The organism is Marinobacter alexandrii, assembly GCF_005871205.1.
Taxonomy (GTDB): domain Bacteria; phylum Pseudomonadota; class Gammaproteobacteria; order Pseudomonadales; family Oleiphilaceae; genus Marinobacter; species Marinobacter alexandrii.
On the sequence record NZ_SWKM01000011.1, the window covers coordinates 1017144 to 1247829 of the forward strand.

General features: G+C 58.3%; 217 protein-coding genes (2 of these 217 only partly in view). 112 read left to right on the forward strand and 105 right to left on the reverse strand.

Annotated elements, in window-relative coordinates:
- Positions 1–637, reverse strand: partial view of an ATP-binding protein gene (locus FCS96_RS05110; protein ID WP_138439132.1) — the 5' portion only. Its footprint begins 1016 nt before the window's first position; the window shows 637 of its 1653 coding nt (coding positions 1–637); the start codon lies at positions 635–637; its stop codon lies off the left edge, out of view.
- Between the two features lie 205 nt (positions 638–842).
- Between FCS96_RS05110 and FCS96_RS05115 the strand changes: the two genes are divergently transcribed.
- The 8 genes from FCS96_RS05115 (at position 843) to FCS96_RS05150 (ending at position 9399) form a co-directional block, all read left to right on the forward strand.
- Complete coding sequence (locus FCS96_RS05115) at positions 843–1820, forward strand: Bug family tripartite tricarboxylate transporter substrate binding protein (RefSeq protein ID WP_138439133.1); 978 nt, start codon at positions 843–845, stop codon at positions 1818–1820.
- Positions 1817–2263: a tripartite tricarboxylate transporter TctB family protein gene (locus tag FCS96_RS05120; protein WP_041339621.1), complete on the forward strand. Its 447-nt coding sequence runs from the start codon at positions 1817–1819 to the stop codon at positions 2261–2263. The genes FCS96_RS05115 and FCS96_RS05120 overlap by 4 nt, the downstream gene beginning before the upstream one ends.
- A complete protein-coding gene (locus FCS96_RS05125) occupies positions 2263–3789 on the forward strand; it encodes a tripartite tricarboxylate transporter permease (RefSeq protein WP_138439649.1) in 1527 nt (508 codons plus the stop codon). The genes FCS96_RS05120 and FCS96_RS05125 overlap by 1 nt, the downstream gene beginning before the upstream one ends.
- A 217-nt stretch (positions 3790–4006) precedes the next feature.
- Positions 4007–5242: an NADH:flavin oxidoreductase/NADH oxidase family protein gene (locus FCS96_RS05130; protein ID WP_138439134.1), complete on the forward strand. Its 1236-nt coding sequence runs from the start codon at positions 4007–4009 to the stop codon at positions 5240–5242.
- A gap of 74 nt (positions 5243–5316) precedes the next feature.
- Positions 5317–5979, forward strand: a complete 663-nt coding sequence (locus FCS96_RS05135) for an NAD-dependent epimerase/dehydratase family protein (protein ID WP_228264041.1) — start codon at positions 5317–5319, stop codon at positions 5977–5979.
- Between the two features lie 248 nt (positions 5980–6227).
- Entirely contained in the window at positions 6228–7496 is a 1269-nt protein-coding gene (locus FCS96_RS05140) for a CaiB/BaiF CoA transferase family protein (RefSeq protein ID WP_138439136.1), read from the forward strand.
- A 31-nt stretch (positions 7497–7527) separates the two neighbouring features.
- A complete protein-coding gene (locus FCS96_RS05145) occupies positions 7528–8406 on the forward strand; it encodes an enoyl-CoA hydratase (protein ID WP_138439137.1) in 879 nt (292 codons plus the stop codon).
- Positions 8407–8622: 216 nt separating this feature from the next.
- Positions 8623–9399, forward strand: coding sequence for an IclR family transcriptional regulator (locus tag FCS96_RS05150; protein WP_138439138.1), 777 nt, complete (start codon positions 8623–8625; stop codon positions 9397–9399).
- A 54-nt stretch (positions 9400–9453) separates the two neighbouring features.
- Here FCS96_RS05150 and FCS96_RS05155 read toward each other — a convergent pair whose 3' ends face one another.
- A complete protein-coding gene (locus FCS96_RS05155) occupies positions 9454–11121 on the reverse strand; it encodes a GMC family oxidoreductase (RefSeq protein WP_138439139.1) in 1668 nt (555 codons plus the stop codon).
- A 26-nt stretch (positions 11122–11147) separates the two neighbouring features.
- Positions 11148–12659 carry a CoA-acylating methylmalonate-semialdehyde dehydrogenase gene (locus FCS96_RS05160; RefSeq protein WP_138439140.1) on the reverse strand — a complete coding sequence of 504 codons (1512 nt, stop codon included), beginning with the start codon at positions 12657–12659 and terminating at the stop codon, positions 11148–11150.
- A gap of 186 nt (positions 12660–12845) precedes the next feature.
- Here FCS96_RS05160 and FCS96_RS05165 point away from each other — a divergent pair, with 186 nt between their 5' ends.
- Positions 12846–13808, forward strand: a complete 963-nt coding sequence (locus tag FCS96_RS05165; protein ID WP_138439141.1) for a LysR family transcriptional regulator — start codon at positions 12846–12848, stop codon at positions 13806–13808.
- On the opposite strand, the gene FCS96_RS05170 is transcribed toward FCS96_RS05165, so the two are convergent.
- The 13 genes from FCS96_RS05170 to FCS96_RS05235 all read right to left on the reverse strand — a co-directional run bounded on the left by FCS96_RS05170 (position 13758) and on the right by FCS96_RS05235 (position 26768).
- Positions 13758–13916 (reverse strand): ZIP family metal transporter, encoded by a 159-nt coding sequence (locus FCS96_RS05170; protein ID WP_228264017.1) that lies wholly within the window; start codon positions 13914–13916, stop codon positions 13758–13760. The two genes, FCS96_RS05165 and FCS96_RS05170, sit on opposite strands and share 51 nt — an antisense overlap.
- 150 nt (positions 13917–14066) lie before the next feature.
- Positions 14067–15167, reverse strand: coding sequence for an oxidoreductase (locus tag FCS96_RS05175; RefSeq protein ID WP_138439142.1), 1101 nt, complete (start codon positions 15165–15167; stop codon positions 14067–14069).
- Positions 15168–15295: 128 nt separating this feature from the next.
- On the reverse strand, positions 15296–15568 hold the full coding sequence (locus FCS96_RS05180) for a SelT/SelW/SelH family protein (protein WP_138439143.1): 273 nt from the start codon (positions 15566–15568) through the stop codon (positions 15296–15298).
- A 70-nt stretch (positions 15569–15638) separates the two neighbouring features.
- A complete protein-coding gene (locus tag FCS96_RS05185) occupies positions 15639–16091 on the reverse strand; it encodes a hypothetical protein (protein ID WP_138439144.1) in 453 nt (150 codons plus the stop codon).
- Positions 16088–17794 carry a L,D-transpeptidase family protein gene (locus tag FCS96_RS05190; protein ID WP_138439145.1) on the reverse strand — a complete coding sequence of 569 codons (1707 nt, stop codon included), beginning with the start codon at positions 17792–17794 and terminating at the stop codon, positions 16088–16090. The genes FCS96_RS05185 and FCS96_RS05190 overlap by 4 nt, the downstream gene beginning before the upstream one ends.
- A 309-nt stretch (positions 17795–18103) precedes the next feature.
- A complete protein-coding gene (locus tag FCS96_RS20345; protein WP_407658075.1) occupies positions 18104–18337 on the reverse strand; it encodes a response regulator in 234 nt (77 codons plus the stop codon).
- Positions 18338–18340: 3 nt separating this feature from the next.
- Positions 18341–18853 (reverse strand): chemotaxis protein, encoded by a 513-nt coding sequence (locus FCS96_RS05205; RefSeq protein ID WP_138439148.1) that lies wholly within the window; start codon positions 18851–18853, stop codon positions 18341–18343.
- A gap of 19 nt (positions 18854–18872) precedes the next feature.
- Complete coding sequence (locus FCS96_RS05210) at positions 18873–20672, reverse strand: sensor domain-containing phosphodiesterase (protein ID WP_138439149.1); 1800 nt, start codon at positions 20670–20672, stop codon at positions 18873–18875.
- A gap of 99 nt (positions 20673–20771) precedes the next feature.
- Entirely contained in the window at positions 20772–20873 is a 102-nt protein-coding gene (locus FCS96_RS20350) for a DUF3135 domain-containing protein (RefSeq protein WP_138439150.1), read from the reverse strand.
- Between the two features lie 107 nt (positions 20874–20980).
- The gene (locus FCS96_RS05220) at positions 20981–22558 is read right to left on the reverse strand and encodes a methyl-accepting chemotaxis protein (protein ID WP_171040673.1); all 1578 of its coding nucleotides are present in this window, start codon (positions 22556–22558) and stop codon (positions 20981–20983) included.
- A gap of 128 nt (positions 22559–22686) precedes the next feature.
- Positions 22687–24207: a sigma-54-dependent transcriptional regulator gene (locus tag FCS96_RS05225; protein ID WP_228264018.1), complete on the reverse strand. Its 1521-nt coding sequence runs from the start codon at positions 24205–24207 to the stop codon at positions 22687–22689.
- Complete coding sequence (locus tag FCS96_RS05230) at positions 24204–24491, reverse strand: Hpt domain-containing protein (protein ID WP_138439151.1); 288 nt, start codon at positions 24489–24491, stop codon at positions 24204–24206. Before FCS96_RS05230 ends, FCS96_RS05225 begins: the two co-directional genes overlap by 4 nt.
- Positions 24492–24887: 396 nt before the next feature.
- Positions 24888–26768, reverse strand: coding sequence for a methyl-accepting chemotaxis protein (locus FCS96_RS05235; RefSeq protein WP_138439152.1), 1881 nt, complete (start codon positions 26766–26768; stop codon positions 24888–24890).
- Positions 26769–26858: 90 nt separating this feature from the next.
- On the opposite strand from FCS96_RS05235, the gene FCS96_RS05240 reads away from it, so the two are divergent.
- The gene (locus tag FCS96_RS05240; RefSeq protein ID WP_138439153.1) at positions 26859–27689 is read left to right on the forward strand and encodes a TSUP family transporter; all 831 of its coding nucleotides are present in this window, start codon (positions 26859–26861) and stop codon (positions 27687–27689) included.
- A gap of 29 nt (positions 27690–27718) precedes the next feature.
- On the opposite strand, the gene FCS96_RS05245 is transcribed toward FCS96_RS05240, so the two are convergent.
- Positions 27719–28384: an AbiTii domain-containing protein gene (locus tag FCS96_RS05245; RefSeq protein ID WP_138439154.1), complete on the reverse strand. Its 666-nt coding sequence runs from the start codon at positions 28382–28384 to the stop codon at positions 27719–27721.
- A gap of 190 nt (positions 28385–28574) precedes the next feature.
- On the opposite strand from FCS96_RS05245, the gene FCS96_RS05250 reads away from it, so the two are divergent.
- A complete protein-coding gene (locus FCS96_RS05250) occupies positions 28575–29231 on the forward strand; it encodes a protein-L-isoaspartate(D-aspartate) O-methyltransferase (RefSeq protein WP_138439155.1) in 657 nt (218 codons plus the stop codon).
- A gap of 27 nt (positions 29232–29258) precedes the next feature.
- On the opposite strand, the gene FCS96_RS05255 is transcribed toward FCS96_RS05250, so the two are convergent.
- Together FCS96_RS05255 and FCS96_RS05260 are read right to left on the reverse strand one after the other, a co-directional pair.
- Positions 29259–30065 (reverse strand): DUF1338 domain-containing protein, encoded by an 807-nt coding sequence (locus FCS96_RS05255; RefSeq protein ID WP_138439156.1) that lies wholly within the window; start codon positions 30063–30065, stop codon positions 29259–29261.
- The gene (locus FCS96_RS05260; RefSeq protein WP_138439157.1) at positions 30055–31170 is read right to left on the reverse strand and encodes an arginine N-succinyltransferase; all 1116 of its coding nucleotides are present in this window, start codon (positions 31168–31170) and stop codon (positions 30055–30057) included. The genes FCS96_RS05255 and FCS96_RS05260 overlap by 11 nt, the downstream gene beginning before the upstream one ends.
- 115 nt (positions 31171–31285) lie before the next feature.
- On the opposite strand from FCS96_RS05260, the gene FCS96_RS05265 reads away from it, so the two are divergent.
- Positions 31286–31714, forward strand: a complete 429-nt coding sequence (locus FCS96_RS05265; RefSeq protein WP_138439158.1) for an Lrp/AsnC family transcriptional regulator — start codon at positions 31286–31288, stop codon at positions 31712–31714.
- Positions 31715–32090: 376 nt separating this feature from the next.
- Positions 32091–33773, forward strand: a complete 1683-nt coding sequence (locus tag FCS96_RS05270; RefSeq protein ID WP_138439159.1) for an AMP-binding protein — start codon at positions 32091–32093, stop codon at positions 33771–33773.
- 106 nt (positions 33774–33879) lie between these two features.
- On the opposite strand, the gene FCS96_RS05275 is transcribed toward FCS96_RS05270, so the two are convergent.
- On the reverse strand, positions 33880–34074 hold the full coding sequence (locus FCS96_RS05275) for a hypothetical protein (RefSeq protein ID WP_138439160.1): 195 nt from the start codon (positions 34072–34074) through the stop codon (positions 33880–33882).
- A gap of 129 nt (positions 34075–34203) precedes the next feature.
- Between FCS96_RS05275 and FCS96_RS05280 the strand changes: the two genes are divergently transcribed.
- Entirely contained in the window at positions 34204–35103 is a 900-nt protein-coding gene (locus tag FCS96_RS05280) for a LysR family transcriptional regulator (RefSeq protein WP_138439161.1), read from the forward strand.
- Positions 35104–35110: 7 nt separating this feature from the next.
- Here the strand turns inward: FCS96_RS05280 and FCS96_RS05285 are convergent, their stop codons facing one another.
- Positions 35111–35752, reverse strand: coding sequence for a transglycosylase SLT domain-containing protein (locus FCS96_RS05285; RefSeq protein ID WP_456085594.1), 642 nt, complete (start codon positions 35750–35752; stop codon positions 35111–35113).
- 167 nt (positions 35753–35919) lie between these two features.
- Here FCS96_RS05285 and FCS96_RS05290 point away from each other — a divergent pair, with 167 nt between their 5' ends.
- The gene (locus tag FCS96_RS05290; protein ID WP_138439162.1) at positions 35920–36750 is read left to right on the forward strand and encodes a DUF2059 domain-containing protein; all 831 of its coding nucleotides are present in this window, start codon (positions 35920–35922) and stop codon (positions 36748–36750) included.
- On the opposite strand, the gene FCS96_RS05295 is transcribed toward FCS96_RS05290, so the two are convergent.
- Positions 36677–37801, reverse strand: a complete 1125-nt coding sequence (locus tag FCS96_RS05295; protein ID WP_138439163.1) for an MBL fold metallo-hydrolase — start codon at positions 37799–37801, stop codon at positions 36677–36679. The two genes, FCS96_RS05290 and FCS96_RS05295, sit on opposite strands and share 74 nt — an antisense overlap.
- Positions 37802–37909: 108 nt before the next feature.
- On the opposite strand from FCS96_RS05295, the gene FCS96_RS05300 reads away from it, so the two are divergent.
- Positions 37910–39094: a M24 family metallopeptidase gene (locus FCS96_RS05300; protein ID WP_138439164.1), complete on the forward strand. Its 1185-nt coding sequence runs from the start codon at positions 37910–37912 to the stop codon at positions 39092–39094.
- On the opposite strand, the gene FCS96_RS05305 is transcribed toward FCS96_RS05300, so the two are convergent.
- Both FCS96_RS05305 and FCS96_RS05310 read right to left on the reverse strand, forming a co-directional pair.
- Complete coding sequence (locus tag FCS96_RS05305; protein WP_138439165.1) at positions 39081–40031, reverse strand: VanZ family protein; 951 nt, start codon at positions 40029–40031, stop codon at positions 39081–39083. The two genes, FCS96_RS05300 and FCS96_RS05305, sit on opposite strands and share 14 nt — an antisense overlap.
- Positions 40031–40309: a peptidylprolyl isomerase gene (locus tag FCS96_RS05310; RefSeq protein ID WP_070964993.1), complete on the reverse strand. Its 279-nt coding sequence runs from the start codon at positions 40307–40309 to the stop codon at positions 40031–40033. Before FCS96_RS05310 ends, FCS96_RS05305 begins: the two co-directional genes overlap by 1 nt.
- A 193-nt stretch (positions 40310–40502) precedes the next feature.
- Here FCS96_RS05310 and FCS96_RS05315 point away from each other — a divergent pair, with 193 nt between their 5' ends.
- The 4 genes from FCS96_RS05315 (at position 40503) to FCS96_RS05330 (ending at position 44567) form a co-directional block, all read left to right on the forward strand.
- The gene (locus tag FCS96_RS05315) at positions 40503–42089 is read left to right on the forward strand and encodes an ABC-F family ATPase (RefSeq protein WP_138439166.1); all 1587 of its coding nucleotides are present in this window, start codon (positions 40503–40505) and stop codon (positions 42087–42089) included.
- A 174-nt stretch (positions 42090–42263) separates the two neighbouring features.
- Positions 42264–42827: a DUF1415 domain-containing protein gene (locus FCS96_RS05320; protein ID WP_138439167.1), complete on the forward strand. Its 564-nt coding sequence runs from the start codon at positions 42264–42266 to the stop codon at positions 42825–42827.
- Between the two features lie 89 nt (positions 42828–42916).
- Positions 42917–43648: a polyamine aminopropyltransferase gene (locus FCS96_RS05325; RefSeq protein WP_138439168.1), complete on the forward strand. Its 732-nt coding sequence runs from the start codon at positions 42917–42919 to the stop codon at positions 43646–43648.
- Between the two features lie 16 nt (positions 43649–43664).
- Positions 43665–44567, forward strand: coding sequence for an NAD-dependent protein deacetylase (locus FCS96_RS05330; protein ID WP_138439169.1), 903 nt, complete (start codon positions 43665–43667; stop codon positions 44565–44567).
- Between the two features lie 103 nt (positions 44568–44670).
- Here FCS96_RS05330 and FCS96_RS05335 read toward each other — a convergent pair whose 3' ends face one another.
- The gene (locus FCS96_RS05335) at positions 44671–46083 is read right to left on the reverse strand and encodes a sodium-dependent transporter (protein ID WP_138439170.1); all 1413 of its coding nucleotides are present in this window, start codon (positions 46081–46083) and stop codon (positions 44671–44673) included.
- A gap of 85 nt (positions 46084–46168) precedes the next feature.
- Positions 46169–47269 (reverse strand): Glu/Leu/Phe/Val family dehydrogenase, encoded by a 1101-nt coding sequence (locus FCS96_RS05340; protein ID WP_138439171.1) that lies wholly within the window; start codon positions 47267–47269, stop codon positions 46169–46171.
- Positions 47270–47931: 662 nt separating this feature from the next.
- On the opposite strand from FCS96_RS05340, the gene FCS96_RS05345 reads away from it, so the two are divergent.
- From FCS96_RS05345 to FCS96_RS05355, 3 genes are all read left to right on the forward strand, one after another.
- Positions 47932–48474, forward strand: a complete 543-nt coding sequence (locus tag FCS96_RS05345; RefSeq protein ID WP_138439172.1) for a hypothetical protein — start codon at positions 47932–47934, stop codon at positions 48472–48474.
- A gap of 85 nt (positions 48475–48559) precedes the next feature.
- On the forward strand, positions 48560–49294 hold the full coding sequence (locus tag FCS96_RS05350; protein WP_138439173.1) for an AzlC family ABC transporter permease: 735 nt from the start codon (positions 48560–48562) through the stop codon (positions 49292–49294).
- On the forward strand, positions 49291–49602 hold the full coding sequence (locus FCS96_RS05355) for an AzlD family protein (protein WP_138439174.1): 312 nt from the start codon (positions 49291–49293) through the stop codon (positions 49600–49602). Before FCS96_RS05350 ends, FCS96_RS05355 begins: the two co-directional genes overlap by 4 nt.
- Positions 49603–49611: 9 nt before the next feature.
- Here the strand turns inward: FCS96_RS05355 and FCS96_RS05360 are convergent, their stop codons facing one another.
- Positions 49612–50391 carry a DUF3750 domain-containing protein gene (locus FCS96_RS05360; protein WP_138439175.1) on the reverse strand — a complete coding sequence of 260 codons (780 nt, stop codon included), beginning with the start codon at positions 50389–50391 and terminating at the stop codon, positions 49612–49614.
- Between the two features lie 159 nt (positions 50392–50550).
- Between FCS96_RS05360 and FCS96_RS05365 the strand changes: the two genes are divergently transcribed.
- Positions 50551–50766, forward strand: coding sequence for a dodecin (locus FCS96_RS05365; RefSeq protein WP_138439176.1), 216 nt, complete (start codon positions 50551–50553; stop codon positions 50764–50766).
- On the opposite strand, the gene FCS96_RS05370 is transcribed toward FCS96_RS05365, so the two are convergent.
- The 3 genes from FCS96_RS05370 to FCS96_RS05380 form a co-directional block, all read right to left on the reverse strand.
- A complete protein-coding gene (locus tag FCS96_RS05370) occupies positions 50753–51424 on the reverse strand; it encodes a hypothetical protein (RefSeq protein ID WP_138439177.1) in 672 nt (223 codons plus the stop codon). The two genes, FCS96_RS05365 and FCS96_RS05370, sit on opposite strands and share 14 nt — an antisense overlap.
- Before the next feature lie 48 nt (positions 51425–51472).
- Positions 51473–52639, reverse strand: coding sequence for a GNAT family N-acetyltransferase (locus tag FCS96_RS05375; RefSeq protein WP_138439178.1), 1167 nt, complete (start codon positions 52637–52639; stop codon positions 51473–51475).
- Positions 52640–52726: 87 nt separating this feature from the next.
- A complete protein-coding gene (locus FCS96_RS05380; RefSeq protein WP_138439179.1) occupies positions 52727–53080 on the reverse strand; it encodes a hypothetical protein in 354 nt (117 codons plus the stop codon).
- A gap of 179 nt (positions 53081–53259) precedes the next feature.
- Here FCS96_RS05380 and FCS96_RS05385 point away from each other — a divergent pair, with 179 nt between their 5' ends.
- Both FCS96_RS05385 and FCS96_RS05390 read left to right on the forward strand, forming a co-directional pair.
- Positions 53260–53946, forward strand: coding sequence for a response regulator transcription factor (locus FCS96_RS05385; protein ID WP_138439180.1), 687 nt, complete (start codon positions 53260–53262; stop codon positions 53944–53946).
- On the forward strand, positions 53943–55262 hold the full coding sequence (locus FCS96_RS05390) for a sensor histidine kinase (protein WP_138439181.1): 1320 nt from the start codon (positions 53943–53945) through the stop codon (positions 55260–55262). Before FCS96_RS05385 ends, FCS96_RS05390 begins: the two co-directional genes overlap by 4 nt.
- On the opposite strand, the gene FCS96_RS05395 is transcribed toward FCS96_RS05390, so the two are convergent.
- Positions 55239–55445 carry a hypothetical protein gene (locus tag FCS96_RS05395; protein ID WP_138439182.1) on the reverse strand — a complete coding sequence of 69 codons (207 nt, stop codon included), beginning with the start codon at positions 55443–55445 and terminating at the stop codon, positions 55239–55241. The two genes, FCS96_RS05390 and FCS96_RS05395, sit on opposite strands and share 24 nt — an antisense overlap.
- Before the next feature lie 15 nt (positions 55446–55460).
- On the opposite strand from FCS96_RS05395, the gene FCS96_RS05400 reads away from it, so the two are divergent.
- The 6 genes from FCS96_RS05400 to FCS96_RS05425 all read left to right on the forward strand — a co-directional run bounded on the left by FCS96_RS05400 (position 55461) and on the right by FCS96_RS05425 (position 61641).
- Entirely contained in the window at positions 55461–56066 is a 606-nt protein-coding gene (locus FCS96_RS05400; RefSeq protein WP_138439183.1) for a YigZ family protein, read from the forward strand.
- Between the two features lie 78 nt (positions 56067–56144).
- On the forward strand, positions 56145–56672 hold the full coding sequence (locus tag FCS96_RS05405; protein ID WP_138439184.1) for a DUF4136 domain-containing protein: 528 nt from the start codon (positions 56145–56147) through the stop codon (positions 56670–56672).
- 17 nt (positions 56673–56689) lie between these two features.
- Positions 56690–57046 carry a translation initiation factor Sui1 gene (locus FCS96_RS05410; RefSeq protein WP_138439185.1) on the forward strand — a complete coding sequence of 119 codons (357 nt, stop codon included), beginning with the start codon at positions 56690–56692 and terminating at the stop codon, positions 57044–57046.
- A 27-nt stretch (positions 57047–57073) separates the two neighbouring features.
- Positions 57074–58327 (forward strand): D-amino acid dehydrogenase, encoded by a 1254-nt coding sequence (locus tag FCS96_RS05415; RefSeq protein WP_138439186.1) that lies wholly within the window; start codon positions 57074–57076, stop codon positions 58325–58327.
- A 175-nt stretch (positions 58328–58502) separates the two neighbouring features.
- Positions 58503–60209, forward strand: a complete 1707-nt coding sequence (locus FCS96_RS05420) for an alkaline phosphatase D family protein (RefSeq protein WP_138439187.1) — start codon at positions 58503–58505, stop codon at positions 60207–60209.
- 7 nt (positions 60210–60216) lie between these two features.
- Positions 60217–61641 (forward strand): alkaline phosphatase PhoX, encoded by a 1425-nt coding sequence (locus FCS96_RS05425; RefSeq protein ID WP_138439188.1) that lies wholly within the window; start codon positions 60217–60219, stop codon positions 61639–61641.
- A gap of 52 nt (positions 61642–61693) precedes the next feature.
- Here FCS96_RS05425 and FCS96_RS05430 read toward each other — a convergent pair whose 3' ends face one another.
- From FCS96_RS05430 to FCS96_RS05465, 8 genes are all read right to left on the reverse strand, one after another.
- Positions 61694–63337 (reverse strand): fatty acid--CoA ligase, encoded by a 1644-nt coding sequence (locus tag FCS96_RS05430; protein WP_138439189.1) that lies wholly within the window; start codon positions 63335–63337, stop codon positions 61694–61696.
- 194 nt (positions 63338–63531) lie between these two features.
- Complete coding sequence (ppnP, locus tag FCS96_RS05435; protein ID WP_138439190.1) at positions 63532–63813, reverse strand: pyrimidine/purine nucleoside phosphorylase; 282 nt, start codon at positions 63811–63813, stop codon at positions 63532–63534.
- A 119-nt stretch (positions 63814–63932) separates the two neighbouring features.
- Positions 63933–64265: a Na+/H+ antiporter subunit G gene (locus FCS96_RS05440; protein WP_138439191.1), complete on the reverse strand. Its 333-nt coding sequence runs from the start codon at positions 64263–64265 to the stop codon at positions 63933–63935.
- Positions 64266–64304: 39 nt separating this feature from the next.
- Entirely contained in the window at positions 64305–64574 is a 270-nt protein-coding gene (locus FCS96_RS05445) for a K+/H+ antiporter subunit F (RefSeq protein WP_138439192.1), read from the reverse strand.
- Positions 64571–65059 (reverse strand): Na+/H+ antiporter subunit E, encoded by a 489-nt coding sequence (locus FCS96_RS05450; RefSeq protein ID WP_138439193.1) that lies wholly within the window; start codon positions 65057–65059, stop codon positions 64571–64573. Before FCS96_RS05450 ends, FCS96_RS05445 begins: the two co-directional genes overlap by 4 nt.
- A complete protein-coding gene (locus FCS96_RS05455) occupies positions 65059–66576 on the reverse strand; it encodes a monovalent cation/H+ antiporter subunit D (RefSeq protein WP_138439194.1) in 1518 nt (505 codons plus the stop codon). The genes FCS96_RS05450 and FCS96_RS05455 overlap by 1 nt, the downstream gene beginning before the upstream one ends.
- Positions 66573–66941: a Na+/H+ antiporter subunit C gene (locus tag FCS96_RS05460; protein WP_138439195.1), complete on the reverse strand. Its 369-nt coding sequence runs from the start codon at positions 66939–66941 to the stop codon at positions 66573–66575. Before FCS96_RS05460 ends, FCS96_RS05455 begins: the two co-directional genes overlap by 4 nt.
- Positions 66941–69742 (reverse strand): monovalent cation/H+ antiporter subunit A, encoded by a 2802-nt coding sequence (locus FCS96_RS05465; RefSeq protein ID WP_138439196.1) that lies wholly within the window; start codon positions 69740–69742, stop codon positions 66941–66943. Before FCS96_RS05465 ends, FCS96_RS05460 begins: the two co-directional genes overlap by 1 nt.
- A 351-nt stretch (positions 69743–70093) precedes the next feature.
- Between FCS96_RS05465 and FCS96_RS05470 the strand changes: the two genes are divergently transcribed.
- Positions 70094–72148: an NADPH-dependent 2,4-dienoyl-CoA reductase gene (locus FCS96_RS05470; protein ID WP_138439197.1), complete on the forward strand. Its 2055-nt coding sequence runs from the start codon at positions 70094–70096 to the stop codon at positions 72146–72148.
- 64 nt (positions 72149–72212) lie between these two features.
- Here the strand turns inward: FCS96_RS05470 and FCS96_RS20040 are convergent, their stop codons facing one another.
- Complete coding sequence (locus FCS96_RS20040; RefSeq protein ID WP_171040674.1) at positions 72213–72380, reverse strand: hypothetical protein; 168 nt, start codon at positions 72378–72380, stop codon at positions 72213–72215.
- Between the two features lie 106 nt (positions 72381–72486).
- The gene (locus FCS96_RS05475; protein WP_138439198.1) at positions 72487–73467 is read right to left on the reverse strand and encodes a GlxA family transcriptional regulator; all 981 of its coding nucleotides are present in this window, start codon (positions 73465–73467) and stop codon (positions 72487–72489) included.
- A 234-nt stretch (positions 73468–73701) separates the two neighbouring features.
- Between FCS96_RS05475 and FCS96_RS05480 the strand changes: the two genes are divergently transcribed.
- The 6 genes from FCS96_RS05480 (at position 73702) to FCS96_RS05505 (ending at position 80813) form a co-directional block, all read left to right on the forward strand.
- Entirely contained in the window at positions 73702–75504 is a 1803-nt protein-coding gene (locus FCS96_RS05480; RefSeq protein ID WP_138439199.1) for an acyl-CoA dehydrogenase, read from the forward strand.
- 166 nt (positions 75505–75670) lie between these two features.
- Positions 75671–75928: a hypothetical protein gene (locus FCS96_RS05485; protein WP_138439200.1), complete on the forward strand. Its 258-nt coding sequence runs from the start codon at positions 75671–75673 to the stop codon at positions 75926–75928.
- 89 nt (positions 75929–76017) lie between these two features.
- Positions 76018–76302: a hypothetical protein gene (locus FCS96_RS05490; protein ID WP_138439201.1), complete on the forward strand. Its 285-nt coding sequence runs from the start codon at positions 76018–76020 to the stop codon at positions 76300–76302.
- A gap of 196 nt (positions 76303–76498) precedes the next feature.
- Entirely contained in the window at positions 76499–78517 is a 2019-nt protein-coding gene (locus tag FCS96_RS05495; RefSeq protein WP_138439202.1) for a PhoX family protein, read from the forward strand.
- A 216-nt stretch (positions 78518–78733) separates the two neighbouring features.
- Positions 78734–80374 (forward strand): methyl-accepting chemotaxis protein, encoded by a 1641-nt coding sequence (locus FCS96_RS05500; RefSeq protein ID WP_138439203.1) that lies wholly within the window; start codon positions 78734–78736, stop codon positions 80372–80374.
- Positions 80375–80447: 73 nt separating this feature from the next.
- Positions 80448–80813: a DUF4870 family protein gene (locus tag FCS96_RS05505; RefSeq protein WP_138439204.1), complete on the forward strand. Its 366-nt coding sequence runs from the start codon at positions 80448–80450 to the stop codon at positions 80811–80813.
- Between the two features lie 51 nt (positions 80814–80864).
- Here FCS96_RS05505 and FCS96_RS20290 read toward each other — a convergent pair whose 3' ends face one another.
- Positions 80865–80993: a hypothetical protein gene (locus FCS96_RS20290; protein ID WP_266094455.1), complete on the reverse strand. Its 129-nt coding sequence runs from the start codon at positions 80991–80993 to the stop codon at positions 80865–80867.
- Positions 80994–81452: 459 nt separating this feature from the next.
- Positions 81453–82814: an MFS transporter gene (locus FCS96_RS05510; protein ID WP_407658062.1), complete on the reverse strand. Its 1362-nt coding sequence runs from the start codon at positions 82812–82814 to the stop codon at positions 81453–81455.
- A gap of 131 nt (positions 82815–82945) precedes the next feature.
- Here FCS96_RS05510 and FCS96_RS05515 point away from each other — a divergent pair, with 131 nt between their 5' ends.
- Positions 82946–83788 (forward strand): 23S rRNA (adenine(2030)-N(6))-methyltransferase RlmJ, encoded by an 843-nt coding sequence (locus tag FCS96_RS05515; RefSeq protein WP_138439205.1) that lies wholly within the window; start codon positions 82946–82948, stop codon positions 83786–83788.
- A gap of 2 nt (positions 83789–83790) precedes the next feature.
- On the opposite strand, the gene dctP is transcribed toward FCS96_RS05515, so the two are convergent.
- Positions 83791–84888, reverse strand: coding sequence for a TRAP transporter substrate-binding protein DctP (gene dctP / locus FCS96_RS05520; RefSeq protein ID WP_138439206.1), 1098 nt, complete (start codon positions 84886–84888; stop codon positions 83791–83793).
- Positions 84889–84983: 95 nt separating this feature from the next.
- Here dctP and FCS96_RS05525 point away from each other — a divergent pair, with 95 nt between their 5' ends.
- Entirely contained in the window at positions 84984–85892 is a 909-nt protein-coding gene (locus FCS96_RS05525) for a DMT family transporter (RefSeq protein ID WP_138439207.1), read from the forward strand.
- Positions 85882–86160, forward strand: coding sequence for a GIY-YIG nuclease family protein (locus tag FCS96_RS05530; protein ID WP_138439208.1), 279 nt, complete (start codon positions 85882–85884; stop codon positions 86158–86160). Before FCS96_RS05525 ends, FCS96_RS05530 begins: the two co-directional genes overlap by 11 nt.
- On the opposite strand, the gene FCS96_RS05535 is transcribed toward FCS96_RS05530, so the two are convergent.
- Positions 86138–87031 (reverse strand): alpha/beta hydrolase, encoded by an 894-nt coding sequence (locus FCS96_RS05535; protein WP_138439209.1) that lies wholly within the window; start codon positions 87029–87031, stop codon positions 86138–86140. The two genes, FCS96_RS05530 and FCS96_RS05535, sit on opposite strands and share 23 nt — an antisense overlap.
- 79 nt (positions 87032–87110) lie before the next feature.
- Between FCS96_RS05535 and FCS96_RS05540 the strand changes: the two genes are divergently transcribed.
- Complete coding sequence (locus tag FCS96_RS05540) at positions 87111–88142, forward strand: alpha/beta hydrolase (RefSeq protein ID WP_138439210.1); 1032 nt, start codon at positions 87111–87113, stop codon at positions 88140–88142.
- 19 nt (positions 88143–88161) lie between these two features.
- Entirely contained in the window at positions 88162–88818 is a 657-nt protein-coding gene (locus FCS96_RS05545) for an OmpA family protein (RefSeq protein WP_138439211.1), read from the forward strand.
- 94 nt (positions 88819–88912) lie between these two features.
- Here FCS96_RS05545 and FCS96_RS05550 read toward each other — a convergent pair whose 3' ends face one another.
- Positions 88913–89194, reverse strand: coding sequence for a hypothetical protein (locus tag FCS96_RS05550; RefSeq protein ID WP_138439212.1), 282 nt, complete (start codon positions 89192–89194; stop codon positions 88913–88915).
- A gap of 241 nt (positions 89195–89435) precedes the next feature.
- Between FCS96_RS05550 and FCS96_RS05555 the strand changes: the two genes are divergently transcribed.
- Positions 89436–90710 carry a S8 family peptidase gene (locus FCS96_RS05555; protein ID WP_228264019.1) on the forward strand — a complete coding sequence of 425 codons (1275 nt, stop codon included), beginning with the start codon at positions 89436–89438 and terminating at the stop codon, positions 90708–90710.
- Between the two features lie 66 nt (positions 90711–90776).
- Here FCS96_RS05555 and serA read toward each other — a convergent pair whose 3' ends face one another.
- Positions 90777–92006 carry a phosphoglycerate dehydrogenase gene (serA, locus tag FCS96_RS05560; protein WP_138439214.1) on the reverse strand — a complete coding sequence of 410 codons (1230 nt, stop codon included), beginning with the start codon at positions 92004–92006 and terminating at the stop codon, positions 90777–90779.
- 192 nt (positions 92007–92198) lie between these two features.
- Here serA and FCS96_RS05565 point away from each other — a divergent pair, with 192 nt between their 5' ends.
- The 4 genes from FCS96_RS05565 (at position 92199) to FCS96_RS05580 (ending at position 95213) form a co-directional block, all read left to right on the forward strand.
- A complete protein-coding gene (locus FCS96_RS05565; protein ID WP_138439215.1) occupies positions 92199–93602 on the forward strand; it encodes an FAD-binding oxidoreductase in 1404 nt (467 codons plus the stop codon).
- Positions 93602–94279 carry an SIR2 family NAD-dependent protein deacylase gene (locus FCS96_RS05570; RefSeq protein ID WP_138439216.1) on the forward strand — a complete coding sequence of 226 codons (678 nt, stop codon included), beginning with the start codon at positions 93602–93604 and terminating at the stop codon, positions 94277–94279. The genes FCS96_RS05565 and FCS96_RS05570 overlap by 1 nt, the downstream gene beginning before the upstream one ends.
- A gap of 77 nt (positions 94280–94356) precedes the next feature.
- Positions 94357–94737 carry a DUF6152 family protein gene (locus tag FCS96_RS05575; RefSeq protein ID WP_138439217.1) on the forward strand — a complete coding sequence of 127 codons (381 nt, stop codon included), beginning with the start codon at positions 94357–94359 and terminating at the stop codon, positions 94735–94737.
- A gap of 8 nt (positions 94738–94745) precedes the next feature.
- Positions 94746–95213, forward strand: coding sequence for a hypothetical protein (locus FCS96_RS05580; protein WP_138439218.1), 468 nt, complete (start codon positions 94746–94748; stop codon positions 95211–95213).
- Positions 95214–95220: 7 nt separating this feature from the next.
- On the opposite strand, the gene FCS96_RS05585 is transcribed toward FCS96_RS05580, so the two are convergent.
- From FCS96_RS05585 to FCS96_RS05605, 5 genes are all read right to left on the reverse strand, one after another.
- Positions 95221–96534, reverse strand: a complete 1314-nt coding sequence (locus FCS96_RS05585) for an ABC1 kinase family protein (RefSeq protein WP_138439219.1) — start codon at positions 96532–96534, stop codon at positions 95221–95223.
- A 47-nt stretch (positions 96535–96581) separates the two neighbouring features.
- Complete coding sequence (locus FCS96_RS05590) at positions 96582–97244, reverse strand: fumarylacetoacetate hydrolase family protein (protein ID WP_138439220.1); 663 nt, start codon at positions 97242–97244, stop codon at positions 96582–96584.
- 24 nt (positions 97245–97268) lie between these two features.
- A complete protein-coding gene (locus FCS96_RS05595) occupies positions 97269–97811 on the reverse strand; it encodes an adenine phosphoribosyltransferase (protein ID WP_041339715.1) in 543 nt (180 codons plus the stop codon).
- 30 nt (positions 97812–97841) lie between these two features.
- Positions 97842–99140, reverse strand: coding sequence for an NCS2 family permease (locus FCS96_RS05600; protein ID WP_138439221.1), 1299 nt, complete (start codon positions 99138–99140; stop codon positions 97842–97844).
- 151 nt (positions 99141–99291) lie between these two features.
- Positions 99292–99909, reverse strand: a complete 618-nt coding sequence (locus tag FCS96_RS05605; protein ID WP_138439222.1) for a trimeric intracellular cation channel family protein — start codon at positions 99907–99909, stop codon at positions 99292–99294.
- 307 nt (positions 99910–100216) lie between these two features.
- On the opposite strand from FCS96_RS05605, the gene FCS96_RS05610 reads away from it, so the two are divergent.
- Complete coding sequence (locus FCS96_RS05610) at positions 100217–101197, forward strand: NADPH:quinone oxidoreductase family protein (protein WP_138439223.1); 981 nt, start codon at positions 100217–100219, stop codon at positions 101195–101197.
- A 70-nt stretch (positions 101198–101267) separates the two neighbouring features.
- Here the strand turns inward: FCS96_RS05610 and FCS96_RS05615 are convergent, their stop codons facing one another.
- The 8 genes from FCS96_RS05615 to FCS96_RS05650 all read right to left on the reverse strand — a co-directional run bounded on the left by FCS96_RS05615 (position 101268) and on the right by FCS96_RS05650 (position 112482).
- The gene (locus tag FCS96_RS05615; RefSeq protein ID WP_138439224.1) at positions 101268–103097 is read right to left on the reverse strand and encodes a long-chain-acyl-CoA synthetase; all 1830 of its coding nucleotides are present in this window, start codon (positions 103095–103097) and stop codon (positions 101268–101270) included.
- Between the two features lie 10 nt (positions 103098–103107).
- Entirely contained in the window at positions 103108–103935 is an 828-nt protein-coding gene (locus tag FCS96_RS05620) for an SDR family oxidoreductase (protein WP_138439225.1), read from the reverse strand.
- Positions 103932–105926, reverse strand: a complete 1995-nt coding sequence (locus FCS96_RS05625; protein WP_138439226.1) for an acetyl-CoA carboxylase biotin carboxylase subunit — start codon at positions 105924–105926, stop codon at positions 103932–103934. Before FCS96_RS05625 ends, FCS96_RS05620 begins: the two co-directional genes overlap by 4 nt.
- A gap of 151 nt (positions 105927–106077) precedes the next feature.
- The gene (locus tag FCS96_RS05630; RefSeq protein WP_138439227.1) at positions 106078–106899 is read right to left on the reverse strand and encodes an enoyl-CoA hydratase/isomerase family protein; all 822 of its coding nucleotides are present in this window, start codon (positions 106897–106899) and stop codon (positions 106078–106080) included.
- Between the two features lie 55 nt (positions 106900–106954).
- Positions 106955–108115: an acyl-CoA dehydrogenase family protein gene (locus tag FCS96_RS05635; protein WP_138439228.1), complete on the reverse strand. Its 1161-nt coding sequence runs from the start codon at positions 108113–108115 to the stop codon at positions 106955–106957.
- A 56-nt stretch (positions 108116–108171) separates the two neighbouring features.
- Positions 108172–109788: an acyl-CoA carboxylase subunit beta gene (locus tag FCS96_RS05640; RefSeq protein WP_138439229.1), complete on the reverse strand. Its 1617-nt coding sequence runs from the start codon at positions 109786–109788 to the stop codon at positions 108172–108174.
- A gap of 10 nt (positions 109789–109798) precedes the next feature.
- The gene (locus FCS96_RS05645; protein ID WP_138439230.1) at positions 109799–110665 is read right to left on the reverse strand and encodes an SDR family oxidoreductase; all 867 of its coding nucleotides are present in this window, start codon (positions 110663–110665) and stop codon (positions 109799–109801) included.
- On the reverse strand, positions 110662–112482 hold the full coding sequence (locus FCS96_RS05650; RefSeq protein ID WP_138439231.1) for an acyclic terpene utilization AtuA family protein: 1821 nt from the start codon (positions 112480–112482) through the stop codon (positions 110662–110664). The genes FCS96_RS05645 and FCS96_RS05650 overlap by 4 nt, the downstream gene beginning before the upstream one ends.
- A gap of 162 nt (positions 112483–112644) precedes the next feature.
- On the opposite strand from FCS96_RS05650, the gene FCS96_RS05655 reads away from it, so the two are divergent.
- On the forward strand, positions 112645–113268 hold the full coding sequence (locus FCS96_RS05655; protein ID WP_171040675.1) for a TetR/AcrR family transcriptional regulator: 624 nt from the start codon (positions 112645–112647) through the stop codon (positions 113266–113268).
- An 86-nt stretch (positions 113269–113354) separates the two neighbouring features.
- Here the strand turns inward: FCS96_RS05655 and FCS96_RS05660 are convergent, their stop codons facing one another.
- Positions 113355–115877, reverse strand: coding sequence for a penicillin acylase family protein (locus FCS96_RS05660; RefSeq protein ID WP_138439233.1), 2523 nt, complete (start codon positions 115875–115877; stop codon positions 113355–113357).
- A 211-nt stretch (positions 115878–116088) separates the two neighbouring features.
- Between FCS96_RS05660 and FCS96_RS05665 the strand changes: the two genes are divergently transcribed.
- From FCS96_RS05665 to FCS96_RS05695, 7 genes are all read left to right on the forward strand, one after another.
- Positions 116089–117153 carry a hypothetical protein gene (locus FCS96_RS05665; protein ID WP_138439234.1) on the forward strand — a complete coding sequence of 355 codons (1065 nt, stop codon included), beginning with the start codon at positions 116089–116091 and terminating at the stop codon, positions 117151–117153.
- 57 nt (positions 117154–117210) lie between these two features.
- Positions 117211–118221: a putative solute-binding protein gene (locus FCS96_RS05670; protein WP_138439235.1), complete on the forward strand. Its 1011-nt coding sequence runs from the start codon at positions 117211–117213 to the stop codon at positions 118219–118221.
- A 15-nt stretch (positions 118222–118236) separates the two neighbouring features.
- A complete protein-coding gene (locus tag FCS96_RS05675) occupies positions 118237–120288 on the forward strand; it encodes a TRAP transporter large permease subunit (protein ID WP_138439236.1) in 2052 nt (683 codons plus the stop codon).
- 122 nt (positions 120289–120410) lie between these two features.
- The gene (locus FCS96_RS05680) at positions 120411–123137 is read left to right on the forward strand and encodes a S8 family serine peptidase (RefSeq protein ID WP_228264020.1); all 2727 of its coding nucleotides are present in this window, start codon (positions 120411–120413) and stop codon (positions 123135–123137) included.
- Positions 123134–123619 (forward strand): protease complex subunit PrcB family protein, encoded by a 486-nt coding sequence (locus FCS96_RS05685; RefSeq protein WP_138439237.1) that lies wholly within the window; start codon positions 123134–123136, stop codon positions 123617–123619. The genes FCS96_RS05680 and FCS96_RS05685 overlap by 4 nt, the downstream gene beginning before the upstream one ends.
- A 67-nt stretch (positions 123620–123686) precedes the next feature.
- Positions 123687–125582 (forward strand): DNA topoisomerase IV subunit B, encoded by a 1896-nt coding sequence (gene parE, locus FCS96_RS05690; protein ID WP_138439238.1) that lies wholly within the window; start codon positions 123687–123689, stop codon positions 125580–125582.
- Positions 125583–125677: 95 nt separating this feature from the next.
- Complete coding sequence (locus FCS96_RS05695; protein ID WP_138439239.1) at positions 125678–127453, forward strand: SLC13 family permease; 1776 nt, start codon at positions 125678–125680, stop codon at positions 127451–127453.
- Between the two features lie 7 nt (positions 127454–127460).
- On the opposite strand, the gene FCS96_RS05700 is transcribed toward FCS96_RS05695, so the two are convergent.
- The gene (locus FCS96_RS05700; RefSeq protein WP_138439240.1) at positions 127461–128735 is read right to left on the reverse strand and encodes an EAL domain-containing protein; all 1275 of its coding nucleotides are present in this window, start codon (positions 128733–128735) and stop codon (positions 127461–127463) included.
- Positions 128736–129301: 566 nt separating this feature from the next.
- Between FCS96_RS05700 and FCS96_RS05705 the strand changes: the two genes are divergently transcribed.
- Together FCS96_RS05705 and FCS96_RS05710 are read left to right on the forward strand one after the other, a co-directional pair.
- The gene (locus FCS96_RS05705) at positions 129302–129847 is read left to right on the forward strand and encodes a cytochrome b (protein WP_138439241.1); all 546 of its coding nucleotides are present in this window, start codon (positions 129302–129304) and stop codon (positions 129845–129847) included.
- Between the two features lie 64 nt (positions 129848–129911).
- A complete protein-coding gene (locus FCS96_RS05710; RefSeq protein ID WP_138439242.1) occupies positions 129912–130493 on the forward strand; it encodes a YceI family protein in 582 nt (193 codons plus the stop codon).
- A gap of 161 nt (positions 130494–130654) precedes the next feature.
- Here the strand turns inward: FCS96_RS05710 and FCS96_RS05715 are convergent, their stop codons facing one another.
- Entirely contained in the window at positions 130655–130888 is a 234-nt protein-coding gene (locus FCS96_RS05715) for a hypothetical protein (protein ID WP_138439243.1), read from the reverse strand.
- A gap of 226 nt (positions 130889–131114) precedes the next feature.
- On the opposite strand from FCS96_RS05715, the gene parC reads away from it, so the two are divergent.
- Both parC and serB read left to right on the forward strand, forming a co-directional pair.
- Positions 131115–133409: a DNA topoisomerase IV subunit A gene (parC, locus tag FCS96_RS05720; protein WP_138439244.1), complete on the forward strand. Its 2295-nt coding sequence runs from the start codon at positions 131115–131117 to the stop codon at positions 133407–133409.
- The gene (gene serB, locus FCS96_RS05725) at positions 133402–134634 is read left to right on the forward strand and encodes a phosphoserine phosphatase SerB (RefSeq protein WP_138439245.1); all 1233 of its coding nucleotides are present in this window, start codon (positions 133402–133404) and stop codon (positions 134632–134634) included. The genes parC and serB overlap by 8 nt, the downstream gene beginning before the upstream one ends.
- 70 nt (positions 134635–134704) lie before the next feature.
- On the opposite strand, the gene FCS96_RS05730 is transcribed toward serB, so the two are convergent.
- The 3 genes from FCS96_RS05730 to epmB all read right to left on the reverse strand — a co-directional run bounded on the left by FCS96_RS05730 (position 134705) and on the right by epmB (position 140056).
- Positions 134705–136789, reverse strand: coding sequence for an EAL domain-containing response regulator (locus FCS96_RS05730; RefSeq protein WP_138439246.1), 2085 nt, complete (start codon positions 136787–136789; stop codon positions 134705–134707).
- A gap of 192 nt (positions 136790–136981) precedes the next feature.
- Positions 136982–138787, reverse strand: a complete 1806-nt coding sequence (locus FCS96_RS05735) for a GTPase (RefSeq protein WP_138439247.1) — start codon at positions 138785–138787, stop codon at positions 136982–136984.
- Positions 138788–139018: 231 nt separating this feature from the next.
- Entirely contained in the window at positions 139019–140056 is a 1038-nt protein-coding gene (gene epmB, locus FCS96_RS05740; RefSeq protein ID WP_138439248.1) for an EF-P beta-lysylation protein EpmB, read from the reverse strand.
- 45 nt (positions 140057–140101) lie between these two features.
- On the opposite strand from epmB, the gene efp reads away from it, so the two are divergent.
- Positions 140102–140677 carry an elongation factor P gene (gene efp / locus FCS96_RS05745; protein WP_138439249.1) on the forward strand — a complete coding sequence of 192 codons (576 nt, stop codon included), beginning with the start codon at positions 140102–140104 and terminating at the stop codon, positions 140675–140677.
- 7 nt (positions 140678–140684) lie between these two features.
- Entirely contained in the window at positions 140685–141653 is a 969-nt protein-coding gene (gene epmA, locus FCS96_RS05750) for an EF-P lysine aminoacylase EpmA (protein WP_138439250.1), read from the forward strand.
- 44 nt (positions 141654–141697) lie between these two features.
- Here the strand turns inward: epmA and asd are convergent, their stop codons facing one another.
- Positions 141698–142552, reverse strand: a complete 855-nt coding sequence (asd, locus tag FCS96_RS05755) for an archaetidylserine decarboxylase (RefSeq protein WP_138439251.1) — start codon at positions 142550–142552, stop codon at positions 141698–141700.
- Between the two features lie 174 nt (positions 142553–142726).
- Between asd and motA the strand changes: the two genes are divergently transcribed.
- Together motA and motB are read left to right on the forward strand one after the other, a co-directional pair.
- A complete protein-coding gene (motA, locus tag FCS96_RS05760) occupies positions 142727–143578 on the forward strand; it encodes a flagellar motor stator protein MotA (protein WP_138439252.1) in 852 nt (283 codons plus the stop codon).
- 32 nt (positions 143579–143610) lie between these two features.
- Complete coding sequence (gene motB, locus FCS96_RS05765; RefSeq protein ID WP_138439253.1) at positions 143611–144570, forward strand: flagellar motor protein MotB; 960 nt, start codon at positions 143611–143613, stop codon at positions 144568–144570.
- An 18-nt stretch (positions 144571–144588) separates the two neighbouring features.
- Here motB and rsgA read toward each other — a convergent pair whose 3' ends face one another.
- The gene (gene rsgA / locus FCS96_RS05770; protein WP_138439254.1) at positions 144589–145644 is read right to left on the reverse strand and encodes a small ribosomal subunit biogenesis GTPase RsgA; all 1056 of its coding nucleotides are present in this window, start codon (positions 145642–145644) and stop codon (positions 144589–144591) included.
- Between the two features lie 117 nt (positions 145645–145761).
- On the opposite strand from rsgA, the gene orn reads away from it, so the two are divergent.
- Positions 145762–146304 carry an oligoribonuclease gene (gene orn, locus FCS96_RS05775; protein ID WP_138439255.1) on the forward strand — a complete coding sequence of 181 codons (543 nt, stop codon included), beginning with the start codon at positions 145762–145764 and terminating at the stop codon, positions 146302–146304.
- On the opposite strand, the gene queG is transcribed toward orn, so the two are convergent.
- Complete coding sequence (gene queG, locus FCS96_RS05780; protein ID WP_138439256.1) at positions 146299–147378, reverse strand: tRNA epoxyqueuosine(34) reductase QueG; 1080 nt, start codon at positions 147376–147378, stop codon at positions 146299–146301. The genes orn and queG overlap by 6 nt on opposite strands.
- 149 nt (positions 147379–147527) lie before the next feature.
- Here queG and FCS96_RS05785 point away from each other — a divergent pair, with 149 nt between their 5' ends.
- The 11 genes from FCS96_RS05785 (at position 147528) to FCS96_RS05835 (ending at position 160588) form a co-directional block, all read left to right on the forward strand.
- The gene (locus tag FCS96_RS05785; protein WP_171040676.1) at positions 147528–149087 is read left to right on the forward strand and encodes an NAD(P)H-hydrate dehydratase; all 1560 of its coding nucleotides are present in this window, start codon (positions 147528–147530) and stop codon (positions 149085–149087) included.
- On the forward strand, positions 149084–149581 hold the full coding sequence (gene tsaE, locus FCS96_RS05790) for a tRNA (adenosine(37)-N6)-threonylcarbamoyltransferase complex ATPase subunit type 1 TsaE (protein WP_138439257.1): 498 nt from the start codon (positions 149084–149086) through the stop codon (positions 149579–149581). The genes FCS96_RS05785 and tsaE overlap by 4 nt, the downstream gene beginning before the upstream one ends.
- 60 nt (positions 149582–149641) lie before the next feature.
- On the forward strand, positions 149642–150973 hold the full coding sequence (locus FCS96_RS05795) for an N-acetylmuramoyl-L-alanine amidase (RefSeq protein WP_138439258.1): 1332 nt from the start codon (positions 149642–149644) through the stop codon (positions 150971–150973).
- A 20-nt stretch (positions 150974–150993) separates the two neighbouring features.
- Positions 150994–152952, forward strand: a complete 1959-nt coding sequence (gene mutL / locus FCS96_RS05800) for a DNA mismatch repair endonuclease MutL (RefSeq protein ID WP_138439259.1) — start codon at positions 150994–150996, stop codon at positions 152950–152952.
- A 6-nt stretch (positions 152953–152958) separates the two neighbouring features.
- A complete protein-coding gene (miaA, locus tag FCS96_RS05805; protein ID WP_138439260.1) occupies positions 152959–154002 on the forward strand; it encodes a tRNA (adenosine(37)-N6)-dimethylallyltransferase MiaA in 1044 nt (347 codons plus the stop codon).
- Positions 154003–154035: 33 nt separating this feature from the next.
- Positions 154036–154287 (forward strand): RNA chaperone Hfq, encoded by a 252-nt coding sequence (gene hfq, locus FCS96_RS05810; protein ID WP_041340987.1) that lies wholly within the window; start codon positions 154036–154038, stop codon positions 154285–154287.
- Between the two features lie 115 nt (positions 154288–154402).
- Complete coding sequence (gene hflX, locus FCS96_RS05815; RefSeq protein WP_138439261.1) at positions 154403–155701, forward strand: ribosome rescue GTPase HflX; 1299 nt, start codon at positions 154403–154405, stop codon at positions 155699–155701.
- Between the two features lie 79 nt (positions 155702–155780).
- Entirely contained in the window at positions 155781–156965 is a 1185-nt protein-coding gene (gene hflK, locus FCS96_RS05820; RefSeq protein ID WP_138439262.1) for an FtsH protease activity modulator HflK, read from the forward strand.
- A 2-nt stretch (positions 156966–156967) separates the two neighbouring features.
- Positions 156968–157843, forward strand: coding sequence for a protease modulator HflC (gene hflC, locus FCS96_RS05825; RefSeq protein ID WP_138439263.1), 876 nt, complete (start codon positions 156968–156970; stop codon positions 157841–157843).
- A 184-nt stretch (positions 157844–158027) separates the two neighbouring features.
- On the forward strand, positions 158028–159209 hold the full coding sequence (locus FCS96_RS05830) for an ATP phosphoribosyltransferase regulatory subunit (protein WP_138439264.1): 1182 nt from the start codon (positions 158028–158030) through the stop codon (positions 159207–159209).
- Between the two features lie 83 nt (positions 159210–159292).
- Complete coding sequence (locus FCS96_RS05835) at positions 159293–160588, forward strand: adenylosuccinate synthase (RefSeq protein WP_138439265.1); 1296 nt, start codon at positions 159293–159295, stop codon at positions 160586–160588.
- Positions 160589–160674: 86 nt separating this feature from the next.
- Here FCS96_RS05835 and cmoB read toward each other — a convergent pair whose 3' ends face one another.
- Genes cmoB through FCS96_RS05860 form a run of 5 tightly spaced genes read right to left on the reverse strand, consistent with a single transcriptional unit; the run spans position 160675 to position 164336 of the window.
- A complete protein-coding gene (gene cmoB, locus FCS96_RS05840) occupies positions 160675–161667 on the reverse strand; it encodes a tRNA 5-methoxyuridine(34)/uridine 5-oxyacetic acid(34) synthase CmoB (RefSeq protein ID WP_138439266.1) in 993 nt (330 codons plus the stop codon).
- A gap of 31 nt (positions 161668–161698) precedes the next feature.
- Positions 161699–162454 carry a carboxy-S-adenosyl-L-methionine synthase CmoA gene (cmoA, locus tag FCS96_RS05845; protein WP_138439267.1) on the reverse strand — a complete coding sequence of 252 codons (756 nt, stop codon included), beginning with the start codon at positions 162452–162454 and terminating at the stop codon, positions 161699–161701.
- Positions 162447–162854 carry a kinase gene (locus FCS96_RS05850; RefSeq protein WP_228264021.1) on the reverse strand — a complete coding sequence of 136 codons (408 nt, stop codon included), beginning with the start codon at positions 162852–162854 and terminating at the stop codon, positions 162447–162449. The genes cmoA and FCS96_RS05850 overlap by 8 nt, the downstream gene beginning before the upstream one ends.
- A 33-nt stretch (positions 162855–162887) precedes the next feature.
- Positions 162888–163904, reverse strand: a complete 1017-nt coding sequence (locus FCS96_RS05855; RefSeq protein WP_138439268.1) for a serine/threonine protein kinase — start codon at positions 163902–163904, stop codon at positions 162888–162890.
- Positions 163905–163913: 9 nt separating this feature from the next.
- Positions 163914–164336 (reverse strand): hypothetical protein, encoded by a 423-nt coding sequence (locus FCS96_RS05860; protein WP_138439269.1) that lies wholly within the window; start codon positions 164334–164336, stop codon positions 163914–163916.
- Positions 164337–164518: 182 nt separating this feature from the next.
- Here FCS96_RS05860 and FCS96_RS05865 point away from each other — a divergent pair, with 182 nt between their 5' ends.
- Entirely contained in the window at positions 164519–165628 is a 1110-nt protein-coding gene (locus tag FCS96_RS05865; protein ID WP_138439270.1) for an NAD(P)/FAD-dependent oxidoreductase, read from the forward strand.
- Here FCS96_RS05865 and FCS96_RS05870 read toward each other — a convergent pair.
- Entirely contained in the window at positions 165625–166368 is a 744-nt protein-coding gene (locus FCS96_RS05870) for a ComF family protein (protein ID WP_228264022.1), read from the reverse strand. The genes FCS96_RS05865 and FCS96_RS05870 overlap by 4 nt on opposite strands.
- Before the next feature lie 41 nt (positions 166369–166409).
- On the opposite strand from FCS96_RS05870, the gene bioB reads away from it, so the two are divergent.
- The 8 genes from bioB to FCS96_RS05910 all read left to right on the forward strand — a co-directional run bounded on the left by bioB (position 166410) and on the right by FCS96_RS05910 (position 175455).
- A complete protein-coding gene (gene bioB / locus FCS96_RS05875) occupies positions 166410–167498 on the forward strand; it encodes a biotin synthase BioB (protein ID WP_138439271.1) in 1089 nt (362 codons plus the stop codon).
- A 162-nt stretch (positions 167499–167660) separates the two neighbouring features.
- On the forward strand, positions 167661–168836 hold the full coding sequence (gene bioF / locus FCS96_RS05880; protein WP_138439272.1) for an 8-amino-7-oxononanoate synthase: 1176 nt from the start codon (positions 167661–167663) through the stop codon (positions 168834–168836).
- 47 nt (positions 168837–168883) lie between these two features.
- Positions 168884–169675 carry a malonyl-ACP O-methyltransferase BioC gene (bioC, locus tag FCS96_RS05885; protein WP_138439273.1) on the forward strand — a complete coding sequence of 264 codons (792 nt, stop codon included), beginning with the start codon at positions 168884–168886 and terminating at the stop codon, positions 169673–169675.
- Positions 169676–169722: 47 nt separating this feature from the next.
- Positions 169723–170415, forward strand: coding sequence for a dethiobiotin synthase (bioD, locus tag FCS96_RS05890; protein ID WP_138439274.1), 693 nt, complete (start codon positions 169723–169725; stop codon positions 170413–170415).
- A 51-nt stretch (positions 170416–170466) separates the two neighbouring features.
- On the forward strand, positions 170467–170712 hold the full coding sequence (locus tag FCS96_RS05895; protein WP_138439275.1) for a flagellar biosynthesis protein FlgE: 246 nt from the start codon (positions 170467–170469) through the stop codon (positions 170710–170712).
- A gap of 9 nt (positions 170713–170721) precedes the next feature.
- Complete coding sequence (locus FCS96_RS05900; protein ID WP_228264023.1) at positions 170722–171378, forward strand: putative metalloprotease CJM1_0395 family protein; 657 nt, start codon at positions 170722–170724, stop codon at positions 171376–171378.
- 272 nt (positions 171379–171650) lie between these two features.
- On the forward strand, positions 171651–173450 hold the full coding sequence (locus FCS96_RS05905; RefSeq protein WP_138439276.1) for an acyl-CoA dehydrogenase C-terminal domain-containing protein: 1800 nt from the start codon (positions 171651–171653) through the stop codon (positions 173448–173450).
- Between the two features lie 208 nt (positions 173451–173658).
- A complete protein-coding gene (locus FCS96_RS05910) occupies positions 173659–175455 on the forward strand; it encodes an acyl-CoA dehydrogenase C-terminal domain-containing protein (RefSeq protein WP_138439277.1) in 1797 nt (598 codons plus the stop codon).
- Positions 175456–175555: 100 nt separating this feature from the next.
- Here the strand turns inward: FCS96_RS05910 and FCS96_RS05915 are convergent, their stop codons facing one another.
- From FCS96_RS05915 to leuS, 5 genes are all read right to left on the reverse strand, one after another.
- Entirely contained in the window at positions 175556–176191 is a 636-nt protein-coding gene (locus tag FCS96_RS05915; protein WP_138439278.1) for an endonuclease, read from the reverse strand.
- 175 nt (positions 176192–176366) lie between these two features.
- Positions 176367–176630 (reverse strand): hypothetical protein, encoded by a 264-nt coding sequence (locus tag FCS96_RS05920; RefSeq protein ID WP_138439279.1) that lies wholly within the window; start codon positions 176628–176630, stop codon positions 176367–176369.
- 111 nt (positions 176631–176741) lie between these two features.
- Complete coding sequence (holA, locus tag FCS96_RS05925) at positions 176742–177749, reverse strand: DNA polymerase III subunit delta (RefSeq protein WP_138439280.1); 1008 nt, start codon at positions 177747–177749, stop codon at positions 176742–176744.
- A complete protein-coding gene (locus FCS96_RS05930; RefSeq protein WP_138439281.1) occupies positions 177746–178336 on the reverse strand; it encodes an LPS-assembly lipoprotein LptE in 591 nt (196 codons plus the stop codon). Before FCS96_RS05930 ends, holA begins: the two co-directional genes overlap by 4 nt.
- A gap of 1 nt (position 178337) precedes the next feature.
- A complete protein-coding gene (gene leuS, locus FCS96_RS05935; protein WP_138439658.1) occupies positions 178338–180923 on the reverse strand; it encodes a leucine--tRNA ligase in 2586 nt (861 codons plus the stop codon).
- Between the two features lie 139 nt (positions 180924–181062).
- On the opposite strand from leuS, the gene FCS96_RS05940 reads away from it, so the two are divergent.
- The gene (locus tag FCS96_RS05940) at positions 181063–181611 is read left to right on the forward strand and encodes a zinc ribbon-containing protein (protein ID WP_138439282.1); all 549 of its coding nucleotides are present in this window, start codon (positions 181063–181065) and stop codon (positions 181609–181611) included.
- Here the strand turns inward: FCS96_RS05940 and lnt are convergent.
- From lnt to miaB, 5 genes are all read right to left on the reverse strand, one after another.
- The gene (gene lnt / locus FCS96_RS05945; RefSeq protein WP_138439283.1) at positions 181580–183142 is read right to left on the reverse strand and encodes an apolipoprotein N-acyltransferase; all 1563 of its coding nucleotides are present in this window, start codon (positions 183140–183142) and stop codon (positions 181580–181582) included. The genes FCS96_RS05940 and lnt overlap by 32 nt on opposite strands.
- Entirely contained in the window at positions 183132–183977 is an 846-nt protein-coding gene (locus tag FCS96_RS05950) for an HlyC/CorC family transporter (RefSeq protein ID WP_138439284.1), read from the reverse strand. Before FCS96_RS05950 ends, lnt begins: the two co-directional genes overlap by 11 nt.
- The gene (gene ybeY / locus FCS96_RS05955) at positions 183974–184447 is read right to left on the reverse strand and encodes an rRNA maturation RNase YbeY (RefSeq protein ID WP_138439285.1); all 474 of its coding nucleotides are present in this window, start codon (positions 184445–184447) and stop codon (positions 183974–183976) included. Before ybeY ends, FCS96_RS05950 begins: the two co-directional genes overlap by 4 nt.
- Positions 184444–185427, reverse strand: a complete 984-nt coding sequence (locus FCS96_RS05960) for a PhoH family protein (RefSeq protein ID WP_138439286.1) — start codon at positions 185425–185427, stop codon at positions 184444–184446. The genes ybeY and FCS96_RS05960 overlap by 4 nt, the downstream gene beginning before the upstream one ends.
- 81 nt (positions 185428–185508) lie before the next feature.
- Complete coding sequence (miaB, locus tag FCS96_RS05965; RefSeq protein WP_138439287.1) at positions 185509–186855, reverse strand: tRNA (N6-isopentenyl adenosine(37)-C2)-methylthiotransferase MiaB; 1347 nt, start codon at positions 186853–186855, stop codon at positions 185509–185511.
- A 183-nt stretch (positions 186856–187038) separates the two neighbouring features.
- Between miaB and trmH the strand changes: the two genes are divergently transcribed.
- From trmH to FCS96_RS05980, 3 genes are all read left to right on the forward strand, one after another.
- Positions 187039–187749, forward strand: coding sequence for a tRNA (guanosine(18)-2'-O)-methyltransferase TrmH (gene trmH / locus FCS96_RS05970; protein ID WP_138439288.1), 711 nt, complete (start codon positions 187039–187041; stop codon positions 187747–187749).
- A gap of 127 nt (positions 187750–187876) precedes the next feature.
- A complete protein-coding gene (locus FCS96_RS05975) occupies positions 187877–189898 on the forward strand; it encodes a T6SS phospholipase effector Tle1-like catalytic domain-containing protein (protein ID WP_138439289.1) in 2022 nt (673 codons plus the stop codon).
- Positions 189899–189901: 3 nt separating this feature from the next.
- Positions 189902–190498, forward strand: coding sequence for a DUF2931 family protein (locus tag FCS96_RS05980; RefSeq protein ID WP_138439290.1), 597 nt, complete (start codon positions 189902–189904; stop codon positions 190496–190498).
- Between the two features lie 15 nt (positions 190499–190513).
- Here the strand turns inward: FCS96_RS05980 and FCS96_RS05985 are convergent, their stop codons facing one another.
- The 7 genes from FCS96_RS05985 to gatC all read right to left on the reverse strand — a co-directional run bounded on the left by FCS96_RS05985 (position 190514) and on the right by gatC (position 198253).
- Positions 190514–191530 (reverse strand): nucleoid-associated protein, encoded by a 1017-nt coding sequence (locus FCS96_RS05985; RefSeq protein WP_138439291.1) that lies wholly within the window; start codon positions 191528–191530, stop codon positions 190514–190516.
- An 82-nt stretch (positions 191531–191612) separates the two neighbouring features.
- Positions 191613–193271: a sulfate adenylyltransferase subunit CysN gene (gene cysN / locus FCS96_RS05990; protein ID WP_138439292.1), complete on the reverse strand. Its 1659-nt coding sequence runs from the start codon at positions 193269–193271 to the stop codon at positions 191613–191615.
- A 1-nt stretch (position 193272) separates the two neighbouring features.
- On the reverse strand, positions 193273–194247 hold the full coding sequence (gene cysD / locus FCS96_RS05995; protein ID WP_323053724.1) for a sulfate adenylyltransferase subunit CysD: 975 nt from the start codon (positions 194245–194247) through the stop codon (positions 193273–193275).
- A 101-nt stretch (positions 194248–194348) separates the two neighbouring features.
- Positions 194349–194759, reverse strand: coding sequence for a PilZ domain-containing protein (locus FCS96_RS06000; protein ID WP_138439294.1), 411 nt, complete (start codon positions 194757–194759; stop codon positions 194349–194351).
- 244 nt (positions 194760–195003) lie between these two features.
- A complete protein-coding gene (gatB, locus tag FCS96_RS06005; RefSeq protein WP_138439295.1) occupies positions 195004–196455 on the reverse strand; it encodes an Asp-tRNA(Asn)/Glu-tRNA(Gln) amidotransferase subunit GatB in 1452 nt (483 codons plus the stop codon).
- A 23-nt stretch (positions 196456–196478) separates the two neighbouring features.
- Positions 196479–197936, reverse strand: coding sequence for an Asp-tRNA(Asn)/Glu-tRNA(Gln) amidotransferase subunit GatA (gatA, locus tag FCS96_RS06010; protein ID WP_138439296.1), 1458 nt, complete (start codon positions 197934–197936; stop codon positions 196479–196481).
- A 29-nt stretch (positions 197937–197965) separates the two neighbouring features.
- Positions 197966–198253 (reverse strand): Asp-tRNA(Asn)/Glu-tRNA(Gln) amidotransferase subunit GatC, encoded by a 288-nt coding sequence (gene gatC, locus FCS96_RS06015; RefSeq protein WP_041341056.1) that lies wholly within the window; start codon positions 198251–198253, stop codon positions 197966–197968.
- 315 nt (positions 198254–198568) lie between these two features.
- Between gatC and FCS96_RS06020 the strand changes: the two genes are divergently transcribed.
- Genes FCS96_RS06020 through FCS96_RS06050 form a run of 7 tightly spaced genes read left to right on the forward strand, consistent with a single transcriptional unit; the run spans position 198569 to position 207736 of the window.
- On the forward strand, positions 198569–199609 hold the full coding sequence (locus FCS96_RS06020) for a rod shape-determining protein (protein WP_041343930.1): 1041 nt from the start codon (positions 198569–198571) through the stop codon (positions 199607–199609).
- Between the two features lie 29 nt (positions 199610–199638).
- Positions 199639–200514 (forward strand): rod shape-determining protein MreC, encoded by an 876-nt coding sequence (gene mreC, locus FCS96_RS06025; RefSeq protein WP_138439297.1) that lies wholly within the window; start codon positions 199639–199641, stop codon positions 200512–200514.
- Complete coding sequence (gene mreD, locus FCS96_RS06030) at positions 200514–200990, forward strand: rod shape-determining protein MreD (protein ID WP_138439298.1); 477 nt, start codon at positions 200514–200516, stop codon at positions 200988–200990. Before mreC ends, mreD begins: the two co-directional genes overlap by 1 nt.
- A 2-nt stretch (positions 200991–200992) precedes the next feature.
- Positions 200993–201595 carry a Maf family protein gene (locus tag FCS96_RS06035; protein ID WP_138439299.1) on the forward strand — a complete coding sequence of 201 codons (603 nt, stop codon included), beginning with the start codon at positions 200993–200995 and terminating at the stop codon, positions 201593–201595.
- Positions 201592–203070, forward strand: coding sequence for a ribonuclease G (gene rng, locus FCS96_RS06040; RefSeq protein ID WP_138439300.1), 1479 nt, complete (start codon positions 201592–201594; stop codon positions 203068–203070). The genes FCS96_RS06035 and rng overlap by 4 nt, the downstream gene beginning before the upstream one ends.
- A 40-nt stretch (positions 203071–203110) precedes the next feature.
- Complete coding sequence (locus FCS96_RS06045) at positions 203111–206884, forward strand: YhdP family phospholipid transporter (RefSeq protein WP_138439301.1); 3774 nt, start codon at positions 203111–203113, stop codon at positions 206882–206884.
- Positions 206885–206896: 12 nt separating this feature from the next.
- On the forward strand, positions 206897–207736 hold the full coding sequence (locus FCS96_RS06050; protein WP_138439302.1) for a carbon-nitrogen hydrolase family protein: 840 nt from the start codon (positions 206897–206899) through the stop codon (positions 207734–207736).
- 16 nt (positions 207737–207752) lie between these two features.
- Here FCS96_RS06050 and yjgA read toward each other — a convergent pair whose 3' ends face one another.
- From yjgA to FCS96_RS06110, 12 genes are all read right to left on the reverse strand, one after another.
- Positions 207753–208283 (reverse strand): ribosome biogenesis factor YjgA, encoded by a 531-nt coding sequence (gene yjgA / locus FCS96_RS06055; protein WP_138439303.1) that lies wholly within the window; start codon positions 208281–208283, stop codon positions 207753–207755.
- 32 nt (positions 208284–208315) lie between these two features.
- Positions 208316–209677 carry a magnesium transporter gene (mgtE, locus tag FCS96_RS06060; RefSeq protein ID WP_138439304.1) on the reverse strand — a complete coding sequence of 454 codons (1362 nt, stop codon included), beginning with the start codon at positions 209675–209677 and terminating at the stop codon, positions 208316–208318.
- A gap of 127 nt (positions 209678–209804) precedes the next feature.
- On the reverse strand, positions 209805–210074 hold the full coding sequence (locus tag FCS96_RS06065) for an HPr family phosphocarrier protein (protein WP_138439305.1): 270 nt from the start codon (positions 210072–210074) through the stop codon (positions 209805–209807).
- A 7-nt stretch (positions 210075–210081) separates the two neighbouring features.
- Positions 210082–210966 carry an RNase adapter RapZ gene (rapZ, locus tag FCS96_RS06070; protein WP_138439306.1) on the reverse strand — a complete coding sequence of 295 codons (885 nt, stop codon included), beginning with the start codon at positions 210964–210966 and terminating at the stop codon, positions 210082–210084.
- 37 nt (positions 210967–211003) lie between these two features.
- Positions 211004–211474 carry a PTS IIA-like nitrogen regulatory protein PtsN gene (gene ptsN, locus FCS96_RS06075; RefSeq protein ID WP_138439307.1) on the reverse strand — a complete coding sequence of 157 codons (471 nt, stop codon included), beginning with the start codon at positions 211472–211474 and terminating at the stop codon, positions 211004–211006.
- A gap of 89 nt (positions 211475–211563) precedes the next feature.
- A complete protein-coding gene (gene hpf, locus FCS96_RS06080; protein WP_138439308.1) occupies positions 211564–211872 on the reverse strand; it encodes a ribosome hibernation promoting factor in 309 nt (102 codons plus the stop codon).
- A 110-nt stretch (positions 211873–211982) separates the two neighbouring features.
- Complete coding sequence (locus tag FCS96_RS06085; RefSeq protein WP_138439309.1) at positions 211983–213512, reverse strand: RNA polymerase factor sigma-54; 1530 nt, start codon at positions 213510–213512, stop codon at positions 211983–211985.
- Between the two features lie 161 nt (positions 213513–213673).
- Positions 213674–214399 (reverse strand): LPS export ABC transporter ATP-binding protein, encoded by a 726-nt coding sequence (gene lptB, locus FCS96_RS06090; RefSeq protein ID WP_138439310.1) that lies wholly within the window; start codon positions 214397–214399, stop codon positions 213674–213676.
- Positions 214377–214931, reverse strand: coding sequence for a lipopolysaccharide transport periplasmic protein LptA (gene lptA, locus FCS96_RS06095; RefSeq protein WP_138439311.1), 555 nt, complete (start codon positions 214929–214931; stop codon positions 214377–214379). The genes lptB and lptA overlap by 23 nt, the downstream gene beginning before the upstream one ends.
- The gene (gene lptC, locus FCS96_RS06100) at positions 214915–215565 is read right to left on the reverse strand and encodes an LPS export ABC transporter periplasmic protein LptC (protein ID WP_322003719.1); all 651 of its coding nucleotides are present in this window, start codon (positions 215563–215565) and stop codon (positions 214915–214917) included. Before lptC ends, lptA begins: the two co-directional genes overlap by 17 nt.
- Positions 215562–216131: a KdsC family phosphatase gene (locus FCS96_RS06105; protein WP_138439312.1), complete on the reverse strand. Its 570-nt coding sequence runs from the start codon at positions 216129–216131 to the stop codon at positions 215562–215564. The genes lptC and FCS96_RS06105 overlap by 4 nt, the downstream gene beginning before the upstream one ends.
- Positions 216131–217111, reverse strand: a complete 981-nt coding sequence (locus FCS96_RS06110) for a KpsF/GutQ family sugar-phosphate isomerase (protein ID WP_138439313.1) — start codon at positions 217109–217111, stop codon at positions 216131–216133. Before FCS96_RS06110 ends, FCS96_RS06105 begins: the two co-directional genes overlap by 1 nt.
- Positions 217112–217374: 263 nt before the next feature.
- Here FCS96_RS06110 and FCS96_RS06115 point away from each other — a divergent pair, with 263 nt between their 5' ends.
- The 11 genes from FCS96_RS06115 (at position 217375) to FCS96_RS06165 (ending at position 226286) form a co-directional block, all read left to right on the forward strand.
- Positions 217375–218187, forward strand: coding sequence for an ABC transporter ATP-binding protein (locus FCS96_RS06115; RefSeq protein WP_138439314.1), 813 nt, complete (start codon positions 217375–217377; stop codon positions 218185–218187).
- A complete protein-coding gene (mlaE, locus tag FCS96_RS06120) occupies positions 218184–218966 on the forward strand; it encodes a lipid asymmetry maintenance ABC transporter permease subunit MlaE (protein ID WP_138439315.1) in 783 nt (260 codons plus the stop codon). The genes FCS96_RS06115 and mlaE overlap by 4 nt, the downstream gene beginning before the upstream one ends.
- A 34-nt stretch (positions 218967–219000) precedes the next feature.
- Positions 219001–219450 (forward strand): outer membrane lipid asymmetry maintenance protein MlaD, encoded by a 450-nt coding sequence (gene mlaD, locus FCS96_RS06125; RefSeq protein WP_138439660.1) that lies wholly within the window; start codon positions 219001–219003, stop codon positions 219448–219450.
- 37 nt (positions 219451–219487) lie between these two features.
- Entirely contained in the window at positions 219488–220141 is a 654-nt protein-coding gene (locus FCS96_RS06130) for an MlaC/ttg2D family ABC transporter substrate-binding protein (RefSeq protein WP_138439316.1), read from the forward strand.
- 5 nt (positions 220142–220146) lie between these two features.
- Entirely contained in the window at positions 220147–220449 is a 303-nt protein-coding gene (locus FCS96_RS06135; protein WP_138439661.1) for an STAS domain-containing protein, read from the forward strand.
- 122 nt (positions 220450–220571) lie between these two features.
- Positions 220572–220814: a BolA family protein gene (locus tag FCS96_RS06140; protein WP_138439317.1), complete on the forward strand. Its 243-nt coding sequence runs from the start codon at positions 220572–220574 to the stop codon at positions 220812–220814.
- Between the two features lie 28 nt (positions 220815–220842).
- A complete protein-coding gene (gene murA, locus FCS96_RS06145) occupies positions 220843–222105 on the forward strand; it encodes a UDP-N-acetylglucosamine 1-carboxyvinyltransferase (RefSeq protein WP_138439318.1) in 1263 nt (420 codons plus the stop codon).
- Positions 222106–222134: 29 nt separating this feature from the next.
- Entirely contained in the window at positions 222135–222782 is a 648-nt protein-coding gene (gene hisG / locus FCS96_RS06150; RefSeq protein ID WP_138439319.1) for an ATP phosphoribosyltransferase, read from the forward strand.
- A 170-nt stretch (positions 222783–222952) separates the two neighbouring features.
- On the forward strand, positions 222953–224263 hold the full coding sequence (hisD, locus tag FCS96_RS06155) for a histidinol dehydrogenase (protein WP_138439320.1): 1311 nt from the start codon (positions 222953–222955) through the stop codon (positions 224261–224263).
- A 60-nt stretch (positions 224264–224323) separates the two neighbouring features.
- A complete protein-coding gene (hisC, locus tag FCS96_RS06160) occupies positions 224324–225376 on the forward strand; it encodes a histidinol-phosphate transaminase (protein WP_138439321.1) in 1053 nt (350 codons plus the stop codon).
- 166 nt (positions 225377–225542) lie between these two features.
- The gene (locus FCS96_RS06165) at positions 225543–226286 is read left to right on the forward strand and encodes a Nif3-like dinuclear metal center hexameric protein (RefSeq protein WP_138439322.1); all 744 of its coding nucleotides are present in this window, start codon (positions 225543–225545) and stop codon (positions 226284–226286) included.
- Between the two features lie 4 nt (positions 226287–226290).
- On the opposite strand, the gene FCS96_RS06170 is transcribed toward FCS96_RS06165, so the two are convergent.
- On the reverse strand, positions 226291–226722 hold the full coding sequence (locus tag FCS96_RS06170) for a YhcB family protein (protein ID WP_138439323.1): 432 nt from the start codon (positions 226720–226722) through the stop codon (positions 226291–226293).
- Between the two features lie 231 nt (positions 226723–226953).
- On the opposite strand from FCS96_RS06170, the gene zapE reads away from it, so the two are divergent.
- The 3 genes from zapE to FCS96_RS06185 form a co-directional block, all read left to right on the forward strand.
- On the forward strand, positions 226954–228051 hold the full coding sequence (gene zapE, locus FCS96_RS06175) for a cell division protein ZapE (protein ID WP_171040694.1): 1098 nt from the start codon (positions 226954–226956) through the stop codon (positions 228049–228051).
- Positions 228052–228137: 86 nt separating this feature from the next.
- A complete protein-coding gene (locus FCS96_RS06180) occupies positions 228138–229322 on the forward strand; it encodes a thiolase family protein (protein ID WP_138439325.1) in 1185 nt (394 codons plus the stop codon).
- Positions 229323–229613: 291 nt separating this feature from the next.
- Positions 229614–230686 carry the 5' portion of a DUF1302 domain-containing protein gene (locus tag FCS96_RS06185; RefSeq protein WP_138439326.1) on the forward strand. It continues 835 nt past the right edge of the window, so the window shows 1073 of its 1908 coding nt (coding positions 1–1073); its start codon is at positions 229614–229616; its stop codon lies off the right edge, out of view.

The window sequence follows — 230686 nt, forward strand, 5'->3', positions numbered from 1 at the left end:
CCTGTTTAAAGCGACTGGCGATGATAATGGCGGCGAGGACGCTGACCAACAGCATCACGCCGACCACACCATAGAGCACGAAATTGTAGCGCTGGATGGTGGTTTCGACCTGGTCGACGCCATAGCCAACCGACACGATGCCAACAATGTCCCCGTTGGCGGGATTGATCACTGGAGCCTTGCCGCGCATGGATTCGCCGAGACTGCCGAAGGCCCGGGCAATGTAGGCCTGACCCTCGACCAGGGCGAGGTGACCGGTGTCGCCGTCATCGTCGGCCATGGAGTAGCCGAGGCGTGTCGGATCGGGATGGGCCAGGCGCACCGCCTGGTCGTCACCAATGACAATAAACAGGGCTTCGTTGGTCTCGGTCAGCCGGTTGGCCAACCGATTCAGGCTGCCGGTGTCGCGTCGCTCTACGCCCTCGATTACTGCCGGCGTGGCGGCCACGGTCTTGGCGACCATCAATGCCCGCTGACCGATTTCCTCATACAGGGATTCGCTCAGATAGTACCCGGCAAAGACACCAATCAACGCTGTCTGCAGGGCGCTGACCAGGCCGAGGGTCAGAATCATTCGGGTTTTGATTTTGGTTTTTCGAAGCACTTCTCGAAACGCCGTGCAGGGGTTTGTTGTCATTTTGATTCAGGTTAAAGCACCACGGCTGTTTTTGCCCGTGAACTTTATGCACAAAAAAGCCTTTAGGTTCTTTATAGGTATTTACGCGCACAAACTTTAGGCATTCGGTGATCGCTTCTAGTCTATGGCTGAATGGCTCCCACAGCACGTTTATCGAGCGGCGAAACAGAGGAGCTATCACAACAACAAACCAGAGGTGAACCCAATGATGATCAAGCGAACCCTGTCTTTTGTAGCCATGGCTGCCTTTAGTGTTTCCGCGCTGGCCTGGCAACCCTCCGGCAAGGTGGAATGTATCGCCCCGGCGGATCCGGGCGGCGGCTGGGATTTTACCTGCCGTAGCGTCGGCAACGTCATGCAGGAACTCGGCCTGGTGGAAGGCAGTGTCCAGACCGTCAACATGGCTGGTGCCGGCGGTGGCGTTGCCTACGCCCACACCGTCAGCAAGCGTGCCGACGATGACAAGCTGATTGTCGCCGCATCTACCGCAACCACCACCCGCCTGGCCCAGAAGCAGTTTCCGGGCATGGACGCCGGCATGGTGAAGTGGGTCGGTGCCCTGGGCGCTGACTACGGCATCATTGCCGTGTCCAAAGACTCCGAGTACCAGAACCTGAATCAGCTCTTCGAAGCCGTGAAGGCCAATCCAAAGTCGGTCAAGTTTTCCGGCGGCAGCGCCCGCGGCGGCTGGGACCACCTGAAAGTACTGATCGCTGCCAAGGCGGCCGGTGTTGAGAAACTCCCTTCCATTCCCTACCTGTCGTACAACAACGGTGGTGAGGCCATGACCCAGGTCGTGGGTGGCCAGGTTGATGCCTTCACCGGTGACGTCTCCGAAGCAACCGGCTTCATGGACTCCGGTGACCTGCGAGTGCTGGCGGTTCTGTCTGAAGAGCGCCTGCCCGGTAAGTTCAGCCACATTCCGACGGCCCGCGAGCAGGGTATCGATGCCCTGGGCCCGAACTGGCGTGGCTTCTATATGCCGGAAGGCGCCTCTGAGGAATCCAAGGAATACTGGGTAGCCGCTGTGGACACGCTGTACGCCAGCGAAGAGTGGAAAAAGGTGATGAAGAGCAACGGGCTGATCCCGTTCCACCCGCCGGCGAACGAGTTTGAAAGCTTCGTGCGTCAGCAGGTGAAGGACATCGAAACCCTGTCTCGTGAAATCGGGCTGCTGAAATGACAGGTTTTGGTGATCGGATCCTCGGCTTGGGCCTTCTGGTCCTCGCCGTTGCCTACGGCTGGGCTGCGCAGCAGTGGCCCGAGCCGTTTGGCGGCGCCGAGGGTGTGGGCCCGGAAACGTTTCCCACCATCCTTGCCTTTGTGTTGGTCATCGGCAGCCTGTACCTGATGGTCAAGCCTGACCCCGATGCCCAGTGGCCAGTGCGCAAAACCGCGCTGGAACTGGTGACCTCGGTGGTGGTGCTGATCGTCTACGCGCTGCTGATGGAACCCCTGGGCTTCATTATCTCGACCACGCTGGCGGTTGGTACGCTCAGCTGGCGCATGGGCGCGAGGCCACGCATGGCGTTTATTACTGGTCTGATCAGTGCGGTGGTGGTGTTTGTGCTGTTTAACTACGGCCTGGACCTGAGTCTGCCTGCCGGCCTGCTGGAGGTGGAGTGATGGAAACCCTTGGCTTTTTGATGGAAGGGTTTGCCGTCGCGCTCACCCCCTATAACCTGATGTTCGCGCTGTTCGGGGCCTTCGTGGGCACCCTGATCGGCTGTCTGCCCGGCCTGGGCCCGGCCAACGGTGTTGCCATCCTGATCCCGCTGGCCTTTACCCTGGGGCTGCCGCCGGAAACCGCCATGATCCTGCTGACCGCGGTCTACGCCGGTGCCATGTACGGTGGCCGGATATCCTCGATCCTGCTCAATATTCCCGGTGACGAGCCGGCAATGATGACCTGTCTCGACGGCTACCCCATGGCCCAGAAAGGCCGTGCTGCCGATGCCCTGGCGATTTCCGCCGTGGCGTCTTTTGCCGGTGGCCTGATCGGTACCATTGGTCTGATCATGCTGGCTCCGATCCTGGCCAAGTTTGCCCTGACCTTTGGCCCGGCTGAGTACTTTGCGCTGTTCCTTCTGGCCTTTGCCACCCTCGGCGGCATTACCGGCAAGAACCCGATGAAAACGGTCATTGCCGCCACCATCGGCATCATGATCTCCACCGTGGGTATCGACATCTCCACTGGCACCCAGCGCTACACCTTTGGTGTGCTGGAGCTGTATGAGGGCATCGACTTCATCCTGGCGATCGTGGGTCTGTTTGCCATTTCCGAGCTGCTGTTCTTCGTGGAATCCCGGGTTGGCGGCGGCCGCGAAAAGATCAACGTGGGCAAGCTGACCCTGAGCTTCAAGGAGCTGGTCAGCACCATCCCGACCCAGTTGCGCGGCGGTGTACTCGGCTTTATCGCCGGGGTATTGCCAGGCGCCGGGGCGTCTCTGGGCAGCTTCATCAGCTACACCCTGGAAAAGCAGGTGCTGGGCAAGAAGGGCAAGTTTGGCGAAGGCGATATTCGCGGCGTGGTCGCGCCGGAAGCCGGTAACAACGGCGCCTCTTCAGGTGCGTTGGTGCCGATGCTGACCCTGGGTGTGCCGGGCAGTGGCACCACGGCGGTACTGCTGGCCATGCTGATCTCCCTGAACATCACGCCGGGCCCGCTGATGTTCACCCAGAACGCTGACATTGTCTGGGGTGTCATCGCGGCACTGCTGATCGGTAACGTCATGCTGTTGCTACTCAACATCCCGCTGGTGGGCTTCTTCGTGAAGCTGCTGTCGGTGCCACCGATGTACCTGCTGCCGATTGTCACCATGGTGGCGTTCGTGGGCATCTACTCCATCAGTCACAGCACCTTTGACCTGTATTTCATGGTGGCCTTTGGTATCGCGGGTTACTTCCTGCGCAAGCTGGAAATTCCGCTGGTGCCGATCATTCTGGGTCTGTTGTTGGGGCCCGAAATGGAGAAGAACCTGGGCCACGCGTTGATCCTGTCCGACGGTTCCTGGGGCATTCTCTGGGGTAGCCCGCTGGCCGTGGGTCTCTGGGTGGTTGCCGGTCTTGGCCTGGTACTGCCGTATGTGGTCGGGCCACTGCTGCGCCGGCGCATGAATGCGGCCATGAAGGAAAGCCCGGTCAGCGACTGACCGGGTAGTGAAAGTCACGCCTTAGGCGATCTGTTGTCAGCTTTGCACCGGGCTTCCCCTTTAGGATGTCCGGTGCTTTTTTATTTCCCCGGCATAAATCCCGGGTCCCTCGCACTTCTACTGCCTGCGCCACTGTTTTCTACCCGCCTCCCCCCATGAGCGATTTTTCCGACGGGATGGTAGGCTACTTCCAATCCAAATATGAGGTTTAGTCGATATGAGCGCATCTGTGTTCGATGCTTTTACCCTGCCATCCGGCCACACCCTGAAGAATCGCCTGGTCAAAGCGGCGATGGAGGAGAATATGGCAGCGCCGGGGCAACTGCCTGGCGACGACCTGTTTAATCTCTATGACCAGTGGGCGGCGGGTGAAACTGGCCTGCTGATTACCGGCAATGTCATGGTGGACAGGCTGGCCATGACCGGTCCAGGTGGGGTGGCGCTTGAGCGTGACACGCCGTTGGCACCGTTCAAGGAGTGGGCGGCGGTCGCCCATGGCAAGGCTGCCAGCATCTGGATGCAGATCAATCATCCGGGCCGACAGGTGTTTCGGCGTATGGGTGGTCGTAACCTGGCGCCGTCGGCGGTTGGCTTGGATCTGGGCAAGCATTCGTCCTTGTTTGATGTTCCCAAGGCAATGTCCGAGGAAGAAATCGAAGACGTGATCCAGCGTTTTGCCGACACTGCGGTGCAGGCGCAGAACGCCGGTTTTGACGGTGTCGAAATCCACGCTGCCCATGGCTATCTGCTGGCCCAGTTTTTGTCACCGCTGAGCAACAAACGCTCGGACCGCTGGGGTGGTTCCCTGGAGAATCGGGCTAGGTTACTGCGCGAAGTGGTGACTCGAATTCGAGCTGCGGTTAAACCCGGATTTGCCGTGGCAGTGAAACTCAATTCGGCGGATTTCCAGCGTGGCGGTTTCGAGCTGAGCGATGCCCGTGAAGTGCTGGCGTCGCTGGAGGGGCTGGGTGTTGATCTGGTCGAGTTGTCCGGTGGCAGTTACGAGTCACCGGCGATGCAGGGTCGTACCGCCGATGGCCGCACCCTGGCCCGGGAGGCCTATTTCCTGGAATTTGCCCAGGCCCTTACCGATGCCTCGACCATCCCATTGATGGTCACCGGCGGTGTGCGCCGGTTGTCCGTGGCGCAGGAAGTATTGAATTCCGGTGTGGCCCTGGTGGGCATGGCGACCGCGCTGGCGCAGACTCCCGATCTGCCACGGCAATGGTCCACCGATGCCGAGGCCAGCGGCGAGATTTTGCAGGCGCGCTGGAAAGACAAGACGCTATCGGGTCTGGCCAATATGGCCATGGTTCGGCGTCAGTTGCGCAGGATGGGCGACGGGCTCCCGCCGGCCCGCCGATTATCAGCCATACTGTCGGTGGTTCTCGATCAGTATCGACTGGCCAAGCTGACCCGTTCGTATCGCAAGGCGCTTGGTCTGGATCAGTAAGTTACCGGTTGAAAGAGTACGGACCAGAACAGCAATCCACTAGAGTGAGTTTAGGAGGCAATGCGTTGAACGTCATGGTACTGGGAGCCACCGGACTGACAGGGGCGGCAGTGGTCGAGAAACTGCTGGAACGGCCGGAGGTGACTTCGGTGATAGCGCCGGTGCGTCGCCGGGTTGGCCTTGAACACCACAAGCTGATCCAGCATCAGGTGGATTTTGACGATCTGGAGGCCAGTGCTGATCTGTTCGCCGTAGATGTAATCGTTTGCTGTCTGGGCACCACCATCAAGAAGGCAGGCTCGCGCGAGCAGTTCCGTAAGGTGGATTTCGGCTACAGCCTGGAGGCCGCGCGCCTGGGTCGAGCAGCCGGTGCCCGGGCGTTCATTTTGATGTCCGCCATTGGCGCGTCCTCGGATTCCACCATTTTCTATAACAGGGTCAAGGGCGAACTCGAAGACGCAGTGCGCGAACTCGGCTACCCCTACCTTTCGGTCTACCATCCCAGCCTGTTGCTCGGTGATCGGCAGGAACAGCGCACCGCCGAAGCCCTGGGTATCAAGCTGATGCCCCTGGTGAATCGGGTCTTGCTCGGCCCGCTGGAAAAATACCGTGGCGTGCAGGCGGCCACCGTGGCTCAGGCCATGGCCAACGAAGTCTGTGCACTGGGAACGGAAGCACCAGCGGAACCTGTCCAGCACCTGCGCGATTATCCCGAGATCCAGAAACTGGCGGGCTAGCCCGCCTTACTTTCCGGCCAGAATCCAGCCTTCGGTTCGGCAGAGTGAGCATTCTGTAACTAAGTAAGTGCCGATCAGCAATTGATCGGTTTGTTTGAACACCTCTCCGCTTTTCCCTCCCCACACTCATGACCAAGAAGCCCGTTTGAAAATTTGACGGGAGTGATTGATTTTTGATCGACTCTAAAATACGATACGTTTTGTATCGTTTTAAGAAATTAACAACAACGAAATAGCGGAGAGCTTTTATGGCTCAATCGAACGAAACAGAAAACAAACCAGGCCCTCTTTCCGGAATAACTGTGCTGGATTTTTCTCGTGTGCTTGCCGGCCCCTATTGCACCATGGTCCTGGCCGATTTGGGTGCTCGGGTAATCAAGGTGGAGCGATTTGGCACCGGTGATGACACCCGCGCATTCGGACCTTTTGTTAACGAAGAGTCCGCCTATTTCATGTGTTTCAATCGCGGCAAGGAAAGCATATCGCTGGATATCAAATCGCCGCGCGACCGTGAGCTGCTGGAGCGTCTCCTGGACAGCAGCGACGTCTTGGTTGAGAACTTTCGTCCCGGCGTCATGGAGCGTCTCGGGTACGGTCCGGAGCGACTCGCGAAGACGCATCCCCACATCGTTTACACCTCAATCTCCGGCTTTGGCCACAGCGGCCCGTTCAGTGAACTGCCAGGCTATGACATGGTGGTTCAGGCCATGGGGGGCGTGATGAGTTTGACTGGTTGGCCCGATGGCGAGCCTGCACGTGTGGGTACCAGCTTTGGCGATTTGGGAGCAGCGCTGTTCGGCGTCGTGGGTATTCTGGCTGCACTGCACAGCCGAAACCGGGATGCTCAAGGTTCTCGTGTCGACATTGGTATGCTCGATTGCCAGGCGGCACTCATGGAAACCGCTCTGGCACGCTACGACGTCGAGGGCAAGGTTCCGACGCGCACAGGCGACAATCACCCCTCGCTTGCTCCTTTCGAAACCTTTATGGCGGAGGACGGAAAGTTCGTAATCTGTGCGGGTAATGACACCTTGTTTTTGCTGATGGCTGATGCGCTCGGCTCGCCCCAGATGGCCCTAAAGCCAGAGTTTCTGACTAACGATTTGCGAGTGCAAAATCGAGCGCAGCTGGTCAAGGACGTGGAGAAGATCACCACATCAAAACCCATGCAGCACTGGATTGACGCTTTGAATGAGGCCGGTGTTCCGTGTGCTCCGATCAATACCATTGATCGACTCTTCAGCAACCCGCAGCTTCTTGCCCGAAACATGATCGTCAAAGTAAAAGGCGAGGGTGATCGGGCTGTCAGAACCGCGGGGAATCCTATCAAGATGAGCACGATGTCCGAAATAGATCCTGAATCGCCAATTCGGGCACCGAGGCTCAATGAACATCGCGAGGCTATTCTGGCGGAATTGATGACCAAGTGCGGCGCCTATGCACCGACATCGCGTGCGCGCTCTGAGGCGGACGAGATCGAGGAAAACTCATTCTGTGAAACAGCCGCGAAAGCATAACGCTCCACATCCGAGACATAGAGGAAAAACCATGAAAACAAAAACCAACACTGTATCCAAGGAAGAGCAGGCCGATACCTCCCGCGAACAGGCCACGGCTCAGAAAGCGTCGAACGAAGAGGCAAAGCCGGCGGCTGATTCACCTGAAACCATCTTTGTTGAGCGTCGCGACCGCGTCGGTATCATCACGCTCCATCGCCCCAAGAGCCTGAACGCTCTGAACCGGCAATTGGCCCGCGAGGTGCTCCAGGCGCTCAAATCCTTTGACGCAGACGACAATGTCGGTGCGATCGTTATCACTGGCAGTGCGCGGGCGTTTGCCGCAGGTGCCGATATCGAAGAGATGGCGAACCTGACGTACGCTGAGTTTTACTGTGACGATATCTTCGCGCCCTGGGATGAGCTGCGTTCAATCAGCAAGCCTATTATTGCAGCAGTTGGTGGCTACGCTCTGGGTGGCGGTTGTGAGTTGGCACTTATGTGCGATTTCATTATTGCTGCTGAGGATGCTCAGTTTGGCCAGCCGGAAATCAAGTTGGGCATTCTGCCTGGGATTGGCGGTTCTCAACGCCTTGCCAACGCTGTCGGTAAAGCCATGGCCATGGACTTGATTCTGACGGGGCGGACTATTGACGTTCACGAAGCGAAAGCCGTGGGCATGGTGGCGCGGGTTGTGCCCTCAAACGAGTTACTGCAGACCGCTCTTGAGGCCGCGCATACCATCGCCGGTTACAACTGCCCCGCGGTCCGTATGGCGAAGGAGTCCGTTAATGTTGCCTTCGAAACCAGTCTGACAGAAGGCATGCGCCACGAGCGTCGTCTGTTCCAGGCCGCTTTCGCCACCGAGGGCCAAAAAGAGGGAATGCATGCCTTTATCGCCAAGCGGGCACCTGTGTTCCGGCATCGCTAGTAGACGGGTCGCCTTCAGCGTTTGAATTTTGTACCCACCGTCACCGAAAGGTGGCGGTGTCCTTTCTGAGTATCCATCTTGCTACACAGACCGTTCCCCCGGTTTTTCCATACCGTCTTGCCCAAGTCCTCCCGGTGCTTCGCTCTACGCTTAATATTTTTCTGAGAAGCAATGCCTGCTTATAATGAGCGCACATATTCAGTGGCAGGTAAGAGCATGGCAGTACAGCGCAGAGAAAAAGGCTCGGCGATAGGCCGGGCGTTGGAAATAATAGAGTCGGTTTCTCGCGCCGAGCGCCCCTTAAGCCCAGCGGATCTTGCCCTCCAGCTGGGCATCCCCAAACCCAGCGTGCATCGTATTTTGCAACAACTGGAAAGTGAGGGTTACCTGCAAACGAATATGCGTGGGTTGTTGGTGCCTGCAGACAGGCTTCATAACATTGCACTCGGTGTGCTTTACGCAAGCCGTTTCAAGGCCCTGCGCCAGGCTATTCTGAAGAGGTTGACGGCCGAGGTGGGCGAGACCTGCGGGATAGCGATCCCGGATGGTACCGAGATGATTTACTACGATCGGGTGCAGACCAACTGGCCGCTCCAGGTGCATTTGCCCATTGGTAGCCGCACCCCGATATGGTGCACGGCCAGCGGTAAGCTGTATCTGAGTTCGTTGGAAAATGATCGGCGGCACCGCCTGATCCATAACCTGCCTCTCGAAAAGCGGGCCAGGAACACCTTAACGGCACCGGACGAACTGGAGTCGGCTCTGCTCGCGATTGCCGAAACAGAGCAGGGCTTGGATAACGAGGAGTTTATTGACGGCATGGTCGCGTTCGCCGTGCCGATCAAGGACAAAGAAGGGCGTTTGTTTGCTTGCCTGTTTGCCCATGCGCCCATTCTCAGGAAGAGCCTGGATGAACTGCTGGAATACGAACCCCTGCTCAGGCAAGCGGCTTTGGAACTGGGCGAACTAATTGTAGACGACCAGTCGAATTAACTGTGGCCAATAGGTACACGAACACCCTCCAAGCCGGTGGCTCGGAGGGTGTTGTTATTTGCTTTCCAGGATCCAGCTGGCTGCCTTTTCCGCAATCATCAAGGTCGGGGAATTGGTGTTGCCACTGGTGATGGTTGGCATCACGCCTGCGTCTACGACTCGCAGTCCGGCAACGCCCCGAACTCTGAGTTTCGGGTCCACTACCGCCATGTGGTCATCCTCCCGACCCATGCGGGTGGTGCCCACCGGATGGAAGATGGTGGTGCCGATGTCGCCGGCCAGTTTCGCAAGCTCGTCGTCAGTTTGGTACTGAGCGCCCGGTTTGAATTCCTCCGGTTGATACTTGGCAAACGCCTGCTGTTCAGCAATACGACGGGTGACCCTGAGAGAATCCGCTGCCACTTTCCGGTCTTCCTCAGTGCTCAGATAATTGGGAGCGATCGCCGGCGCAGTTTTAGAGTCGCGGCTGCGGATCCGCACCGTGCCACGGCTGGTCGGGTTGAGGTTGCAGACGCTGGCGGTAATGGCCGGGAAGTCGTGCAACGGCTGCCCAAACGCGTCCAGGCTCAGGGGCTGTACGTGGTACTCAATATTCGCGTGCTTGTACTCTTCAGAGCTTCGTGTGAACAGGCACAGTTGAGATGGTGCCATGCTCATTGGACCTGAGCGTTTGATCAGATACTCCAGACCAATTCGTGCTTTTCCGGTGAGCGAGTTGGCCATGGTGTTCAGGGTCTTAGCGCCGTGCACCTTGTACACCGAACGGATCTGCAGGTGATCCTGCAGGTTTTCACCCACACCGGGCAGATCGGCCACAACCGGAATATCATGCTCTCGGAGCAGGTCTGCCGGTCCAATTCCTGACAGTTGCAGCAACTGGGGCGAGCCGATGGCGCCGGCTGACAGAATGACTTCCCGGCTGGCGTGCGCCGTAAGCTCGCCTTCTCCGGGGCGCTCCACCAGAACGCCCGTGCAGCGGGGTTTTTCACCTGCCGACATTTCCAGTTCCATCACATGCGTGGAATGCCACAGGGTCAGGTTAGGGCGTTTTTCGGCGGCGCGCAGGAAGGCCTTTGACGTATTCCAGCGCCAACCGGAGCGTTGGTTTACTTCAAAATAGTCGACGCCTTCGTTATCGCCACGATTGAAGTCACGGGTGCGGGGAATACCGGCCTGCACACAAGCATCGGCAAAGTCCTCCAGAACCTTCCACTTCAGGCGCTGATGCTCAATCCGCCATTCGCCGCCGTGGCCATGGTATTTCTGGTGCTCCGGGTCGGCGTCGCCGCCGTCATCCAGACGATAGTGGTCTTCGTGGCGCATGAAGTCGGGCAGGCAGTTGTCCCAGCGCCAGTCCGGCTCGCCGGTTACCTCGGCCCAGTGGTCGTAATCCCGGGCCTGGCCGCGAATGTACAGCATGCCATTGATGCTGGAGCAGCCGCCCAGGGTCTTGCCCCGGGGATAGATCAAAGACCGGCCGTTCAGGCCGGGATCCGGCTCAGTGCGAAACCGCCAGTCGGTACGAGGGTTGTCGATGCAGTAGAGGTAGCCCACTGGAATATGAATCCAGTGGTAGTTGTCCCGGCCGCCGGCCTCGATTAGCAGGACCCGGTTGGCCGGATCCGCGCTCAGACGATTGGCCAGCAGGCAGCCGGCTGAGCCGGCCCCTACAACGATGTAGTCGAAATCGAGCTGGCCCTGAGCATTGTTGTTGTCGGACATAGCCTGTCTCCCGGAGCGTGTTCGCGTTATTTGGCGGTTGGCATAGCGAATTCAGCACCGGCATCAATGGAGTCTGACCAGCGCTGCATGATGGATTTTTGGCGAGTGTAGAACTTCACGCCTTCTTCGCCATAGGCGTGGGTGTCGCCAAACATCGAGCGCTTCCAACCACCAAAGCCGTGCCATGCCATCGGCACAGGGATAGGCACATTGATGCCGACCATGCCAATCTGAATGCGACGACCGAATTCACGGGCCACGCTGCCGCTCTCAGTGAAGCAGCTGACACCGTTGCCAAATTCGTGCTCGTTGATCAAACGGATTGCCGTAGCTACGTCTGGAACGCGGACGCACGCCAGAACCGGGCCGAAAATTTCCTCTTTGTAGATGGTCATCTCCGGCGTTACGTGGTCGAACAGACTGCCGCCCATCCAGAAACCTTCATCGCAGCCATCGCCAGTGGTGCCGGCGTCAAACTCACGGCCGTCTACGATCAGTTCGGCACCTTCAGCCACACCCTTGTCAATGTAGCCGGTAATGCGCTGGTGCGCCGCGGCACTGACGATCGGACCCATCTCGGCGTCCAGCTCCATGCCGTTTTTCACCTTCAGGCTGCGCGCTCGCTCGGCCAGTCGGGGAATGATCTTATCGGCAACGTCGCCCACTAACACAGCAACGCTGATGGCCATACACCGTTCCCCGGCACTGCCGTAGCCGGCACCGATTAGGGCGTCTACTGCTTTGTCCAGATCCGCGTCGGGCATTACCACCATGTGGTTCTTGGCACCGCCCAGAGCCTGGATGCGCTTGCCGTGGTGGGCGCCGTTTTCGTAGATCAGGTTGGCAATCGGGGTGGAACCGACAAAGCTCAAGGCCATGACGTCCGGGTGTTCAATCAGGGCTTCTACGGCACCCTTGTCGCCTTGCACAACATTAAATACGCCATCGGGCAAACCCGCCTGTTGGAGCAAGTCGGCAATCATCAGGGAGGCGCTGGGATCGATCGGGCTAGGCTTGAGCACGAACGTGTTGCCAGCGGCGATCGCCACCGGGAACATCCACATCGGCACCATGACCGGGAAGTTGAACGGAGTGATGCCGGCAACCACGCCCAGAGGTTGGCGCATGGTCCAGTTGTCGATCCCGGTACTGACCTGGTCGGTGTAATCACCTTTTAGCAACTGCGGAATGCCACAGGCGAACTCGACAATGTCGATACCCCGGGCCACTTCGCCTTGGGCATCGGTAAAGACCTTTCCGTGCTCGCGGGTGATGGCTTCAGCCAGTTCGTCTTTGTGCTGGTTAAGCAGCGCCAGAAATCTGAACATAACGCGGGCACGCCGAATCGGCGGGGTATCTGCCCAGCTTGGGAAAGCGGCGGAAGCGGCGGCAACAGCCTGGTCAACATCGTCACGGTTGGCGAGAACTACTTGGCCCGAGACCTTACCAGTGGCCGGATTGAAAACTTCTTGGTTTTGGCCGGAGCTGCCCTCTGAAATTTGCCCATTGATATAATGCTGGATCGTTGGATTGCTCATAGTTGCCTCTTTCCTGTTTTCGGTTCAGTTTGTTGTATGTTTCTTTGAGGCCCTTTTTGCATGGCCCTAAGTGAGTCTGGTGAAGAATTGAACAGATAATTTACGGCCCGTTTTGGACTGAGGCAATTGAATTATTCTAAACCATGATATAAGTATTACTTATATTGCGGTCTGCGAGGAATGGTTATGCAACACCTGCAAGGATTACGTGCATTTGTAGCGGTGGCCCGCGAGGGCAGTGTCTCGAGGGCTGCGGATCGTCTGCATCTGACACAGCCCGCCGTCAGTCTCAAATTGAAGCAGCTGCAGGACGATCTGGGGCTCAAGCTGTTCCGGCGCAAACCCCAGGGCCTGGTGCTCACCGCCGACGGCCAGAGCTTGCTGCCGGTGGCGGAAAAGGCCCTGGCCGGGTTGGCCGCATTTGATCAGAGTGCCCGTGCCCTGCACAGCACGATTCGGGGGCGGCTCAAGATTGGCACCATTGTGGACCCGGAATTTATCCGGCTTGGAGCTTTTCTGCACCGGCTGGTGGCCAGGGCACCGCAGCTTGAAACCGAGTTGCATCAGGGTATGAGCGGCCGGGTGCTGGAGCAGGTGCGCAATGGCAGTCTCGATGTTGGCTACTTCCTGGCCCCACCGGGCGCAGGTCCGGCGGGGCCCGAGCTGATGCACCGTGAACTGACCCGGTTCGATTACCACGTGATTGCACCGGCTGGCTGGGCTGCACGGCTATCCGATACGCGCTGGTCCAGCCTGGCGGCGCTGCCCTGGATCGTGACGCCGGAGGATTCGGTACACAACCGATTGCTGGCCAGTGTTATGGAACCCGAGGGGCTGGTGCCCCAGGGTGTGGCCCAGGTGGATCAGGAGGCCTGCATGCTGGACCTGGTTCGGGCCGGGGTAGGGCTCAGTCTGGCGCGAGACGCTTTGGCCATGGCCGAGCGCCAGGAGCGGGGCCTGGTGGTGGCGGAAGGAGTGCGAATCCCCTGCGCCCTCAGCTTTATCTGGCGCCGGGACCGCGAGCACGAGCCGGTCATCGCCGAGGCCCTGGAGGCCCTGGCAGGTGTCTGGCTGCTCGAGGGCCTCGGCTCGGCGGGTTTAGCCGAGCGTGGCATCCAGAAACATCATGATCACAAAACCGACCAATAGCGAGAAGGTGGCCAGGGTTTTGTAAGAGTTCCGGTGGGTTTCCGGAATAATTTCGTTGCTGATGATGAACAGCATGGCACCGGCGGCAAAGCCCAGGGTCCAGGGCATGATTGGCTCCGCCAGCCACACCAGTGCCGCTCCGAAAAGACCGCCTATCTTAAGGCTGACTTGAACGAAGAAATCATAGATGGGGTTTAATCAAACGACGAACCCCCGGAGCTTTCACTCCGGGGGTTCGTCGTTAGCAAGGCGTGCGGATTAGGCCGCCTGCTTGCGACGCCAGGCCAGCTCATTCTCGATGGTGGCCTTGGGCTGCAGCATGGCAAAGTCGATATCATCGATCTCCTTGCCGTCCTTCAGGCGCTGGACGAAGTCCGGATTAGCCAGCGCTTTCTTGCCGACAGCCAGCAGCGATCCCGGGTACGCGGCAGCGCGATCCTGGTGGTTGGTCTCGTCGATACCGCCGTTGATGATCAGTTCAATACCGTCGACATCGGCGACCACGTCGGCCAGCGATTTATCACCCTCAACGAAGGGCGCTCGATGGACGTCACCGTCGGTGGTGTGGATGAAGTCAGCACCAGCATCCCGAACGGCCTCGGTAATCTGGCGGAAACCGGTTTCGCCCTCGGGCAGCTGGTAGTCAGGATCGGTCACCGCGACCTGCGACAGGCGAATGCCCACGGCAAAGTCGTCACCGACCGCCGCTCGTACGGCTTTGATGGTTTCCACCACCACGTGCAGACGGTTCTCCAGGCTGCCACCGTAGGAATCTTCGCGACGGTTGAAGTAGGTGCTCAGGAACTGATTCAGCAGGTAACCGTTGGCTCCGTGCAGTTCGATGCCGTCGAACCCTGCGGTTTTGGCGTTGACCGCGGCGTTAGCGAAGCCGTCGATCGCGAATTTGATGTCGGCCTCAGTCATCACTTGTGGCGTTTGCCACTCAGACTGGTCACCGTAGAACCCAAGGGGCGCGCCTTTCGGCTGCACGGCACTGGGAGCGAGCGGCTGATCGGTGTAGTGATTGGCTTGGAACTGGGCCCCGGCATGCATGAGCTGTGCAATCACTTTGCCACCCGCCGCGTGAATGCGTTCCACGATGGTTTTCCAACCTTTGATGTGCGCGTCGTTAACCAGGCCTGGCTGATTGGCGTAACCTTGGCTGGCGCCATCATCGGTGTAAGTGCCTTCGGTGATCAACAGGCCAAACCCGCCTTTGGCATAAGCTTCGTAATGGTCCGCCATCAGCTCGTTGGGGGTGCCGTCGGCGTCAGCGCTGGTCCGGGTCATGGGCGCGAGCGCAAAGCGGTTGGCCATGGTCAGGTTGGTAAATCGGGTGTTCTGCATCACGTCGGTCATCTAGTTCCTCCCATTCTTGATCGAGTGTTCAATTACGAATGATCCGCGCCAGCAGTTCAGGTTTAAAGCGATTTGTTCCGATGAAGCCGGTCAGATATTTTGAGCAAGATGGGGAAAATACCGTCAGATCAATGATCGGAATGGCCTAGTGAGCGCTCTGGGTCGATCTCATCCCGAACAAGCTGCTTGAGCTTGGTGATTTCGGGGAAACCCTGCTGGTCTTTTCGAGACCAGATGCGGGTGCCATTTACCCACACCTCGAAGATTCCACCGGTTCCTGGGTGCAGCGTGAGTTCGTCGAGTTGGCCTTCAAAGGTGGTGAGCAGTTCCTGCGCCATCCAGGCTGAGCGCAGCAGCCAGCGGCAACCGGTGCAGTAGTGGATGTCGACGCGGTTGGTCATAGCCGGGTACTCCTGATGTATTGGGGTGGATTTGCGTGCTGATTGGCACCGGGCTGAGGGTGCCGACAATTCAGTTGGTTTTGTAGGTCGGGTAGGTGGAGCGCGATAGGGTTGGCTCGCAGCCGACAACATCCCGGGCCTGTTTGTGAGCATGAAGATACCAGCGCTTTCCCGGTTTGGAAAAGGTCTGGTCGGTGATTTGGAATGCCACCGTTTCCATGGTCTGGGGGATGGGAGAGCCGTCGGCGTGGCGGTAGACACAGCTGGTGCTTAGCGTCAGTGGTGTCGCCACCGGTAACTCGATAAAGCCATTATCGGTGACGGCGGGCGGCGTGCCGGCCACAGAGAGCACCTTCAAACAGGGCCCGTAATGGTTTTTTTCAAGTTCTTGCAGGTATTCGCTCAGGCAATGCTGCGCACTCAGGAAAACGGTGTTGCGCTCTGTGCCTTGCGGTGTGTCGGGCAGCGATTGGCACCCGGACACGATCAGAATCAACGTCAGAATAGCGAGGGTGCGTGTCATGGTTGCTCCGTGTTGTCCTTGGTTTGGGGCTCCTGATAGGTGATCGCAGCCGGTGTCAGGCCATGGGTGCCGCCCGATGAATTCTCCCGGAGACGCGCGAGCAAACGGCTATCACGATTATAGATGTCATTGCGGAACTGCAGCCGCCCCCGGTCATCGACCCAGGCGGTCCAATACTGAATGTAGACGGGTACTGGCTCAGGTAACAAGATAGTTTTTGGTTGGTTGGAGCCGACCATGTTGTGGATGCGCTCCTGGTTCCAGTGTGGGGCGCCTGAAAGTAATTGCTCCGCCAGTGCGAACGGTTGCTCCACCCGGATACAGCCGGAACTGAAGGAGCGATCCACCCGGCCAAAAAGCTCCCGTGATGGTGTGTCGTGAAGGTAAACGTCGTATTGGTTCGGGAACATGAACTTGATCCGACCGAGTGCATTGTTGGGGCCGGGGGCCTGCACCAACTGGTAAGGGAAGTTGTCCGGTGACAGTGTGCCCCAATTTATGGTGGCCGGGTCGATCTGTTGCCGATCGGCGCCCCAGCCCCTGTAGACTTTCATGTTCAGGCGCTGAAGGTAATCCGGGTCGCGGATAATCTGGGGCAGCTGATCCTCGATCATCAGTCGGCGCGGCACGGTCCAGGTCGGGTTTACCACCAGGTAGCGGATCCGGTCACTGAACACCGGGGTCTGGCGGAACGGTCGGCCGACAATCACTCGTTGGCGGAGCAGCTCGACGCCCTGATCCATCATTTTCAACTCGTAGCCGGCAATATTAACCAAGACGAACCGTGCTCCCAGTGACTCCGGCAGCCAGCGCCAGCGCTCCAGGCTGGCATCGATCCGATGCACTCGTTCGATGGGCAGCAGGTTAATCGCCGCCAAGGTGGCCGGGCCAATAATACCGTCGGGTTCCAGACCATGGCGGGCCTGAAATAGCGGTAGTGCGGTCTCAAGTTCTTCGCCGTAAAGGCTGGGATCAGTCGGATCAACCGAACCGGAGAGGTCACCGAGGGCGGTTAACCGCCGCCGGATTTCGATCAGCCGGTGGTCCTGGTCGCCGGGGCGGATGGCAGGCCCGGCGGGGATGGGTAGCCAGGGTTGGCCCAATAGGCCAGCCATGGTCTGGCGGGCCCGAACCAGCCTGAGGTAATCGGAATGAGCCGGGCGCAGGGACTCCACGGCTGCGCCAATGTCACCATTGACCAGAGCCGCTGCGAGCACCTGGTCCATATTCCGTTGTCGCCGGTTCGCCGTCCATTCGGCGTGAATAGTGTTTGGACTGACCTTGCCCTCGAGCAGGTGCGAGCCAAGCATCAGGAAGGCGTCGGAAAACAGCAGGTCCAGATCGGCCTGGAGGTCGGCCGGAAGGTCTTGCAAGGGGCGGCTCGACAGCTCCGCCAGGACATCGGCGTGATAATCCCTCGGGTCCAAGCCATCGCCGCTGGCCGATTCGATGGCCTCAAGTAGTTGGTGGCGCTGTTCGGCACTGCGCCAGGCCCGCTTATAGCCATTGGCGGCGTAAAAGTTGGAAAGTGCTTGCCGTGCCAGAAGGCGGTTACCCAACACCTCCACGGTAAATCCCGCGTCCAGCGCCTCAATTCGAGCAACAAGGGATTCGTTGGCTTTGGCAGATGAAGAAAACCAGGGGCAAAGGGCAACAACGAGCACCAACGCCAGAGCATTGGTGGCGGCTTTCAGTCCGGGCATGGGGCCCCTCCGATTCTTCCCTGAACAACATCAGATGACTACAAACGACTTGGATATTGGACGTTACCAGAGCCCCATTTGTTCCCCCGCCGGGCGGCGGAACAGGTCATTTCGCAGGGGTTCGGCCTGGTGAAGGTTCAGTCCAAGCCGTTTCGGTGACGGCGGAGGAGAGCATATCCGATGTGGCGCTGTATAGTTGGCGAAACCAGAGCAGGCAAAACCCTGGGAAGAAGATGATCGTTCGGAGGCATAAGGCGCGCCTAGGGGCGTCTTAAAACAATGGTAGTCCACGCCCTGAACCAAAACGCGTCACCCATTGGCTCTGGTCGCTCCGACAGTCTCCATTACAAAGTTCGCAAGCTTATCGGGATCAAACTTCCTAAGGAATCCATCGGCTCCGACTTTTTCCACCAAGGCTTTGTTGAAAACACCAGTAAGCGAGCTGTGCAAAACAACGGGAATACCAGACATGGCTGGATTAGCCTTTACGTTCGATACAAACGTGTAACCATCCATCCTTGGCATTTCAATGTCTGAGATAATCGCCTAATAAGCATCCGAAAGCGACTTCCCCTCAGCGATAATTTGTTCCAGATGAAGGTAGGCCTGTTCACCGTCATTAAAGGTTTCAACTCTTAGCCCCATGTCGGTAAGAACACGAGTCAGTTGCCGTCGTGCTACTGAGGAGTCATCGATAACCAGTATGGGATAAAATTCCTTGCCATCGTTTGTCCATTGTCGGCTTTTCTCGGATACCGTTTCAGATAGCTTGCCGCCCATATTGGGCGCAAGCTCTGCCAAAACCCGTTCGACATCAAGAATGCCCACAATGGTGGCATCTAACTGGGTGGTCGCCGTCAGATAGTGCCCGCCGGGAAGACCGTTTGGTGGTGGGATTATGTCCGTCCAGCTACGATTCACGATGCGATCGACACTCTTCACCAGGAAGGCCCGAATTTTCTGGTTGTATTCGCTCACAATGAGCAACGGTCTGGTCGCACCCTCAGAGACCGTATCTCTCTGGAGAGCCAGGGCGGCCTCGCGCAAACCGCCAGCCACCCCTTCTTAAATTCATTTTCTAGGTTTGCCCCCGGTCTGTGATCGTATTGGTCAGTAATTCGTGCACTTTGCCCGCCGTTATCGGCCGTCCTAGCAAATAGCCCTGAATCATGTCGCAATCGAGTTTTGCTAATAGCTGACGCTGGGTTTCGTGTTCCACACCTTCCGCAACGACCGTCAGTTCCATGGCATGAGCAATGCGGATGAAACCAGATAAAATTTCCAGGGATTTTCTGTTGTTGGGTAGTCCATCAACGATGCTCTTATCGATTTTGAGGGTATCCACGGGCAATTGGTTAAGATGATTCAGGGATGAATACCCGGTTCCGAAATCGTCAAGCGCCAATCTTATGCCTTGACTCGATAGCTCCCGCATCGTGAGAGTGGTGTGGTCGATATTCTGAACCAGGCCGTCTTCGGTCAACTCCAACGTCAAGCGGGATGGTTCCAGATCAACCTCACGGAGCAGACTTAAGACCGATTGTGCGAACTCGGGCTGGTAAAATCCCGCGGCAGGAATATTGACCGCGACGCGAATCGGCTCATGGCACGGATCTGTTTTCCACGTCCGCGCCTCCAGACAGGCCATACGTAATACGTAGTAAGTTAATTGATGGGAAAGTCCGGCATGCTTCTCGGCTATGGGCACAAACTCGCCGGGACTGACGACACCCAATTCCTCATCCTGCCAGCGAGCCAATGCTTCAAACTTTATTACTCGGGTGCCGTCCGCAGACCAGATCGGCTGATAGTTCAGAGTAACGCGATGGTTCGCTATGGCCTTCCCGAGGCGGTCCTGAATCAGATAACTGCGCGTCGCATTGGCCTCCTCACTGGGGTCATAGAAATCAATCTGGGCCGGGGATAACTTACAGGCTCGCTGCGCGCGATCTATCAAAAGCCGAGCCTCACTGCCGTCAGCTGGATAAACACTGATTCCGATACTGATTTCAGGGCGCAAATCGCGACCAGCGAATTCAACGGGTTCGGTCATTATGCCCATAATCCGGCGTGCCATCGTCGACGTCGATTGTCTTGTGTCGAAAGGCACGACCAGAGCAAGGCGGTCAGGTGCTACCCTTCCTGACCCCAATATGCCTTCATTGTGCATTACAAGTCGATCAACAAACGCTTGCACCACGCTATTCCAACCAGCACCTCCGCTCAGGCTGGCGATTGCGTCAAAGTTCTCTACGTGCAAGTGCAGGATGGCCAATTGGCTCTGCTCAGCCTCAGCGGTTCTTATCAGGCCCTCCAGAGTTTCCTCCAGTAGCATGTCGCCAGGAAGGCCGGTAAACGAATCCCGTAAAGTCGAATCCCGAAGGATCTGCCAGTCGTCCTTCAGTGTCCTGTCGCGTTCGATTTCTGACTCCACCAGTCGAGCAAGCGCTTCAAGCTGGGCTCGTTCATTTTCACTAAGACGCCGGGGTGCATAATCCACCAGGCAAAGGGTTCCTACCGGTTGACCACTCGGACCATGCAGAACTGAGGCCGCATAAAAACGTATTGGAGGCGAGCCCTTGACCGCTGGATGGTTTCTGAACAACTCGTCCTCAAAGGTGTCCTCAATCTCCAGAAAACCCAGTCCAAGAGTGTGCTGACATAGACTGTCAGTCCGCTTTACCTCAGAAATTTCGATTCCGAATTTGGATTTGAACCAGACCCGCTCATGGTCAATGAAAGTAATGAAGGCGGTGGGAACATCGAACATTATTGATGCCAGGCGCGTATGGCGATCAAAGCGCTCTTCCGGGGGCGTGTCCAGAATGTTGAGAGACGACAACTCATTGAGGCGGGCGGTTTCATCGAGTTGCTTCATAATTCCTGGCCTGAATTTAGGGCTGTCGATGCCATACCAAAATCACCAAACAGCTAATCGGTCGAGGACGGAAACTGCGGAAAGGAAAGAACGCCCGAGTTAGTCCGGTCTGCTGTTTCGGAGGAACCTTTTCTCACGCAGTTGCTCAAAGCCTTCCGGATCCCGCTGGACTAAATCCTTGAGTTCATCGAACGTGGGCATATCCACAACGTTTCTCACTGTTTGCGTTCAAGTAGTATCGACGCTACCAGCTGCACCCAAATCTCTCGGAAATTCAGCCTCAAAAAACCACGCGCGTGACCGCTGGATCACATCTTGAAACGGGCAACTTGCGTATTGAGCCCCTCGGCAAGTCTCGCCAGCTCTTCACTGGCAGCCGAAACCTGTTCGGTGGAGGCTGCGGACTGATCACCCACATCGCGGATCAAGACGACATTCTGATTGATCTCTTCGGCAACTGAGCTTTGCTCTTCAGCAGCCGTTGCAATCTGACTGTTGTACTGGCGGATCTCTTCAACCGCTTGCGCCATTTCCTGGATAACCGTACCGGCCAGTTGTGCTCGCTCAAGTGTCTGTTCCGCGAGTTTATTGCCAGTCTCCATACTCGAAACTGATGATTCCGCACTGCTAACCAGGTTGCTGATCAGGGTTTCAATCTCGGCGGCGGAGCTTTGGGTGCGTTGAGCCAGTGACCGCACCTCGTCGGCCACCACCGAGAAACCTCGCCCGTGCTCGCCAGCACGGGCCGCCTCTATAGCGGCGTTCAGTGCCAGCAGGTTGGTCTGGTCGGCAACCGACTTGATCACGTCCAGCACAGTTGCAATGTTGTTGGTTTCAGTTTGCAGACCGTTGAGCTGTTCCATCACGTTGGCGCTTTGTGTATTCAGGTTTGCGACCAGTTCCAGGGTTTCCCTGACGGCCTTTTCACCATTGCCGGACTTCTCGCTGGCGTGATTGGCGGCCTCAAAGGCCGCTTCCGCACTTTTTGCCACATCATTGACCGTCGCAACCATCTCATTCATCGCAGTGGCCACCTGGTCGGTCTGGGCTTGTTGTTCTGCCACACCCTGGCTGGTCTGGTTGGTTACCGTGGAAAGCTCTTCGGAGGATGACGCTATACTGGATGCACCAGTTTCGATTTCACGAATCAGTTCTCTGAGGTTGGTTATCATCGTGCCAAAGGCTGCGAGCAACTGACCGAATTCATCGCCGCGCTGGCTTTGAACATTCACGGCCAGATCGCCTGAGGCAACCTTGTTGGCAAAATCTACCGCTTCGTTGATTGGCCCGGTGATTGAACGGGTCAATATCCATGCAAGAACGGTAGCAGCAAGGAGGGCAATAATGGTCACGATAATGATTTCTGCGACCGCGAGTTCATATGTTTCCTGCAATTGTGCCTGCTCACCGTATTTCAACTCCTCCATCATATCGATGGTACTGGTCGCAACGGCGTACATTTCCTCTTCAAGGGGTCTGACAATATCTGTTGGTCCGGAGATGGCCGTTTCGTACCTTTTCAAAAGAGCCTCGTAGGACTTGGCGCCCTCAAGAATCCGTTCTGCCAATTGCCGGCTTTCACTGCCTGCCTCTTGCATTTCAGTCAGAGGCGCAAGTGCATTTTCAGCGTGAGCAACAAACTCGATGGCGCGGTTTATGTATTTGGAATTCTGTGTAATCGCAAAGTTTCTTTCGTCTCTTTCCGCCTCCAGCAAGTCAATTTCGGCGGCGTTGGCGTGCTTCACAATCGAAACGCCGCGATGATAGGTATCAAGCGACGAATAACCGACGGCGGATACGATGATGAGAAGGATGACGAGGATGGCGAAGCTGGCAGCGAGTTTCTTGCCGACGGCAAGGTTTCCGAAAAAATGTTTCAGCGGCATTACAATCTCCGATAAAGAGCCCTTTACCGAAAAATGCACTTAGCATGCCAGATGTTTTTTACCTATTTTTTTTCAGTTAGTTCCAATCATTCCGAAAAATTTTAAATCGTGCATTCTCAAAATGGGATTCATATTGGCTCTCGGGAAATTTGCACTTCATCCCACTGCTGTTTCTTGCGATAAATGGTTGAGACGCCGATTTCCAGAAAGACAGCAGCCCGCGGTACATTGCCATCGCACTTTTCAATGGCGGATTCGATGATGCGCTTCTCCTCAACCCAGAACGGTAGAATTTCCTGGTTACCTGAATCGGACTGAATGGCAGCAGCAACGTCACCGAGACCGCCTTCGGTTCGTGGTACTGGCGCCACATCCCCAAAGGCCGGAGGGTTATTCCCAAGCGCCCATGCCCTGCTGCTCTTTGACGTCCGAGACCGAATCAGATTAGGCAGCATCGACATGTCAATGACACTGCCCTCATTCAAGACCACCACATTCCTGACCACGTTGCTCAGCTCCCGGACGTTACCGGGCCAGTCATACTGCATGAAGACTTTCTCAACGTCCTTGCTGAAACCTCGAAAATCCTTCTTCTCGTCTTCTGCATACCGTTTTAACAACGACTGAGCGATCAGCATTATGTCGCTTCCACGTTCTCGCAATGGGGGCATATGAACAGGAATTACGTGCAATCGGTAGTACAGGTCTTCACGAAAACGCCCCTCCTGCACTTCAAATAGCGGATCCCGGTTCGTTGCACAAATAAAGCGAATATCAACTTTCAGCTCTTTACTGCCTCCCACCGGAGTAAAGGTTCCCGACTGGATAAGCCTTAAAAGTTTGCTTTGAAGATCCAGCGGCATTTCTCCAATTTCGTCCAGGAAAAGTGTACCTCCAGACGCTCGCAGAGCAGCTCCGTCTCGAGCCGCCGACGCCCCGGTGAATGCGCCTTTCACGTGGCCAAATATTTCGCTTTCAATGAGATCACGGGGAATTGCGGCACAATTCAAAGTAATAAAAGGGGCGCTGGCCCGAGGGCTCTCCGCGTGCAGAGCCTCTGAGCACAATTCCTTACCCGTGCCGCTCTCACCGGTGATAAAAACCGACGCATTGCTCTTCCCGGCACTTTCGGCGATACGGTAAACATTCTGCATGGGCAATGAGGCACCGATCATCCGATGAAACTGGTCACGCTTATAGACTTTCTCGTACTGCTGAACAGTTTCTTCGAGCTTCTGCTTTTTGAGGATGTTTTTGAGCGTGACCTCGAGGCGAGCCTTGTCGAACGGCTTGGAAACAAAATCGCTGGCACCGCGCTGCATGGCGTCAACCACCATATCAACGGAACCATGAGCGGTGATTACGATGACCGGCAGTGAAGGCATCTCAGCCTGAATCTTATCCAGAACGCTCAGACCGCTCATGTCCGGCAACCTGACGTCGGTGATAACCACATCAAAGTTATGCTGGGCTAGCTGTTCCAGAGCTTCCGAGCCGGTATGGGCAACTCGAACAGCATAGTCACTCTCAAGAAAAATTTGATAGGCCTTTGCGCTAAATGAGCAGTCCTCCACCAAAAGCACGCCTGGACGATTTTCCCTCGACATAATCGCTTCTCTTATTGGATGGTTCAAACCAGTGTTGTTCAAGATGCCTGCGGATAGTCATTATAGTCAGCATATGCAGCCTGCGCCTCCCCTGCCACCTGCCTTACTCTGGTAATGGCAGCGCCATCAGAACAGGCATTGGAGTGACTGGCCAAGTCTTCCAGTTCCTGAGCAGCGGTCTGGAGTTTCTTGCCCCCAAAGGTACCGGCACAGCTTTTCACGGCGTGAGTCTGCTCCCAAATTTTCGGTTCATCACTGGCCGCTTCGGCTTTTCGAGCCCTTCGAGGCGTTTTTTTTGTCTCATTAAGAAAGACGAAAATCATCATTGGCAGGTTTCCTGCGGATGCGTCCTTGCTCAACTGAGGTGTCTGCGTATTTTTAAGCAGTTAATTGATATGTCCAGAAAACGACCGTTTATTAACCTTTTTGCTATGCATCCGTCATGGTTCAACCACCTTTGAACGAGACTATTTTGCTGCCTTTTTGAGCTTGACTGAGCAGTTTGGTCAGGCGTTTGATTTCGCGGTTTTGGCGACCAGCCTTTTCTTTTTCATTTTCGAGATCTTTATAGCGGTCGGTGACAATAGGCTAGAAGCGGTTGTAAGGGTTGAGTCCGGTAGTGCGGGTTTTCATGGTGAGCACCAATACTGTTTATATGTACAGTATTGGCCATGCTACCCCTGCAGCCTCACGGCTGCAAGGGACACGGAGTAGGTTTGCAATTAGAGTCGGAATTTCTGAGATGCTTCGGTCAGCGACGTGGTCTGAGCGGAAAGTCGTTCAATATGGGTGGTCAGGTGTTTTCGGATTTCGGCTGTCTCTCGGGTATGGCCGTGGATTTGCTCGACTTTTTGGGCAATCTCCTCCGTCGTCGTCGAGATGCCCTCAACAGAGGTAACCACTTGATTCATATCACCGGCCAATTGGTTAATGGAACCAGTAATCTGATCAATAGCTTCGGCAGCCTCGTTGGCGCTTTTTTCCCCTTCACCTGCGGATTGCAGACCCTCTTTCATCATGGTGGTGATGGCAGCGGTCTCCCGGTTAAGGGAATTGACGATGTCGGCAATGCCGTCGGTCGCTGATACTGTTTTCTCCGCTAGCGACCTGACTTCGTCCGCTACCACAGAGAAGCCTCGACCGGCCTCACCAGCGCGCGCGGCTTCGATGGCAGCGTTCAGGGCCAGGAGGTTGGTTTGTTCAGCCAAGCCATTGATTACATCAACGATGGAGTTGACCTGTTCTCCGGTTTTGCTCAGTAGCCCGATCTGGGTGTGGGTCTGCTGAATTCGCTCCGCAAGGGCGCTCATGCTGTCGGAGCTACGCTTGACCACCTGAGCGCCCGATTGCGCCGCACTATTTGCCTGTTGAGTGGCTGTGTTTACCGATTGAGTGTGTTGAGCTATGTCGACTGCTGTGTGTGAAATTTCTTGGACGGCAGTCGCCGTTTGTTCCGTTTGGCCTTCAACCTCCTCGCCCTTGCGCCCCATTTGCCCGATCAGCGTATCAAGCTCTTCCTGCAGGCTGGCCAGCGTCTTGTTGCCTTCAATAACCTGGCCAAGGACTCCAGAGACATCATCCAACATCTTGTTTGCGGCATGGCCCAGTTGGTTGAACTCATCCTTTGCGTTTTGGCCCAATTTCAGGCGCTGGCTCAGATCGCCCGAGGCTACATGGCTCAAAAGTTGGACGACTGCATTCAAACGCCTGACCAGGGTTCGCGAGGCGCCGGTCAGAGTCAGAATCAACACAATCAGTACCGCCGCGGAGGTGATGACGATGAGCCAGGTTGAGGATGTTCGGGCTTGCTCGGCCTGTTGGCTTGTTGTCTGAATCAGGCCGGTATTGATAGCGTCGATCTGGTTATCGATCAGATTACGCAGTGCCGCGCCGCTGGTCTTTAACTGTGCCTCGAGCCTGGCGAGTTCACTGACAACGCCTTCGGCCTCGGAAAAAGCACTCGCCAAGCCCTGTATTGCCTGGCCGATATCGATATCCTGCCATTCCATATCGATGACCACGCCCTGCATTCGGCTTATCGCCTGGTTTGTTCGTTCGGCGTAGGTTGGGTCGAAGCTGTCGAGGTAATCACGGTAGTTCGACGCGACCGTATTGATGTCGTCATTAAAGATGGAGATGCTAATGGCTCGGAGGTCGTCAGCGACATAGCCTGACAGTGTAGCTTTAAGGCCATCATTATGAGTAAACCCGAGGGCCTGGCTCGTTGCCAGCCATTGCTCTCGGAGTTCGGTATACTCTTGGACCCTGTTGCGAATTTCGAGAGCAGTGGCTTCGACCTGCGCCTCCTTTGGGAGCTGTTGGGCGAGTAGTGCCAAGTCATCCCCTTGCTCAAGCAGCGAGCCAAGCCTCTCCTGAAAACGATCGGTCATATCCGTCGTCAGGTCCTCGCTGAGCCTTTCCAGAGCTAACCAGTCGTTAAGTAAATTCAACGAAGCGGCTCCGTAGGCTCGGGCCTGGCCCCGGGCTTCATAGGCTTCGGATACCTTGGCCAGTCCGCTTAATGACGTGAGCATGGCGATCGCCAGGCCGATGAAGGTGGCGGCGATCAGTAGTGAGAATTTCTGTTTCCAGGACAGGGCCATTTTGGTTCTCCATTTTATTATGCATCCAGTATAGTCATTAACGGCCTCAGATTACTTTTCTGGAGCTCACTTTTCTGAAAAAGGTTTTGTATGTCGGAACTCAGTATCGCTCAATACTCTCTGATTGCACTGATTTTTGTCTGGAGTGGGTTCGTGCGCTCAGGTCTTGGCTTTGGTGGTGCCGTGTTGTCATTACCGTTTCTCTTGCTGGTGCTGGATGAGCCCTTGGTGTTTTTGCCGATTATTGCGGTCCACCTGCTGGTTTTTTCCTCGCTCACCATATGGTTGAACAATCGCAAACGACGGCCGCTGCAGGCCACGGATGCGGCAGCCGGGAACGAAGCGGGGGATTCGGTAGAGAAACTGGTAGAGAGCGCGACAGAGAGCACAGTAGATTGGCGCTACCTGTGGCGCATTCTGGGCATCATGATCGTGCCCAAGCTGATTGGCGTGTTTGGCCTGATCACCATGCCTGGCAATGTGCTTAGCGCCATCATTTTCGTGATCGTGGCGCTGTATTCTGTCTCCTACATCATCAACAAGCCGTTCCGCAGTGGCAGCAAAACGGTGGATGCTGTGTTCCTGATGGTCGGTGGCTATATTAGTGGTACCTCGTTGATCGGCGCACCGCTGATCATCGCAGTTGTGGCCCAGCACCTGCCGAAGGAAAAACTGCGGGATACCCTGTTCGCGCTCTGGTTCATCCTGGTGTTGATCAAGATGGCGGCGTTCGTGTGGGTAGGGGTAGATCTGCAGCTGATCCACCACCTGTGGCTGCTGCCTTGTGCCGCGGTTGGTCACGTTATTGGCCTCAAGGTGCATGATCGGATGTTGCGGGCAGAAACGCCGGTGTTCTTTCAGGTGCTGGGCGTCGTACTGCTGATTGTCAGCAGTATCGGCATGGTCAGCGTGCTGGGGTGAGGAGCAGCCGGGGATGAGAAACGAGCCCGTTAACTGGCTCGTCCGAACACTCGCTCAAAGAATCCGGCTGGCTTCACGTCGGCCACCGGCAGGGCGTCGACTTCTTCCATGGCCCTACGCCAGAATCGCTCGGGATCGTCCAGATCAGTCACCAGCGCACGTTCGTCCTGGCTGTAATGATTGTGGTCGCCGCTCAGCCCCCTGGCCATCAATTCCTGAGCCCACAGATAGATAGTGCCGCGAATGGTCCGCAGCAGTTTGCTGTAAACGTCGCGACTCAGGTTAATTGCCAGTTCTGCGCTCAGGTTAATTTGCTTCTGCAAGGCGACCATATCGTCCTGGCTCAACAGAACCCGGTTGCCGTCTCCTTTTCGGCTGGTCAGGCAGATTTTTTCCAGTGATTTGGCGGCGTCAAGCACATCAAGGTGGCCAAACTCCTGCTTCTGCTGTTCGTTTACCGGTGCCGGGATCCAGCCATACTGAGGGGAGCGGGCAACAATGTGGCCCGGTAGATCACGCCGATAGGGTGGCGCCTGTTCCCGGTCCTGATGGCCCTCGAACTCGGCCCTTAGCCAGCCTGCCATTTTCTTGTGGCGGAGCATCAGAGCCAGTGTGATAGCCGACGGCAGGATGTGCCCGAGCAGTTCGGATGGGTCTTGGGTGCGTTCTTCGAGATGATTTACCGATGCAGACATAGGGTCCTCCGTGGCAACGCAAACCAGTCGTGGCCAGTTCCGTTTGCCAGCGTTATTGTTGTTGTGTATAGCCCAGCGGCCATTAGTGCTGATGGGCGCGAATAAAAAGTAGACAGCTCCGGTGGCACCTGCCGTTGTAAATACGTTATAGCTTTGTAACGGTGAGTAAACGCTGGTCTGGGAGGGCGTTATGAACCAGTATCAGGATTTTGCTTCACGTCGCGCCTGGATGGTTGAGAACCAGATTCTTGGCCGCGGGATTACTGCAGGTCCGGTAGTGACGGCGATGAGTCGGGTGCCTCGGGAAAAATTTGTCAGACCCGATCTGATTGACTGCGCCTACGATGATGGCCCTTTGCCGATTGGTTTCGGGCAGACCATTTCCCAACCGTACATCGTGGCTTTAATGGTGGATGCGATGGATTTGACCGGCGGGGAAGTGGTACTGGATATCGGCACCGGTTCGGGTTATGCGGCCGCGGTTATTGCCTCGATTGCCGCCCGGGTGTTCAGTATCGAGCGGGTGCCGGAACTGGCCGAATCAGCGGCGCAGACACTGGCGGCCGAAGGATATGATCACGTGGTGGTGCGTTGCGGCGATGGCACATTGGGCTGGCCCGAACAGGCGCCCTTCGATGGTATCTGTGTGGCCGCCGGGGCACCGGTGGTGCCGGAGGCACTGAAGCAGCAGCTGCGGGTGGGTTGCCACCTGGTGATCCCGGTCGGATCCGCGCACACGGTGCAGTCTTTGCGCCGAATCACCCGGCTATCGGAGACGGAATTCCGTGACGAGAGTCTTTGTGATGTCCGCTTCGTGCCGTTGCTAGGCGAGCAAGGATGGTCCTGAGCCATCCCGCTCCCGGATCTGTTCGGCTTAGCCGCCGGCGTTGGTGCTTTCGAAGATCTTGTCGGCCGAGGCCGCGACAAAGCCACTGTACAGCTCACCGTCAGCTTTCGGGTACCGCAGCGCGAACTCGTAGAAGCAGCTGGGGATGGTTTCCTCCCGATCCGAAAACTGCACGGGTATCCGGTCGGCCATGGTGGAGGATTGTTCCAGCAACTCAGCCGGGGAGCCTTTAACTTCGCCACCCGAGGCATTCACCGCATAGCCGTTGTCTTTCAGTAGCTGGTTGATTTCCGGCACGGTCTGGAACTGCATCAGGTGGTTGATACTCACCGTAAAGTGGTTGGCACGATAGCCCCAGGCTGCCATCCAGGCCGCGTACTCGCTCTCTTCCAGCAGGGTGCGGTAGGTCTGGTAGTCCACCTCCCAGTGACGACCGGAATACAGGAAGTCGTCTGCCTCGACCCGATCCGGATCAACCTGCGCCACCAGATCCTTGACGATGGCCTGCAGCTTTGGCGAGCACTGCTCCACCAATAACTCCGAAATGAACACTTTGGGCGCATCTGGATCCGGATGTTCGTAATGCCGGGCGTAGAGTTTCTTGGCTTCAAAATGATACTCGCCACCCTGAACGTAGCCGAGGCTCAGGAAATGCTCGGCCAGGGCATCCAGCCCGACTGGGGCCAGGTTGAAGGTGCGCAGGGCGATGTGATCGTTAATGATGGCCTGCCCCTCTTCGGCGCCCAGGATGCGGTGAATCTCCTCGGCTGAGGGGGTGACCTCCTGGTAGTTGCGCCAGAGCTGCTGGAACAGGGCATTGCGATCAGTGTGCATGAACGATCTCCGGACGAAGGTGATGAGTATTCGGTGCCGCGTCGCGCTGACTACTGGCCAGGGGCAGGGCGCGGCAGGTTTGGTCAGACTCAAGGCCCATCTGGTCGGCCAGGGCCGGGCTCAGGCACAGGGAGTTAGAGCCCGGCCGGGTGTCTGCCCCGGTCAGCACCGTGGCCCTGAATCCTGCGGTGTCAGTATTGGTGATCAGCAACGGCATGGCAATGCGCTCGCGGCTCCGTTTCTGGAATTCGGTGGCTGGCACGGCATCCACTTCAACCTGCCAGGCTTGGGACTCCCGCACGCTGCGAATCGATGCCAGCGGGCATTCAACCGTTGGTCCGGCATCGAACAGGTCCACCAATCCCTTGTGCTGGAAACCTTCGGCCTCGAGCAGGCGCAGCGCTGGCCGGGTGCGCTCGTGGACCTGACTGATCACCGCCCGGGCTTCAGCGCTCATCAGGCAGGTGTACAGCGGGTGCGACGGCATCAGCTCGTCAATGAAATGGGTGTAGCCGGAGCCGACTAAACGGGTGGCCGAGGCAAAATCCATATCGACAAAATGGGTCTTCAGCCAGGACCAGAACGGAGACTGGCCGGCGTCGTCGGACACTCCGCGCATCTCGGCGATGACGGTATCGGAGAACCGCTCCGGGTGGAGTGCCATAAACAGGAACCGAACCCGCGACAGCAACTTGCCCGCATTGGCGCGACGGAATTCCGGGCGCAGGTACAGTGAGCAGATCTCGGTGCAGCCGGTGTAGTGGTTGCAGCGGGTCAGGGTTTCCACATTGCGTCGCAGGCCCAGATCCCGGGAATGGTGGGTAACAGTACTGCGGCGGAAATGGTGAAGCGGGCGGGTGCGACCGGCGGCGGCCTCAATGCCGGTGGTGCCCATGATCTCATCGGTGCTCTCATCCTCCAGCACAAACAGGTAATGCTCGTCACCGGGCTGAGTCACCTCGCGCTCGAAACTGGCAATGGAATGCTCGATCTTGCGGGCCAGGGCGTCGCGATCGGGCATCAGAGACGTAAATCCGGGGCCGGATTCAACGGCAATCTGATACAGGGTATCCAGATCCGTGACTGCAATCGGGCGAATGAACATGGCCAGCATCCTGAAGTAATTTGGCACAGTATGAACAGTAGAGCTGCCAGATTGCAGATGCAGTTTGAGCGAAATGATCTATGATTAGGACAAAATGATTAATTAGGTCGACAAAATGATAGGAAAACAGGATCAGAAACTGCTGATGCTGCTGCGCCACAACGCTCGGGCCAGTATTACCGAGCTTGCCCGAACCCTGCATGTGTCCCGGTCAACGGTGCAGAATCGTATTGCCCGTTTGGAGGCCAGCGGTGTTATCCGGGGCTATTCGGTATTGTTGGGTGGAGAGTTTTCAGCCAAGCAGGTGGAGGCACACGTGTCGATCAAGGTGCTGCAGAAACTGACTTCCCGAACGAACGCCGCGCTGGAGGGCATCGCCCAGGTCTCGCAGCTTTTCTCTGTCAGTGGGGAGTACGACCTGATTGCCATCGTGCAGGCCCAGTCTCTGGAAGAACTGAGTGCCGTGCTCGACGATATTGGCAACCTGGAAGGGGTGGAGCGCACCAACTCGGCGGTGGTGCTAGAGACTCGATTCCGACGCTAGCTTAATGAAAGGGCGTGCACGGGGATTGGTCAGGTGCCCAGCAGACCCAATGAAGCGCAATAGATAAAGGCACCAGAGCCCATCAGGATGAGGCCCCAGGCGGGGAAGATCAGAGCCGAGCGAGACGATGTTTTCATGCACACCTCCTGTTGTTCGGAAAGGGTTGAGCAAGTGTTGAGCAAGCTGATACGCCTGCCCTGTCACTCTAGACCATTGCCCCGGTCTGTCACGGGTCTTTTGTGATCGGGTGCTCATCTGTGAGCGTTTTTGTCATCCGAGAAGACTATGCTGGCTATTGAGAGGTGGCGGAATCCGACTACTATGAATACGTTTAACCTCAACTAAAAAGAATGATAACAACAACTAGGAGCCATAAATGGCCATTGATCCGCGCAAGCAGACGTCGTTGCACTGTCTTTATTTTTGGGCCGAGACCACCCCCGATGCGATTTATCTGACCCAGCCCTACCCCGACGGGCGGGTGGAAGAGCTAACGTGGAAAGAGGCGGCCGATCAGGTCGCCAGGATGGCCACCTATCTCAATGGCCTAAATCTGCCGGCGCACAGCAACATCGCGTTGTTGGGTAAGAACAGCGCGCACTGGATCCTTGCCGATTTGGCCATTTGGGCGGCCGGCCACGCCTCGGTACCCCTGTACCCGACCCTGAATGGCGAAACTGCGGCCTACGTGCTGGAGCACAGCGAGGCGAAGCTGATGTTCCTGGGCAAGATGGACGGAACGGCAGACGGCTGGAACGACATCAAGGGGCGTATCCCGGACGACCTGCCGTTGGTTTCGCTGCCAATGTCGCCCCGGGACGACACGCCCCATTGGCTTGAGTTGGTGGCCCAGAACGAACCAGCGGAACCCCGAATGCCCGACCCCGATTCCCTGGCAACACTGATTTACACCTCCGGCAGCACGGGCCGGCCGAAGGGGGTCATGCACAGCTTCCGCACCATGATTTCCGTTGCCGACGGCTTGCAGCAAATATTCCCGGTGTCGTCCGATGAACGCATGCTGTCCTATTTGCCGCTGGCCCATGTGGCTGAGCGGGCCGCGGTAGAGACCCAGTCGCTGTATTACGGTTTTCACCTGTACTTTGCCAACTCCCTGGATACCTTCCAGGAAGACCTGCAACGGGCGCGTCCAACCCTGTTCTTCTCGGTGCCACGCCTGTGGATGAAGTTCTACCTGGGGGTGAATGCCAAGTTGCCGCCAAAGAAACAGAAGCTGCTGTTCAGTATCCCGGTGGTTCGGTCGTTGGTAAGAAAGAAAGTGCTGAAACAGCTCGGCCTGGATCATTGCCGTGCCGCACTTACCGGTGCCGCGCCTTTATCCGGAGAGATTATCGCGTGGTACCGCAATCTCGGGCTGGAACTGCTCGAGGTGTACGGCATGTCTGAGAACTTCGGCTATTCCCACGCCAACCGGCCCGGGCAGGCCAAGGTGGGCACGGTGGGTAATGCCAACCCCGGTGTTGAGCATCGCATCGCCGATGGTGGCGAGGTTGAGGTTAAAAGCCCGGGACAGATGCTCGGCTATTACAAGAACGAAGAGAAAACCCGCGAGGACATCACCGACGACGGGTTCCTGAAAACCGGCGATATGGGTGAGATCGACAGCGATGGCTGCCTGCGGATCACCGGCCGGGTCAAGGATCTGTTCAAGACCTCAAAGGGCAAGTACGTGGTGCCGGTGCCCATCGAAAGCCGCTTCAATCATCCGCAGGCGGAAGTGGTGTGTGTTGCCGGTGCCAATCAGCCCCAGCCGTGCCTGATGGTATTGCTGTCCGAGGAGGCCCGGGACCAGCTGGAAGCGGGTGGTCATCGGGCAGAACTTGAGCAGGAACTGGCCGAGCAACTGGATGCGGTGAATGCCGAATGCGAGGCCCACGAAAAACTGGCCTTCGTAGTAGTGGTCAAAGAGCCGTGGACCATGGAGAACGGCATGCTGACACCCACCATGAAGATCAAGCGGAACGTGATCGAAGACTTCTATACCCGAAAGATGGACGATTGGTTCGGGCAGAAAAAGAAAGTGGTCTGGGAGTTCTAAACCCCGAAAGCAAAAACGCCGGTGGCCCCTTGCGGGAACACCGGCGTTTACAAATCCTTCTGCGCTGTCTCCAGCCCTGTGGCACCCACGCCTTTTCAGACTGGGTTCAGTGACCGCCCTGCATCTGGGTCATGTCGGGAGCAACGGCTCCTGCCTTGCTCTTCCAGGACCGAATCTTCCGGCTTATAAACTGAATCGCCTGCCTGGAAGCAGCACGGGTGTACTGGCGCCTGACCTCATCACTGTTGTGGAGGATACTGGACGGCAGCGGTTGAACGGTTGCGATATGGTTCTGAGTCATAGCGCCTTCCTCCTTTTGTCTGGCGTATTAGTTAGCGATCTATCTTTAATTTACGGCAAATTATAAGGGTTCTTTTTTGCAGTAGTAATACGTTAAAATCCGTACTCACGTTGCAAATATGCAGTCATTATGGATTGGGATTATCTTCGATATATACGCGCCCTGGCAATAGGCGGAACCCTCGCCAAAGCAGGCGAATTGCTGGGTGTGCATCAAACCACGGTGCTACGTCGACTGGACCAGATGGAAGAGTCGATGGGAGTGCAGTTTTTCGAACGGAACCGCGATGGTTTGCAACTGACCCCGGTGGGCGAAACCGCCTTCCGTGAGGCCGATCGGCTGGCGATCGCCATGGAAAACCTGGAGCGCAAGCTGGTGGGCCAGGATTCAGCTCCGGTGGGTAAGGTCAGACTGGCCGCGGAAGACGCCATCCTGAACACCTTGCTCAGCCCGATCCTGGCGGACCTGGTTCGAGAGTTCCCGGATATCGAGCTGGAAGTGCTGACCGACAACGATGTCGCGAACCTCAGCCATCGGGAAGCCGATCTGACCCTGCGCTGTGATAACAAGCCCCAGGCAACGCTGGACGGCGAACGCATCGCCGCCGTCGAATCGGCGGTCTATGGCGCAGCCCTTTATTGTCGCCGGAACCGTCAGATGGACATTGAGAATGATCCCGAGGCCTGTGTCTGGATCGTGCCCGATGAAACCTTCAGTCACTTGGCCACCGGACGCTGGTATCGCAAGCATCTGAAGAACGCCCAGTCGCTGATTCGGTGCAATAGCCTGCAGTCTATGCACGCACTGGCCTGTGCCGGGGCTGGGCTGGCGGTACTGCCGTGTTACTTGGGCGAGGGCGCCAAGGAGCTGCGCCGGCTGACGGATCCGCTAGAAGGTGAGAGCGTTGACCTCTGGCTGCACGTCAGCCAGGACACTCAGCAGATGGCCCGGGTACGGATCGTGATGGAGTTCCTGGTGGACCGGCTTCAGGCGCTGGAATCGACCATCGAAATCAGCGCTTCGCTCTAAAAACCAGTCAGCCACAGAAAGGCCAGAACTGGTACCAGCGCCAGCATTGGAATTCCTGCTCGCACGCCTTCAGCTGATTGTCGTAGCGGAAGGCCCGAGTCTGCACTCGGCCGGCCAGGGCGGTGATGTCTGGTTTCCGGTCGAACGTTCTGCGCTGGTAGCCGCCGCGACCCTCGTGGTACGCCAGATAGAGGTGGCGGGGGTTGTAGAAGTTGATGCCTAGCTGCCGGTTAGTCAGGTGGTTGTACCAGCCCACAAAGTCCAGGGCGTATTCCATGTCGGTGCGAACGGTAAACCAGCCGTCGCCGTTGGCGGCCAGGTATTCGCGCCAGGCCGGGTCCAGGGCCTGGGCATAGCCGTAGGCTGAGGTCGGCCGGGTCCATGGAATCAGCCCCCAGAGCAGTGTCCTGGGCGGGCGGGCATGGCTGCGAAACGACGATTCGTAGTACACAAACGCCATCTGGGTGGCAATGGGCGTGCCCCAGCGGTGTTCGGATTCGCGAGCGTAGTCGTACCACACCGGATGTTCCCGGAAGATTTCACAAAGATCGTCGGGATTGGCGGGCGGGTCCGGCGCCAGCAGGCTAAACCTCAGCGTGGCCCATACACCCATCAGCAAGCCGAGCACTGGCAATCCGTACCACTTCACCCGTGACCGCCAGTCATTAACACGACGCGTTCGGCGTCCCTTGCGTCGGCGCCAGGGTTTTCGGATTTTCCCTACCAAACTGTCATCTCCAAAGCCCATGGATTGCTTGATGCCCGAGCGGAACCCGTGTCATAAACAGGGCCTGCACACAACGAGATGGTAGATAAATGAAGCTTGGCACCCTAGTTAAACCTGTTTTAGTTGCCGCCCTGCTGGTCTCCGGCAGTGCCACAGCAGCGCCTTCAGCGCAGCAGGTCCTGGCCGCGTCACCGGTGGACGACATCGTTGCCCAGTACCCGGCCATGATGAGCCAGGGCATCCGCGAGGGCCTGAAACGCAGCGACCAGATACCTCCGATGGTGGCCGAAACCATTGGCTACGTGGTCAGTGGCAGTTTTCGCGCCGCTGACATTGAACGGCAGATCGTGCAGGATCTGAAAGCCGGTTTGACCGATCGGCAACTGGAAGCGGTAGCCGATTGGTACGAATCGCCGGTGGCCCGAAAAATCGCCGCGGCGGAAATCGTGGCGTCGGATCCGGTCATGTGGAAAGAGATCAAGGCCAGGGCGCCGGCGCTCAACGAGAAGTACCAGGGCAGTGACCGTGCCCGCATGTTCGACCGGTTCGACCGTGCCGCCCGCGCCACCGAAAGCGCCGTGGATACGTCCATTGCGGTTCAGCTCGGTTTGGCCACCGCCATGTCGGCGTTCAGCAGCGATTCGGTCAACTACGACCAGCTCAAGCAGCGCATTGAAAGTCAGCGTGGCGCCATCCGAGGTATCGTGGAGCAACAGGTTTACGAGAGCTATCTGTTTACTTACGAAACCATCAACAACGAGGAAATGAAACAATACCTGGCGTTCCTCGAAAGTGGTCCGGGTTCGGCGTTTTCCCGGGTAGTCACTGACAGCATCCAGCAAGCCATTACCGATCCGATTGAGTCGGTTGGTAACCAGATGGCACGGTTTCTGTCTCCGGAACAATCAAACGGTCAGTAAACTGACCCAGCTCGGCGTAGACCTGCTCTCGGCGCCGAGCGTAGCGGTGCGAAAAGTGGAACGCCACCAGTTGCCGCACCTCCGCCGCGTTGGCGATGCGGGCGGTGGCTTCGGTGGTCAGGTGGCCGGTTCGTTTGGCCTGATCAGCGTCTGACACCATGAACGAAGCCTCGCAAAACAGGGTGTGGGCACTGCGCGCCAGATCGGTCATGCGGGCAATGTTCTCCCGGGTGTCGGCAAAGTCCGTGGCGTACACCACCGGTTCGCCGGCGGTCTGGATCAGTATTCGGGCCGCCAGATCCTCGGCCCGGTAGGTGCCACCGTTACCGGGTGAAATCAGTTCGTCCGGGCGCTTTCTCAGTACCGCCAGCTTGAGATCGTGCAGCCAGGGCCCGGCCTGGGCACCAATCTCCTCCAATGCATTCTTCCGCACGTTGAGTTTGCCAAACGGCTCCCAGGCATAGGCCATCACCGGTGTGCCATGGTCCAGCATCGCGGCTCTTATCCGGAATTCCGTTTCCCGATGGATCACGTTACCGGGCGTGGGCAAGTCCTCCAGGGCCGCGGGTGGGCCAGCGCCGGCGTTCAGTTGCCAGCGTTTCAGGTGGTCACCGTGCCATTCGTTAACAACGAATTTGGGGCCCCGGTCTTCCACCCGATCCCACAGCAGCCCCCGAACCATGCCAGCAATATGGCCCAGTAGCCCGGGCGGGCCAAATAGCCGGCAGGACGGGAAGTGGCCGATTCGGCTGCGCAGGAACCAAAGAAACCCGCCGATGTGGTCGGCATGGCAGTGGGTAATGAAGACATCGGTGACCTGGTGTGCGGACCGAAGCGCCATGCGTCCGCTATCACCCATGTCGAACAGCAGGCTGCGGGATTGGTGCAACAGGCGCAACTGCATCAGCGGATCGCCGCCAATTCCGTTGACCAGGGAGGCGACGGCGGGCCCCACTCGAACCACTATCTGAGGATCGTGGCCATTGCTGGTGAGTGCGCCCAGTTCCACGCTGATCTCGAATGCGCCCCTGCCATTGTGATTCTGCTGCATTAGGTCCGCCTCCCATTGCCGCCGAACATCGCCCAGTGTGCTCGAAATTTGTACAACCGGCGATTTGGGTCCAATCTCATAAGTATATGCGAACAGGGAGTTACTCCCATGGATTTCAATGCTTACCAGAAAGCGTTGTCGGTTCAGTCGAGGGGGACTGAGTGCCCGTTTGCACCCGGGGAATACGAACACCGTCTCGCCTGCGTCCGTCAGCGGATGGCTGATGACGATATCGACGCGCTGTTGCTGACCGACTGTTCCGACATTTTCTACCTCACCGGCTACAGCACCTTCGAGGTGTCTGTCCATGTTGCGCTGGTGGTCACTGGCTCGTCTCTGCTGCTACAGGTTCCCTCCATTGAAATGGGGCCGGCGATGGTGACTACCCGGGTGCCGAACGTATCCGGCTATCGCTGGGAAGGCATTGGTGAGGTGCTGTTACCCCTGATCGATGCCTTGAACGATTCCGCCGACACGGTGGGCATCGATGCCTGGCATGGATCACTGAGGCAGGGGGTGTTGGAAGGCTTAAAAGAAAGGCTTTCCGGTGTTCGTTTTGTGGATGCCGGCGGGTTGGTGAAGAAGGTTCGGATCGTGAAATCCGAAACCGAGATCGAGTTCCTGCGCCGCAGCGCGGAGATCACTGCGGTCGGGCTCAGGGCCGCGGTGGCGACTGTGCGTCCCGGTGTAACCGATAACGACATTGCCGCGGCTGGCGCCAGGGCGCTGCTTGAAGCTGGCAGCGAGTTCATGAGCATGCAGCCTATTGTCACCACTGGGCGGCGCAGCAGTGTGATTCACGCCAATCACAATCGGGTGCAGGTGGAGCCGGATGAGCCGGTTTTTCTTGAGTTTGGTGCTACCTGGCATCGCTACACCGCGCCGATGATGCAGACGGTGGTTGCGGGTGAGCCTTCCGCGGAGATGGGGCGGGTGTTCGACGGCTGCCGGCGGGTGGTGGATGCTTTACTGGCGGCGATCAGGCCCGGTGCGACGTTTGATTTCGCGGCGCAACAGGCTGAAATTGCGCTGGCTCCGCTGGCCAGGAAGGTGTTCTTCTCCGGGGTGTTCGGCTACACGGTCGGGGCCCAGTTTCCGCCGTCCTGGGTCGAGGGCTCGGGGTTCGTCGCCCGCGGTGGCAATACCGAATTCAGCCCGGGCATGGTGTTCCATTTGCCGATCTGCCTCAGAATTCCCGGCCAGTGGGGGATTGGCTGCAGTGAAACGGTTCTGGTGACCAGTCACGGTGCCGAAGCACTAACGACTAACCCGTGGTCGCTTAATCCAATCTGAGCTCTTGCAGGTACACCGTCCGCGGCTCCGACAGTCCGTTTGAAGACAGGGTGAGTCGGCGCACCTGGCGCAGGTTCATGGTTCTGGTTGCCGGTGCTTTCTCGATATCCTCAAGCGCGATGGTGTGGCTTGATACCCCTGGTGTCAGGTTTAGCCGGGTATTGTATCGGTCATTGAGGGCATTGCTGCCCCGTTCATGCTGGATGTCATTGATCCGCAGAATCAGTGTGAGAGGCTCTGGCGTAGGGTTGTGCAGGCGCAGAGTGAGGGTGTCGAAGTCGCGCCAGTCGGATGGCACCCGGTACAGGGACGCAGCGGAGTAGCGCTTCGTACCCAGTTCGATTTTCAGGCTTTGATCATGATCGCCATTATGCCGGGAAGAAGGCTCAACGGAGCCGCGCCAGTAGGACGACGGATTGCTGTGGTCAAAGTCATAAACCTGGGGCAATTGGTGTTCAAGCTTGAAGTAGCGGGCCGCTTGCACGCCGGTGGTGCTGAGTTCGTACACCAGCAGGAGGCTGCTTGTTAGGGCCAGGACAGCCGTGATGGCGGGTTTGCGCACCCGGAAGGTCAGTAATGGCTGCCAGGCCAGAACGAACCAGAGGCCGATCAGATTGCGCAGCAGATCTCGCAAGTCAAAATCTCGGCCCATACCGGCTTGCACCGTTTCAACCGCGATACCAAATGCCAGCACGGCGGCTGTCGAAGCCAGCCACAAACGCCAGCCTCCGAGCCAACGCCGGGGATTGACGGCGAGCGTCAGCAGGGCAAACAACAAAACATGACCCAGATTCCAGGCGGCAAAGTTGAAGCCACCGGGGAGCCAGTCGGGTCTACCAATAAACAGGAGAGGGGTAAGCAGGACAACACCCACAAGGGCCAGCGAACGCAGTCGCTGCCCCCTGGGGGTGTTGGCTGGGATACTGCCTGAAGCCATTAGCTGCGGCTGGTAACTTCCAGAAGGTGGTAGCCAAACTGGGTCTTGATCGGACCAAGCACGGTGTTCAGTTCGCTGTTGAAAACCGCCTTGTCGAACTCAGGTACCATCTGACCCGGGCCGAATGATCCCAGATCGCCGCCGTTACGGCCGGACGGGCAGGATGAGTGCTGCTTGGCGACTTCGGCGAAATCCTGGCCACCTTCGATGGCTTTCTTCAGTTCTTCACACTTCGCTTCGCTGTCTACCAGAATGTGGCGTGCAGTTGCCTGTGCCATGGTTGAACTCCTTACGTGGGTTAATGGGAACGTCAGAACCGGAATGCTGCCCGTACCCAACGTTTGAGGCAAGGGCTTTTTATCCGTGTTTCTGCGGTCTGACGATTGATGCTGCAAACCTGTACAATGCCGGCTTTCTTTTGCCGGCGCCAGCCACTCTGGGCAGGCCGGCCTCACGTCTATAGGTTTCTGATTGATTTCCACCGCCAATATCACCATGCAATTCGGGGCCAAGCCCCTGTTCGAAAACGTCTCGGCTAAATTTAACAACGGCAATCGTTACGGCCTGATCGGCGCCAACGGTTGCGGTAAGTCGACCCTTATGAAGATTCTTGGCGGTGACCTTGAGCCCAGTGCCGGCCAGGTTATGCTGGAGCCCAATGTCCGTCTGGGTAAGCTACGCCAGGACCAGTTCGCCTATGAAGAGTGCACGGTGATGGACACCGTGATCATGGGTCATGAAGAGCTCTGGAACGTAAAGAAAGAGCGCGACCGGATTTACTCTCTGGCCGAGATGAGCGAAGAGGACGGCATGGCCGTGGCGGACCTGGAAGTGCAGTTTGCCGAGATGGACGGCTACACCGCTGAAGCCCGTGCCGGCGAATTGCTGCTGGGCCTGGAAATTCCCCTGGAAGAGCACGAAGGCCCCATGAGCGCCCTGGCGCCAGGCTGGAAGCTGCGGGTGCTGCTGGCCCAGGCACTGTTCTCCGATCCGGACGTACTGCTGCTGGACGAGCCTACCAACCACCTGGATATCAACACCATCCGCTGGCTGGAAAACATTCTAGTGGCTCGAAATAGCACCATGATCATCATTTCCCACGACCGCCACTTCCTGAACAGCGTGTGCACCCACATGGCGGATCTGGACTACGGCGAGCTGCGCCTGTTCCCGGGCAACTATGATGAATACATGACCGCCGCCACCCAGGCCCGCGAGCGCATGCAGGCGGACAACGCCAAGAAGAAGGCCCAGATTGCCGAGCTGCAGCAGTTCGTCAGTCGCTTCTCGGCCAACGCCTCCAAGGCCAAGCAGGCCACCTCCCGTGCCCGTCAGATCGACAAGATCCAGCTCGAAGAGGTGAAGCCTTCAAGCCGGGTAAGCCCGTTCATCCGCTTTGAGCAGGGCAAGAAACTGCACCGTCAGGCCGTGACCCTGCATAAGCTGAGCAAGGGCTTCGATGGCGAAACCCTGTTCAACAAGCTGGACCTGCAGGTGGAAGCCGGCGAACGCGTGGCCATCATCGGCCCGAACGGCATTGGTAAAACCACGCTGCTGCAATGCATGGCTGGTGCTTATGAGCCCGACGCCGGCGAGGTAAAGTGGACCGACAGTGCCGAAGTTGGCTACTACGCCCAGGACCATACGGCTGACTTTGCTTCCGACGACACCCTCAGCGACTGGATGGCCCAGTGGACCACCGGCGGCGAACAGTTGGTTCGCGGCACGCTAGGGCGGATGCTGTTCTCCGGTGATGACATTGGCAAGTCGGTTAAAGTGATCTCTGGTGGTGAGCAGGGCCGGATGCTGTTCGGCAAGCTGATTTTGCAAAAGCCCAACGTGATGCTGATGGACGAGCCCACCAACCACCTGGATATGGAGTCCATCGAGGCGTTGAACCTGGCGCTGGAGAATTATCCGGGCACGCTGATCTTTGTCAGCCACGACCGGGAGTTTGTTTCTTCGCTGGCAACGCGCATTATCGAGCTGAGTGCCGATGGGGTTACTGACTTCAGTGGTTCTTATGATGATTATCTTAAGAGTCAGGGATACGTTTAATTCTTTGAGTCTGGGGGTTGGGCATCCGGGGAACGCTGCCCAAAACCCGCTCCTTCGGCACGTCCATGTGGCGCTTGAGCTACGCCATCCATGGCTTCGCACAGTTTTGGGCAGCGTTCCCCGGATGCCCGATTAAACTTCTGTGTGGCCTTCAAACACCGAAAAGAGATCCGCATGTCTGAGACAGAAGTTATAAGCGCAACCCGCAAGTGGGTCGAGAACGTGGTCGTCGGCTACAACCTCTGTCCATTTGCAAAGAAGGAGCTGGTTCGGGACCGCGTGCGGTTCGTGGTATCTGACGCCGCCGACGAAGACAGCTTGCTGCAAGCTCTGCATTCTGAACTCCAGCGCCTTGACGAAGAGCCTGAGGTTGAGACCACGGTGTTGATCCATCCGGGTGTATTGCAGGACTTCGAAGCCTACAATGAGTTTCTTGATGCGGCCGATGGTTTGCTGGCCTATCTGGATATGGAAGGCGTATATCAGATTGCGAGCTTTCACCCGGACTACCAGTTCGCGGGTACCGACCCGGAGTCGGCGGAGAACTACACTAATCGTTCTCCATACCCGATGCTTCACCTGTTGCGTGAAGCGAGTCTGGAAGCCGCGATCGAAAGCCATCCGGACGTGGACGGAATTCCCGGTCGCAACATCAAATTGACCGAAGAACTGGGCGTCGAAACAATGCGCGAAGCTCTCTTAAATTGCATCAAGAGCGCCAAGACGCCCGGGCAGTAGAACGAAGAGCAGGGGGCTTCACCTGCGAAAGCACGGACTAGACGTTAAAAGGCCGAAGCCAGCTAATCCGCAAGACCAAGAGGCAACGAGTGGGACTTCTTTTCGAGCAAATTGACAGCCAACCGTCGGAAATCGGCGAGATCACCCTCAGGCGCCGGAAGATTCCGGCCATTGGCGATCGCGATATCTTCGAGGTAAAGCTCGGCGAAGAATTCCTGATGTCCAGCATGTTTGTGGACGCTGAGATTGCCCTGTCAGACCTTGGCTTGAACGAAACCGAAGGCGACAACCTCAGTGTTGTCGTTGGCGGGCTCGGGCTTGGCTACACCGCCGTGGCCGCGCTCAAGCATGAGCGGGTTGGCGAGTTGCTGATTGTGGAATATCTGGAGCCGGTCATTGGCTGGCACCAGCAGGAATTGGTGCCGCTCGGCGCGGACATCAACGCCGACGCCCGCAGCCGTTATGTTCACGGCAGCTTCTTTGACCTGGCCATTGCTGAGCCCAGTGAGGGTGGATTTGATCCCGCATCACTAGGCCGAACCTTTGATGCCATTCTGCTGGATATCGACCATTCCCCCCGGGCCCTGCTGCACGATTCCAATGCCAGCTTCTACACCACCGAGAATATCGGCAAGATGGCGCAGCAGCTGAAACCCCGTGGCATCTTTGCCATGTGGTCGAACGAAGGGGAAGACGAGGAATTCATGGCCGTGCTGCGGGATGTGTTTACCGAGGTCGCCTGTCATTACGTGCGCTTTTTTAATCCGTTTCAGAACAGGGAATCGTTTAACACCGTATACGTAGCCCGCAAACCGGGCTGAACTTTCCGGAGTCTGTATGCCTGTGACGACCCACCGAACCCGCCCCTTCAGTTCCAGCCAACGCCTGCCGGAAACTGACGATGCGCCGGTTCTGCACGAGCCGGAGCATGCCGGCGGCCTGCTGGCGGACTTTATCCGCCGTCATCCCCGGTTGCTGATATTGACCGGCGCTGGGGTGAGCACCGATTCGGGCATTCCCGATTACCGGGACGGCGAGGGCGCCTGGAAGCGCAAGCAACCGGTGCAGCACCAGGCCTTCATGGACAGTTACGAGACCCGGCAGCGCTACTGGGGTCGGAGCCTGATTGGCTGGCCGGTGATGCGCAATGCCGCGCCGAACCCATCCCATCATCATATCTCCGACTTGGAACTGCTCAATCACAGCAGCCTGGTGGTCACCCAGAACGTTGACCGCCTGCACCAGAAAGCCGGCACCCGGGCGGTAACCGATCTGCATGGCCGGGCCGACGAGGTCATTTGCATGAGTTGTGATTACCGCTGCCCGCGCGACGAGGTGCACGATCGCTGTGCCGATCTCAATCCGGGATTCCAGCATTACAAGGCGGAGACGGCGCCGGATGGCGACGCGGATCTGGAAGTGGATTTCTCGGATTTCCGCCCAGCGGGTTGCCCCAAGTGTGATGGCATACTGAAACCGGACGTGGTGTTTTTCGGGGATTACGTGCCCAAGGATAGGGTGTATTCGGCGCTGGATGTGCTCAAGGCCAGCGATGGCCTGCTGGTGATTGGCTCGTCGCTGATGGTGTATTCGGGGTTTCGGTTCTGCCGCTATGCCAAGGAGTGGAGTAAGCCCATTGCCACGCTGAACCTTGGCCGCACCCGGGCCGAGAATCTGGTGGATCTGAAGCTGAACGCGCGGATTGGTGAGACGCTGGAATCGGCCGTGTATAGCCTTTAAACAGGTAGTGAACTCTGGCAAAGAAAAGAGCCCACTGGATAGTGGGCTCTTTGCATTAGGCCGCAGGCCGGCGGGTCCAGGAACCGACTGCCACCTGTTGCGCTTACATCAGGTTGTAGATAAACACGGCCGCTACCGCCACGGGGGTAAAGTAGCGAATGGTCAGATACCACAACCGGAACATCGGGCCAGACAACGCCAGCTCTTTTTCCACCGCCTCGCGGGACATCACCCAGCCGGCAAACACAGCAACCAGCAGGCCGCCCAGAGGCAGCAGGATGTTGGCGGTAAAGAAGTCCAGCAGGTCGAAGATGGTCTTGCCTTCGAACATCGCAATGGCGCCCAGTGGTGCGAAATCGGACCACAGGTTCAGGGACAGGATGGAGGCAATACCCAGGGCCCAGCACACCACACCGGCACCCAGGGTGCTCGCGGTACGGTTCATGCCTTTACGTTCTTCCAGCCACTCGACAATGGGCTCCAGCAGGGAGATGCCGGACGTCCAGGCGGCGAAGATCAGCAGTACGAAGAACAGGGTGCCGAACAGGCTGCCCATGGGCATCTGACCAAAGGCCAGCGGCAGGGTCTGGAAAATCAGGCCAGGGCCGGCGCCTGGCTCGAGGCCGTTGGCGAACACGATCGGGAAGATGGCCAGACCGGCCAGCAGTGCAACACCGGTATCGATCACCGAGACCGCAATGGAGGTCTTGGCGATGGATACGTTTTTTGGCAAGTACGAGCCGTAGGCCATCATGACTGCCATGCCTAGGCTGAGGGTGAAGAAGGCGTGGCCCAGGGCGACCAGGATGCCGGAGGTTGAAAGCTTGGAGAAGTCCGGCTGGAACAGGAAGCTCACGGCGCGACCAAATTCACCACTGGTCATGGCGTAGCCCACGGCAATCAGCAGCAGCACGAACAGGCCGGGCATCAGGATGCTGACGGCTCGCTCAAGGCCAGCGCGAACGCCCTTGGCGACGACGAGCATCACCAGTGCCATGAATACGGTGTGCCACATCAACAGGGTCAGCGGGTCGCTCAGCAGGTTGGAGAAGATAGCGCCAATGGCTTCTGCCGACTGGCCTACCAGTTGGCCGCTGGCAGCGGTGCCCACGTAAGACACGGCCCAGCCGCCAATCACCGAATAGAAAGACAGGATCAGGAAGCCGGCCAGCACACCGACCGCGCCCACCATGCGCCATGCCGGCTTGAGCCGGTCGCGCTCGGCAATCAGGCGCAGACTGTTAACGGGGCTGTGGCCACCGCGGCGGCCGATCAGCACTTCTGCCATCATGATTGGCAGACCTACTGCCGCGATACACAATAGATACACCAGGACAAAGGCACCACCGCCATTTTCACCGGTGATATAGGGGAACTTCCAGATGTTGCCCAGGCCGACGGCCGAGCCGGTTGCCGCCAGGATGAACGCCAGTCGGGAGGACCAGAGCCCCCGCTTGGCGTTGGAGCCTTCCAGTGCCTCCGAGTAGGTGGCACTACCTGAATCTGATACAGACATAACTGTCTCCTGCTTGGTACTTGTTGTTGTTTGGGAAAGCAGGGGCCAAAGCGAACTCCGGCCCCAGAGAGATCGATGCCGGGGTTTATCCGACCCGCGCCAGGCGCTCGGTCAGGGATTCCACTTTGGCAACGTGTTTGCGAAACCGTTCTTCCGCCAGCTCGTTGGCGATGGTGCCCGTTGGCAGGCCGCTCCGGTCAGAACGGATAAAGATTTCCTTGAGCGTGTCGCCGATGGCGTCGACATGGGCGCGGACCGTATCGGGCGATGCCCCGGTGCGCTCGTAGAACACGTCGATGATGCCGCCAGCGTTGATGGCAAAATCCGGTGCGTACAGGATCCCGCGATCTTTCAGGGCCTGGTCGTGGTCAGCGCGTTCAAGCAGATTGTTGGCGGCGCCGGCCACGATCCGGGCTTTCAATTTCGGAATGCTGTCGTCATTCAGCACTGCGCCCATGGCGCAGGGTGCGACCACGTCCACGGGCAGGTACAGGATGTCTTCCGCGGACGCAGGCGTTGCGCCCAACTCATCCACGGCACGCTGCATGTTGTCGGCAAAGATATCGTAGACCCACAGTTGCGCTCCCGCGTCAGCCAGGTGCTTGGCCAGGCGGAAGCCGACATTGCCGATACCCTGAATCGCGACCTTCAGGCCTTTCAGGTCGTCCCGACCCAACTGATGCTTAACCGCCGCCTTCAGACCGATGAACGTGCCCCAGGCCGTGGCCGGTGAGGGGTCGCCGTTGCTGGGCTTGCCATCAAAACCCATGCGCTCGGCAATGCCGGCGACGTTTTGGGTGTGGCGGCCCATGATCTTCAGGTCAGGAACGCTGGTGCCGGAATCTTCTGCGGCGATGTACTGGCCACCGAGGCTCTCCAGGTGTTTGCCCATGGCCTCGAGCAGGGCTTCGGACTTCTGCTTGCGTGGGTCACCAATGATCACCGACTTGCCGCCGCCAAGGTCCAGGTTGGCCAGGGCAGATTTGTAGGTCATGCCCTTGGACAGACGCAGCACATCACGCAGCGCTTCTTCGTCGGTGGCGTAGGGGTACATCCGGCAGCCGCCAAGCGCAGGCCCGCGGGAGGTGTTGTGGATCGCAACGATCGCCTTCAATCCGGTTTCCGGGTCGCAGAAAAAGGACAGATGTTCGTGATTGTCGAATTCGGGGTGGCTGAATACGTTCATGGCGTTTCACCTATCGTTCTTGGCTGGAACTACCCTTGTGGGGCCTGAACAGCCGGTGTTTTGTTGTTAGACCGCGGCACTCGCGATTTGTTGGTGGTTCTGGGTTTCTGGTGCAAGCTGCCTGTGCTCAGGATGGCGCAAGCCCGGTTGCCGGAATGCCGATCGATGTCAGGTGAGAACGTCTGTTTGATGCAGAAGGGCACACGTGCGCGGAACGCAGTCTGCCTGGGTGGCGTACTGAATGTGGCATATTGAAATCCCCCCCCACCTCACCGGATCGCGGCATTGGCGGCAGTCTTGTTGTTGTCGACCGGCTTTTGGCCGGCGTTGCGATTTCAGTCGTCCGTTTCGCGCGGGAAAGCTTCCCTTGCGGGGAAATACCGTTCGCCGGGAAGTACCGCTCGAAAGTGCCCTTTTGGGGCCGGACAGGAAATAAACTAATTTCTTTTTACGTGAACGTCAACTTGCAAAAGCTAATCAATTTATCCGGCCGCTTCGAAACCGCGGCAAGCACTTGTGGCTCCACATAATTTTTATAGAAGTGGGATATATCCACGCGGCCATTAGCGCAAATCGTTTTGAGGGCCAGCGTCGCGCTCGGGTGTGGCTACGGTATAATTAGCATTGTGGTTGCCCGCTCTGATTGAGCGAAGGAGGGGATCATGAAACGACTGTTTTATCTCGTCGATGCCATCGACAGCGTGGAAAGCATCTCCGACGATCTGCATCGCGACGGCGTCTCGAACTGGCGGTTTCACGTTGTCAGTAAGGACGAAGCCGGTTTGTATTCACATCATGTTCATTCCGCCAGTGTGCTGGATCGCACTGACCTGCCCAGGTTCGTGGAAAGAGGGCTGATCATTGGTGGCCTGTTTGCCCTGTTCTTCGTCCTGCCCCTGGCACTCTGGGGCGACTTGGCCTGGCCGACGTCGGCGTTCGTGGCCATGGGTGTATTTGCAGTACTGGCCGGTGGCTGGCTTGGAGGCTTCGGAGGCATAGGTACGGAAAACTACCGAATCCGGCGTTTTCACAAGGCCATCGAAGCCGGCAAGTACCTGATCATGGTGGATGTGCCCAAGGCTGATGTTGAGCGTGTCGAAGCGTTGATGCACCGGTTGCACCCGGAAGCAGCACTCGGCGGCGAAGGCAGCAGTGTCAACAATCCCTTTGCGGCAGCGGATGGGCGAGTGCATATCATGCATTGAGTCGTTCACGAATTGACCCGCCAATAACGGCGGGCTTCGGTATTTACCTATACGCGGTCAGAGGAAACTAACTTAGCTTCCTCTGATGTCCGTCGCTTCCTATGCTTACCAGATCCAGCCGCACAAAGTCCGTCAGGAATTTTTCCGGCTCTTTCCCATCTCCCTGTTCGTGGTGGCGTTCGGTGCTGCCTTTGGTTTGGCGGCTACCCAGCAAGGCCTGCTGCCACTGGAAGCCATGTTGATGAGCACCACGGTGTTTGCCGGTGCTTCCCAGTTTGCGGCCACCGATATGTGGGGCACCGAGGTGTCGGTGCTGCCTCTGATCGCGGTGGTGTTTGCGATCAATTCCCGGCACCTGCTGATGGGTGCCTCCCTGTACCCGATGCTTAAAGACGTGGCGCCATTGAAGCGCTACGGACTGCTGCTGCTCCTGACCGACGCCAACTGGGCGGTTTCTGCCCAGGAATACCAGAATGGCCGGCGTAATCTGGAAGTGATCCTGGGTGGCGGGTTGGTGCTCTGGCTGGCGTGGCTAGTGGGTACCTGGCTGGGCGTGTATTTCGGCGGGTTGCTGCAGGATCCCAAGAGTCTCGGGCTGGATATGGTGCTCGGCTGTTTCCTGCTGGCGATGGCACTGGGTGGCAAGAAATCCCCCAGAGTGCTGGTTGCGTGGGGCGTGGCCGCCCTGGCGTCACTGGCTGCGTGGAAGTGGCTTCCGCCGCATACCCACGTGGTGGCCGGCGCATTAGCGGGTGGTCTGATCGGTTACTTCTGGCTGGACCAGCCACAGGCTGCGGCACAGGAAGGAGAGCAGGCATGACCATTGAAACCACCACCGCGGGGGTTCTGGCCCTGATCGCCATCATGGCGCTGGTTACTCTGGTTACCCGGTTTGGCGGCGTTTTCGCCATGTCGTTTGTGCGGATCAGTCCGCGCATCGAAAGCTTTATCAACACCATGGCCAGTTCGGTGTTGATCGCTATTGTAGTGCCCATGGCGTTCTCCGGCGACGCCGGTGCGGTTGCCGCGCTCTCGGTAACTGCTGTGACCATGTTGGCGCTCAGGAAGCCCCTGCCGGCCATTGGCGCCGGCATTGCCGCCGCAGGCCTGGTGCGCTACCTGTTCTAGAAGAGTGCGCTACTGGCCTGCTGAGGCAGCTTCTGACATCGGGTTGGGATTTCGCAATGCCAGCTCGCCGATGCCGGGCAGCTTGATACCCAGGGCCATGGGATTCACACCCAGGGACAGGCCCAGAATGTTGAGCTCCAAACCCTCTCGCACCCCTGCCAGGATCCCTAGATACCCACCCATGGACAGTTGGTAGCCGGTGCCGCCCGGCACCTCTGCCACCACGCGGCTGCCCAGATAGTCTTTGCCAATGGCGTTGCTCGGCAGTGCCACATCCAGTCCCGGTACTTCCCGAATTACCCAGGCGGTAAAGGTGTTGCTGTTGGGCCCGGGCCAGGCTTCGTATTCAGTGACATAGGGATAGGCGTCCACGGCCTGATAGATGGTCGGGATCAGCGCCTGTGCTTCCGCGCCGCGAATGTCGGCGTACAGTTCGGGTCTGGCGCCGTACCAATGGCGATCGGGTTCGCTCAGGCGGGAGCTGACCACGTAACGACGCCAGCCGGTGACTTCATGAACCCGGTACTGCTCGGCGCCCGCCTCCTTGGTGGCAATCCAGGTGTGCACGGCAAAGTAACCACGCCAGCTCCAGGCCCGGGCTCCGTAGATCTGAACCACCGCCTCCGGATGCTGTTCCGGGCGCGGCGCGATCCCGGCGCTGGCGCGGGTTGCGGTTCGCCAGCTTTCGGCACCCTGCAGGCTGCTGCTGGTGGCCAGGAGCAACGGGCCTGTCAGCAACATGAGCAGGGCACCGAGGAACCAGGCGGTGTATTTCAGCGTTTGCTTCATATCGGTGTCCGGGGTGGGGTATTAACTATGTTGGCACTGATATTCGATACGCGCCAATGCCTCCGCCAGATTGCACGACACCGGCGCTGTTTGCCGGCGATGGGGTTGTCTTCTAGGCTGAATGTACACATCAAAAAGCAAAGGCTAAGGAGTGGTGCCATGTCCGACCATCATGTGTACAAGAAGGTGGAAATCGTCGGTTCCTCGCGCAAGAGCATCGAAAATGCAATTGAGAATGGCCTGGAGGAATGCAGCAAGAGCATTCGTAATATGGAGTGGTTTGAGGTCTTGGAAACCCGGGGCCACATCGAGGATGGCAAGGTGGGCCATTATCAGGTGGTGATGAAAGTAGGCTTTCGCATCAAGGATAGCTGACGTTGATAACCCGGGCCCGGATAGCCACTGTCAGGCGATTCATCAGGTCCCGGGCCTCGCCCTCGTAGAGGGCGTGACACTTGTCCCGCAATACCCGGCGTTCGTGATCCGACGGTGAACCGGCGGTTTCTTTAAGCAGATCGAGATGCTGGCAGGCGGTCAGATGAACCTTGATCTGGGTATCGATGAGTCGGGTAATCAACTCATCCACCGCCTCGCTGCAGTAGGGCCGATTGCGATTGAGCATGGTGCGGGCATCCAGGGCCGCATTCCTGGCCTCCAGCCTGAGCTCACCTGCCGATTCCCCATTCTCGACGGCGCGCAGGAACATCCCTAGCCGGTCGTGCAGGAACCAGAGTTGCGGCCAGACCTGATCGTAGGCGCTCTTTTCGGTTCGATATTTCGCGATGCTGGCCTCAACACCCTGTAATGCCGAGGCTTCCCGCTCTGGCGCGTTGAACTGGCTGACGCGGATCTCGTCCATCTCCCGCCCCATGCTGCCGATCTTCTGACGCAGGCTGTCGATGTCCCGGCTGGCAGAGCGCGTGGCCCCGGTGCCCAGCCAGAGAGCCAGCAAACCCAGCAAAAACGCCGCACCGGCCAACAGGACGGCTAGTTGGTCGCCATTGGTGATACTCAGCAGTGGCTCCGTGTCCATGGCGCGTATTCCTATACAGAAACGTGCTTTGAATGTTCAGTATAGAAGCTAATCGTAGTTTCCGTGGCGAAACGGTAACAAGGTCAGTGACTCCTGAAAGTAGCCTTCAACCTGTTCCGCCTCGTCCTGCACGAACGCCGCAATGGCTTCCCGGAAGCCCGGATGGCGGACACCGTGCCAGGAGTGGGTGAGCACCGGTTCGAAGCCCCGAACCAGTTTGTGCTCCCCCTGGGCGCCGGCATCAAAGCGCTGCAGGCCCAGTTCGATGGCCAGCTCTATGCCCTGGTAGTAGCAGGTCTCGAAATGCAGGTGGTTGTATTCGTCCAGGCAGCCCCAGTAACGGCCGTACAGGGTGTCCTCGCCCCGCAGGAACAGGGCGCCGGCAATCATCTCACCATCGCGTACCGCGATAATCAGGTACAGGTGCTCTGACAGGTTCGTGCGCACGCGCTCGAAGAATGACTGGTTCAGGTACGGACGCTGGCCGCGTTTGAGGTAGGTGGCCTGGTAGAACACGTGAAAGGCGGCCAGCACGTGGTCAGGAATGTCGCGGCCATGAAAGCGACGAAAGCTGATGCCCTGTTCTGCGACCTGCCGGCGTTCCCTGCGAATGGATTTGCGTTTGCGGGACGTAAGCTGCCACAGGAAATCCTCAAAGTTACCGTACTCCCGGTTGTGCCAATGGAACTGACAGCCAATTCGGTGCAGTTCATCTGTATGGCCCAGCAATGCCTGGTCCGCAGCATTGGGGAACAGCAGGTGCCAGGAATGGGCGTCGAGGCGAGTGATCAGGGTGTCCAGAAGGTCCCGAAGTCCGCCATCCCCAAATCGGTTTCGAAGCAAGGGATCGAGCAGCAGACGCGGGCCCTGGGAGGGGGTGAATGGAATGGCGATCAGGAGCTTGGGGTAGTAGTTCAGGCCATGGCGCTGATAAGCATCGGCCCAGGCCCAATCAAACACGTACTCGCCCATGGAGTGGGTTTTCAGGTAGGCGGGGGCAAGCCCGGCGATCTGGCCATCGACACGAAACACCAGGTGGCAGGGCTGCCAGCCGGTTGCGGTGATGGTGCAGCCAGACTGTTCCAGCGCCTGGAAAAACTCGTAGCGCAGGAACGGATTGGCCTGGCCGGCCAGGCGATCCCAGTCCGCTTGGGAAATCTCATCAATAGAGGCGCAGGTGTCGACAGTGAGGGACTGAAATCCGGGTTCGGGCATGGCCAGTTTAGCTCCAGCGGGGTGGCTCCTTATGAGTCTCCCGATACCATACGCCAGAACCCGGGGTTTGATCACTGCCTGGTGTTGTTACTTCTCAAGGGCGTCGCAGCGCTCCTGCATTTTCTCCTTCATCTTTTCCCGGCGCTGTTCGTGCTTCTCCCGGTGCTCCTCGTGGATGTCGGCCCAGATCTCGAGCTGCTCATCGGTCAGCTGCAGGCGTTCTGCCATCTCGGTCCGGCGTTGCTCCATCTTCTCGTGGCGCTTGTCCTGATCGAAGCGGCCCTTGCCCTCGCGGAAATCCTCGCACATCTCGGCCATATCCTGCTTGCCATGATGGCCTTTACGGTCGCCGTGATGGTCGGCCAGGGCGAACGGGCTTGCTGCCAGGAGTACGGAAGCCAGCAGGCCGGCGGTGATGATGGAGTTGCTACGTTTGTTCATGGTGCTTTCCTCGTTGCTTCGCCGCCTATGCGGCAATGACTGTGATGAGTGGCCATCGTAGCCCTGTGCCCCGTCAACGAGCGTCAGCGCGTTGTAAAGGTTCTGTAAAGGAAAATGCCGGGAATCAGCCGCTTGGGCCATGCGTGTTAGACTTCCGGCAGTAAGAATGGAGATGACGAATGCAAAATCGGGTATTGCTGGTAGAAGACGACGATGAACTGCGGCAGCTGCTGGCCCGCTATCTGACCAATCAGGGTTTTACCGTGCGGGAGGCCGCCAACGGCCGGGACGGTCTGGCCCTGGCCATGGGCCAGGATTGCGATGTGGTGGTGCTCGACATCATGCTTCCGGACATCAGTGGCCTGGAAGTGTTGCGTGAGTTGAGGGCCAGTACCCACATTCCGGTTGCGCTGCTGACCGCCCGGGGCGATGAAACCGATCGCATTGTCGGGTTTGAAGTTGGCGCCGACGACTACATTCCCAAGCCCTGTAATCCCCGGGAACTGGTGGCTCGCCTGCAGGCCCTGTTGCGCCGGATTGCCTGGGACCGGAAGGCCGATGTGAGCGCGACGCGGGTGTACGGTGATCTGCGGATTGAGCCGGACCAGCGCCGGATTTTTCAGCAGGACACCGCCCTGGATCTGACCGCCACCGAGTACGAGGTTCTGAATGTGCTGCTGGCTCATGCCGGCAGTGTGGTGCGCAAGACTGACCTGATGCAGTGGGCACTGGGCCGACGGTTGGAGGCGTTTGATCGAACCCTGGATATGCATATCAGCAATCTGCGACGGAAGCTGGGTAACGACGATCCGCCCCGCATCGAAACCGTTCGGGGGCTGGGTTACAGCTATCGGGTGCCAGTGTGAAGAAACGCATGATGTTCCCGTTGTTCTGGCGGATTTTCCTGGCTATCTGGCTGGCGATGGCAATCACCGTAGTGGTCAGCAACCTGGCGACGCGAACGCTGCTGGATCGGGAGCGCCAGGCCATTGAGCGCCAGGTGGGCCTTAGGGATCTGGCCCAGGAAGCGATCCAGATCCGCGAGCAGCGGGGCCGGGGAGAGGCCTGGCGGTTCCTGCGCGGACAGGGTAAACAGCTGGAATTGCACCTGATGCTGATCGAGCAAGGCGGGGGCGAACAGCGCCTGCCGCCGCAGGTCAGGGAGCGGATGAAATCCGGCTGGTACCCCCAGAAACCCGCGGTCATTGAGCTGGATGCCGGTTATCAGCTAGTAGCTTGGCCGCGGACGCATGGCGAAGGCTGGTTGGATCCCAAGTTTTTCCGGTTCATTGAACTTGGGTTGGCGTTCGTACTCATTACCCTGGCGTGCTGGTTGATTGCACGGTTTGTGTCCCGGCCCCTGCATCACATGGAGAACACCGCCCAGCGCATCGCCGGGGGTAACACCGGGCTACGAGTTAGCGAGACGATTGCAGGCCGCCGGGACGAAGTGGGCCAGCTTGCCACCGCGTTCAACGCCATGACCGAGCAGCTGTGCACCCTGCTGGAGCGGCAGAAACACTTGTTGCGGGATATTTCCCACGATCTGCGTACGCCGCTTACCCGTCAGCGCGTTGCCATCGAGCTGGCGAGCGACGGCGGCGCCGACGAGCAGCTGATTGGCAGTATCCTACGCCAGAATGAGCGACTGGAGGCGATGACGGCGCAGATTCTGACGCTCTACCGGGTAGCGGAGCAGGGCGCCGACATCGAACGGGAGCCGGTGCAGCCGGTCAAACTGATGAATCAGGTGCTGCGGGACGCCGCCGACTACGCCGACCATCAGGGCGTGGACTGCCGGCTGGCGGCGAGCGACGAGGTTGCCGGCATGTCGGTGCTGGGCGATGCCGGGTTATTGCAGCGGGCGTTTGACAACATCCTGCAAAATGCCCTGGATCATACCCCGCCGGGGCATCGGGTACGGGTGGATGCAAAGGCAGTTGATGGTTGGGTGAAAATCGATATCGAGGATGAAGGTACGGGGGTTGAAGCCGACCTCCTGCCGCATTTGTTCGAGCCCTTCTTCCGCGCAGACAAGTCACGGGGTGGACAGGGCTGGGGCCTGGGTTTGGCAATTGCCCGGGATATTGTCACCGCTCACGATGGCAAGATTGCGGCGGCCGGGGGCGAAGCCGGAGGTTTGCGAGTGACGGTTGAATTACCTGTCTTCACTCGGGTCTGATTGCGACGACGTGGCCGGACTGTCGTCCGGCAACAGCGTGGTTGCACCGGAGAAGTCGATACCCTCGCGCAGCTCGTCGTCGTCGAACCGAATGCCGCAGCCGGCTTTTCGCAGTTTGGCGGGCGCGGCCGTGCCGGGGCTAAGGCCTTCGACGTCTTTCGAGCCTTCGAACTTTTTTGACATAGGATTGACCGTTCAATGAACAAAGATTATCCGGTCCCCGCAGGATACCTCGAGCGCGAAACGGAAGTGAAGAAAAGCCGGTTTATCGCCCGAGTGGCACCGGTCGGCTCCCGGGACGAAGTTAAAACCTGGTTGGAACAGGCCCAGCAAGACCATCCGGATGCCCGCCATATCTGCTGGGCCTATCAGATTGGCCGTCCGGGCGCCGCCGCCGAAGCGGCCATGAACGACGACGGAGAACCCTCCGGCACCGCCGGTAAACCCATCCTCAGTGTCATCCAGCACAAGGACATGGGCGATGTGCTGGTGATGGTGATTCGTTACTTCGGTGGCATTAAACTGGGCGCCGGTGGCCTGGTTCGGGCTTATGCGGGCGCCGCCGAAAGTGTCCTGTCGGCGGTGGAGCGGGTGGTGCAAAAGCCCATGATACTGGCCGACGTCACCATGGATTTTGCCGACGAACAGCCGGTTCGGCACTGGTGTGAGCTGCACGGTGCGGCGCTGGAGTCGGTTGAATACGGACCGGTGGTCTCGGCCCGGGTGTCCTTGCCGGAGCAGGCAGTGGATGAGTTCACGGCCTTTTGTGACGCCCAAAAACTGGATTACGGTTTCGACAGGTGAGGAACCTAAAGGGCATCGAGGTCCGTGTCCTAAGCGTATACTGAGTGTAAATCACCACTACAGAGGGAGAGCAGTACTATGCGGTTACTGATGATTGCAGCGATGGCGCTGGCCCTGTCGGGCTGCGCCGGCAATGTCGTGACGGATTATAACCCGTCAGCAGTGTTCGGCAATTACTCGACCTGGTCCTTTGCCCAGGATGCAGGCAGTGGCGCCTTTGTGTCCCTTGACGGCAGCCGGATTCAATCGGCGGTGGAGCGGGAACTGAAGCGCAAGGCCATGCGAAAAGTGCCGAAGGCGGAAGCAGACCTGCTGGCCAACTGGCAGATCGTTGAGGAAGAGCGTCTGGAACAGACCGGCGTAGGCCTTGGCTTTGGCTTTGGCCGGAGCAATTTCGGCTGGGGCATTTCAGCACCGCCACCGGTACGTGAAGTCACCGAAGGCAAGCTGGTGGTCGAGCTTATCGATACCGAAACCAAAGAAGTAGTCTGGCGCGCCGCCAGTCGCCGGTATCTCAATGAAAGCCAGTCCCCGGAGACGCGCCGTGAGCTGATCGATGAGGTCGTGTCGGAAATGTTTTCCAAGTACCCACCGGGCGTTGGCTAGGGGAGTAAGAATCCGACATGAAGAAACGAGCTGAAGGCGGGCTGGTCTTTTCCACCGAACAGGGCCGGATGTGTCCCGATTGCCGCAACCCGGTCTCGGAATGCACCTGTGGCCAGCCAGCCCGGCCAGAGGGCGATGGCATTGTTCGGGTCAGCCGGGAAACCAAGGGCCGCAAAGGTAAGGGTGTAACCCTGGTGACCGGTATCCCGTTGGATGACAAGGCACTAAAGGCGTTGGCCAAGGTGCTGAAGGCTAGGTGTGGCACCGGCGGCACGGTCAAAGACGGTGTCGTCGAAATTCAAGGCGATCAGCGGGACATCCTGGTTCCGCTGTTGCAGGCGGAGGGCTGGACTGTAAAGCGGTCCGGTGGCTGATGAAACACAATCCTACCGGAGGAAAGCATGCACATAGTGGTTTTGGGCGCGGGTGTCGTAGGAACAACCACAGCCTGGTATCTGCAGAAGCAGGGTCATCAGGTGACGGTGATCGATCGACAGAACAATGCCGGGCTTGAAACCAGCTTTGCCAACGGTGGCCAGGTGTCGGTCTCGCACGCCGAACCCTGGGCCAATCCGTCGGCGCCGCTCAAGGTACTGAAGTGGCTGTTTCAGGCCGACGCGCCGTTGTTGTTCCGTCCAAGACTCGACCCCGCCCAATGGCGCTGGGCACTGGCGTTCCTGCGGGAATGCACCTCGGCCCGAGCCGCATACAACATCCGTCAGATGGTCAATCTGGGCACCTACAGCCGGGCCCAGTTGCAGGCCCTGCGCCAGGATGCCGGAATCGAATACGACGCCTTGACCAAGGGTATCCTGCACTTTTACACCAATCCGCAAGAGTTTGATGGTGCCCTCAAACCGACCCGCATCATGCAGGACCTCGGCTGCAACCGGCAGATCATCGATGCCGACCGGGCCGTTGAACTTGAGCCGGCACTGAAGCCGATTCAGGACCGGATAGCCGGGGCGACCTACACCTCTGAAGACGAATCCGGTGATGCCCGCAAGTTCACCCAGAACCTGGCCAAGAAGTGTGCGGAAGCCGGTGTTGAATTCCTCTACGGCACCGAAGTTCTGGATTTCGAGCGGGCCTGGGACCGGATTCTCGGCGTCCAGGTTCTCAAAGACGGCGTTCATAACACGTTCCGGGCCGATGCCTACGTATTGAGCCTGGGCAGCTACAGTGCGCCAATGGCCCGAAAGATCGGCTTAACACTGGATATCTACCCGACCAAGGGTTATTCGATTACGGTGCCGGTGAAGAGCGAAGAGGCTGCGTTTAACGTCAGTCTGACCGATGACGAGTACAAACTGGTGTATTCGCGGCTGGGGGATCGCATGCGGGTCGCCGGCACGGCCGAACTCAACGGCTATTCCCGGGACCTGAATTACACCCGCTGCCGTGCCATCGTGCGCCGTACCGCCGAGGTCATGCCCGAAGCTGGGTATTGGGATCAGGCCCAGTTCTGGACCGGTCTTCGGCCAGCCACGCCTTCGAACGTGCCCTACATCGGCAAGAGCCATCTTGCCAACCTGTACCTGAACACCGGTCACGGCACCCTGGGCTGGACTCATGCCTGCGGATCGGCCGCGGCATTGGCGGACATCGTGGCGGGCCGGAAGCCGGAAGTAGATTTCAGCTTTTCCGGTTTATAAACCACACCGCTCGCCGGCTGTCAGTGTCGGCTTATAGTTACTCCTCTTTTTGGGCCATTGCCACAATGGCCCACATTGATAAACGCTCGTCATTTCCCGTACACATTTTCCCGTCACCATCGGACGCTCGTGCAACTTTAGTCTAATAAACGTCCCGATACGGGTGGAGTGACACATGAATAGACAGCGTCGTGCAGTTATGAAGGGGCTTGCTGCTGTTTCACTGACCACATTGTCAGGTTGTGGGGGAGATGGAGGCAATTCGGCCAGTGGCCAGCAGGCTGAGGCCGGCACCGTCAGTGGGACCTTGCCTGCAGTTAAATTCCGGCATGGTGTTGCCTCGGGTGATCCTCTGGGGGATCGGGTAATCCTGTGGACGCGGGTCTCGCCAATGGATGTTCTTGAGCGGGATGCCGGTCAGATTCCGGTGTCCGTGGTGGTTGCAACCGATCCTGAGCTTACTCAGGTGGTCACGCGTCAGGTGGTTACCACCAGCCTGGACTCCGATTTCTGCGTCAAGGTTGATGCACAGGGGCTGCAGCCCAATCGTTGGTATTACTACCAGTTTTCCGTCGGGAGCCAGACCTCGCCGGTGGGTCGGACCCGCACCTTTCCAACCAATAAACAGGCCGTTGAGCGGGCGCGGTTCGCCGTCGTCTCCTGCTCCAATTACGCCTATGGGCTGTTCTCGGTGTACCGCGCGGTCAGCACCCAGACCGACCTGGATTTTGTGCTGCACCTGGGGGATTACATTTACGAGTACGGGCCTGGTGAGTACGGTGACTATCCCGGCCATGAGCCCAACCCGCCCCACGAAATCACCGAGTTGGCGCACTACCGTCTGCGTCATGCCCAGTACAAGGCCGATCCCCACTTACAGGCAACTCATCAGCAGTTCCCAATGATCTGTATCTGGGACGATCACGAATCCGCTAACGACAGTTACGTCGGTGGCGCGGAAAATCACGATGAGGCTACCGAAGGGGCCTGGTCGCAACGCAAGTCCGACGCTATCCAGGCCTATTTCGAGTGGCTGCCCATTCGCGCCGTCGAATCAGAGCCGGGGCGGATCTGGCGCGAGTTCAGTTTTGGCGGGCTGATTGACCTGTTCATGCTGGATACCCGTCTGGAGGGCCGTGATCAACCTGTTGAGTCAATGACCGACCCGAAACGATTCGAGAGCGCGCGCAGGCTGGTGAGCGAGGCGCAAATGCAGTGGCTGCAGTCCGGGTTGGAGAACTCCTCGGCCAGTTGGCGCTTCGTTGGTCAACAGGTGATGTTTGCGGAACTTAATGTGGCGCGCACCCTTGATGCTGCGGAAACGGCCGGCGTGGCGGACCTGAACGGTTTTAACGGGCAGTTGCTGTCGCTGAACATGGATCAGTGGGATGGCTATGTGAGTGATCGCGAAAAAATCCTGACGACGCTTCGCGACAAGCAAATCGACAATACTGTGATCTTCACCGGAGACATCCACACCTCCTGGGCCAACGAGATTCAGTACGACCCGGGCAACCTCGCGGAGACACCACTGGCGGTGGAGTTTGTGACACCGTCGGTGACCTCTCCGGGCTTCCCGGAAGATCTGGCCGGGCCGGCCGCGGTGGCTGTGCGGGCGGCCAATCCCCACATGAAGTATGTCGAGTTAAAATCGCCCGGCTTCATCTTGGTGGATGTGACGCGGGAACGCACGCAAAGCGAGTTCTACTACGTTCGTAACATTACCGGTGAAGACGAGGTGGGCCAGCTCGATAGCTCGAAAACCAAAGTAGTCGGGGTCAGGGCAGGTGATGCCCGCATTGTTGAGGATGAGCCGGTGTCACGGCCTCGCACGGTGCGCACGGCGCTGTTCCATCCACGGATTAGAGAGCGCATGGCGTGAGGTGTCTATGAACGATTCAAAGATTTCAGCAGCAAGCTGGCGCCGGCGGGATGTGCTTCGAAGCATTCTGTTTACCGCAGGCGCAGCCACTATGCCGACCTGGCTTGCAGGTTGTGTTGGTAGCTCTTCATCGGCGAGTACCGCCGCAGGCGCAGAATCGGGAGCGGCGCCACTGCCGCCCTCCGGTAGCGCAGATCAGCTGGTAGGCCGCTTTGCCAACATTGGTCCTCTGCAAGCTCCGGATGTGAATGGAGTGAGAACGCCGGCGGGGTTTTCGACCCGCGTTGTCGCCATCAATGGCGAACTGCCGCAGTCTGGCGGCATGTCGGTGGCTGCGCCCCAGACCGGCGGTATCGGAAACCGGCCCTGGCACATTTTCCCGGACGGGGCCGGCGCGGTTCCCCGGCCTAACGGTGGCTGGATCTATATTAGCAACAGCGAGGTTCCGGGTGTCGGTACCCTTGGCTTTACCTTCCCCGAGCTGGCTGACGTGTCGAGCACGATTGAGGAATTCACGCCAGGCCTTGCCCAGGTTGGCACCCTGGTGTTTGACCCGGACGGGACCATCGTCGATTCCTACACGATTTTAAGTGGCACCACCTTCAATTGTGCGGGCTGCGTCACGCCTTGGCGGACCTGGCTTTCTTGCGAGGAATTCCCCAATGGTCAGGTCTGGGAGTGCGATCCTTACCAGCCCGGTGAGGGCCTGGCCTGTCCGACGCTCGGTTTCTTTTCCCACGAGGCCATTGCCATTGATGCCGGCAACCGCAAGCTCTACCTGACCGAAGATATGCCTGACGGCCGGTTTTACCGGTGGGTGCCGGATCCATCGGACTGGCCCGAGGGAGCCGAACGTGCGGCGTTACAAGCTGGCCGCCTTCAGGTGCTCTGTGTTGGCGGGGACGGTGTAGCCGGCGCCCTGAGAGGCCCTCAGCCGATTCGCTGGGTGGATGCACAGAACCCTCATGAGCCCCAGCATCAGAACCGGTTACCGGAATCGTCGGTATTTGATGGCGGCGAGGGCGTCTGGTACTTCCAGGGGATTGTCTATTTTGCGACCAAGGGCGACGACCGAATTTGGGCGATTGATGTTGAGGCTCAGACCATAGAGGTGATCTACGATCGGGCAACAGCTGAAGCCCCCAACGACATATTGTCGGGCGTGGATAACCTGTTTGTGACCGAGCAGGGGGATGTTCTGGTGGCTGAGGATGGCGGCGATATGCAGGTGGTTGTCATTCTGCCCGACCGCACCCTAAAGCCTCTGTTGCAGGTAACGGGGCAGGATGCCTCAGAAATTGCGGGTATTGCCTTCTCCCCCGATGGCCGGCGGATGTATTTCAGTTCGGATCGTGGCGGACGGAATGGCCTGGGTGGATTCACCAATGGCCTCGGCATGATCTATGAGATGACTGTACCGGAGGGTGTGTAGTTGAGTGTCAGGCGCAGCCTCGGCTTCGAGTGCTGCGCCTGAGCTGGCAGGGTTACTGCAACTGATCCCGGATCAGCTTCTTGTTGATCTTGCCAACACTGGTCTTTGGGATATCCTCGACAAAATCAATCTGCGCCGGGATGGCCCACTTGTTGATTTCGCCAGAGTCGACGAACTGCCGGAGGTGATTCTGGATGTCCTCCAGCGTGGCCGTCTCGCCCGGTTTCAGAGTGACCAGGGCGTGAGGGCGCTCGCCCCACTTCTCATCGGGCACACCAACCACGGCGGTAGCCGCGACCGAGGGATGCTGACTGATCAGGTTTTCCAGATCCAGGGACGACAGCCATTCACCGCCGGTCTTGATCACGTCCTTGATACGGTCCTTGATCACCAGGGTGCCGTCCGGGTCCATTGAGGCCACGTCTCCGGTGTGCAACCAGCCCCCCTTCCAAAGTTCTTCGCCTTTCTCTTTTTCCTTGAAGTAGCTCTGGGTCAGCCAGGGTGCGCGGGCAACCACTTCGCCTTTCGCCTCGCCGTCGTGGGCAACTGGGTTGCCTTCCGGGTCAAAGATTTCCATATCCACCAGGGCAGTGGCGATGCCGGTCTTGATCCGCTTGGCAGTCTGCTGCTCCAGCGGCAGTTCCAGATCTTCCGGTTTCATGTGCGTGGCACACAGCAGCGGACAGGTCTCAGACATACCGTAGGCGGTGTACATGTGGATGCCGAGCTTGGCGCTGGCATCGCACAGGCTCTTAGTCAGGGCGCTGCCGCCGATCAGCACATGCCAGTTGCTGAGATCGGCCGTCTTGATGGATTCGGTGCCCATCATCATCTGCATGATGGTCGGTACACAGTGCGAGAAGGTGACCTTGTGTTCCTTCAACAGGTCGACCAGCATTTCCGGCTCATAGCGGCCCGGGTAAACCTGCTTGATGCCCAGCATGGTGGCTGCATAAGGCACGCCCCAGGCGTGTACGTGGAACATCGGGGTCACCGGCATGTACACCGATGACGACCGCAGCAGCGGCATTTCATCGTAACCGGAGAGGGCGCCGGTCATGGCAAGGGTGTGGAGCACCAACTGGCGATGGCTGAAGAACACCCCTTTCGGGTTGCCGGTGGTGCCGGTGGTGTAGAAGGTGGTGGCGATGCTGTTTTCATCAAAGTCCGGGAAGTCGAACGAGGTTCCGGCCTTGGCCAGCAGGGCTTCGTATTCGCCAGCGGTCGGCAGCTCCGTTGATTTCGCGGAAGCGTCGTCGGTCAGCTGGATGTAGTTGCGAACAGTTTTGATGTCGCCTTTGACCGACTCAAGCACCGGCAGGAAGTCATCGTGCACCAGCACCACGGCGTCGTCGGCGTGGTTCATGGTGTATACGATCTGATCCGGCGACAGGCGGACGTTAATGGTGTGCAGGACAGCGCCAATCATGGGAATGGCAAAGAAGCATTCCAGGTAACGGGGCGTGTCCCAGTCCATGACTGCGACGGTATCACCGGGTTTGACGCCGGCATCGGTCAGGGCGTTGGCCAGACGGTGAATACGTTCTACCAGATCGGTGTAGGTGTACTTGCTGCGGTTGCCGTAACAGATTTCCTGCTCCGGTCGCAGGCGCGGGCCTGACAGAAGCAGCTGTTTGATCAGCAGTGGATACTGGTAGGCATTGTCAGCCGGAGGCAAAATTCTGGTCTGAACCATATGTCCGTGTCCTCTTTCTCATTTATTGATGTTGTCGAGAAAAGCAGGACTAAATCTGACACAGATTGACGGAAACGGAAACCGGCGGGGGTGAAAAAAGCAGAACGGATCCGGCCGTTATCTCAGGCTGTGGGTCCGTTCGGCGATCGCATTACTTACGTTCGGCAGCAGGTATTGGCCGTCGGGGGAGCGGCTTATTCGTAGGTGCAGAGGTAGGCAGTGTCGATGTCGGTTTTTGCCTTGAAGCTGGCCTGGCCGGCTACATCGAAGCTTTCACCCGAACCGTAGGTCATCCACTCGTCCACGCCCGGCAGCAGGACCGTCAGGGCACCACTGATCACGGTCATGGTTTCCTTCTTGCTGGTACCAAATTCGTACTCACCTGGGCTGATAACGCCAACCGTGGCCGGCAGGGTGGACGTCTGGAATGAAATGGACTTGGCGTTGCCATCAAAGTATTCGTTAACTTTGAGCATGTGCTGGCTCCTCAGAATGGGTTGGGGCGCCCACTATACGTCAAATTGCTTCAAGTCCAATGACTATTTTGAAGGTCGGTTTGACAGCGGTCTGGAATGGATGACCTTAGTCCAGCTGCCTACTGATCCCAGGGCTTCCCCTGGGTATTTTCCACCGTTCGAACACCCATGTGCATGGCGGCCTTGGCCAGGATGTTGGCACTGACCGGAGCGGTCATGAACAGGAACACGGTAACCAGAATTTCCGATATGCCAATGCTGCCGTCACGGCTGCTGAAATAGATCACCGAACTCAGCATGATGGCGCCAACACCCACAGTGGTAGCCTTGGTGGGGCCGTGCAGGCGGGTGTAGAAATCCGGGAGTCGGGCCAGGCCGATGGCTCCAATCAGGGTAAAGGCGCCTCCGGTCAGTAACAGAAGGCAGATAGCGTATTCAGCGAACTGGCTCATGACAGACGTCCTCGATTCGCAAGGTTGTTCGGGCTGACGTTATTCAATGACACTGCCCCGCTTCAGGTACTTGGCCATGGCCACAGTGCCGACAAAGCCCATCACTGCAATCAGCAGCGCCGACTCCAGGTACATACGCGTGCCCAGGGTGATGCAAAGGAGAATGATCAGGGCAATGGCGTTGATGTACAGCGTATCCAGCGCCAGCACCCGGTCCGGGGCGTCCGGGCCTTTGATCAGACGGTACACATTCAGCACAGCTGCCAGCGTTACCATCCCGATGGTCAGGTAGAGTGCAATGGTGATCATTCGAACATCTCCAGCAGCGGTTTTTCGTAACGGGTGCGGATAGCGTCTATCACATCGTCGCCATTTTCCGCGTCCAGGGCGTGCACCAGAAGAATCTTGTTGTCGTCACTGACATCGACACTGACGGTGCCGGGGGTCAGTGAGATGGTGCTTGCCAGAATGGTAATAGCCAGCGGTTGCTCCAGTTCCAGGGGGTAGGCAACGAACATTGGTCGTGGCTTGCGCGGGCTGAGGATCAGCTTCGCGACCTGAAAACTGGCAACAACAATGTCGAAGATTACTCGCATCAGGTAGGCCGGCATGCGCCAGGATTTGAAAAAGGTAGGGCGCTCCGGCCAGAACGCCTGGGTCATCTGGGGAATGCTCCAGGCCAGGATCAGTCCCAGTACCACACTGGCACCGGAGACACCGTCGCTCAGGAACTGCCAGATCACGAACAGGATAAGGCTGAGCCAGGGCTGGGGAAAACTCAGGCGATCGAACATTAGTTGTCCCCCTTGACCATGGGCGTTTTCAGGATCTCGAGATAATCCCCGGGGTTCAGCAGCTGGGCGGCCGTGGCGTCGGTAAACTCACTGATTGGCCCTGCCAGGGCCACGAGCACCACACTGAGGCCCGCCAGTGCACCGGCGGCGACCGACACGTTGCCGCCCAAGGGTCGGGGTTCTTCAATATGACCGTCCACGGTGCGCCAGAATACGATGCTGCCGGCACGGCTGTAGGCGATCACCGTGAAGAAGCTGCCAATTAGCACCACCGACCACAGCCAGGCCATTTCCGAGCCGGACAACACCGACTGCAAAATCAGCAGCTTGGCAAAGAAGCCACTCAGCGGTGGTAGGCCGGCAGCCGCCACTGCACCAACCAGGAACAGTACGCTCAGGAAGGTGCGGTTGCGCATGCGCGGCGCGGTAACTATCTTGTCCTTGGCACTGCCACGCTGGTTGGCGACCATTTCCGCCACCAGGAACAGGCCACCAACGGTCCAGGTGCTGCTGAGCAGGTAGAACAATGCCGCGGAAATACCTGCGGCCGAGCCCAGGGCGATCGGAGCCAGCAAGGTGCCCACGGAAATGATCACCTGCCAGGCCACCAGGGTTTTCAGGTTGTCTGCGCCCAAGGCACCGATTACGCCCATGGTCAGGGTGATCAGCGCCAGCGGGAACAGCCAATCCATGCCCAGATTGGCCAGGGCGCCGGCGTCATCGCCGAACACCAGCAGATACACCCGCAGGATGGCGTAGATGCCTACTTTGGTCATGACCGCAAACAGCGCCGCGACCGGTGCGGTGGCATTGGCGTAGGCCTTGGGCAGCCAAAAGCACAGCGGAATCAGCGCGGCTTTCAGTGCGAATACCACCAGCAGCATCATGCCGCCGGCTTTGACGATGCTCAGGTTCTCGCCGGTCAGGTCCGGAATTCTCAACGCCAGGTCGGCCATGTTGAGGGTGCCGGTGACGCTGTAAATCATCCCGACACTGATCAGGAAGACCGCGGAGCCGGCCAGGTTGAGGACCACGTAATGCAGCCCGGGCACACTGCGGGCACGCCCGCCACCGTGCATCAGCAGCCCGTAGGAGGCGATGAGCAGAACCTCAAACGCCACGAACAGGTTGAACAGGTCGCCGGTGAGAAAGGCAATGTTCAGGCCCATCAGCTGGAACAGGAACAGGCCATGGAACTGGCGATTGCCTTCGTCGGCGCCGCCGATAGCAAAAATGTGACAGAAGATGGCCAGGATAGCGGTCAGCACCAGCATCAGTGCCGCCAGGCGATCCAACACCAGTACAATGCCGAACGGCGGCTGCCAGTTGCCAAAGGCGTATAGGCGGTAGCTGTCGTCACTGGCCAGCGCCACTAGAACGATAGTGGAGACAAGCAATAGCACGGTCGTGGCAATGGCCAGGGTCCGGCGCAGGCTGATCGGGGCATAACCCATGAAGACCTGGAGGATGCCGCCGAGCAGGGGGATCAGAATTGGTGCGGTAAGCCAGTGGTTCATTTACCGGTCTCCTCCGGCTTTTGGGTGGCACTGGTGGCGTGGATGTCCTGATGACCGTCGACATGGTCGTCTTCGTGATCAGCCAGGCTACGCAACGCCAACACCACCAAGAACGCGGTCATCGCAAAGCCGATAACGATTGCGGTCAGCACCAGGGCCTGGGGCAGTGGGTCGGTGTAGCTGCCTGTGGTGCCCAGGATGGGCTGGGCTCCGGTCGCTAGCCGACCACTGGAAAACAGGAACAGGTTGACGCCGTAGGAGATCAGAGTTAGCCCGACAACTACCGGAAAGGTACGTGCCCGCAATAGCAGGTAAACACCGGAAGCGGTCAATGCGCCGATGACCAGTGCGAAGACAAGCTCCATTACGCGCCCCCCTTAGGACTCTTGATGGCAGAGTGCGGTGATAGCCGCCCGATGCTGACCAGGGCCAGCAGTGTGGCGCCGATAACGGTCAGGTACACGCCCAGGTCGAAGACCAGGGCCGATGCCACTTCAAACTTGCCGACCACCGGCCAAGTGATATAGCCGAAGGTGGAGGTCAGGAATGGGTAGCTGAAGGCGAGACTGCCGGCGCCGGCAATGACAGCAAACAGCAGACCGATACCGATCACCGTGTGGTATTTGAACGGTACCCGATCCTGGGTCCAGGTCATGCCACTGGCAACGTACTGGAGAATCAGCGCAACTGACGTGATTAGCCCGGCGATGAAGCCGCCGCCCGGCAGGTTGTGACCACGCAGGAAGATATAGGCCGAGACCATCAGTGCCAGCGGTAGCATCGGCCGCGCAATCAGGCGCAGCATCAGCGGGTGAGCGTCGCGGGTCCAGCCGTGGCCCTGACCGTCGCCTGGAGGCGGAGTCAGGGCCGTATTTTTGAGCATCGCGTAGATACCGAGTGCGGCAATGGCCAGCACGGTGATCTCACCCAGGGTATCGAAGCCCCGGAAGTCCACCAGAATAACGTTCACCACGTTGGTGCCGCCGCCGCCCGGCTTACTGTTTTCCAGGAAGAAGTCGGAAATGGAGCTGAACGGCTGGGTCAGCATGGCCAGGGTAACCAGCGTCATCCCGGTGCCGGCGGCCAGTGCGATGATAACGTCGCGAATTCGCCGTGGCGTGGCAGTTTCCAGCGGCGTCCATGAGGGCATGTAATACAGGGCCAGCATCAGCAGGACGATGGTGACTACTTCTACCGAAAGCTGGGTCATGGCCAGATCCGGCGCTGAGAAGCGGGCAAACGCCAGTGCGACCATCAGGCCAACGACGCTGAGCAGTACCAGGGCGGTAAACCGGTCGCGATGGAAGACTGCGGTCAGGATCGCACAGAGAATTAACACGGCTGCGCCGATGGCGGTGGCGGAGTCCACCGGGCTTAGGCCGTTCACGCCAATGAACACCCCCAGGTCGGCCAGCGGCGCTGCCGCAACCGCAATCACACTCAGCATCAGCAGTACGCCGTAGCGCTGGAGTGAGCCGTTCTCGATGCGGGCGGTGAGTCGGTTGGCAAAATTTTCCACTCGCAACACGGCGGCTTCAAATACGGCTTTTTCATCGATTTCCTTAAAGCGCGCATGAAAATCAAAGAAGCGCTGGCGCTGACTGTACATTAACAGGCCGCCGAAGAAGGCCAGGAAACTCATCAGCAGCGGCAGGTTGAAGCCGTGGGCGATGGTCAGTTGATACTCAGGAACATTTCCGCCCAGGGTGGCCGAGGCCGCGGCGTATAGCAGCGGGCCCACAGACAGGGCAGGGAAGATGCCCACCATGATGCAGGCGAACACCAGAATCTCTACCGGAATCTTCATGTACCGTGGCGGCTCGTGGGGTGGGTACACCGGAAGGTCTACCGGTTTGCCGTTAAAGAATACGTCGTGGATGAAACGGGCCGAGTAGGCGACGGCAAATATCCCGGCCAGGGTGGCCACCAGCGGCGGCAGCCAGGCCCAGTACCCGGGCAGGTTCAGTTGCAGGGATTCGGCAAAGAACATTTCCTTGCTCAGGAAGCCATTCAGCAGTGGCACCCCCGCCATGGAGGAGGCAGCCACCATGGCCAGCGTGGCGGTATGGGGCATATAGCGCCACAGGCCGTTGATCCGGCGCATATCCCGGGTGCCGGTTTCATGATCAATGATGCCCGCCGCCATGAACAGGGACGCCTTGAAGATGGCGTGGTTGATGACGTGGAACACTGCGGCCACGGCCGCCAGTTTGGTGCCCATCCCGAACAGCAGGGTGATCAGGCCCAGATGGCTGACCGTGGAATAGGCCAGCAGACCCTTCAGGTCGTGCTTGAACATGGCCACGTAGGCGCCCAGCAGCAAGGTTGCCATGCCGGTGAAGCTGACCATGTAGAACCATTGTTCGGTTCCGGCCAGCGCCGGATACAGGCGTGCCATCAGGAATATGCCGGCCTTGACCATGGTCGCCGAGTGCAGGTACGCCGATACTGGCGTCGGGGCCTGCATGGCATGGGGCAGCCAGAAATGGAACGGGAACTGGGCGGATTTGGTAAAGGCGCCCAGCAGCACCAGGGTCAGGGCGACTGGGTACATGGCATGGGCCTTGATCTGGGCGCCAGCGGCCAGAACGTCGTCGAGCTCGAAGCTGCCGACGATGTTACCCAGGATCAGGATGCCGGCCAGTAATGCCAGGCCACCACCACCGGTAACCGCTAGCGCCATGCGGGCGCCGCGCCGGGCGTCCTGCTTATGGGTCCAGAAACTGATCAGCAAGAACGAGGTCAGGCTGGTCAGTTCCCAGAAAATCATCATCAGTAGCAGGTTGCTGGAAAGGACAATGCCCAGCATCGAGCCCTTGAAGCACAGCAGGAGCGCGTAGAACTTGCCGGCGTTCTCTTTTGCCTTCAGGTAATAACGGGCATAGAGAATGATCAGCAGCCCGATGACCAGAATCAGCAACGCAAACAGAAGCGACAGTCCGTCCAGACGGAAGCTCAGGGATAAGCCAATGGCTGGTAGCCATTCATAGGTATGCAGCACCATGCCGCCGTCGGCCAGGGTTTCCCAGTGCGGGAATAGGGCAGCCAGGGCGATCAGCGCCGGTACCGATGATGCGACAGCAATCGCCGTCCGCCCACCCTGGGCAAATAAAGGCGCGGCTATGGCGCCCAGAAACGGCAGTAAAACAACCAGCGGTAGCGACATCGCAACCTCGTTAGAGTTTTTCTTTTCCGTGAATGGAGACGGGTGTTCGCGTGAGTCTAGTCTTCGACCGACTTCCCTGCACAACCACTATTCGGGGGCAGTGCCAGGGCTTGGTGGAGTCAATCAGGCAGTCGCAGGCGGGTCAGGGAAGTAGGGTAAACGGCCCCGATGCCGCGCGATGTCGGCGGTAACGGGTGGGCGCTGGGCGTGCATGCAGCCGAAGGACCTTGCGGTCATGGTTGCTCCGTCAGTCAAACTTGAACGCTGATGATACGTGGACGGTCTCGCAGGTCAAGTCACCATGTATCTGTTCGAGTGTATACTCAGTGCAAAATTTATAGAGGTCAGACCATGAACACCGCCTACCCAAACTTACTGAAACCGCTGGATCTTGGATTTACCGAACTGAAAAACCGGGTGTTGATGGGCTCCATGCATACCGGCCTGGAAGACCGGTTCTGGAACATCCACAAGTTCGCCCGGTACTTTGCGGAGCGCGCCGAAGGCGGGGTAGGGCTTATGGTGACGGGCGGTTACTCGCCCAATCTGGTCGGTCAGTTGGCGCCGCTGGCCTCGACCATGAATAACCGGGCCACGGCACTGCTGCACCGTCATGTTACCGGTGCTGTCCACGAGGCAGACGGGAAAATCTGCCTGCAGTTGCTGCATGCCGGGCGCTACGGCTACCAGCCATTGATCGTTTCCGCCTCGGCCACCAAGGCACCGATCAGTCCGTTCAAGGCGCGGGCGCTGTCTGGCAAAGGTGTGGAGCGGCAGATCAACGATTTTGTCAGCGCCGCCAAACTGGCCCGTTTTGCTGGTTACGACGGCGTCGAGGTGATGGGCTCTGAAGGCTACTTTATCAACCAGTTCCTGTGCGAACGGACCAATAAACGCACCGACAAATGGGGCGGCCCCTACGAGAACCGCATGCGCCTGCCGGTGGAAATCGTCCGCCGTATTCGCGAGGCGGTCGGTCCTGAGTTCATCATTATCTACCGGTTGTCGATGCTCGATCTGGTTGAAGGTGGCCAGACCTGGGACCAGATTGTCACCCTGGGCACAGCCATCGAGAAAGCCGGTGCCACCATCATCAATACCGGTATCGGCTGGCACGAAGCCCGGGTGCCAACCATTGTGACCTCGGTGCCAAGAGGCGGTTTCGCCGATGTGACCGCCAAGTTCTACGGCGAGGTGGATATCCCCCTGTGCACCACCAACCGCATTAATACCCCGGAGAAGGGCGAGGAAATCCTCGCCGCTGGCAAGGCCGATATGGTCTCTATGGCTCGGCCGTTGCTCGCCGACAGCGAATTTGTCCGCAAGGCCGAGCAAAATCGCGCCGATGAAATCAACACCTGCATCGCCTGCAACCAGGCCTGCCTGGATCACGCTTTCCAGGCCAAGCGGGCCAGTTGCCTGGTTAATCCCCGCGCCTGTCATGAAACCGAACTGGTCCTCACCGTTGCGCCTGTAGCACGACGCGTGGCGGTCGTGGGTGCCGGCCCCGCTGGTTTGGCGGCGGCGACCACGGCGGCCAAGCGTGGCCACAAGGTCACCCTGTTCGAAGCGGATGGTCAAATTGGTGGCCAGTTCAATTACGCCAAACGCATACCCGGCAAGGAAGAGTTCTACGAGACCCTGCGCTATTTCAAGCGCCAGATCGAGTTGCTGGGTGTCGATCTGCAACTGAACACCCGAGTCGACAGCGACCGGCTGGCCGCCGAGGGCTTTGATGATGTGATCATTGCCACTGGCGTGAAGCCGCGGACGCCGACCATTGAAGGTATTGACCATCCCAAGGTGCTGGGTTATCTCGACGTGCTGCGCCATAACAAGCCGGTGGGCAAAAATGTCGCGGTGATCGGTGCCGGTGGTATTGGTTTCGACGTCAGTGAATTTCTCACCCACGATTTCGGGCAACATCCCGAAGGTGAGCAGGCCAGCGTGCAGGCTTGGCAGGCGGAATGGGGAGTGAACCCGGACTATGAAGGTCCGGGCGGACTGGCGGAGCGACAGCCAACCGCGTCGCCGCGCAAGATCTACCTAATGCAGCGCAAAAGCGGCAAGGTTGGTGCCGGACTGGGCAAAACCTCAGGCTGGGTGCATCGCAACAGCCTCAAGCACCGGGATGTGGAGATGTTGCGGGGCTGCCGCTATGACCGGATAGACGACCATGGTCTGCACATCACCATCACAGAAAAAGATGGAAAGACGGTGGAAACCCGTGTGCTGGACGTGGACCACGTGGTGTTGTGTACCGGACAGGAACCGTTCCGGGAGTTGTACGACCAGATCATCGAGAAGGGCGCCAGAGCGCACCTGATTGGTGGCGCGGATGTGGCCGAAGAGCTGGATGCGAAGCGAGCGATTCGCCAGGGAACCGAAGTTGCGGCGAAGCTCTGAAACCCACCATTTGGGGCCTATGTGGCCCCGAATTGGCCAGTTGTGACGCGTTGCGTCAGTCAGGTCACCGGACGGATTTCAGCGCGTTGGATATTGCTTCGGCCTCTGCCTCCAGAACCAGGCAACGCAGACTGCTGTTGCCCTGCTGCAGCGCTTGTGCCAGCTGCTTCTGCTTCATGTCATAGAGTCGGCAGAGAATATCGGCCTGGCTTTGTTTCATCGGTGTGTCCATGGCTACCTCCCCCACTTTAACACCTGTGTCAAAAACTTTTACGAGTGGCGCCAAAAATCGGCCTTCCACTTATAAAGATGCATAACGTGGGCCATGTGTTACAGAACTAGCGGCCAAATCGTGAACGGTAGGCACCGGGTGGCAAGCCAGTATGCTTCCGGAATAGGCGGCTGAATGAACTGACATCCTCATAACCGACGGTGTTAATTATTTCGTCAATTGGCCGTCGGGATGTCTCCAGATGGTGGCGGGCATGCTCTACCCGAAGCAACTGCAAATAGGTATTCGGGGTGTCGCCTGTTGCGGCCTTGAAGCGCCGCAACAGGGAACGCTCGCTGAGCCCAGCCAGGCGAGCGAGTTCCGATAACGCAATGGTTTGGGTGAAGTGACGGTCGAGCCAGTCTTGCAGCTGCAGGACCGTGGCGTCTGCATGGTAGCGTTTTGCCTGGAGGGCACTGTACGGGGCCTGGCTGGTGCGCCCGGCATCAATCACGAACGCCTTGGCCAACTGGCGGGAGGCGTCCGGTCCGGCGTAGCGCTCTACCAGGTACACCCCCAGATCCCACCAGGCCATGCCACCGCCGGCACAGGCAATGTCGCCATCGACCGTCACCAGCTTTTCCGGCCGGCAGATGACCTCCGGATAACGCTGACGAAACTGATTGCTGAAGCCCCAGTGGGTGGTTGCCTCGCGGCCATTCAGCAGCCCCGCCTCCGCCAACAGAAACGCCCCGGTGCAATTACTCGCCAATAGCCTTGGAGAGCTGTCCTGCCGGGACAACCAGTCCACCAGCTGCCGATTGTGCGCGAGCACGTCGATAATGGGCGCGCCAATGGTGGGCACAATAATGATGTCCGCCGGTGGCAGCTCACCGTCATTCCAACTGCCATCCGCCAGCAGGGTGATGCCATTGATGCAGCGGCAGGGATCGCCGTTGGTGGTCAGCAGGCGAGTCCGAAACAAGGGTTCGGGTGGTTCGTCGTGGATTCTGGCCCAGGTCACACCGGCCAGACGGAACAGATCAATAATCCCCGTGATGGCGCTGGCAAGGGCGCCATCAAAACCGATGACTGAAACCGTGTGCATGGAAAGCTCCCGGGGCAGGGCCGCGGTGGGTGGCAGTGTCCGGGACTGTGTGCAGCATGGATGCTGCACTCAAGCGTACACGGATGTATTTACAGCGGGTCCCGGACACTGCCACCCACTGCGGACCGTCTTTTGAATCGCCAGTGGCGATATTGGCCAATATTATGTCATAAATGCCGGTTTTCTAACCCTTGTCGCTGTGACACTCTGTGTGCCATTAAAAGGAGAAGCACAATGACCGACACCCTGATCGATCGCCGAGACCTGGCGTTCCAGCTCTACGAAGTCCTCGATACCGAGACCCTGACCGAACGCGAGCGCTTCAGTGAGCACAGCCGCGACACCTTCGATGCCGTGGTTGAAACCGCCGACCGCATCGCCCGGGATAAGTTTGCCACCCACAACAGCGCCGCCGACAAAGACGAGCCAAAATTCGTGGATGGCACCGTGAAAATGCTCCCGGCCGTCAAGGAAGCCTTCGACGCCTATGCCGAGGCCGGATTCATTGCCGGGCGCTACGACTACGATCTGGGCGGCATGCAGCTTCCGGAATCAGTAATGGCGGCCTGCAACGGTTTTTTCACCGCAGCCAACCCCGGCACGGCTGGTTACCCGTTCCTGACCACCGCCGCGGCTAACCTCATTCGGGTGTTTGGTAACGAGCGACAGCAGCAAACTTTCCTGCCGCACATGCTGTCAGGCCGCTATACAGGAACCATGGCGCTGACCGAACCGCACGCCGGTTCGTCGCTTGCGGACATCCGCACCTCGGCGACACCGACCGACGACGGCCACTACCTGATCAAGGGCGCGAAGATCTACATCTCCGGTGGCGAACAGTCGCTGACGGAAAACATCGTGCACATGGTACTGGCCAAGATTAAGGGTGCACCGGCCGGGGTAAAAGGCATCTCGCTGTTCATCGTGCCCAAGTTCGTCGTGGACGAGGACGGCAACGCCACCGAGCGCAACGGCGTGAACCTGGCCGGGCTGATCCATAAGCTGGGTTATCGTGGCACCACGTCTACCGCCTTGAGCTTCGGTGATGATGCACCCTGCCACGGCTATCTGGTGGGCGAACCGCACCAGGGCCTGAAGTACATGTTCCAGATGATGAACGAGGCCCGTGTGGGCGTTGGCTTCGGCGCCGCTGTGATCGGCTATCGCGGCTACATGCACAGCCTGGAGTATGCCAAGGATCGACTGCAGGGCCGCAAGCCTTCGGAAAAGAACCCGGAAGCGCCTCAGGTGCCGATCATCGAACACGCGGATGTTCGCCGCATGCTGTTGGCCCAAAAGGCCTACAGCGAAGGTGGCTTGGCGCTGTGCCTGTACGGGGCACGGTTGATGGATGATCAGCACACCCACCCAGATGAACAGAAGCGACTGGAAGCGGGCAAACTGCTGGACCTGCTGACCCCGGTGATCAAGGCCTGGCCCTCCGAGTACGGACCAAAAGCCAATGATCTGGCGATCCAGGTCTACGGTGGTGCCGGTTACACCCGGGAGTATCCGGTGGAGCAGTGCTGGCGCGACAACCGCCTGAACCCCATCCACGAGGGCACCAACGGCATTCAGGCCCTTGACCTGCTTGGTCGCAAGATCTGGCAGGACCAGAGTCACGGCCTGCAACTGCTCATGCAGCAAATGCAAGTGGATCTGGAGGCGGCCACGTCGGATCGCTGCCAGCAGTGGGCGCTGTCCCTGAGCGAAACCCTGCAACAGGCGGTGAAAGTCACCCAGAGTCTGGGTAAGTCGCTGATGAGCGAGAATCCGGACCGGGTACTGGCGAACGCCTCGTGCTATCTGCACCTGTTTGGCCACATCATCGTGTCCTGGATGTGGCTGCGCCAGGCCAATGCCGCAGAAAAGGCGCTGGCGAACGTCAGCACCGACGATGAGCGCAATTTTTACCAGGGCAAGATGCAGGCGGCCCAGTATTTCTTCCATTGGGAGCTGCCCACCGTTGCCCAGGACCTGGTATTGCTCAAGAACCAGGACGATACCTGTCTGGCGATGAAGGCGGAGTGGTTCTGAGGCAATAGATCGAGAGTTGCAAATAGCACCGGCCGGCAACGTGACGGCCGGTGAGTGGCGAAATTCATCACTGTGAGCCAGACTTTACTGGTCCGCCGCTGCGGATGTGTCTGGGCATGTTGGGTATCAATAAAAACAAACACTCAACCACAAGGATGGAATAGCCATGACAACACCCATTGCATCTTCGGCCGCCGTGCACTGGAGCGTGCGGGGTATGTTGGTGGAATACCTCACCTCAGGACGGCTGGCAGAAGTGGTCTATCGAGACAGCGCCGGCCAGATTCGCATGGTTCACGATGTTATCAAGGATTTGTTTAGCCGGGCTGGCCAGGAATACATTCTGCTGGGGCGTGGCAGCATGGTCAGTCTCGATCATGTCATCACGCTGGATGGCCGGACTCTCGCCGTAAGTCATTACTAACCAAACAGTAATCCGTGAGTAATTGTATGTGACAGTATGTAACCGTAACCTGATGTTGATTTATCACGGACCAACAGAGGGACATGGTTATGAACAAGTTCACATTGAGCGCGCTGGCATTTGTCATGACACTCGGCCTTGCCGCCTGCAGTTCTGAAGACGAGGGCGCCGATATCGATCAGGCAGCCGATAACGCCGAAGAGATGATGGACGACGCCGGCGATGCGGCCGAGAACTCCTACGAGGATGCTACCGGCCAATCCGCCTGGGAGCAGACCAAGGACGCTGCTGAAGATACCGCCGAGGAAGTAGAAGAAGCCGCTGAAGAAGCAGGCGAAGCCATGGAAGAAGGCTACGACGAAGCTACCCAGTAACTGGCTGAAAAAGCCGGCACAAGACTCTTGTGCCGGCTTTTTTGTGCCTTAAAAAATGCGGTGACAGAACTGGCGTGAGAAAGCGGGTGTCAAAAAACAGTAACCGTTTCGACTTGCTCCTGTTTCACCGTTGTCACAATTCCTGTCGAAACTGACCCCTCCATAACGAACGCCTGTTCTGATAAGAGAGGGAATCATGGCCAAGCACGATCTTGATACAAACTACCTGGATCCGAATTACGAACCGGTCGTCAATCAAACCAGTAATAGCCCATTTCACGACGTGCTGGCTGCCCGACTGAAGCGTCGTGCCGTGATGAAAGGCACCGTGGGCGCGGCGCTGGCCAGTATCATGGGCATGACGCTGGTCGGTTGCGACAGTGATGACGATGATGACGGCACGGGCACAGCGGCCGGTGTACAGACCGAACTGGGCTTCAAGGCCGTCCCTGTTTCCAGCGCCAACCAGGTTGTTGTTCCAGAGGGCTATTCTGCTAAAGCATTCCTGCCCTGGGGCACCCCGATTACCGGTTCTTACCCGGAGTTCCGGGCCGACGCCTCCAACACCGGCGCCGAGCAGGAACAACAGGTAGGCATGCACCACGACGGCATGCACTTTTTCCCGATCGACCAGAAAACCGGGAGCAACAGCTCCACCGAAGGCCTGTTGGTGATGAACCACGAGTACATCAATCAGGGTGCCCTGCATCCGAACGGGCCGACTGCGGCTGCCGGCAATGGTGGCGTGCGTCCTGAAGATGAAGTGCGCAAAGAGATCGCCGCCCACGGTGTGTCCGTGGTGCATATCAAGCAGGACAGCGAAGGCACCTGGGACGTGGTATTTGGCAGCCCGTTCAATCGCCGGATTACTGGTGGCACCGAGATGGACATCCGCGGCCCGGTGCGCGGCAATGCCAAGCTAGTCACAAAGTTCAGCCCGAACGGCACCGAGACTCGGGGCACGCTAAACAACTGCTCCATGGGGCCAACACCTTGGGGCACCTATTTGGCAGCGGAGGAAAACTGGCACGGCTACTTCGCCAACAGTGATGCCAACCAACCGCGGGAGCAGACTCGCCATGGTGTGAATGATTCCAGCCGCTATGACTGGGAGCTGGCCGACAGTGGCGCCGACGCTTACGTGCGCTTTGATGTCACACCGGGCGGCGGCGACGCCACCAGTGACTATCGCAACGAAGCCAACACCTATGGGTACATGGTGGAAATTGATCCGTTCACTCCGGAAGCCAAACCCCAGAAGCGGACCGCCTTGGGCCGTTTCGGCCACGAGGGTGTGATCTTCGCGCCGGCGACTGAAGGCAAACCGGTGGTCTGCTATTCTGGTGACGATGCCCGTTTTGAGTACATCTATAAGTTTGTTTCCGCCCAGCCCTACTCAGCGGCAACTGCTGGTGGTTACCTGCTGGACGAAGGCACGCTTTACGTTGCGAAGTTCAATGACGACGGCACCGGCGAATGGCTGCCCTTGTCCCTCGACGATGCCGACTTCGCCGCCAAGGTGACTGCCGCCAATGGGACCATGGTTGGTGATATCAATTTCGATGGTTTTGCCGATCAGGCTGACGTGTTGCTGAATACCCGCCTGGCCGCCGACATCGCCGGCGCTACGCCAATGGACCGCCCGGAGTGGGGCGCGGTGGATCCAAACTCGGGCGAGGTCTACTTTACCCTGACCAACAATTCCCTGCGTACCGAAGATCAGACCGACGCCGCCAACCCCCAGGCTGAAAACCGCACCGGGCACATCATTCGCTGGACCGAAGCGAACAGCGACCATGCCGCGACCAGCTTCGACTGGGATATCTTTGTGTTTGGCGGCGAACAGGGTACGGAAACTGTGGTGGATGGAGAGGCGGTTGTCACCCTGGATGACGACAACATCTTCAACAGTCCGGATGGTCTGTGGTTCGACTATAACGGCCGTCTGTGGATCCAGACCGACGGCTCTGACGCCGCGCCTTACCAGAACAACATGATGTTGGCAGCCAATCCGGTAACCCGCGAAATCAAGCGCTTCTTCGTGGGTCCTGTGGGTTGTGAGGTTACCGGTGTGGTGACGACGCCGGATGTCAAAACCATGTTCGTGAACATACAGCATCCGGACGCCAACTGGCCGTTCGGCACCGAGGGAGATCACCCTCGGGATGCCACTGTGATCGTTACCCGCAATGATGGGGGTGTGATCGGGGCATAAGCCCGCGTTACAGTCCTAAATCGCTGCCGCAAAGCGGGCTGGTGCCTCCCCAACGCCAGCCTGCTTTGCGGTTTTTTTATTTTAGCTGATCCAGATCATGCCGATATACAGCACGTGAACGAAAGTATGAGGGTCTTGAACGCTGGAGTTCTTTATGCTTTGCGATGGGGTTTTGACCAAAAAAATGGAACCAACAATAATAATGTTGAGGTTGTTATGGCATTGCTTGAACGAACAGCAATTCTTTGGGGTGTGGCAATCGCAGCGGTTTCTGCCATTGTCGGTCTGGTAGCGTCTCCTGTGCTGGGGCTGGAACCCGCATCGGTACTTATTGGAATGATCGGGGGGCTGGCACTGGCCTGTGGCTTTTTTATTATCCGAGTGCTCGAGCCCATTGAGCGCAATCTGCAAGGTCTGAATGACAATTCCCTGCCCGAGGGACACCTACTGCGAGAGCAATGCGCCGAGTTGCTGTCCAATGCCCGGGCCGGTCGTGCCCTGTTACAAACACTTGCCGACAGTGCCGACCAGAATGCGATTTCCGCTGCCCAGGTTTCCTATGCTGCGGACCAGCTCAAGCTTAGGCTTGACCGCCAGGTTCAGGAAACCGGACAGATGGCGGATCATGCCGGCAGGATTACAGAGACAGTGAGTGAGTCCTCTGCCCAGGCCGCTGAAGCGGCGACTATGGCACACCAGGCCAGCGTGACCAGTGCCGAAGGTCGCGAGGCTCTGGTGGAAGCCATTGGTCGTGTCCGTCTGGTCCATCAGCAATCGGGTGAGAATCTGCAACTGATACAGGAACTGAACGATAAGTCGAACAAAATCCAAGGCGTGACGACGACCATTCAGGGCATTGCCGAACAGACTAATCTATTGGCGTTAAATGCTGCCATTGAGGCGGCCCGGGCGGGCGATCAAGGCCGTGGTTTTGCGGTGGTCGCGGATGAGGTTCGTCAGTTGGCGGGTCGAACCGCCCAGGCCACCGGGGAAGTTGCCGAAACTCTGCAGGAGATTCGTTCAGGTACCACCTTGATCGTATCTCGTATTGAGGATCTTGCCCAGAGTGTGGAAGAGGGACTCGCGTCGGTTGAGGGTGTGGGTGAGCGTCTCGACCAGATCCGGGATCAGTCTGATCGGGTCCAGCAGCAGGTAGCTAGAATTGCGGAGATTGACCAGAGCAACGAACAAAGCCTGGAGCAAGTGTTCTCGGGTATTGAAGCGGTTCGGGATCAAATTGGTGAAAGCGATGCCAGTGTATCGTCCTTGGCCGAGCAAGCGGCCAAACTGATGGAGTTGGCTGAGCATGCCAATGCGGCTTTTGCGCTCAACAGTGAGGCCAGTTACCATCGGTTCTTCTACGATCAGGCCAAGACTGGCGCTACGCAGATCGGGCAATTATTTGAGCAGGCTATTCGAGATGGCCGGATTGCCGAACAGGCGCTGTTCGACACGCGGCGGGAGCCCATTCCCAATACCCGGCCTCCCAAATACGCCAGTCGCTTCGATGACTTCACAGATCAGGTGCTGCCAACCATCCAGGAACCGGTTAAAGGTGCTCATGAGGCACTGGTGTTCGCAATCTGTGCTGCGCCAGATGGTTACGTGCCGACCCACAACCGGGATTTTGCTCATGTGCCAACAGGCGACCCTGCAGTTGACCTGATTAAAAGCCGCAGCAAGAGATTGTTCAATGATCGGACGGGTATCCGTTGTGGCAGCCACACCCAGGACATGTTGCTGCAGACCTATCGTCGCGACACGGGAGAGATCATGCATGATTTGTCGGTCCCGATTTTCGTGAACGGCAAGCATTGGGGAGGCTTCCGGTTGGGCTATCGCCCAGAGCGCGGTTGAGTAGCGAGAGGGTGCGCTGGTAATTCGGGCCCGTGTTAGACTGCCGCTGGATATCTTATAAGGAGGTAATGTCTTGGCCGAACCAGAGCACGTTCCCGCAAATCCGGACCCCGTAGCCCGCCGATCCGACCCGGCCCGTAACTTGGCCGTGGTGGTCTATATACTTCAGGCTTTGTCATTTTTCGTCGGTGGCATTACCGGGCTGGTGGGCGTGATCATCAATTACGTCAAGCTGGACGATGTCCGCAATACCTGGATCGAATCTCACTTCCGATGGCAGATCCGGACCTTCTGGATAGGGCTGTTGTGGACCGTCGTCGGCATAGTGACTATGCCGCTGGTCATCGGCTGGTTTATTCTGCTTGGTATCTCGATCTGGATCATTTACCGCATCGTCAAGGGTGCGCTGGCTCTGAACGAGGGCAAGACTCTTTTATAGACAGTGCCATTAGCCTGCCTCATTAGCGAGCCAGTTAACTGAGCTGGTCGATCAAAGGGTGCTGACGTAACTCAGTAAGCACAGGCCCAGGGAGAAGATCAGAAACGCGAACGCGACCCGGGCCCGACGGTGTGGGGGCACCAGGCTAGACTGGTGCTCCGGCTCGTGTTCGGGGGTCATACCGCAACAAGCATCATTGAATGTTGGGCTACCTTGGCCTCAACACAGAGAGCGCAATTGTTCCTCGCGCAGTGCTCGGTATCATGGAGGTGCATGCGGGCCTGATCTTCCGGATTGCGATTGTTCAGGCCTTTGTAGATATGAATGTGGCGGGTGAGTGCCCGGGACGCTTTTTCGGCTGTATCGAAAGGGCCAAGGTCTGCCGGTTCACGTGTAAGCGCGTACCAACCATATACCGTATGCATTAGACGACCACGATGTTCGCTGGGAATTGATGTGCCTGTTCGCATTTCTCTGCCTCTCTGTAGCGCATTATGTGGCTACGCAGTGGAACGACCGGTCCGTTTAGTATTAGCCCGATACCCAGCTCCGTGGCAGCGGATGTGTTACTCCACGTACGATGCCGCATTTTGGTTCCAAAAACATTGAGGTTTGTGACGTGCTGCTCAGACGCGGCAGTCAATCGGCCGTCACTTCCTTCAATTTCAGGGCACTGACCATGCCCGCAAGCCCCATCAGGCCAAGCACCAGAATCACTGCCACCTCTGATACCAGTGATACGACCGCGGTCAGGCCGCCGGTCACTAACAGCAGAACACCAATGACGGTATTGCTGACCGATGTGTAGTCGGTGCGCTTGTTGCCACCGGCCATATCCACCAGATAGGTCTTCCGGCCAAGCCGGACGCCGGCGTGAGCAATGCTCAGGCAAAAGAAAGCGATAGGGTAGAACCAGACACCGGCAAAGTCGGTTCCGAAAACGAGGGTACTGATGCCAACCACCAGGCACACGCCGCTAGCCATAGCGGCGCCCCGGATCATCACACGGCGGCTTGAGGTGTCGGCCATCCAGCCCCAGAAGCTGGCGCTCACGGAGCTGGCCAGGCTGCTTGCCAGCAGGAAAACACCCAGCATCCAGCCAATATCGGATTCTTTCTGGGCGAGCACCACAAAGTACGGGGAAGCCAGGGCTGAACACAGCAACAGGGCCCGGGTGATCACAAAGTGCCGGAAGGGTGCGTCATCGCGCAGTAGGGACAGGCTTTGAACTGCGTCTTTTAGCGCGTTGCCACCGCCGCCGGTTTCGCCTGCGTATTCGTCCACACCAGCAAACAGGAACCCGGCGATAATCCACAGGCCGGCAGCGAGCACAAGAAGTGCGCTGTAGAAGGCCAGGCTGGGATCGCCTCGGTCCCAGAACAGTAGCACCGTCATGATCACCGTCGCCGTGCCCCCGAGGGTGGTAGCCAACCCTGAAAGGCGGCCCCGGCGGGTCTTTGGGATGCACTTGCCCTGAACATCTTTCATGGATACGGAACAGAATCCGCGGGCGAGGGAGAAAGCAATCAGGCAGGCTACGATGCCACCGCCAGCGGCGTAGCCCTCGAGGAGCCAGACGCTGGCAGCCATGCCCAAGACACTGAGGGCCTGGCCAAAACTGCCCAGGGTCCAGAACCACTTACGAACGGCCTTTTGCCGGACCCAGGCGCCAATCACCATCTGCGGAACCATGGAGCCGGACTCTCGAATCGGAACCAGCCAGGCCACCAGGGCCGGCGCGCCAACGGCACTCATTAACCAGGCAAGCACGGTTTTCGGGCTGGTCAGCAGGTCACCGAGCTTGGTCAGCACGTTGCTCGCCAGAATCAGAAAGAAGTTGCGAGGCACTTCCCTGCAGGCTTCGGCGGGGATGTCTTTGCAAACCCGTGCATCTTCCTCGTTGGCAATCAGACTATAAAGCTGATCAAGAGTATCGGAATTCTGCTTCGGCAAACCGGCTTCCTCGTGGTTAGTGAGTCGCAAGGGTATCAGCACTTTCATTACCCCTGAACCCCGATTTACGTTGCTTCACGGAGCTCAGACCAAAAGCGATAGGTAGGTTGCGGGAGTTACTTGCTTGCCTGACGTTTTTGCTTGATGCCTAATGGGCGCCTGAAACAGGAAATCGATCTATGCTCAGTTATCTTCATGCCTTTCACGCTGGCAATTTTGCCGACGTTCAAAAGCACTCGGCTTTGGCGCTGACTGCTACCATGATGCAGTCAAAGAAGTCCGGGATTGCCTTCATGGATACCCACGCCGGGAGCGCGGTGTATGATCTTGGCAGCGAGCGGGCCCGAAAAACCGGTGAAGCGGATAGTGGCGTTAAAAAGCTCTGGGCAGCGCGAGATCGCCTCAGTTCATCGGACTGGCAACCGGTGCTCAGTGTTCTGGCTGGTCTGAACGGAAAGACAGGCCAGCTCAGACGTTACCCGGGATCACCGGCCTGGTTTCGTCATTTTTTGCGGGACGACGATTCACTGGTTACTTTTGAGCTGCACCCTACGGAAGGTGAACGTTTGGCTGATTGGGCATCCTCCCCGAGAATCAGGGTGGTAAGGTCGGACGGTCTGTCGGGAATGCTCAATCAACTTCCGCCCCGGCAGCCACGGCTGTTGGTTCTGGTTGATCCATCCTATGAGGTCAAATCCGATTACGCCGATGTCGCGGCCACACTGCAAAAGGCCTGGCAGAAGTGCCGTCACGGCGTCTATCTTGTCTGGTATCCCCTATTGACCAGTGGACTCCAGCAGGAATTGATCGACGCAGTCCAACAAGGCCCCGTTCGAAAAGTGCTGCGAAGCGAGGTTCAACTTGTGCAGCCACCGGAGCGAGGCATGACCGGCTCAGGCATGCTGGTGGTTAACCCGCCCTGGGGGTTTGATGATCGCCTGTCGGCGATGATCGAAGAGATCAAGGAGGGCCCGGAAGGCCTCGGTGTCAGCCACCAAATGGACTGGCTGGTGCCGGAGTAGAGTCAGCCTCCGGTTTCGCTCGCTGACTCTGGCGCCTGATTCTCCAGAGTCTCCACAAGCTGCCCGATCCGTTTCAGAATCTCGGTGCCCCGCTCGCCAGTTGCATTAATATAGTCCTGGCGGACGGGTTGGCTGGCTTCGGCAAAGACCGCGCGTTCCTCTTCGGTAAGCTCAACCACTTTGAGCTGCTCGCCTTCCAGCATGGTTTTCAGCCGTGCTTGATTTAGCTCTTCTTGAGAGCGCCAGGCTATTTCGGCGACTTCTTTCAGAGAACTGTCGAGCCACTGCTGCTGCTTCTCTGGCAATTCCAGGTACCAGTCCCGATTGGTGACCAGTGAGGCGATGAACTGAGTAGGGCGGGCAATGGTCAGGGTGCTCTGAACTTCGTAGAACTCCATCTCTTCAATCGCGAAAACAGGGTTGGCCTGGGCGTCAATTTTGCGCAGCTGAAGATCGGTGTAGACCTGGGAAAAGGGGGTTTGCTGGGGTTGAGCGCCATAGGCGCGGTAGCTGGCTGCGGCCATGTCCGAGGTCATGGTCCGGATGCGCAAGTCCTGGAAATCCGCCGGCGACCGCAGTGGTTTGTTGGCGGTCCAGGTCATCCAGCCTTCTGGCACGAATGCCAGCAGTTTCAGGTTCCGGCTGGCGTAGGGTGTTTCGAACATGGCCAGGAGCTCGGGGCTGGCCAGCAGTTGGCGATTCACGTCGCCGTCGTCGGATAGCAGGTAATGCAGGGTGAAGACGCCCACTTCAGGAATCTGGTCAGCCAAGTGCCCGGGGGATGCGAATGCCAGTTGCACCGAGCCATTCTTGGCCAGTTCAGTCAGTTGTGCCGAAGTGCCCAGGGAGCCGTAAGGGAAGATGTCCAGGAGGATCCTGCCATCCGAGCGTTCTTCTATGCTCTCTTTTAGTGCCTGAGCGTAGGCGTGTTGTACACTGCCCTCAATTTCTTCCAGGGCGAAGCGCCAGGTGACGGGGTAGTCTGGGGGAGTCGTTTCCGGAGTCGCCTTACCCGATGACGTGGATTCACTCTCAGAACAGCCGGCCATGGATAGCAACAGGATTGCCAGGAAGGGAAGCCAGTGGCCGGTGATGCGCATATCCCGTTCTCCAGAGCCGGGGTGAATGTTTAATTGCCGCTAAAGTAACACACTTGGACCGGAGCCTTCCTGTCCACTTCCGTCGGAGTGAGAGTATGACAAACCAGAAGCAGGCGATGCTCTATGGGCTCGCGACTGTCCTGCTTTGGTCCACCGTTGCCACCGCCTTCAAGCTGGCGCTGCGGGAGTTGGCGCCGGTCGAGATGCTGTTGATCGCGTGTACTTCGTCGGTGCTGGTGATCGGGATCATTCTGATGATTCAGGGCCGATGGCATCTGGTCTTCTCACTCAGCCGCCGGCAGTACGCTCAGTCGTTTGGCATGGGGCTGATCAATCCCTGTCTGTATTATTTCGTTCTGTTCGGTGCTTTTGATCGCCTGCCTGCTCAGGAGGCGCAGCCGCTGAACTACACTTGGGCGCTGGTGCTGGCCTACCTGTCCGTGCCCTTCCTGGGGCAGCGGTTAAGAAAGACTGACATCCTTGCCGGATTGGTGTGCTACGCCGGAGTGGTGGTGATTGCCACCCGGGGTGCGGTAACGTCACTCACGTTCTCGGATCCGCTGGGGGTGTCGCTGGCCGTTGGCAGCACCGTGATCTGGGCGTCTTATTGGATACTGGCAACCCGGGACACCCGGGATCCGGTGGTTGGCCTGTTCCTCAATTTCCTGTTCGGATTGCCGGTGATTGTCCTGATTTGCGGGCTGACCGAGGGCTTTCATCTGCCTGGCCCCGGTACTTTCGCCGCGGCGGTGTATGTCGGGGTGTTCGAAATGGGGGTGGCATTCGTGCTCTGGTCCTACGCCATGAAGAAGGCCGAGAACACGTCCCGGGTCAGCAACCTGATTTTCATTTCGCCGTTCCTGTCCCTGGTCTTTATCTATTTCATCCTGGGTGAGCAGATATTGCCCTCCACTTACATCGGTCTGTTGCTGATCGTCGCAGGGCTTTGGCTGCAGCAGAAGAAAGTGCGGGTTCGGGAGCAGGCACTGGCCCATGGCTCCTGAGTGGTTTGTCTACATGGTCCGGACGGCCCGGGGCGCACTGTATACCGGCATCACCACCGACGTGGAACGCCGGTTTTCCGAACACCAGGCGGGCGCACCGAAAGGCGCGCGCAGTCTCCGGGGCAAGGGCCCGCTCACCCTGGTATTCCAGGCACCGGCTGGCGATCGCAGCCGGGCATCCCGTCTTGAATGGCATATCAAGCAATGGACGCGGGCGCGTAAGGAGGCACTGGTAAATGGCCGGCTCAGGCTGCCAGATGACGTCTGATGTGCGCCCCGGCATCGGCCACGGCATCGGTCGCCCGGTCCAACTGGCCACTGTGGATCTGAAACACGTGCCAGAGGCTATTGAAGATTTCCAGGGTTGTCGGCACGTCGTCCCGTTGCGCCGCCGCGGCAAGTCGCTCGGCATCGTTGAGCAGCATTTCCTCGCTACCGGCCTGGATCAGCAGTGGCGGCAGGCCCGTCAGGTCACCGTAGACCGGTGAGATCAGCGGGTTGGTCAGCGCCTCTGCCCCGCCGTACAGTTTGGCCGCTTTCCCGGTCCAGCGGGACTGCAGTACGGGTTCGATTTCCGGGGCATACAGATGTTGCTGGGTCAGGTCGACCCAGGGCGAGAAAACGGTCAGTGACGACGGTAGTGGCAGCTGCCGATCTCTGAGCCGCATGGCCAGTGCAACGGTCAGCCCGCCGCCTGCGGAATCTCCGGCGACGGCAATCTGTTTCGGGGCGACACCCTGTTCCAGCAGGGCCGAGTACACCGCCTCGGCGTCATCGAGAGCGGCGGGGAAGGGGTGTTCCGGCGCCAACCGGTAGTCGGGAGTAATTACGTTGCAGCCGCTGGCCTTGGCCAGATGACCGGTAAGGCCACGGTGGGTGGTGGAAGAACCGATAATAAAACCACCGCCGTGCAGATACAGTACGACGTCCTGGCTAGTGTCACCATAAAGGGTCCGGGTGACGGGCAGGCCGCCGATGGAATCCTGTTCAAAGCGGCAGCCACGGGGCGGCACGGAGCTGCGATAGGCCTGACGGGTGAGCGTGCGTTGCAGTCGCACGGGCACCGCCGGGTGGAGTACCGGCCGCACCATGCGCCGCATGGTCTGGCGCAGGCCCGTCTCAAGAAGGTGTTGCAGCATCTGTGTTCTACCCCCGCTATGCGTTAGGATTGCAGATCAAACAGCTTATTAATCAATCATGACAGGCGTTTAACTCTACGTGTACTGGAAAACAGATACCATAGAAATTCCGGATTGGGACAGGCATTCGCTGCTGGATCGGCTGGAACCGTTTGATCCTGCAACTCCGAGGGAGTTGGCCGACCAGATGGTCGCCTACTGCCGCTTTTACGGCCTGGACCTGTGGGTAGAACACCCCGAGGTGGTCTACCATCAGGGGTACGTAGAGGCGGGACGCCATCAGGTCATGGTGCATTACTACCGGTTGCCTGAGTCGTTTACCCCTCGGGGCACGGTCTTCATCCTGCATGGTTATTTTGATCATGTAGGACTGTACAGCCAGCTCATTGATCGGTGCCTGGGCGCCGGTTTTGACGTGCTGGCGTACGATCAGCCGGGTCATGGGTTATCCAGCGGGACGCCGGCCGCCATTGGTAGCTTCATCGAGTACCAAGGGGTGCTGTCGGATGTGATGGCACATGTGCAGCCAAAAGTCCGCCAACCCTGGTTTGCGGTTGGGCAGAGTACCGGTGGGGCGATCCTTATCGATTACTTGCTGTCTAATAGCCATAGCCAGGAAACGTCTGCCTTCCGGAAGGTGGTATTGCTGGCTCCCCTGGTACGCCCCATGGGGTGGCTGGGAGCGAAGGTGCTGCACAGCCTGATGAAGCCTTTCCTCACGCGCTGGCGGCGGGCCTTTTCCGCGAATAGCGGAAATTCGCGGTTCTTGCGGTTCCTGCGTGAGCACGACCCGCTGCAGGCGCGGGCGGTGCATGTGGACTGGGTAGGCGCTTTGCGCAGTTGGGTGCCCCATATCGAATCTGCGCGACCGGTGGATTTTCCGGTGACCGTGGTGCAGGGAGAGAAGGATCTGACAGTGGATTGGGAGCACAATCTGCGGATTATCCGCAATAAATTCTCATCGGTAGAGGAGCTGAGAATCCCGGACGGTCGCCATCACCTGGTGAATGAAGCCCAAGATCTGCAAGCGACCGTATTCAATACCATCATTGACACATTTTCGAACCCGTCGGCGCAGACTGCTGGTAAAACTGCAACTGGCCGCAAATAAAAGAGCACAGGAGATAGTTGTGAAAAAGACGATTCTTGCTTTCGCGGTGGCAACCGTAGGACTTGGCGGTTGCATGACTTACGATCCGTACACCGGTGAAGAAAAGACCTCCAGTGCGACCAAGGGTAGCATTATTGGTGCTCTGGGCGGTGCTGCCATTGGCGCTGCAACCTCCAGCAAAAGCGACCGTGGCAAGGGCGCGCTGATCGGTGCGGCCGGCGGCGCTGCCATTGGCGGCGGTATCGGTTACTACATGGACAAGCAGGAAGCACAGCTGCGCCGGAAGCTGGAAGGCTCGGGGGTGCGTGTTGTCCGTAATGGTGATCAGATCGAACTGATCATGCCGGGCAACATCACCTTTGATCTCAACCAGTCGTCTATCAAGCCGTCGTTCACCGACACGCTGGAATCGGTTGGTCTGGTTCTGAAGGAATTCGATAAGACCATCATCCAGATTGAAGGTCATACTGACAGTTCGGGCTCCCAGAGCTACAACCAGTTGCTGAGTGAACAGCGCGCCGGTTCGGTTCGCGATTTTCTGTTGAACCAGAACATTGCCCCCAAGCGTACCCGGGCCGTGGGCTATGGTGAGCGCTACCCGCTGGCTTCCAACGACAGTGCGGCCGGGCGTGAGCAGAACCGTCGGGTTGAGCTAACGCTGGTGCCCATGCAGTAATCGGACAGTAAAGGTTCGGTTAGTCAAAAAAGGCTTCGGTATCAAACCGAAGCCTTTTTTAATGTCTTTCGCTAAAACCTGAGGGCTCGCGGCATCAGTTCTTGCCGGGCAGCCAGTCGTCGATGCGCTGCTTCAAGCTGTCCAGCTGGTCGGCACTGGACTCTTTCACTTCATTCAATTTGCTCTTGGCGGTATCGATCTGAGCTTCAAGGGCTTGGATTTTCTCCGAGAATTCTCGCTGTACTTCCGCCTCGGATTGTTCATCTTTGGCTTTGGCCATCTTCTCTTCAGCTTGTGCCCGTAGGCTCTCAACCTGTTTGCTCCAGTGATCGGTCTGGGTTTCCAGTTTGTGCTGCAGTGATTCCTTCAAAGACATAAATGACTCCTTTTCGATGAACATTCAGACGCGTTTGACGCCTGACTATTACATGGTGGGAGGCCGCCAATTCTCAAGGGAGATTTCATGAACATCTTATTAAAATATTGAAATATGGAACTAATTTAAGGCGAATTCCGTGATTTTCGTAACCTGGGATGCCACCGTGGGCTCGCAGTCGCGTGCCAAACGCGCATAGGTACTCGGAATGATAATAATCAAAGAGAAAGGAGTTTGCCTCGTGAATAAAACCTTATGGATTGCCGCCCCGTTTGCAATCACGCTTGCCGCCACGCCGCTCGCCCATGGTGGGGCGCTGTCTGATCTGGCCAGCCCGCCCCTCGGCCAAACCGAAGTTCCAGGCGCCGCTGCGTCCGCTGGCGACGTCATTCCCGGGCGTTTCATCCTGACCCTCGACCCGGCTTTGCCGACACTGCTCAATACCTCCAGTCTCGAAACCGCAGTACAGCAACTGCTGACTGCAACCGGTGGCGGGGAATTGCTGCACCTTTACGGTACCGCCATGACTGGCGCCGCTGTTGCGCTGTCTGAAAGCCAGGCGGCGTTGTTGACCTCAATGCCGGGCGTGCAGGCGGTGGAGCCAGACCGCTTAGTACTGGCCTCCGAAACCCAGCAGGATGCCACCTGGGGACTGGATCGCGTGGACCAGGCCTTCCTGCCGCTGAACGATAGCTATGCCTACCCCGCCAATGCAGGAAAAGGCGTGACCGTGTACGTGATTGATACCGGCCTGAGGGAGTCGCACACAGAATTCACCGGGCGCGTCAGCGCTGGCCGCAACTTTGCCGGTGTCGGTGGCCTTGGGCTTCCCCTATTCGGTTTGCTGTCCGGTGAGGCCGGCGATCCGGAGGATACGTCAGACTGCAATGGCCACGGCACCCATGTGTCCAGCACCGCGGTGGGTACCGAATACGGTATTGCCAAGGATGCGGCCATCGCGCCAATCCGGGTGCTGAACTGTGTCGGCGCCGGCAGTAACTCTGACGTAATTGCGGGTGTGGACTGGGTTGCAGAGAACCATGAAGCCCCAGCGGTTGCCAACATGTCCCTTGGCGGAAGTAATTCGACTGCGCTGGACAACGCCGTGCGTGGCGCCATTGAAGAGGGCGTGACCTTTGTAGTTGCGGCCGGCAATGATGATGCGGACGCCTGCAACGGCTCTCCGAACCGCGTCGCTGAGGCAGTAACAGTCGGCAGCACCAATCGCAACGACGAGCGCTCCTCGTTCTCCAATCATGGCAGCTGCCTGGACCTGTTTGCCCCGGGTTCGAATATTACGGCGGCCTGGTATCAGAGCGACAACCAGACCAACACCATCAGTGGTACCTCAATGGCTTCGCCCCATGTTGCGGGCAACGCTGCCCTGCTGCTGGCCGCGGATGGGCAACTGACTCCGGCTGCGGTGCACGAGGCGTTGGTGCAGCAGACCACGACCAATGTGTTGTCGGGCATCAAGGCCGGTTCTCCGAACCAGCTGTTGCGAGTTCAGCAGTAAGTCACAGGCCAAAAAAAACCGGGGCCTTGGCCCCGGTTTTTTGCTATCCAATCGATGCTGCTTGCTTTAGAACAGCACGCGGCAGCGGATAGTTCCCTTCACATGGCGCAACTTCTCCAGCGCCAGCTCACCGTAGGCCTTGTCTACGTCGACTACCACGTAACCAATGTCTTCCTTGGTTTGCAGGTACTGGCCGCACACGTTGATGCCGTTCTCGGAGAATACCTGGTTGATCTCGGACATTACGCCCGGCACGTTCTCGTGAATGTGCAGCAGGCGGTGCTGGTTCGGGTGCGACGGCAGGGCGACTTCCGGGAAGTTGACCGACGACACCGAGGTGCCGTTGTCGCTGTACATGGCCAGTTTCTCAGCCACTTCGCGCCCAATGTTTTCCTGCGCTTCAATGGTGGAGCCGCCTACGTGCGGAGTCAGGATCACGTTGTCGAATTCGCGCAACGGTGACACAAACTCTTCAGTGTTGGACTTGGGCTCAACAGGGAACACGTCGATGGCCGCACCCAGGAGCTTACCGCTCTTCAGGGCATCGGCGCAGGCGTCGATGTCGACCACGGTGCCGCGGGACGCGTTCATCAGGATGGCCCCCGGCTTCATTTGGGCGAACTGCTCAGCCTTGAACATGTACTTGGTGGCCGGAGTTTCCGGAACGTGCAGGCTCACCACATCGGAAATGTTCAGCAGTTCCTGGAGGGTGCCTACCTGGGTGGCGTTACCAATCGACAGCTTGGAGACAACGTCGTAGAAGTAGACATCCATACCGAGACCTTCGGCCAGGACACTGAACTGGGTGCCGATGTTGCCGTAGCCAATGATGCCCAGCTTCTTGCCGCGAATTTCATAGCTGTCCTTGGCGGATTTCAGCCATTCACCGCGGTGCGCCTTGGCGTTCTTCTCGGGTACGCCGCGCAGCAGGAGAATAGCCTGGGCCAGAACCAGCTCGGCAACACTGCGGGTGTTTGAGAAGGGGGCGTTAAACACTGCGATGCCGCGACGGGTAGCCGCCTGCAGGTTCACCTGGTTGGTACCGATACAGAAACATCCCACTGCTACCAGCTTCCTGGCAGCGTCAAATACTTTCTCAGTCAGCTGGGTGCGCGAACGAATCCCAACGAAGTGCGCATCGGCAATCTTCTCAATCAGGTCTTCCTCGGCCAGAGAGTGAGTCAGATATTCGATGTTGGTGTAGCCTGCGGCATTCAGGGTATCAATCGCAGATTGATGCACGCCTTCCAGCAGCAGGATCCGGATTTTGCTCTTTTCGAGAGACGTATTTGACATGGGCTTGCTTCCGAACCTTTCGTCACGTGAAATGACCTGTGGCCAGTGATCGTCAGGGCTGGCTCACAGAACAGGGGCGGTATGATACCATAAACGCAGAATTTCACAGCGCGCCGGATTGCCTGAATAAAAGGCTTTGGTAACCGCAGGGTTACCGGTCCCCGGACCAACCTCGACGAGACTGACCTATCCATGAATTCCGAACAAATCATCGCCTCCCTGAAAGAGTTGATTGCCACCGGCGATAATGCCGGCAAGGTGCTGACCGATCCTGACGATCTGCAGGCCTATGGTAAGGATTGGACCAAGATCTACCCGCCCAAGCCCACCGCCATTGTGTTACCGAAAACCACCGAGCAGGTTCAGGCACTGGTGCGGTTTGCCAATGAAAATCAGGTGGCATTGGTGCCGTCGGGTGGTCGCACCGGTCTGAGTGCCGGTGCCGTCGCTGCCAATGGCGAAGTGGTCGTGGCGTTCGACAACATGAACCAGGTGCTGGAATTCAATGCAAGTGACCGCACGGTGCACTGCCAGGCGGGTGTGGTCACGGAACAGTTGCAGAATCTGGCCGAAGAGAACGGCTTGTACTATCCGGTGGATTTTGCCTCGGCAGGCTCCAGTCAGCTCGGTGGCAACCTGTCCACCAACGCCGGTGGTATCAAGGTGATCCGCTACGGAATGAGCCGCGACTGGGTGGCCGGACTGAAAGTCGTGACCGGCAAGGGCGATATTCTGGAACTGAACAAGGATCTGGAAAAGAACAACACTGGCTATGATCTGCGCCACCTGTTCATTGGCGCGGAAGGCACCCTCGGCTTCATCACCGAAGCCACCATGAAGCTGACTCGTCAGCCGGATAACCTGACCGTGCTGGTGTTGGGCCTCAACGACCTCACCAACACCATGGACGTGCTGCAGACCTTCCAGAAGCAGATCGACCTGACCGCTTATGAGTTCTTCTCGCACCAGGCCATGCAGCATGTGCTGGCTCACGGCCAGGTGCAGGCGCCGTTCGAGACCGAGGCGCCGTACTACGCGCTGCTGGAGTTTGAGGCGGTGTCTGATCAGGTAATGGACGATGCCATGGCCCTGTTCGAGCAATGCGTGGAGCAGGGCTGGGTGCTGGACGGCGTCATCAGCCAGAGCGAAACCCAGGCCCAGAACCTGTGGCAGCTGCGGGAGCGGATCTCAGAGTCCATCGCGCCGCGCACGCCTTATAAGAATGACATCTCCGTGGTGGTGTCCAAGGTGCCTGGTTTTCTGACCGAAATCGATGAGGTGGTCACCAAGCATTACCCGGACTTCGAAATCATCTGGTTTGGCCACATTGGCGACGGCAACCTGCACCTGAACATCCTCAAACCCGAGGACATGGCCAATGAGGACTTCTTCGAGAAGTGCCAGCAGGTCAACAAGTGGGTGTTCGAGATTGTCGAGCGATATCAGGGCAGTGTCTCCGCCGAACACGGCGTGGGCATGACCAAGAAGCCGTATCTGCATTACACCCGCAGCGAGGCGGAAATTGCCTACATGAAGGCGATCAAGCAGGTATTTGACCCCAATGGTGTCATCAACCCTGGCAAGATTTTCGACTGATGCGTGATCACGTCGTCGTACTGACCGGCGCTGGCATCAGCGCCGAAAGTGGTCTCTCCACTTTCCGCGATAACGGCGGCCTGTGGGAAGAACACAGCGTCTACGATGTGGCGACGCCGGAGGCGTTTGCCCGCAACCAGGAGCTGGTGCTGCGGTTCTACAACGACCGCCGCCGGCAGCTGGAATCTGCCCAGCCCAATCTGGCCCATCGGTTGCTGGCGGAACTGGAATCGCGGTACCGGGTAACCATCGTGACCCAGAATGTTGATGACCTGCACGAGCGGGGTGGCTCGAGCCACGTTATTCACCTCCACGGTGAACTCACCAAAGCCCGCAGTTCCCAGCACCCGGATCTTGTTTACGACATTGGCTATCGGGACATCCAGCCCGGCGAAACCTGTGAGCGTGGCGCCCAGTTACGGCCCCACATCGTCTGGTTTGGGGAAGAAGTGCCGATGCTGGATGCTGCCGCCGAGATGGTTCGCACCGCCAATCATCTGCTGATCGTCGGCACCTCGCTTCAGGTCTATCCGGCCGCAGGCCTGGTCTATGAAGTGGAGCCGGGGGTTCCCGTCACGGTCGTCGATCCGGCGGAGCCTCCGTCCGTGTCCCGCGCCCGCTTTATTCAGAAGGCTGCCTGCGAAGGTGTCGCCGATTGGGTTGCCAGTCTGGATTGAACCCGTTACGGGTCGAGCTGTCCCATCAGCAGTGCCTGTACTACTCTCAGGCAAAGACTGAATGCGAGGGACGCATCATGTGGTCTTCAACACGTTTTTTTCTCTGGTTGTTACTTCCTCTTATCCTGCTCTTCGGTTCCATTCCGGCAACGGCGCACCATGGCTGGGGCTGGGCTACGGATCAGGAGTTTGAAATCACCGGTACCATCGTCGCCAAACGCCTGGGCAATCCCCACGGTGAGGTAACACTGAATGTTGATGGCAAGGACTGGTTGATCGAAGTGGGGCAGCCGTGGCGCAATCAGCGTGCCGGTCTCACCGCCGAGTTGCTGTCCGAGGGGCGCGTAATTACCGTGCACGGCCACAAGTCCGCCAAAGCGGACGAACGCCGGGTCAAGGCTGAACGCGTCGTCATCGATGGCAAGGATTACAACCTCTACCCGGACCGTCCGTCCTGACGTCGTTGATGGCAGACGTCGCGGTTGTCCTGGAGCAGAGTGGCCTGGCGCAGGCACTCGCCGGATCGGTGTGGTGGTATCCGCTGATCAATGCCGGGCACATCCTTGGGATTGCCTTGTTGGTGGGCGGCATTGTGCCTCTGGATCTGAGGTTGCTGGGGCTCTGGTCGAGCCTCCCCCTGCAGCCATTCTGGCGGGTGCTGCGGACGACAGCAGCTGTCGGCCTGGCCTTGGCAGTGACCACGGGCAGCCTGATGTTCATCACCCGTGCCACCGAGTACCTGGAGTCGTTCTGGTTCCGGGCCAAGCTGCTGGCACTGTTGCTTGGCCTGGTGAATATCGTGGTGGTCATGGCCCGATATACCGCGGGCCCTGGCGATGGGGCGGTTAGCCTGGGGCTGCGGGCCGGCGCGTTGGTGTCTCTGGCCGTGTGGCTGCTGGTGTTGGTGCTGGGCCGTTTCGTTGGCTACTTCTGATCGCGGCTCAGTCGAGCGAGGTTTCCAGATACTTTTCCAGCTCTGACCGGAACGCTGCCTGCACGCCCAGCCGCTTCAGCATCCAGTAATGCCCGGCAATCATCCGGTCAATGAAGATGCTCTCCACCGGCGGTTTGAAATACTCCAGGTATTTGAACACGGTGCTGGTCTTGGCGGCCACGCGCTGGTGCAGATCCGCTTCCGCGAAATCGTAGGGTTCTTCCTGTTCGAACGGAACAATGAGAATGTCCCGCCACATGGCGTAATAGGCTTCGTCCACCGCCGGCTGGCTTTCCACCCGTGCGCCCAGGTCAATGAGATGCCGGTCCAGGGCCTGGTAGTCTTCCTGCAGCGCGGCTACCAAAGCTTGACGGTAGGATTTGATGATCTCGGGTTTCAGCTTCTTTACGCAACCGAAGTCGTACAGGATGATCGAACCGTCTGGCCGGTAGGCAAAATTGCCGGCGTGAGGGTCGCCGTGAATGCACCGGAAGCGAAACAGCTGGTCCGCCATGGTGGTGAAGATGCGGTGGCCAATCAGGTTGATGGTGTCCTGGTCATAGCGCGCCGGGGTCACCTCGCTGACGTGATCCCCTTCCACCAGCTCCAGTGTCAGCACCCGGCGGGTGGAATGACTGTCGATCACGTCGGGAATGATGATCCAGTCGTCTTTCTCATGGAATTTCCGGAATAGCCGTAGGTTTTCCGCTTCGTTGACGTAATCCAGCTCTTCCTTCAGCCGCTCCCGAATCTCGCCGAATAGCTGGTCGACCGCTTCCTTGGGCATTTTCAGCAGGCCGCCCAGTTTCAGTGCCAGGCGCAGTTGCTTCAGGTCAGAATCGCAGGAATCGTCCACGCCGGGGTACTGCACTTTGACAATAACGTCGGTGCCGTCGTGCAGACGGGCGCGGTGAACCTGGCCGATGGAGGCGGCAGCGTAGGGTGTCTCTTGCAGGTATTCGAACAACTCGGCAATGGATTTGCCCAGTTCGGTTTCGATCTGCTCCACGATGACCGGGAACGGCATCGGCGGCGCTTCTTTCTGCAGGGTTTGCAGGGCGTCGGAGAATTCCCTGGGCAGGAAATCCTGGGTCTGTGAGGCGATCTGGCCCACTTTCATGACCGCGCCCTTAAGCTCGCCCAGCGTGTCGGCTATCTGCCCGGCCATGCGGGTATAGCTTTCACTTTGCGCGCCGTCGTCATTCTCGCTCCGGAATATTCGGCGTGCCCGCTGGCCGGCGTATTGCCCAGCGACGGAAGCCGTCATGCCTGCGAGTTTCAGGAATCGACCACTACGGGAAGTTACCGGTTTTTTTGCCATGCAGGTTGTACGTCCTCAACCGGAGATAAGTTTGCTTAGGCCGAACGTTAAACCACTTTGGTTTCGACGAACAGCAGGTCTTCCAGTTCTAGGGACAGGGTTTGCCCGATTTGCAGTGGCCCGACGCCCTTGGGGGTTCCGGTCAGTACGATGTCACCAGGAAGCAGGCTGAACTGGCTGCTGATGTGAGCAATCAGCGGCACGATGGGGTTGAGCATCTCGCGACTGTCGCCGGTCTGGCGACGCTCGCCGTCGATATCCAGGGTGAACTGGATATGGTCTTTGTGCAGTTTGTCTGCGGCGATGAATGGCGAGAGTGGGCAGGCGCCATCAAAGGCCTTCGCCCGTTCCCAGGGCTGGCCCTTTTCTTTCAGCTTGCTCTGAATATCCCGCAGTGTCAGATCCAGCGCCAGACCGTAGCCAAGAATGGCGGTTTCCGCTTCGCTGGCGGAGGCGTTGGTCAGTGGCCGGCCAATGAGGACGGCCAGCTCGGCCTCGTAATGAACCTCGCCGCGATCGTGGGGCGCGGCCAGCGGGCGGGTTATGTACACCGCTGCTGTCGAGGGTTTGATAAACAGCAGCGGCTCATCCGGAACCGGGTTGTTCAGTTCACGGGCGTGTTCAGCGTAGTTGCGGCCAATGCAGACAATCTTGCCAAGAGGCAAGTGCACGGGCGTGCCATCTTTCCAGTGGTGTTGATAGTCCTGCATAACCGCCTCCCGTGCGCTGTCTGTTTATTCTCCGTCGAACGAGCAGACAGTATAAACCTGAAGCCCATCTTCCTGCAGCTTTCGGGAACCGCCGAGGTCGGGCAGGTCAATCATCGCCGCCACTTCCACGATCTCCGCGCCAATTCGGCGAATCAGGCGGGTGGCGGCCAGCATGGTGCCGCCGGTGGCGATCAGGTCGTCGACCAGGACAACCTTGTCGCCGGGTTTGAAGGCGTCTTTGTGCAGCTCAACGGAGGCGGTGCCGTATTCAAGCTCGTAGTCCTCGACCAGGGTGTCGAACGGCAGTTTGCCCTTCTTGCGCACTAGAACCAGGGAGGCGTTCAGCTCGTAGGCCAGGGCTGAGCCGATGATAAAGCCGCGGGCGTCGACGGCAGCAACGGCATCAATTTCATGGCCGTGATAACGATGGACAAAGGCATCAATCAGCTTACGAAACGCGGTCTTGTCCTGTAGGACCGTGGTGATGTCGCGAAACGCGACGCCGGGCTTGGGCCAGTCCGGGACGGTGCGAATCGCCTTCTTGATGCTTTCAGAGAAATAATCCATGACAGATCCAGTGATTACGCTGGATGCGGCTTACGCCGCATCAAGGAAGATGAATTTCAGGACGAATACGACCGCAATGGTTACGACACTCGCGTTGAGATCAGACCAGCGACCACTCAGGGCCTTGATGATGGCATAGGTGATGAAGCCCAGGGCGATACCGTTGGCGATGGAGAAGGTTAGCGGCATCATCAGTGCCGTTACCACTGCCGGTGCAGCATCGGTGATGTCGTCCCAGTCCACCAGCTTCAGACCGCCGGTCATCAGTACGGCCACGTACATCAACGCGGGCGCGGTCGCATAGGCCGGGATAATGCTGGCAATCGGTGACAACACCAGACATGCCAGGAACAGGGCAGCGACGACCACGGCGGTCAGGCCGGTACGGCCACCGGCAGAGATGCCGGCGGTGGATTCAATGTAGCTGGTGGTGGTGGATGTGCCCATAGCGGCGCCGGACATCGTGGCGACCGAATCGGACATCAGGGCGCGGCCCAGGCGCGGCAGCTTGCCGTTCTTGTCCAGGAGGCCGCCGCGCTGGGCGGCACCAATCAGCGTGCCCGAGGTGTCGAACAGGTCAACAAACAGGAACGCGAAGACAATGCTGATCATGCCAACATTCAGGGCACCAGCCACGTCCAGTTGCATGAACGTCGGTGCCAGGCTCGGCGGGGCAGAAACAAAACCGTTGTACTCAACCATACCGAGCATCATGGAAATACCGGTGATGGCGATGATGCCGATCATCACGGCACCGGTCACACGCCGGAACGACAGCGCACAGATCAGAACAAAGCCACCAAAGAACAGCAGGCTCTCGGCAACTTTGATGTCACCGAGACCGACCAGTGTGGCTGGGTTATCCACCACGATGCCGGCATTTTTCAGGGCGATCAGTGCCAGGAAGAAACCGATACCGGCAGAAATGCCGAAGCGCAGGGACATGGGAATGCTGTTGATGATCCACTCACGCACCTTGAGGACGCTGAGCAGGAAGAAGATGACACCGGACAGGAAGACCGCGCCAAGCGCGACCTGCCAGCTGTAACCCATGCTGCCGACAACGGTGAAAGAGAAGAACGCGTTCAAGCCCATGCCGGGAGCCAGCGCAATAGGGTAGTTGGCCCAAAGACCCATGATCAGGGTTCCGATGGTGGCCGCCAGGCAGGTGGCGACAAACACGGCACCAAAATCCATGCCGGTCGACGACAGGATGCTGGGGTTGACCACAATGATGTAGGCCATGGTCAGGAAGGTGGTGATGCCCGCAACCAGTTCTTTACGAACAGTAGTGCCGTGGGCCTGGAGTTGGAACAGTCGTTCAAGCATGACGGGAGTCTGCCTCTCAGGATGCCAAAATAGGAGTTGGGAATCGGTTTCGAATGGGAAACGCGGATTGCGCGAAAAAACGGCAATCTTACCGGCTGAAGCCTTTCAGGCCAAGGGATGATTGGCAGTGTGCTAAAGATTAGCCGACGAATTAGCTCTGGGTTGTATCCCGTTGTAAGCGAATGTCAAAGCGAACAGCCGCCATGCGGAAAATGACGATAAAGAGCAGTCCTATCGTCAATGCCAGGGCTTCGTTTTCCAGGAACCACTGGAACAGGAAGTAGATCCAGCAGCCCGCGAAGGATATCGACGCGTAGATCTGGTCCTTGCGAAAGATGGACGGCACCTCGTTACACAGGGTGTCGCGCAATGCGCCGCCGAAGGTACCGGTCATCACGCCAAGCAGGGAGGCTATGAACCAGGAGTGGCCCAGGTCCAGCGCCAGCTGGGCACCGAGAATGGAGAACACGCCCAGCCCGATCGCATCCGGCAGCACAATCTTCGATGTAGGAAACCGACCGGCGCGCTGCCAGTAACTGAACACGATGGCTAGAACCAGGATCAGCATGGGCAGTTCCTGATGCTGAATCCAGTACACCGGATGGTTGTCCAGGATCAGGTCCCGCAGGGTGCCGCCGCCCATCGCCGTGATAAAGCCGATGGTAAAGACGCCTACCGGGTCCATGTTCTTGGCTCGCGCCACCAGCATGCCTGAGATGGCAAAGGCGACGATTCCAGTCATTTCAAGCAGGTAGACGATATCGAACATGGCACATCCTGACAGCAAAAAAACTAACACTAAGAGGCCCGGAGCGGGTGCGCGCAGGATAGCGGAAAACGGCCACTGGTTCATCTGCGATGGAAAAAACAGAGGCACGTGTTTTCTTGGTCATCGGACCAGTGCAGACGGGACGGGGTAGCGGTCGTTTTTATCTGAATAAGTCGCGTTTATAAAGAAAGATAAGAGCGCTTTATTTGCTTCATGGGGTGACACTGTTTAGCTTGACGGGTACTTGAATTCAGGCAGATCCTTGGCCTGTGTTGTGCCCTATAACAATGTCATTACAGGAGATTCCATGAAAGCCATCCTCTGCAAGGAATACGGCCCGGCCGACACGCTGGTTATCGAAGAGGTCACAAGCCCGGAAGTGAAGGGGCGCGGCGTAAAAGTGCGGGTCAAGGCGGCCGGCCTGAACTTCCCGGATACCCTGATCATCGAGAACAAGTATCAGCTGAAGCCAAATCTGCCGTTTTCCCCGGGTGGCGAGATGGCCGGTGAAGTCATTGAGGTGGGCGAGAAGGTGACACGTTTCAAGCCGGGCGACCGCGTTGCCGGGCTGACCGGTTACGGTGCCTTTGCCGAAGAGGTGGTGGTACCGGAACAGAATCTGCTGCCGGTGCCGGAAGGCATGTCCGATGAGAAAGCCGCAGCCTTCACCATGGTGTACGGTACTTCTTACTATGCCCTCAAACAGCGCGCTAACCTGCAGCCCGGCGAGAGCCTGCTGGTGCTGGGCGCCAGCGGTGGGGTTGGTCTGGCCACGGTGGAACTGGGCAAAGCCATGGGCGCCCGAGTCATCGCGGCGGCAAGCTCCGCGGAGAAACTGGCCATTGCCAAGGCCGCCGGTGCCGATGAGCTGATCAACTACAGCGAAGAGCCCCTGAAGGAATCGGTCAAGAACCTGACCAAGGGCAAGGGCGTGGATGTCATCTACGATCCGGTCGGCGGTGACTTCACCGAGCAGGCGCTGCGCGCCATGGGCTGGAACGGTCGCCACCTGATCATCGGCTTCGCCGCCGGCGACATTCCCAAGGTCCCGGCCAACCTGACGCTGCTAAAAGGCTGCTCCGTGGTCGGTGTGTTCTGGGGCAGCTTCACCCAGCGCGAGCCCGAGGCCAGTGCCCAGAACATGATGGAGCTGATGAAGCTCTACTCCGAAGGCAAGATCGATCCGAAGATCAGCGAAGTCTTCGAGTTTGAGGATTACGCCAAGGCTTTAGGTGCTCTGACCGAGCGTCGTGCTACTGGGAAGGTGGTGCTTAAGGTCAGCTCTTAATATTCGGATCTGCACCGCACCTAGCCTGGATGGCTTGGTGTGGGGCAGAGACAAGCCCCCAAACCAAACCTCAGAAGTTAACCTTCCCGGCATCGATGTCAGCAACCAGCTCAGACGTCAGCTGCGTATAACCCTCGGTTCTGGGCAACCAGGCATACACCTCATCGTTCTCCCGCTCCAGTGAATAGCCAGCTTTCTGAATGTCCACCTTGCGGTACTTGAAGGTGCCAGTTTTCTCAATGGCTCGGGTTACCCGTACAAAGACCGGAATCGCATATGGAGGCAGGTTGCTCTTGAGGTAGGCGAACAGTTTGTTGGCGTCGAACTCGCTGCCATTGCTGTGAGGCACCAGTGTGACCATGCCGGCTTTGCCGTTGGTGTTCGGGATCTCTACGCCGTAAACGATCGCTTCTTCGACCATGCCAGAGCCGTCGATGATGTTCTCCACCTCGTTGGTGGAGACGTTCTCGCCTTTCCAGCGGTAAGTGTCGCCCATGCGATCCACGAATTGCAGGTGGCGGCAGCCAATTTCTTTCAGAACGTCGCCGGTATTGAACCAGGCGTCGCCTTTCTTGAAGGCATCCCGGAGGATCGATTTCTCGGTTGCTTCTTTCTGGGTGTAGCCCTCGAACGACCACTTCTTGGTGATCTCACCGATCAACAATCCCGGCTCGCCCTTGGCGACTGCCTGCATGAAGCCTTTCTTGTCGCGAACCGGATCCCGGGTGCCGTCGTGGAACTTCACCAGCTTGTACGGGGCGGTGGAGAAGCCGACGGTGTTGTCCATGTTGAAAAAGTTGCTGAAGCCGATGTTGCCTTCGCTGGAGGCGTAAAGTTCGGCCACCGTGTCGATACCAAAGCGCTCCTTGAACTCCCGCCAGATGGAAGGCCGCAGGCCGTTGCCGATCATCTTGCTCAGGCTGTGGTTCCGGTCCTGTTCGCTGGCCGGCTGGTTCAGCAGGTAGCGGCAGAGTTCGCCAACATAGCCGAAGGTGCTGGCGCGGTATCGACGGACGTCGTCCCAGAAGGCGCTGGCGGAGAACCTGCGGCGCACCGCGATGGCAGAGCCACCGGCAAGCACCGAGCCCCAGCACACCAGCAGGGCCGTGCCGTGATACAGGGGCAGGGTGCAGTACAGGACGTCTTCCGGTTCCATGGCCAGGGACATCATGCCGAAGCCGCCGTAGGCTTTAACGAACTTGCGGTGTGAGCCAGGCGCGGCCTTGGGAAGGCCGGTGGTGCCGGAGGTGAACAGGTAGATGGCGGTGTCGCCCATGCGCGGCGGGTCGAGCAGCGCGGGGTTGCTGCTGTTAAAGGTGCTGACCCGCTCGGCCATGTTGGTGAAGCATTCTGGGGCTTCGCCAAAGGCGTTCAGGGTGTTGATGTCGGCCATGAACAGGAAAGGATCGGGATGCCCGGTTTTCAGGCCGTCTTTCACTCCGTCGAATGAGGCAAGCAGTTCCTCACCGACAACCACCATCTTGGGCTCAATCAGGTTGATGCTGTGCTCCAGAACCTTGCCTTTCTGGGAGGTGTTGAGCATGGCGCAGGCCACGCCCAGCTTGGCCGCGCCGGCCACAATGGCCAGCAATTCCGGGCGGTTCTCCAGGAACACGGCGATGGCGTCGCCCTTGGCCAGTCCCTGGTTCTGGAAAAAATGAGCAATGCGGTTGGCCCAGCCATTGAACTCGCTCCAGCTGATCGCCCGGTCATCAAACAACACCGCTGGCCGGTCGCCGTGCCGCTCGGCATTGCGTTCGATCAGGGTGCCGAGGGTCAGCTCCCGGTTCTGGTCTTTCACGGCGTAGTAGTAATAGCCCCGGGCGATGGTGGAGAACTTTCGGACGATGCCGGGTAGGCTTCGTACGATGTCCCGGGCTCTGACTTGATCATTGCTCATGCTGTTTTTCCTAGTCCAGGAACAGGTCCGGTAGCAGGGGCTTGTCGCCCGCAGCGTATCGGTAGTGTTCAAAATCAGTCACGCCATCCTGGCGCAGCAGGTCTTCGTCGATAAGGTTCTGGCCGGAAAGCTCATCTGCAGACCGGTTCAGAATGCTCACTGTGGCATCGGCCATGATGTCCGGCTTGCGGCCCTGAGCCATCATGGCCGGCCCGCCCACTTCAAACTCGATGGCGGCGGTGGCAATCAGGGTCTTGGGCCAGAGCGTGTTCACGGCAATGCCGTAGCGCCGGAATTCTTCGGCCATGCCGATGCTTAGCATGGTCATGGCGTATTTAGTGGTGGTGTAGGGGCCGTACTGGGCGAACCACTTGCTATTCAAGTTTAGCGGTGGCGACAGGCTCAGAATGTGGCCGCGGTCGGATTTCTTCAGATGGGGCAGTGCGGCCTGGCTGCAGGTGAACACCGCCCGGGCGTTGACCTGGTGCATCAGGTCGTAACGACTGGCCTTGAGGTTCTCCACGCCGGTCAGCCGAATGGCGCCGGCGTTGTTAACCAGGGCGTCGATGCCGCCAAAGTGGTCGGCAGCTTCGTCCATGCGCTGTTTGACCAGTTGATCATCGCGCACGTCCAGCACCAAGGGCAGTGCCTGACCACCGGCCGCCCGGACTTCCTCGGCAACGGTGTGAATTGTGCCTGGCAGTTTGGGGTGCGGGGTGTCCGATTTGGCGGCGATCACCACGTTGGCACCCTGGCGGGCGCAGGCCAGGGCAATGGCCCGGCCGATGCCGCGGCTGCCGCCAGTGATAAAGACGGTACGTCCTTTCAGTGTGTTCATGACTCGGCCTCCTGTTGGGCGGACTCTTCAGTCGTTATTTCGACCAGAAGCTGATTGCGTTTAACCTGGTCGCCCGCACCTGCCAGCACTTGGCTGACGACACCGTCACGGTCGGCCTTGACCGGATGTTCCATTTTCATGGCCTCGAGAATAACCAGTGTATCCCCCTGACTGACTCTTTGCCCGGACGTGGCCAGCACCTCAATTATGGCACCGTCCATGGATGCCTGAATCCGGCCACTGCCGGCGCCCTGACTGCCTGCGGGAGGTTGGTGGGTCACATCCCGCACCGACCAGGACTGGCCGAAGGCCTGGAAATATAGGGAATCGCCGTCGCGGTGATATTGGCACCTTTGACGGACGCCGTTGTCGATCGTGCACAGGGAGCCATTCTCAAACGCTTCGATAACCAGTTCGTACTGGTTGTCGCCAACCGCGATGTTCAGGCGGTTGCCCGCCTGGGACACCAACAGCTCCTGGTTTTTACCATCCAGTTCAAGGGTGATGGGGGTGCGGGTCGCCGGTGCATTGCTCCAGGCACTTTGGCCTAAGTTGCGGCCTGATTTACGGCCCGATTGGTCGTGGTCGAGTATGCCGGCGGCCAGAGCCAGTTCCCGCAGTGACGGTTGCTGGGGCTGAAGAGATGGATCGTCCCGGAACGCCTGCTGCAAGAAGGCGGTGGTGGCTTCGCCGGCGCCAAAGGTATCGTCGGCGATGATGCGGCTGAGGAAGTGCCGGTTGGTGGTCACGCCGAAAATGACCGTGTCTTCCAGGGCCCGGATCAGGCGCCGGCGGGCATCGTCTCGGGTCTGGCCCCAGGCGATGACTTTGGCCAGCATGGGATCGTAATGAGGCGTGATGGTGTCGCCGGATCGCACCCCGGTGTCGAAGCGCAGGCCTTCGCCCTCGGCCGGTTTGAATTGCAGCAGGGGGCCGGTCTGGGGTGTGAAGCCGTTGGCGGGGTCTTCGGCGTACAGCCGGACTTCGATGGCGTGGCCGCTCAGCTCGATCTCGTGCTGGGCCAGTGGCAGCGGGCGGCCTTCAGCCACAGCCAGTTGCCAGGCCACCAGGTCCTGGCCGGTGATCAGTTCGGTGACCGGGTGTTCCACCTGCAGGCGGGTGTTCATTTCCAGGAAGTAGAAATTGCGGTCCTTGTCCACCAGGAACTCGACTGTGCCTGCGCCTTCGTAACCACAAGCCAACGCGGCAGTGACGGCGGCTTCGCCCATGGCTGAACGAAGATCGGGTGTCACAAAGGGAGAGGGGGCCTCTTCGACCACTTTCTGGTGTCGGCGTTGTATCGAGCAGTCCCGCTCGCCCAGGTACACGGCGTTGCCATGACTGTCGGCGAACACCTGGATTTCAACGTGCCGGGGTTCGAGCACCGCTTTTTCGAGTATCAGCTCGTCGTCGCCGAAGGCCTGCTTGGCTTCGGAGCGGGCCCGTTTGATGTTATCGACCAATTCCGGTTCGGCATTCACCAGTCGCATGCCGCGGCCACCGCCGCCGGCAGAGGCTTTGATCATGAGTGGGTAGCCGATGTCGGCGGCCGCAGCGATCAGTTCTTCGTCGGTGGCGTTGTTGCCTTCGTAGCCGGGCACTACCGGTACGCCGGCGTCCTGCATGGCCAGTTTGGAGCGGCGTTTGCTGCCCATCAGTTCGATGGCATCTGAAGGTGGGCCGACAAAAACCAGCCCGGCGGTTTTGCAGGCGTTCGCAAAGTTCGAGTTTTCAGATAGGAATCCGTAGCCTGGGTGGATGCAGTCGGCGCCGGTCTTGCGGGCGGCTTCGAGAATGGCTTCGGCATTGAGGTAGGAGGCCGTTACCTGCGCGGGGCCAATGCAGACCGCCTCGTCGGCTTCGTGCACGTGCAGGGCGTTGGCGTCTGCCTCGGAATAGACGGCCACGGTGCGATAGCCGAGGGCTTTGGCCGTGCGGATGACACGGACGGCGATTTCACCTCGGTTGGCGATCAGCAGTTTGGTCAGCATGTTGTTGTTCTCTTGCTCGGGTGCAGGTCCGCGGGCGGGAAGGAAGGTCGGTCCAGAAAACCGCTACGAGCACATCCATGTGCGCTTGTTTCCGGCCATCCTTGGCCTTCAACATTTTCTGGCCCGACCTTCCTGCCCACCCGCTCCGCGATCATTCGGATTCAGTGGCCCATTTAGGTGGTCTTTTCTGCATGAATGCGACAGTGCCTTCTGCGCCTTCACTACCCCGGATAGCCTTGGCAAATTTCTCGGCAGCGTCATCGAGCAAGCTGCTCATGTTCTCGTGGCCAACCCGGTGCAGGAGGGCTTTGGTTTCCGCCGTCGCTCCGGGCGCGCACAGTTGGACTCGGCCCAGGGTTTGGCTGAGTATTTCCTCCAGCTCCTCATCGGAATCGGCCGCTTGATGGACTATGCCCAGGGTGCAGGCCTCTTCCGCGCTAATCCGAAGACCGAGCAGAGCCATACGCCGAGCCTGGGTGAGCCCGATGCGTTCCACTACAAACGGAGCTATCTGTGCTGGGATGATTCCGAGTGAGGTTTCCGGCATGCCGAAGGTCGCCGATGGGCCGGCGATGGCCACATCGGAGACGCAGGCTAGGCCCAATCCGCCGCCCATGACAGCGCCTTCGGTGACCGCAATCACCACCTTGGAGGATTCGTTAACCTGCTGGATCATCTGGCCAAAGGCGCGGTTCAGGCGGTAGAAGGGGTCAGCCTCGCCTTCAGCCGCTGGTTGTTTGCGGGCGCCGGCCATGTCTTTAATGTCGCCGCCGGCGCAGAAATGGCCGCCGGCGCCGCGAATGACCACGGCGCGGATACTCAGGTCTGATTCAATTTGGGCAAACACCGCGGACAGCTCGGCCACCATTTGCAGGCTCATGGCGTTGCGAACATCCGGGCGGTTAATGGTGACCATCAGGGCAGGGCCCTGCTTTTCCACCAGCAGTGTTTCGCAATGAGGTAAAACTTCCATAAAGACTACTCCACGAACGTTGTTTGGGACCGGCGGCCCAGTCTGGCACCCGGGTTTAGTTTTTCTGTTTGCCCGGCAAAGTGCCCATCATTTTGCAGATGATGCCCAGCATGATTTCGTCGGCACCGCCGCCAATGGATACCAGGCGAACGTCCCGGAAGGCCCGTGACACCGGGTTGTCCCACATGTAGCCCATGCCGCCCCAGTATTGCAGGCAGCTATCGGTAACCTCGCGGCCCAGTCGGCCGGCTTTCAGCTTGGCCATGGATGCCAGCTTGGTGACGTCCTTGCCTTCGATGTGAAGTTCGCAGGCCTGGTAGGTGAGGGCGCGCAGGGCTTCGATTTCGGTCTGCAATTCAGCCAGTCGGAAGTGAATTACCTGGTTGTCGAGCAGTGACTGGCCAAAGGTTTTGCGTTCCCGGCAGTATTCGATGGTTTTGTCGACGCAGTTTTCCAGGGACTTGATGACGTTGGCCGCGCCCCACATGCGTTCTTCCTGGAACTGCAGCATCTGCATCATGAAGCCAGTACCTTCGGCGCCGATGCGGTAGCGTTGGGGCACGCGCACATCGTCGAAGAAGATCTGGGCGGTTTCCGAGGAACGCATGCCCAGCTTGTTCAGATGCGGACTAAAGGAAATGCCCGGACTGTTCATCGGCACCACGATCAGGGATTTGTTCTTGTGGGGCTTGTCGTCGCTGGTGTTGGCCAGCAGGCAGATGAAGTCGGCTTTCGGGCTGTTGGTGATCCACATCTTCGAGCCGTTGATGATGTAGTCGTCACCGTCTGCCCGGGCAACCGTCTTGGTGTTGGCCACATCGGAGCCTGCGCCTACTTCGCTGACGCCGATACAGCCGACCATGTCACCGGTGATGGCGGTAGCCAGGAAGGTGCGTTTGAGTTCATCGGAGCCGAACCGGGCGATGGCCGGGGTGCACATGTCGGTTTGTACGCCGACAGCCAGGGGCACACCACCGCAGTGGGCCATACCCAGTTCTTCAGCGGCCACCAGGTTGTAGCTGTAATCGAGACCCATGCCGCCGTATTCTTCCGGCTTCTGGATGCCCAGAATGCCGAGTTTTCCCAGTTTCTTGAACACATCGTGAATCGGGAATTCGCCGGCTTCTTCCCATTCGTCGCAGTGCGGATTGATCTCTTTCTCGACGAAGTCCCGGACCGTTTTACGTAGTGCTTCGTGCTCTTCGGTAAATTTCATTTTGTTGTTCTCCTTGTCTGAAATTGGTTCTAAGTTGTTCTGTCTGTGCCGCCGGACTATAGCCGGGCGACACCGAACGAATTGGGGCGTAATGGGCGGGCGTCGGCTTCGCGGCAGACCGACAGCACCAGCGCCAATAGCCGGCGGGTATCGCGCGGGTCTATCAGGCCGTCGTCCCAGAGCCGGGCCGTGCCGTAAAGGGCGGTAGAGCCGTCTTCGAGTTTCTTGGCGGTGGCTTGCTCGAGAAAATCGAGGGTTTTCGGGTCCGGTTCCATGCCGCCGCGCCGCTGTTTGTCTTCGGCCACGATGCGCATCACCTTGCCGGCCTGGGCCGGGCCCATAACCGCGGTGCGGCTGTTGGGCCAGGCGAAGATGAAGCGCGGGTCCAGGCCGCGGCCGCACATGGCGTAGTTACCTGCACCATAGGAGCCACCGATTACAATGGCGATCTTTGGGACCCGGCAGTTGGCGACCGCCTGGATCATCTTGGAGCCGTGCTTGATGATGCCGTTCTGCTCGGAATGGGTGCCGACCATGAAACCGGTGGTGTTGTGCAGGAACAGCAGCGGCGTACCAGCCTGGTCGCACAGCTGGATGAACTGGGCCGCCTTGGCGCTGCCGGCCGGGGTGATCGGGCCGTTGTTGCCGATAATGCCCACCGCATGGCCTTCAATGCGGATGGTGCCGCACACGGTCTGGTCATCGAACTCGTTCTTGAAGTCCATGAACTTGGAGCCGTCGGCAATGCGGGCCAGGATTTCACGAACGTCGTAGGGTTTCTTGGAATCGGACGGGATCACGCCCAGCAGTTCTTCCGCTGGAAACCTGGGGTCGTCCCAGGTCAGCTCGCGCCGGGGTGGTAGCTGTTCGTTCCAGGACAGGGCTTCGAGGATATTGCGGGCCTGGCGGATACCGTCGGCGTCGTCCTCGGCCAGGTATTCGGCGGTGCCGGCGACCTGGGCGTGCATTTCCGCGCCGCCCAGTTCTTCGTCGGTGGCTACTTCGCCGGTGGCGGCTTTCAGCAGCGGTGGCCCGGCCAGGAACATCTTGGCCTGGCCGCGCACCGCCACCACGTAGTCCGACAGGCCCGGCTGATAGGCGCCGCCGGCGGTGGCGTTGCCGTGCACCACGGTGACCTGGGGAATGCCAGCGGCAGACATGCGGGCCTGGTTGGCAAAGCTTCTAGCCCCCTGGACAAAAATGTCGGTGGCGTAGTTGAGGTTGGCGCCGCCACTTTCGGACAGCGAGACCACCGGCAGTTTGTTTTCCATGGCGATCTGGTGCAGGCGCAGGGTCTTGTCCAGACCGGCCGGGGTGATGGTGCCCCCTTTGATTGCGCTGTTGCTGGCCACGACCAGGCAGCGAATGCCACTGACCGTGCCTATACCGGCGATGATGCCGCCGCCGGCCAGGCTGCCGTCTTTGTCATCATGCATCTGATAGCCCGCCAGGGAGCAGAGTTCCAGAAACGGTGTGCCCCGATCCAGCAGCCGGTTGATGCGATCCCGGGGCAGCAGCTTGCCCCGGTTGGTGAACTTTTCCCGCGCGGCTTCAGCCAGATCCAGCACCTTTTGCTCCACCTCCCGGAAGGTCTGGATGTGCGCTTCCATGGCCTCGGTGTTGGCCCGGAATTCCTCCGACTGGGGAGTGACCGTGGTTTCCAGAACTTGCATGGCGTTCTCCTCAGTCGTCGCTCAGCACTTTCGGGGTGGTGGCGCGGTGGAAGCCATTGAACGGCTCGTTGTTTTTGGCCTTGGGGAAGGGCCACATCCGGCCACCCTGAGAGGCACCACCGTCGATGCGCAGGCAGTCGCCGCTGATGAACGCAGCTCCGGGGCTGAGCAGGAAGCAGATGGCGGCACTGACTTCCGATTCGGTGCCCATGCGCTTGATGGGCACGTTGTCGCCCAGGCTGCGGATCCATTCCTTCATCTGTTCGGGGTAGTTGTCCATGCCGCTGGAGGCAATCCAGCCCGGTGCTACTGCGTTAACGCGCACGCCGGAGGTGCCCCATTCCACGGCCGCGGTCTGGGTGAAGTTGACCATGCCAGCCCGCGCCGCACCGGAATGCCCCATGCCGGGCATGCCGCCCCACATGTCAGCGACGATGTTGACGATGGCGCCGCCGGTGTTGGCCAGGGCCTGGGTGTAGGCTTCCCGCGCCATCAGGAAGCCGCCGGTCAGGTTGGTCCGGACCACGGTTTCCCAGCCTTTCTGGTTGATGCCGGTCAGCGGCGACGGAAACTGCCCGCCCGCGTTATTGACCACACCGTTCAGTCCGCCGTGTTCTTCAAGGATGGCGGCCACGGTGGCCTTGACCGATTCTTCTTCGCGGATGTCGCAGACTTGGGCGGAGGCAATGCCGCCGTCTTCGAGGATCTCGGCCTTTACGGTTTCAACCTTCTCGGCCTTGCGACCGACCAGAGCGACCCGGGCGCCGAGGGCGGCCAGTTCATGGGCGGTGCAGCGGCCAATGCCGGAGCCGCCGCCGGTCACGATGAAGGTCTGGCCCTTGAACAGCTCGGGATGAAAGATGGATTGATAGCTCATGTACGGTGTCCTTTTTCCATGACAGCCCGGCTCACCGGAACCGGAAATTCGAGAAGTTGCTGGGCAAAGGCCTTGCCCTGGGGATCAATGCGCAGACTGGCGACGCCGCCTCCACCCAGGCTGTGTTCCAGCAGGAAGTTAAGAGCGTTCAGCCCCGGCATGGCCCAGCGGGTGACCTTGCCGGTGTCGGGGTTGAGGGTGTGTTGCATCCACTCGGCAACGGCGGTTTCGGTCAGCGCCGCGTCGATGAAGGGCAGGAAGTCCGGATGGCGGGCAACTACGCCGATGTTGCTGTGGTCGCCTTTGTCGCCACTGCGGGCCCAGGCCAGTTCGATCAGGGGAACAGTGGTGTCGGTTTCCGGCGCGGTCTGGCTTGTCGGTTCTTCGGCCAGTTGGCTCGGGTCAAAGCCGCCGTCGGTGGCGACCGGTACCTGCTGGCGGTCACCGTCGAGGTCCACTGAAACAGAGGTCATACTCTTGGGCACCAGGCAGGAGAACAGCCGGATTTTCGGCCATACGGCCGGGCGACCTCCAACAATGCCGGTCAGGCCGGGTGCCATGCCGGTAGCGGCCTGGGCAATTTCCCGTGAGAACAGCACTAGCGCCTCTTTTTTCGGGTGTGCGGTGCTGATCTTCACCACGACTTCCCGGCTTTCACCGCCGCGACCGTGAGGGCCGTAGGTGGCCTCGGTGCCCAGTAGTTCCACGCTGGTTTCCGTATAGTCCGGCAGGTCCCGCTCCCGGAACAGGCGCGAGGTTTTTGTCAGGATAGCGTCGGCCACTTTTTGGGCCTTGGCCGGTGCGTTAATGCCTCCCATCAGGAAGGTAACCGTGCACTTGAAACCGTCGGGCCAGGTGCCTGACACCTTGTAACTGTCGGTAGGGGGGAGGCCGGTAGCACCGCATACAGTGACCTGGTCCGGCCCGGTTTCTTCCAGGCTCACTTTGGTGAAATCGCAGGTCACGTCGGGCAGCAGGTAGGCCCTCGGGTCACCAATTTCGTACACCAGTTGCTCGGCCACTGTGCCCAGGCTGACCTGGCCACCGGTACCCTCGGGTTTGGTGATCACGAATTCGCCGTCGGCCCCGACTTCGGCTATCGGGAAGCCCATGTCCGCGTAACCATCGGCCACCTGTTCCCAATCGGTAAAGTTGCCGCCAGTTACCTGAGCCCCGCACTCCAGCAGGTGGCCGGCCAGGCTGCCCTGGGCCAGCTTGTCGTAGTCCGACCAGTCCCAGCCGAATTCGTGCACCAGGGGCGCCAGTACCAGCGCGCTGTCGGCAACGCGCCCGGTAATGATGATATCCGCGCCTTGGTCCAGCGCCGCCACCAGGCCGGGCGCGCCCAGATAGGCGTTCAGGCTTACCATCATCGGTGGCATCGGCTGACCGGTGGTCATTTCGGTGATGCCCGCCTCGGCCAGGGTTTTCTTTTCAGCCAGCAGATCATCGCCCAGGACCAAAGCGATCTTCATCTCAATGCCGGCCTGTTCGCACAGGGCCTGTAAGGCATCCCGACAAGCCGCCGGATTAACGCCGCCAGCGTTGGCCAAAACGCGGATGCCTTTCTCGCGAATCTCACCCAGCAGCGGCCCCATCACCGTTTGCACGAAATCCCGGGCATAACCCTGGGACGGGTCTTTCATCTTCTGCCCGGCCATGATCGACATGGTGATTTCGGCCAGGTAATCCGCCACCAGGTAATCAATTCGGCCGCTGCGAACCAATTGTGCAGCAGCGGTTTCGGTATCGCCCCAGAACGCAGCCGAGCAGCCGATGCGGATGGTTTTCCCGGTGTCCTTGGCGGAGTCAGTCATGAGCAAAACCCTTTGAGTCGGATGCGATCAGGCCGGAGAAGGTGGCCGGTGTTGTTCGTTAGTGTCCTTGGTTGTTTTGACGATACCAAGCAAGCGCTTGGTTTGTAAACAAGGAAATGTCGGGTAGAATCATTGGCCTGTTTCGACTGCCGGAAAGCCATTGTGAACCCAAGCAAAATCCTGAATGCCCTAATCTCTGAGAACCTTGTCTCCGATCCCAACGGCGCCCGCGGTCGTCTGTTGAAAGAAGCGGCTCGCCTGTTCCGGGACAAGGGTTATGAGCGCACCACAGTCAGGGATCTGGCCGCTGCAGTTGGCATCCAGTCCGGCAGTCTGTTTCACCATTTCCGCACCAAAGAGGAAATCCTCAAGGCGGTGATGGTGGAAACCATTCGGCTGAACACCGCCCTGATGCAAGCGGCGGTGGATGCGGCGCCGACCAGTCAGGAAAAGTTGCGGGCGCTGGTCCGCGCCGAGCTGGAATCGGTCAACGGGCAGACCGGAGAGGCCATGGCGGTGCTGGTGTTTGAGTGGCGCAGCCTGGCTGAAGAGTCTCAGGCAGATGTGCTGGAGTTGCGGGATATTTATGAAAAGCTCTGGTTGGACACTCTTGAGGCCCTGAGGCAGGAGGGTCGCCTGCTGGCGGAGCCGTTCGTGGTTCGCCGCATGCTCACCGGTGCCCTGAGCTGGACGGTCACCTGGTATCGGCCGGAACGTGGCGGATTGACCCTGGACGGACTGACCGATCAGATCATGGCCATGATGGGGTTTGCCCCGGGGATCTGATTGCGCCTTCGTCTCTGTTCGCAAGCATTGCCATAGAAAAAGGACCCTCGAGAGGGTCCTTTTTTTGATAAGAATACGGCGAACGATTAGTCGTCGTCTTCCTCGTCTTCTTCGTCATCGTCGTCCAGATCCAGCTCTCCAAACTGGTACTGCACCGGCAGTTCATCAGCGGCGATGTCTTCCTCGCTGAACGGGAAGCGGATCCACTGTTTCTCGGAATAGGCTTCCGTCATGTCGCTGTAGTAAGGCGAAGCCGGGTCGGTGGACTGGGAATAGGTCACGAATCCCTCAGCCCTGGGTGTTCCGTCTTCTTCCCAGGTGACTGTCTGGATGTAGCTGTTGCCGTAATTGATGTCGTACTGGCCGTCGCTCAGGTCGTTCGGCCGGCTGATGGCGATGGTGAAGCTGCCTTCAAAGCCTTCGCCACCGAACACCGGAATGGGTGAGTCGTGAATGCCGGACACCTGGATGTCGCGGATAGCTGCATCCAGCGCGATGGGTGAGTCCTGGATCTTTTTCACGGCGTCCGCGAAGGCGTTGATGATGCGCGGATTGGCGACGTTCAGATCCCGCGGGGTGTTTACAGGGTCGCGGGCATCGAATGGCGTGAGCCATTTATCGGGTGAGCTGTCGGCAAGAGCCGAAACACCGCGCCAGAATTCACGCCAGATGTGACCACCCCGGGAATCCAGATTGTGGGTTCCGTCCCACTGCTGCAGCACCTTGCAGGCGTTGACGATATCCACTGGTGTGCCTTCACTGCCCTCTAGTGAGGCAACGCCGCAGTAGGCATTGAGTACGTCCTCGCGGGCCAGCTGCTCGGACATCAGGCTGCTGTCCAGGACAACAGATTGCAGGCTGGCCAGATCAAAGTCCTGACTGCCACTGAGGCCGTCGCTGCCGTCAAGGCGCTGGATGACCTGTTGCATGCACTTGCGGGTGCGCAGGGTACGCGGGGTCGCTTCGTCACCGATGATGGCGGCGAAGCCCGTAAGCAGTTCCTTGGGGTTGGTTGCCCAATAGCTGTCATTGCAATTGTGCACCCAGTCATCCCGGCGCAGGGTCGGCAGGTTACCTGGCCCGAAAATACCCGCGGCCGGCGCGTCGGCGTCGGTTTCCCATTGGCACTCAGACTTGGAGCCGTCAAGGATGGGAAGACCTGGTGCCAGTTGGCTAAATACAGGGGACAGGGATGAGCCGCAGATAGCGCCTTCGGCCTTGGCGTCGGGCACGTTCGGCACGACGGTGACATCGCCGTAGTAGGCCTGCTGGCCCGGACCGGTGGCGACGGTATTCACCCAGGGCACACCGAGCACACTGGCGTGCACATCAATGAATTCTTCAAGACTGTTGGCCTTGTTCCAGCGGAAGAACTGGTTGAGCAGGCGATCGTTCTCGGCGTTGGCGTCGCGCAGCGTGTAGGCCTTGCCAGATGACCAGTTGAGCACTGGGACACCGGATACCTCGAAGGTCAGCATCGGGCCGTAATGGGACTGGTACAGGGTGCGATTGCGCACGCCAACACTGCCGTCTTCTTCCAGCACCTCAATCGTGACGTCCTGCTGGGCCATGTCGACAAATTCGCCGTCATAGAGGTATTGCGTGGGGTCGGCCGGGTTCAGGGTCAGCTCGTAGAAGGTGAATCGATAGGCGGTGGAGACGGTATGGCTCCAGGCGAAGTGCTCGTTGAAGCCGATCAGGACTGCCGGCAGCCCGTACAGGGAAGCACCCATGATTTCGGTATGATCGCCGACTTTCAGGTGCGCCAGGTACAGTCGCTCGGTTTTCTCCCAGGGGAAATGCGGGTTGCCGAACAGTATGGATTCCCCGGTGGTGCTGGCTTCAGACGAAAGCCCGTACATGTTGCTGCCAAAGGGCAGCTCCCGGTTGAACGGGAAGGGCAGGGTGGAGTCTTCGTCTTCCTGGGCCAGCTCGGAAAGCAGCTGGTCAGGGTCTGGCGCGGACACCATGGGCGCGGTGCCATCGCTGACCGGAGGTTGGGCGTTGGCGATGCCCTCGACAAACACTGACGAGCTGGCCAGAACTGCCAGTCTCAGATAGCGGCGATACATGTCGCTTTCTTCCAGGGCAAAGAGCCAGTCCGCGTCACGGCAACGTTGGTGACGACCCGGGTGTTGGCCCGCCTGAATTTCAGCCCGGTAGCGATTGAAGCCAGCCACGTAACCCGCCGATGCCGCTACAGCTTCTGGATCGCTGTTTTCCCGGAGAGGGCGGATGGCGTCCTCGGTGGCGGTTACTCTCCAGAAAAAGTCCGCGTTTAGGTTGTTGGTTTCGGCCCCGTTGGAGGGAATGCGATAGGTGCCATCGGGTCCAAAATAACGTGATCTCAAACCGCGAATGGTGAGCGTGTCTTCGGCGATCAGGCACAGATTGTCTTCAGCCTGGGCATACCCGTAGGCGTAACCCATGCCAGCAAAGTTGTCCGCTTTAATATGGGGAATCCCGAAAGAGGTACGGCGCAGTTCAATACTTTGTCCGATGTCCACGTCGTCCTGCTCGGGCTCATCCGACGACGAGCCGGCGCCAAGGCAGCCGGTCAAGAGTAACGGCGCCAGCGCAAACGGGAGGATAGATTTTATGGGAATCATGGCTTTTCCTTGTGCTCGTTATGGTTTTTGTAACAGTTCGTAACGGCACGGCGGGGCAAAAGGTTCCGGTTACTCGGGAGGTTTGCCTCTTCGGCATGGTGCAGAAGAGGCCATTGGCCTGATCGGCACTCAATATCGGCATTCAAGCCATTTTTGTAGGACAGGATTGGCAGCATCCTTGTCGGCGTTCATAACAAAAACAGGACGGACTATGAATTCCTCGCAGGTGTATCCCTTCATGCGATCCGGTGGCGGCATAAAGCTCATCGCGACCGCAGTTATCTTTTTGTTGCTGGCCGGTTGTTCCGCCAACCCCATCTACAGCACCACCGGCGCAGTGTTATCCGGTTATTCCGAGGGCGAGGCCACGCCCTACGTGCTGCAGATGTCAGATCCGCACATGGCCTGTTCGCTGGGCGAGGGCATTGATCCGCTGCTGTATTCGTTTTCCCGAGTCACCGATGCACCCGATACCACTGGTTCATTGCTGATGCTGTTGGCGGGTAACTGCATGGAATACCGGGCCTGGGAGGCGGAGCTTGCCTACCTCCGCGCCGATTTCGAGGGCAATGTCCCGGCTGCCAAAGACGCCCGGGAAGAAGCCAAACGCCTGAACGCCAAGACCGCCGAGCGTCGCCTCAAAGCCTTTAATCGCGCCATGGCCGCCTATGAATTTGATCCCGCTGCAGAGCCGCTGGAGTGTCCGTTCCTGTTCAGTGAACAGGATGAACTGACCTTCTTGCTGGGGTTGTTGACCGGGATGCAGGCGATCGTTAACGACGCCAACTCCGGTGCCCTCGCGGGTATTCCTCGAAATATTGCGCCCCAGGCAGAGCGAGCTGCGATCTGTGTCGACAACGAGAAATGGGGTGGCCTACCCAATTCGATTCGGGCCTTGGTCTGGTTGCTGCTGCCGGATACCCAGCCGCCGTTGTCACCGGATCCCTGGACGGTGTTGGACCACAGCTCCGAGCTGGGTGTGAAGAAGGGCCTGCGGGCATCCATGGCGCTGGAAGCCGTGGCAGCGGAAACCTTTGGCCGGCCGGAGGTCCTGGCGGAGACCATCGCGCAGTTCGCGGCCTCCGAAGACAGCGTTGAGGTATGGGACGACTACCAATTGGTGGACGAAGTGGCAGCCGGCGTTATCCGGTTCTCTTCCGATAAGCACTGGACTGCGAATTATGGGTACCGGACGCCCCAAAGTTACTTCGGCAAGATGAGCCCAAAACGAGACACTGACAACGTTGAAACCATGAGTCTGGACGACCTGCTTTGACGTCCCCGGTTACCGTTATCCGACTACCAATAAACAAAAAATGACCCGGAGGTCTTTATGATCCGCAAATCCCTCGCCGCAGTTGCCCTTGCTGCCATTGTCCCCGTGGCGTCTGCCAAAACCGTATCCATGTGCGTGTTCGACGTGATCGGCGCCAACGGTGATTTCTACAACATGGTCAAGGACTACGCGTTGGAAATGAAAGCGCACGGTGTCGATTTCGACCTCAAACCCTACACCGACGAAGGCGTTGCCGTGGGCGATTTTAATGCTGGCCAGTGCGATGCGGTGGCGGCAACAGATATCCGCACACGCCCGTTCAACCGCTTTACCGGCAGTATCAGTGCCGTGGGTGCGCTGCCAACCTACGACGACCTGAAAACCCTGCTGGCGACCCTGGCACAGCCGAAAGCGGCACCGCTGATGAAGGAAAACGGTTACGAGGTCCTGGGCATTGTGCCCGTGGGTGCAGGATACCTGTTCGTGAATGACCGCAGCATTGATACCGCTGGTGAGCTGGCGGGTAAGCGCATGGCTACGCTGGATTATCAGAAAGACGCCATTCATATGGTGAACTTCGTCAAAGCCACGGTGGTGCCTTCTGACATCACCAATTTTGCTGGCAAGTTCAACAACGGTTCGGTCGATACCGCGTACGCACCTGCTTTCGCCTACGAGGCGCTGGAGCTCTATAAAGGCCTTGGCAAAGACGGCGGCATTGTCGATTACCCGCTGGCCCAACTGACTATCCAGGTAATTGCGCGTGATGATGTGCTGCCTGACGCCAGTGCCCAGAAGGCCCGGGAAGTGGCTTGGGGCATGTTCCCGCAGGCGATGGACCTGATTTCCGGCCAGGAAACGGCCATCCCCGACGATAAGTGGGTCAAAATCCCGGAAAAGGATATCCAGGGTTATCAGGAAATGTTTCGCCAGAACCGCCTGGAGATGCGTGATGGCCTGAACGGTGCCCCCAATGTTTACCACCCAAAGATGCTTGGCCTGCTGAGTAAAATCCGTTGTGCCAGCAATCCGGCATCCTCCGAGTGCACTGCAGGCAATCGCGAATAATAGGGTGGAACACCGATGAATTGGCGAGCCTTAACCGCGCCCGCAGCCAGAACCCTTTACCCCGTGCATCGCATGCACGGGGTCGTGTTGTTGCTGCTTCTATTGTTTACCCTGCTGCTGGGCATGGGCAATTCCCTGCATTCGCGCCTGTTGTGGGTGGGGGAGCAAACCTGGCCCAACTATTATCTGCTGAATCCGGATGCCACCGAACCGTCGTGCCAGCTCGAAATGGATGTGGACGCGGAGGTGCGCAAGCGAGTCGATGCCTACCAGCCGGATCCGGATGATCTGTTCAGCTCACCCCCCAATCGGGAGGCAGTGCGTACCTCGCTTGAACGCAACCTGGAGTTGTGCCAGGAGAAATACCTCCTTTACGAGCAAAACCTGAAACACGCCACGCCCGCACTGGGAGCGTTCAAGACCGTCGAGCAGGGGCTGGCGGATTTCCTGCTCGATAACATTGAACTGACCAAGTACCTGTTTATTGCGATGTTTGCCCTGGCCGCAGCGATTGCCGCAATGGACGCCGATCACATTGCCTTGCGCCTGCCCAGGAATCGCGCGGAGTGGCGGCTGAGCCAGGGTGCCCAGTTCGCAGTGAACGGCCTGATGGTGGCAAGCCTGAATTCGTATCTGGGCAAGTTGGCAAACTCGCCGGGCGCCGAGGGGACGGTAAGTCTTCAGTACGCCTGGGCCGGGGTCTTCGGCTTGTTCATGGTGATCAATGCGGTTCGGTTTCTGAACGTTCCCGATCGGCTGCGACGAGGCAACCTGGCGCTGTCGTCGGGATTGGTGATGCCCCTGTATTGCGGTATGGGGTTGATCGCCATGAGCTACTTCTTCTTCGTGGATGGCTACGCGTCGGGCCTGGCGATCTATTTCGGCATGATGTCCAACCTGTCGTCGATGTTCATCAACATTGGCTTGTACGTTCTGGTGGGGATGATCCTCAAGCAGACCCGGTTGCCGGAATTGCTCCTCAACACCATCAAACCGTTCAATCTGCCGGCGCCGATGCTGGCCTCAGTGATCATCTTTGCCACCGCGTTTCCGACTGCCTTCACCGGTGCTTCGGGTATTTTCATCCTGGCAGTTGGTGGCGTTGTCTATGATGAGCTCCGGCGAGCCGGGGCCGGGCGGCAGTTATCACTGGCCACCACCGCCATGTCCGGAAGTCTGGGTGTGGTGCTTAATCCGTGCCTGCTGATCGTAGTGATTGCTGCCTTGAACAAAGAAGTGACTACCACCGAAATGTACGGTTGGGGCTTCTGGGTGTTCATCATGTCGGCGACGTTGTTTTCGTTGATTGTCTGTAAGACCCAGGGTAATTGGAAGCCGCGGCCGGCGCCCGGTGCGTTTCGCGCTGCCGTTCGGCAAACCCGGCCACTGCTGCCCTACGCCATAGTTGCTGCCCTGGTGGTTCTGTCGGTCTGGGCGATTCTTGGCCTGCAATTTAACGAGTACAGTGCGCCGCTGATCCTGCCGCTAGTGATGCTGGCACTGGTAATGCTGGATGCACGCAAGGACAGTCGGGAACAGGGTGAGTCCCGGCTTCAAGCCTTCTGGAACCGTAGCACCGCCGCCGCCAGTGATTCGGCTGTGCATATCGGCGCCTTGCTGGCGTTAATCGGCTTTTCTATCTGCCTCGGCGGCATTCTGGAGCGCTCCGATATTGTCCATGCGCTGTTTCCGGAGAATCTGACCAGCCCCTGGATTGCCATGTTGGTGATTGTGGTGATGCTGACCCTGATCGGGATGGTGATGGATCCCTTTGGCGCGGTGATTCTGGTGTCCGCGACCATTGCCCAGCCCGCCATTCAGCTGGGCATAGATCCGCTGCACTTCTGGATTGTTTGTCTGGTGGCGTTTGAGCTTGGCTACCTGAGCCCGCCGGTGGCGCTGAACCACCTGCTGACCCGTCAGGTTGTGGGCGAAACAGAGGTGCTGGCCTGTGAGCGCACCGGCAGTTTCTGGCACCGCTACGAGCGATTGCTTCTGCCCCTTGCAGTGATGGGGCCCACGCTGCTGCTGGTCGCGTTCGTGCCGATGATGTTCTACGCCTTGTAGACGGTTCAGATTAATACGAAACCGCCTCTGGCCATCAGCCGCAGGCGGTTTTTTGCATCTGAGTTCGGCTAGGAGGCGTATCGGTTAACACTCAGTAAATAAACGCCGCCCCGGGATACTGTATGCTGGAGGCCGTTGCAGAGATAAGTGCTATGGACATCATGCTGACCCCAAAAACGCTTCTAAAGAAGGCCATGCCTGCCGCGGCTTTGTTGGTGCTTGCCGGTTGCGGCGGTGGCTCTGACTCCGACTCCGATCTGCAGTCGGTAACCGTTGCCCTGTCCGGTTTCATTGATATCGAGACTGGCACTCGGGTAGACGCCGACAACGCCGACGCCCTGACCCTGAATTCGACGCCCCGCAGCACCGCACAAAGCCTGCCGCAGGAATACGTGCTGGCGGGTTATGTCAGCGCCTTCGATGGTGTTTATCCCTCGATATCAGGGTTTCCTTCCTTTGCTTATTCCGCCGACCCGAGTGATGAGTTTTCGATGTCGCTGCGCACAGGGCAGTCGGTTGAACTGCAAGCCTTTGGTACCCGGGAGGGGGCCTCAGCGTTGCGCCTGTCGCTGGTCCAGGGCAGCTCTGTCGTTGAGACGAAGGTGACCGACAGCATGACTAGCCAGATCCGGGTGACCAATACCACCGGTTCCGATGGTTCCTTCACCGTCCGGGTCGAGTCCGAAGGGCCCACACCCATGCTGTATGTCCTGTCGACCGCGGTAAATGCCTCAGGACAGGCGAAATCCTTTGACTGGCCGGCCCATGAGTTTGTTGAAGGCGAGGCCATTGTTGCCTTGGAGGCCAGTCCTGATCCTGTATCGGCCCAGGCGATGATGGCTCAGGCCAGTATGTTGGCAACGCAGGAGTTGGCGCCGGGCCTGTGGCGGGTGAAAGCCCCGGTGCAGGTCATGGCGACGAGTGGCCAGAGCGCCCAGGTGGCGACGCTGGACTGGATTCGCACCCTGAAGCAACAGCCGGGCGTGGAGTCGGCCACGCCGAACTACCGGATGACAACCATGATGACGCCCGTGGATGAGCCCTTGTATGGGGCGCAGCAGTGGCACTATGGCTTGTTGAATGGCCCGACGGCCTGGCAGCTGGCGCCGCAGGCGGGAGCAAATGTCACGGTAGCGGTTATGGATACCGGCTTGTATCGGGCATCCAGTGGTGACTGGCATCAGGACATCAACGCCAACGTGATTTCACCATTGCCTTCGGAAGCGAGTTCGGGTTCGGGGACGGATTTTGTCTCGGAACAGTTCGACAACGACGGTCAGCCTGGGCCGGATGATAACCCGGCTGATCCCGGCAACAGTGTTGGCGGCAGTGTGTATCACGGCACCCACGTTGCCGGCACTGTGGCCGCCGTGGTCAATAACAATGGCGGCGGTGGTGTTGCGTTTAACTCGACGTTGCTGCCGGTCCGGGTTCTGGGTGACGGTGGTTCCGGCTCCTCCGCGGATCTGCTGGCGGCGCTGCAGTGGGTTGCTGGGCCTCCCAGCGGTCAGCCGCTGGCCGACATTGTGAACCTGAGTCTGGGTGGTTTGCCTTTCATACAGTCCATGCAGGATGCTATCAGTACCGCAACCAATCGCGGTGTGATCTTTGTGGCGGCGGCCGGCAATTCCTCGACTCGCACGGAGTCTTACCCGGCGGCCTTTGAGGATGTGTTTGCGGTCAGTGCCGTGGATGGTGCTGGAGCGCTGGCGTCTTATTCCAACTTCGGTACCTGGGTTGATCTGGCGGCTCCCGGTGGCGACGCCAGTCGTGATGGCAATGGCGATGGCCGTGGCGACGTAGTGGTCAGCACCAGTGTGATCAACGGAACCGAGGAAACTTATATTGGTTTGCAGGGAACCTCCATGGCCGCGCCTCATGTCTCGGGAGTATTGGCGCTGATGAAGGGCGAGAATGCCGCGCTGGACTACGAAGATATCAACGGCTTTCTAATGGCTGGCGATTTGACCGTGGCGGATTGCGGCAGTCAAAACTGCCCCAAGACCGAGCAGTTTGGCTGGGGTCTGCTGGACGCCAGTAAAGCGGCCTCTGCGGCCCAGGCTACGCCCATTCGCGATTTGCTCACCGCCACACCGGCGGTGGTGTCGCTGTCCTCGGAAGGCGCCCGAACGGCAAACGTGGAGCTTGAGGTCTACGGCGACAATCCCAGCACCGTCACCATCAACAGTGTTTCACCGCCGCCAGCCTGGTTGTCTATAGACTCTGCTCCAGCAAGCACCGATTCTGGCACGAGCTTTGATATTTCCGTTAGTCTCAATCTGGAAGCGCTCGAACCAGGGGTTTCTGAAAGAACTACGATTGAGGTTGAATACCAGGGTGACAGCCAGGTTCGGACTTTGGAAATTCCCGTAGTCGGCCAGCAGGTTACCGACCAACAGGCGCGAGACGCCGGACGGCATTTTGTCCTGCTCGTCAGTCCGGAGCCAGATGGTAATTTCTTCACAACTGAGGCCCAGACCAACGTGGTGGCGGAGAACGGCCAGTATCGCTTTGTGTTTGAACCGGACGATGGCGTGCCGCCGAAAGAACTGAATGAGGTATCGCCGGGCAATTACATTTTGGTAGCGGGCTCTGACCTGGATAATGACGGCCTAATTTGTCACGGTGGTGAGGCTTGTGCCGAATACCCGGTCGCCGGTTTGCGCCAGGAAATCACCATTTCCGCAGGCACTGCCATTGAGGGCATTCGGATGACCACCAGTTATTCCCGGCCGTCGATTTCGGCGTCGTCGCCGGAGCAACTGCCCCGGCCTGATTTCCAGGGCTATCAGTTGCTGTCACCGACGAATCCGGATGCCACTAACCTGAAGGCACTGTCTCAACCATGACCCAATCTAATCGCAAGGCTGTCATCGTGGCCGTATTTGCCACTGTTCTCGGTGCTGGTTGCGCGGTCAGCCAGACCAAGACCCAGACCCAGACTGGCGCACCGCTGGCGCGCCAGATCGCGCAGTCGGGCCACTGTGGCCTGGTTGCGCCTGGCCATATTCACCTTGCGAGCGTTGCCGACATCGACAGGCTGGAAGCCTTACCAGGCCGTCGGCTTCCCCTGGCATCCTTGAGGTCTGTCCAGTTCGGCAACGAACACGTGGTGCTCGCCGCACTTGGCCAGAAGCCCACCGGCGGATTCAGTATCACCCTGGCGGGTGCGGAAATTGTTGACGACGAGCTGGTGCTCGCGGTGGATATTCAGGAGCCGACGCCAGGAATGATGGTGAGCCAGGCGCTCACCACCCCATGCGCGGCCATTGCCGTCACTGCGTCCGGCTGGGACGACATCCGGATCGCACCGGTCGAAAACAACCGTTGATCTTTCCCGCCGAATCCCTAAGCTATGCCCCAGCTTTTCGTTCCAATTGCGGAGTTTCTTCCTGCTTATGAGCCAACAACAATACAACGCCGAAGCCATTGAAGTACTCAAGGGCCTTGATCCGGTGCGCAAGCGTCCGGGCATGTATACGGACACCAGTCGGCCCAACCATCTGGCGCAGGAAGTAATCGACAACAGCGTGGACGAAGCCCTGGCCGGGCATGCCCGCCGCATCGATGTGGTCCTGTACAACGATGGTTCCCTGAGTGTTGAGGACGATGGCCGGGGTATGCCGGTGGATTTGCATAAAGAGGAAGGACTGCCGGGTGTTGAACTGATCCTGACCCGGCTCCACGCTGGCGGCAAGTTCTCCCAGGGTAACTACAATTTCTCCGGCGGTTTGCACGGGGTTGGTGTTTCTGTGGTTAACGCGCTGTCCAAGCACCTGGAAATCACGATCAAGCGGGATGGCCAGTTGCACCGAATGACCTTCGCCGGTGGCGAGAAGGCCAGTGAACTGGAGGTGATCGACACCGTCGGCAAGCGCAACACCGGTACCCGGCTGAAGTTCACGCCGGATACCAGCTATTTCGACAGCCCGAATTTCTCCGTCAGTCGCCTGCGCCACAATCTGCGGGCAAAGGCGGTGCTTTGTCCGGGTCTTACGGTGACTTTCCTGCAGGAAAAAACCGGAGAGAAGGACGAGTGGTGTTACGAGGATGGCCTCCGGGATTACCTGCGGTCCACTTTGGCGGATATCGAAGCCGTTCCCCTTGAGCCGTTCACCGGCAGCTTTTCCGGCAACAAAGAAGCTGTGGACTGGGCCATCCAGTGGCTGCCGGAAGGCGGTGAGACGGTCATGGAAAGCTATGTAAACCTGATTCCCACTGCCCAGGGCGGTACCCACGTTAACGGGTTGCGGACGGGCTTGCTGGAAGCCATGCGCGAGTTCTGTGAATTCCGTAACCTGCTGCCCCGCGGCGTCAAACTCTCCCCGGAGGATATCTGGGAGCGTGCCGCCTACGTGCTGTCGTTCAAGATGCAGGAGCCGCAGTTCTCCGGTCAGACCAAGGAACGTTTGTCCTCCCGTGAGGCCGCGGCGTTCATTTCCGGTGTGGTCAAGGACGCCTTCAGCCTGTGGCTGAACCAGCACACTGACATTGCCGAAGTGCTGGCAGAGCTTTTCATCAGCAACGCCCAGCGCCGCCTGCGTGCCAGCAAGAAGGTGGCCCGTAAGAAAGTGACATCCGGTCCGGCGCTGCCCGGCAAGCTGGCGGACTGTTCCGGTGGCGACACCGCGCGCTCGGAGCTGTTCCTGGTTGAGGGTGACTCGGCCGGTGGTTCCGCCAAGCAGGCCCGTGATCGTGAATTCCAGGCGGTTATGCCGCTGCGAGGCAAGATCTTGAACACCTGGGAAGTGGATCCGTCGGAAGTGCTGGCGTCCCAGGAAGTCCACGATATCGCCGTTGCCATCGGGGTAGATCCCGGTTCCGACAAGCTGGATGGGCTGCGCTACAACAAGGTCTGCATCCTCGCGGACGCCGACTCCGATGGCCTGCACATCGCCACTTTGCTGTGCGCGCTGTTCGTTAAGCATTTCCGGCCGGTTGTGGCCGCAGGCCATGTGTTTGTGGCCATGCCGCCGCTGTACCGGGTGGACCTGGGCAAGGAAACTTTCTATGCCCTGGATGAGCACGAAAAACAGGGCATTATCGACCGCCTGGCCGCCGAAAAGCGCAAGGGCAAGATCTCGGTTACCCGATTCAAGGGCCTGGGTGAGATGAACCCGCTGCAGCTGCGGGAAACCACCATGGCGCCGGATACTCGCCGCCTGGTGATGCTCACCATCGAAGAAAATGATGACACCGACAGCCGCATGGACATGCTGTTGGGTAAGAAGCGAGCGTCTGATCGCCGGTCCTGGCTGGAAACCTACGGTAACATCGCCGACGTTGTGACCTGATATATCTAAGGGTGCTATAAAAAGCATCCTTTATTCTTTCTCTGTATTCTACAAAGTCGTTATCCTGCCAGTTTTCTTTTCGGGAAGAACCGTAAATGGACTGGCAAGGCTGGTTTGCGCTGGGCCTGGCGGGCACCTCGCTGATACTCATGAGTGTTGGACGCTTAGCACCCCACATGGTGATGATGGGGGTGTTGGTCGTGCTCAGTGCAACGGGCATCGTCTCTGCCGACCAGGCGCTTTCCGGTTTCAGCAATACGGGCCTGATCACCGTGGTGGCCATGTTTGTGGTAGCCGCCGGCATCCATCACTCCGGCGGTGTCGATCTGCTGGTGCACCATCTGCTCCGTAACCCCAGTACCGTCCGAAGTGCCCAGGCACGGATTGCCTTGCCGGTGTCCCTGCTTAGCGGGTTCCTGAACAACACCCCGGTTGTTGCCACCATGATTCCCGCGGTGCACGCCTGGTCTCGCAAGATCGGCATATCGCCTTCCAAGCTCATGATCCCCCTGAGTTACTCCGCCATTCTTGGCGGCACCCTGACGCTAATCGGTACCAGCACCAATCTGGTGGTTAATGGTCAGGTCCAACAGCTTACCGGCGGTCCGGGCTTCTCGATTTTCACCATTACCGCAGTCGGGCTTCCGGTTGCCGTGATCGGCGTTGCGGTGATGCTGCTGGTAATGCCCCGGTTCCTGCCGGATCGCAAGGACCAGCAGAAATTCGGTTCCATGCGGGAATTTACCCTGGAAGTTGCTGTGTCTTTCGACGGTCCGCTGGTTGGGAAGACCGTGGGCGAGGCCGGCTTGCGGGAACTGGAGCGGCTCTATCTGGTAGAAATCGAGCGTGACGGCAGCGTGGTTACCGCGGTGCCCTCAGAAGAGCGGCTCCGAGGTGGCGACCGCCTGGTGTTTGCCGGTGACACCCAGGCCATCTCCGACCTGTTGCGTATCAATGGCATCGTACCTTCTGTTCACGAGGACGAGCCAAGCCTGAGTAAAGACCGGGCCGAGCGCCGGCTGGTAGAAGCTGCCCTGTCGCCCCAGTCAGATGTGCTCGGACAGACCATCCGTGATGCCCGCTTCCGTGATCGTTATGGCGCCGTGGTGCTGGCGGTTGCCCGGGGTGGTGAGCGGGTGTCCGGCAATCTCGGGAATATCCGCCTGAAGCCGGGCGATGTATTGCTGCTGGAAGCGCGTCCCGCCTTCGTCAGCCGGCAGCGCTACAACAAAGACTTCTTGCTGATTAACGATCTGGAGACCGAGACGCCCCGCCACGACCGGGCGTGGTTGTCCTGGGGTATATTGCTGATTCTGGTCGGGTTGGCGGCCTGCGGTGTTCTGAGCATGCTTAACGCGGCCCTGCTGGGCGCCAGCCTGATGATCATCTCCGGCTGCTGTTCGGTGGGACAGGCCCAGAAATCTGTGGATGTGCCCGTCATCCTCACTATAGCGGCGTCTTTCGCCCTGGGCGCGGCACTGCAGGAGACCGGAGCGGCGATGTTCGTTGCCGAGGGCATTCTCGGTCTCAGCCAGGGCAACGTATTGCTGGCGGTCCTGCTGGTTTATATCACTGTGTCGGTGTTGACTGAGGTGATCACCAATAACGCTGCCGCTGTCCTGGTTATCCCGATTGTACTGTCGATGACGGCCTCCATGGGGGTGGCAGCCGAGCCGTTTGTGATTGCGGTGATGATGGCTGCTTCAGCCAGTTTCGCGACGCCGTTGGGTTATCAGACCAACATGATGGTGTTCGGCCCGGGGGGCTATCGTTTTGGCGATTTCGTGCGGGTGGGGTTGCCCATGAATCTGTTCATAGGTGCCTTGACAGTAACGGTGATCGCCTTGGTGTACGGGATCAGTCCCGGCTGACCCGAGGCTACTCAGGGTTGGCAATAATGTCGCAGCACAGGACCCGCAGTTCATTATTCCGGTAGTAGCCCTGGGACAGGGTGACGCACATGTAGGCGCCGGTTACGCACAGGTAAGGTGTGGTGACATGCAGATTGTCGGGCTGTGCCAGGGCCTGGCGCAGGTACTCCTGACGGAACCAGTCAGCACTGCTGGTGCTTTCCAGAGGTTTGAATCGGGGATCCTGGTTGCGGGTGCCGGTTTCGGAAACAATGGTGTCGGCAATTTGAATGCCGCACTCGTTGACCAGGTAGCAGCGCGAAACCGCTTGATGATTTAGCAGTCCGAGGCATGCCTGGTGCATGTTAGATCCGTGTCGTAATTTGTCAATCGCGTTGACGAAGTAGTCCCGGAAGAACTCTGTCAGTTGCCTGGTCGGGTCGGCGGTGACCTGATTGCGGGATTTGTACTCATCCAGCAGTTCGTCAAAATTCGCTGGCGAGCGAGCCAGTTCTTCCAGATCGATACTTGGGGTTTGAAAATAAAAGCCCTGAACGAAATCAACTCCCGCATCTATCGAAATCAGGGCCTGCTCCCGGGTTTCCACTCCCTCCAGCAATGCCAAACAGCCTGATTGATGCAGCAACGAGACGATGCCGTTCAGTATTTGTCTGGCCTTGCGATCCTCTGTGGCTCGGGTAAGCAGGGTTCTATCAAGCTTCACAATATCCGGCGAAAGGTTCCAGATGCGTTCAAAGTTTGAATGGCCGGCGCCAAAGTCGTCGATGGCCGTAAGACAGCCCAGTTTCTTGTAATAGGCCACGGTCTCTTTCAGTTTTTCGGCGTCGTCCGTGGGCTGCTCGACAATCTCCATGACGATCCGGTGCGGTGGCAGTCCGGTCTTCTTTAACAGCTGGCCAAAAAAGGAGTCGGCCTGACGACCACTGGTGACGGCCTGGGGCGAGACGTTCAAAAACAGCCAGTTCAGTTGGTCTTCGATGCCACTGTAATTGCGTATGTGTAGATATCGGCACAAGCGGTCCAGCAGCAGATTTTCCGAATCGGATGAGGGCAACTGGAACAGGTGCAGCGGCAACACTGCGGAATTGTCATTATCGAAGGCCCGGATTAAGGCCTCGTAGCCAACAATGCGCTTGTGCGAAATGCTGTAGATGGGCTGCAGTGCGGTGCGAAGGGTCAGGCCCTGAAAGTCGGCCGTCCATGCATCACCCTTATGGCAAAGCATTGGAGACAGAAGGTCGAGTTCCGGAACCGCCAGCTTTTCGGGGAGACTCTTCGACATGGCTCATTCTGATTGGTTACACGACATCGCCATTCGCTGGAAAGCGGAGGGCCGAACTGCTGAGTCCAAGTCGGTAAGGACCAAGGAAAGGATCAGCTTAACTGTGCAAGTGCTGAGATTGCCAAAAAAAATGCATTATTACCACTGTTTAATGTCGAAAGTGGGAATCATTTGCATGTCAAGAGTGTTTAGCGTTCAGCAAGCGTTCAAAAGTGGTGTGAAAAACTGGGGGGAGAGAAAAGAGGGAGGCGACCCTTTGGGTCGCCGTGTAATCAATTGTTGCTGGGTACAACAACGCTTTCGTCGAAATCAAATTCCATGTCTATGTCCTCTCGATCTATGAGCCCCCGTGACGGGGATAACTAATATGGACTTAGTCTAACGTAGGTGACTTTTTGAGCAATCCGTAAAACCCGTATACGACCAAAGGCATAGATGTAGGCAAATGGTCAGAATTTCTGATGGTGGTTAGCAAAACATTTCGATAGTTTTCATCGAGTACCGTTTCTAGAATGCGTTAGGGTTGCTTAAACAGGGCTTAAACAGGGATGGAGATCGGGCAAAAGATGCAAATCAGAAATTCATCTGAGCGTTACGGGCTGGTCGCCGTGAGCATCCACTGGCTGGTGGCGGTTGTCGTGTTCGGCTTATTCGCTCTTGGGTATTGGATGGTGGACCTGACCTACTACCACGATTGGTACAAGCAGGCGCCTGACATCCACCGCAGCGTGGGCATTCTATTATTTGGTCTGATGATTCTTCGCGTGATCTGGCGCCTGGCCAATGTTGGCCCCAAGCCTCTGGCCAGCCATAGGCGCTGGGAAGTCGCCAGTGCCCATGCGGCTCACAGCCTGCTGTATCTGCTGTTGTTCGTGGCGATGGTCAGCGGTTACCTGATCTCCACCGCCGACGGCTCTGCCATCGATGTGTTCGGTTGGTTTGAAGTGCCGTCCGTTACCGGCCAGATCAAAGGCCTGGAAGACACGGCTGGCACTGTGCACTACTGGTCGACCTGGGCAATCTTGGGTTTGGCCGCGGTGCACGCGGCTGGCGCCCTGAAACACCATGTGATTGATCGTGATAACACACTTCGGCGTATGCTTGGCCAATAGCCAAACTCGCCGACTATAGGCTTCTTAGCCCATTTCGGGCATGTTTCATGAAAAGGAGAAAACGATGAAGAAGGTACTTCTCGCGTCTGCAGTTTCCATGGCTATCGCGGGCGCCGTACAGGCCGATGGCCATAGTGCTACGTTCGACTTCGACGACAAGGGTGCTCACCAGTTCGTCACCTTCAAGATTTCTCACCTGGGTTTCAGCTGGTTGTACGGTCGCTTCAACGAGTTTGACGGTCAGTTTGTCTACGATGCTGAAAACCCGGCCAATAGCTCCGTGAATGTGACCATCGATACGTCCAGCGTCGATTCGAACAATGCCGAGCGCGACAAGCACCTGCGCAGTGAGGATTTCCTGTACGTAGACGAATATCCGCAGGCTAGCTTCAAGAGCAAGCGGGTGGTGGTCGATGGCGAAGGTGAGGCCGATATTATCGGTGATCTGACTTTGCGTGGCGTTACCAAAGAGGTGACTCTGGACGCCGAGCTGATCGGTCATGGCGAAGACCCGTGGGGCGGCTATCGCATGGGATTCGAGGCTGAAACAGAGCTGCGTCTGAAAGACTTCGGCATCCCGATGGAACTCGGCGAGGCCTCAGAGACAGTTGAAATCATTATCTCCGTGGAAGGTATTCGTCAGTAAGATCTGCAGAATTGACGGGTGCCGGAAGGGTGCCTGAGGACAATAGCCAGGGTTCCCCACAACTGTGGAACCCTGGCTATCTTTAAGCAGGCAATCCCCGCCTGACTCGATTTACGATACCCGCCTTTGGTGCCCTCAATGGGCCTTTCTCATCAGGCTCGTCACGCCTTGGAATGGCCAGACGCTTGGTCTGATCGACACAGATGCAGTTGTCGCCAGAATTGACCAGCAAAGATAACCAGCCAGATCAGCACACCCGCCCAGAGATATGGCTCGGGAATCTGGAAGGTTCCGCTGATTGTAAACTCCACCAGGAGCATCAGGGCAACTGCCAGTAGCGCATTCACCATGGCCGTGACCATAGCTTGCCCGCAGGCTTTCAGGTTGGGTTTCATAGTGTTCCGCTTGTGAAGAAAGTGAAACGGTCTTCTATCCGATGGTTGCGAGCATACGGTTCGGATTACAGAGTCTCCATGCGGGAATTCCGCTATTGGAAGTTGGAGTATCTGAGCGCGCGTCCATATAATGTGCCCTCGCGTCGCGGCCCGTGATTATTTCGCGTGCAACGGGTAGCATCATCGGCGTCATTCACTTCAGGTAATATAGGCAGAAGAGGCATCCATGCCAGAGTTCCAGACTACGGATGAAGGCTTTGAGCGGGTTTCACTCAGGGACTACACGGAAAAGGCCTATCTCGACTACTCCATGTACGTCATCCTTGACCGGGCCCTGCCCAACGTGGGCGACGGCCTCAAGCCGGTTCAGCGGCGCATCGTATACGCGATGTCAGAACTGGGGCTGAAATCCACCTCCAAGTACAAGAAATCCGCCCGTACTGTCGGTGATGTGCTCGGTAAGTTCCATCCTCACGGTGACAGCGCCTGTTACGAAGCGATGGTGCTGATGGCGCAGCCGTTCTCCTATCGTTACCCGCTGGTGGATGGTCAGGGTAACTGGGGTTCGCCAGACGATCCCAAGTCGTTTGCCGCCATGCGTTACACCGAATCCCGGCTGGCGCCGTTCGCCGAAGTATTGCTGGGTGAGCTGGGCCAGGGCACCGTTGACTGGGTGCCCAACTTCGACGGCACCATGGACGAGCCTTCGGTATTGCCGGCACGTTTGCCCCATGTGTTGCTGAATGGCACCACCGGTATCGCCGTGGGCATGGCAACCGACATTCCGCCCCACAACGTGCGTGAGGTGAGTGCCGCCTGTATTCGGCTTCTGGATAGCCCGGAGGCCACTGTTGATGAGCTCTGTGAGCACATCAAGGGCCCGGATTTCCCCACCTACGCCGAGATCATCACGCCGCGCAAGGACATCCGCCAGATGTATGAGACCGGCCGTGGGTCGCTGCGCATGCGGGCACGGTGGATTCGCGAAAACGGCGAAATTGTTATTACCGACCTGCCTCACCAGGTTTCGGGTGCCCGCGTTCTGGAGCAGATTGCCCATCAAATGCAGGCCAAGAAGCTGCCGATGGTCGCTGACCTGCGGGACGAGTCAGACCATGAGAACCCGACTCGACTGGTGATTGTGCCTCGCTCCAACCGGGTTGATCTCGACGGTTTGATGGCGCACATGTTCGCCAGTACCGATCTGGAGAAAACCTATCGGGTTAACATCAACGTCATCGGCAATGACGGGCGTCCCGGCGTCAAGGGTTTGCACACAATCCTGACCGAGTGGCTGGCTTTCCGCCGGACCACCGTGACTCGCCGACTGCAGCACCGTCTGGACAAGGTGTTGGCCCGGCTGCACCTGCTCGAAGGTTTGTTGATCGCCTATCTGAACATCGATGAGGTGATCGAAATTATCCGTACCGAGGACAAGCCCAAGCCGGTGTTGATGGAGCGGTTCGGGTTGTCCGCGGACCAGGCTGAAGCCATTCTCGAGCTAAAACTGCGCCACCTGGCCAAGCTTGAGGAAATGAAAATCCGGGGCGAGCAGGATGAGCTGGCCGCTGAACGTGATGAGCTGCAAACCATCCTCGGCTCCGAAGACCGCCTGCGTGAACTGATCAAGGCCGAACTGCAGGCCGATGCAGAAGCCTACGGCGATGACCGTCGCTCACCGATCGTGGAGCGTGAGGAAGCCCGTGCCTTCAGCGAAATCGATCTGGTGTCCAGCGATCCGGTTACCGTGGTGCTGTCCGAGAAAGGCTGGGTGCGAGCGGCGAAAGGCCACGATATTGAGCCTGAGGGCCTGAGCTATAAAGCGGGTGACAGCTTTGCCCTGGCGGCAAGGGGTCGTAACAATCAGCCGGCAATCTTCCTGGATTCCACCGGCCGTGCCTACTCATTGATGGCGCACAGCTTTCCGTCTGCGCGAGGGCAGGGCGAGCCGCTGACTGGCCGGATCAATCCGCCGTCCGGGGCTAGCTTTTCTGGCCTGTTGATGGGTGATCCTGCTCGCAAGGCTCTTCTGGTTACCGACGGTGGCTATGGCTTTGTTACCTCGCTGAACGACATGATCAGCAAGAACCGTAATGGCAAGGCGGTGGTTAGCGTGCCCAAGGGCGCCCGGATTATGCCGCCGGTCACCATTCCGGCAACGGAAAAGACTCTGTACCTAGGTGCGGTCTCCAATGAGGGTCGGATGTTGGTTTTCCCCCTGAGCGAATTGCCAGAGCTGGCTAAGGGTAAGGGCAATAAGATCATCAGCATTCCCTCGGCCCGGGTGCAGAACCGGGAAGAGTATGTGGTCGCCGTGGCCGTGTTTGCCGAAGACGACCAATTGGAGGTTCGGGCCGGCAAGCGCAAGATGGGCCTGCACTTCAGCGACCTTGAGCATTACCTGGGCGAGCGTGGCCGGCGAGGGCACAAGCTGCCCCGGGGCCTGCAGCGCGTTGATGGCATTGATGTGATTCCTTCTGCCGCACGGGCACAGGAAGAGGAGAGCACGGAGAGTGAGTGAGCTGGTACTGATTAATGTTTCGGGTCGGGACAAGCCCGGCCTGACCTCGGAAATTACCGGGATCATGGGCCAGTACGATGTCCGGATTCTCGACATTGGCCAGGCGGTGATTCATGACCACCTGACCTGGGGCATCCTGATTGAGATACCGGACGCCTCCAAGTCGTCGCCGGTGATTCGCGATCTGCTGTTCCGGCTGCATGCCCTGGACCTGCAGGTGCGGTTTGCACCGATTACGGTGGAGGATTACCAGAGCTGGGCGGAAGGTCGCAATCGGGCCTGCTACATCGTCACCCTGCTGGCCAGAGACATCCAGGCCGAACAGATCGCCCGGGTTTCCGCCATCACGGCCCGCCATGGTCTCAACATCGATAACATTTCCCGCCTGTCGGCCCGGCCCTCGCTGAAGACCGCTGAGAACCGCATTGCCTGCGTGGAGTTTTCAGTACGGGGAACACCCTCAGACTTGGAAGCTTTGCGGGCCGACTTCCTCCACATTGCCGGCGAAATGAACGTCGATATCGCCTTCCAGGAAGACTCAATTTTCCGCCGGAATCGCCGTTTGGTGGTGTTCGATATGGATTCCACTCTGATTGAAGCCGAAGTGATTGATGAGCTGGCCCGGGAGGCCGGAGTGGGTGACCAGGTAGCTGAGATCACCGAGCGGGCGATGCAGGGCGAGTTGGACTTTAGTCAGAGCTTTGCGGAGCGCCTGGCGCTGTTGAAGGGGCTTGATGAGTCTGTGCTCGAGGGTATTGCTGCTCGCCTGCGCATGACCGAAGGAGCAGAGCACCTGATCCGCAGCCTGAAGGCCCTGGGCTATCGAACCGCGATCCTGTCCGGCGGGTTTACCTACTTTGCCCGCCATCTTCAGGCCAAGCTGGGTATCGATTACGTGTATGCCAACGAGCTGGAGATTGTTGACGGCAAGGTCACCGGTCGGGTCTCCGGTCAAGTGGTGGACGGCAAGCGTAAGGCCGAGCTGTTGCTGGAAATTGCGGAGAAAGAGCATATTGCCCGTGAACAGGTAATTGCCGTGGGGGATGGCGCCAACGACTTGCCTATGCTGAGTCAGGCTGGTCTGGGTGTGGCGTTCCGTGCCAAGCCGCTGGTCAAGGAGTCGGCTCGACACTCGATCTCGACGCTGGGTTTGGATGCTATTCTCTACCTGATTGGTTTCCGTGAAAGCGAGACCAATCAAGGGTTGGAGCGAGCCGGTTTCTGATCGGCTTCAGTGCTTTGTCAAAACAAAACGGCGCCCAATGGGCGCCGTTTTTTTGCCACAAGGCTCTGGGTCAGTGGTCTCCGAAGTCGTAGTTCATCTCCGGTACAGGCGCTTGCAGGTAGTAACCCTGAATGTAGTTGACGCCCGCTTGCCAGAGCGTGGCCAGGACGCCGGCATTTTCCACCAGCGGAATGATGGTCAGTTTGCCGCTGTTCTGCAGGGTTTTGACCATTTCCTTGACCTGTTCCTTGGCGGTGTCGTTCTTCTGGATTTCCTCAGTGAACGATCCGTCGATCTTCACGTAGTCGGTGTCGATGTGCTTCAAGGTGTTGAATGGGTTGAGCGCACAACCGAACTGGCCAATGGAGACCTTGCAGTGCAGTTCGTGAACGGCTTTGCTGAACTCCTTTGCCTGTTTCATGTAGTTGTTGGCATCCCCCTCCCGAATCTGGAAGACGAGGGAGTCCCCCGGCAGACGCGCGGCCTTGAGGGCTACGCTGAGCCAGGCCGTGAAGGTCTGGTCCTGCAGGGTTTCGGCCGTAATGTTCAGGAATAAGCGGGTGTCGTGCCCGTGTGACCGGTGATTGGACAACTGCTTGATGGTCTGCAGGATAACCCAGCGGTCGATCTTGATCGCGGTGTCAGCAGGGCCCATCGGTGGCAGGAAGTCGTAGGGTGAAACTTCCTCGTCGTCTTTGTCGAGCATCCGGACAAAGGCCTCGTAGTGCTCTTCGCCTTCACCCCGCAAGTTGATGATGGGCTGGAACAGCAGCTTGAAGCGGTTGTCTTCCAGCGCTTTCAGAATCGCCTCAACCGAGTTGCCCTCATCCAGGGATTCGTAATCGGTTGGGTTGTAGACCAGAACTCCATTGCCCTGTTCGTGACCTTCCTGCTTGCGCACCTCGGACGATGCCGTGTGTGCCCGGGCCATCAGCTCCTCGGCTTTCGGGGAATTCTCGGTGATGGCGGCAACACCGATGCTGACGGTGAACTGTACGGTTCGACCGTTAATATCAAACAGGTGATCCTCGACCGCCTTGCGGACGCGCTCGGCGTGGTCAGCCATGGCCTTTTCGTCACAAGGCTGGCACATGAGGCAGAAGGCGTCATCACTCAGGCGAGCGAGGATGACGTCTTCATCAACCTGTTGCTTTAGCAGGTTGGCCAGGTCGCTCAGCAGAAGGTCGGCACCAGCAATTCCGACCTGGCCTTTCATGCTCATGAAGTTGTCGAGTGCAATGTAGGCGAGGGCGCCGGTTTCATTGCGCTTGCCAGCTTTGCCAATGTTTTCGGCCAGGGCATCCATCAAATACTGACGGTTGAACAGACCGGTCATGAGATCCTGGCTGCTGATCTGACGCAGCTTTTCTTCCAGCTCGGCGTCGCTGTGTTCAGGCTGCAGCACGATCTGGGTACAGGTTTCGCCGTCGTAGGTGGCGGCTGATACCGACATGGTTACATTGAACTCGTGATCGTCGCTGCGGCGTGCAGTGCAATTCATGGTCATGCCATCTTTGCCCTTCTCGACAAAGGATTTCATGAACTCCTTGTATTTGCCCTGGCTTTCCGGAGTGAGAGTGTCGAGCACCGGAATGCAGATCAGGTCATCAATGTCGTCGTAGCCGAGGAACTCCATGTACGACTGGTTGGCATAGATGTGCATGCCGTCGTTGATATAGGCGATGGCGTCTTTGGAGCTCTCCAGCAGCAGTTGGCAGCGTTGTTCGGCTTCGCGTAGGTGGGATTCCAGAACGCGCCGCCGGCGGCGCTCTTCCAGCGCGGCGAGTTCGCGATTAACCGCCAGTACCAGTAGATCGGTGTGCTCGAAAGGAACCGTGTCCTGGGCGCCAGCTTTCAGCACCGCCACGGTGCGCTCACGGCTTTGTTCTTCGGTTAGCAGGATGAACGGGATGTCCTTATCCATCCGGCGAATCATCGCCAGAGCGTCGTCGGCACTGAATTCCTGTTCCAGGTCCCGGGCCAGCAGCAGATCCCAGTTGCCGGCTTTCAGGGTTTCTTCAAGGTCTTCTTCCGAGGTGATGCGGTGCGCGCGGGTGGCCTTGCCAGAATTTCTGAGCAGGCTGACCAGCGACTCGGCATCGTTTTGGTCTGGATCAAGGATCAGCAGGTGTACAGTCGCGTTCTTTTTCTGCATTCGTAAGGCGTCTCGTGGTGCGCGTTGGGATAGGCCGGTCCAGATCTTCCATCGGGCGCGGGGGCAACCGTTGTCTTGCTTTTGGCATGGTTTGCCTGCGCCTGCTGGCCGGGCTGTCACTAAGCTGAATGATGCAGCGGATAGTCGTCAATAACAACCCTGTGGCCGATGGGATCCCGCTGTTGATCGCGTCTACAGCGATGGCCACAGTGAATCGAATTCATCCTCACTCGCACCGGAGGGAGTGTCCGGGGCGCAGGCCGAAGGCACAGAGACATTGTGAAGTTTCAATTCAAACTGGCTGATGCTTCCCGTCGAAGACACTTTATTGGACAGGTGCCCCTGGTCTTCCCGGCCGTCATGCAGCAGCGAGATGCGGCTGCCTGATTGGAACGGCAGTCTAGGGGTAATCAAAGTCGCTGACTGATTGACCACGCTGATTTCAGGTAGCAGTAAGCCCCGCAGGTATTCACTGCTGTTGCCGACCTTCTGGATCAGTTTCACGCCGCAGGGTGAGGCGCTGGGCGCCAGCAGTTCGATTCCGATCTGGGTTCCGTGATGCTTGATTTGCCGAATCCAGCGAACCACCGCGACGCTCCAGGGATGGGAGCTCTGCTCGCGCACGCCCATGATCTCACCCGCTTGCAGTGAGGTGGGGACATTGCTTTCCCAGGCCACACAGTAGCCGCCTGGGCTGGTGTTGATCAGCAGGGCGTGGTGGGAGCTTGGCCGGTTTTTGTCAGCAACCTGGCGGGAAGCGGTGCCATAGCTGCCACGAAAGGTGATCGGTGCATCCGCGGAGTGCCGGGCATCGTCGCTGGGGGAGACGTCGTGGGCTCCCGCCCAGGCATCATTGCTCTGCTGGGCTGAGCGGATGAACATGTTCTCCTCACTGCGGTGACCATTCTCATTACCACTGACAAACTCGGTAAAGGTCTTTTCGCCAGCGACAAAATAGTGCGCTGCAGTGAGGCCAACACACACTTCCAGCATGCCCTGGCTGGCAATGCGGTTGAAGTTGCGCTTGGCCAGAATGCCCAGGGCCTGGCTCAGGTGAGTTAGCAGGGTGTCGCTGACCTTGGCGGGCACGTGGAGTGCGCTCTCGCCCTTGGTTTTGTTACGGCGGGCATTCAGCGTATCCGAGATCATGGCGGACAGGTCCCTGGTGTCGAAGTCGAAGCTGTCGTCGCCGGGGTTGTGGTCCAGCAGGCTGCGGTAGATCGGAGGGTTGTCGCCCTCCATGTTGACAACGAACAGGCTGTCTTTGCCAATGTCGGGGGCGCAGCGGGTGTAATCGCTCCAGGCCTCGAACAGTTCGTAGACTTGCATGAGCTCTGGCTGGCGCAGTTGGTTCGGGCGCGCACTGCCCAGCAGTAAAATCCGTTTGTAGGCATCCGCTATCGAGCTGGCACGGCGGTGCAGCAGGCTGTGGTCTTCCACTTCGGTGTCTGCGAGCTTGTTTCTGACGGCAAACCGGTACAGTCGATGGCACTCCAGCCAGCTCCTCGCAGGACTCGGGCAATACAGCTGGTGGGAACGAACAATGGTCGCTGCCAGCTCGGAAATGGCCCGATGTGTGGCAATAATAATGGGCTTGCGGTTGCGTTCTGCGCCGCCGTTGTCCAGGAACTCCAGGACGCAGAGTTTGTAGCCCGCGGACAGATGCAGTTGCAACGCCTGGGACAGGTTGGCAATTTTGCGCTGTTTTTCTGGCAGAGCGACGGCCATGCCGAGGTAATGACGGGAAAGTTCATCGCACACGAACTGGATTTTCTCCCGGATCAGCTCCAGGAACTGCAGCCGTTGCTGGGGTGGCGTGAACAGGTGGTTGAGCTCGATGATGGCATGGTAAAGCTGACGTGAGACCTCGCCAATGTTGGCCATTGGCAATTGTTCGATCCAGCCCCTGAATGCTTTGGGCGTGGTGTCGCAAAAAGACAAGCTGGCCGTTTTTTGTTCTGGGACTCGAAGATCTGGTTTCAGATTGATGCCTTCCATGAGTTCACGCCACTGTTGAGAGTCACGGTAAGGTTCCTCAGGTGATGCGGAGGGGCAAACGACTTACGTGCTATTTGCCTATTTGCCCACAGCGCCATGGAAAAGCCGTGAAGAGTATTTTTTTGGTAATCGTTACATAACATTAAGATAGCAATCCCGTTACAAAAAGCGAACGCGCCACAAGTTAACAATCTTTGACAGGTGCCTGCGGGTGTTTTTTCGAGAACTCTATCACGAAAACAGATTTAGGGGCGTCTTGCCATCTCGCCCGGGAACCTCTCGCACCAGTTTAGGCACCAGGAATCCCGGCAGCCGACTCAGAAGGTCCCGGACCAGGCCCCGGGCCTCGTCGTCAGACACATCGTAATGATGCGCGCCCTCGACTGGATCGAAGGCGTGCAGGTAATACGGCAGTACACCGGCATCAAACAGGGTCTCACTAAGTGCTTCCAGAACCTCGGTGCTGTCGTTGACTCCTCGCAGGATAACGCTCTGGTTCAACAGCGTAACGCCGGCGTCTCGCAATTGTTCGAGTGCGGCGCGCGTGGCCGAGTCAACCTCGTGCGGGTGGTTGATGTGCAGCACCATCACCACCTGCAGCCGCGTTTTTTTCAGCCAGGCAAGCAGCGACTCGCAGACGCGCTCTGGAATCACCACCGGCAGACGGGTGTGCAGGCGCAGGCGTTTGAGGTGAGAAATAGCCCCAAGCTCATTTGCCCACTGGGCAAGCAGCCGATCGTTGACGGCCAGGGGGTCGCCGCCGCTGAGAATCACTTCGTTGATTTCCGGGCTCGCCGCCAGGGTCTCGACAATGTGCTGCCGGTCCCGAGGGCTCAGGCGCTGATCCTCGTACGGGAAGTGGCGCCGGAAACAGTAGCGGCAGTTAACCGCGCACTGACCGGTAACCATGAGCAGGGCGCGGCTGCGGTATTTGCGGATCAGACCGGTGGTCTGGATAGCACCGTCTTCTTCCAGGGGATCGCGGACAAACCCCGGAACCCGCAGGGCTTCATGGCTCACCGGTAACACCTGCCGCAGCAGCGGGTCGTTGGGATCGCCTTTGCGCATGCGGGCCAGGAATGGCTCCGGAACCCTCACCGGGAACAGTTGATGTCCGGCCCTGGCTCCCTGAAGCCAGCGTTCGGGCGACAGGTTCAGCCGTGCCAGCAGTTCCTCCGGGCAGGTGATCGACTCAGAGAGCAGTTGCTGCCAGCTGGGGCGGTCCTCAACAAGGTGGGCTTCTATACGGGTGGGGGTTCGCTGTATCATAGCGACCTTCGAATTTTTAACTGCATTTTGTCAGGTGAACATTTCATGGCTTCATATTCTACCAACGAATTCCGCAGCGGTCTTAAGGTTTTGCTCGATGGCGACCCTTGTATCATGCTTGAAAACGAGTTCGTCAAGCCGGGGAAAGGTCAGGCCTTTAACCGCGTAAGACTGCGGAATCTCATGACCAACCGGGTCTGGGATCGCACGTTCAAGTCGGGTGAGAGCCTCGAAGCCGCTGACGTGATCGATCAGGACATGGAGTACCTGTACACCGATGGTGAATTCTGGCACTTCATGCTGACCGATGGTTCCTTCGAGCAGTACCCGGCAGACGCCAAGGCGGTCGGTGATACCGTGAAGTGGCTGAAAGAACAAGACGTGTACACGGTTACGTTGTATAACGGCGCGCCGTTGACGGTTACGCCGCCGAACTTCGTCGAGCTGGAAGTGGTCGACACCGATCCCGGCATGAAAGGTGACACCGCTCAGGGCGGCTCCAAGCCCGCGACCTTGTCGACCGGTGCGGTGGTCAACGTACCGCTGTTTATCACCATTGGCGAAGTGCTGAAGGTCGACACCCGTTCGGGTGACTACGTTAGCCGCGTTAAAGGCAACTGATCCCGGAATGACCGAAGATTCTGTCTGGCGGCCTTCCGCCTCGCCGGCAGCCCTGAAAAGCCGTGCACAACAGTTGGCGTTTGTGCGCGGCTTTTTTGCTGAACGGGAGGTCATGGAAGTGGAAACGCCGGTGCTGGCGCAGCACGGCGTGACTGACGTGAACCTTGACGGTGTCGCGGCCGACGTGTCGGCGGCGGAGCGCAAGGGTGGCTGGCTCCAGACTTCCCCGGAATACCATATGAAGCGGCTGCTCGCGGCCGGATCCGGTTCGATCTATCAGATTTCCAAAGTGTTCCGGAACGGCGAGCGCGGCCGGCGGCATAACCCCGAGTTCTCCATGCTGGAGTGGTATCGGGTCGGGTGCGATGATGCGGCGCTGATGGTCGAGGTGGCAGATCTGGTGTGCGACTGGCTGGGCTGTGCCCGCCCTGCGCAGGTGTCCTACCGGGATGCGATGCTGACTTGGGCCGAGGTGGATCCGTTTGAGTTCAGCGATCAGGATTTGCGCCAGCGCTGCGAGCAATGGCTGGAGCCGGCACAGATCGCGGAATTGGATCGGGACGGGTGTCTGGACCTGCTGATGAGTTTTGCGGTGGAGCCGAATCTTGGCCAGCATACTCCGGAATTCGTCGTCGGCTATCCCGCTTCCCAGGCGGCCCTGGCGCGAGTTTCAGTGGTGGATGGTCATCCGGTGGCGCATCGCTTTGAGCTGTATATCAATGGCCTGGAGCTGTGCAACGGCTACTGGGAATTGATCGATGCCAGCGAACAGCGCCGCCGCTTTGAGGCTGATAATCAGCTCCGGCAGCAGTCGGGCAAGCCCGGTATGGCGCTGGATGAGGCTTTTCTTTCGGCCGTCGAGGCCGGATTGCCCGATTGCGCCGGGGTGGCGCTCGGGCTGGACCGGTTGCTGATGCTTAAGTTGGGCGCCCGGGATATCGCCGAGGTGCTGGCGTTTCCCTTCGAGCGTGCCTAGCCTGCGAGCCATAGACCAAGCTTAGGCCACCCTTAGGCCCAACCTTAGGCGAGAGTTCCGAAGGCCTCGCCCACACGCACCGTTTTGCCGGCAACCTGATCGTCGTTCCAGGTTGCCGCGCCTTTGGGCATGACCATCACTACCGTTGAGCCCAGGCGGAAGCGCCCCATTTCCTCGCCCTTGGCGAATGCTCGCGCCTCATCGCCCTCGTAGCGCGTAGTTGTGACCTCGCCGTCGCCGGGCGCTACAACGCCAGACCACACGGTCTCAACACTGCCAACGATCATGGCGCCGACCAGTACCAGGGCCATGGGCCCGGCTTCGGTGTCGAATATGCAGGCCACCCGTTCGTTACGTGCAAACAGGTTTGGAACGTTCTCAGCTGTGACCGGATTCACCGAGAACAATTTGCCCGGAATGTACACCATCTCGCGCAAAGTGCCCGCCAGGGGCATGTGGATTCGGTGATAATCCTTGGGCGACAGGTAGATGGTCGAAAATTGGCCGTCCGCGAAGGTGTTGGCCCACTGCGGATCGCCGCCGAGCAATTCTGTCAGGCTGAAGGACTGTCCTTTTGCCTGAAATACGCGATCGTTGTTCACCTGGCCCAGTTGACTGATGGCACCATCGACTGGACTGACCAAGGTTTTTTCACCCTCGGCAATGGGTCTGAGGCCTGGTTTTAGGGCACGGGTAAAAAACGCATTAAAGCTGGGGTACGCGGTTGGATCGGGTTCGGCCGCTTCGCTCATGTTTATGCCGTAGCGGCCGATAAACCATTTGACGACGCGATTCTTGAGTGCCGGGTTACGATCATTGTCTGCCAAGCGCCCAGCCAATCGGGAAACCGAAAGTTGGGGCGTGACGTACTGACTCAGGACAAACAACTTGCTTAGCATTAAGAGTAACCCTTTGAGCTCAAAGGCGCGCATTCTACCAAAGTCTGGCCTCTGTATAGAAATTGTTTCCTGGCTTCTCCCGTGGTGTGAAGCCTTGCTATTATCGAAACCCAAAATAGAGCGGACGCCGGCGGTGTCCGACGATAATCAAAAAACAAGGCGTGCATTCTTCCCATGTTATTGATCATTGGTGCAGCGGTTGTCCTCGCCAGCGTGTTGGGCGGTTATGTCCTGCATGGCGGAAATCTGGCAGTACTCTGGCAGCCCACCGAGGTGCTGATTATTTTCGGCGCGGCGGTGGGCGCGTTTGTGATTGCCAACCCCATGCATACGGTTAAGAAAGTATGTCAGGGCGTCCTGGGTCAGTTGACTGGGTCGCCGTTTAACAAGTCCTTTTATGTAGATTTGCTGAGTTTGATGTACGAGATTTTTGATAAATCTCGCAAACAGGGCGTGATGGCAATTGAGGAGGACATCGACAATCCTGAATCGAGCCAGATCTTCAGCCGTTATCCGGCAATCATGAAATCCAAGGACCTGCTCGCGTTCATCACCGATTATCTGCGCATCATTAGCTCAGGGAACATGGCCACCCACGAGCTGGAAGGCATGATGGAGAATGAAATCGACAGCCGCCAGCATGAACTGGAGGAGCCGTCGCATGCGGTACACAAGGTTGCGGATGCCCTTCCGGGGTTGGGAATTGTGGCTGCGGTCCTCGGTATCGTTATTACCATGAATTTCCTGTCGGAAGGACCGGAGCGGATCGGCTTGAGTGTCGCTGCGGCTTTGGTCGGCACCTTTCTCGGTATTTTTATGGGGTACGGTTTTGTCGGGCCGGTTTCAATGGCCATGGAGCATTCCGCCAAGTACGAGCTGAAGGCGTACGAGTGTGTGAAATCGTCTATCGTCGCCACGCTTTCGGGTCAGGCTCCCCAGATGGCCATCGAGTTTGGTCGTAAGGCGCTGCCAACCGACAAACGGCCAGGTTTCCAGGAATTGAACGATCACGTTCGATCCAAATGATTCCTGACCACATCTTGATCCGGAGCTGATTCGTGGAACAACAACCGATCATCATCAAGCGCAAGAAGGTTGTTGCCGGTGGTCACCACGGTGGTTCGTGGAAGGTGGCGTTTGCTGATTTTGCCACTGCTATGATGGCCTTCTTTCTGGTCCTTTGGCTGACAGCTACTGCCTCTCCCGAGCAGATAAAGGCGGTCGAGGGCTATTTTCGGGATCCGGTCGGCTTTACAGACGGTGGCTCGCCCAATCCGGTGGATCTGGGGGGCAGTGCCTCGGTGGTCAATGAAGCCAGTTCGGATGTGGAGTCCAGCGACGTTCAAATTGAAGACGAGGTGGTTGACCAGCTTTCCGAGACGCTGGAGCAGCGTCGCATGGAGGAGTTGTTTCAGGAGCTGAAGGAGCGTATTGAGCAGAATCAGACGCTTCAGGAGTTCAAGGACCAGTTGTTGATCGACATCACCGACGAGGGCTTGCGCATCCAGATTGTTGATCGCTCCGGCCGGCCCATGTTCGATAGCGGGCGTGCCGAGCTGAAGTATTATTCCCAGGACATCCTGTTTGAACTGGCGAAGACTCTCGGGTCGGTGGACAACAAGCTCAGCCTCACCGGGCATACCGATGCCACGCCGTTCAAAGGGCGGCCTGGCTACACTAACTGGGAGCTCTCGGCGGACCGCGCAAACACTGCGCGCCGGGCGCTGGTTGCCGGCGGTGTCGGTCAGGAGCAGATTGGCCGGGTGGTGGGCTTGAGTGATTCGGTGTTGTTCGAGAAGAGCGATCCGACCGCGCCGGTCAACCGCCGGATCTCGATCATCGTGCTAAACAAGCGCGCCGCCCAGGGCATTCAGGACAGCGCCAGCCAGGGCGACGAGCCGTTGATCGATCTCACCAAGCCAACCGAGGAAGATAAACAGGAGGCTATGGACCGGCTAGAGAGTGGCGAATGGCTGGAGGAAAAGCCAGAGCCAGAACCCGGCGAGCTGAACTGGTAGGGCGCAGGGTTGCCAGGTTCAGTCCAGTTTGAGGCCTCGGGCCTGCTGCTCCGCCATATCCAGTAGAATTCTGTGAAAGCTTCTCCGGCGTTCCGGGCTGATTCGGCCCGCTTCTGCCGCGGCGTCGATGGCGCATCCGGGGTCGCCCATGTGGCGGCAGTTCCGGAATTTGCAGTGACCCATCTCATCCCGAATCTCACGAAACCCGTACTCGATCTCCTGTGGTGTCATGTGCCATAGGCCGAACTCCCGGATGCCCGGAGAGTCAATCAGGTCACCGCCAATAGGCAAATGGAACAGCCGGGCGGTGGTGGTGGTGTGTACGCCCTTACCGGTGCTCTCAGACACCGCGCCGACCCGGATTGCCTCGTCCGGTATCAGGGTCTGGATAATCGATGACTTACCAACCCCCGATTGACCCACGAATACGCTGGTCTGGTTTTTCACCAGGGCTTCAACTTCCGGTGCCGGCCGGTCGCCGGATTCTGCTGCCGAGGTGCGAATCACCTCATAGCCCAAGGCCTCATAGCGCGCCAGTAGCGCATCGATGTGATTCCGGTTGCGGTCGGTAATGAGATCGGTCTTGTTGAGCAGGATGACCGCCGGAATGTCGGTGATTTCCGAGGCCACCAGGTACCGGTCGATCAGGTTGTCGTGGGGTTCGGGCTCCGCAGCCAGCACCAGAATGATGTGATCAATATTGGCGGCGACTGGCTTCAGGGCACCAAAGTTGTCGGGGCGCTGGAGCAGATTCTGGCGCTCACAGCGGGCTACGATAACCCCGGATTCGTTGCGCCCGGGCCGCCAGATGACCTTGTCACCGGTGACAAGGCTGTCGATGTTGGCGCGTACGAAGCAGCGAATGACCTTGCCGGTGTGCTCCCCCTCCAGGCCTTCGACATCCAGCTGCTGGCCGTAGTGGGCGATGATCAGCCCTTCCTGTTCCTGGCCCAGCTCGCCGGCATCGGCCTGTTCCTGAACCACTTTCTCCTTCCGTGCGGCGCGCGCAGCGCGCTCCTCCTGGACTTTTTTGATTCGGAATTGTTGCTGCTTGTTCAGTCGCCGTTTTGCCATTAAGGATCAGTTGCCAGTAATCGGTGGAGTGAGGTGTTACATCATACGTTAATCGGCCACAATACACAGGGGATGTCCCAACTCCACCACCAAGACACTGAACGTTAGGAACTGATAATGGCAGAAGGCGATCGCTTAGTTTGGATTGATCTGGAGATGACCGGCCTGGATCCGGAAAAGGAACGGATCATCGAAATGGCCACCATCATCACCGATTCGGAGCTGAATGTTGTGGCAGAGGGCCCGGTCATTGCCGTGCATCAGCCCGACAGCCTGCTGGATGCGATGGACGAATGGTGCACCAACACCCACGGTGCCAGTGGCCTGACCAAGCGCGTCAAGGAGAGTGCCATTGACGAGGCCCAGGCCGAGCAGCAAACGCTGGAATTTCTGCAGCAACACCTGGAAGCGGGCAAGTCGCCCCTGTGCGGCAACAGCATTGGCCAGGATCGCCGGTTCCTGGTGAAGTACATGCCCCGTCTGGAAGGCTTTTTCCACTACCGCAATTTGGATGTCTCTACCATCAAGGAACTGGCGCGGCGCTGGCGGCCTGATGTGCTGGCAGGAGTGAAGAAACAGGGCAGCCACCTGGCCCTGGATGATATTCGCGACTCCATCAGCGAGCTGCGTCACTACCGGGATACCTTCTTCAAACTATAGGCCGTGCTGCTTCAAGGCCCACTGCACGTGTTCGCGGACCATGTCATCCGGATGGTCTGCGCGCTGTTTCAGGGCCTCGATGACCGGGATGGTCGAAGGCGCGTTGCCAAGCCCCACGGCCAGATTCCGGAGCCAGCCCCGATAACCTGTCCGCCGGATGGCGGACCCTTCGGTCCGTTTCAGGAATTGCTCTTCCGTCCAGAGAAACAGCTCGGCCAGAGAGCTGTTGTCCAGCCCGTGTCGGGGCTGAAAATCATTCTCCCCCGTCGGTTTGCTGAATTTCTGCCACGGACAGACCAACTGGCAATCGTCGCAACCAAAGACTCTGTTACCCATCAACGGTCTCAGTTCTTCCGGAATGCTGCCCCGCAATTCAATGGTGAGGTAGCTGATGCAGCGCCTGGCATCAAGCTGGTGTGGGCCTACGAAGGCGTCGGTTGGGCAGAGGTCTAGGCAGGCTGTGCAGCTGCCGCAGTGGTCGGTTTCGAACGGGGCGTCCACCGGCAGTGGTGCACTGGTGAAGATCTCGCCCAGAAAGAAAAACGAGCCCGCTTTCGGGTGAATCAGCATGTTGTTCTTGCCGATCCAGCCCAGGCCTGCACGCTGGGCAAGTGCTCGTTCGAGCACCGGGGCGCTGTCCACAAAGGCGCGATACTCGTAACCGCTGAGTGCTTCGTCGATCCAGTTTGCCAGGGTCGCTAGCCGCTTCCGGATCAGCTTGTGATAGTCGCGGCCAAGGGCATAGCGCGTAACGTAGGCGCCTTCCCGGTTAGTAAGTGCTTGTTTTGGGCTGTCCGGGGCGGGCAGGTAGTCCATGCGCACCGAGATCACCCTGGCGGTTCCGGGCACAAGCGAGCGAGGCGTGTAACGCTTGTCGCCGTGATAGCCCATGTACTCCATTTCGCCGTGATAGCCCTCAGCTAGCCAGTCCTGCAGATGTTGGCCGTGTTCGCCGGTGTCGGGCAGGGTGATGCCCAGATCGGCAAACCCGAGTTCCCGCGCCCAGCCCCGGATGCGGGTGACCAGGTTGGAAAAATCCTCGGTGGTGCTTGGTTGGTCAGGTGCTGCGCTCATGGGGCCTGCTGCGACGTCGGCAACTCATTGAAAATCAGTATGCCAAACTTTAATTTGATTAAGTTATGACCTTTTTGCCCGTTTTGCTATGCTTTACAGGTATCTGGCCAATTTTCTTAAACCGGTTTCTGTAACGGGAGCAAAGGCTTATGCCGCCGTCCCAGGTGGGCAGTTTACCAGACACGCTGTTTTCCGCCGATGCTGTGCGGGAGATTGACCGCTATGTGATTGACCAGCAGGGCGTGGATGGGTTCGATTTGATGCAGCGTGCGGCCTATTCGGCGTTTCGGCGGCTGGTCCGGCAGTGGCCGGAGGCGAAGTCGATTCTGGTGCTGTGTGGCGCTGGCAACAACGGCGGAGACGGCTATCTGGTGGCCGCCAATGCTGCGCGTCACGGTATCGGCGTACATTGTGTTGCTGTGGCGCCCACCAAGAAACTGACCGGCGATGCTCGCAAAGCCTGGCGGAAAGCCGTCGCTGATGGAGTCGAGGTGCAGGAATTAGCAACCTTGACCGCCGAGACACGGGAGACCCTGTTCAGAGGGGCTGATGTGTTGGTCGATGCCATGCTGGGTACCGGCGTGTCGGGTGTCCCAAGGGAGCCCTTCGCCGGCCTGATTGCCCAGTGCAATCATGGGTCGGCACCCATTCTCGCAATCGATCTGCCGTCGGGACTGAATGCGACTACCGGAGCTGCCGAAGGCGACGTGGTAAGGGCTGATCTGACGGTTACCTTCATTGGGCTGAAAAGCGGACTGTTCACCGGACAGGGTTCTGCTGTGTGCGGCACAGTAGCGTTCGAATCGCTTGATACTGAAACAGGTGTCAGCCGGAGCGGGCAGCGACCGCTGGCATGCCGTCTCGACTGGCCCTCGACCATGCCCTGGCTGCCCAAAAGGCCGGCGAATGCCCACAAGGGGCGCTTCGGGCATGTTCTGGTGGTGGCCGGTGACCGGGGGTTTGGTGGCGCGGGCCTGATGGCGGCTGAGGCTGCGGCCCGCTCAGGTGCCGGGCTGGTAACGCTGGCCACGCGACCGGAGCATGTGACCGCCGCCCTGGCGCGTTGCCCATCAATTATGGCGCATGGCCTGATTCACGGTTCTGAGCTGCCGCCGCTGCTGGAATCGGTCTCGGTGGTGGTGTGTGGGCCTGGTATGGGGCAGGGCGCCTGGGCTCAGCAGATGCTGGAGCAGGTTCTTGACAGCGGCAAGCCTAAGGTACTTGATGCCGATGCCCTGAACCTGCTGTCAAAGCGGGTGGCGGTGCCGGCGGAAAACCAGATTCTGACCCCGCACCCGGGTGAGGCAGCCAGGTTGCTGGGTTGCCTGGTTCCGGAGGTAGAGGCTGACCGGATGGCTGCAGCGCGCACGCTCCAGTCGATCTATGGCGGTACGGTTTTGCTTAAAGGCGCAGGTACGGTGATTGCGTCTGACCGGGAAACTGTTGATATTGTCAGCGGCAGTAACCCGGGTATGGCAACCGGTGGCATGGGGGACGTCTTGTCCGGCATCATCGGTGCGTTTTACGGGCAGCTCGATAATGCCCGGCAGGCGGCAGCGTTGGGGGCGTCGGTGCACTTGGCTGCGGCCAACCGGGCATCGGTGGAAAAAGGCTTTATGGGATTGATTCCAACGGACGTGATCGACATCTTGCCTGCGGTATTGCGTGAGTCGGAAACGCTCAACATACAGGGTCGGGAGGAGCCATGAGCATTTTTGGGAATGAGCGCCGCCTGTTTCTGGAAGGCGAATCGGAGACCGAGCATCTGGGCCAGGAGCTGGCGCGTTGCGTTGTCGCCTCTGGTGAAGGTTTGATCGTCTTTTTAGACGGTGACCTGGGCATGGGCAAGACCACCCTGAGCCGCGGGGTTATGCGTGGGCTTGGGCATCAGGGCGCGGTGAAGAGTCCGACCTATACCCTGGTGGAGCCCTACGAGGACTTGCAGCCGCCAGCGTATCATTTTGATCTTTACCGGGTCGGCGATCCCGATGAGCTGGAGTACATGGGCATCCGGGATTATTTTTCGGGCCAGTACCTGTGCTTGATTGAGTGGCCCGAGCGAGGCAAGGGGCTGTTGCCCGAACCGGACGTTGAGATACACCTTGAGCGCGAGCGTGATGGTCGTTCGGTGGTGCTGCGGGCGGGTTCGGAGCGGGGTGCATCCCTGTTGAACCAATTAGAACTGATCGGGCCCGGTCACTGAAGTTTTCGGGCTGTGTCGTTTGTTAAGCAGGACAGCAGTATGAGCAAGGTAAGGTCAACAATGAGCGTATGGGCAGGTATCGCGGCTGTGTTGCTGTTTTCTCTGTCCCTGACCGTTCAGGCTGCTACCCGGGTCGAAGGCGTGCGGGTGTGGCCGGCGCCAGATCATACGCGCCTGGTGCTGGATACCGAGGGTCAGGTTGCGCACAACATTTTTTCACTGCAAAGCCCGTCGCGCCTGGTCATTGATTTAAAGAACACCAACCTGAAAGCAGATTTCGGCAAACTGGATCTCTCCGGCAGTCCGATTCGCCGGATTCGAAGCGCACCCCGCAATGGCAATGACTTGCGGGTGGTTCTTGACCTCAAGAGTAAGATCAAGCCCCGGAGCTTTCAGCTTGAGCCCAACGATCAGTACGGTCATCGTCTGGTGATTGATCTGATAGACGAGGATGGCAGTCGCCTGGAAAAGGCCGCCAAGCCAACGGTGACCCAGGAATCTGGCGGCAAACGGGACGTGATTGTGGTGATTGATGCCGGTCACGGAGGCGAGGATCCTGGCGCCATCGGGCCCAGAGGCACCCGTGAAAAAGACGTGGTGCTCAAGATGGCGAAAACCCTGGCAGAGTTGATCAACGACAAGCCGGGCTACACCGCCAAGCTGACCCGAACCGGTGATTATTACATCGGCTTGCGCAACCGGACCCTGCTGGCACGGAAATACAATGCCGATCTGTTTGTGTCGATGCACGCCGATGCGTTTCGCACGCCACAGCCTAAAGGCGCCTCGGTCTTTGCGCTGTCCCAGCGTGGAGCCACCAGTGAAACCGCGCGCTGGCTGGCACAGAGCGAAAACCGGTCGGATCTGACCGGCGGCGTGTCCCTGGATGGACGGGACGACATGCTCGCTGGGGTGCTCCTGGATCTGTCCATGACCGCAAGTATCAACGCCAGTCTGGGCGTTGGTAGTTCGGTGTTGGGCAAGCTGGGCGGCGTGGCCAAGCTGCATAAATCTGGCGTTGAGCAAGCCGCCTTCGTTGTGCTGAAATCCCCGGATATCCCGTCGATTCTGGTTGAAGCCGGCTTCATCTCCAATCCCACAGAAGAAAAGAACCTGGCCACCCAGTGGTACCGGAGTCGTCTGTCCAGCGCGATCATGAAAGGAATCGACGATTATTTCCGCAAGACGCCACCGCCGGGCACTCTGCTGGCGTGGCAGAAGCAACAGCGCCAGGGTGGCAGTTCCGTTAGTCATTACCGGATCCAGCGCGGGGATACGCTGTCGGGCGTGGCTCGGAGAAACCAGACCACCGTCAGCGAACTGATGCAGTTTAACGGCTTGCGGGATGACCGTGTTATGGTAGGGCAGACCATTCGAATTCCTGCATCCTGATCAAGAGGTTTCCCCGAAACATGCCCCCCATTCAATTGCTCTCGCCGCGGCTCGCGAACCAGATCGCTGCTGGCGAGGTGGTGGAGCGCCCCGCGTCTGTCGTAAAAGAACTGGTTGAAAATGCTCTCGACGCCGGTGCCGACCGGGTCGATGTGGAGATAGAGCAGGGTGGCGTCAAACTGATTCGGGTCCGGGATGACGGCAGCGGTATAGAAGAGCAGGATTTGCCGCTGGCGCTCAGTCGCCATGCCACCAGCAAGATTGTCAGCCTGGACGACCTGGAAGCCGTGGCCTCCCTGGGTTTCCGGGGTGAAGCCCTGGCCAGTATCAGTTCCGTTTCCCGCCTTACCCTGACCTCGCGCACCGCAGCCCAGGAGGCGGCCTCCCGGGTTGAGGTGGAGGGGCGCGACATGGATGCCCGCATTTCACCAGCGGCGCACCCGGTGGGCACCACCGTGGAAGTGCGTGATCTGTTCTTCAATACGCCGGCCCGCCGGAAATTCCTGCGCACGGAAAAAACCGAATTTAACCACGTTGAAGAGTGCGTCCGCCGCCAGGCGCTCAGCCGCTTCGATGCCGGCTTCACGCTGCGCCATAACCAGCGCGTGGTGCAGAGCCTGCGTCCGGCAGAATCGCCGCTCGACAAGGAGCGTCGCATCGGTGCCTTGTGTGGGCAGCAGTTCATCGACAACGCCGTGCTCATCGATGCCGAAGCCACTGGCCTGAGGTTGTGGGGCTGGGTGGCACTGCCAACGTTCTCCCGCAGCCAGGCAGACCTGCAGTACTTCTTCGTCAACGGCCGGGTTATCCGGGATCGCCTGGTAGCCCATGCTGTTCGCCAGGCCTATCGGGATGTGTTGTACAACAATCGTCATCCGGCCTTTGTGCTGTACCTGGAAGTGGATCCTGCGACGGTGGATGTGAATGTCCACCCAACCAAGCACGAAGTCCGTTTTCGGGATGGTCGGCTGGTGCACGATTTCATCTTCCGCACCCTGCACAAGGCGCTGGCGGATGTCCGTCCGGACGATCACCTGCGGGGCGCCGTGGCCCAGTCCTTTGGCCGCGAGAATGCTCAGGCGTCGCCCGGCGTGGCTGGACATCCTGATCCCTCGACGCAGGCCTGGTCGGGCCAGCCGACTGGTTTCCAGGCCGCGCCGTCGCCGGGCATGCCTCAAGGTAGTGGTCAGGGCTACCCGTATCCCGGGCAGTCCTTTTCACAAGCCCATTCACAAGGCCAGTCAAACCCCCAGCCCCAGCAGGAGTGGCACGCCAGCGATCAGATGGCGTTTTACAATTCCCTGAACGCCGGTGGTGGCGTCGAATCCGGAAGTTCGGCGGCACCGGTCGGTGGATCTGAGGCGATTCCCACACCGCCCATGGACGGCGATGCAGAACCGCCACTGGGTTATGCCATAGCCCAGTTGCACGGCATCTACATCCTGGCGCAAGGGCGTGCTGGCATGATTGTCGTGGATATGCACGCGGCGCACGAACGCATTACTTACGAGCGCATGAAGCGCGCCCTGGCGGAACAGGATCTCAAGAGTCAGCCTCTTTTGGTGCCGCTGTCCATGGCGGTGAGCCAGAAAGAGGCCGCGCTGACCGAAACCCACGGCGATGACTTGCGTCAGCTCGGTTTGCAGATCGAGCGCATTGGTCCCGAAACCCTGGCCGTCAGGCAGGTGCCGGCACTTTTGCGAGGCGCCGACAGTGAGCAGCTGGTCCGGGATGTCCTGGCCGACCTGATCGAGCACGGTCAGAGCGATCGGGTCGAGGCGGTCACCCACGAGTTGTTGGGAACCATGGCATGCCATGGTTCGGTGCGGGCTAATCGCCAGTTGACGATTCCGGAAATGAATTCACTCCTGCGTGACATGGAAGCGACAGAGCGCAGTGGCCAGTGCAACCACGGTCGTCCGACCTGGACCCTGGTCACTTTGTCGGAGCTGGACAAGCTGTTCCTGCGGGGGCGCTGATCAGCCATGACCGTGCCAACGACTGACGCCGTCGAAAAGCCGCCGGCCATTTTCCTGATGGGGCCGACGGCTTCGGGCAAGACCGATTTGGCCATTGAGCTGTGCAAGCGCCTGCCCTGCGACATTATCAGCGTCGACTCGGCGATGATTTACCGGGGCATGAATATCGGCACTGCCAAGCCTTCCGCAGACGAACTGGCGCAAGCCCCCCACCGGCTGATCGATATTTGCGACCCCGCCGACACCTACTCGGCCGCAGATTTCCGGACCGATGCGCTGGCTGAAATGGCCAGGATTACCGAGGCTGGCCGAATTCCGTTGCTGGTCGGCGGCACCATGATGTACTTCAAGGCACTGATCCATGGCATGTCCGGGCTGCCGGCCGCCAGCCCGGAGTTGCGGCGTGCACTGGAGCAGGAGGCTGAGCAGCGGGGCTGGCAGGCGCTGCATCAGGAGTTGCAGGAGCAGGATGCTGTGGCCGCCAGGCTGATTCATCCCAATAATCGTCAGCGTTTATTGCGGGCGCTGGAGGTAATCCGGCTGACTGGGAAGCCGATCTCGTCGTTCTGGGAGGCAGAGAGTAGAAGTTCGCCCCAAAAGCAAGGCGGTGCAGTGGAGGATTACACCTATTTCACCCAATGGCAGGCAGACGAAGGGGGTTCCCTTCCGTATACTGTAGCTCAGCTTGCCGTGGCGCCGTCCGAGCGGCGGACGCTTCACGAGAGGATCCATCAGCGCTTTTTGAGCATGCTGGATGCCGGTTTCCTCGATGAAGTACGTGCGCTGATGAACCGGGGTGATTTGCACCCTGATCTCCCTTCCATGCGCTGTGTCGGTTATCGTCAGGCCTGGGCCTATTTGTCCGGTGAAGACGAGTACGACGCGTTTGTCAGCAAGGGAGTCGCTGCGACGCGCCAGTTGGCGAAACGACAGTTAACCTGGTTGCGAAAGTGGTCTGATGTGGACTGGCTGCAGAGTGAAGAAAAAGATATCACTGGCGCTGCCTTGAAAAAAATCATACTTCGCACCACATTTAACTCTGAAAATTGACGATCTGCATTTACTAAAAACAGGAGAACACACATGTCAAAAGGGCACTCGTTACAAGACCCTTACCTTAATGCCTTGCGCAAAGAGCGCATCCCGGTTTCTATCTTTCTGGTTAACGGCATCAAACTGCAGGGCCAGATTGAATCATTCGACCAGTTCGTGATTCTGCTGAAAAATACTGTCAGCCAGATGGTCTACAAGCACGCTATCTCTACTGTGGTACCTGCCCGCAATGTTCGCATTCCGCAGCAGAACCCGGCCGGTGAAGGTGAGTTGGAAGACTGATTTGCCCGGTTTGCCGGTGGTATCACCCGCGTTGCTGAAGAACTCCAGGGTTTTGAGGGCGCGGGTGTTTGTTTTTTAGAAGTAAGCCATTCTACCGTTTCGGAGTTGACACTACTTGTTTGAGCGTCCGGATGTTGGTGAGCGGGCGATTCTCGTCCACATTGATTTCACCTCCTATGAAGATGCCGAAGATCTCGGTGAGTTTCGGGAACTGGTTACCTCGGCCGGCGTTGAGCCTGTTGCCACGATCAATGGCTCACGCAAACAACCCAGTCCCCGCCTGTTCGTCGGTGAGGGTAAGCTGGAAGAAATTCGTGACGCCATCAGTGCCAACGGCGCCGACGTCGTGCTCTTCAATCACGCCCTGAGCCCAAGCCAGGAGCGCAATATTGAGCGGGACCTGAAGTGTCGGGTACTGGACCGCACCGGCGTTATTCTGGATATTTTTGCCCAGCGGGCGCGAACCCACGAAGGCAAGCTGCAGGTTGAGCTGGCCCAGCTGGAGCACATGTCGACCCGGCTGGTACGGGGCTGGACCCACCTTGAGCGCCAGAAAGGTGGTATCGGGCTTAGAGGGCCGGGTGAGACCCAGCTTGAAACTGACCGACGGCTGCTGCGTGAACGCATCAAGTCGATCCACAAGCGTCTGGAAAAGGTTCGCCGGCAGCGTAATCAGGGCCGTCGCGCTCGAACCCGCGCTGACATTCCGACGGTTTCCCTGGTTGGCTACACCAACGCCGGCAAGTCCACGCTGTTCAACCGAATCACAACATCCAGCGTATATGCTGCTGATCAGTTGTTCGCAACCCTGGATCCGACGCTGCGTCGGCTGGAGTTGCCCGACATCGGCGCTGTGGTGATGGCGGACACCGTAGGCTTCATCCGCCATCTGCCGCACAAGCTGGTTGAGGCGTTTCGGGCCACGCTGGAAGAAACCACGGAAGCGACCCTGCTGCTGCATATCATTGACTGCTTTGACAGCCGCCGCGATGAGAACATCGAGCAGGTGGAAGAGGTGCTGGCGGAAATTGGCGCGGACGAGATTCCGGTGCTCCAGGTGTTCAATAAAATTGATATGCTTGAGAACTTTACCCCCCGGGTTGAACGGAATGAGGATGGAGTGCCGGTGCGGGCGTGGGTTTCCGCCGTTACCGGAGAAGGTCTGGGCGGCTTGTACGATGCCATCGTAGAGCGTTTGGCCGAAGATGTGGTGCATCATTTCGTGCTGCTCGGTCCAACCGACGGAAAATTACGGGCTCTGCTGCATGAAGCCGGGTCCGTGTTGAGTGAAACGCATCGGGAGAGCGGTGATGCCGTGCTTGAGGTGCGATTGCAGAATCGGGACTGGTTGCAACTACTGAGCCGTGCCGGTATGAACGAAGAATCGGTTCGTCTTGACGATGGTCACGCCTGAAACAGGGTAAGCTATTGCCGGGACGACGATAAATCCCTAGTATTTGCAGCCATTCTACAAGTCAGGAACGGAGAGCACTATGGCCTGGAACGAACCGGGTGGAAACCGCAACGACAACGACCCCTGGGGTACCGGTGGTCGTCGCGGCGATGATCAGGGGCCGCCAGACCTCGACGAGGCGCTGAAAAAGGGTCTCGACAAGCTGAATCGTATGCTGGGCGGCAAAGGCAAGAAGTCTGGCGGAAGCGGTGGCAGCACTGGCGGCAGCGCCGGTGGCTTTGGTGCCATTATCGCGTTGGCCAGCATTTTGGTGGTTGGTTACGTGGTCTTCCAGTCCTTCTACACGGTGGACGAGCAGGAGCGTGCCGTGGTTCTGCGATTCGGTGAGTACAACCGTACCGAGAACCCGGGTCTGCGCTTTAAAGTCCCATTGATCGACGACGTCACCAAGGTTCGCGTCACCAACGTCCGCACCGCAGAATCCAGCGGCCAGATGCTGACCCAGGACGAGAACCTGGTCACCGTTGATCTCCAGGTCCAGTATCGGGTAGCGGACGCACAGGCTTATGTCCTTAACGTTCGGGATTCGAATCAGGCGCTGGCGTTTGCGACCGACAGTGCGCTGCGTCACGAAGTGGGCAGTTCCTCATTGGACGACGTGCTGACTGAAGGCCGGGCCGAACTGGCCGTGCGGGTTGAGCAGCGCTTGCAGCGATTCCTGGGCGAGTATGGCACTGGTCTGGAAATTGTCCGCGTTAACGTCGAGAGCACTCAGCCGCCACCAGCGGTGCAGGACGCCTTCCGTGAGGTCCAGCGTGCTCGGGAAGACGAGCAGCGTGTTAAAGAAGAGGCCGAAACCTATCGTAACAAGGTGGTTCCGGAGGCTCGCGGTCAGGCTCAGCGCATGATCGAAGAAGCAAACGCCTACAAGCAGGAAGTGATTGAGCGAGCTCGCGGTGAAACCGCACGCTTCCTCGAGCTGCTGGCGGTGTACCAGCAGGCGCCCACGGTAACTCGTGACCGTTTGTACCTGCAGGCACTCGAATCCGTGCTGTCCAACAGCAGCAAGATCCTGGTGGACACCAAGAGCAGTGGCAACATGATGTACCTGCCGCTGGATCGCTTGACTCAGGGCTCGCTGCCACGCAGCGGTGGACAGTCTTCAGGCGGCGGTAGCAGCCAGATGGACATCCAGGACCTGACCGATCAGGTGATCAAGGAACTGCGTACCAGACAGGATACTAATGTTCGGAGGAGCAGATAATCATGGGACCTAAAGGTGTAGTGGGTCTTGCAGGCGCCCTCATTGTTGTCCTGCTGGTACTGTCCAGTGTTTACATCATTCCGGAAACCCACCGGGGTGTAATGCTGCGATTCGGCGAACTGGTTGAAACTGACATTCAGGCCGGTATCCATTTCAAGGTGCCGGTGATTGATCAGGTCCGGGAGTTTGATATCCGGGTACTGACCATGGATCTGCCGTCACGCCAGTATCTGACCATCGAGAAGAAGCCGCTGGATGTGGATTCTTACATCGCATGGAAGATTCTGAACGTCGACCAGTTCTACCGCGCGACCGGTGGCGACGAGTACCGTGCCCAGTCTCTGCTGTTGTCCCGTGTGGACAACGGCCTGCGGGACGAGTTCGGTATCCGCACTATGCACGAAGTAGTGTCTGGTCAGCGGGACGAACTCATGCACGCCCTGCGTGACCGGGTAAATGAGACGTCGGTGAAGGAATTTGGTATCGAAGTTCTCGACGTACGGGTAAAGGCGATCGAATTCCCGGGCCAGGTCAGTGAAAACGTTTATCGTCGGATGGCGACCGAGCGTGAAAAGCTGGCTCAGGAATTCCGCTCTCGCGGTCGTGAGTTGGCTGAAGGTATCCGTGCCGATGCTGATCGTCAGCGCACGGTCACACTGGCTGAAGCCTTTGCTGAATCCGAAGAAACCCGAGGTGAGGGTGACGGTCAGGCGGCGACGATCTACGCCGATGCCTATGGTGCGAATGCCGAGTTCTACAGTTTCTACCGTAGTCTCCAGGCGTATCAGAATACCTTCTCCAGTAAGGACGACATCATGGTCATTGATTCCGACAGTGACTTCATGAAGTTCCTCAAGGACCCTCAGGGCGGCCGCTGAAGTCGGGCACCCTGAGTTCGAAAAACCGGAATACCTCGGTATTCCGGTTTTTTTGTGTCGGCCAACCGTGTAAAATTCTGACGGTTTTGTTCCCGGTTTTTTCCTGCCGAGGAATTCGCCCTAAATCCTGTGTAATCCCCACGGCCTTTTGTGCCGGAGCGGGTCTGACGGACAACGTAATCTCATGACAGTATCTGATCGCTGGTTACTGCCGGACGGGGTAGAGGACATTCTGCCGCCGCTGGCCGGACGGATCGAATCCCTGCGTCGGGATGTAATGGATACCTGCCAACGCTGGGGCTACCAGCTTGTAATCCCTCCGCTGATCGAGTATCTCGAGTCGCTGTTTACCGGTACCGGGCACGACCTGGAACTCCAGACCTTCAAGCTGACCGATCAGCTGACTGGCCGGATGATGGGCGTGCGCGCGGACATGACGCCACAGGCGGCTCGCATCGACGCCCACACTTTGGGTCATGAGGGAATCACTCGCCTGTGCTACGCGGGGCATGTTCTGCATACCCGCCCGAAGCACATGCTCACCGGCAGGACTCCGATCCAGGCAGGCTGTGAGTTGTTCGGCAGTGAGTCCGAGTCGGCCGATCTCGAAGTGATCAGCCTGATGCTTGAGTCTCTCCGGGTCGCGGGACTGCCGCGTATTCATCTCGATCTGGCACACGTGTCCATCTACCAGAGTCTGATTGGCGAGGCTGATTTCAGCCGGGATACCGAAGCCGCCATCTTTGACGCCATGGCCCGCAAGTCGGTGCCGGAACTGAACCAGCTTCTGGGCGACTGCCCGGCCGGTACGCCAGGCGCCCGCCTGCGCGAGCTGGCCAGGGTCAGCGGTGGCCCCGAGGCGCTGGAGCAGGCCCGTAGGATTCTTAAGGGCGCATCCGACGAGCTAGATGCGGCCCTGGATAAACTGGGCCGGGTCTGCGACATGCTGGCGCGGGATTACCCCGAGGTGAGCGTAGGCTTCGATTTCTGCGAACTGCGTGGTTACAACTATCACACCGGGCTGGTATTTGCCGCCTACGTACCGGGCCACGGTGATTCCGTGGCCAAGGGTGGCCGCTACGATGCCATTGGCAGCGATTTTGGCCGTGCCCGTCCGGCAACCGGATTCAGCCTTGATATCCGTGCCCTGGTGTCTCTTGGCGAGCGGGTCCAGAAAAACAGTGGAGCGGTCTGGGCGCCCGCTGACGAGGATCCGGCCCTGGAAGGCGTGATCTCCGGTCTCCGGTTGACGGAGACGGTGATCCGGGCACTTCCGGAAGATGCCAATGCAAATCCGGCCGCCAGAGGCTGCGACCGGAAACTGGTCAAACAGGGCGGCCAGTGGGTCGTTGAGAAGCTGGGCTGAGGCCCGTCGGGCCTTGGTGAACTTATTTACAGGTAAATTTGCGAAACGCCTGTCCCTTGGGGCAGCCGCATTGAGAGAGAATCATGGGTAAAAACGTTGTTGTGCTGGGCACCCAATGGGGTGACGAAGGCAAGGGTAAAATCGTTGATCTGCTGACCGACAAGGTCGCGGCCGTCGTCCGTTTCCAGGGTGGCCACAACGCCGGTCACACACTGGTGATTGACGGCAAGAAGACTGCCCTGCACCTGATTCCATCCGGTATTCTGCGTCAGCACGTTTATTGCCTGATTGGTAACGGCGTGGTTCTGTCACCGGAAGCACTGTTGAAAGAAGTCCGTGAGCTGGAAGCCAACGGCGTTGCCGTGCGCGACCGCCTGCGCATCAGTCTGGCTTGCCCGATCATCCTGCGTACCCACGTCCGTATTGACCAGGCCCGTGAACGTGCCCGTGGCAACGACAAGATCGGTACCACTGGTCGTGGTATCGGGCCTGCGTACGAAGACAAAGTGTCCCGCCGCGGTGTTCGTCTGGGCGACCTGTTCAATCCTGCGGATTTTGAGGCCAAGTTGCGGGAGATCATGTCTTACCACAACTTCGTATTGACCGAGTACTTCAAGGAAGAGGCCGAGGATATCGATGCGGCCCTGGCCGAGCTCATGGAAATGGGTGAGGAAATCCTTCCGATGGCGGCAGATGTCACCGACATGCTGCACGATTTCCGTAAGCGTGGTGAGCACATCCTGTTCGAAGGCGCCCAGGGTTCACTGCTGGACATCGACCTCGGTACCTATCCGTACGTGACCTCCTCGAATACCACTGCCGGCGGTACCGCCACCGGTTCCGGTGTTGGTCCGCTGTTCCTGGATTATGTGCTGGGGATTACCAAAGCCTACACCACCCGCGTCGGTTCCGGTCCGTTCCCCACTGAGCTGTTTTGCGATATGGGGCATCACCTGGCCGTAAAGGGCAATGAAATTGGCACCACTACCGGCCGTTCGCGCCGTTGTGGCTGGTTCGACGCGGTCGCCCTGCGTCACGCCATTCAGATCAACAGTGTGTCGGGCATCTGCCTGACTAAGCTGGACGTTCTGGACGGCATGGAAACCGTGAAGGTGTGTGTCGGCTACAAGACGCCGAAGGGCGAAATTACCCGTCCGCCGATCGGTTGTGGTACCTACTCCGACATCGAGCCGGTCTACGCGGAACTGCCGGGCTGGAGCGAGAGCACGGTGGGGCTGACCAGCGTTGAGCAGCTGCCTGAGAATGCCAAGGCCTACATCCGCTTCCTTGAGGAGCAGATCGAGGCGCCGATCGATATTATTTCGACCGGGCCAGATCGGATCGAAACCATTGTCTTGCGTCACCCGTTTGGTGAGTAATCCGCAAGAATAAAAAAAGCCGCCACACAGGAAACTGTCTGGCGGCTTTTTTGTGCCTGTCTTTATCCGGGGTCGGCTGTCCGCGTCTAGGGCTTTTCGGCAATAATCGTGGCCCGACGTGGACCAGGATAGCCCTCGATGGTTTTGGACGGGTCGTTCGGGTCCAGGAAATCCCTTAGCGAGTTGAAGCGCATCCAGTCGGTACTGCGTTGCTCGTCGGTGGTGGTGTCGGTGACATCCACCACGCGGGCATTGCGGTAGCCGGTCCGGTCGAGCCAGCGCAAGAGGGTATCGCAACTGGGCAGGAACCAGACGTTGCGCATCTGCCCGTAGCGGTCCTCGGGCATCAGGCTGTGGCCTTCGGGCCCTTCCACCACCAGGGTTTCCAGCACCAGCTCGCCACCACGCCGAAGGGTCCCCTTGAGTTCCAGAAGATGATCCAGCGGGGATCGGCGATGGTAGAGCACACCCATGGAAAAAGTGGTGTCGAACGCACCCAGGTTCTCGGGCAGGTCTTCCATGCGGACCGGCAGGAGATCCACCGGTACCTCACCCAGGTAGCGTTTGACGCTCAGGAACTGGAACATGAACAGCAACCCCGGATCTATGCCGATGACTCTCCGGGCACCCTCGCCGAGCATGCGCCAGCAGTGATAGCCTGATCCACAGCCCACATCCAGGATGCGCCGGCCTTTCAGGTCTGACAGATACGGCTGCACCCGGTCCCACTTCCAGTCCGAGCGCCATTCGGTGTCGATATAGGTGCCGAAGAAGTCGAACGGGCCCTTGCGCCAGGGCATCAGGCCCCGCAGCGCGGACTCCAGCTGCTGGTTCTGCGCCTCGCTCAGAGGATCGTCGGTGCGCAGGGTGATGGCGGAATCGGTCAGGCTGGCGTCGACGTTCGACAAAGTTGGCAGCCCGTTCAAGGCGCCCAGCCAGCGCTCGAGGTCGCCGTGCGGGTTGTCATCAAAACGCTGGGTAAGTTGCGAGCGCAGTCGATCGGCCCATCGGTCGTGGCCGTCTTGCGCCAGCTCGGTTAATAACGGTCCGAAATGTGTCTGCCAGTCAAAAGTCGCCATGGGTCTCTAGATGAAATGGTGTTGATGGGTGTCAGTGGCTCTTGATCGCGAGCATGGACACAAAATTAAAGCACTGGTACCAGACCAGCACCTGATCGAAGCCGGCCGCCAGCAGCCGTTCTTTGTGGGTGGCCAGGGTCTCAGGAATTAGCACCTGCTCAATGGCCGAGCGTTTCTGGCTGATCTCCAGATCGGAGTAACCGTTCGCACGTTTGAATTCATGGTGCAGGCGGGTCTGGATGTCCTGTTCCTGGTCGGAATCAAAGCCGATCTTCTCGGACAGGATCAGCACTCCGCCGGGCCGGGTCGCTTGCGCGATCCGTGTCAGTAGGTCGGTGCGTTGGTCCGGTGGAACAAACTGCAGGGTGAAGTTGAGCGTCGTGACCGAGGCATCGCTGAGCTCGGTGTCGAGAATGTCCTCGCACCTCAGTGTTACCGGCAACTCACTGTCATCAAGCGCAATATAATGCTCACAACGCTCAATCATCGCCTCGGAGTTGTCGACCCCGACCAGGGTGCAGTCCGAATGGGCGATGCCGTGGCGCATGGCGAGGGTCGAGGCGCCCAGCGAGCAGCCGAGATCGTAGCATTGGGAGCCCGCCTGAACGTACTGCTCGGTGATCACCTCGATCATCGGGATGATGGTGGTGTAGCCGGGTACTGAGCGTCGGATCATATCCGGGAAGACCCGGGCGACAGAGGCGTCGAACCGGAAATCCTCAGGGCGACGTTCAGTGGCGAACAGCCGGTCGGTTTCCTGCTTCGGTGGCTGGCCTGGCTTACTCATCGTCGTTCACCTTGCCCTGTTCGGAACCGGCGTTGTCCGGGGTAGCAGGAGCCTTGTCGGTGTCTGGCACTGGCGCAGCGGTGGGCGCTGGCCGGCTGCACCTTACGCCGCGGTTCTTGTAGTCAACGAGTATGCCCCGGAACGACGGATCGACATCGGCGGCGATGGCCAGGAAACCGTTGTCACACACGGCGTGCAGTTCCGAGGCCTTCGGCGACATCCGGAACGGCTCTTCCGGTTTGATGTTGATGGCCTGGAAATCACCCACTGGTACGTGGTCTTTATTGTCGGAATGATCAATCCGGCCGCTACTCTCCAGCACCATCACAGTGGCGATCACGGCGACGACCGCGGTGAGGATTAAACTGCGAACGGTGTAACGGGCCTCGTTCTGGCTCATGCCAACCTCATGTCTGTGGTGTAAATGAAAGGTTCAGTACTGGCCGGGAAGTGAAATCGACGGCGATTGCAGGGCCGCGAGTTGTTCCCTGAGTGACAGCACTTGGTCTGACCAGAATCTGGGTTGGCCAAACCAGGGGAAGAAGCGGGGGAACGCCGGGTCATCCCAGCGTTTCGCCAGCCAGGCGCAGTGGCTGATCTGGCGGTAGCATCGCAGGGGCTCAATCAGGTGGCGCTCACGGCGATTGAAGTCCCGGAACATCTCATAGCCTTCCAGCAATTCGCCCAGCTGGGCGCCGCGCTCGGAATCCTCGCCGTTCAGCAGTAGCCACATGTCCTGGATGGCAGGCCCGGTGCGACAGTCATCAAGGTCGACAAACAGCATTTGTTCTTCCCGACACAGGATGTTGCCGGCGTGGCAGTCGCCGTGCAGCCGCAGCGTATCGACCGGACCGGCTTCGTCGATTCGGGCACCGCAGGCACGAATCAGGTCAGGAATCAGGCTGTCCCAGGCCGGGCGAAGATCATCGGGAATCCAGCCGCCGTCCAGCAACAGCTGATTGTGACGCTCAATGCCGTCGATCAGCGAAATTTCAGGGCGGTGCTTGAAGGGCTGGCGCGCGCCGACGTTGTGCATCTGGCCCAGCCATTGGCCGAGTCGGTACAGGGTGTCGGTCACACTGACATCGGGCGCCTGGCCGCCCCGTTGTGGAAACACCGCGAACAGGAATTCGCCATGTTGGCCGAGGGTGTCTCCAGAGGGCATAGCCAGAGGTGCGACGACTGGGATGTCTGCTTCCAGGTATTCCAGGGTGATGGCGTGCTCTTCCCGAATGGCCGCTTCGGACCAGCGGCCGGGCCGGTAGAATTTGGCGATCACCGGGGCGCCTTCGTCGAGACCGACCTGGTAAACCCGGTTTTCGTAGCTGTTCAATGCAAACAGTCGTCCACTGACTGCGAATCCGGCCTCTTCCATGGCGTCCAGGATGGTGTCGGGTGTCAGCGCATCGTACGGATGGGCTGATGTGGCCGTTGCGGAGTCATGGATCATAGAGAAATGTCAGAGACCTGTGTCGTAGTTGGATTTCATTGCCTGCAGGTGGTACCAGTTTTCGTCCAGCTCCCAGCGCACCCGGCTGATCCCGGAAGCGCTGAAGATGACGTTACCTGCCCGGGCCTGGATATGAGCGAGTTCACGCTCGGCTTTGCGCCAGCCCCGGTGGCTGTCATTCAGGTTGCGCATGGCTGGAAAAATCGCCGCCAAAGCTTGCTGCGTGGAGGTGGTGTGAGAGTGCAACGAACTCATGATGGCGGTATCGCCTTCGATTCGCAGTACCCGGTGCTGATAGGGGTAACTGGCAACACTGTCATCATTCTTCAGCAGGTCGTTCAGGCTGATAACCTCGAACCCGCGCCAACCCAGCCACCCTACAAATAGGGCGGCAACCAACATCACCACAACAAACTGCTTCCTGTCAGACATCTTCGCTGGGCTCCATCCGCTCTGTTCTGTGCCTCAGTATAACCTGTATGAGTTCCTGCGTAAGCAAAGTGACCGGCCTGCCGGTGTCAATTTCGGCAACCTTTTCGGGAACCATTTCGGCGACCACAGTGCAATCGGTTATGCTTGCCGGATTCATGGTCTGAACCCGGGAGAAGTGTCAGGTGTCGCAGGAGTGTCTCGAAGCGCAAACGGTGGTGATTGGTGCGGGTGTGGTCGGTCTTGCGGTTGCCCGGGCGCTGGCTCGGAAGGGGCACGAGGTGATCGTGCTCGAATCGGGCAGCCATTTTGGCGAAGGCGTCTCGTCCCGTAACAGCGAGGTGATTCACGCTGGTATCTATTACCCGGAGAACAGCCTGAAGGCGCGGCTCTGTGTCGATGGTCGTCGGCAGTTGTATGAGTACTGTGAGCGCCAGGCTGTCGGCTATCGCAAATGCGGCAAGTGGATTGTTGCAACCTCTGAGCAGCAAGCGGCCAGGCTGGACGATATCCGGCAAGGAGCCGCCCGCAACGGTGTCAGCCTGAAACCGGTGAGCGGGGCCGAGCTGGCCGCACGCTGCCCGGAATTGACAGTGGTTTCCGGGCTATGGTCGCCAGAGACCGGTATTGTCGACAGTCACGCCCTGATGCTGTCCCTGCTGGGCGATCTTGAACGTGCCGGCGGGCAATTGGTGTTGCGGGCGCCCGTGGAGTCGGTGACTACCGAGCAGGGTCGTCACCGCTTGATCGTGGCAGGGGATGCCCCCTGTATCCTGGAAGCCCAAAACGTGGTTAACGCCGCAGGCCTGGGAGCGCCGGACCTGGCGGGTCGCTGGCAAGGGTTGCCGGCGGACCAGAAGCCGCGCCAGTGGTTGGCTCGTGGTGTGTATTTCAGCTACAGCGGTCGGCCTCCATTTGACAGCCTGATTTATCCGGTGCCAGAACCTGGCGGGTTGGGTATTCACCTGACCCTGGATCTGGCGGGTCAGGCCCGTTTCGGTCCGGATGTGGAGTGGGTTGAGGCCGAGGATTACAGCGTCAGCCTGTCCCGTCTGGAGCCCTTCGTTCGCGGCATCAAGGCCTGGTGGCCGAGCCTCGATGAGACCCGGCTGCAACCGGCCTATGCCGGTATCAGACCCAAACTTGCGGGCCCGGACGGCGGCTTTGCAGACTTCAGGATTGATGGTCCGGAACAGCATGGTGTTGGCGGCGTTGTTAATCTGTTCGGGATTGAATCCCCGGGCCTGACCTCGTGTCTGGCTATCGCGGACCTGGTGGCCGCCAAGCTGGCCTAGCCGGGCGTCCTGGCTAACGCCCAGATCTGAATGTCCCGGGCGCCGTGTTGCTCCAGCAACTCTGCCAGTGTTCGGGCCGTTGCGCCGGTGGTAACCACATCGTCCACAATGGCGACGCGCAGCGGCACCTTTCCGTCAAGCTGAAAAAGACCTCGCAGATTTTTCAGTCGCTCGTCTCGATTCAGTTCCCGTTGGCTGCGCGCCTTCCGTGTTCGGCGGATCAGGCCGCTGGCAACGGGCATCCTAAGCCTTTTGCCAAGTTCCTCGGCAATCTCCTGAGCTTGATTGAAGCCACGACTGCGCCGGCGTTGCGGATGCATGGGCGCCGGTACCAGTAGATCGGGCAGGGGTAGATAGCCAGCGGCAAGCTGGGTTTCCAGTTGTTGTCCCAGGCCGGCAATCAGGGGGCGGGCAAACTTGCGTTGGCGGTTGTACTTGTAGCGGCCAATCATGCTGTCGACCGGAAACTGGTAACGCCAGGGAATCACCGCGCGGGAAAAAGCTGGGGGATCGGTCAGGCACTGTCCGCACAGGTGGTTATCGGCCGCCCATGGTAGGGGCAGTGCGCAGGCCTTGCACGACCAACGGTTGATCGGAAGGTCACACCGGCACGCCTCGCATAAGCCATTGATTGCTTTGGGGTGAAGGCAAGCTACGCAGACACCTGCAGATTGATCACTGTTAACCTTTAGTTCCATTAAGGTTGACAGCCAGTTCAGGCCCTTTATCATCTGTTTCATCCGTAAACCCAGAGACCGGAAAAGGTTAACAGGACTTACCCATGACCGCTACAGCACCCTCCACGGCAATCTCAACGGCAATCCGTCACGACTGGACGCTGCAAGAAGCACGCGACCTGTTCGAACTTCCGTTCAACGATCTTCTGTTCCGTGCCCAGAGTGTGCACCGCGAACACTTCGATCCCAACGAAGTCCAGGTCAGCACGCTGCTGTCGATCAAGACCGGTGCCTGCCCGGAGGATTGCAAGTACTGCCCGCAAAGCGGTCACTACAATACCGGGCTTGAGAAGGAAAAGTTGCTCGAGATCGAAAAGGTAGTGGCGGAAGCGAAGGCCGCGAAAGGCAAGGGCGCTTCGCGTTTCTGCATGGGGGCAGCCTGGCGCAGCCCGTCCAAAAAGGACATGCCTTATGTCCTGGATATGGTTAAGCAGGTGAAGTCTCTGGGCCTGGAAACCTGCATGACCCTGGGCATGCTGAAAGAGAATCAGGCCAAAGAACTGGCGGATGCCGGGCTGGATTACTACAACCACAACCTGGACACTTCCGAGAAGTTCTATAGCCACATCATCACTACCCGTACCTATAAGGATCGTCTGGACACGCTGGATAATGTTCGCAAGGCGGGCATGAAGGTGTGTTGCGGCGGCATCCTGGGTATGGGTGAGGACGAAGACGACCGGGTCGGCCTGCTGCTTCAGCTGGCCAATTTGCCGCAGCACCCTGAGAGTGTGCCGGTCAATATGCTGGTGAAGGTGAAGGGTACACCCATGGAAAATGTGGAAGACCTGGATCCATTCGACTTCGTTCGTATCATCGCCGTTGCCCGCATCATGATGCCGGCTTCCCATGTTCGCCTGTCCGCTGGCCGGGAAAACATGAACGAGCAGATGCAGGCGCTGTGTTTCATGGCGGGTGCAAACTCCATTTTCTACGGCGAGAAGCTGCTGACCACGGCCAACCCGGAAGCAGACGCGGATATGGAACTGTTCCGTCGCCTGGGTATCCGTCCGGAGCAGCGGGAGCAGTGTGCGTCCGAGGAGCAGGAGGAAGAGGCGATCACCGAGGCGGTGGAGTACGAAGCCACGCGCCACATGTTCTATGACGCCACGCGGGAATCTGCAGCGTCTTGATCGCTGGATAGTTCCCGGGAAGCACCGCGCGGGCAAGGCTACCCGGGATACGCTACGAGCCCATCCATGGGCGCTTGAGTGAAGCCGTCCCTGGCTTCACACAATCCCGGGTAGCCTTGCCCGCCCGGTGCCCAGATTACGAGTAGATCGCGGGGTGTTATTGTGCGTGATTTTGAAGGCGAGCTTGCCCAGAGAAAACAGGCCGGGCTCTACCGAACCCGTCGCCAGATCTCAGGCCCCCAGCAGCCGGAATTAACCTCCGACGGCAAACCCCTGCTGTCATTCTGCAGTAACGATTACCTTGGCCTGGCCAATCATCCCGGCAATATCGATGCGCTCAGGCATGCCTTGCCCGAGACCGGGCTGGGTGGTGCCGCGTCGCATCTGATTTGTGGTCACCACGATGCCCATCATCAGCTGGAGCAGCGGCTTGCCGAGTTTACCGGCCGCGGCTCAGCGTTGTTTTTCTCCACCGGTTACATGGCCAACATGGGCGTGATCTCAGCGCTGGCCGGGCGCGGTGACACCATTTTCTCCGATCGGCTTAATCACGCTTCGATTATCGATGGCTGCATCCTCAGTCGGGCCAAGGTCCGGCGCTATGCTCATGGCGATGTCGACGCGCTTGCAACGATGCTCGCCCAGACCTCGGGCCATAAGTTGGTAGTAACGGATGGCGTGTTCAGCATGGATGGCGATGTTGCCCCATTGAAAGAGCTGGCGCAGGTGTGTCGGGCGCACGACGCCTTGCTGGTAGTTGATGATGCCCACGGTATTGGTGTGCTCGGTCCCCAAGGTCGCGGCAGTATTGCTGCACAGGGGTTGTCTGAAGAGGATGTCCCGGTGCTCATCGGCACCCTGGGCAAAGCCGTGGGCACCAGTGGTGCCTTCGTCGCGGGACCCGAAGTGTTGATGGATTACCTGGTGCAAAAGGCCCGGACCTATATCTATACCACAGCCATGCCTCCGGCCATTGCGGCCGCGACCTGTGCCAGCATCGATCTCATTGAGCGCGACGACGAACGCCGTCGCCATCTTGAAAAATTGATCGCGGTTTTCCGGCAGCAAGCGACGGCCATGGGCTATCAGATGATGCCTTCCGAGACTCCGATTCAGCCCATTATGGTGGGTGATAACTGGACCGCCCTTGAGTTGAGCAAGGCCCTGGAGCAGCAGGGGTTGTTGGTCACTGCCATTCGGCCGCCCACAGTGCCAGAAGGTGAAGCCCGCCTGCGTGTAACGTTCAGCGCAGCCCACAGTGAGGCGGACCTGAACCGTTTGTTGCAGGGCCTGTCCAGCTGCCGCCACTTGTTGCCCAGCGCCGGGGTGGCGGTGTGAACGCGGTGGCTTCCCGTGTCTCCGGTTCGGGACAGGCGCCGGGCGTAATGTCTAGTTCGATAGCAGATAAGTCCTTGATTGCCAGTCAGTTCGGTGGTGCCAGTAAAACCTACGACGGCGCTTCCCGGTTGCAGCGGATTATGGGCGACGAAATGCTGGGTGCGCTGAAGCTTGCCGGGGACGATCTCCGGCCACGGCGAATCCTGGATCTTGGTTGTGGCACCGGTTGGTTCACCCGGAAGATCGCGCAGACCTGGCCGTGCCAGGTAACCGGTGTGGATTTATCTCCAGGAATGATCAAGCAGGCCAGTGAGCGGTCTGAGCAGGGGATCGAGTTGATGGTCGCCGATGCGGAGTCTCTGCCGGTCCCGTCCAACAGCTTCGATGTGGTGTTCAGCAATCTGATGGTGCAGTGGTGTGATGATCCCCGCACCGTATTTGCCGAGTGCCGGCGGGTACTGAGGCCGGGTGGGCGGCTGGTGCTGTCAACCTTGCTCGAAGGCACGTTAGGAGAGCTCAAGCAGGCGTGGGCGGAAGCTGATCCGGGTCAGCAGCACATTAACCGGTTTGAGTCTGAAACTGCCTTACGGCAACGGGTTGAGGCCGTGCTGCCGGATGCCCGTTTGGACACCCGGACCATAGCGCTACCCTATGCGTCGCCAATGGCGCTTGCCGCTGAGTTGCGTTTGCTGGGTGCCGGTTTCAAGAGTGAAAGCCGGCGCAGGACCCTGACCGCGCCCGGTCGTGTCCGCACTATGTGCCTGAGTTATCCCAAGCAATCCGATGGCACGATCATCGCCAGTTATGAAGCGGCATGGGTGTCTTGGCAGGCATCCTGATTTTTGTTTACCTTTCCTCTTCAATTAACCTCGGAATTTCATAAGTTATGGCCAAGAAGACCTTTTTCGTTACCGGCACGGACACGGGTGTGGGCAAGACCATGGTGTCGGCGGCTATTCTTGAGGCGGCCCGAGCTGCGGGTCTGCGCACCCTGGCGATGAAGCCGATTGCATCCGGCTGCGACGAAACGCCGGAAGGCCTGCGGAATGAGGATGCCCTGGCCCTGCAGAGCGCCATGACCGAATCGCTGGCCTATGAGGTGATCAATCCAGTGGCGCTGAAGCCGGCGATTGCTCCCCACGTGGCTGCGGCTCAGGCCGGGAAAACCGTCACGGCACAGCGGTTGATCGGGTTCTGCCGCGGGCTCCAGCTTCGTTCGGCCGACCTGATGCTGATCGAGGGCGCCGGTGGCTGGCGGGTGCCGCTCAATGACCGGGAAACCTATGCGTCTTTGCCGCGTGAACTGGGCACCCCGGTGATCCTCGTGGTCAGTCTGAAACTCGGGTGTATCAACCATGCTCTGCTGACTGCCGAGGCGATTCGTGCAGATGGCCTGGTGGTAGCAGGCTGGGTGGCCAATCGTGCCGAAGCTGAAACAATGAGTTGCGAGCAGGAAACGCTGGAGTATCTGGGCTCGCACATGGCCGCGCCGTGCCTGGGGGAATTGCCCTGGTTGGAGGAGCCGGATCCCGTAGCCCTGGCATCGCACCTGGACATCAAATGTTTGATTGAAAATTGACCAGGAATATGGCTAACTGGTGTCAATAATTGGTCAGTGGACGCAGTTGCTATGATCAGCAATACACTTGCAATCGGCATTCAGGGTATCCAGGACGGCATGGTCGGCATGGACAATGCGGCCCGGAAAATTGCTCGTGGTGGTGTCGATGGTCCTCAGGGCACCGCGGAAGGCGCCGGTAGTCTGGTCGAGCCCATTATTGACCTGAAATTGTATGAGCGCAGCGTCGAGGCCTCGGCCCAGGTCGTGAAGGCCGCTGACGAAACGCTCGGCACTCTCTTGGATATCATGGCCTGAGCACCGGTCTTGAACGCCATATCCCCTAATCTCCCGGTCTATTCCCCGTCAGCCGCTGGCCAGGTTTCGCCTCGGCCCGAAGCTGAACCGTCCAGAACGGATGGCCATTCTGGTAAAGACCAACCCAAGGCCCGTGCCAGCGGCGTTTCAGCAACGCCCGAGCAGGGCCTGAGCCCGGAAGAACTCAAGCAGCTTACCGAACTCAAAGCCCGAGATCGCGAAGTGCGTGCCCATGAAGCGGCGCACCAGGCGGTGGGCGGTCAGTACGCAGGTGCCATCTCCTATACCTACCAGCGCGGCCCAGACGGTGCCCAGTATGCTGTGGGCGGCGAGGTGCCCATTGATGTGTCTCCTGTTCCGGGCGATCCGCAGGCAACCATCGAAAAAATGCGGGTGGTTCGGGCCGCGGCCATGGCACCGGCCGAGCCCTCCGGCCAGGACCAAGCTGTCGCTGCCGAAGCCATGCAGGTGATGCTGAAAGCCCAGTCTGAGGTGATATCCGGACCGGAAGAAGCCGCAGGCGCTAAGCTCAAGCCAGGGCAGGGCAGTGAAGACGATCCACAATCCCGCACCGGACAGCAGGCGAGTGGCACCTATCAAACTGTCTCCGCGATGACGGATGATGCTGAACAGCAGCGCTCGGCCTTCCGCGCTGTTGCGGCCTAACACCTAACTTTCTCAACCGAAAGCACGGTTTTCCTTCCCTTGCCTGCAACCTCTTGTATTTCCTCGTGACGATGTCTGTAGCGGGCGTTTTGGTCACAGATCGCAACACAAATTTTTATATCGACTATTGACAATTCTGTGCCTCTAAACGTATGTTTCAAACAAGTGTTTAATTAAGGCTGCAGCGCGTTGCGTTGCGGTGTTTGAGAAAAAACCGAGGCTGAAAGCTGTCATTGTGATTCAGCGAAGCCCGAAAAACCGAGGTGGATTCCATGCCTGACTACAAAGCGCCCCTGCGTGACATCAAATTCGTAATGACCGAGCTGCTGGACAGCGAGAAGCACTACGCCAACCTGGAAGGCGCAGAAGACGCCACTCCGGATATGGTGGACGCCATTATCGGAGAAGGTGCCAAGTTCTGTGAGCAGGTTCTGTCTCCGCTGAACCAGGTCGGTGACCAAGAGGGCTGTACCTGGAGCGAAGACGGTGTGAAGACACCGACTGGCTTCAAAGAAGCTTACCAGCAGTACGTCGAAGGCGGCTGGCCGTCCATGACTGCCGATCCCAACTACGGTGGCCAGGGCCTGCCGCACTCGCTCGGCCTGGTCATGAGCGAAATGGTAGGCACGGCTAACTGGTCTTTCGGTATGTACCCGGGCCTGAGCCACGGTGCGACCAACACCATTGAAGAGCACGGCACCGAAGAGCAGAAGCAGACCTATCTGACCAAGCTGATCAGCGGCGAGTGGACCGGCACCATGTGCCTGACCGAGCCGCACTGTGGTTCCGATCTGGGCACCCTTCGCACCAAGGCCGAGCCGAGTGCCGATGGCACCTACGCCATTACCGGCACCAAGATTTTCATCTCAGCCGGTGAGCACGACATGGCTGAGAACATTGTTCATATCGTTCTGGCACGTCTGCCGGGCGCACCAGAAGGCACCAAGGGTATTTCCCTGTTCATCGTGCCCAAGAACCTGCCGAATGAAGACGGTTCCTCAGGCGAGCGCAACGCCGTTTCCTGTGGTTCCATCGAGCACAAGATGGGTATCCACGGCAACGCTACCTGTGTGATGAACTTCGACGGCGCCAAGGGCTGGTTGATCGGTCCTGAAAACCGTGGTCTGAACTGCATGTTTACCTTCATGAACACCGCCCGTATCGGTACAGCCATCCAGGGTCTGGGTGCTGCTGAGCTGGGCTTCCAGGGCTCCCTGGCGTACGCCAAGGATCGTCTGGCCATGCGCTCCCTGAGCGGCCCGAAGAATCCGGAAGGCATTGCTGATCCGATCATTGTGCACCCGGACGTGCGTCGCATGCTGCTGACTCAGAAGGCCGTCGCCGAAGGCGCCCGTGCCCTGATTTACCTGACCTCGCAGCAGGCTGACATTGTTCACAGTGGCAAGACCGAAGAAGAGCGCAAGGCCGCTGACGAAGCTCTGGGCTTCCTGACGCCAATTGCCAAGGCGTTCCTGACCGAGATCGGTTACGAAGCCGCTAACCTGGGCATGCAGGTGTTCGGTGGCCACGGCTTTATCTCCGAGTGGGGCATGGAGCAGAACGTGCGTGATGCCCGTATCGGCATGATCTACGAAGGCACCACCGGCATCCAGGCACTGGATCTGCTGGGCCGTAAGGTTCTGATGACCCAGGGCGAGTCCCTGAAGGGCTTCACCAAGCAGGTGCACGTATTCTGCAAGGAAAATGCCGACAACGAGCAGCTGAAGGAATTCGTTGAGCCGCTGGCGGCCATCAACAAGGAATGGGGCGACCTGACCATGAAGGTTGGTATGACCGCTATGAAGAACCGTGAAGAAGTAGGTGCCGCGTCCGTGGATTACCTGATGTATTCCGGTTACGCCGTGTTTGCCTACCTGTGGGCGCGTATGGCGAAGGTGGCACTGGACACCATGGCAGACGGAACCTCTGAAGAGATGTTCTACAACGCCAAAGTGCAGACCGCACGCTTTTACTTCAAGCGTATGCTGCCGCGCTCCAAGGCCCATGCTGAGAGCATGCTGGCCGGCGCTGACAGCCTGATGGACATGCCTGAGGAAGCCTTCGCCCTGTAAGGCGCGGGCACCGAAGGACAGTCCCACAGGACAAGAAAGCCCGCGCTCCCCGGACGCGGGCTTTTTCATGAGTTGAGGTTCGCTTTTAAGGTAGAATGGGCGCTCATAAAACGAATTTGGAGCGGACATACCGCCCAAACAGGTGCGTCGGGCCCAATTAAACAACTGGCAGCGCCTGAACAGACTGACTGATTTTGGAGAGTTATAGATGGCTGATTACCAGGCACCTCTACGTGACATGCGTTTTGTTTTGAACGAAGTTTTCGATGCCCCTGCTCTTTGGGCGTCCTTGCCCAAGGTTGCGGAAAACGTCGACCCGGACACGGCAGACGCGATTCTGGAAGAGGCCGGCAAGATCAGTAGCGGTGTGCTGGCGCCCCTGAACCGTGAGGGTGACGAGCAGGGCAGCAAGTGGAATGACGGTGAAGTCACTGCGCCGGAGGGTTTCAAAGAAGCCTACCAGACCATCGTTGAAGGTGGCTGGAACGGACTGGGTGGTAACCCGGACTTTGGCGGTATGGGCATGCCCAAAACACTGGTCGCCCAGTTCGAGGAAATGATGCAGGGTGCCAACATGGCCTTTGGTCTGGCCCCGATGCTGACTGCTGGTGCGTGTCTGGCCCTGGACGCCCATGGCAGCCAGGAACTCAAGGAAAAGTACCTGCCGAACATGTACTCCGGTGTCTGGTCTGGTGCCATGGACCTGACCGAGCCCCACGCCGGAACCGACTTGGGCATTATCCGCACCAAGGCTGACCCAAACAGCGATGGCTCATTCAACGTCACGGGTACCAAGATCTTTATTACTTGGGGTGAGCACGACATGGCCGAGAACATCATTCACCTGGTGCTCGCCAAGTTGCCGGATGCGCCCAAGGGGCCGAAGGGCATTTCCCTGTTCCTGGTGCCAAAGTTCATGGTGAACGACGACGGTTCCCTGGGTGAGCGCAACAGCTTCAGCTGTGGTTCCCTTGAGAAGAAAATGGGCATCAAGGGTTCTGCCACCTGTGTGATGAACTTCGACGGCGCCAAGGGCTGGCTGGTCGGAGATGAGAACAAGGGCCTGGCGGCGATGTTCACCATGATGAACTATGAACGTCTGGGTGTTGGCATTCAGGGTATTGGTGCCGCCGAAGCCTCTCTGCAGAGTGCCCGGGAATACGCATTGGACCGCATTCAGAGCCGCGCACCTACCGGTGCCCAGCAGCCTGAAAAGGCAGCCGACCCGATCCTGGTGCATCCGGACGTTCGCCGCATGCTGTTGACCATGAAAGGCTACGTTGAAGGTGGACGAGCATTCTCCACCTACGTTGCCCAGTGGCTGGATATCTCCAAGTACGCGGATCCTGCTGAGGAAGAGCGGCGCAAACATGCTGAAGGCATGGTGGCGTTGCTGACGCCAGTAGCCAAGGCCTTCCTGACCGACCGTGGCCTGGACGCCTGCATCATGGGCCAGCAAGTGTTTGGCGGCCATGGTTTCATCCGTGAGTGGGGTCAGGAGCAACTGGTGCGTGACTGCCGGATCACCCAGATTTACGAAGGCACCAATGGTATCCAGGCGCTGGATCTCATGGGTCGTAAAGTGGTTGGAAGCCAGGGCAAGCTTTACGAGCTGTTTGCCCAGGACGTAGCGGCATTCATTGAGGAAAACAGCGCGGACCAGAATCTGCGTCCGTTCCTTGAGCCACTGGCCGCTGCTTTTGAGCGCTTATCCGATGTCACCGAACACGTGATCCAGCAGGCCGGTGATAACCCTGATGCCGTAGGTGCGGCGTCTGTGGATTACCTCGACCTGTTCGGCCTGACGGCACTCGGCTACATGTGGGCGAAGATGGTTAAGGCGGCTGCACCAAAAGCTGAGGGTGACAGCTCCGGTTTCTACACTGGTAAGCTGAAAACCGCACGCTTCTATTTCGATCGTCTGCTGCCGAAGACCGTTTCGCTTGCCGAAGGCATCCGCAGTGGAAGCGATTCGATGATGGCGCTGACTGCTGAAGAGTTCTGATCTGCTGCGGTTATAAATAGCGCAATAAAAAAGCAGGCCATCCGGCCTGCTTTTTTTGTCAGTTGTTGTCGTGTTTGTCGCTGCTAACCCGGAGGCTGGCTCAGAGCTGCTCGATGAGCTCAGGATTGGTCACGAAAGGGTTTTTATTGCCCTGAATCTCGCTGACGCGGCGGTGACGGGTCAACTCGGTGTCATCCGGTGGATCGTTTCGGCTCCAGTCCTGAAATACCGGGGTGGCGCCAATCCAGGGTAGGTCATAGGTGTCTACCATGTAGGCAACGGTGCGTGCGACGTCGCCTTTAACTTGTTTGGGCGGCTCGAAGAACCCGGCGCTCTCGCGAATGCCGCAGTCGCTGGGCTTCACCGTCGCTCCCAGGTCCTCGTAGCGAACATTACGACGCTGCATTTCAATCCGGGATTTAACCGGAACCATGTTGTGCAGATCTGAGGCGATCTGCCGGTAGCGGTTGTCCTGTTCGCATGAGCGGGAAGTGCCGCAGTCCAGTGCGCTGCGAATGTCAGCGAGAGGGTATACGTATCCGTCTGTGAGCAAGAAACCCTTGCTGGTAAACGCGGTGTCGCAGAAAAAGGAATTACCACCCTCCGCGTAAAGGTTGCCCCAGAACTCATTTTTGATAACCGTGTCGGGGTCACTGAAACGGGTGTTCTGCCCAATCACCAGGCTGGCGGACAGCAGTAGTGACAAGGTGACGAGTGTCAGTGAGAAGTGCTTCATACGCCTGTCATGCCTCGCATAATCTGAAAGCGTCTGTGCTGAGTGGGCCTCCTTTGCCCGGCTGGTCAAAAATATGACGCTTTGACCGCATATATTGTGAAGTATGGCACAGACCCATGTACCGCATGAGGCTCTTTAGTTGTTATTTGTGGCATTATGTTAACGAGTTAACACTCTACTTCAGTTTGTTGCGAATGTTCCGATAGCCGTCCTTCAGGTCCTCGCCGAGTTTCTGAGCTGTCTGGCGAGCCTCTTGGGACGTTTCTTCGGCATCGTGCATCACTTGATCCAAACGGTTGCGAAACCGCTCCCAATCCTGCTCAAGATCGTCCCATTCGTCTTTGACGTCCTCTTTGGCAAGGTGCATCTGAACACGGGCCTCGTCGCGATATTGCTTTATTTTTTCGGAAAGTTTTCTTAGCTCTTCTTGCAGGCTCATTTCAAACCTCTCCTCTAAACACAGTCTTTGTTTAAGATGCGCCGACCAGGGATTTTCTGTCAAGAGAAGTGACGGCGAGCGGGTATGAGAGTGGAGAGGGCTTGATCCAGATCAGGATCGGGCTGACAGCAGCAGCGAGAGGTCCCGCAGATAGTGCCACGGCGTCAGGCTGTCGAAACCTTTGGCGGCTCGATCAATCTGGCTACAGACCTCAATGGCTTGGTGCAGTTGGGGGCGGGAAAGGCGCCGGGAAGCCTGTTCGATTACCCGGGCGCGTTGAGGCTGAAAGACGCCCCGTTTTTTCAGAAAGGCACTGGGATTTTCGCCCTGACTGGCAGCGCCCCTGAGTTCAAGAATCAGGTTCAGGTCGCGGGTGAGTACCGCAAGTAGACCGAGAGGATTTTCTCCCTCCTGCTGCAGCACGCCTATCATTTTTCCGGCATGGGGTGCCCGGCCGGCAAGCAGTTCGGTTACCAGCTCAAAACCATTGAACCGGGAGCTGTCCTGCACCGCTTGCTCCACAATTTCCTCGTCAATGGTGTCAGTGCCACTCAGCAGCGACAAGCGATCGAGCTCCTGACTGGCAGCGAGCAAATTGCCTTCAAGTCGTTCTGCAAGGATTGCCAGGGCGCCTCGGGTCAGACTCAAGCCCCGGCTTGAGGCGCGTTGCTGCAGCCAGCCGAGGAATTTGTCCGCGTCCACCGGCCAGACCGGCACATGAACACCCTTGTTCTGCAGTTCCTTGTACCACTTTCGGCGCGTTTCCGCGGCATCCAGGCGGGCACTGATCAACAACAGGATGATGTCTTCCGGAGGCTCCTGTAGCACCCGCTCCAGCAGCGCCCGTCCATCCCCCAGCTTGCCGGTGGGCAGATGGATCTCGATGCGCCGACGTTCGGCAAACAGGGACATGGCGCTGAACTCGTCGGCCACGGCGTTCCAGTCCAGTTGATTGTCGGCGTGGAAGGTCAGCCGGTCGACAAAGCCGGCATCCAACGCGGCCTTGCGGACCTGGTCACAGCATTCCTGTACCAGCAAGGGCTCATCGCCGGAGATCAAATAGACCGGCGACAGGCCTTTTTTCAGCAGTTGAGGAAGCTGGCCCGGCTGCGTTTTCATGGCGCTGGTGCGTCGTTATCCGGCTGATCACCGGAATCTGATTGAGGTTGGTCCCGGATGGTGTCAATACGGGCCTGGGTCAGCGGTGCCAGTCGGAAGATAATCTGTTGGGCCAGACGGTTGCTGAGCTGGGTCTGCAGCTCTTCTTCCTCGCGCTGTTTGGCCAACACATTGGTTTCGTCATAGCGGTAACTTTCGCTGGAGCTCAGGCGGGTGTCGCCAATGATCGGCACCTGATCAGTGCTGATCAGCTCCAGGCTGACCGAGTTGCGCAGGGTGTATTCCGCGGCTGCGGCCTGGACTGTAATGGCCGAGGCCCGGCGGTCCTGCTGGAAGTCACTGAGCTTCATGACGTAGGCGGCGTTGCTGGCTTCGGCAAGTTCTACATCGCCCAATTCCAGCTGGTCGCGTACGGACTCGCACAGCAATTCCGGCACATCGCGCGCGCACTCAACTGCCAGAGGCTGCAACGCCGCCGATACCGGCGGCGCGCCGCGCAACTGGAAGCCGCAACCGGCTATCGTGGTCATGACAATAGCAGTCATGACCGCGGGTAAGGCCGGATAGGGTGGCGAGCGAAGTGGCATATCAGTTGGCCACCACGTTCACCAGCTTGCCTGGTACCACGATTACCTTGCGTATTGTAGCACCCTCGGTAAACCGCATGACGTTCTCGTTCTCCAGCGCCAGTTTTTCCAGATCAGCCTTGCCGATGTCGGCAGGGACATCCTGTTTTGCCCGGACCTTGCCATTGACCTGCAGCACAACCTGGATCTGGCTGCGAACCATCGCGTCTTTGTCGGCCACCGGCCACCTGGCATCGACCACCGGCTCTTCGTGCCCCAGTGACTGCCACAGGGAGTGGCAGATGTGGGGAACAATCGGTGACAGAACCAGTACTGCGGTGTTCAGGGCTTCCTGACGAACGGCACGGCTCTGGGGCTCGCTGTCCGACAGCTTGCCGGCCTCATTGAGAAGTTCCATGACGGCGGCAATGGCGGTGTTGAAAGTGAGTCGGCGACTGACGTCGTCACTGACCTTGGCAATGGTTTCGTGGGTCTTACGGCGCAGGTCTTTCTGGGCGTCGTTCAACTCCGCCGCGTTCAGTGTCGGTGAAGGCCCTTCAGCGGTGTGTTCGTTCACCATCCGCCACAGGCGCTTGAGGAAGCGGTGGGCCCCTTCAACGCCGCTGTCAGACCACTCCAGAGACTGCTCTGGCGGCGCGGCGAACATCATGAACAGGCGAACGGTATCGGCGCCATGCTCATCGATGATGGCCTGGGGGTCAATGCCGTTGTTCTTGGACTTGGACATCTTGGTGACACCACCGATTTCTACCGGTGCGCCATCTTGCTTATGGATGGCCCGGATGACCTGGCCTTTGCTGTCACGCTCCACGGTTACATCGGCAGGCGCGATCCAGGTGGTCTTGCCGGTATCGTCAGTGCGGAAGTAGGTCTCCGCCAGCACCATGCCCTGGCAGAGCAGGCGATTGAATGGCTCTGAGCTGTTCACCAGGCCAACGTCGCGCAGCATCTTGTGGAAGAAGCGGGCGTAAAGCAGGTGCAGGATGGCGTGCTCGATGCCGCCAATGTACTGGTCCACCGGCAGCCAGTAGTTGGCTGCGGCCGGATCCAGCATGCCCTTGTCGTAGTTGGGGCTGCAGAACCGCGCGTAATACCACGACGACTCCATGAAGGTATCGAAGGTGTCCGTCTCCAGGGTGGCCGGCTGGCCTTCAAAGCTGGTCTTGGCCCACTCAGGGTCGGCCTTGATCGGTGACTGAACGCCATCCATCTCGACGTCTTCCGGCAGGCGCACCGGCAGCTGATCGTCGGGGACCGGACGCTCGGTGCCGTCTTCCAGGGTCATCATGGGGATCGGGGCACCCCAGTAGCGTTGACGTGACACGCCCCAATCCCGCAGGCGATAGTTGACCGTGCGTTTGCCGATGCCCTGTGCTTCCAGGTGATCAGCAATTTCGTCGAAGGCTTCGTCACTGGTCAGGCCGCTGTACTTGCCGGACGAGACCAGGGTGCCTTTTTCGGTGAAGGCCTCTTCCTGGACATCGAGTTCGCGACCATCACTGGCTGCGATCACCTGTTTGATTGGCAGGCGGTACTTCAGGGCAAACTCGTGATCGCGCTCATCGTGACCCGGAACCGCCATCAGGGCACCGGTGCCGTAATCGGTCAGTACGAAGTTAGCGATCCAGACCGGAATCTCTTCCTGGGTCAGCGGATGGATGGCCTTGAAGCCAGTATCAATGCCTTTCTTTTCCATGGTCGCCAATTCAGCTTCCGCGACCTTGCTATTCCGGCACTCATCTACGAACTCGGCGACATCGCGGTGGCGTTCTGCGGCGGCCTTGGCCAGCGGGTGCTCGGCGGCCACGGCCATGTAGCTCACGCCCATCAGGGTATCCGGGCGAGTGGTGTAGACCGTCAGGCCGTCGTCGCCGTCTTTCAGCGGGAAGGTCAGTTCGGTACCCACGGATTTACCGATCCAGTTGCGCTGCATGGTCTTGACCTGTTCCGGCCAGTCTTCCAGCTGGTCCAGATCGTTCAGCAATTCCTCGGCGTAATCGGTAATGCGAATGAACCACTGGGGGATCTTTTTCTGTTCGACCAGGGCGCCGGAACGCCAGCCGCGACCGTCGACCACCTGCTCATTGGCCAGGACGGTCTGGTCGATCGGATCCCAGTTGACGGTGGACATCTTCTTGTACACCAGGCCCTTCTCATACAGGCGCGCAAAGAACCACTGTTCCCAGCGGTAGTAATCCGGCTTGCAGGTGGCCAGTTCCCGATTCCAGTCGTAGCCGAAGCCCAGCTGCTTGAGCTGGTTCTTCATGTAATCGATGTTGGAATGCGTCCATTTTGCGGGCGCGGTCTTGTTGGCAATGGCGGCATTTTCGGCCGGCAGACCGAAGGCGTCCCAACCCATGGGCTGCATGACATTTTTTCCCTGCATGCGCTGGTAGCGGGAAATTACGTCGCCAATGGTGTAGTTGCGAACGTGGCCCATGTGCAGCTTGCCGCTGGGGTAGGGGAACATGGACAGGCAGTAGTACTTGGGTTTACCCGGTTCTTCCTTCACTTCGAAGGTCTTGTTCTCCTCCCAGAAGGTGCGGGCATTCTGTTCTACACTGCGTGGATTGTATTGCTCGTCCATTGCTGCCATTACCAAAGTTACCCTGTATCAAAATGATGTTCGGAGCGGCCGGACATTCTAACGCACAGAGGGCCTGACAGGTAGTCTGCCAAATTTCGGATCCTGTGCCAGACTGAACAGTATTGAAGGGAGAGCCAATATGACTGAACCAGAACGAAGCCATCTTTCCGGTAAGGCACTTGAGGTTTACGACCGGATGCTTGAGCGGGTGCAGGGCCGGTTGAAGCTGGCACAGGAGACATCGCTCGAAACGTTGGAGGAAGAGATCAGAAATGCAATCCAGTTCGAGTATGAGCTGGAGGAAATGACCCGGGAGGAGGCGGATTTGTTGGGCGCCTACCTCCAGCGTGACCTAGCCCATCTGATGCACTTCGTGGACGAAACCGGTGAGGGACTGACCGAGTGGCTGCAGCTGGACATCTCGTTATTGGAACACCAGCTGGCCGACCGGTTGCTCTCCGTGGCCGACCGGACCCGGGTGGATACTCTGGAGCTGAACCAGAAGCTGGAAAATGACGACGCCGGCCATTACATCTCCGGCGAAGTGGCCACCGCCGGCATGTTCCGATGCCTGAACTGCAGCCACATGAGGTGCCTGACCGCCACCAGCCATCTGGAACCCTGCGACGCCTGTGGCTCCCACTACTATGAGCGGGTTACGAGCCGCTGGCCGAGGAAGGAGGAATAATCCGCTCGCGCACGAACACCACCAGGATCACCGCCAGAGTCAGCACCGGCCAGGAACCGGTCTGCATGTAGGGGGTGCTGCCTGTTGCCGTGTATACCTCACCCCGTAGGGTGGCCTTTTCAAACTGGGGAATGGCCTCGGTGATCTGGCCCCGGTTATTGATGATCGCGGTGACGCCGTTGTTGGTGCCGCGCAGCATGTAGCGACCGGTTTCCAATGCCCGCATGCGGGCGATCTGCAGGTGCTGCAGCGGACCAATGGAATCGCCGAACCAGCCGTCGTTGCTGATGGTCAGCAGCAGATCTGCGTTGCGACTGTTGAAGGCAACAAAGTCCGGGTAGGCCACCTCGTAGCAAATGAATGGCATGATTCGTATACCATTAGCCTGGAGCGGTCCCTGATAGTCCGGGCCGCGGCTGAAACTGCTCATGGGCAGATCAAAGAACCCGATCAATCCGCGCAACAGCCCCTGCAGGGGAACGTACTCGCCGAAAGGCACCAGTTTCTGCTTGTGGTAAATCCCTTCGCCGTTGCCGATGGCCATGATGCTGTTGTGGAACGTAAAGTCCTCGATACGGTCGCTGAAACCATACCAGGGAATGCCGGTGATCAGGGTGCTGTTATCGCCGAGTTCCTGATCGATGTGTTCAATGATCTTGCCGGCCTTGTCCTGCGGGATGGGGATGGCGGTTTCCGGCCACAGGATCAGATCGGCGTCCCAGTGCGGCTCTGTCATGCCCAGATAGGTCACGATCTGGTCTTTCAGGAAATCCGGATCCCATTTGATCTGCTGGGGGATATTGCCTTGCATGGCCACAAAGCTGGTTGGCGCCGAGTCGATCTCGGTCCAGGCTACCTGGTTTACTGTCGGGCCAACTACCCAGGGTATGAGCGCGCATAGAAGAGTGATGGCCGCGGCGACGTGCCGGAGGTGCATTGCCAGCCACCAGGCGGCGTAGAGTGCGGCGCCGGTCACCGTAATCCAGAAGGTCAGGCCGTGGACGCCGACCAAAGGCGCCAGACCGGCCAGGGGGCCATCGGTATGCGCGGTGCCCAGATACAGCCACGGGAAGCCGGTGAGCAGCCAACCACGAAGCCAGTCGCCGAGAATCCAGATAGCCGGGAACAGGATCAGCCGGCGGACCTGGCTGTCCTTGGCAAGCTTGCCCCAGAACCAGAAAGCCAAACCATGGAACAGGGCCAGGCCGGCGACGAATATGACGGTGAGCAGGACGGATACGGGAATGGAGGTGTTGCCGTACTGGCTGATGCTGATGTAAACCCAGCTGGCACCACTGCCGAACAGGCCGAGGCCGGTAAACCAGCCAGCCTTGAATAGGCGGTCCGCCGCCAGGGGCACCGTCACCAGCAGAATCAGCAAGACGGAAACTGGGCCCAGCCACCAGAATTCAAACGGTGAGAAGGTCAGGGTCTGGAGAGCACCGGCCGCGATAAGCGTGGCGATGCCCAGCCAGCGACTGGCGGAGAGTGGGGTGCTCAGGCCCCGGATTTCGGTAGCTTCACTTCTCACTTCGGGTTACCTGCAGCAGACGAATGACTCGGTTATCGGCGTTGGCAATAGTAAAGCGCAAGCCACCGAATGCAACCGTTTCACCGCGTCTGGGCAGATGTCCAAACTCCTTGAGTACAAGACCGCCAATAGTGTCGAACTCTTCCTCGTCGAGCTCTGTTTCAAAAAACTCGTTGAAATCATCGACAGGTGTGACCGCTTTGACCGCGTAGGTACCGTCACCACGGGCTTTGATGTGCGTTTCCTCGTCAAAATCGTGTTCGTCTTCGATTTCGCCGACGATCTGTTCAAGCACATCTTCAATGGTGATCAGCCCGGCGGTTCCGCCGTATTCGTCCACCACAATGGCCATGTGGTTGCGGTTTTCCTTGAACTCTTTCAACAGCTGGTTCAGGCGTTTGCTTTCCGGGACAAAGGTCGGTGGGCGCAGAATTTCGCGAATTTTCGACCAGTTCAGCTCATTGTTCAGTGCTAGTGGCAGCAGGTCCTTGGCGAGCAGAACACCGATAACGTCGTCCTGGCTGTCGCCTATAACTGGAAAACGGCTGTGGGCGGAGGAAATGATTTCGCCGAGGAACTCTTTGGGTTCTTGCGAAGCTTTGACGGTGACCATCTGGGAGCGCGGGATCATGATTTCATCCACGCGCATATCGATCACCTGCATGGCACCTTCGATGATGCTCATCGCGTCGACATCGATGATACTTTGGGACTCGGCGTCCCGGAGGATTTCCAGCACGTCCTCAACGGACTCAGGCCCGCTGGCAAAGGCCTGTGATATACGTTCCAGCCAGGACTTTCCGCCCTGACTGCGACTCGACTGATCGTCGTTCATGAGTCTTGTTCCGTTTCCTCTGCTTCGTAAGGGTTGCCAAATCCAAGTTGCGCAAGCAACCGAATCTCAAGAGCTTCCATGACCTCGGCATCTTCATCATCCACGTGATCGTAGCCCTGAAGATGCAGCATACCGTGAACAACCATGTGCGCCCAGTGGGCCGTTAGCGTCTTTTGTTGCTCGGCGGCCTCGCATTCGACAACGGGTGCACAAATTACCAGATCTCCCGCCAATGGCACCGTTATACCGGCTGGCGCTTCAAATGGGAAGGACAACACATTGGTCGGTTTGTCCTTGCCCCGGAACTCATTGTTCAGGGCCTGGCTCTCCAGCGTGTCAACGATGCGAACCGTTACTTCAGACGGATGCTCGCCCAGCCAGGCGCTTTGCGCCCAGGTCTGAAATTGGGCATGGGCGGGCACGCTGCTGCCCTCGAATACGTCCTGGATATCGACAGTTAGCTCGTTCACGACTGGCTTCCGCCTCCGTCATCGAACGAATCGTAGGCCTCCACAATGCGCTGAACCAGTGGGTGACGAACCACATCTTTGGCTTCGAAGCGGGTAAAGCCAATGCCGGAGACCTTGCCAAGCACGCCTGCGGCGTGAATCAGGCCGGAGTTCTGGCCGCGCGGCAGATCCACCTGGGTGGTATCACCGGTGATCACCGCGGTTGAGCCGAAACCGATACGGGTCAGGAACATCTTCATCTGTTCACGGGTGGTGTTCTGGCTTTCATCAAGAATGATGAAAGAGTTGTTCAGGGTGCGCCCGCGCATGAATGCCAGCGGCGCAATTTCGATCACGCTCTTTTCGATCAGCCGAGTTACGTGATCGAAGCCAAGCATTTCGTACAGTGCGTCGTACAGCGGGCGCAGATACGGATCGACCTTTTGCGCCAGATCGCCGGGCAGGAATCCCAGTTTTTCACCGGCTTCCACGGCGGGGCGCACCAGCAGAATCCGCTTCACCTGCTCGTCTTTCAGTGCCTCGACGGCGCAGGCAACGGCGAGCCAGGTCTTGCCGGTGCCGGCGGGGCCAATACCAAAATTAATGTCGTGGCTGCGGATGCTGTGCACGTACTTCTGCTGGTTCGCGCCGCGCGGCTTGGCCTGGAGCTTTGGTGTCTTGATGACCGTTACGGCGCCGTCGTAGGGCACGTCTTCGGGCAGGCGCTCGTAGCCTGTCTCACGAATGAAGAGGTGAACGGTATCTGGAGAGATGTCGTCGGTGGCCTCGGTTTCCCGATACAGATGGCGGATAACCTCTACCGCCGCGGCGACGTGATCGGTTTCGCCCTCAACGCGAAAGTGGTGGCCGCGCCGGCCGACTTTTACCTGTAGCCGGCGCTCGATGTGCTTGAGGTTCTCGTCAAACTGGCCGCAGAGAGAGGCCAGCCGGCGCTGATCCACCGGGTGCAGGTCGAATTGTCTGGAATCGTTGGTGTTCAATTAGGCTCCATGTGCAGTGGCAGCCCCGCGTACGGGGCTTTTTAAGCATTCGTGTCTCGGCTGGTGTGCCTGACCCTGGCTTCAGTAAAGTTCCGCGTTCGCGGGGACGCCGCGAAGGGAGTTGGGGTAGGCCTCAACAATTTCAACGTCAACAAAGTGACCAACCACCTCCGGGTTATCGTGCCGGAAGTTGACGATGCGGTTGTTTTCAGTACGACCCGCAAACTCACCAGGGTCTTTCTTGGACAGCCCAGTGACCAGAATGCGCTGAGTAGTGCCGACCATTTTGCGGCTGATGTCCATAGCCTGCTGGTTGATCCGTTGTTGCAGGATGCTCAGGCGCTGTTTCTTGACGTCCATCGGGGTGTCATCCGGCAAATCGGATGCCGGCGTGCCCGGACGGGCACTGTAGATGAAGCTGAAGGACACATCGAAGCCGATGTCGTTGATCAGCTTCATGGTGTCCTCGAAGTCCTTGTCGGTCTCACCCGGGAAACCAATGATGAAATCGGACGAGAAGCTGATGTCCGGGCGGATCTTGCGCAGGCGGCGCAGTTTGGACTTGTACTCCAGAGCAGTATGGCCGCGCTTCATGGCTGCCAGCACCCGGTCGGAACCGCTTTGCACCGGCAGGTGAAGGTGGCTCACCAGTTCCGGGACCTGTTCGTAGACGTCAATCATCGCGTCGGTGAACTCCACCGGATGCGAGGTGGTGTAACGGATGCGATCGATACCATCAATGGTGGCAATCAGGGTGATCAGCTCCGCCAGGTCCATGGTGTCGTTATCGTGGGTCTCGCCCCGATAAGCGTTCACATTCTGGCCCAGCAGGTTTACCTCACGAACACCCTGGGAGGCGAGGTGCGCCACTTCGGCAATCACGTCGTCGGCCGGGCGGCTGACTTCCTCGCCCCGTGTGTAGGGCACCACGCAGAAAGTGCAGTATTTGCTGCAGCCTTCCATGATTGAAACAAAGGCGGATGGGCCGTCGGCACCCGGCTCCGGGAGATTGTCGAATTTTTCGATCTCCGGGAAGCTGACATCGACGACGCCTACGCCGTTACCTTTCGCACGCACTTCCGTGATCATGTCAGGCAGGCGGTGTAGGGTTTGCGGGCCGAATACCATGTCTACATAAGGTGCCCGGTCAATGATGGCCTGGCCTTCCTGGCTGGCGACACAGCCGCCGACGCCGATAATGAGATCCGGGTTGCTGTTCTTGAGGGATTTCCAGCGGCCGAGCTGGTGGAACACTTTCTCCTGGGCCTTCTCACGGATAGAGCAGGTGTTCAGCAGCAGGATATCGGCGTTGTCCGGCGTGTCGGTCATTTCGACGGTTTCGCCGGTACGCAGAAGGTCCGCCATTCGGGATGAATCGTATTCGTTCATCTGGCAGCCGTGGGTTTTGATGTACAGCTTCTTGGCCATGGGTCTCAACGTATTCTGGTGGATGGTGCGCCGGGGCTTGCGGTCGATAGAAAATCAGGCGCGAACAAAAAGGAACTGAGCATTATAACGGGGTGCTCATTCTTCAACCACCATTGTCTCGGCTTGTTGCTAGATTCGTGTGGTATTATTTTTGTCTTCCGAAGTTGTCGAACCTGAATTCAAATGACTCCCGAACGTCTCGCCCGTATCAAACAAACCCTGAATACCCGTCAGCCCGACCTGCGTGTGCTGACCGATCAGGTGCACAAACCCCGCAACCTGTCTGCCATTCTTCGCTCTTGCGATGCCTTTGGCCTGGCCAATATGCATGTGGTTTGGCCACGGGAAGGCTTTCGAGCCTTCCGCAAGACCGCCGGCGGCAGCTACAACTGGGTGACAACACACACCCACCGCACCATGGATGCCGCAATCACCGACCTGAAGGGGCAGGGCCATAAGCTCTATGCCGCCCAGTTGTCTGACCGGGCCGTGGATTATCGCGAAGTGGACTTTACCGTGCCCTGCACGTTGATCCTCGGGAACGAAGTGGACGGGGTCAGCTCTGATGCGGCAGACCAGGCTGACGAACACATCGTGATTCCGATGATGGGAATGGTGGAATCCCTCAACGTTTCTGCCGCCTGCGCCATCATCCTTGCCGAAGCCCAGCGCCAGCGCAAAGCGGCAGGACTTTTCGATTACCGCCGATTGCCGGACGATGAATACGAGCGCCTGCTGTTCTGTTGGTGCCAGCCGACAGTCAAACGCTATTGCGACGACCGCAAACTGCCATACCCGCCGATCGATCCGGACACGGGGGAGTTGATTGATGGGGTTGGCTGGATGAAAGAGATTCGCAAGCTTCGGCATCCGCATTTGGAGCATGCGGAGTAAAACGAGACCTGATCGTTTTTCTGCGCCCGCAGAATTGATTACCTTTGGGGCTAGGAGTCAGGGTTACATAAAGCCTGGCGCACGGACACGGATCGTCCGCTGAGAACCCTGATCGACAAGGATTGTCATGCACATAAAGCCCCGAGCTTGCCTGAAAGCGCGCGATCTGCCGCTTGCTGAATCGCCATTTCTCGCCGCCCGGCTGGTTAAACAGGCATTACTGGGGCAGTGTGAGCCGCTCCCGCGATTCGACCCATACGATATACCCGGCTTTTCGGCGGGCGCCCGTCCGGAGTTCCTTCGCGCTCGATTGCTTGCATTGCTCGAGTCCGGTGACCTGGTTCTGGTTCACAACCCTCTTACATCCGGCCAACCTATTGATCCCCCCGTAGTCTGGAAGCCGGATTCATCATCTTCTGCGACGTCAGGAAAGTGGACCCTTTCATCTTCCTCTCCTTTTCTCTTTTTAGCTAACGAAGTGGATACGTTGAACCGGGAGGGGGTGATAGCCGGGGCACTGGGTTTGTTAACACCCGCCGGCTCTGCGGGGCATCGATCAGCCGCTGATGAGGAGCGACGCCACCCTTCGCAGAATGTTGGGGCTAGAGATCGCAAGCTGTCTTTGCCATTGGGTGCTGCGGGAGGGGTTGTGCCGTTTGTCGCCGAGGCGAAACGAAAAGCAAGCATGTCAGAGGATGAGACTTTACCTCTGCACGTGGCTGTCGGTGTCTTCACCGACGGAACATTAAATAATGTCGGAAATATCGAAGCATTCAAGCAACGGCTGGAGAGGGATTGCTTCATGCCGCTAAAGGAGTCCCCAGAAAAGCTCAAAGAATGTCGTGAAAAATTACGTTTATTGATGGGCGAGAGCTATGCAAACGAGCCGACGAACGTCGCTAAATTGTGGCGCCTGTACCGTGAAGATGAAAAGACTTTGCTGAACTACAAAGTAATGTCTCTTTCGGTATATGCGCCGGGCGCAGGAACGAAAACGGGAGATTCTGATTCATACGAAGGGATGGCGACTGGATTAGGAAAGACGGGAGCCGTGGCTCAGGTTAAACGTGTGTTTTTCGATATGGCTGAGAGAGTTTCTCAGAGGTCGAAAGGCAGGGTGATTGAACAGCTAACTCTCGACTTCTTTGGGTTTAGTCGTGGAGCCGCTGCAGCACGCCACGCTGTCAATGAGGTTCGAAAGGGGCCGGCTGGGCTTCTCGGAAAGGCTTGGTCGGCAAACAGCCTCGAGTGGCCCGGCTCGGTAAGTGTTCGGTTTGTCGGGCTATTCGATACCGTCGCGGGAATCATCAACTGGCGGGAGATGGACCTCAGTGCCGGTAATGATCGTAATGCTCCTGTCGACATTCACCTTAACTCGCAGTTCGTCGGTAAAGCTGTTCACCTCACTGCTAAAGACGAAAAACGGAATAATTTTGCGCTTAACAGTTTGAAGGATGCTGATGGAATGTTGGCATCTAATTTTAGAGAAATTGAATTGCCTGGCGCTCATTCGGATATTGGCGGAGGTTATCCAGATGCCCAGGTCGAGCAAGTTCTTCTTCATCCCAAGCTTACAATTACAGGTTCTGCAACCGTATGGCCCACGGAAACCCCCGAATGGGATAACTTGCTAGCCATAAAGCAAAGGGTGGAGTCTGAGCAATGGATAGGAGAACACAGCTCTACTCTAGGGAATGGTGAGCAATACAGCCTTGGCATTGAGCAGGTTCGGGATAATCACCCTTTGCCAGATGGGCGAGTAGAGTTGCGCTTGCAAATGTTGAGATTAATAAAGGGCGAATATTCGAGAGTGCCTTTGAGACTAATGCACGCCTTGGCGTTAGAGGAGGAGGTTCCGTTCGAGGCTATGCCCTCAGACCGCGACTATTTCCTGCCTGAAGACTTGATGGAGATATATGAAAACTTAAGAGATCAGGTTTGCGCCGGGAAGGACGTTCCAAGTTTGTCGGTCGAGCAGGGTCGGTTTCTGAAACAGAGATATATTCATCACTCTAATCACTTCAATTTACTGGAATTCCTGCTTTGGGACGAAGTTTTGAGGTTAGAGATTCCCTTCCGACCATTGATGCCGTCAAAGCCGGTAAAAGCATTAGGAAGACACGTTCACGCAAATACTGCATTGGAGTAAGGCATGTTTCGTTCTGTTTGTTTGGTCTTATTGTTGGCGTTTTTCCAGTCTGGTTGCGTCTCTGCCTCTTCGAAAGAGCAAGTTAACTGGTATTTTCAGATTGCTGCACCAAAGCACTATCACGCATGGGTTCAATATCTTGAACTAGAGAAATCAGGGGTGCGGCATTGGCATCAAGCTCCTGGATATATCAGTTGCTGTTGGCAGGGAGAGGGAGGTCCCACTGGAAAAGGAGGAAGGATGGAGCCTTTTCCTAACTACATCGGAATTCAATGGGTTTCTTTCGCCGACGAAAAGGTTTATCAGAAGTTAATCGAAATTAAATCTGAGTGGCGTGAGGCGATGCGAGAGCCGGCTCCTTTTACAACGTCTAAGGGCTTGAAATACAAGCCGAGAAACGTTTTGACCCTTGGGCTCGCTCCAGGTGGTGAGATCGTCGTTTGGATAAAAAGTCAGGTAGGTAACGAGTTGGAATTAGTTCGTTTACAAGGAAACGAAATGGAAGGTAAGCCTCAAGAATATTCAGTGCTTATAGAGGATTACAAGGATGAGCATCGGGAATACCTAGATATGCACGGTATTCCCCTGGAAGGATGGTGATCGGGAGGGGGTAGCCTACTCCTCCCGAGCCTCCAAATACCGCTGCAACTGTTCACGCAGTGCCTTCGGCAGTCGGGTAATGGTCAGAGCATCCTGGTCGCGGTCGTAGTACACGGCCTGGTTGACCAGATCTGAGGAGAAGGAAACGCTCATGCCGCCGCCAGAGCCGGCGATGCGAACCAGCTTTTTAACCTTGCGGTGGTCCGGGTGAAGAACGCCGCTTTCCGGGAGTTCGGTGGTCTTGGAGGCAAACTCCTTGAATCGCTGTGGTTCGCTCTCGTCGAGATAGCCAGAAAGCGCCTCGATTTCGACCGGCTCGCCCAGTGCGTGCTGTTCCTTGCAGAACTCGTAAGCTTTGCTGCGAACCTCGCCTGCCTTTTCCGGCTCCGACGATTTCGCAAACGCTTCGACAGCGTCCAGGAAGGTTACGGTCTCTTTCTCTACATCCACTTGGTTGGTAAAGCCTGCCAGGCGGATAAACAGCTCGCCGGGCTCACCGGTACCGCGGCCGTGCACCAGGGTCAGATAGTTTTCCGCGCTGTTGTCGCTGCGCCAGTCGTCCAGCTCGATCCGCACGGCGAGATTCAGACGTGACAGGCTCAGTACGTCGGTGGCGTCCAGAGTCTGATTGCCGTCGAAACGCAGGGCGCTGTCGCTCTCCAGAATCAGCAGGTACACCACCTCTGAGTCAGCAAGTGCTTCGTGCACAATCATCAGGTGACCCTGGAATTCCTCCTGGCAACCGGTCAGCAATTCCTGCCATTGCCCAAACAGTCGGTCGGTCATAGAACCGAAGCTCTGTTTGTCCTCAAGGTAATCTTTCAGCCAGCTGCTGAACGGGCATTCGCCAATCTCTTCCGAAAAACGGCCATACTTCTTTCCTGGCTTGCTGTTGAACAGCCGTTTCATCTGTTTATGGAGAGATTCGTAGTCGCCGCCGGGTTCTGAAAATGCCTCTCCCGACTGCAAGCGGGCCGGTTGCCCGGGCTGGTATTGACTGGCAAAAGCGGTGCGAAGGTGTCTGATAGCCATGCTGGTATTCTCATGCTGCGCGTGCAATAAAAAAAGCCCCGGAGGCGACTCTGGCCTGCGGGGCTTGTGTGCTACCCGGGGGTCAGATTCGCTTGCTCCGGATCAACTGTTGAACCAGTTGGCCGACAGCGGCAGGAATTTCCTTGTCGCTGTCAGCGGAAACGGAGGCAGAGGCTACATCGGAACCAAGGTTGACCGCAACGGCGATCAGGCCGTGGGCGGACAGCAGCTGGGATGTCCGGCGACGATCGTCGGCGTCGCCTGCATTGTCTTCGGTAACCACGACCGCGGTCTTGCCCTGATCGAAGAGCGCACGCTCTACCGCCAGTGCCAAAGCGGGCGCCTGTTTACCGCTGCATCCTATGATCGCCGGCTTCTGGGCAAGGCGACGTTCGCGCTCCTCAAGGCTGACCGGATCCAGGGATTCAACACCGTCTGCGAGGCCGGCAACCATGCCGGCACCAATGGTGACGTTGGTGAGTCGGTCGATCACGATGAAGCTGCCCGTGGCGTGGTTGCGCTGGTAGGCATCGAACGCGATGGGCTGGTTGAGGGTCAGTTCGCACAGGCCGATTTCGTTCAGCTGGAGCTTGGCCGGATTGGCCTGCTGCTCAAGTGTGTTGACGTCGGTCTGGTGATGGATCGTCTTGACGGTGCCCGAAGTGAAGGTGGGGCCCAGCTTGATGTCATAAAGCCGACCGGTTTCCAACGGGGTGTCCGTCATCCAGACGATGTTGGCGTTGAAGCGATTGCCCACTTCCGGCTCGTCTTCCGGCTTGACCAGCATGTCTCCACGGCTAATGTCGATTTCGTCGTCCAGGGTCAAGGTGACCGCCTGGTCAATGTAGGCTTCGTCGAGGTTGCCGTCGAAGGTGACAATGTCTTTTACGGTGCTGGTCTTACGGGATGGCAAGGCCATGACCTTGTCGCCCGGGCGAATTACGCCAGAGGCGATGGTGCCGCAGAAACCACGGAAGTTCAGGTTAGGGCGGGTCACGTACTGAACCGGGAACCGGAAGTGCTCGAGATTTTTGTCCCGTGAAACTTCAACGGTCTCTAAAATTTCCATCAGCGGCTGGCCGGTGAACCAGGGCGTGTTCTCGCTCTTGTTGACGACGTTGTCGCCTTCCAGAGCGGAAATCGGCACAAAGCGAATGTCTTTCAGGCCCAGCTTGGCGGCAAACGCCAGGTAGTCGTCCTTGATTTCGTTGAAGCGCTCTTCGCTGTAATCCACCAGGTCCATCTTGTTGATGGCGACAACGATGTGTCGGATGCCCTGGAGTGACGCAATGAACGAATGGCGACGGGTCTGGGTCAGAACGCCTTGGCGGGCGTCGATCATCAGGATGGCCAGCTGTGCCGTGGAGGCCCCGGTGGCCATGTTGCGGGTGTACTGCTCGTGGCCCGGGGTGTCGGCAATGATGAACTTGCGCTTGTCAGTAGAGAAGAAGCGGTAAGCCACATCAATGGTGATGCCCTGTTCGCGCTCCGCCTGCAGGCCGTCGACCAGCAGGGCCAGGTCCAGCTTTTCGCCGGTGGTACCCATCTTGGCGCTGTCGGTTTTCAGGCTCGCCATATGATCTTCGTAGATCATCTTGGTGTCGTGGAGCAGGCGGCCGATCAGTGTGCTCTTGCCATCGTCAACGCTGCCGCAGGTCAGCAGGCGCAGCAGCTCCTTGTTTTCGTGTTGCTTCAGGTAGGCCTGAATATCTTCTGCAATCAGATCAGACTGGTGTGCCATCTTAGAAATACCCTTCCCGCTTTTTCTGTTCCATGGAGCCGGCTGAATCGTGGTCAATAACCCGGCCCTGACGTTCTGAACTGGTGGCCAGCAGCATCTCTTGGATAATCTCCGGCAGGGTGTCTGCCTCGGATTCGATGGCGCCGGTCAGCGGGTAGCAGCCCAGAGTTCGGAAGCGAACCGATTTCATCATCGGCTTCTCGCCTTCTTTCAGTGGCATGCGATCGTCATCCACCATGATCAGGGTGCCGTCGCGCTCAACCACAGGGCGCTTGGCGGCGTAGTAAAGCGGAACGATCTCGATGTTCTCAAGGTAGATGTACTGCCAGATGTCCAGCTCCGTCCAGTTGGACAGCGGGAACACGCGAATGCTTTCGCCCTTGTTGACCTTGCCGTTATAGATGTTCCAGAGTTCCGGGCGCTGGTTTTTCGGGTCCCAGCGATGGTACTCGTCCCGGAACGAATAGACGCGTTCCTTGGCCCGGGATTTTTCCTCGTCCCGGCGTGCACCACCGAACGCAGCGTCAAACTTGTACTTGTCCAGCGCCTGCTTCAGCGCCTGTGTCTTCATGACATCGGTGTGCTTGGCACTGCCGTGGGTGAACGGACCAATGCCCTGCTTGATGCCGTCTTCATTCTTGTGAACGATCAGGTCCAGGCCGTATTCCTTCACCTTTCGGTCGCGGAAATCGATCATGTCCTTGAACTTCCACGTGGTGTCCACGTGCATCAGCGGGAACGGAGGCTTGCCGGGGTAAAACGCTTTGCGGGCAAGATGCAGCATCACGGCAGAATCCTTGCCGATGGAGTAGAGCATGACCGGGTTGTCAAACTCGGCTGCCACTTCCCGGATGATGTGAATGCTTTCCGCTTCCAGCTGTTTCAGGTGCGTGAGGTTGTATGTGGTCATGGTATTCCGATGCCGCGATGCGGACCCTGTTGGCTGTGCAAATTTGACCTGAAATGATACCAGAATGGGCTAGGGTATAAGAAGCGCCCCAACTAGAGTTTGGGGTTATAATAATATAGCGGCAAGGCTGGCTACGCGGTTACGAGAGCCGTGAAAGACAGGGCGTGTCAGGACTGGTTTCGGGAGTCTGCCAGCAGTTTAGCGACGTAGCGATCCACGTATTCGAAGCCGTTGCCTTCGAATTCGGAAAACTGGATGCCCAGTTGGAATTCGTCCCGGGCGATCCGGCGCATATGCACTATGTGACCCTCGGCAATAACCGCGACGGGCTGGGTTGCAACGACGGGCACGGAAAAGCGGGTTTTTACGGAGACCCAGTTGCCGGGTGCAGGGCTTCGCTGGTCAGGAATCAGTGCCTTGATGGCCTCCTGGCTGCAGGAAATCATCAAGCCCGTGCGTGAGAGGTTCGCGACTGAGCAGGTCAGGCAGCACCCATCAGGTCTTTCAATGGCAATCTCAGTCGAGACATCAACACGCTGTTGGTTGCGTAGATTTGTTTTTATGACAGCTGGTTTCATGGCTACTCGTCTGACGTAACTGGCATTCATAGCGGCTGTGTTTCCCCAAAATCCCTTCCAGAAAAAACACTTAAACTCGGAAAAGTTTAGTTGTTTACTTTGTAGTCAGCAAGAAGCGTGTCGTTCTTTGTGGCAGATTTGTTGCGGTTTTTTTGACAAGGCCATCACAAAATGCCGACCGTATCGAGGGAGGTTTGGTCCGGGGACGATCGCTATGACCCTCCCCGAACCAGATCGAAAGGCCTTAACCTCCCAGCTTTTTCACCAGGATCTCATTGAACAGCTTGGGGTTCCCCTGTCCTTTTGAGGCCTTCATCAGCGGTCCCATGAAGCCACCGAGCATTTTCTTGCGTTTCTTCGGATCGTCCTCGTTCTGGTACTGAGCGACCTGATCCGGCATGCCGGCAAGCACCTCATCGACCATCTTCTCCAGTTCGCCGGTGTCCGAGACCTGCTTCAGGCCCTGGGCGTCAATGATGGCATCCACATTGTCACTCTCACCGCTCCAGAGGGATTCAAACACCTTTTTCGCGCCGGAGGAAGACACGGTGTTGTCGGCAATCCGGACAATCAGATCGCCGAGCTGTGCGCCGGTGATGGGCGATTCCGTCACGGTTTTCTCCTCGGCGTTCAGGCGTGCAGAGAACTCACCCTGAATCCAGTTGGCCGTGAGTTTGGCATCTTTACCGTGGCTGACCGCTTCCTCGAAGAACGCTGACAGCTTCGCATCGCCGCTGAGTAGGCCGGCATCGTAATCGTTCAGGCCGTACTGCTCCTTGAATCGGGCTTTGCGGGCGTCCGGCAATTCTGGCAGACGGCTGCGTGCCTGCTCGATAAAGGCGTCGTCAATCTCCACTGGAAGCAGGTCCGGACAGGGGAAGTAACGGTAGTCGTTAGCTTCCTCCTTGCTGCGCATGGAGCGAGATTCGTCCCGGTCTCCGTTGTACAGGCGCGTTTCCTGCACGATCACGCCGCCGTCTTCCAGGATGTCCATCTGCCGCTCGACTTCGTGGGCGATGGCCTGCTCCATGAACCGGAACGAGTTCAGGTTCTTGGTTTCGGTGCGGGTACCCAGCGTGTCCGAGCCTTTCGGCTTGAGTGAAATGTTCACATCAAAGCGCATGGAGCCCTGGGACATGTCGCCGTCGCAGATGCCCAGAGAGGTCACCAGGCTGTGCAGCTTCTTTGCGAACGCCACCGCTTCTTCGGCGTTGTTCATGTCCGGCTCGGTGACCACTTCAACCAGAGGCGTGCCGGCCCGGTTCAGGTCCACGCCGGTCATACCATGGAAGTCCTCGTGCAGGGACTTGCCGGCATCTTCTTCCAGGTGGGCGTGGTGGATGCGGACCCGCTTGGTCTCGCCGTTGGCCAGATCAATATCCACATGGCCGGGGCCGACGATGGGGCGCTCCAACTGAGTGGTCTGGTAGCCCTTGGGCAAGTCCGGGTAGAAATAGTTCTTGCGCTCGAACACCGAACGGCGTTCGATCTCGGCGTTCACCGCCAGGCCGAACATGACGGCGTACCGGAAGGCCTGCTCATTGGGAACCGGTAGAGTGCCCGGCATGGCGAGGTCGACCGCGTTGGCCTGGGTGTTTGGCTCAGCCCCGTAAGCGGTGCTGGAGCCGGAAAAAATCTTGGTCTGGGTCGCGAGCTGAACGTGAATTTCCAGCCCGATCACAATGTCCCATTGCATGGCGTAATTCTCCTATCTCGGGCTTATTGCGGTTCACGCTGGTGCCAGTCGGTCACCTGCTGGAATTGGTGGGCGGCATTCAGAAGACGCGCTTCGTCAAAGTAGTTGCCAATGATCTGCAGGCCAACCGGAAGCCCATCGACGAACCCGGCCGGTACCGACATCGCCGGCACGCCCGCCAGGTTTACGGCGATGGTGAAAATGTCTTCCAGGTACATGGTGACCGGATCGCTGGTTTTCTCGCCCTGGGCGAAAGCCGGGGAGGGCGTGGTCGGGCTCATCAGCACGTCCACTTCCTTGAAGGCGTTGATGAAATCCTGCTGGATCAGTCGGCGTACCTTCTGGGCCTTGAGGTAGTAAGCGTCGAAGTAGCCGGCAGACAACGCGTAGGTGCCAACGAGAATTCGGCGCTTGACCTCGGTGCCAAAGCCTTCGGCCCGGGTGCGGGTGTACAGATCCATCAGATCTTTCGGATCTTCACAGCGGTAGCCGTAGCGGACGCCATCGAAGCGTGACAGGTTGGCAGATGCCTCCGCCGGAGCGATGACGTAGTAGGCGGCAATGGCCAGTTTGGCGTTGGGGAGGGACACCTCTTGTACCGTTGCGCCCAGCTTCTCGTACTCCTTAACGGCGGAACGGACCTGTTCTTCCATCGCCGGGCTGAGCTGATCCGAGAAGTACTCCTTCGGCAAGCCAATGCGGAGGCCTTTTAAAGGTTCGTTCAGCGTGGCGGTGTAGTCGGGCACGGCCCGGTCTACGGAAGTAGAGTCTTTCGGGTCGAAGCCAGCCATAACGTTCAGCATCAGGGCGTTGTCTTCAGCGGTGCGCGCCATGGCGCCACCCTGATCCAGGCTGGAAGCGAACGCGATCATGCCGTACCGGGACACGCGTCCATATGTCGGTTTCAGGCCGGTGACGCCGCACAATGCAGCCGGCTGGCGGATCGAGCCGCCGGTATCGGTGGCGGTGGCTGCCGGCACCAGGCGCGCCGCAACGGCTGCGGCAGAACCACCGGACGAACCACCGGGAACCCGCTTTTCACCTTTGCTCAGGCCCCAGGGGTTGGTCACCGGGCCAAAGTGGCTGGATTCATTGGATGACCCCATGGCGAACTCGTCCATGTTGGTCTTGCCCAGGCACACGGCACCGGCCTTTCGGAAGTTCTCGGTGACGGTGGCGTTATAGGGGGGTACAAAGTTCTCCAGCATCCGGGAGCCGCAGGTGGTGCGCACGCCGCTGGTGCAGAAAATATCCTTGTGGGCGAATGGGATGCCAGTCCAGGGTGTGGCGTTGCCGGCGGCCCGTTGTTCGTCGGCGGCCTTGGCATCGGTCAGTGCCTGGTCTTCGGTCACGCTGATGAAACTGTTGAACTGACCGTCTTGCTGTTTGATTCGGTCGAGGAACTGCTGTGCCAGCTCCACGCTTGATACCTTGCCGCTCTCCAGTTCGCGGGAAAGCTCGGCTACGGATTTGTTATGCATGATGATTCCTGAATTCGCTGGTCGTCAGATCACTCGATGACACGAGGCACGAGATAAAGGCCGTTCTCGGTGGCCGGGGCGATGGCCTGGAAGGCCTCCCGCTGATTGGTCTCGGTCACTTCGTCCGGGCGCAGGCGCTGAACGGCGTCCAGTGGGTGGGCCAGGGGCTCAACCGCGTCGGTGTCTGCCGCGCTGAGCTGGTCAACCAGATCCAGAATGTTGCCCAGATCGTTCTCAAGGGCTGAGACTTGCTCGTCGTCCACACGAATGCGGGCGAGCACAGCGACTTTTTCAATGTCCTCACGGGAAATGGTCACGCGTTGCCTCCCAGGTAAATGAAAACTCGTTAACAAAAGATTCTTGGTGAGGGCGGCTCTGGCCCGCTACAAGCGCACAAAAAGGGGCTCGTAGGGTGATTTGAAAGGGAATCTTCGAGCGGCCCGTCCCCAAAGCCAAAAATAAAGAGGGTATGGTAACAGATTCGAACAAAGGCGGGAGGCCCCAATCCACCGGGTAAATACGTGAATCGTAAGGCTTGAGGCCCGTTCTCACCTTGCCTGTGGGGGTGCTCACTGCTAAAGTTGCCGCATCTTTTTTGCGACTGCAACTCTCAGGTTGAAACTACACGAATGTTGATCAAAAGACTCCGAGGCTTATTCTCCAGCGACCTGTCCATCGACCTGGGCACCGCCAACACCCTTATCTATGTGCGCGAGCGCGGCATCGTGCTGAATGAGCCGTCGGTTGTGGCTATTCGCACGAACAACTCCCAGAAGATGGTGGCCGCCGTTGGCGCCGAAGCCAAGCGCATGCTGGGCCGGACACCGGGCAACATCACCGCTATCCGGCCGATGAAGGATGGTGTGATTGCCGACTTCGTGGTCACCGAGAAAATGTTGCAGCACTTTATTCATAAGGTGCACGAGAACAGCTTTATAACACCGAGCCCGCGGGTACTGGTGTGTGTGCCGAGCAAGTCGACCCAGGTTGAGCGTAAGGCCATCCGGGAATCCGCCTTGGGCGCTGGTGCCCGTGAAGTGTTCCTGATTGAAGAACCAATGGCAGCCGCCATTGGTGCCGGCTTGCCCGTCGAGGAGGCCAGCGGCTCCATGATTGTTGATATCGGTGGCGGCACGACAGAAATAGCCATCATCTCCCTGAACGGTATTGTTTACGCCGAGTCAGTTCGCGTCGGCGGCGACAAGTTTGACGAAGCCATTGTGACCTACGTCCGTCGCAACTACGGCAGTCTGATTGGTGACTCCACCGCAGAGCGGATCAAGCACGAAATCGGGTGCGCCTACGAAGGTCTCGAAATTCGCGAGATTGATGTCCGTGGCCGCAACTTGGCCGAGGGTGTGCCGCGGGCTTTCACCCTCAACAGTGAAGAGATTCTGGATGCGTTGCAGGAATCGCTGGCGCAGATCGTCCAGACCGTTAAAAGCGCGCTGGAGCAGTCTCCGCCCGAGCTGGCCTCTGATATTGCCGAGCGCGGGATTGTGCTGACTGGCGGTGGTGCGTTGCTGCGTGGCCTGGACAAGCTGATCAGCGAAGAAACCGGCCTGCCGGTTATCATCGCCGAAGATCCGCTCACTTGTGTGGCCCGTGGCGGTGGTAAGGCGCTGGAGGTGATTGACCGGGGTGGTATTGGAATGTTCTCCCAGGAGGGATAAGCCCGTAGGGAGGATTTGCCATTAAAACCATCTTTGTCCAGGGACCGGTACCGGGCTTTAGACTCTTTCTCATTATTATCCTGTCGGCAACCCTCGTGGTTGCCGATGCCCGTTTTGATAAGCTCTCCACCGTCCGCAGTGTCATCGCTACCGGGCTCGCTCCCGTGTACTGGCTGGGTAACGCGCCCTCCGAATTCGGTGACTGGTTCGCCGGCCTGTTTGAAAACAAAGAAGATCTGCAACAAGAAAACGAAGACCTCAAGGCTCGTCTGCTCATCCTTGAGCGCAGGGCGCTGAAATACGCTGCGCTGGCGTCCGAAAACAACGAACTCCGCCGACTGATGAATTCCTCCGAGGTTCTGGATGACCGCGTGATCGTTGGTGAGGTTGTCGGTGTTTCCCCCGATCCGTTCTCCCACGAAGTGATCATCAACAAGGGCCGCAGTGACGGCTTGAGGCCGGGCCAGGCGGTGCTGGATGCCCAGGGCCTGATGGGGCAGGTGGTGCAGACCAGCCAGATTACCTCCCGAGTGTTGTTGGTGTCGGACAGTAGCCACGCGGTGCCAGTTGAAGTAGTGCGCAACGGCTTGCGGGCCATTCTGCTCGGGACCGGTGATACCTCAACCCTGGAGTTGGTCCATGTTCCTGATACCGCGGATATTCGTGAAGGGGATCTGCTGGTCAGCTCCGGTCTGGGCGGGCGCTTTCCCCGCGGCTACCCGGTGGCTGAGGTCAGTTTAATCAACAAGGAACCCGGCGAGCCGTTTGTGGCTATAGAGGCGGTCCCTCGGGCCCAGCTGAATCAAAGTCGCCTGGTGCTGGTAGTGTTCCCGCCGGCAATCACTGAGGATGATGTTGGAAACGCTGATGCCGGCGCTGAAACGTCCGAAGAGGGGGAAGGCTGATGCTATCTGTAATCAGTTATCCGGTGTTTGCCCTGTCGGTGGCAGTGGCGCTGGTTCTGAGTATTTCACTATTTCCCGTCGGCTGGTTCGAATTCCGTCCGGAGTGGCTTGGGCTGGTGGTGTTCTACTGGACCTTCCGGGCTCCGGCCCAGTTCGGTATTTTCCTGGCCTGGATTCTCGGTTTGCTGCTGGATGTGCTTGAAGCAACGCCGCTGGGTGTCAACGCGCTCGCCATGGGGCTGATCGCATTCCTGGTGTTAACGATACACCAGCGCCTTCGGATGTACCCGATGCCGCAGCAGTGCCTGTTGGTGTTTCTGCTGTTGGGTATCAATCAGATGCTCGTGCATTTCATCAAGCAGATGCTTGGCGCCGATGATGCCGGATTCAGTTACCTGTGGCCGGCCCTGACCAGTGCACTGGCGTGGCCAGTGTTTTGTGTACTTCTTGATAACATCAACCGTAAGTTGGGATAAGCATGTCCACCATTATTCTCGCGTCCGCTTCTCCCAGGCGGGCCGAGCTGTTGCGACAAATTGGCGTTCCTTTCTCGGTTCAGCCGGCCGACGTTGACGAAACCCCTCTCCCGAACGAAACCGCTGAGCACTATGTGGAGCGGCTGGCGCGCGACAAGGCACTGGCAGTCGCCGCGTCGTCTCCTGGGGCCATGGTGCTGGGTTCGGATACCTCGGTGGTGCTGGATGGCGTCATCCTTGGCAAACCGGCGGATCAGGATGAGGCCGTCGCAACCCTTATGCAGCTGTCCGATGCCAGCCACCAGGTGATGACTGCGGTGGCATTGGCCCGAGACGGGCACTGCGAATGCCGGGTAGTGATCACCAATGTCCAATTCCGCAAGCTGTCGCTGGCGGAGGTGACAGCCTATGTGGTCAGCGGCGAACCGATGGATAAAGCGGGAAGCTATGGAATTCAGGGCCTCGGTGGTATTTTTGTCAGTAATCTGCACGGCAGTTACAGTGCCGTAGTGGGTTTGCCTTTGCAGGAAACCGCCGCCTTGCTGGCGGATGCCGGTCATCCGGTCTGGGAAAACTGGCCAAACAGTCTGGAGAACCGTACATGAGTGAAGAGATTCTGATCAACGTGACCCCCGTCGAAACCCGCGTAGCGTTGGTTGAGAATGGTATGTTGCAGGAAGCCTATATTGAACGCACCAGCCGCAAGGGCATCGTTGGCAATATATACAAGGGCAAGGTGGTCAGAGTTCTCCCTGGTATGGAGGCGGCGTTTGTCGATATCGGCCTTGAGCGGGCAGCCTTTATCCATGCCTCGGATGTGATCTCTCAGTCCGGGTCAGACGACTCCAACGATAGCCCGAAAACTGTGCCCGACATCCGGACACTGCTCCGGGAGGGGCAGTCGCTGGTGGTACAGGTGACCAAGGATCCGATTGGAACCAAAGGCGCACGCCTGACCACTCAACTGTCGATTCCCTCGCGCTACCTGGTATTCATGCCGGGTGTCAGTCACGTGGGTATCTCCCAGCGCATTGAGGACGAGACCGAGCGTGCCCGTTTGAAGGGGCTGGTGGAAGGCGCGGCCGAAGAAGAGACGGAAGTTGATGGTGGCTACATTATTCGCACCGCAGCGGAGGCGGCGTCCTCGGATGAGCTGATTGGCGATATGACCTACCTGCATCGCCTAAGTCAGTCGATCCACGAGCGTATTTCAAAAGTACAGGCACCGGCGGTGGTGTATCAGGATCTGCCGCTGTTTATCCGCACCATTCGCGATCTGATCCGGCCTCAAACGGAAAAAGTGCGCATCGACAGCCGTGAAAGCCATCAACGCGTGATGGAGTTTGTGGATGAGTTTGTCACCGAATTTGCCGACAGGGTCGAGTATTACCCAGGGGAACGTCCGATTTTCGATCTCTATTCGGTCGAGGACGAGATCCAGAAAGCCCTTAGCCGCAAGGTTCAGCTAAAGTCGGGCGGTTATGTGATCATCGATCAGACCGAAGCCATGACCACCATCGATATCAACACCGGTGGGTTCGTTGGGCATCGGAACCTGGAAGAGACCATCTTCAAGACCAATCTGGAAGCGGCTCGGGCGATCAGCCGTCAGCTAAGGCTGCGCAATCTTGGTGGCATCATCATCATCGATTTCATCGACATGGAAGATACGGAGCACCAGCGCCAGGTGCACCGGATGCTGGAAAAGATGCTGGAGCGCGACCACGCCAAGACCAAAATCACCGGTGTTTCCGAGCTGGGGCTGGTGGAGATGACCCGCAAGCGCACCACGGAAAGCCTGGGGCAGGTGCTGTGCGAACCCTGCCCAATCTGCGATGGCCGCGGCTTCCTGAAAACCAGTGAAACCGTATGTTACGAGATCTTCCGCGAAATTTTGCGGGTCAACCGGGCCTATGAGGCGGAAAACTATCTGGTGATGGCATCCCAAAGTGTGGTTGACCGATTGCTGGATGAAGAATCCGACAATGTCGCCGATCTTGAGACCTTCATCACCAAGACCATTCGATTCCAGGTAGAGCCATTCTACAGCCAGGAGCAGTACGATGTGGTTCTGCTCTGATTCGGTCCCGGCCTGCCAGCATGGCGTATAGGGCTCGCTGATGTCCCACGACGACCGAGAGCCACCCTGGCCGGAGCACATGGCAGAGAGCCCGCCGGTCAAAGTTGCCGCCAGACTTTCCAGTCTGGTGTGGTGGTTTCTTCTGGTGGTGCTCTTGGTCTTTGCACTTTATGCGGGAGTAGGGCGCCAGCTCACCCGCAATGTTGATACCTTTGCCGACGACCTGGCCGATGCGTTATCTGTTCGGATTGGTCACGATGTCACTATCGGTAGTCTGTCCTCCCGCTGGTTCTGGCTGGACCCCTCTTTTACCGCCCGGAATATCAGTGTCTCCAGCGCCGATTCGGACGTTACGGCGGCCAAGGTGGATCATCTCCGGGTGAGATTTGATTTCCTGTCGTCGCTACTTCGAATGCGGGTTGTTTTCGAAGATTTCGAGGTTGATGGTGTTGAGCTGGCGCTGAATCAATCCGAATCGGGACAGGTCGAAGTGCGTGGCGCCGAGCTGCCCGAGCCGGTGAACCACCGCCTGAAAGACTGGCTCGATCTTGCCGGTAAGTGGCTGTCCGAGCCCTACGTCAAAATCACCCGGTTAAGCCTGGGCATCCGCGACAACCAGGGCAATGTGCGGACCGTTGATGTGCCGCAGTTGGACCTGGTCTACCGCAAGGGGCTTTTTCGGGCCTCCGGACGAGCCATCAAATCCGGAACCACCGAACAGCTGGCCAGTTTCAGTTTGGTCGGAAAACACTTCTTCCGGGGTGACTTCACTGGCCAGCTTTATCTGGATGTGAATTCCGGTCGGCTGTTCGACGGCCTGATTGATGACTATCAATGGCGCTCCGTTCGGGTAGAGGGTTTTGATCTTGGCGGGGAGGCCTGGCTGACCTTCCGCGATGGTGAACTCTTGCAGGTCACCGGAACGGTGCGGACACCCTATCTGCAGCTGGGCGTTGGCCAAGAATCCCTGGCCCCTATTGAAAACATCCGGGCCCGGTTCGGTTGGCGCCGGTCGGCGGCGGGGGCGCTGGGAGCAGGTTCCAACGCGACTGGGGTTGCCTCCAGGCAGTCTGATGGCCCCGGGGAGTGGCATCTCAAGCAGCTGGAGTGGACCTGGAACGGCAACCAGGTGTCGCCGTTCAGCCTTCGTCTGATGCCGGAGGAGGGTGGTGTCACCGTCATTGCCGACGCGTTACCACTGGGCCCCACGCGCAGGTTGCTTTCCCGCCTACCCATTTTGCCGGACCGGGGCGCCCAGGCCCTGGATAATTATCGACCCAGAGGCTATCTGGACCGGGTGTCCCTGTGGTTGCCAGAGGATAGTGACGACAACGGCTTTGAACTCACCGGAAGGCTTCGCGACCTGAGCGTTGAAGCCTACCGAGGTGCTCCGGGTGTTAACGGGCTATCTGGTGTGCTGTATGTCGCCCGCAACGCCGGCTACGTCCAGATCGACACGGCCGACGCGCCGGTGCGTTTGTCATTCCCCAAATTGTACGACGATGGTTGGGCATTTTCGGAGTTGGACGGCCTGGTGGCTTGGCAGCTGGAGGGTGGCATTACCCGGGTATTCTCGGACAACATTCGCATGCGCCAGCTCGACGGTCCGGCGCTTGCCGGCGCTTTCGACCTGAAACTGAATCGCGCGGGCGAGGACAATCTGGGCCTCAAGGTCGGCTTAGAAGGGGCCGATGAAAGCGCATTAGAAGACTTTATTCCAGGCAAGGTGGTCAGCACCAAGCTGTACGACTGGCTGACAACCTCTATCACCCGGGCCGACGTTACCTCCGGCGTCTATTACGGCCATGGTCAGATCGGCTCGGAGGCACCACCGGGTTCATTTGTTTCCTCCATGGAATTCAACTTTGAGAACGCCAGCGTCCGCTATGACCCGCGCTGGCCGGAGGTGACAGATGCCCGTGGACAGGTGGTGGTTAATGGGCTCGATACCCGGGTGACCCTGGAGGAAGCGCAAACCGGCGGTTTGAATCTGAATGCCAGTAAAGTAATGGTGGTGCCTGATGAGCAGGGCACGGTTGTGGTTGTTGATGCCTCCGCCGATGTGCCTGGCGAGGCGGTCCGGTTCTGGATGGACAACAGCCCGTTGGGTGAAATGGCAGGCTCGGAAGCCCAGCGCCTTGAGTTTGGCGGCCAGTACCGGCTGGACCTCGGCATCTCATTGCCGTTGGATGCGGCGCGGGGAGTCTCAGTGGACGCCCGCGTGAGCGCCGACAAGGCAACAGTTGCTTACCCGCCGGCCGGCCTCGTCTGGGATGAGGTTAGCGGTGAGCTGGCCTATCAATCTGCCGATGGCATCTCAGGCGGGCCGCTGACTGCCCGGTTCCTGGATGCGCCGGTGGGGATACGCCTGTCCAGGAGCGCTTCCGGCGAGGCCCTCTCGATCCGGCAGACGGGACAATACCCAACGGCTGAGCTGCTTGCAGCGGCTGGCTTGGCGCCGGGTCGCACATTGGGAATTACCGGAACCGTGGATTATGCGGCCGGCTTGGAAGTCAGCACTGATGCCAGCTCCAAGATCTGGGTGCGGTCAGACTTGCAAGGTGTCGCTGTTGACTGGCCGCAACCGTTGGCAAAGTCAGCCGAGGAGTCTGCACCCTTGGAAGCGTTTATCGATCCGCAAGCACCCGGTGGCCTTGCAGTCTCAGGCACCTGGGAAAACCGGGCTTCGTTTGATGTGCTTTGGAAACCCAGTGGCCTGGAGGTCAGTCTTGGGCATCTCTACCTGGGGCGCCATACCCTTAACGACATTCAGATTGAAGCTCTGGACCTGGGCGACCGCTGGGTTGTGACCACCCATTCAGAGCGGGCCGTGGGCCGTGTGGCGGTGCCCGATGATGGCAGTACCGTTATGGCAGACTTCGAAGTCGTGCGCCTTACCCGGGATGAGCAAGCCGAGCAGGAGGAGCAGGAACTGCTGACCTTCGAGGAGCAGCTGCAAGCCTTTCGGGCGTTGGATATGGGCGAGTGGCCCGACGTCAACGCCACCATTGCCGATCTGCGCCTGGATGATGAAACCCTGGGGACCTGGTCGTTCAAGCTGCGCCCGGAACCATACCGGCTAGTGGTGGAGAGCATTCAGGGCCGGCTTAACTCATTGACCCTGGTCGGGGATATGAGTTGGAGTATCATCGATGACCGTGAGAAGAGTCGGTTTGCCGGTTCGGTCACCGGTGGCAAAGTGGCGGACCTGAACAGCCTGTTCGGAACCGAGATTCCCCTGACTAACGAAACCACCAACATTGAGCTTGATCTGGACTGGCCAGGTAGGCCGGATGAAATTGCACTGACCGACATGAACGGGTCGGTCAGTCTCCGGCTGGACGAGGGCATCATTCTTGAGCAGAACAACACAGCCCAGCTTTTCCGGGTCTTTAATCTGTTGAATGCCGATACTCTCTGGCGCCGGCTGAAGCTGGATTTCTCCGATCTCTATGAGCGTGGAGTGGCCTTTGATGCGATTTCCGGCCGGGCACAGCTGTTGGACGGGCGGGTGAATATGGATCCCGAGCTGCAAGTAGTGGGGCCGTCCGGCGCATTCAAACTCAGCGGTTCAACCGACATTGCAACCGAGACTCTCGACATGCGTCTGGTGGTGGTATTGCCGCTGACCCAGAACCTGCCGTTGGCAGCCCTACTGATGGGTGCTGGGGCGCCCATAGGTGGAGCCCTGTTTGTTCTGGACAAGATTCTGGGCGATCCTTTAAGCAAACTCACCAGCGCGTCCTACGGGGTGACTGGCACCTGGGACGACCCGAAGGTGGATCTCCGGCGAGTATTCGACAATGGCGAATGACAGGAGCTGATTATGACCGCAATCGTTTCCGGCCGGGTGGCTGCCATCCAGATGGTGAGCACCCACGACATTGACGCCAATTTGCAGGAAGCCCGCAGGTTGCTGAAGGAGGCTGCCGATCAGGGAGTGTCGGTGGCGGTGCTGCCGGAAAACTTCGCTGTTCTGGCAACCCATCAAATGCTTGAGTGCGGCCGTACCGAGGCCAGCGACCAGCCCGTGATCCGGGCGTTCCTGGCGGAGCAGGCGAGAACCCTGGGGTTGTGGATTGTGGGTGGCTCCATGCCCCTGGCCGAGAGGCCGGATGGTACTGCCATCACTGACCGGGTGAGGGCCTGTTGTCTGGTCTTTGACGCACAGGGGCAGGAGGTGGCTCGTTACGACAAGATCCACCTCTTTGATGCCATGGTAGAAGATGCCCATGGTCAATACCGGGAATCGGATACCTTCGAGCCCGGCGAACAGCTGGTAACCGTTGATACCCCGGCCGGCAAGCTGGGACTGGCAATCTGCTACGATCTCCGGTTTCCAGAGCTGTTTCGCGCCCTGCGTGCCGAGGGCGTAGACTGGGTTTGCTTGCCGAGCGCATTTACCTGGCAGACCGGTGATGCTCACTGGCATGCGCTGATCCGTGCCCGTGCAATTGAAAATCAGGTTGCGGTTGTGGCGCCGGGCCAGGGCGGACAAAACAGCGAGCGGCGCAGAACCTACGGCCATTCCCTGATCTGCGATCCATGGGGCAAGGTGGTGTCTGAGTTGGTCGAGGGCCCGGGTATCGTGGTGGCAGACTTGGATGGAGATCAGCTGGCAGAGCTGCGAAAGCGGATGCCGGTATGGGAGCACCGCCGGCTCTAGGGCCGGCGGCAGCAATTCAGTTGGTTGCTTCGGCGTCGTCGATGCATTCCCGGAGGTAGCGGAACAGTTTTCGTGCTTGCCCGGTATTCTTCTGCTTTTCGACGTCCTTGCGGGCATTTCGCGCCAGGTTGCGCAAATGCTGCATGTCGGCGCTCGGGCAGTAGTTAAAGAATTCACCCACCACTGAGTCGCCTTCGGTGATCATTCGATCGCGCCAGCGCTCGGCCAGGTGGTGCCGTCGGGTGTGTTCTTCACTGCCGGCATCAAACGCATCAATGGCCCGTTTCAGCGCATCGGGATCGTCTTCCTGACGAATGATCTTGCCCACGTACTGCAAGTGACGGCGCTTGGCTTCGTTCTGGCGAATGCGACGGGATTCTTCAATCGCGGACCGAAGGGTCTCACTGATTGGCAGGGTCTCGAGCTGGTCATTGCTCAGATCGAGCATGCGCTTGCCCAGATCCTGCAGGGCATGCATTTCCCGTTTGAGCTGAGATTTGCTCTTGCCAAATTCGTCTTCGTCGTCGTACTGGTCGTGCTGAGTCATGGTAAATCCATTGATGTTCGGTAGTGCGTCGGTTACGCGTAAAATATCGTGGCCAGGCCAAGGAAAGACATAAAGCCGACCACATCGGTAACCGTTGTCAGAATAACGCTGCCTGCCAACGCCGGGTCAATGTTTCGTGATTTCAGGAACAGTGGTAACACCGTTCCCACCAGCGCCGCAGCCACCAGGTTGATGATCAATGCCGCTGCTATGATGGCGCCAATGAGTAGGTCCTGGAACCAGACAGCGGCTGCCGCCGCAACGACCAGTGCCCAGAATACACCATTGAGGGCGCCAGACATGAATTCCCGGTTCAGCAGCCAGCCCACATTAGCGCCGCTTATCTGGCCCACGGCCATGCCTCGAATCACCAGGGTCAGGGTCTGACTACCGGCGATGCCGCCCATACTGGCTACGATAGGCATGAGAACAGCCAGTGCCACCACCTTGGTGATGGTTTCTTCAAACAGGCCAATGACGCCGGAGGCAATGAAAGCGGTGATCAGGTTAATGCCAAGCCAGACCGCCCGACGACGCGTGGTTTTCCAGATTGGTGCAAAGGTGTCTTCGTCTTCATCGAGACCGGCCATGCTCATCAGTGAGTGATCGGCGTCTTCACGGATAACATCGACCACGTCATCGATGGTAATTCGGCCCAGCAGTCTGCCATCTTCGTTCACCACCGGTGCCGAGATCAGGTCGTAGCGCTCGAACAGGGTGGCTACCTTGGTATCGGAAAGGGAAACGGGGATTGGCTCAATGTCAGTGTCCATGACTTCCCGCACCGTGGATGCCGGGTTGGATACCAGCATCTTGGTGATCGGCAACATGCCGATAAACTCGTCCCGCCGGCTGACTACAATCAGGCTGTCGGTCATGGGAGGCAGTGTGCGGTGTCGGCGCAGGTAGCGCAGTACAACGTCGATACTGATGTCCGGGCGCACCGTGATGGTGTCGGTGTTCATCAGGCCGCCGGCAGTGTCTTCCGGGTAGGAAAGCACTTCCTCGACGCGCTGGCGGTCCTGCTCGTCCATGGTGTCCAGGACTTCCTGGATCACCGTGTCCGGCAACTGCTGGAGCAAGTCAGCGAGATCGTCTGACTCGAAATCCTCAATGATATCGGCCAGTTCCTGGGCGTTCAGCTGGCTCAGGAAATAGCCACGAATATCGTCACTGAGGTACTGGAGAACCTCCCCTTCCAGTTGCTTATCAACCAGATTCCACAGCAGCGCACGCTGGCGGGGTGGGGACGATTCCAGCAGGTGGGCAATATCGCTGGGGCTCAGGCCGCCATTCAGGATGCGGGCAACCTGTTTTAGGGCACCACTGTCCAGAGCCTCGCTCAGGGAGCGGAGCCGTTGGCGGGCCTGGCTTTTTTCCAGAATATCGGTCATGGATCACCCACAGTCAGAAAACGCCTGTATTATAACGGAGTTAGGGCGCACAGGTCAGAAAGAGTTGTAGGTGAATCCCGCAGAGAACGACTGAGAAGGGTAGAGGGTAGGGTGGAGCGCTGGAAGCTTATTCGCCCTCGCCGAAATAGTCGTTAATCAACGCAGTCAGAGCTTCAACGGCGGCCTCTTCGTCCGGTCCATCGGCAATCAGTTCGACGTCCGTGCCTTGGCTGGCCGCCAGCATCATCACCTGCATGATGTTCTTGGCATCTACATCCCGGCCCTTACCGCTGATTCGCACGCTGCTGTCGAACTCGGAGGCCGTGGCAACCAGCTTGGCGGTTGCCCGGGCATGGAGTCCCAGTTTGTTAATGATGGTGATGGGGCGACGAATCATGGCGAACTCAGATTTCTCCGCGGGTTTGCAGATGCGGTAGTTCGGTGTGTCGAACCTGAACGTTGGTGTAGCTCTTTCGGAAATGAGCGCTGAGTTGTTCGCTGACATACACTGATCTGTGCTGACCGCCGGTGCACCCGATGGAAATGGTCATGTAGCTGCGGTTACTGTCCGCGAAAGACGGTAGCCAGGATTCCAGGAAGGCAATCAGGTCATCAATCATTTTGCGGCTGGCGGGTTCTTTTTCCAGGAAGTCGATTACTGGCTGGTCGGTGCCGACGAACTTACGCAAGCTGGTGTCCCAGTATGGATTGGGCAAGCAGCGGACATCGAAGACGTAATCCGAATCCAGCGGAACCCCGTGTTTGAATCCGAATGACTGAAACAGCAGCGCCAGTTCCTGGTCTTTTCGGCCAACCACACGCTGCTTCACCATGTCCCGTAATTCGTACATCGACATGCCGGTGGTGTTCACGTACAGATCCGACAGCTTGGACAGCGGCTCCAGCAGTTTCTTCTCGTTGGTTATGGCCTCACGGAGGGAGGTTTTGTCATCACTCAGGGGGTGTTTGCGCCGGGTGGCGTGGAAGCGCTGGAGCAACGACTGTTCGTCGGCATCGAGAAAAATAACCTCGACGGTAACGCCGGTGTTCTGAAGCTGGCGATAGATGCCTTCAAAGTTGGCCAGCTCGCCAGACAGGTTGCGGGCGTCAATGCTGACTGCCATCTTGCTGAGCCGCCCGGGCGAGCTCTTGTCTGTCGCCTCACGGGTGAGCGGGAACAACAGCCCAATCGGCAGATTATCGATGCAGTAGTAACCGAGGTCCTCAAGAACGTGAAGTGCTGTACTTTTACCGGAGCCAGACCTGCCACTTACGATAATCAATTTCATACGCTCACATTCTCCAATACCGTCGCCAGATTTTGGCTTACTCGGTCGCTGCCGTCATGCGCTGGTAAAGCGCGGCAGCATCCTCACACTGACGAAGTCGATCGCAGAACGCGCGTTCATTGAACTTTTCCGCCAGCTGACTCAGCAATTCCAGGTGTTCGCTGGTGGCCTCTTTGGGTACGACCAGGGCAAATACCAGATCGACTGGTTGGTTATCAATGGCGTCAAACTCAATGCTCTCGTCCAGCGTCAGCAAAACGCCCACCACATGATCGAGCCCTTCCAGCCGACAGTGGGGAATGGCAATACCTTGGCCAATGCCGGTGCTACCCAGACGTTCCCGGCCAATCAGATTATTGAAAATCTGGGTCTCGCTGAGAGTGCCGTTATGCTGGTGAATCTGTTCGGCAATGAATTCCAGTACCCGCTTTTTACTGGAAGCGGGGACCCGGCACAGAGTCAGCTCTGGCGCAAGAATGTTCTCGATGGTTAGGGATGTGTCGCTCATGAATCGACTGCAATTCCGTAAAAAAAAGGCTGCGGCAGGTTAACAACCTTGCCGCAGCGCGATGAGATGACATGCACGAAAACTGGCGTCTATCGACCGCCGTTGCCGTGCATCCGGTCTACATTCTTTTCCTTGTGCTTGAGGATCTGGCGGTCCAGTTTGTCAATCAGCCCGTCGATGGCCGCATACATGTCCTCGTTTTCAGCCTTTGCGTGTATATCACCACCAACCACGTGCAACGTCGCTTCCGCCATTTGACGAACTTTCTCCACTTGCAAGGTGACCTGACAATTACTGATGTGGTCAAAGTGGCGTTCAAGTTTCTCAAATTTTTCCGAGACGTAATCCTTTAGTGCGGGAGTCAGTTCTACGTGATGGCCTGAAATGTTGAGTTGCATAGGCGTCTCCTGTTGTCATCGTGCCGGTCCAAACGGGCCGGGCTGAGGGCTGGCGCATGCTGCGCCACCAAAGTTTGGTCTGGGGGAGCCCTCGTTAGGGCAGGTCTCTCCTAAACCAGTCTTTTTCGCTCATTAGAAGGTGGAATATGCATTGCTTCCCGGTACTTGGCTACCGTCCGCCGCGCCACCTTGATTCCTTGATCCCCTAGCATGGCCGCAATTTTGCTGTCGCTCAACGGCTTTTTTGGCGTTTCCGCCGCGATCAGTTTCTTGATCATTGCACGGATGGCGGTCGATGAACATTCCCCGCCTTCATCCGTGCTGACATGGCTCGAGAAAAAGTATTTCAGCTCAAAGATGCCCCGGGGCGTATGCATGTATTTCTGCGTTGTGACCCGGGAAATGGTCGACTCGTGCATTTCCACCGCCTGCGCAATGTCCGACAGTATCAGTGGCTTCATGGCTTCTTCGCCGTGATCCAGAAAGCCCTGTTGGTGTTCAACTATTCGGGTAGCCACCTTGAGCAGGGTTTCGTTGCGGCTTTGCAGGCTCTTGATAAACCATTTGGCTTCCTGCAGTTGATCACGCAGGTAGGTGTTATCGGCACTGCTGTCTGCACGCCTTATAAGAGAAGCATAGCCTGCATTGACGCGGATGCGCGGTGCGATTTCAGGATTTAACTCAACCCGCCAACGGCCATTGTGTTTGCGAACGATGACATCCGGAATCACGTAGTCAGGCTCGGCGCGATCAATCACGTCTCCGGGCCGTGGGTTCAGGCCAGTGATGAGGGCCAGAACCTCCCGCAATTGATCTTCTTTGAGCCGGCTGCGTCGGAGTAGTTGCGCGTAGTCGCGGTTACCCAGCAGATTGATGTAGTGGGTGATCACCAGCCGGGCCTGAGACAGCCAGGGTGTTTCCGGCGGTAACTGGTTCAGCTGGATCAGCAGGCATTCCTGCAGGTCACGGGCAAATACCCCGGGGGGATCGAAATGCTGCAAGCGGTGCAGCACCGCTTCGACCTCGTCCAATTCAACCGGATCTTCGTCACTGTCTTCTTGCAGCCCTGTGTGGATGTCTTCGGGTGCGCTGGTCAGGTAACCCCGTTCGTCCACGGCATCCATCAGGGCGTGGGCAATGGCCTGGTCCCTTTCGCTTAGCGGGGTCAGGTTCAGCTGCCATTCAAGGTGATCCTGCAGGGTTTCCGTTGGCGAGTTCCGGGTCTCGAAATCGTGATCGTTTTCGTCGTCATTACGGGCCGACGTTGCCGGCGCCGACTGATAGATGTCGTCCCAGGCGGTGTCAACCGGAAGGTCGTCCGGAATAGTGTCAGGAATCTCGGTTTCAGATGACCAGTCGGGCCCGTTTTCGGACTCATCCCAATCGGGGCTGGTGTCAGTTGCCGGTTCTGCTGCCGATTCACTCGCTGATTCTTCTTGATTGCTGTTGTCTTCTGCTGAGGTAGCGTCGGCCGCCTGATCGTCGTCCTCAGAGGTTTCCAGCATGGGATTCGATTCCAGCGCCTGCTGAATTTCCTGCTGAAGATCCAGTGTGGATAGCTGCAGAAGCCGGATCGCCTGTTGCAGCTGGGGTGTCATGGTCAGACTTTGACCCAGCTTTAACTGTAAAGAGGCTTTCATAACCATGGTTCAGGATCCGTCACTCGTCAGCACTGTGCGTTGCGGTCTGTTCGATGAAAAGTTGTTGTATGGCCGTCACTTGCTGCGATCACATATGAGCCTAGCAAGTTCTTTGCCGAGTTTACTTGCTCACAGTCACCAACACAATCGGCTGCTGGGCGTCACAATCTGAATTCGTTGCCCAGGTAGACTTCTTTTACCTGTTGGTTAGCGAGTATGGTTTCCGAATTCCCGGATGCAATGATATGGCCGCCGGACACAATGTAGGCTGTCTCGCAGATGTCCAACGTTTCCCGCACGTTGTGGTCGGTGATCAGCACGCCAATGCCTTTGTCACGAAGGTGACGGATGATGTGCTTGATGTCGCTCACGGAAATGGGATCAACGCCTGCAAATGGCTCGTCCAGCAGGATGAACGCCGGCTCCATGGCCAGCGCCCGGGCAATCTCGACACGCCGTCGCTCGCCGCCAGACAGCGCCATACCCACGCTGTCACGAATGTGGGTAATGTGAAACTCTTCGAGAAGCTCTTCCAGCTTGTTGACCCGTTCGGTTCGGCTCAAGCCCTTGCGGGTCTCCAGGATGGCCATAATGTTGTCGCGCACGGTCAGTTTGCGGAACACCGAGGCTTCCTGGGGCAGGTAGCCGATACCCTTTCGGGCGCGGCCGTGCATCGGCAGCGGCGTGATGTCCTGGCTGTCGATGGTGATCCGGCCGTGATCGGCGGGCACCAGCCCGACAATCATGTAAAAACAGGTGGTCTTGCCGGCCCCATTCGGCCCCAGAAGGCCAACGATTTCGCCGCTGCGGATCTCCAGCGAAACGTCAATCACCACCTTTTTGTGTTTGTAGCTTTTTGCCAGGTTACTGGCTCTGAGAACTGCCATCGGATCCCTGTTTGCTCTTGGTACTGCGTGGCTGGATAACCATTTCGACGCGGCCGCTACCGGTGTTGGTGTCGCCGCCCTGCGCGGTTACGACCCGGCGGACGGTATCATAGTGAATGACGTCACCCCGGAACAGGTTGCCATTCTGCTCAATGATGGCATCCCTTTCAAAGGTCAGTTGGTCTTCGCTGGCGGACCAGGTGATGTTGAGGGCACGGGCATCGGTTTCACCCTCGCCGTCCCGGGTTGGCTGCTGATAGCGGGCCGGTTGGCCGGAGGCCTCAATGCGGCTCAGGCCATTGGCATCCCGATACAGCACCACGCGTTCTGCGTCGAGCCGGGTCTTGCCCTGCACCAACTGGACGTCTCCGGTGTAGGTGGCGATGCCCTTGGTGTCGTCCAGTCGGGCGTTATCGGCGCTCACCGTGATGGGGGCGTCGGAATCCAGGTTAAACGCGGTGGCAGGCCCGCTGAAGGTCAGTGCCAGCGTGACAGCCAGCAGCGTGAGAAATCGGTTATTGACCAGTTTCATAGCGTCCTTCCACCTGAGATTTAAGTTCGAGGGTTCGGTCGTCAATCCAGGCTTTCATGCCTTTCGCCCGGGTGACGCCAATTTGATCGGTGATGGTAACCGGTGCATCGGTGTACACGGTGCCCTGGTCGTTATCCAGGGTCAGGCTAGTGGTTGTCATCGTGGCTTTGCGTTCGCCAATGGTCCGGATAACCCGCACGTGATCGGTCAGATAGAGCACGCCCTCATTTTGCAGCAGGCTGCCATTCTCCGACTCGACAATCCAGGGTTCCGTTTCTGGCTGACCGAAGAGCTTGGCGCGGGGTTCTTTCATGGTGGCGACATTGCCTTCCTCGAACTGTTCGATTCGAGGGCTGGTGAACTGGATTTTCAGATTGCCGTTTTCGTCGTAGGACGTGTACTGGCCATTGACGACAAAGCCATCGGGTTCGGCCTTGCCTCGAAGTTCCGCCGCATCGTCTTGAATCCTGGTGGGTTCGTCACTGCGCCATAACAGAAACAGGGTCGCGGCAATCGTGCCGCCGAGGGCCAGGGTGCGCAGCCACGGACGGTCTGACAGCGTAAGCAGTGCGATCAGGCCGCCTTTGCTCTCGCTGGTGTCATTGCTGCGCTGGCCCTGTGAGCTGGTGCTCATGCGTCGGGCTCCAGATAGGTCGCCAGGGCAGTGCCGAGTTTGCCCTGGGCGGTCAGCAACAGGTCGCTAACTTCGCGCACGGCGCCGCTACCGCCGGCTGCCTGGGTGCAATAGTCGGCGTGTTCACGTACCAGCCAATAGCCGTTGGGCACGGTCAGGCCAAGCCCGGCAAAGCGGATGGCCGGCAGGTCCGGCAGGTCATCGCCCATATAAGCGATCGCTTCGGCTGGCAGATCCATGGTGCTGAGCAGTTCCTGCAGCGCTATGCGCTTGTCTTCACGTCCCTGCATCAGGTGGGGAATGCCCAGATCCCGCATCCGTTTTTCGGTGAGGGGCGACTTTCGGCCGGTGATCACGGCGACATCAATGCCCGCTGCCATCAGCTGTTTCATGCCCAGCCCGTCGAGGATGTTGAAGGCTTTGAGCTCGTCGCCATTGGCGCTGAAATAGAGTCTGCCGTCGCTCATGATGCCGTCGACGTCAAGCGCAATCAGGCGGATCCCGGCGGCTTTGGTCAGGAGTTCCTGTGGCCAGTTCGCGGTTAGCGGGCTGATCGGGTCTGACATCAGATTACTCCGGCCCGAAGCAGGTCGTGCATGTTGATAGCGCCTACCAAACCGCCGTTCTGGTCAGTCACCGGCAGGGCGTTGATCTTCATTTCTTCCATGATGTTCAGGGCTTCCGCCGCCAGGTGGTCGGCCTGAATGGTTTTGCCGTTGGGGGTCATGACGTCTTCGATTGCGGTGGTGTGAACGTCGACGTTCTTATCGAGCGTGCGGCGCAGATCGCCGTCGGTAAACACGCCGGTTAGCTTGCCTGAAGCATCCAGTACCGTGGTCATGCCCAGTCCCTTGCGCGAAATTTCCAGCAGAGCGCCGCTGAGAGTGGTGCCTTCAGGGACTTTAGGAATGCGGTCCCCGGTGTGCATGATGTCGGAGACACGGAGCAGGAGCCGGCGACCGAGCGTGCCGCCCGGGTGCGAGAACGCGAAATCTTCCTTGCTGAAGCCGCGAGCCTCCAGCAGGGCGACCGCGAGAGCGTCTCCCATGACCAGCGTGGCCGTGGTGCTTGAGGTTGGCGCGAGGCCCAGCGGGCAGGCCTCTGTTTCAACGCTCACGTCCAGGTTGGCCACGGCTTCCCGGGCCAGTACCGAATCCGGATTGCCGGTCATGCTGATCAGCGGGGCGTCCATACGCTTGATCAGCGGCAGAATGGTAACCACTTCGCTGGTGTTGCCGCTGTTGGATATGGCAATCACCACGTCCTGGCTGGTAATCATGCCCAGATCGCCGTGGCTGGCTTCGCCTGGATGGACGAAAAACGATGGTGTGCCGGTACTCGCCAGGGTTGCCGCAATCTTGTTGCCAATATGGCCGGATTTGCCCATGCCAGTGACCACAACTCGGCCCTTACAGGCCATGATCACCTCGCAGGCCTTGATGAAATGGTGATCAATACGTCCTTCCAGGGCATCAATGGCATCACGTTCGATACGGATGGCTTGAAGCGCGGAAGTGCGAAAGTCCTTTGAGCTCAGTTCAGTCATCGGGATTAGGGCCTGGTCTGCTTGGGTGAACATGGATATCAATGCATTGCACGGTGTCTGGTTTTGGGCCAATGCCGTTGAAGTCACAGCGGAGTATATCATTTTCGACTAGAGACGCCGTGGGTTACAGGTTCTGTTACAGAAAGTTCAGTGAAACTGATCAAAGTGTTCATGTTTTTTCGGGTTTGACCGATTGAGCTTGAGGCTTGCTTGGCATAATGTAGCCGCACTTCAAGGGGTGGGGTTACACAAAGGGTAGGGTTATGGACAGTCCCGCATACATATCATTGAGAGAGGTTGTTTTTTCCCGCTCAGGGCGCCGAGTTCTTGATGGCATCACCCTGGATATACCGCGCGGGAAAATCACCGCCATCATGGGGCCCAGTGGTACCGGAAAGACCACGGTATTGCGGCTGATAGGTGGTCAGCTGCGGCCTGATTCCGGTAGCATTTTCCTTGATGGTCACGATGTGCCTAATCTAAAGCGTGGCGCGCTTTACGCGCTTCGTGAAAAGATCGGCATGTTGTTCCAGAGCGGAGCCCTGTTTACCGATCTGAGCGTGTACGAGAACGTGGCGTTTCCTCTGCGGGTGCACACCTCGCTGCCCGAAGACATGATTCATGACATCGTGCTGATGAAATTGGAAGCCGTGGGCCTGCGCGGTGCGCGGCAATTAATGCCGTCGGAGTTGTCCGGCGGAATGACCCGGCGAGTTGCACTGGCACGCAGTATCGCCCTGGACCCCGAACTGATCATGTACGACGAGCCCTTCGCCGGTCAGGATCCCATCACCATGGGCGTACTGGTAAAACTGATTCGGGACCTGAACAGTTCCATGGGGCTGACCAGTGTGCTGGTGTCCCATGATGTGCCGGAATCCCTCAGTATCTGCCATCATGCCTGCATCATCGCTGATGGCAAGGTGATTGGCGAGGGCACTCCTGATGAGATTAGGGCTCATCCGTCCGAGCAGATCCAGCAATTCCTGCGCGGCCAGCCCGATGGTCCGGTCCCGTTTCACTATCCTGCCGGTCCAGCTGGCGCTGATTATGGGCTCACCGGGGAGGTGTCTTGATCGATCGAATTGTGGCGTTGGGCCGGGTGGGGCTGACCACGATGGCCGCACTCGGTCGTTCAGGCCAGTTTCTGGCCGGCGTTGTGTTTGGTGTTCCCAGGCCGAGCATCGGGTTTCCGCTGTTGGTCCGGCAGTTGTACGCGGTTGGTGTGCTGTCGCTGGCGATCATTATCGTGTCGGGGCTGTTTATCGGCATGGTGCTGGGCTTGCAGGGTTACACCATCCTCAGCGACTACGGCTCCGAGGCGGCCATTGGCCAGATGATCGCCCTCACGCTGGTGCGTGAGCTGGGGCCGGTGGTGACAGCGCTGCTATTCGCGGGGCGTGCCGGGTCAGCCCTGACGGCGGAAATAGGCTTGATGAAAGCGACCGAGCAGCTGTCGAGCATGGAGATGATGGGGGTCGACCCTCTTCGGCGGGTCATTGCGCCGCGGCTTTGGGCTGGTTTCATTGCCATGCCGGTGCTGGCCATTATCTTTTCGGCGGTGGGAATATGGGGCGGAATGCTTGTAGGTGTCGATTGGCTCGGCGTTTTTGAGGGTTCGTTCTGGGGTAATATGCAGTCATCTGTGGACTTCGTGGATGACGTGCTCAACGGCGTGATCAAGAGCGTAGTGTTCGGGTTCGTCTGCACCTGGATTGCGGTCTACCAGGGCTACGACTGTGTGCCGACCTCTGCAGGTATCAGTTCGGCGACGACGAAAACGGTGGTGTATTCGTCGCTGGCCGTGCTGGCCCTGGATTTTGTGTTGACCGCCGTGATGTTTGGCGACTTTTGAACTTACGACCGACAGATAGGTAGGTGGAGCGGTGATAACCCAGAGAACAACGGAAGTCATAGTCGGAGTGTTTATGGTTGCCGGACTGGCGGCGCTCCTGTTTCTCGCTCTGCAAGTCAGCGGCCTGACGCCCAAATCGGCCGAAGGTACGTATACGGTGTATGCCAACTTCAATGATACCGGTGGGCTGGCACCTCGGGGGCGGGTTTCAATGGCCGGGGTTACGGTCGGCACTATCGAGTCTATCAGCCTGAATAAAAAGACGTTTCAGGCGAAAGTGGAGATGGCGATCAGTGCTGATATAGATACCATTCCGTCAGACAGTTCGGCAGTAATACGTACATCGGGCCTGCTCGGTGAACAGTACATTGATATATCCGTAGGGGGAGAGATGGAATCGTTGGCAGACGGCGATACCTTCTATTCCACCCAGTCGGCCATGAATCTGGAACGGCTGATCAGTAATTTTGCTTCCGGCCGATGAGTGGGGCCGCGGTGACTGGTTTTCAAAGGAGATTGTAATGCTGTTGGTGAAACAACGATTGTTTCTGCTGTTTGTATTGGCCGCCTTTGCGGTGGGTTCTGCTCATGCCGGAGCCGCTGAGGACCTTAAGGCCTATGTAGACGAAAACACTCAACGCCTGGTTGAAAAACTCAATGCAGAGCGCGGCCTGTACGATGAAGATCCCGACGCATTTTACGCCAGCATGGAAGAGTCGTTGCAGAACTTTGTCGATTTTCGCCGCATCGCAGCTCGGGTGATGGGGCGGTATGCGCGCCAGACCACCCCGGAACAGCGTGACGAATTCGTAGTGAAGTTCAAGCGCAGCCTGTTTGACAGCTACGCCAAAGCCCTGGTGGACGCGGACAACTTCAGTATTGAGGTCAAGGAAGCTGTCATCAACCCGCAGGATGCCGGCCGCGCCTCGGTTCAGATGGAAGTGATCAGTGCTTCAGGTACCCGCTACCCGGTGACTTACTCTATGTACAAGAAAGGTGACGGTCAGTGGTTGATGGAGAACGTGATCGTCGAAGGCGTGAACATTGGCCTCGCCTTCCGTGATCGGTTTGCCCAGGAGATGGAAGAGCACCGTGGCCAGGTTCAGGTGGTCATCGATGGTTGGGGCGATGCAGTAAAATCATTGAACCTGGATAAGGAAGTCGACAAGTCGTGACCGCGATGGCTCCCCGTGTCGAGATGACGAATGACATCCTGGTGGTGACCGGTGACGTGGATGCAGAATCCGTCGTGGCGCTACGATCAAAGGGCGAGGCGGTCATTCGTTCTGCCGCGGTTGATTTGACCGTGGATCTTGAAGGGCTTGAGACGGCGCACAGTGTTGTGTTGTCAATGCTCCTTTGCTGGCAGCGGCTGGCAGCCAGTCTGGGTGTGGACCTGACCTACCGAGGCGTGAGCGAGCGTCTGCTGTCGCTGGCAGCTCTCAGTCACCTCGATGACCATCTGCCCGGATTTACCCGCTAACAGTTTTGTTTCACTGCCATGTGAGGTTGCCGGCTTTCTTCGTTAGCCAATGGTAAAGCTGACCTAGCCTCTGTAATTGGTTACAATCTCGCCCCTGATTTTCTAATGCTCGAGGTTTTTTTATGGATGCCACTGAAGTCGCCGCGTTGGTGAAAGACGCGTTGCCCGGCTGTGAAGTTGAGGTACAGGTCGACGGTACCCATTATATGGTTGTTGTGGTTGGTGATGTATTTGAGGGATTGCCAACGATCAAACGACAGCAACTGATTAATAAGGCGCTGTTCCAGCAGGTTATGGATGGAACAATTCACGCGCTTCATCCGAAAGCATTTACGCCGGCTGAATGGGCTGAGCGCCAGGGCTGATAGGCCTCGACAAGACAGGATATTGATTGTGGATAAACTTCTGATCCGGGGGCGGAAGCCTCTCGACGGCGAAATACGCATTTCCGGCGCCAAGAACGCTGCTCTGCCAATTCTTGCGGCTACGTTGCTTGCAGACGAGCCGGTAACCGTTGGTAATCTGCCACACCTGCACGACGTTACCACCATGATCGAGCTGCTCGGTCGCATGGGTGTGGAACTGATGATTGATGAGAAAATGAGCGTGGAAGTTCACGCTAATACCATCAAGCATTTTCATGCGCCGTACGAGCTGGTGAAGACCATGCGGGCATCGATCCTCGTGCTGGGTCCCCTGGTGGCGCACTTCGGTGAGGCTGAAGTATCCCTGCCCGGCGGCTGTGCTATCGGCAGCCGGCCGGTGAATCTGCACATCCAGGGCCTGGAACAGATGGGTGCCGAGATCACGGTCGAGAATGGCTACATCAAGGCCAAAACTAATGGACGCCTGAAGGGCGCGCACATTTTCATGGATACCGTCACCGTGACCGGTACGGAAAACCTGATGATGGCTGCGGCGTTGGCGGACGGCAAAACCATCCTGGAGAACGCCGCGCGTGAACCGGAAGTGGTGGATCTGGCGGAATGCCTGATTGCCATGGGCGCCGATATCAAGGGCCACGGCACCGCGACCATCGAGATCCATGGCGTGAAGCGTCTGCACGGCTGTCACTACGACGTTTTGCCGGACCGCGTAGAGACCGGAACCTACCTTGTGGCAGCTGCTGCAACCGGTGGGCGGGTCAAGTTGAAGGACACCCGGGAAGATCTGCTTGAGTCGGTTCTGCTAAAGCTTAATGAGGCAGGCGCCCACATCAGCACCGGTCCCGATTGGATCGAGCTGGACATGAAGGGCAACCGTCCCAAAGCCGTAAGTATTCGAACTGCACCTTACCCGGCGTTCCCCACAGACATGCAGGCCCAGTTTGCAGCCATGAACGTGGTGGCTGAAGGTAGCGGCACCATCGTGGAAACGGTGTTCGAGAACCGCTTCATGCACCTGCAGGAACTGATCCGGATGGGTGCTGACATCACGCTTGAGGGCAACGCCGCCATCATCAAAGGTGTTGAGCGCCTCGCTGGTGCACCGGTAATGGCTACGGATCTGCGCGCTTCCGCGAGTCTCGTGATTGCCGGCTTGGTGGCTGATGGCGATACCATCGTCGATCGCATCTATCACATCGATCGCGGTTACGAGTGCATCGAAGAAAAACTTCAGCTGCTGGGTGCCAGCATCCGCCGCTTGCCGGCGTGACGGAAACAAACGGGAAACCGGAAGGACGCATGACAGATTCCATCACCATCGCATTGTCGAAGGGGCGCATCCTCGAAGAGACGCTGCCACTGCTGGCGGAAGCCGGCATTGAGCTGGTCGACGACATCAAGAAATCCCGCAAGCTGGTTTTCCCGACAACGGATCCCAGTGTAAGGGTACTTATCATCCGAGCCACGGACGTACCGACTTACGTTCAGTACGGCGGCGCTGATCTTGGCGTTACCGGCAAGGATGTGTTGATGGAGCATGGTGGTGAGGGTTTGTATGAGCCGCTGGATCTGAACATTTCCCGTTGCCGTCTGATGACTGCCGGCCCCAAGGATCAGACACCACCGAATGGTCGGATCAAGGTCGCAACCAAGTTTGTGAACCTGGCGCGCAGCTACTATTCGGCCCAGGGCCGGCAGGCAGACATCATCAAGTTGTATGGTGCTATGGAGCTGGCGCCGATTCTTGGGCTGGCGGATGAGATTGTCGATATCGTGGATACCGGCAATACTCTGAAGGCCAATGGCCTTGAAGCCCGGGAGCTGATTGAGCACATCAGCAGCCGGTTGGTGGTGAACCGGGCGTCCATGAAGATGAAACACGAAAAGATTAACCCCATAATTGAAAAGATGTCCGTTGCCGTAGATAAGCGACGTACTTCGGATTAAGAAGCGCTCGGCCAAGAGGTTTCATAACCCGCTCAAGCACGTCCATGTGGCGCTTGAGCTCCGCCATCCTTGGCTCCGCACAGTTTTGGGAAGCCTCGCCCGACCACTTCCCCGAGCCTGGGCAGGGCTTCCGCAGTCCCACGTTGTTAATTCCAGACAGGGTTTGATAGATGACCGATATCAGCATCACACGATTGAATGCCTCCCAAAGTGACTTCGACAGTTCACTGGCCAAGCTGTTGGCCTGGGAAGACAGCGTTGATCATCAGGTGAATGAATCGGTACGTCATATCCTGCATCAGGTGAAAACCCGCGGTGACGCTGCGGTGCTTGAGTTCACCGAGAAGTTTGATCGCCTGAAGGCCGGCAGTGTTGCGGAGCTTGAGATTGGTCAGGACCGGCTGCAGAAGGCGCTCGAGGCAATTCCTGAAAATCAGCGGGTTGCTCTGGAGCAAGCGGCGCAGCGGGTTCGTTCTTATCACGAGCGGCAGAATCAGAAGTCCTGGCAATACGAGGAAGAGGACGGCACGGTGCTGGGCCAGAAGGTCACGCCGCTGGATCGTGCTGGCTTGTATGTGCCGGGCGGCAAGGCCGCTTACCCGTCGTCCGTATTGATGAATGCCATTCCGGCGAAGGTGGCCGGTGTCGCTGAAGTGATTATGGTTGTGCCGACTCCCGATGGCGTTGTTAACGATATGGTGTTGGCGGCCGCGGCGATTGCGGGTGTGGACCGCGTATTTACCCTGGGTGGTGCTCAGGCCGTTGGTGCCCTGGCGTATGGCACGGAAACGGTGCCGTCCGTCGATAAGATCGTCGGGCCTGGCAACATTTTCGTAGCGACTGCCAAGCGCGAGGTATTCGGCACCGTTGGTATTGATATGATCGCCGGTCCGTCTGAGATCCTGGTGATCTGCGATGGCCAGACTGATCCTGACTGGATCGCCATGGACCTGTTTTCGCAGGCTGAGCACGATGAGCAGGCGCAATCGATTCTGATCAGCCCGGACGCGAAGTTTTTGGACGCGGTTGAAGCTAGCATCAACAAGTTGTTGCCCACCATGGAGCGTGCCGAAATCATCGAGGCGTCTATGGGCACTCGGGCGGCAATGATTCAGGTGGCTGATCTCAGTCAGGCAGCCGAGGTTTCCAATCGAATTGCGCCGGAGCACCTGGAATTGTCAGTGGAAGACCCCGAGGCGTTGTGCGAAGAAATTCGTCATGCCGGCGCTATTTTCATGGGGCGTTACACCGCCGAAGCGCTTGGCGACTACTGCGCGGGGCCGAACCACGTGCTGCCCACCAGCGGGACTGCCCGGTTCTCGTCACCTCTGGGTGTCTACGATTTCCAGAAGCGTTCGTCGCTCATCGGTTTCAGTGCCTCCGGAGCGGATCGAATGGGGCGGGTGGCCTCCGTGCTGGCGCGCGGTGAGGGCCTGACAGCTCACGCCCGTTCCGCCGAGTATCGCATTGAGGAAGACTGACACATCTATGTTCGCGCGCAGGGCCTTCCTGCGCCGCGACAGCACGGAGTTCATCTCAGTATGAGTAAGTTCTGGAGCCCGCTGGTTAGTGACCTGGTCCCGTATGTGCCAGGCGAGCAGCCGAAAATGGCCAATCTGGTCAAGCTGAATACCAATGAAAACCCCTTTGGTCCGTCACCCAAGGTCGTTGAAGCGATCAAGGCAGAGTTGAATGACAACCTCCGCCTGTATCCGGACCCGGAAGGCGAAAGCCTGCGCCAGACCATTGCCAGCTACCATTCCCTGAAGCCAGAGCAGATCTTTCTGGGTAATGGGTCAGACGAGGTGCTGGCGCACATTTTCTACGGCCTGTTCCAGCACGGCGAGCCGATTCTGTTCCCGGATATTACCTACAGCTTCTACCCGGTGTACTGCGGTCTGTATAACATCGAGGGCATCAAAGTCCCGCTGACCGACAGCTTTGAAATCAACCCCGAAGACTATAAGCAGGCTAACGGCGGGGTGATTTTTCCTAATCCTAATGCGCCCACAGGTCGGTATCTCGGATTGGAGCACGTGGAGGAAATCCTGCGAGCTAATCCGGATCGGGTCGTCGTTGTTGATGAGGCGTACATCGACTTCGGGGGCGAAAGCGCCATTACTCTGGTCGATGACTATCCTAACTTGCTGGTTTGCCAGACTCTCTCCAAAGCCCGTTCTTTGGCGGGGCTGCGCGTTGGCTTTGCGGTGGGGCATCCGGATTTGATCGAAGCACTGAATCGGGTCAAGAACAGCTTTAACAGCTATCCTTTGGATCGGTTGGCTTTGGCCGGCGCTCAGGCCGCCTATGAAGACGAGGCCTGGTTCCAGAAGTGTTGTGATGGCGTCATCAGTGAGCGTGAGCGTCTAACGAAAGCACTTACCGAGCTGGATTTTGAAGTGCTGCCGTCCAAGGCAAACTTCGTGCTGGCTCGCCACAAAGCTAAGTCCGGCGAATCTCTGGCGCAGGGTCTGAGAGAGCAGGGCATCATCGTTCGTCACTTCAACAAGCCGCGGATTGAGCAATTCCTCCGGATTACCATTGGTACTCCCGAGCAGAATGATGCTCTGATCAAAGGTCTCCAGTCGCTGTAGCCTTTGGTTTCGGTGGCTCAGCATCGCCGGGATGACCTTCCGGGAACCGCTACGAGCACGTTCATGTGCGCTTGTTTCCGGCCATCCTTGGCCTCCAACATTCCCGCAAGGTCATCCCGGCAACTGGCACTGGCCTCTGCGGGCATAGTCAGAAGGGAGTATCGCCATGGCAAATCGTGACAGTATTGTTCGAAAAATCTCCGAATGGCTCCAGCCAGAGAACTTTCAGGATTATTGTCCGAATGGTCTCCAGGTCGAGGGTAAGGAAGAGGTTCGCACCCTTGTTACTGGGGTGACGGCTTCGCAGGCGCTAATCGATGCCGCTATCGAAGCCGATGCCGACATGATCCTGGTGCACCACGGTTACTTCTGGAAGGGTGAAGACCAGCGCATTCGTGGCATGAAGCGCGAGCGGCTGAAAACCTTGCTTCAGAAGGATATCAATCTGGCCGCCTATCACCTGCCTCTGGATGATCACCCGGAGTATGGCAACAATCGGCAGCTAGCGAATGTTCTGGGTATCGAGAACCCCAAGCCGCTCGGTGGTCTGGTGTGGGAAGGTGAGCTTTCCGAGCCTATGACACCAGAGCAGTTTGGTCGTCATATTGCTGCACAGCTCCACCGGGAGCCGCTTCTGGTTGGCGAAGGTAAATCCCATATCAGCCGGGTAGGTTGGTGTACTGGTGCCGCACAGGGCTTCATTGGCACCGCGCTGGATGCCGACCTGGATGCGTTCATTAGCGGGGAGATATCAGAACCGACGACTCACACGGCGCGTGAGTGTGGCATTTACTACTATGCCGCGGGCCATCACGCCACTGAGCGGTATGGGGTGCGGGCATTGGGCGAGGCACTGGCAAAGGAATTCGGGCTGACGCATCGGTTTATTGACTGCGACAACCCGGTGTAAGGGCTCAGGCCTTCTCTTTCTTGGGGAGGCCGAAATCTTCTGCCAGCGTTCCCGAAGCCTCGGGGTCGGTCTTGGGAGCATAGTCTCGTGGCGGCTCGGCGCCGTCGTCACTGACTTCTTCCAATCGCTTCCTTGAGGTTTCCTGGGCCAGTTCTTCCATCCACTCTTCATCGTTGCACAGTCGATTGGCTCCCCGCGCCATGTGCTGGTTCACATCACGGTACGCGTCGTTGAAGCGGCGAAGAAGGTGTGACGATTCCATGAAATGCTCATTCACCTGGGCCTGGTAGCGGGTGTATTCGCTTCTCAATTCCTCGATCTGCTGTTCCGCCCGACGCTGTCTCAGCGTGGTTCCCTGCCCGGAGCGGCCAACAAGTACCCCGATGACGATGCCTACAATCAGAGCGGCAATCGCTGCCAGAATCAGGTTTGTCATATGCTGTGTCGTCCTTTTACCTGGAAATTAGCCTAGCACGATAAACGAGTATAACGCTGGAACTGCTATCAGCCCATGATTCTATGCTGCGCCAATCGTCGTATTGCTTTGAAAGCAGCCAACGTGGCGAATAATGACGAAATGCGCGACAATACGCCGCCCCAAATTTCACGACAGATCTCCGGGAACAGCTTAATGACAGACTTCAAGTCCTCCGATGCCAATGCGAATTTGACCCCGTGGGAGCGTTACCAGAAGGATCTTGAACGCGCGGATTTTCAGAAGGACGCTGCTCAGGAAGATGCTGTTAGCCGCTTGCAGTCACTGTACGACAAACTGGTCGATGCCGAAAGTGATCGAGACAAGGCGATAACCAAGCTGCGCCGAAAACTGAAGAAGGGCAAGGAAGAGCCGGTTACCGGGCTGTATTTCTGGGGTGGTGTCGGTCGTGGTAAGACCTATCTGATGGACACCTTCTACGAATCGCTGCCGTTCGAGCGCAAGATGCGGGTTCACTTTCACCGGTTCATGCAGCGGGTTCACAACGAGTTGAAGACCCTGAAGGGTGAGAAAAATCCGCTGGAGCTGGTATCGAAGAAGTTCGCCGATGAAGCCCGGGTGATTTGTTTCGACGAGTTTTTCGTTTCCGACATCGGTGACGCTATGATCCTCGCCACTTTGATGGATGGTCTCTTCAGTCGTGGCGTAACACTGGTGTGCACCTCCAACATTGTCCCGGACGGGCTGTATAAAGATGGCCTACAGCGCGCGCGTTTCCTGCCAGCCATTGCCCTGGTGAAAAAGCACACTCAGGTTGTGAATGTTGATGGCGGTATCGATTACCGTCTTAGGACTCTGGAGCAGGCGGAACTTTTCCATTCGCCGCTGGACGACGACGCGGACGTCAGTCTAAGGAAGAGCTTTGACGCACTGGCAGTAGAGGCGGGAAAACACAGCAAGACCATGGAGATAAACGGGCGGAAAATCCCGGCCCAGGCTCATGCGGACGACGTGGTCTGGTTTGATTTCAAAGACGTGTGTGATGGTCCCCGCAGCCAGAACGACTACATCGAGCTGGCTCGGCAGTTCCACGCGATCATTATCAGTAACGTTCCTGCCCTTGGGCGCGAGAATGATGATCAGGCCCGTCGCTTTATCAACATGGTGGACGAGTTTTACGACCGCAATGTGAAGGTAATCATGTCCGCCGCGGCCCCCATTACCGAGATCTATTCGGGCGGTCGCCTCAGTTTTGAATTTGAAAGAACTGAATCACGACTGCTGGAAATGCAATCGCATGAGTACCTGGAAGCACCGCACAAACCGTAATTGATTCCATAAGAATTCAGTAACACTGAATCAGAACGATGGGCAGGGCGAGAGCTTGGTCATCAATAACACAGAGAGATCGATCTATGAGCAACGATAACGTAGTGATTGTCAGTGGGGTGCGCACCCCTATGGGTGGTTTCCAGGGCAGCCTGTCGGCTGTTAGCGCGCCTGAGCTTGGTGCTCTTACAATTGCCGAGGCTGTAAAGCGCGCCGGCCTTCAGCCAGCTGATGTGCAGGAAGTGATCATGGGCAACGTATTGCCCGCGGGCCTGAAGCAGGGCCCGGCTCGTCAGGCCATGCGCAAGGCTGGTCTGCCAGACAACACCGGTGCCACCACCATCAACAAACTTTGCGGTTCCGGTATGAAGGCCGCCATGTTTGCCCACGACCTGATCAAGGCGGGCAGCAACGTCATCATGGTCGCCGGTGGCATGGAAAGCATGTCCAACGCACCCTACATCCTTCCAAGTGCGCGGAAAGGGTATCGTATGGGGCCTGGCGACACAGCACAGGATCACATGTTCCTGGATGGCCTGGAAGACGCGGAAACGGGTCGCCTGATGGGCGCTTTCGCCCAGGAGATGGCGGACAAGAAAGGATACACCCGCGAAGAGATGGATGACTACGCCATCAACTCTCTCAAGCGAGCGCAACGTGCGATCACCGAAGGCCTGCTGAAAGACGAGATCATCCCCGTGACGGTCAAATCCCGTAAGGGCGACACCGTCGTCGAAGACGATGAGCAGCCCTTCAATGCCGACATCGACAAGATCCCCAGCCTGCGTCCGGCGTTCAGTAAAGACGGCACTGTGACCGCTGCGAATGCATCGTCTATCTCTGACGGCGCCTCGGCCCTGGTGCTGATGCGGGAATCAGAAGCCGAGAAGCGTGGCTTGAAGCCGCTGGCGCGAATTGTGGGGCACAGCACCCAGTCTCAGCATCCTGCAGAATTTACCTGTGCACCGGTCGGTGCCATCGAAACTTTGCTCGGTAAAACCGGTTGGAGCAAAGAAGAGGTCGACCTGTTTGAGATCAACGAGGCCTTTGCCATGGTGGCCATGATGCCAATCCGCGAGCTGGGGCTAGATCCGGAAAAGGTGAATGTTCACGGTGGTGCCTGTGCCCAGGGGCATCCGGTTGGTTCTACCGGCTCGCGCCTTCTCGTTACCCTGATGTACGCGCTGCAGCGTTATGGCAAGAAGAAGGGCGTTGCGGCCCTATGTATTGGTGGTGGTGAGGCCACGGCCATGGCAATTGAGTTGCTGTGAACTCGTGCACTTAGGGCCTAGGGATGGGCCCGATTTCCCTTCCTGTCTGACCAAGAAAACCCCGCCAAACCAAAGTGGTTGCATCCAAAATAGTTGTCTATAGTGAAGCGGTGCGAGTAAACCCGCTGGTAAATGGGGTATGAAGGCAAAATCATACTTTTGACTGATCAAAGCGCTCGACAGCGTTAGCTATAGTGCCAACATCACGAGCACTGTGCATGAAGCCTCCTATACATCGTGAATACCAATAATCAGAGCAGCGACTCAGAACAACAATGGAGTAGCCTTCCAATGACAAGAAAAACACAACAATGGCAGCGTTGGACAAAATTGCCGCTAGCCGTAGCAGTTGCGGCCGGCGTGTCCGGTCAGGCCGCAGCCTATTCATTCTACATGGGGGATGTCGAAGCCCAGTTCAACACTACGCTTTCCGCAGGTGTCGGTTGGCGTACGGCTGATCAGGATGAGCGCCTGATCGCCCAAGGTAACCTGGGCCCTGAGTATGCTCCCGGTGGCGCGAAAGCTAACATCGGTGCCTCCACCAACAACTATGACGACGGTAACCTGAACTTCGAGAAGGGCGACACCTACTCCAAGGTTGTAAAAGGTAACAGTGAGCTGTTCCTGAACTACGACGTTGACAGCGACATGCTGACTCGCGTTGGTGGCCTGGTTCGTGGTCGTTACTACTACGATTTCGAGCTGAAGGACGAAAACCGAGCGGTTGATCCTGTCGGTCAGCGCCGAGAGCTCAACGAGCAAGCCAAGGACAATGCCTCCGGTGGCGAACTCCTCGATGCATACGTTTTCTCTGACTGGTACTTTGGCAACACGCCGGTAAGCCTGCGTTATGGTCGCCAGGTACTGAGCTGGGGCGAAAGCACCTTCATCCAGGGTGGTATCAACGTCATCAACCCGGTCGACGTGCCAGCTTTCCGAGCGCCAGGAGCTGAGTTGAAGGACGCACTGCTGCCGGTAGAAATGTTTTACGCCTCCGCTGGTGTGACCGAGAACATCACCTTGGAGACGTTCGTTCAGGCGGACTGGGAACCGGTTAAGCCGGACGATTGTGGAACCTTCTTCTCCACCAACGATTTTGCCTCTGATGGCTGTGGCCCGGTTCTTCTGGCGGGTACACTGCCTGACTCCCAGGCATTTGCGCAGGGCTTCATCGCACCGCGTCTTGGAGACGAAGAAGCCGACTCAAAGGATCAGTTTGGTGTGGCAATGCGCTGGTACGTGCCGGCTCTGAATGACTCTGAATTGGGTTTCTATTACATCAAGTACAACAGCCGGCTGCCTTATGTGAGTGGTCAGGTGAATAACCCCTCCGATCCAGACGGTTCTCAAACTAACGATTCGAG

Coding starts and splice junctions, on each gene's coding strand:
- FCS96_RS05115 (WP_138439133.1), top strand. CDS start 843: ATGATGATCAAGCGAACCCTGTCTTTTGTAGCCATGGCTGCCTTTAGT.
- FCS96_RS05120 (WP_041339621.1), top strand. CDS start 1,817: ATGACAGGTTTTGGTGATCGGATCCTCGGCTTGGGCCTTCTGGTCCTC.
- FCS96_RS05125 (WP_138439649.1), top strand. CDS start 2,263: ATGGAAACCCTTGGCTTTTTGATGGAAGGGTTTGCCGTCGCGCTCACC.
- FCS96_RS05130 (WP_138439134.1), top strand. CDS start 4,007: ATGAGCGCATCTGTGTTCGATGCTTTTACCCTGCCATCCGGCCACACC.
- FCS96_RS05135 (WP_228264041.1), top strand. CDS start 5,317: ATGGTACTGGGAGCCACCGGACTGACAGGGGCGGCAGTGGTCGAGAAA.
- FCS96_RS05140 (WP_138439136.1), top strand. CDS start 6,228: ATGGCTCAATCGAACGAAACAGAAAACAAACCAGGCCCTCTTTCCGGA.
- FCS96_RS05145 (WP_138439137.1), top strand. CDS start 7,528: ATGAAAACAAAAACCAACACTGTATCCAAGGAAGAGCAGGCCGATACC.
- FCS96_RS05150 (WP_138439138.1), top strand. CDS start 8,623: ATGGCAGTACAGCGCAGAGAAAAAGGCTCGGCGATAGGCCGGGCGTTG.
- FCS96_RS05155 (WP_138439139.1), bottom strand. CDS start 11,121: ATGTCCGACAACAACAATGCTCAGGGCCAGCTCGATTTCGACTACATC.
- FCS96_RS05160 (WP_138439140.1), bottom strand. CDS start 12,659: ATGAGCAATCCAACGATCCAGCATTATATCAATGGGCAAATTTCAGAG.
- FCS96_RS05165 (WP_138439141.1), top strand. CDS start 12,846: ATGCAACACCTGCAAGGATTACGTGCATTTGTAGCGGTGGCCCGCGAG.
- FCS96_RS05170 (WP_228264017.1), bottom strand. CDS start 13,916: ATGCCCTGGACCCTGGGCTTTGCCGCCGGTGCCATGCTGTTCATCATC.
- FCS96_RS05175 (WP_138439142.1), bottom strand. CDS start 15,167: ATGACCGACGTGATGCAGAACACCCGATTTACCAACCTGACCATGGCC.
- FCS96_RS05180 (WP_138439143.1), bottom strand. CDS start 15,568: ATGACCAACCGCGTCGACATCCACTACTGCACCGGTTGCCGCTGGCTG.
- FCS96_RS05185 (WP_138439144.1), bottom strand. CDS start 16,091: ATGACACGCACCCTCGCTATTCTGACGTTGATTCTGATCGTGTCCGGG.
- FCS96_RS05190 (WP_138439145.1), bottom strand. CDS start 17,794: ATGCCCGGACTGAAAGCCGCCACCAATGCTCTGGCGTTGGTGCTCGTT.
- FCS96_RS05210 (WP_138439149.1), bottom strand. CDS start 20,672: ATGAAGCAACTCGATGAAACCGCCCGCCTCAATGAGTTGTCGTCTCTC.
- FCS96_RS20350 (WP_138439150.1), bottom strand. CDS start 20,873: ATGCCCACGTTCGATGAACTCAAGGATTTAGTCCAGCGGGATCCGGAA.
- FCS96_RS05220 (WP_171040673.1), bottom strand. CDS start 22,558: ATGCCGCTGAAACATTTTTTCGGAAACCTTGCCGTCGGCAAGAAACTC.
- FCS96_RS05230 (WP_138439151.1), bottom strand. CDS start 24,491: ATGATGATTTTCGTCTTTCTTAATGAGACAAAAAAAACGCCTCGAAGG.
- FCS96_RS05235 (WP_138439152.1), bottom strand. CDS start 26,768: ATGGCCCTGTCCTGGAAACAGAAATTCTCACTACTGATCGCCGCCACC.
- FCS96_RS05240 (WP_138439153.1), top strand. CDS start 26,859: ATGTCGGAACTCAGTATCGCTCAATACTCTCTGATTGCACTGATTTTT.
- FCS96_RS05245 (WP_138439154.1), bottom strand. CDS start 28,384: ATGTCTGCATCGGTAAATCATCTCGAAGAACGCACCCAAGACCCATCC.
- FCS96_RS05250 (WP_138439155.1), top strand. CDS start 28,575: ATGAACCAGTATCAGGATTTTGCTTCACGTCGCGCCTGGATGGTTGAG.
- FCS96_RS05255 (WP_138439156.1), bottom strand. CDS start 30,065: ATGCACACTGATCGCAATGCCCTGTTCCAGCAGCTCTGGCGCAACTAC.
- FCS96_RS05260 (WP_138439157.1), bottom strand. CDS start 31,170: ATGTTCATTCGCCCGATTGCAGTCACGGATCTGGATACCCTGTATCAG.
- FCS96_RS05265 (WP_138439158.1), top strand. CDS start 31,286: ATGATAGGAAAACAGGATCAGAAACTGCTGATGCTGCTGCGCCACAAC.
- FCS96_RS05270 (WP_138439159.1), top strand. CDS start 32,091: ATGGCCATTGATCCGCGCAAGCAGACGTCGTTGCACTGTCTTTATTTT.
- FCS96_RS05275 (WP_138439160.1), bottom strand. CDS start 34,074: ATGACTCAGAACCATATCGCAACCGTTCAACCGCTGCCGTCCAGTATC.
- FCS96_RS05280 (WP_138439161.1), top strand. CDS start 34,204: ATGGATTGGGATTATCTTCGATATATACGCGCCCTGGCAATAGGCGGA.
- FCS96_RS05290 (WP_138439162.1), top strand. CDS start 35,920: ATGAAGCTTGGCACCCTAGTTAAACCTGTTTTAGTTGCCGCCCTGCTG.
- FCS96_RS05295 (WP_138439163.1), bottom strand. CDS start 37,801: ATGCAGCAGAATCACAATGGCAGGGGCGCATTCGAGATCAGCGTGGAA.
- FCS96_RS05300 (WP_138439164.1), top strand. CDS start 37,910: ATGGATTTCAATGCTTACCAGAAAGCGTTGTCGGTTCAGTCGAGGGGG.
- FCS96_RS05305 (WP_138439165.1), bottom strand. CDS start 40,031: ATGGCTTCAGGCAGTATCCCAGCCAACACCCCCAGGGGGCAGCGACTG.
- FCS96_RS05310 (WP_070964993.1), bottom strand. CDS start 40,309: ATGGCACAGGCAACTGCACGCCACATTCTGGTAGACAGCGAAGCGAAG.
- FCS96_RS05320 (WP_138439167.1), top strand. CDS start 42,264: ATGTCTGAGACAGAAGTTATAAGCGCAACCCGCAAGTGGGTCGAGAAC.
- FCS96_RS05330 (WP_138439169.1), top strand. CDS start 43,665: ATGCCTGTGACGACCCACCGAACCCGCCCCTTCAGTTCCAGCCAACGC.
- FCS96_RS05335 (WP_138439170.1), bottom strand. CDS start 46,083: ATGTCTGTATCAGATTCAGGTAGTGCCACCTACTCGGAGGCACTGGAA.
- FCS96_RS05340 (WP_138439171.1), bottom strand. CDS start 47,269: ATGAACGTATTCAGCCACCCCGAATTCGACAATCACGAACATCTGTCC.
- FCS96_RS05345 (WP_138439172.1), top strand. CDS start 47,932: ATGAAACGACTGTTTTATCTCGTCGATGCCATCGACAGCGTGGAAAGC.
- FCS96_RS05350 (WP_138439173.1), top strand. CDS start 48,560: ATGTCCGTCGCTTCCTATGCTTACCAGATCCAGCCGCACAAAGTCCGT.
- FCS96_RS05355 (WP_138439174.1), top strand. CDS start 49,291: ATGACCATTGAAACCACCACCGCGGGGGTTCTGGCCCTGATCGCCATC.
- FCS96_RS05360 (WP_138439175.1), bottom strand. CDS start 50,391: ATGAAGCAAACGCTGAAATACACCGCCTGGTTCCTCGGTGCCCTGCTC.
- FCS96_RS05365 (WP_138439176.1), top strand. CDS start 50,551: ATGTCCGACCATCATGTGTACAAGAAGGTGGAAATCGTCGGTTCCTCG.
- FCS96_RS05370 (WP_138439177.1), bottom strand. CDS start 51,424: ATGGACACGGAGCCACTGCTGAGTATCACCAATGGCGACCAACTAGCC.
- FCS96_RS05375 (WP_138439178.1), bottom strand. CDS start 52,639: ATGCCCGAACCCGGATTTCAGTCCCTCACTGTCGACACCTGCGCCTCT.
- FCS96_RS05380 (WP_138439179.1), bottom strand. CDS start 53,080: ATGAACAAACGTAGCAACTCCATCATCACCGCCGGCCTGCTGGCTTCC.
- FCS96_RS05385 (WP_138439180.1), top strand. CDS start 53,260: ATGCAAAATCGGGTATTGCTGGTAGAAGACGACGATGAACTGCGGCAG.
- FCS96_RS05395 (WP_138439182.1), bottom strand. CDS start 55,445: ATGTCAAAAAAGTTCGAAGGCTCGAAAGACGTCGAAGGCCTTAGCCCC.
- FCS96_RS05400 (WP_138439183.1), top strand. CDS start 55,461: ATGAACAAAGATTATCCGGTCCCCGCAGGATACCTCGAGCGCGAAACG.
- FCS96_RS05405 (WP_138439184.1), top strand. CDS start 56,145: ATGCGGTTACTGATGATTGCAGCGATGGCGCTGGCCCTGTCGGGCTGC.
- FCS96_RS05410 (WP_138439185.1), top strand. CDS start 56,690: ATGAAGAAACGAGCTGAAGGCGGGCTGGTCTTTTCCACCGAACAGGGC.
- FCS96_RS05415 (WP_138439186.1), top strand. CDS start 57,074: ATGCACATAGTGGTTTTGGGCGCGGGTGTCGTAGGAACAACCACAGCC.
- FCS96_RS05420 (WP_138439187.1), top strand. CDS start 58,503: ATGAATAGACAGCGTCGTGCAGTTATGAAGGGGCTTGCTGCTGTTTCA.
- FCS96_RS05425 (WP_138439188.1), top strand. CDS start 60,217: ATGAACGATTCAAAGATTTCAGCAGCAAGCTGGCGCCGGCGGGATGTG.
- FCS96_RS05430 (WP_138439189.1), bottom strand. CDS start 63,337: ATGGTTCAGACCAGAATTTTGCCTCCGGCTGACAATGCCTACCAGTAT.
- ppnP (WP_138439190.1), bottom strand. CDS start 63,813: ATGCTCAAAGTTAACGAATACTTTGATGGCAACGCCAAGTCCATTTCA.
- FCS96_RS05440 (WP_138439191.1), bottom strand. CDS start 64,265: ATGAGCCAGTTCGCTGAATACGCTATCTGCCTTCTGTTACTGACCGGA.
- FCS96_RS05445 (WP_138439192.1), bottom strand. CDS start 64,574: ATGATCACCATTGCACTCTACCTGACCATCGGGATGGTAACGCTGGCA.
- FCS96_RS05450 (WP_138439193.1), bottom strand. CDS start 65,059: ATGTTCGATCGCCTGAGTTTTCCCCAGCCCTGGCTCAGCCTTATCCTG.
- FCS96_RS05455 (WP_138439194.1), bottom strand. CDS start 66,576: ATGAACCACTGGCTTACCGCACCAATTCTGATCCCCCTGCTCGGCGGC.
- FCS96_RS05460 (WP_138439195.1), bottom strand. CDS start 66,941: ATGGAGCTTGTCTTCGCACTGGTCATCGGCGCATTGACCGCTTCCGGT.
- FCS96_RS05465 (WP_138439196.1), bottom strand. CDS start 69,742: ATGTCGCTACCGCTGGTTGTTTTACTGCCGTTTCTGGGCGCCATAGCC.
- FCS96_RS05470 (WP_138439197.1), top strand. CDS start 70,094: ATGAACACCGCCTACCCAAACTTACTGAAACCGCTGGATCTTGGATTT.
- FCS96_RS20040 (WP_171040674.1), bottom strand. CDS start 72,380: ATGGACACACCGATGAAACAAAGCCAGGCCGATATTCTCTGCCGACTC.
- FCS96_RS05475 (WP_138439198.1), bottom strand. CDS start 73,467: ATGCACACGGTTTCAGTCATCGGTTTTGATGGCGCCCTTGCCAGCGCC.
- FCS96_RS05480 (WP_138439199.1), top strand. CDS start 73,702: ATGACCGACACCCTGATCGATCGCCGAGACCTGGCGTTCCAGCTCTAC.
- FCS96_RS05485 (WP_138439200.1), top strand. CDS start 75,671: ATGACAACACCCATTGCATCTTCGGCCGCCGTGCACTGGAGCGTGCGG.
- FCS96_RS05490 (WP_138439201.1), top strand. CDS start 76,018: ATGAACAAGTTCACATTGAGCGCGCTGGCATTTGTCATGACACTCGGC.
- FCS96_RS05495 (WP_138439202.1), top strand. CDS start 76,499: ATGGCCAAGCACGATCTTGATACAAACTACCTGGATCCGAATTACGAA.
- FCS96_RS05500 (WP_138439203.1), top strand. CDS start 78,734: ATGGCATTGCTTGAACGAACAGCAATTCTTTGGGGTGTGGCAATCGCA.
- FCS96_RS20290 (WP_266094455.1), bottom strand. CDS start 80,993: ATGACCCCCGAACACGAGCCGGAGCACCAGTCTAGCCTGGTGCCCCCA.
- FCS96_RS05510 (WP_407658062.1), bottom strand. CDS start 82,814: ATGAAAGTGCTGATACCCTTGCGACTCACTAACCACGAGGAAGCCGGT.
- FCS96_RS05515 (WP_138439205.1), top strand. CDS start 82,946: ATGCTCAGTTATCTTCATGCCTTTCACGCTGGCAATTTTGCCGACGTT.
- dctP (WP_138439206.1), bottom strand. CDS start 84,888: ATGCGCATCACCGGCCACTGGCTTCCCTTCCTGGCAATCCTGTTGCTA.
- FCS96_RS05525 (WP_138439207.1), top strand. CDS start 84,984: ATGACAAACCAGAAGCAGGCGATGCTCTATGGGCTCGCGACTGTCCTG.
- FCS96_RS05530 (WP_138439208.1), top strand. CDS start 85,882: ATGGCTCCTGAGTGGTTTGTCTACATGGTCCGGACGGCCCGGGGCGCA.
- FCS96_RS05535 (WP_138439209.1), bottom strand. CDS start 87,031: ATGCTGCAACACCTTCTTGAGACGGGCCTGCGCCAGACCATGCGGCGC.
- FCS96_RS05550 (WP_138439212.1), bottom strand. CDS start 89,194: ATGTCTTTGAAGGAATCACTGCAGCACAAACTGGAAACCCAGACCGAT.
- serA (WP_138439214.1), bottom strand. CDS start 92,006: ATGTCAAATACGTCTCTCGAAAAGAGCAAAATCCGGATCCTGCTGCTG.
- FCS96_RS05565 (WP_138439215.1), top strand. CDS start 92,199: ATGAATTCCGAACAAATCATCGCCTCCCTGAAAGAGTTGATTGCCACC.
- FCS96_RS05570 (WP_138439216.1), top strand. CDS start 93,602: ATGCGTGATCACGTCGTCGTACTGACCGGCGCTGGCATCAGCGCCGAA.
- FCS96_RS05575 (WP_138439217.1), top strand. CDS start 94,357: ATGTGGTCTTCAACACGTTTTTTTCTCTGGTTGTTACTTCCTCTTATC.
- FCS96_RS05580 (WP_138439218.1), top strand. CDS start 94,746: ATGGCAGACGTCGCGGTTGTCCTGGAGCAGAGTGGCCTGGCGCAGGCA.
- FCS96_RS05585 (WP_138439219.1), bottom strand. CDS start 96,534: ATGGCAAAAAAACCGGTAACTTCCCGTAGTGGTCGATTCCTGAAACTC.
- FCS96_RS05590 (WP_138439220.1), bottom strand. CDS start 97,244: ATGCAGGACTATCAACACCACTGGAAAGATGGCACGCCCGTGCACTTG.
- FCS96_RS05595 (WP_041339715.1), bottom strand. CDS start 97,811: ATGGATTATTTCTCTGAAAGCATCAAGAAGGCGATTCGCACCGTCCCG.
- FCS96_RS05600 (WP_138439221.1), bottom strand. CDS start 99,140: ATGCTTGAACGACTGTTCCAACTCCAGGCCCACGGCACTACTGTTCGT.
- FCS96_RS05605 (WP_138439222.1), bottom strand. CDS start 99,909: ATGTTCGATATCGTCTACCTGCTTGAAATGACTGGAATCGTCGCCTTT.
- FCS96_RS05610 (WP_138439223.1), top strand. CDS start 100,217: ATGAAAGCCATCCTCTGCAAGGAATACGGCCCGGCCGACACGCTGGTT.
- FCS96_RS05615 (WP_138439224.1), bottom strand. CDS start 103,097: ATGAGCAATGATCAAGTCAGAGCCCGGGACATCGTACGAAGCCTACCC.
- FCS96_RS05620 (WP_138439225.1), bottom strand. CDS start 103,935: ATGAACACACTGAAAGGACGTACCGTCTTTATCACTGGCGGCAGCCGC.
- FCS96_RS05625 (WP_138439226.1), bottom strand. CDS start 105,926: ATGCTGACCAAACTGCTGATCGCCAACCGAGGTGAAATCGCCGTCCGT.
- FCS96_RS05630 (WP_138439227.1), bottom strand. CDS start 106,899: ATGGAAGTTTTACCTCATTGCGAAACACTGCTGGTGGAAAAGCAGGGC.
- FCS96_RS05635 (WP_138439228.1), bottom strand. CDS start 108,115: ATGAAATTTACCGAAGAGCACGAAGCACTACGTAAAACGGTCCGGGAC.
- FCS96_RS05640 (WP_138439229.1), bottom strand. CDS start 109,788: ATGCAAGTTCTGGAAACCACGGTCACTCCCCAGTCGGAGGAATTCCGG.
- FCS96_RS05645 (WP_138439230.1), bottom strand. CDS start 110,665: ATGAGCTATCAATCCATCTTTCATCCCGAGCTGTTCAAGGGCCAGACC.
- FCS96_RS05650 (WP_138439231.1), bottom strand. CDS start 112,482: ATGACTGACTCCGCCAAGGACACCGGGAAAACCATCCGCATCGGCTGC.
- FCS96_RS05660 (WP_138439233.1), bottom strand. CDS start 115,877: ATGATTCCCATAAAATCTATCCTCCCGTTTGCGCTGGCGCCGTTACTC.
- FCS96_RS05665 (WP_138439234.1), top strand. CDS start 116,089: ATGAATTCCTCGCAGGTGTATCCCTTCATGCGATCCGGTGGCGGCATA.
- FCS96_RS05670 (WP_138439235.1), top strand. CDS start 117,211: ATGATCCGCAAATCCCTCGCCGCAGTTGCCCTTGCTGCCATTGTCCCC.
- FCS96_RS05675 (WP_138439236.1), top strand. CDS start 118,237: ATGAATTGGCGAGCCTTAACCGCGCCCGCAGCCAGAACCCTTTACCCC.
- FCS96_RS05680 (WP_228264020.1), top strand. CDS start 120,411: ATGCTGGAGGCCGTTGCAGAGATAAGTGCTATGGACATCATGCTGACC.
- FCS96_RS05685 (WP_138439237.1), top strand. CDS start 123,134: ATGACCCAATCTAATCGCAAGGCTGTCATCGTGGCCGTATTTGCCACT.
- parE (WP_138439238.1), top strand. CDS start 123,687: ATGAGCCAACAACAATACAACGCCGAAGCCATTGAAGTACTCAAGGGC.
- FCS96_RS05695 (WP_138439239.1), top strand. CDS start 125,678: ATGGACTGGCAAGGCTGGTTTGCGCTGGGCCTGGCGGGCACCTCGCTG.
- FCS96_RS05700 (WP_138439240.1), bottom strand. CDS start 128,735: ATGTCGAAGAGTCTCCCCGAAAAGCTGGCGGTTCCGGAACTCGACCTT.
- FCS96_RS05705 (WP_138439241.1), top strand. CDS start 129,302: ATGCAAATCAGAAATTCATCTGAGCGTTACGGGCTGGTCGCCGTGAGC.
- FCS96_RS05710 (WP_138439242.1), top strand. CDS start 129,912: ATGAAGAAGGTACTTCTCGCGTCTGCAGTTTCCATGGCTATCGCGGGC.
- FCS96_RS05715 (WP_138439243.1), bottom strand. CDS start 130,888: ATGAAACCCAACCTGAAAGCCTGCGGGCAAGCTATGGTCACGGCCATG.
- parC (WP_138439244.1), top strand. CDS start 131,115: ATGCCAGAGTTCCAGACTACGGATGAAGGCTTTGAGCGGGTTTCACTC.
- FCS96_RS05730 (WP_138439246.1), bottom strand. CDS start 136,789: ATGCAGAAAAAGAACGCGACTGTACACCTGCTGATCCTTGATCCAGAC.
- FCS96_RS05735 (WP_138439247.1), bottom strand. CDS start 138,787: ATGGAAGGCATCAATCTGAAACCAGATCTTCGAGTCCCAGAACAAAAA.
- epmB (WP_138439248.1), bottom strand. CDS start 140,056: ATGATACAGCGAACCCCCACCCGTATAGAAGCCCACCTTGTTGAGGAC.
- efp (WP_138439249.1), top strand. CDS start 140,102: ATGGCTTCATATTCTACCAACGAATTCCGCAGCGGTCTTAAGGTTTTG.
- epmA (WP_138439250.1), top strand. CDS start 140,685: ATGACCGAAGATTCTGTCTGGCGGCCTTCCGCCTCGCCGGCAGCCCTG.
- asd (WP_138439251.1), bottom strand. CDS start 142,552: ATGCTAAGCAAGTTGTTTGTCCTGAGTCAGTACGTCACGCCCCAACTT.
- motA (WP_138439252.1), top strand. CDS start 142,727: ATGTTATTGATCATTGGTGCAGCGGTTGTCCTCGCCAGCGTGTTGGGC.
- rsgA (WP_138439254.1), bottom strand. CDS start 145,644: ATGGCAAAACGGCGACTGAACAAGCAGCAACAATTCCGAATCAAAAAA.
- orn (WP_138439255.1), top strand. CDS start 145,762: ATGGCAGAAGGCGATCGCTTAGTTTGGATTGATCTGGAGATGACCGGC.
- queG (WP_138439256.1), bottom strand. CDS start 147,378: ATGAGCGCAGCACCTGACCAACCAAGCACCACCGAGGATTTTTCCAAC.
- FCS96_RS05785 (WP_171040676.1), top strand. CDS start 147,528: ATGCCGCCGTCCCAGGTGGGCAGTTTACCAGACACGCTGTTTTCCGCC.
- tsaE (WP_138439257.1), top strand. CDS start 149,084: ATGAGCATTTTTGGGAATGAGCGCCGCCTGTTTCTGGAAGGCGAATCG.
- FCS96_RS05795 (WP_138439258.1), top strand. CDS start 149,642: ATGAGCGTATGGGCAGGTATCGCGGCTGTGTTGCTGTTTTCTCTGTCC.
- mutL (WP_138439259.1), top strand. CDS start 150,994: ATGCCCCCCATTCAATTGCTCTCGCCGCGGCTCGCGAACCAGATCGCT.
- miaA (WP_138439260.1), top strand. CDS start 152,959: ATGACCGTGCCAACGACTGACGCCGTCGAAAAGCCGCCGGCCATTTTC.
- hfq (WP_041340987.1), top strand. CDS start 154,036: ATGTCAAAAGGGCACTCGTTACAAGACCCTTACCTTAATGCCTTGCGC.
- hflK (WP_138439262.1), top strand. CDS start 155,781: ATGGCCTGGAACGAACCGGGTGGAAACCGCAACGACAACGACCCCTGG.
- hflC (WP_138439263.1), top strand. CDS start 156,968: ATGGGACCTAAAGGTGTAGTGGGTCTTGCAGGCGCCCTCATTGTTGTC.
- FCS96_RS05830 (WP_138439264.1), top strand. CDS start 158,028: ATGACAGTATCTGATCGCTGGTTACTGCCGGACGGGGTAGAGGACATT.
- FCS96_RS05835 (WP_138439265.1), top strand. CDS start 159,293: ATGGGTAAAAACGTTGTTGTGCTGGGCACCCAATGGGGTGACGAAGGC.
- cmoB (WP_138439266.1), bottom strand. CDS start 161,667: ATGGCGACTTTTGACTGGCAGACACATTTCGGACCGTTATTAACCGAG.
- cmoA (WP_138439267.1), bottom strand. CDS start 162,454: ATGAGTAAGCCAGGCCAGCCACCGAAGCAGGAAACCGACCGGCTGTTC.
- FCS96_RS05850 (WP_228264021.1), bottom strand. CDS start 162,854: ATGAGCCAGAACGAGGCCCGTTACACCGTTCGCAGTTTAATCCTCACC.
- FCS96_RS05855 (WP_138439268.1), bottom strand. CDS start 163,904: ATGATCCATGACTCCGCAACGGCCACATCAGCCCATCCGTACGATGCG.
- FCS96_RS05860 (WP_138439269.1), bottom strand. CDS start 164,336: ATGTCTGACAGGAAGCAGTTTGTTGTGGTGATGTTGGTTGCCGCCCTA.
- FCS96_RS05870 (WP_228264022.1), bottom strand. CDS start 166,368: ATGAAACAGATGATAAAGGGCCTGAACTGGCTGTCAACCTTAATGGAA.
- bioB (WP_138439271.1), top strand. CDS start 166,410: ATGACCGCTACAGCACCCTCCACGGCAATCTCAACGGCAATCCGTCAC.
- bioC (WP_138439273.1), top strand. CDS start 168,884: ATGTCTAGTTCGATAGCAGATAAGTCCTTGATTGCCAGTCAGTTCGGT.
- bioD (WP_138439274.1), top strand. CDS start 169,723: ATGGCCAAGAAGACCTTTTTCGTTACCGGCACGGACACGGGTGTGGGC.
- FCS96_RS05895 (WP_138439275.1), top strand. CDS start 170,467: ATGATCAGCAATACACTTGCAATCGGCATTCAGGGTATCCAGGACGGC.
- FCS96_RS05905 (WP_138439276.1), top strand. CDS start 171,651: ATGCCTGACTACAAAGCGCCCCTGCGTGACATCAAATTCGTAATGACC.
- FCS96_RS05910 (WP_138439277.1), top strand. CDS start 173,659: ATGGCTGATTACCAGGCACCTCTACGTGACATGCGTTTTGTTTTGAAC.
- FCS96_RS05915 (WP_138439278.1), bottom strand. CDS start 176,191: ATGAAGCACTTCTCACTGACACTCGTCACCTTGTCACTACTGCTGTCC.
- FCS96_RS05920 (WP_138439279.1), bottom strand. CDS start 176,630: ATGAGCCTGCAAGAAGAGCTAAGAAAACTTTCCGAAAAAATAAAGCAA.
- holA (WP_138439280.1), bottom strand. CDS start 177,749: ATGAAAACGCAGCCGGGCCAGCTTCCTCAACTGCTGAAAAAAGGCCTG.
- FCS96_RS05930 (WP_138439281.1), bottom strand. CDS start 178,336: ATGCCACTTCGCTCGCCACCCTATCCGGCCTTACCCGCGGTCATGACT.
- leuS (WP_138439658.1), bottom strand. CDS start 180,923: ATGGACGAGCAATACAATCCACGCAGTGTAGAACAGAATGCCCGCACC.
- FCS96_RS05940 (WP_138439282.1), top strand. CDS start 181,063: ATGACTGAACCAGAACGAAGCCATCTTTCCGGTAAGGCACTTGAGGTT.
- FCS96_RS05950 (WP_138439284.1), bottom strand. CDS start 183,977: ATGAACGACGATCAGTCGAGTCGCAGTCAGGGCGGAAAGTCCTGGCTG.
- miaB (WP_138439287.1), bottom strand. CDS start 186,855: ATGGCCAAGAAGCTGTACATCAAAACCCACGGCTGCCAGATGAACGAA.
- trmH (WP_138439288.1), top strand. CDS start 187,039: ATGACTCCCGAACGTCTCGCCCGTATCAAACAAACCCTGAATACCCGT.
- FCS96_RS05975 (WP_138439289.1), top strand. CDS start 187,877: ATGCACATAAAGCCCCGAGCTTGCCTGAAAGCGCGCGATCTGCCGCTT.
- FCS96_RS05980 (WP_138439290.1), top strand. CDS start 189,902: ATGTTTCGTTCTGTTTGTTTGGTCTTATTGTTGGCGTTTTTCCAGTCT.
- FCS96_RS05985 (WP_138439291.1), bottom strand. CDS start 191,530: ATGGCTATCAGACACCTTCGCACCGCTTTTGCCAGTCAATACCAGCCC.
- cysN (WP_138439292.1), bottom strand. CDS start 193,271: ATGGCACACCAGTCTGATCTGATTGCAGAAGATATTCAGGCCTACCTG.
- FCS96_RS06000 (WP_138439294.1), bottom strand. CDS start 194,759: ATGAAACCAGCTGTCATAAAAACAAATCTACGCAACCAACAGCGTGTT.
- gatB (WP_138439295.1), bottom strand. CDS start 196,455: ATGCAATGGGACATTGTGATCGGGCTGGAAATTCACGTTCAGCTCGCG.
- gatA (WP_138439296.1), bottom strand. CDS start 197,936: ATGCATAACAAATCCGTAGCCGAGCTTTCCCGCGAACTGGAGAGCGGC.
- mreD (WP_138439298.1), top strand. CDS start 200,514: ATGCTATCTGTAATCAGTTATCCGGTGTTTGCCCTGTCGGTGGCAGTG.
- FCS96_RS06035 (WP_138439299.1), top strand. CDS start 200,993: ATGTCCACCATTATTCTCGCGTCCGCTTCTCCCAGGCGGGCCGAGCTG.
- rng (WP_138439300.1), top strand. CDS start 201,592: ATGAGTGAAGAGATTCTGATCAACGTGACCCCCGTCGAAACCCGCGTA.
- FCS96_RS06045 (WP_138439301.1), top strand. CDS start 203,111: ATGTCCCACGACGACCGAGAGCCACCCTGGCCGGAGCACATGGCAGAG.
- FCS96_RS06050 (WP_138439302.1), top strand. CDS start 206,897: ATGACCGCAATCGTTTCCGGCCGGGTGGCTGCCATCCAGATGGTGAGC.
- yjgA (WP_138439303.1), bottom strand. CDS start 208,283: ATGACTCAGCACGACCAGTACGACGACGAAGACGAATTTGGCAAGAGC.
- mgtE (WP_138439304.1), bottom strand. CDS start 209,677: ATGACCGATATTCTGGAAAAAAGCCAGGCCCGCCAACGGCTCCGCTCC.
- FCS96_RS06065 (WP_138439305.1), bottom strand. CDS start 210,074: ATGATTCGTCGCCCCATCACCATCATTAACAAACTGGGACTCCATGCC.
- rapZ (WP_138439306.1), bottom strand. CDS start 210,966: ATGAAATTGATTATCGTAAGTGGCAGGTCTGGCTCCGGTAAAAGTACA.
- ptsN (WP_138439307.1), bottom strand. CDS start 211,474: ATGAGCGACACATCCCTAACCATCGAGAACATTCTTGCGCCAGAGCTG.
- hpf (WP_138439308.1), bottom strand. CDS start 211,872: ATGCAACTCAACATTTCAGGCCATCACGTAGAACTGACTCCCGCACTA.
- FCS96_RS06085 (WP_138439309.1), bottom strand. CDS start 213,512: ATGAAAGCCTCTTTACAGTTAAAGCTGGGTCAAAGTCTGACCATGACA.
- lptB (WP_138439310.1), bottom strand. CDS start 214,399: ATGGCAGTTCTCAGAGCCAGTAACCTGGCAAAAAGCTACAAACACAAA.
- lptA (WP_138439311.1), bottom strand. CDS start 214,931: ATGAAACTGGTCAATAACCGATTTCTCACGCTGCTGGCTGTCACGCTG.
- lptC (WP_322003719.1), bottom strand. CDS start 215,565: ATGAGCACCAGCTCACAGGGCCAGCGCAGCAATGACACCAGCGAGAGC.
- FCS96_RS06105 (WP_138439312.1), bottom strand. CDS start 216,131: ATGTCAGACCCGATCAGCCCGCTAACCGCGAACTGGCCACAGGAACTC.
- FCS96_RS06110 (WP_138439313.1), bottom strand. CDS start 217,111: ATGACTGAACTGAGCTCAAAGGACTTTCGCACTTCCGCGCTTCAAGCC.
- FCS96_RS06115 (WP_138439314.1), top strand. CDS start 217,375: ATGGACAGTCCCGCATACATATCATTGAGAGAGGTTGTTTTTTCCCGC.
- FCS96_RS06130 (WP_138439316.1), top strand. CDS start 219,488: ATGCTGTTGGTGAAACAACGATTGTTTCTGCTGTTTGTATTGGCCGCC.
- FCS96_RS06135 (WP_138439661.1), top strand. CDS start 220,147: ATGGCTCCCCGTGTCGAGATGACGAATGACATCCTGGTGGTGACCGGT.
- FCS96_RS06140 (WP_138439317.1), top strand. CDS start 220,572: ATGGATGCCACTGAAGTCGCCGCGTTGGTGAAAGACGCGTTGCCCGGC.
- hisG (WP_138439319.1), top strand. CDS start 222,135: ATGACAGATTCCATCACCATCGCATTGTCGAAGGGGCGCATCCTCGAA.
- hisD (WP_138439320.1), top strand. CDS start 222,953: ATGACCGATATCAGCATCACACGATTGAATGCCTCCCAAAGTGACTTC.
- hisC (WP_138439321.1), top strand. CDS start 224,324: ATGAGTAAGTTCTGGAGCCCGCTGGTTAGTGACCTGGTCCCGTATGTG.
- FCS96_RS06165 (WP_138439322.1), top strand. CDS start 225,543: ATGGCAAATCGTGACAGTATTGTTCGAAAAATCTCCGAATGGCTCCAG.
- FCS96_RS06170 (WP_138439323.1), bottom strand. CDS start 226,722: ATGACAAACCTGATTCTGGCAGCGATTGCCGCTCTGATTGTAGGCATC.
- FCS96_RS06180 (WP_138439325.1), top strand. CDS start 228,138: ATGAGCAACGATAACGTAGTGATTGTCAGTGGGGTGCGCACCCCTATG.